This is a genomic window from Brassicibacter mesophilus (assembly GCF_050433385.1).
Classification (GTDB): Bacteria; Bacillota; Clostridia; order Tissierellales; family Proteiniboraceae; genus Brassicibacter; species Brassicibacter mesophilus.
This window is the reverse complement of record NZ_JBNPXI010000007.1, coordinates 1-163,548: the sequence shown is the minus strand read 5'-3', so window position 1 is coordinate 163,548 and position 163,548 is coordinate 1. Positions and strand designations below refer to the sequence as shown.

Below are 163,548 nucleotides of genomic sequence, written 5' to 3'. Positions count from 1 at the left end.
CAGTTTTTCACGTGAGATTATCTGACACCTCGTATTTTAACAGGTGGTATTTCTTTTTTCAAAGTTCATTTTTATTTATTACAGGAATGCTCCTTAAAATAAAAAAAGGAAAGAGGGTAATAAAGTTCCTCTTTCCTTAAATAGTTTTATACTATATTTTTTAAAGCCCATGGAAGCTCCTGTGGAATAGAAGCATAGTGTATGATCAAAATCGAATAAAATAATTAAAAAATGATGTTAACCATACATAAGTAAGCATAGATAAAAAATGGCAACAAAAAAGAGTCTTTAATACTTCACTACGTAATTCATATTAAATTGAAATAGTTAAAAAAGGGCAGACTTATCCCTTGTTCTAAACTAGTTCAATTGTAAGAATTACGTAATTAGACATTATAGACTCACATCTCCTAAAATAGAATTATTTTACACGATATATTATACATCATATTGAAAAAAATGTAAAGTAGTTAAATAAGCTGAACGTACTAAACTAAATAACCAAATATAACAAATTTTTGCCATGAAAATTGCTATAATATGTCTGCATTTTCATGGCAAATTTTATAAAACCCAATAAATAAAAAACTCTCCCCTCAACATTGAATTGATTCATTGAGAATCATTGCTCTAACGAGGAAAGAGTTAATTAAATACTTATTAATATAAGCTGCTATTTTGTATAGTTATCAAAATAACCTTGAATATATATTATAGGGGTACCTTTATCTCCACTTCCTGAGGTTAAATCAGAAAGTGAACCTATAAGGTCAGTAAGTCTTCTAGGTGTAGTTCCCTGTGCTTCCATTGCGCCTACAAGGTCCGACTTCTTGTTTTTAATGTATTCAGAGATAGCTTTCTTTAGCTCTTCTCCTCTTAAATGAGCAAAGTTGTTGTCTGCAAGATACTTTAACTTAATTTCATTAGGAGTTCCTTCAAGTCCTGATGTATAAGCTGGTGATACAACAGGGTCAGCAAGCTCCCAAATCTTACCTACAGGATCTTTAAATGCTCCATCTCCATAAATCATAACCTCAACAGTTTTTCCAGTCTTTTCTTTAAGTATAGTTTGGATGTTATCAACAACAGGTTGGCAGTCACGTGGGAAAAGCTTAACACTTGCTTCCGTTGATTTATTTGAGCCTAAAAGACCATATGTTTCGTTGTATCCACTACCATTAACTGATGTTGATAGAATATCATCAAGAGCATAAACTTTCTCTCCACCATTTGCTTTTAATATTTTCTTTGTTCTAAATCTCGTATGAATATCACAAGTAAGTACATTTTTAGTATAATCTAAAATTGTTTTTGGATTATTAGAAAAAACAACCTCACATTTAACACCATACTCTTCAATAAGAGATTTATAATAATCAATATAATCAACACCAGTGAAAGTATGCTTATTATATCCGAAATAATCGCGGAATTGTTTTTCGGTTAAAACATCTGTCCAAGGATTTACACCTTTTTCATCAAGAATATCCATATCTATTAAGTGATTACCTACTTCATCAGATGGATAGCTAAGCATTAACACAATTTTTTTTGCGCCTTTTGCAATACCACGAAGACAAATAGCAAAACGGTTACGACTTAAAATAGGAAATATAACACCTATAGTATCTTCTCCAAATTTTGAACTTACATCTTTTCCAATAGCATCAATACTTGCATAGTTACCTTGTGCACGAGCTACGATAGATTCGGTCACAGTAACAATATCTTTATCATTAATAGAGAAGCCTTCTGTTTCAGAAGCTTTCAGTACACTATTTACAACAATTTCTGCTATATTATCTCCTTGATTGATAATTGGGGCACGAAGACCTCTAACAACAGTACCTACTACTCTTTCCATCTATAATCTCTCCTTAATTATTTTTATTTTGGATTGAAATCATATTCTATACTTGTAGTATATACCTTCTTTATGATATAAGTAAAATAAATAGATATAATATTAGATATAAGGAGTGCTTATATGCCAACTAAGTTAGATTTATATAGAGTTTTCTGTGAGGTAGCTAAATGTCAAAGCTTTTCTAAGGCTGCGAAAATGCTTTACATGACTCAGCCAGCTGTTAGTCAATCAATTATGCAGCTTGAAACAGAGTTGGAAATACGTCTTTTTACAAGAACACCTAAGGGAGTTGTTCTTACAAATGAAGGACAGCTTTTATATGAATACACTAATTCAGCTATTAACTTAATTAATGTAGGTGAAAAAAAGCTCATGGAATTTAAGAGTCTTATGATAGGTGATTTGAAAATAGGTGTTGGAGATACTATTTCAAGATATTTTCTATTACCTTATCTAGAAAGATTTCATAGCATGTATCCAAATATTAAGTTGAAAATAATCAATCGTACGACTTTAGAGCTTTGTGCTATGTTAAAGTCAGGAGAAATAGATATTGCGATTTGTAATCTACCTATAAAAGATTCATCTTTAGAGGTAAGAAAATGTATAGAAGTAAATGATATTTTTGTTTGTGGTGAGAAATACAAAGATGAATTTTCTATACCTTTAAGTCTTGAAGAATTATTAAAGTTTCCACTCATACTACTTGAGCCTAAATCAAATTCAAGACAGTATGTTGAAAAGTACATGCTGTCAAAAGGTGTTAAAATTAACCCAGAGATAGAACTTGGATCCCATGATTTATTATTAGAGTTTGCAAAGATTAATCTTGGTATAGCATGTGTCATTAAAGAATTTTCTCAGGAATATTTGCAAAAAGGGATACTACACGAGGTACAACTGTCTAAACCAATACCTAAAAGAAATATTGGATATTGCTTTTTAAAAAGTGTAACTCTTTCAATTGCTTCGAAAAAATTTGTTGAAATATTAGAATGTTAACAAAACAAAAAAACAAGTAAAAACAAGGGAATGATTTGCCTGGCGTATATCATGATTATTTTATACAAAATAATCTAAATGTTTCCATCCATTTAATAAATTTATACTTTATAGCTTATAGATGCTGACAGTTTTCACAGAAGTAAATACTACCACCTAGATAAGCTTTTTTCTTAATCATAGCACCACATCTAGGACAAGGCTTATCTACTGTGTTTTTGCACAGAACTGTATTGTAACCGCCTTGACATCCAAATAAATCACGCTCAGTATTTCTACCTCCATGCTCAACCATTTCTCGAAGAACTGATTTAATAGCAGTGTACATATTATGTATTTCCTCATTTGACAAGGTTGACATCTTACGCTGTGGATGGATTTGAGCCGTCCACAGAATATCCTGTAAAACGCCGTTACCAAGTCCAGATATACGTTGTTCTGTTGCTAAAAATGCCTTAGCAGATAGTTTGTGTGTGTTTTCGTCAAATAATGAGTCAAAAAACTTTCTGTCAAAGCTATCAGATAATGGAGAGGGATCGCTGCTTTTTTTATGACAGTCAGGGACGTCATAGGATTCTCCTTTTTTAAAGCAGAATAATGCCCCCCACATCTGTACTGTAGCGCTTACAGCTGTAGAATCTTGAAATTCAAGCAAAAGCTGATGTTTTTTTGGAAGCTTGGCACCTTTTATATGGTATCTTACTGGTGTACTTAAGTGAAGTATCATATCCTCTATAAATATCTCTATATAACATCCAAAGGTAGAAGTAGCTTGAATTGTTTTTCCTGCAAGGAGATCATGGTAGTCATCAGGATTACCTGTATACCAAGCAAACGAGTGTGGTGTATGATTTGCAGTTACCCTCATTATTCTTTTGCCTATAAGTGTATTGTTTATTTGTTCTGTTAATACAATAGCTTCAGGTAATTCAATCATTTATATCATCCTTTCTCTTCAATCTTGTACTTATTGTATAATAAACGCTACTTCTTATAAGTTATAATTTGCGACAACTCTCTTATAAAATTCAACAAATCCGATATTCTTATACATGATCACTGCTTCCTTCTCAGCACGAAGTATTGCTGTCTTAATATCAATGTTAAGCAATTCTTGTAATGTTGTGACTGTAACAGCTGTACCTAGCCCATTCTTCCTGTACTCTTTTAATGTGGAAACCATTTCTATAGTAGCAATATATCCGTCTGTTATTGCCATACATGTTGATGCTGGTTGACCATTAATCAATCCAAGATAAAAGTATGTATTGTCAAGCATAAACAGTTCACAAACTTGTTCGTAAGTGAAAAGCTCAGTTTCAAAAAGTGCAGTATTTACGATACTGACCCAAGTTTTTAATGTTTCTTTATCTTTAACACTTACTATTTCAATATTTTCGGCAGGTTTTATTTGATATATTGAAGAGTCAATATCCATAGCCATACCGCTACCTGTATCATAGTCAATAGTAAAGCTTTTTGAGCACAGTATCTGAATAATATTATCTGGTTTTGAACTAGGAGTGATAAGAATGCCTGAAGGAGCTTTGTTGCTTTTTATCATATATATAAGCTCATTTAATGCATCATCAACATATTCTGATTTTATGCATATATTAAAAATCCGTTTAACTCCATCAGGTAAGACAGACATGACCCATTCAATGTCACCTGTATGTAGAGACATACCAGGTAACTTTCCAAGAGTATACCAATAAAGCTTTGTGCCTGTATCCAAGCAATCGAGATAATACTGCTTGTCCATATTTTCACCTCCATTTATACTAGATGACTATATAAATTACAACTTTTCAAGATTACTCTATTTTGTATATTAAGGAATACTGTTATATGGCCTTTAGCTTCGTTAATATAAGGTGTAATTTTGTTACTTCCTATACTATAATAGCTAAATGTAAATTATTCTTATTCTGTATTAGCATAAATTAATATAAAAAAACTTGGATCCATATTCCAATATTTCTTCTATTTTATTCCATACTATAATTATATCATATAAAAAAGTAAAGATTAAGACTATATTATTCCATATTATAGTAATAAAATAAGTATTATTATTACAATGAAATTGATAAGGAGGAGATTCAAATGTGTCAAAATCTAATAGACGAGATTACTCAAGAGTTATTAGAGTCAGAAATGAAATTGTTGTCAATCATTATAAAATTTATAAAGACAAATCGTAAAGCAAGTACTTCAAACATCGAATTTCTAATAGATATCAAAATACCATCTATAATGAATTGTTGGAAGACGAGTGCAGAAGAGCTTATATCTAAAGGTGTAATTACATACCAGATAGAAAGTGGTGAAAAAGCTTTTGATCTAACAGAAAAAGGTACGATTTATTCAAATTTCATATATCAAAATGACTACTTAACTAGATATTTCTACGATGAGTTTTATAAAAAAGCAGAGGATAGTTTAGCTCATAAAGAATTTTGTGAGAATGTATATAATAAAGATCTTTGTCAGCATGGAATGACAGATATGAAACAGCTTGATTTACTTATTCATCATCTAAATACTAACGATAAAAGCGATGTTTTAGAAATAGGGTGTGGTAATGGATATATAACAGAGTATATTTCTGATGTCACAAGAGCACATGTTACAGGGATAGATATTTCCCCTGTTTCAATTGAGTCTGCAATAAATAGAACTAAAGCAAAGAGCAATAGGTTAAATTTTGAGACAAAAAACATTTATGATCTTGACTATAAAGAGCATACTTTTGATGCTATAATTGCCATAGATTCACTGTTTTTTATAAATCCCTTTGGCGATGTTGTTGAAAAACTAATTTATATGTTAAAGCCAGGGGCTTCAATGTATGCATTTTTTATTTATCCTCCTAATGTGGGTTGCTTAAGATTTGATGAGGAGCTAGATAGATTAAAGCTTAACTACAGTGTTATTGATTTGACAAAAGAAAATTATGAGCATTGGGTACTAAAAGAAGAAGTACTATTAAAATTAAAATCAAAATTTGAAAAAGAGAATAATATGTTTTTATATAATAACAGAATTCAAGAATGCCAAGGTGACATACGAAACTTCAAGAGATTTTTATATATTGTAAATAAGTAAAAGAAACAGACTTTATTTAGTTTGTATTATATAAGGATAATGTAATAATGAAGACAAACAGTCTTAGAATAGAATATGATTAAAAAATTATTAGAAGATATTATGATATATTTACAAGAAAAATAATATAATATATAATAACTATAATTCCAAAAATAAAGCCTTGATGAGAAGAAGTAAAATTAAAAGAGTTTTACAGAGAGTTCCCGGTTGGTGAGAGGGGCAAAACAATTTAATTTGAATACATCTCTGAGCAGCACTCTGAAAGATAACAACTAGTAGGCAGTTGCCGGTTTCTGCATCCGTTATAATGCTAGAGTATAACCAAGAATACTTAACACTGGCGTACTCGAAAAGATTGCTATCGTGAGGTAGCGATAAATTAAGGTGGTAACACGTGATTAAAACTCTCGTCCTTTATAGAGGACGGGAGTTTTTTTATAGCCCATAGGAAAGTTCTAATTTACCTTAATATAAACTTTCCGGTAAATGGGTTCCAAAAAAGGCATCCTTAATATATTATTAATGCATATATAGAAGCCTTTTTACTTTATGAAGGAGGAAAAAAAATGAAAAATGTAAATGAACAATTAAAAATTATAATGAAAGGAGTAGACGAAATAATAGGTTTAGAAGAGCTTAAGGATAAGCTCATGAAGTCACAAAAAGAGAGGAAACCATTAACAGTAAAATTAGGACTAGATCCTAGTGCGCCAGATATACATCTAGGACATACTGTAGTACTCAGAAAAATAAAACAAATGCAGGATTTAGGACACAAAGCAGTGATAGTAATAGGAGATTTTACAGGGATGATTGGAGATCCGACTGGGAAGTCTAAAACAAGAAAAGCACTTACCAGAGAGCAAGTAATAGAGAATGCTAAGACTTATGAAGAACAAATATTTAAAGTATTAGACAAAGATAAAACAGAAGTGAGATTCAATAGTCAATGGTTGTCGAGGCTAGGGCTTGAAAATGTGATTAGTTTAGCATCAACGATGACTGTAGCAAGAATGCTTGAAAGAGAAGATTTTAAAAGGAGATTTGAAAATAACATGCCAATATCCATACACGAATTTTTTTATCCATTAATGCAAGGGTATGATTCAGTAGAATTAAAAGCAGATATTGAGCTAGGCGGAACTGATCAAAGGTTTAATGTTCTTATGGGAAGAATGCTTCAGAAACAGTATGGTCAAGAGCCTCAGGCTACTATATTTATGCCATTGTTAGAAGGTGTTGATGGCAAAGAAAAAATGAGTAAAAGTTTAGGCAACTATATAGGTATTAATGAGTCTGCTGAGATAATGTATGAAAAATCAATGAGTATCCCCGATTCATTAATAATTAAATACCTTGAATTGGTAACAGATATTCATCCAGATGAAGTAATTAAGATAAGTGAAGAATTACAAAAAGATAGTACTAATCCAAGAGATATAAAGATGAGATTATCAAAGGAAATTGTTAAATTATATCATGGAGCTGAAAAAGGTGATTTAGCAGAAAAAAGATTTATAAAGGTTTTTCAGCAAAAGCAGATTCCAACAGATATACAAACGATTGAAGTTTCAGATGTTAATTTTGACTTAGCAGAAATTTTAGTTAATAATAGAATAATAAAAAGTAAGAGTGAGGTGAGAAGGTTAGCAGCTCAAGGTGGAATGAAAGTGAATAATGTTAAATTATTAAATTTAGCAGAAATAAAATTAGATGATAAAATGATAATACAAATCGGTAAAAAAACATTTATTAAAATTATAATAGTAAGGTGATGACATGGAAGATTACTATTATTAAAAGCTCTATAGGTTTTAGAAAACTTATAGAGCTTTTATATTTTTAGTCAAGCTTCAGAATTTAAAGTCGTAATTTGATTTTATAAAATGGAACGAGCAAACTATAGAGTCTCATTACTACTGTTGTGTTGCACCATATAATACAAATATTTATAAATAATTATTTACACTGACAGGTATATGTCAGCGTTATATCTATATAATCAATTATTGAGAAAAGGTTATAAGAATAAGGGGGAATAAAAGTGGAGATAGAAAATCAATTAAAGAACCGGTTGTTAGAAATTAGAAAAAATGAATGGGCTATTCCAAAAGGAATAGATGTTTGGCAATTTGCATTAGAAATGATGGACAATATTGGATCAACAGATCCGGAGCTTAGAGATGAGCTTGTTTTAGAACTTGTATGTAGAATGATTATTAAAAAAGTTTTACCTAAGGAACAAATAAGAGAGATATTAGATATTTCATTAAGTGACAAGCATTTATTTCATCAGCTTGGAGAAGAAGATGATGATTCTGTTTTTAACAGAGCCTTTACAATCCTAGTTGTACGGTGGATAATATACTATCATAATACTTTTGGAGAAGATCTTCTTAGTGAAGAAGAAATGCTTAAGGTATTCGAAGATGTTATAAGATATGTAAGACTAGAGAAAGATACAAGAGGATATGTGCAAGACAAGGGTTGGGCGCATGCTGCGGCGCATTCTGGTGATGCTCTTAGAACATTTGCATTATGCAACTATTTGAAAGAGAAGCAATTGATGCAGATCTTAGAAGTAATAAAGGAAAAGGCAAATATAAGCTACTACGTATACGTAAATGAAGAGACTGAAAGATTGACATCAGCAGTTGTAAATGTAATTGATAGAAATGTTCTTGGTGAGCGTGAAGTTGTTGGTTGGATTAGGAGCTTTGAAGATATTGAGAAGCCGAGTAATTATCCTGAAGCGCATTATTGGAATGAGAACATAAAGGGCTTACTTCGAAGCTTGTATTTTAGGCTTAAATTCAGAAAAGCACCTTCAATATTTACTGATGAAATTGAGCAAGTTTTAAATAGTATAAACAGTTTTTTTAATGGTATAAGCGTATAGAGTAACAGGGAACCGTTAGATGACGATTCCCTGTTTTTTGTAAGTAATCTATTCATAGCATTTTCTATGGACGGAAAGATAAGACTACTAATGAAAATCTACCGCGAGATTTTTGTTAAAGATATATGCATCATTGAACAAGTAACATTTATTTATATATCCTTCATAAATTATTTCTTTATTTTTAATTGAAAACAAATCATTTGCTTGTATAAGTTCAGAAGGCTTATTGGAGTTATATACTTTATTTTTTATTAAAATCTCCGAAACAAACTGGGAGCAAAAATAATGGTTTTTCCTTTTAATAGGCTTGTCTAGTAGTACTCCAAATAGTCCTATAAAATTATATCTGTACTTGTCCTTTTTCTTTAAAAATTCTTCAACATTTTTTCTCAGAGAATAATACTGCTTTTCGGTGACCTTTACTCTATATATCATACATTCACTTCTTTTAAATTTCTTATAAACTCCTTCATGAAGGCTTTCCTTTACAAAACCACCTGAAAAGGGATTGTTAGGATTAGTTCTACCGAAAGAATACATTTCGGTAAAACTATCGTCAAAGCTAATAGATGAGTGTACAAATTTAGTGTCTGAAAAAATATTTATGATATTTGAAAGCCAGGTGCCTGTTTTTGAAAAGACTAAATAAATATACTTATGATCCATGAATAATTGCTCAACTCCTTAATAATGCTAAGATAAATTTTATACATTTAATTATAATGGATAAACATTAAAAAAGGGTAAAAATAAAATGAATTTTTTCTTAAGAATTTAGAATTGAATAAATATGATGTTTGCCCTTTTCTACTTTATATGTTATAAAAGAAATAAAACTAATAATCGTGGAGAAGGAGTAATATGAATCTTTTAAGCATAGAAAACATTTCGAAAAGCTATAGTGAGAAACAATTGCTGGACAATATAAACTTTGGAATAGATGACAGTGATAAAATCGGAATAATCGGAATAAATGGAACAGGTAAAACCACACTTCTAAAAATAATAGCAGGAGTGGAACAATCTGATACAGGAAGAGTTATAAAAGGGAGCATGGTCAAGATAGAGTATCTTTCACAGGATCCTGATTTTGATATTAATGCTACAGTTCTTGAACAAATATTTAAAGATAATTCAGCAGTAATGAAATTAGTAAGGGAATACAGAGAAGCCATTCAGAATCCCAATACTTCAAGTGACAGAATTATAAAGCTTACACATGAGATGGATACAATGAACGCTTGGAATATTGAAAGTGAAGCAAAAAGTATTTTAACTAAGCTAGGTATTGTAGACTTTGATGCAAAGGTTGGAACATTATCAGGAGGTCAAAAAAAGAGAATAGCTTTAGCTTCAGCCTTAATTAATCCATCAGACCTACTAATCCTAGATGAACCTACTAACCATCTTGATAATGAAACCATAGATTGGCTTGAACAATACCTTAATAAAAGAAAAGGTGCTCTTCTAATGATTACGCATGACAGGTATTTTTTAGATAGAGTAGTTAATAAAATCATAGAGCTTGATAGGGGCAATCTATACGAATACAAAGGTAACTATAATACTTTTTTAGAAAAGAAATTAGAAAGAGAAGAAATCGATGCTGCCAATAAGAAAAAAAAGCAAAGTCTTTTAAGAAAAGAGCTAGCTTGGATGAAAAAGGGTGCAAAAGCAAGAACAACAAAGCAAAAAGCTAGAATACAGCGATTTGAAAAATTAAATGAAGAAAAAGTAGAGTTAAATGAAGAAAAGTTAGAGATATCAGTAGCTCATAGTCGACTTGGAAGGAAAGTAATTGAAATAAATAATATAAATAAATCTTTTGGAGATAAAAAGATAATAGATGATTTCAGCTATATTGTATTGAGAAATGATAGAGCAGGTATTGTAGGACCAAACGGGAGCGGAAAATCTACTTTAATAAATATAATAAGTAATAAGATAGAGCCTGACAAAGGAAAGGTTGAAGTAGGAGAGACAGTAAGACTAGGAGTATTTTCTCAAGAAACTCATCATATTGATGGCAATATGAGGGTTATTGAATATATAAGAGAAGGTGCTGAAAACTTTACTACACAAGATGGACAGAAAATAAGTGCATCACAGATGTTGGAGAGGTTTTTATTTCCTCCTGAGCTGCAATGGACACCCATTTCAAAGCTGTCTGGAGGAGAGAAAAGAAGGCTGCATTTACTTAGGGTGCTAGTAGAAGCACCAAATGTACTTCTTTTAGATGAGCCAACTAATGACTTAGATATAGAGACACTTACAGTTTTAGAGGATTATCTTGAAGAATTTCAAGGTGCAGTTATTGCTGTTTCTCATGATAGATATTTCTTAGATAAAATGGCAGAAAAAATATTTGTGTTTGAAGGAAACGGTAAAATAGTAGAGCATACAGGAAACTATACAGATTTAAAAGAAGACATAATTAATGATAACGAAGATAGCATCAATGAAAACAAAAAAGTTAATAAAGCAGAGAATACTTCAAGTAAAAAGAATAATACTAACTACAAAAATTCTATTGAAAAGAGCAATGAAAAACCTTTAAAATTCTCTTATATGGAAAAAAGAGAATATGAGGAAATAGATGGAGTAATTGCAGAGCTAGAAGAGAAAATCAGTCAAATTGAGGACAAAATTAATGAGGCTAGCACAGATTATGTGCTTTTACAAGAGTTGCTAGGTTCAAAAGAAGAACTGGAGAAACAGTTGGAACTAAAAATGGAGAGATGGGTATATCTAAATGAAATAGCAGAAGGAATGCAATAATGTTTTCCATAATTTGAAAAATATAAATCTATATGATAAAATGTAGTTGTGATTAAAAACATGTGTGAAGTAGGCAGGAACAGTAGCAAGTGTGTGAGCCTAGATATGTGTATGCAGATTTAGGTAAGCTTACGTTTTATTGTGAAATTTCTGTTGAAAAACTGTATTTTAGAACTGGGGCTTGTTTAGATTCGAATGGATCTGTCTATACTACTAAGGGTGGTATAAAGTGAGTCGATAAGGCGAAACTTAAGCACTCTAACTCTATTGTGAGTTAGGGTGCTTTTTATATAAAATCAATTAAATTGGAGGGATAGTTTGAACATATCAGGAAGGACACCTCTTATGAGGGCAAAAAAACTTGAGAAATATTTGGGAGTAAAAGAAATATATTTGAAGCTTGAGGGAACAAATCCATATGGACATAAGTACGATAGGATTGCAGAAGTATTAGTAAAGGACGCATTAATGCAAGGCAAAAAAAGTATTTTAGTTGATGGGTCGTATGAATATATTGACTCAATAATGCAGTTTGCATTGAAAAATGATATTTATATCAAAATACCAATATTCAAGAACGAGAAATGGAAGAGAAGTAAGTACTCTGAAGAAGAGGTTATTAATTTTACTAAAAGAGATATTGATAACAGAATAGCATTTCTTGAGCAATATTGTTTTGAAAACAATTATTATAATGGTTCAAATGGCTTTAGCAATAAGCATTTAAGTATATTAGCATTGCAAAAAATTGGAGATGAAATAACAGAAAAGTTAAATGGTCAAATAAGTACTGTTTTTACCCAACTTAGTTATGGTTATACTGTATCTAGTCTTTACAATGGATTTGTAAATAGGTGGGTACAAGGAGATATTGAAAAATATCCTAAAATATTTTCTTGTACAATTCCTAATGGAAATATAATATTTGATGATTACAAGAAAAATCTTCATTTGAATGATCTGGATAAATATGATATTAAAGTAAACAAATATACCCGTCATCTATTTATAGATCAAAGCTTGTTATTAGAGGAAACATTAAAAGCTATTCATGACACAAATGGAAATATATTATCCATAGATGAAAATTTATTGAAAGAGAGCTCCAATGTATTAAGACATTTAGAAAATGTAATATTATCTACAGAAGAAGGCTATTCTTTTGCTGGATTTTATAAGCTTGCAAAAGAGAAAAAAATTCAAGATGGAAACCATGTAATAATATTAAACAATGGAAAGAGTGATATTGACATTGAGAGAATACAGAGCTTTGATAAGTATTCTATAGAACAAATATCATCATGGATAAAGGAATGGCTTCTTCAATATTCTGATTCAATGCAGGAAATAAGTGAGGCAGTAGAGTCAGCAAAACAAGATGGTTTTATTTTAATTGCATTAAGAAATAATACTCCACAAGGTGTGTGTGTCGTAGTAAACATTGGATTCGAAAGCTATATACCGACTTATCACTTGTCATATATTGCAACAAAGAAAGGCAATAAAGGTAGAGGAATAGCTACAAAGCTAATAAATCAAGTAGTGGAGCTAACAGGTGGCAAGGTCTCTCTACACGTTGATTTAGATAACAAGAGAGCAAAAAAGCTTTATGAAAAATTAGGATTTAAACATATGTATAATAGAATGATTTATTATGGTGAATAGAATAAATCAAATCTATTTTACTATGAAAAAAGGAGATATCTCATGTTTTTATAGGATATCTTTTTTTATCGAATTTAATATAGAATGAAACTAGCTAATTCTGATATTATATAATATCAGAATTAGCAGGTTTGTCCATTTATAGTCAAATTAATTATACTTGTATTCTTAGAATTATATTTTACAGGAGTAATACTATAGAAATATTCTATGTTTTGAATTTTGATATTATACTTTTTTAATAAATTGAATGCTTTTTGCTTTAAATTATCCTTAGTTTTATCTACAATTTTTGGATTCATGTCTTGTATACTACCACTTATATTAAATTGAAAATGCGCGTTCAATATGCCAACAGCAGCAACGTAAGAACTATTTTCTAATTTTATTAATTCATATGGATATACCGAGTGAGGTTTTATGGATTCCACAAAACTTATTACTGGAACTTCTCCTTGGTAAACATTATTTTGACTAAGTATACTGGCTAAATTATTTTGGTCATAATTATTCTGAATATCTATTATCCATGGAAAATTTGGTGACAAAACTAAGTTTTCCAGATGACTTAGTGGTTTTAAAAGCAAAGGCATTCCGTCTTGAATTATACTAGCTTCCAAATTTGCTTCATTTTTTGTTAATACATAGCTATTTTTCTCTCCTGCTATAATACTAGAACCAATTAGCATTGAAGAGTATATAGACTTCCAGGTATCAGAGGAGGATTGTAGAATAAAATCTAGACTAGTAAGGGTACCATTTCCTCTCATAAAAAAAACGTTACTATTTATGTTTAGAACATTAAAAATATCTAGAATATTGTCTATCATTTTTTTAACATTTTCATAAAGTATAATATTTAAAAACAGCATATTTTCTCTAACTAAATAATTTGAAATACTGTGAAAATGTGATGGAAATAACACTACATCATTCCCATAAATGTTTTGAATAGTATTAATTATCTCTTTCTCTTTATTCTTATTAAAATTTGAAAATGGATTGTTAATAGCTATTTTGTTTATATTTTTTCTGACAAGAGCTTTAAGAAAGTTTTCTAAGCCGATTTTAGTATCTTTAGTATTCAAATTATTAATAGAAAAACTATCTATAAATAAATTTATGTCATAAATATAGTTCTCAATATTTAATTGGTTATAAGACATTGGATTTCCAAGTTGTATATATCCAAAGGAGCTTTTCTTAATATTTTTTAAAAACATAGTGAAGTCTATAGCTATTAAAATCTCTTTAACATTTTCACTGTTTATTTTGTTGCTTTCCAAAAAGTATTCTATGGACTGCCCTAAATTAGTTATATCTTCATATATGATACTACTGATAGCGGTAGGTATTTTTCCTAGTCCTATTACCAGATCAATAGTTTTTTCGTTGACAATTAATGCTAAACGCTTTTTCATCTATATCACCTATCTAATAGTAGTAATTATAATAAAGTTCTTCTAAGGATTTATATGGGGATTTATATCCAAAACACTGAGGGCCTACAATGTTTAGAGCATTATCTGTCTTCCAAACTAAAGGTGCAGGAGTACCAATGACTGCAACATTCATGCCTTGAGTGATACTATTGTTGCCCACAGGCTTTAATGTGTCTAAGTCTATCATGCTTATTAAATCAGGTACCATTGCTGCAAGTGCTCCATTTTTATATGCAATGAGATTTTCATTTTGTGTCAATATTTGAAATTTATCATGGCTATAATCCTTGATACCTTTTATATAAATAGATTGCCAGTGCTTATGCTCAATATTTTCTATTGTATCAATAGTGCCTGCGAATAATTCTATAGATGCACCATATATAGAGTTTTTAGTTGTTTTTATTAAATTGAATAAGATATCTTCATAAGTTGAATAGTCAATAAATGATTTTCCGATTTCATAAGTTAATGAAATAGTATTTGGAATCAATATTTTTTGCAACTCTTTTCCAATTACAGGACAACCAGCAAAAAAACCTATATTATTTACTTTACTAAGCATATGGCGTATGTTGAGTTCTAACATGAAATTGTCTTCATTGCTGAATTCAAACGTCTCTTTTTGTGTATTAGAAAATATAAGAGGTTTTAATGTATAGTTGTTTAGGTGAAATGTTGTCATTTGCAACTCTGGAAATGCTCTGCCTATACAATCACCATCAATGATAGGAATATGAGATAGTGCAGATACTAAAAGTGGATATAAAACATTTATTCCTGCACATTCTAATGTGAAAATACCTTTAACATCCGTGTTGATGGTATTTGATAACTTATTTAAAAGAGATATACCTTCGTGACCAGTACAATGAAAATCATCCAATACTTCTGGCGAACCTACTAAACCCGTAGTTGCATAGATACTATTAAGCTCTAAGTCTTTTATACTTAGAAGAGGAATACTAATGTCACTTGCAAATAGTTCTTGACATGTTATTAATAAATTATCTGTTTTTCCACCTCCACCTGAACCCATAAAAATACTTCCAAGAAAAAGAGGTTTTAACCAATTTTTATATATAAAATCCATATGTGTCCTCCTTATTTAAGTTTTGAAATCCAGCGATATAGAGTGGCAAGACTAATATTTAGGTGTTCTGCTAGTCTTTTTTTATCATCTGTGCTATTACCAAACTTATTTAGCAGAATTAAAAGCTCTTCCTTTGATGGTTTGTTATGTTTTTTATTGAACATGTTATAATCCTTTGATATTACTCTTTCTTTTTCTATCGCTTGATTCAGTTGTAAGTATGCTGGAAGATCATTAATATCTATTGTACTTTTATTGATCATGGTAACACAGTATTCTACTACATTAATTAACTCTCTTATATTACCTGGCCAGCTATACTCTTTTAGGGCCTTCATGCTTTCGTAAGAAAATGTCATGAAACCTTTCTTCTGCGAAATACAATATTTTTTTACATAGTAAGTGACCAGAAGTTCTATATCATCTTTTCTACTATCTAGTGATGGTATAGTTATTGGAATGACATTAATTCTGTAAAATAGGTCTTCTCTAAACTCACCTAGTCTTTTTTTCTCTTCCAAATTTTGATGAGTCGCACATATGATTCTTACATCAATAGGTATTTTTTTATTTCCACCTACTGGTTCTATATATCTTTCTTGTAACACTCTTAAAAGCTTTACTTGGAGTGAAAGTGGCATATCACCGATTTCATCTAATAGCAATGTCCCTTTATTAGCAAGTAGAAATTTTCCGACCTTACCTTCTTTTTTTGCACCAGTAAATGACCCGCCTTCATAGCCGAATAATTCACTTTCAAGTAGGTTTTCGGGGATTGCAGCACAGTTTAAAGCTACAAAAGGTTCGCTTTTTCTAGTACTTAAGTTGTGTATGAGTTTAGCATACTCTTCCTTGCCTGTTCCACTTTCTCCTCTTAGTAGAACTGTAGTATCTGTTGGTGCAACTTGTTTCATAATATATAAAACTTTATCCATTTGAGCATTTTTACCTATTATTTTATTGAAGTTTTTTATAGTGTTGCTGTATTGGCTAATCAGATCGTTTTGATTAGAAGTATATCTGACTTTACCTATGATTTCATTTCCTAAATAAATTTCCTTAGTAGTTAAATCGAGTATTTCCTCAATATTTCTATTTGTTATTTCCATTTGCTTAGCGGAATTGTTATAGAACAAAATATTATCAAAAGAGTCATACAATATTAGGCTATTTGATAACATATTACTTATATGATAAGTCATTTGCCTGTATAGAGAATTTTCTTTTCTAACGCCTTCTAGATCAGATAATAGTGTGTATACTTCACTCAAGGTTTGTACTAAAGATAGCATGTCTTCTGAAACAATCTGAATTTTGTTATGAGAGCTTTGGGTAATATCTCTTTCTTTTGCAAATACCCACACTAATGTCTTACTTTTTTTGAAATGTCTAACTGGAACAATAATTTTTTCAATATATATTAATCTATTGTTTAATTCAAGTTCTTCCTCATCTATGGAGATATGTGCCCTATTAAACATATCTAGTGTATTATTCTCAAATAGTTTATATGAGAATAGTAGTTTATCAAGCTTATAATCAATTGATTTTGAAATCATTGTATTTTCATTAAACACAAAAATGCAACATCCTAGTCCATTTGCTATACTGTCTAAATAGTTTTTCAAAGACACAAGCTTCATGATGTCAGTCCTTTCTCAAAATTCTCATTATTCATTATTATACCAGAGAGTTGGTGTTATGTGAGAAAAAAATAATAATGATGAGAATTGATGAGAAAACAAGAGAATTATAGTAATAAACTTGCTAAAAAATGAATTATAAATATAGAAATTATATTTAAGGCAATATATTTTCTCCATTTATTTTTGTGAAAACGTTATTATAACCAAATTATTTTGGCATGGAAGTTGCGTTATATAAAACAAAGCTACAATAATAGTTTTATAACGTTATAGAACAAAAGAATGAAATCATAGTGAAGGAAGGGTTGTTTATGGAAAATAATGTAAAAGGAATTCCCATGGAACAAAGACAGTCTTGGGGAAGTTTAGCGTTTATATGGATTGGTTCAATGATTTGTGTTTCATCTCTAATGACGGGAGGACTATTAATATCAGGTCTATCGGTAATGGAGGCATTTTTAGCTAGTATAATTGGATATGGAGTAGTTGTTATATATATGTGTTTTCAGGGTATGCAGGCTTCTGATACTGGACTTTCTACTGTAGAAATGGCATCCGGTGCTTTTGGAGAAAAGGGTGCTAAAATGTTAATGTCATCAGCGCTTGGAATAGCCTGTTTAGGATGGTTTGGATTCCAAGCAAACATATGTGGCTCTGCATTTAGCCAAACCATGGCTACATTTGGTTTGAATATTCCAGTATGGGCTTCATCTCTTATCTGGGGAGTTATTATGCTTACTACTGCTGTATATGGTATTAATGCCTTAAAATATCTAAATTATATAGCTGTTCCTGCTCTAATTGCAGTGTGTTTTTACGGATCTTATACGTCTTTAGCAAAGCAAGGCTTTGGAATAATAACTAGCTATCAGCCTACTAATCCAATGAGCTTTTTATCAGGATTAGCATTAACAGTTGGTTCTTTTGCATTAGGTGGAGTTATTGCAGGTGACTACTCTAGATATGCAAGAAGCAGAAGTGATGTTATAAAGTCTTCAATTTTCGGAGTAATACCAGCTGGCATAGCAATGATAACTATGGGAGGTATTATGAGCTTGGTTTCCGGAACTTATGATATTTCTCAAGTATTAACTGACTTAGGGGTTCCTGTGTTAGGGCTTGTAGTTCTCATTTTAGCTACATGGACAACTAATACAGTTAATGCTTATTCAGGAGGATTAGCGATTACTAACCTCTTTAATCTAAGCGACTCTAAAAGAAGTATGGCAACTGCTATTGCTGGTTTTTTAGGCACAATCCTAGCTGTTGCAGGTATAATAAACTATTTTACTAATTTCTTAATGGTTTTAACAGCTGCATTGCCGCCTGTTGCTGGAGTGATGATTGCAGACTATTGGATAGTAAAAAAGGGTGACCCTAGAAGCTTTAAAGAGACAAAAGGAATGAATATGGTTGGTATTTGTTCTTGGCTTGTAGGTAGTATTGTGGCTATTGTATTTAAGTTTGGGATTCAGCCAATCAACGGAATCATTGTTTCTATGATAGTATATTTAGCTGTTTGTAGTTTGCAAACAAAAACAAGTGAAAACATGACTAATGAGGAGGAGATAATATGAGAAAACTAGATATTCAGGCTATTGAAGATATTGCTTTAGGCGCTTCTTTGCTTGGAACAGGTGGAGGTGGTGACCCTTATATAGGGAAATTAATGGCTATTCAAGCAATAAAAAAATATGGGGAAGTTACATTGATAGATGTTGACGATGTTCCAGATGATGCTCTTATAGTACCTACAGCTATGATGGGAGCACCAACGGTACTTGTAGAGAAAATAGCCAATGGTTCAGAATTTAGAAGAGTTTTTGAAAAACTAGAAAAATACTATGGTAAGAAGATTTACGCCACTATGCCTATTGAAGCTGGTGGAGTTAATTCTATGATACCACTTGCAGTGGCAGCACAAATGGGCGTGCCAATTATTGATATAGATGGTATGGGTAGAGCTTTTCCAGAACTCCAGATGGTCACATTTCACCTACATGGTGTTAGCTCTACTCCTATGGCAATTACCGATGAGAAAGGAAATGTAGCAATTTTAGAGACAATCAATAACAAATGGGCTGAAAATATAGCTAGATCTATGACTGTAGTACAGGGTGGCTCTGTTATGATATCGATCTATCCAATGCTGGGAAAACAACTAAAACAATGTGGAATAAGAAATATCATGTCTTATTCCGAAGAAATAGGAAGAGCTATTAGAGAATCTAGCAAGCATGACATACCTCCTATAAAGCAATTAATAGATAAAATAAATGGTATTGAAATATTTAAAGGAAAGATTATAGATGTTCTCAGAGAGACTAAAGGTGGATTCAACTTTGGTACAGTAAAAATTGACGGAGTAGAGGAGTTCAAAGGCGAAATTTGTGAAGTAAACTTTCAAAATGAAAACTTAGTTGCTAGAAAAGGGGGGCAAGTTTTAGCAACAACACCGGATCTTATATGTATGGCTGATTTGGAAAACATTACACCTGTAACTACTGATGGGTTAAAGTATGGTAGGAGAGTCTTAGTAATTGGTTTGAAATGTGATGATCAATGGCGAACAAAGAAAGGAATTGAAACTGTAGGACCAAGGTATTTTGGTTACGATATTGACTATGTTCCAATAGAAGAACGCATGAAAGGAGTAAGATAACATGATTTATAGACTTGGAGTAGATGTAGGTGGTACAAATACTGATGCTGTCATTATAGATCAAAAATTTAACTTAGTGGGCAGCGTTAAAATACCTACAACAGAGGACGTAAGCACTGGCATATTTCAGGCAATTCATACAGTACTAGAGAAATCACAAGTAGACAAGGAAAAAATAAAATATGCAATGCTAGGAACAACTCAATGTACCAATGCAATTGTAGAGAGAAAAAAGCTGTGTAAAGTTGGAGTGATAAGAATTGGATCACCTGCAACGCACTCCATAGAGCCTATGATAGATTGGCCAGAAGACTTGGTTAAAGCAGTCAGTGAGCATTATCAGATAGTTAAAGGAGGATATGAATTCGACGGTAGAGAGATTGCTCCTATTGATGAAGAAGAGATAAGAGGAGCTGTAAGGAAAATGGAAGGTAAGGTAGAGGCTATTGCTATTTCTTGTGTTTTTTCACATATTCGTTCAGAGCATGAGCGAATTGCAGCCAGAATAGTAAATGAAGAATTAGGAGATATACCTATTTCACTATCTCACGAAGTAGCTAGCATGGGACTTCTAGAGAGAGAAAATGCTACTATTTTAAATTCTTCATTGATGAAAGTTGCCAAGGTTGTAACTGATGGTTTTCGAAATGGCTTATTAAGAGAAGGTATTAACAATGCTGAAGTCTACCTTTGTCAAAATGATGGGACTTTAATGAGTGTTGATTATACTAAGAAATTTCCTATATTGACTGTAGCTTGTGGACCTACCAATAGTATTCGAGGTGCCTCTTTCTTAAGCAAGATAAAAAATGCTATTGTACTAGACATAGGTGGTACGACCACAGATATCGGTGTCATTGTAAACTCATTCCCACGGGAATCTTCTCAAGCCACTGACGTAGGAGGGGCTAGAACTAACTTTAGAATGCCAGATATTTTAGCTATAGGATTAGGAGGAGGTACTATAATAAGAGAGGATAATGGAAAAATTAAAGTAGGTCCTGATAGTGTAGGATATAAGCTAACTGAAAAATCTCTAGTTTTTGGTGGTGACACACTAACGGCTACAGATATCGCAGTAAGGTTAGATATGGCTGAAATAGGGGATTCTAGTAAGGTAGATCATATTGATAAAGTTTTTGCTCAAGAAGTCATGGATAAGATGATGCAGATGATAGAGGAAGGTATAGATAAGATGAAGCTTTCTTCTGAGCCAGCTCCAGTAGTGCTCGTTGGTGGAGGAGGTATTATCGTTAGAGATGGGCTGGAAGCAGTATCAGAGATTATAAGGCCAGATAGTTTTCCCGTTGCTAATGCTATTGGCTCTGCCATATCTCAAGTAAGCGGTACATTTGAGAAACTGTTTAGTCTTGATAGCATAAGTAGAGATGAAGCGTTAACACAAAGCAAGGAGGAAGCTATTAAAATTGCTATAAAAGCAGGTGCAGACCCTAACTGTATAGACATCGTAGATGTTGAAGATATACCTTTAGCATATCATCCAGGAAATGCCATAAGTATAAAGGTCAAAGCTGTAGGAAATTTATCTGTATAGTTTAGAAAAATTGATTGGAAAAGAAGAAGCTTTATATAAAGCTTCTTTTTTATGTTGCTTTGCATAAGTATTAGATGAAAATCTTTTCAAGCTCTAAGTCAGATTTTATTTAAAAGTTATTAGTGAAAAATTCAGGTAATATTTTGAAAGATTGGTTTTATTTTATTACCCATTGCCATAAAGATAAAGTATAATATTGTTTAGTATGAGATGGAACAATATATCATTACATAGAATTAAGCTGCAGAAGAAACTGAATTTTAATGAGACTATAATATGGAATGTGAGGTTGATAAAATGATTAAACTACCTGATTCTATGCAGTTTGCAAACTTACCTACGAAAATAGAAAGACTAGATAGACTTTCAACAGAGCTTGGAGATGTAGAGTTGTATATCAAAAGAGATGATCAGACAGGAACAGAGTTTTCGGGAAACAAGATAAGAAAGTTAGAATTTGTAATAAAAGAAGCAATTGACCAAGACTGTGACTATTTAATTACATGTGGTGGAGTACAGTCAAATCATGCAAGAGCAACAGCGGCAATAGCTGCAAGACTTGGATTAAAATCATATCTTGTTCTAAGAGGAACAGGTGAAGAAGGCATTGACTCAAACTACTTTCTAGATAAGGTTCTAGGAGCGAGCATTAAATTCATTACACCTGAGGACTATAAGGAAAGAAGAATAGAAATAATGACTGAACTAGCTGAAAGATTGTCTACACAAGGGCACAAAGCATATGTTATTCCAGAAGGTGCTTCTAATGGCATAGGGACATTTGGATACTATAAAGCACTTGAAGAAATATTAAAACAAGAGGAACAGCTGGGATTTAAATTTGATGCAATAGTTACAGCTATAGGTTCTGGAGGTACATATGCAGGATTGTTTTATGCTAATAAAGTAAACGAGAATACTGCAAAGATATTTGGTATAAACGTATGTGATGATGCAGAGTATTTTAAAAATCAGATAAGTAATATCTTAAAAGACAGCTTTACGTATACAAGAAAAGAAATATCCTTTTTAAAGGATGATATTAATATCATTGATGGATATGTTGGTGTTGGTTATGCCATGAGTCGTCCTGAAGAAATTGAGTTCATACATAAGGTTGCAAAGCTTGAAGGGATAATATTAGATCCAGTATATACTGGAAAGGCGATGTATGGACTGGTAGAAGAGATAAAAAAGGGTACACTAAAAGGGTATAATAAAATATTGTTTATTCATACAGGTGGATTGTTTGGTCTATTTCCTAAAAAAGATTTGTTTTCATTCTAATATAGAAATTCTCATGTTAAAGCATGAGAATTTTTTTAGATAATAATTCCTTTAAATCAACACCAGACATATATTATTAAGAGGTGAATAATAATGAACGTGGATTTAGTATTTGAAGGTGGAGGAGTTTTAGGGATTAACTATGTAGGAGCATTGAAAGCATTTGAGGAGAAAGGATACAGGATTCAAAGGTGCGCTGGAACATCTGCTGGTTCAGTTATAGCTGCATTAATCATAGCAGGATACAATTCTGATGAACTAACTAAAATAATTTATAATACTGATTTTAATATATTTAGACAACCAACACGTATAGGTAAAGTTTTTGTAGTAGGAAAATACCTTTCGTTATTATTTGATAAAGGCAAATACGACAGCATAGTTATTGAACGCTGGATGCATGGATTATTAAAGAAAAAAGGAATTACGAAATTTAAACATGTAATGTCTAATGGAGAAAGCAGATTAAAGATAGTTGCTGCAGATATAACAAAAAGAAGAATGCTGATTTTGCCAGACGATCTTCCTCGATATGGCATTGACCCATATGAATATAGCATTGCTAATGCAGTACGAATGAGCTGTACAATACCTTTTTATTTTACGCCTGTAGAATTAAAATATAATAATAAGCTAAGCTTCATTGTAGATGGAGGTCTATTAAGCAGTTTTCCAATATGGATATTTGATGTAGAGGGAATACCACAATGGCCTACCTTTGGTCTTAAGATAAAGGATTTGGACAGCTTAACATCTCAAGGAAGAAAAGATATACTTGCATATTTAAAAGACATTATAGATGCACCTATCAATAAGGATGAGGAAAATTTTATTCGAAATAAAGATTGTGTTAGAACTATTGTTATTGATTATGATGGTAAAATCAAATCTACAGATTTTAATAGGGTCAATGAGCACGTAGAAAAGCTATGTGAAAATGGCTATGAGAGCACTATAAGGTTTTTAAACAACTGGAGTTTTAATAAATATGTTCAGATATTTAAAAATTGAGTTAATAGAATAGGCAACTAGCACGTGGTTTTTCAGATTTTTTATTACGTAAAATTAAAATGCATTGGTTTATTTATATAATCAAATCGTAGATATAAGTCGTATAAAAATAGAAGAGGATATTAATAAGGGTTATGTACTAGTTAATGAAAAAATAGTTAAAACTAAGTATTTACTCAATGAAAAAGATATAGTTTTGCTTTCGATTGAAGATATAAAATAAATAATGAACAACCATAATAAATAGTATATTTATATAGGTTAGTCTATTTACATGAATTGCTATATAACTTAATATCACCAAAAAAGAGTCTGGAGATTTTATCAACTAGACTTTTTTTATGACTTTTACCTATTGAAAATATTAACAAGTGATATATAATCTGATTTAAATTTAAAAATATTTACAAATACGATATAATATATGTTATGTGATTAGGAGGGAATGTCATGGAGCAAAAAGTTGAAGCTGCTATTGATAAATTACACAATATCAGCAGAGAATTAAAAAATATATTTGTTGAAAGAGACGAAGTTATAGATAATAGTATAAAAGCATTGATAACAGGACAAACGGTTTTATTAATAGGTCCACCAGGTACAGCAAAAAGTGCATTGACAAATGCATTATGTAGTAGAATAGAAAATGCAAAATATTTCTCTTGGCTTTTAAATAGAACATCTGACCCTGCAGAGATATTAGGACCATTTAGTATTAAAGAAATGGAAAATGACAGATTTTTAAGGGTGACAAAAAGCAAGCTGCCTGAAGCTGAGATTGCATTCCTTGATGAAATATTTAAGTGCAATGAGCCTACTTTAAATATTTTATTACCAATTATAAATGAAAAAATGTTTTATAATGATGGTAATCCTGTAGGTGTTCCTCTGATATCATTATTTGCTGCATCTAATGAATTTCCTGAAGAGGATTCTCTGATGGCATTATACGATAGGATGATTTTTAGAATGAATATAGGATATGTAAGTGATATTCATAATAAAATGAGGATGTTTAAAGGGTTTTTAAACAATAGTTCAAACGAAGGACAAGCCACTACAATAACCTTAGAGGAACTAAAATTATTAAGAAGTGCACTTGACGAAGTAGCTATAGATGACTCTGTTTTGAAGGAATATATTTCTTTAATAAACGCTCTTTTACAAGAAGGAATTATAATATCAGACAGGAGACAGAACGAATGCTTAAAAGTTTTAAGAGCAAATGCTTTTTTATGCAAAAGAAATAAGGTTAGTTCATGTGATTTTGAAGCTCTTAGGGATGTGCTGTGGAATAACCTAGAAGATATTGAAAAGATAGATGAAATAATAAGAGAAAGGCTAGTATCTCCTTATGAAAAGGAATATAACGCCATAAGTAAACACTATAATGAGATAGTTGACGCTTCTAAAAATCTAAAGGATATTCGTACGATTATCGAAATAAGAGGTTCTGTAGAGTATTTATATGAAAAGACGAATAGAGTACTAAAAGAATACGACCTTATGGAAGATAAAACTAAAAACAAATTTATGCCTCTCAAAAAGGAGATTAAGGATTATCTGGACAAACTAACAGCGCAAATAGAAGATGAAGGCTTAATGTATGACGTAGTGTAAGGGAGTGTAAGTGTGGATAATTTGTTTATAAATAGTATTGAGTGCTTTGAGTTAGACCTTGATATTTACAATAATATATTTAAAAGAACACATAGAATAAAGGAAAATGTTGAAAAGTATAGAGAGGTGATAACTACATTTGAAAGTTTATGTGAAGATATGTATTTAGCCTTATTCAAGGCTAATCCAGTGATCAAAAAAGCTGAAGAAGTAAATATAGAATATAGGCTTAATAATATTATAATTAAAAAGCTTTCTGAAACAGACGAATTTCAATCGTTAAGGAAAAGCTGCTCACTAAAGCATTTCAACTCAATACTAGCATCAGATCTACTAGGCACAGAAATAGCAAGTAGATTTAATCAGCTTTCTGAAAATAATGAGGGTTTTAAAAATTACCTTAAAGAACTAGAATATATAATTAGTTTAAACCAGCCATCAGAGTTAGCTGAAGAAAAAATTAATAAGATTATAGATAATATTGATATAATAATATCAAACGATAATTTAATTTATAAAAGCGTTTCAATGTGTTATAAAGAATTTTTAAGTATAACAAATACTATTAAGACCTGGGGACTTGATGATGGCAAGATTAACCCTACATCTTATGAAGAAAAGGTAGAAGTAAGTTTAAAACTAAGAAAACTGAGAAAAATAAAAGAAATATCTGAAATGGCTGGGAGATTTAAAGCATCTGCTAGTAAGCTCCAGAGAAGAAAAACAAAAGAAGAAGGACAAGAGATATGTGGAGTAAAATTAGGAAATGAGATACACAAAATCTTACCTTCAGAAAAGCTATTACTAACAAAAGAGGCTACTAAGAAAAGTTTCTATAAAAAGTACACTCAAAAGGAATTATTGTCGTATAAGTATAAAAATAATAGATCTAAATCAAAAGGGCCTATTATATGCTGTATAGATACTTCATCATCAATGGAAGGAGACCTTGAAGTGTGGTCTAAATCTGTGGCTATTACATTACTAGATATAGCATTTAAGCAGAAAAGGGATTTTGTTGCGATACTATTTTCATATAAGGTTGGTAAAACTATAGAGTTTAATAGAAATAAAGTGGAAGCTGCTAAAATATATGACTTAGCTACTACATTCTATGGAAGCGGAACAAACTTTGTAGAGCCACTAAATGAAGCCTTAAAGCTAATTAATAGTGCAAAATATAAATATTCTGATATAATTTTTATTACTGATGGTGAAGCGCCTTTAGATGAAGAATTTATAGAAAGTTTTAATATTCAAAAGCAGAAAAAAGAATTTAGAATGATTACAGTAAATGTATCGGAAAAAATCGAAGAAGCTCTAAATGAAATAAATGATATTCAGATATTATTAAAGGATTTAACTGAAGAAACAGTAGAAGATGCAAACAATACATTATTTTCAATCTAAAACCAAATCAATGAGTCAAGTGAGCAAAGGGATGGTTCCACGACTCATGAATTTTAACTGTAATGAGGTGATCAAATGAGTAGAATAGCAGGAGAAGGCTGTGAAACCTTAGTTCCATTTAATGAAAGAAAACCGCTAAATGAAATAGAGCGAAGCATCGTAAAAACCTATAGAAAAAACATATGGTCAAAATTCATTAAAGCAATAAAAGACTATAATTTACTAGAAGAAGGCGACAAGGTAGCAGTTGCTATATCGGGAGGCAAAGATAGCTTATTGATGGCTAAACTTTTCCAAGAGCTGCAGCGTCATGGACAATTCAAATTTAATTTAGAATTTATTGCTATGGACCCGGGGTATCATCCAGATATTAAGCAATTGCTAATAGACAACTGTGAATATCTAAATATTCCTGTCCATATTTTCGAATCAGGAATATTTGATATAGCAGATAGAATGGCTAAAGACTATCCTTGTTATTTATGTGCTAGAATGCGTAGAGGAGCACTGTATTCAAAGGCACAAGAGCTAGGATGCAACAAGCTTGCCTTGGGTCATCACTTTAATGATGTTATTGAAACAACTTTATTAAATGTCCTGTATTCAGGGAACTTTAAAACAATGCTTCCAAAGCTAAAATCCACAAATTTTAAGGGATTAGAGCTTATAAGGCCTTTATACTATGTTGAGGAGCTTCATATACAGCGTTTTACTCAGAATAGTGGAATTTGGCCGCTAAATTGCGCATGTATGGTAGCTGCAAAAAAAATAGGTAATAAACGATATGAGATTAAAGACTTGATTGAACAAATGAAGAAAAACTTTGAGAATGTTGATAAGTCTATTTTCAAAGCAGCTCAAAATGTAAATATGGATGCTATTTTAGGATGGGAAAAAGACGGTGAAAAGCATTCGTATTTAGATTTTTATGATGAAGAATAGTTAAAGTCTATATGTAATATTAATGATTAGCTTGTGCTTAACGTACAAGCTAATTTTATTTTTTGTCGAAAAATGCAAAACGAAATAACCGTAATCCTTTGAAAATATAATTGACGAATATTATGCAAGGTTATATACTTAATTATATAAGTAATGAACTGATTAACTAAGGAGGTGTGTAAGTGAAACCTACTCTAAGTATAGATAAGTCAATATATATTCAAATAGCTGAAAAAATTGAAAATGATATCTTAAATAACAATTTAGCAGAGAATGAACAAGTACCTTCAACAAATCAATTCTCGCAAATCTTTCAGATAAATCCTGCTACAGCAGCTAAAGGGATAAATATACTAGTAGATGAAGGAATACTTTATAAAAAACGTGGAATAGGAATGTTTGTTTCAGAAGGTGCTAAGGAGATGATTTTAAAGAAAAGGCAAAAGATTTTCTTTGATCAAACGATACCTGAGATAATATTAGAATCAGAAAGGCTTGAGATAACCAGGGAAGAACTTTTAGAATCAATTAGAAATTATAATGGGGGTAAAGATAGATGAATAAAGCTATAGAATGTGAGAGCTTACGAAAAAGCTTTGGTAGCTTAAATGCTGTAGACGGTGTAACATTTGAGCTTGAAAAAGATAAAATATATGGTCTTATAGGAAGAAATGGTGCTGGAAAAACTACATTACTTCATTTGTTAACAGGCCAGTATGCAAAAGATGAAGGGAAAATAAATATATTTGGACAGCAAGTATTTGAGAATAGCATAGCTATAGATAATATATGCTTTGTTAAAGAAAAAGAGTATCCTTTAGAAGGTGATAGAGTAGAAATGATATTTAGAAAAGCTGAAATTTTCTACAAAAACTGGGACAATAAATTTAAAGACAGATTAGTAAAAGAGTTTGATTTAAATGTAAATAAGAAATATAAAAATCTGTCTAGAGGAATGAAATCTTCAGTTTCAAATATTATTGGGCTTGCTAGTCGTGCACCTATAACAATATTTGATGAACCCTCTTTCGGATTAGATGCAGCTATGAGAGATAAGTTTTATAATATCTTATTAGAGGATTATCAAAAAAATAAAAGAACCATAATTTTATCAACACATTTAATAGATGAAGTTAGTAATCTCTTTGAAGAAGTAATTATAATTGATAAAGGGAAAATACTGATAAAGGAGAACGTAGAAGAGCTTACTGAAAAAGCTTATTATGTTACAGGTAATGACGAAGCCCTACGGAACTTTGTTCAAGACAAAAAAGTTCTTTCTAAAGAGATCTTTGGAAACACTGCAATTATTGCTTTCTTAGGAGTTCTAACTGAAGTTGAAAAAGAGGAGTTAAGAAGAGTCAATGCAGAAATTAGCAGAATACCATTACAGAAGCTATTCATATATTTAACAGATAGCAATAGGGGGTGGGAATAGTTATGGAAAAATTAAAGACTCATATGAGATTTCAATATATAGATACAAAAGGATCATTTATAATATTTTGGGGTATATTGGTTATTTTTGATATATTAGGTCATATAGGTAATATTATATTTCAGAATACGAATTTTGGAATAAATCATGATGGATTACATTCCGTAGTTGGAGGCAACTATGTTGCTTTTGGAATAAATCATGATGGATTATATTCTGTAGTTGGAGGCAACTATGTTGCTATTGGAATATTTATTATAGTTACTGGAATAGTTATGTATACTGAATCTTTCCCAACATTGATAGGGTTTGGATCTACAAGAAAAGATTTTTATAAAGGAAGTATACTATATTATATATTGCTTTCCTTAGCCATGACAGTTGTTCAAGTTATTCTTATAAAGATTGAACAGATAATCGCTCCTTCCCTTGGGGTAGAGGTATATTCAGGCTTTGAATTAGGTGGAGTTAAGGTATTTTTTGCACTTCTAATTTTGTGTGCAGTATTTAATTTACTTGGAGTTATAATATACAGAATTGGATACTGGACCTGGATTTTAATTGCTGTAGTTTTATCATTTACATCTTTAAGTGTTTTAAGAACCAGCGTTGTAAATTTTTATGATACAGTGTTATCAGGTAATATGGCGCTCTATTGTCTAACCATAACCTTATTCTCAGCTATGTTTTTCTTTATAGGATGGCTCCTGATAAGAAAACACGATATAAAAAGTAAAATCTAAAATGATTTAAAAACAGACCTCATAGATTGATTGAATCGCTCTATGAGGTCTGTTTATTAGAATGCCCAGTTTCCGTTTTTGAATACTTGAACCTTTTCGCCGTTTTCTTTTTCTGCAATTATATCCAAATCCTTTGACCCGATCATAAAGTCTATATGGATAAGAGAGTTATTAACTCCTGCTTTTTCTAACTCTTCATTTGACATTTTATCTCCATTTTCTATGCAGGTAGGATATGCCATTCCTAGAGCAAGGTGACAGGAGGCATTTTCATCAAATAATGTATTGAAGAATATAATATTTGAATTTGAAATAGGAGAATCATATGGTACAAGAGCTACTTCTCCTAGATAGCTAGCGCCATCATCTGTTTCAATTAGTTTTTTAAGAGTTTCATAACCTTTTTCAGCTTCAAAATCAACTACTTTACCATCCTTAAATGTAAGTTTGAAGTTATCTATCAGATTACCACTGTAGTTTAGTGGTTTTGTACTTTGAACAGTACCATTAACTCCATTTTTTAATGGCATTGTAAATACTTCTTCAGTAGGCATGTTTGCAACGAAGTATGTATCTTTTGCATTTAGTTCACCACCGCCTGCCCATACATGTCCTTTTGGAAGCTCGATCATTAGATCTGTTTCTTTAGATAATAGATGTAGCTTTTTGAATTTCATTTCATTTAAGAATTTTACCTTTTCACTTAAATTATCAATATGATCATTCCAAGCTTTTACTGGATCTTCTTTGTTTATTCTAACTACGTTAAATATAGCTTCCCATAGTTTTTCTATAGCCTCTTCTTCAGCTAATGATGGGAACACCTTTTTTGCCCAGTCTTTAGTAGGTATCGATACTATAGACCATGAAACTATACTATTCATTGTATAATGCCTGAATTTCTTCATCGCAATTCCTCTTGCTTTGTTGAAATTAGCTATTCTTTGTTGATCTACATTCTTTAAAAGCTCTGGATTTGATGCAGAGATAGAGAGAAATGCAGCATTATTTTCTGCAAACTGCTCAAAAGCATCAGCCTTCCATTTCGGAAATTCATTGAATACATTATCATCAGCATTTAAGTATTTCATCAAAGTAAGTTGTTCATCTGACCATTCTACATGTACATCTTTTGCACCTGCTTCATAAGCATATTTTGCTACTAATCTAACAAAATCAGCACATTCTATAGGGGAATTTATTACAAGCACCTGATTTTGTTGAAGATTTACACCAACCTTTACAGCAAGCTGTGCATACTTGTCTAGTAAAACTTCAAAATTTTTCATAAATATCCACTCCCTTCATTCTTTACATTAATAGTTTAAACTATATTTGGTATAAATTAAATGATTATTATGATTATTTAATATTATATAAAAATTTACTAACTTTAATCATAATCCGGTTTTAATTTTACAAATACAACCTCTCCGTTTGAACCCACTCTTACAGGTGGTCCCCATGTGCCAATCCCAGAAGTGACTATTAAGCTATAATCATCTTTTTTATAAAGTCCATGATCTGTGGCAAACATCAGCCCTGTAACGAGATTATTCGGAAATAGCTGACCCTTATGGGTATGGCCAGATAATTGTAGGTCAATACACGTGCTCTCAACATTTTTAATATCTACAGGTTGATGATCTAAAAGCAAAGTGAGCTGATTTTTGTTTATATCTTTAACTAGATTATTTATATCAAGCCTATGCTTGTTGCTTTCTCTACTTACACTGATATCTTTCCGTCCTATAATATAAAAGCTGTTATTTACTTGAATAGTTTCATCTTCTAGCAATCTGATTCCTATATTCTTTAGACCTTCTTCGTAGTCCTGCTGATAATTCAAATGGGATTCATGATTCCCATTTACTGCATAAATACCATAAGTTGTTTTAAGTCTCTTTAAATCATTTAGAAGTCTCTTTATATCATTTTTATTAGTATTTTCATCAACGATGTCACCACATAAACATATCAAATCAACATTTTCCCTGTTTATTAAGTCTACAACCTCTGAGAAATATCTAATTCTACTGTTGTCATAGTGTAAATCTGCAAGCATAGCTATTTTCAATTCATTTATATCACTTTTTTTTTTATTTATCTTTATATCATAGGATACTGACTTATAATTATATGCATTAAAAGTTCCATATACTATTAAAACTGCTGATAGCAAAACTACAAACCCACCACTATAATGAATATTATTAATATATCCATATAGATTAGAGTTCTGGAGATTTGATATTTTAAATAATAGAAAAATGATATCAGACAAGAAAAATAGAAAGACTAAATAATAAAATATAGCCATCCAGTAGTTACCTAAATTTTTCATCCAAGTTATATCAATTTTAAAAGAATACTTTAATAGACTATATACTATATAAAAGGTTGAAAGTACTAATACAATAATAAAAAAAACATATTGTTTAGAATTACTATAAAATCTACCTACGAAAGTGTTTATTCTTTTCCCTAAGTAATAGCTTAACAATATATATATAAATGAAAACATGCTAATTAATAATAAAGATTTAACATTTATCTTCAAAATCATCACCTCTAAAGTAAAGTCAATATCAAAACTGTAAAATCACTCTATTCTTAATTATTGACAGCGATTTTGTTCTAATACAATAAAAGGAATATGATTTTAATATTATATATTATTTTCCAAACGGGAAACATAAATTATATATTTTCGAAAAATAAAATCATAAGGATGATAACAATGAAAAGACCTTCGTATTTAGATTTGTTGCATAATGGAGAATTGATGAAAAAGGTTAACATTTTAAATAAAATGCTTGAAGAATGTGTACTATGTCCTCACCAGTGTAAGGTAAATAGAAAAAAGGGAGAAAGAGGGTATTGTAGAACCCTTGAAAATCCAATTGTATCAGGAGCACAACCTCATTTTGGAGAAGAACAGGAACTGATAGGCAATTATGGTTCAGGAACAATATTCTTTTCGCATTGTAATTTAGGATGTGTATTTTGTCAGAACTATGAGATTAGCCACTGTGGAGAAGGAGAAGAAGTAAGTGTAAATAGACTTGCAGCCATGATGATTTATCTCAAAAACAAAGGATGTCATAACATAAACCTTGTTTCACCAAGTCATATAGTTCCTCAAATAGTAGAGGCAATTTTTATAGCATCGCAGAATGGACTAGACATACCTATAGTATTTAACTCAAATGGTTATGATCTGACAGATACTATCGGATTATTAGATGGTATAGTTGATATATATATGCCTGATATTAAGTTTTCTGATGATAATGTTGCTTTCAAATATTTAGGTGTTAAAGACTATTATTCAATAGCTAAAAATGCAGTTATAGAGATGTATAAGCAGGTTGGTAATTTGAAAACAGATCAAAACGGTATAGCATATAGAGGACTTTTAATAAGACATCTTGTCATGCCTTATAATATTGCAGGAACTGAAAAAATAATGCAATTTATATCTGACAAGCTATCAAAGGACACTTATGTAAATATTATGGCTCAATATTATCCTTCGTATAAAGCTCATGATATTGAAAGGTTAAAAAGAAGAATTACACTAGATGAATATGAAGCAGCTGTAAATGCAGCTAAAGAAGCAGGGCTTAGAAATTATAAATACAACATGTAGTTAAAGTAGTGTAGACTTAATCCCTGTATGTGTTATAAAAAAGTATGTTAGAGAAATAATAAAGTAAGTGCTGTAACAATGTTTTGAACTTGGTATCCATGTAATATATAAGTACAACACTATATTTGAGAAATGAGGAATAGAATTGGACAGGATTAAGAAAAATAAGTTAAAACTTTATGGATTTAATAATCTTACCAAATCTTTAAGTTTTAATATATATGATATTTGCTATACAAAGACAGAAAAGGATAGAAAGAAATATATAGAATACATCGATGAGCAATATAACTCAGAACGACTAACAAATATCCTCACTGAAGTTACAAACATAATAGGTGCTAGTGTATTAAACATAGCGAAACAGGACTACGATCCTCAAGGAGCTAGTGTAACGCTTTTGATTTCAGAGGAAGAGGTTCCATATTATGTACTTGATCCATCTTGCAATAGAGGGGTTTTAACTCCAAATAGGGAAAACATAGTTGGGCATATGGATAAAAGTCATGTAACTGTACACACGTATCCAGAGAGCCATCCAATAAATGAAATAAGTACATTTAGAGTAGATATAGATGTATCCACATGTGGAACTATTTCACCTCTAAAGGCTCTAAATTATATGATATCAAGCTTTGATTCAGATATTATAGTAATGGATTATAGAGTAAGGGGTTTTACAAGAGATGTGAAAGGAAGAAAACACTTTATAGACCACAAAATAAGCTCTATACAAAACTACATTGATAAAAATATTATAAAAAAATATAATCTGATAGATGCAAATATATATCAGTCAAATATATTTCACACAAAAATGCTTTTAAAAGATTTAGAACTAAGTAGCTATTTATTTGAAATAAAGGAAGAAGATTTAACACAAAAACAAAAATCAGAAATTGTTCAGAAATTGAACGATGAAATGACTGAAATATTTTACGGAATTAATATATGACACATATTTTATTTTTTAAGTTCTCCTTTCCATTCAATCAATAATTGCTGATATGCAGATATAGTTGCTGAATTTACAACATCCTTAAATTCACCCCTTCCGATCCAATCGTTGACTTCAATTTCGTAATATCAATTTTAAGAGACTTTCAAGATTATGTATATTAAAGCTTGGATCGGAATCCTTCTTATTTTTTAAGCCGTAATGGATATTATTAGAGGTTTCATCACATTTCTTTTCTTAGCTTCTGTAAACGATCACCGAATCTATCCACAAAATCACCTCTTTTCTAATTATTTATATTGTCACATAATGAAATATTCAATTGATATAAAATTTCAGCAAGAAAAATAATTGACTTCTAAAAAAATATATAGTACACTAAAATTAATTAGCATACGAAATATTATGATGCGAAACATCAATATACTAAATAAGAAGACAGCTATTTACTAAATGATAACTTTATGGGAGGTCAAATATGAATAACCAGAAGTACGGGATAAAGATTGCTTTTTTAGTTAGAGAAATCTATTCAAAGCTAAAGCACTGTATAAGAAATGAGTTTGAAGGTGAGGAGTTAACTGTTCCACAAATAATGCTTCTTAAAGTAATATCAAAGCGTGGAAAGATGAAGGTTAGTGAAATAAGTGAGGAGATGAACCTTACTAATAGTACAGTTTCAGGGATCATTGATAGATTAGAAAGAAGTGAAATAGTATTAAGAGAAAGAAGTAAAGAAGATAGAAGAATAGTATATATAACCCTTTCTAAAAAAGGAGAGGAAATGGTAAAGGAGTTTAGAGGGACAATAAATGTATATTTTGAAAACATTTTTAGTGATTTAACTGTTGAAGAAATTGATGTAATAATGAAAGGCCTTGAAACTTTAAAGCAGGTAGTAGATAGAAAGCTTGGATAAAGAAATAAAAGGTATAAGTCCATTAATTAATTGTTGGAGGTGTTAGATATGGAAATAAGAGATATTATGGAAATATTATTTAATATAGGATATCTAATAGTAATATGGACGTTGGTTGTAAAGATGTATAATCATATCAAGCGTGGAACTATAGAAAATATAAAACTCGCTAAAGTTTTTGGTTGGGCTTTTGCGCTGTTAGCATTAGGAGATACTGGACATGTAGGCTTTAGAGTTATAGCATATTTAAACGGAGGAATAGAACAGAATATAGGATTAGTTGGGATAGGCAAGTTAGCAACATCAGTTACGGTAACAATCTTCTATGTATTGCTTGTAGTAGCTTGGAAGCTAAGATACAATAAAAATTATGGAGCAATCACGAATATATTATTTATAAGTGCATTAGTTAGACTTATAGTTTTAGCTTTCCCTGCAAATCAGTGGGGAAGTTCAGTACAGCAATTTAACTGGGTTATGTATAGAAACATACCACTTATGATAATTGGATTAGGAATCACACTACTCATTTTAATTGATGCAGTTAAGTCAAAGGATGCAGTTTTCAAATGGATTGGAATTATGATCGTAGTATCCTACGGTTTCTATACTCCAGTTATACTGTTTGCACATAAGGTTCCTTTGATTGGATTATTTATGATTCCTAAAACGATGGCTTACTTAGTAGCAGCATTTGTGGTATACTATGGAGTATTTAGAACTTCAGGTATATTACAATTGAATAATTAATTTAAGATAGTATTTAAGACGGACTAACTTATGTCCGTCTTTTTTCATTTTAGGTAGTGTATTATTAAAGTCATTCTTTCCAATGATATTTTAGATGTTTGATAGTAGTATTTATATAGTAGAACTAACATGACAAAATCGAGTTCAGTATCTTTCACAATTTACGAGGAGTGATAAAATGAAAAAAAAACTTAGTGCACAAACAATATACCTGATTTATTTGGGAGCAAGCTCATTGCTTTTTACTCTAATTTTTACTGTTACAGGTATCTTTTATATAGAAACTGTTGGAGTCAATCCACTACAACTAGTACTTATAGGTACTGTTTTAGAGACTGCATGCTTTATATTTGAAATTCCTACTGGGATTGTGGCAGACATGCACAGCAGGAAGCTCTCAATTATTATAGGAGTAACGATGATTGGTTTTGGATTTATTCTGGAAGGTTTAATACCAATATATTTTATTGTTCTTGCTTCTCAGGTGATTTGGGGAGTTGGAGCGACGTTTTTAAGTGGGGCAGATGATGCTTGGATCGCAGATGAAATAGGTGAAGAGAATCTCCAAGGACTGTATTTGAAAGGAACTCAAATTAGTCAAATATGTTCGTTGTTAGGTATTTTTTTAAGTACTTTACTTGGCAATATACATATTCAGCTTCCTATTTTAATAAGTGGGATATTATTCATTTTTTTAGGTGTATTTCTAGTCTTCTTTATGCCTGAAAATGGATTTACACCCATTGAAACAAAAAATAAAAACACATGGGGGAAAATGGGTCATACGTTTATTGAAGGAATGAAGTTTGTCAAAACACGGCCAATCCTTATAATTACATTGTGTATTTCTTTGTTTTATGGGTTATATAGTGAAGGCTTTGATAGACTTTGGAGTGCACATTTTCTTAAAGAACTACAATTCCCTACTGTCTTGGAATTAAAGCCTGTTACATGGTTTGGAATAATAAATTCATTTGCAATGATTTTGAGCATAATTGGAGTTCGGATTATTGAAAGAAAGTCAGAAAACTCAGGTAAAATCCAGAAGATACGTTTTCTAGTTATACTAAATATTCTTTTAGTTGTAAGTATAATTTCGTTTGGTTTTTCTGGAAGATTTACTTTAGCAGTTATGGTGTATTGGGCAGCATATATTATTAGGACTGCCAATAGCCCCATATATAGAGCTTGGATAAATGAAAATCTAGAGTCTAGGGTTAGAGCAACAGTGCTTTCGACCATAGGACAGTTTGATGCGTTAGGACAGATATTAGGAGGACCTATAATAGGATATATAGCCTTAAAGCTATCGATTTCAAAGGCCATTGTTATCGCAGGAGTTATTTTATCGCCAGTTATACTATTGTTTTTATTAGCTTATTATAGGACTAAAAGTGCTATTATACTAGAAAAAGATAATCAGAATATAAAAAGTCTATAAGTGTACTAATACAGTGTAATTTTCATAGTTTTATATTATACTATAATAAAAAGCTATGAAAGGAGTAATTATAATGGATAATAACGCTGCTTTTGTAATTGGAGAAAGGGTTAAAAGAACCATTGAGAGTCTTGAGAAAAATAATATGAATGGCTATTTTGTTCAAAATGAACAAGAAGCTATAAATAAAATTGAGCAACTTATTAAAGAAGGAGATACAGTTTCAGTTGGCGGATCTATGACATTGTTTGAAACTGGGATTATAGAGATGCTAAGAAATGGCAAATATAATTTTTTAGACAGATATGCTGAAGGACTAACTCCTGAGCAAATAAAGGATATTTACAGAAAAAGCTTCTCAGCGGATGCATATTTTTCTAGTAGCAATGCTTTAACAGAAAGAGGAGAGCTTTATAATGTTGATGGAAATGGAAATAGAGTCGCAGCAATGCTTTATGGACCAGATAAAGTAATAGTAGTTGTAGGAGTAAACAAAATAGTGAAGGACTTAGACCAAGCTGTTATAAGAAACAGAGAGACTTCTGCTCCGGCTAATGCAAAGAGATTGAATAAAAGTACTCCATGTGCAAAAGTAGGATACTGTATGGACTGTAAAAGTGATGACAGAATATGTAGTGAATATACGGTTATAAGAAGACAGATGAAACCAGGCAGAATACATGTAATAATAGTAAATAAGGAACTTGGATATTAATATTAAAATTATATTATAGATGAGTAAGTTCAAAGTTCCTTCTTGGTTATCTATAAATCTAAGCTGAATAAATAACAGTTAATTTGTCTTGACAGTTAACAAATTTAGTGATAATATTCTATACAATAAAATTATCTTTAATCTGGTCCAGAGAGGCTAGAAAGGTATGCGATATCGTTGATTGTCTTTTAAGAGGATAACTATGCCTTTCTGTGCCCAAAACCAGAAGGGCATTTTTTATGCCCCAAAATTATACTGGTAGGGGTGATAGAATGATAGGATTATTATATCTTGAGGATGGTACTGTGTATGTTGGAAAAGGTTTTGGACATTCTGGAGTTTCTGTTGGTGAGCTTGTTTTTAATACGTCAATGACAGGCTATCAGGAAATTCTTACAGATCCTTCATATGCAGGACAAATAGTAACTATGACTTATCCGTTGATAGGAAATTATGGTACTAATGTCTTAGAAAATGAGTCTGGAAGTATTTATGCAAAAGGGTTTGTTGTGAAAGCTGTATCTAACAACCCCTCAAATTACATGAGTGAAAGTGTGCTTGACGATATGTTAAAAAGCAAGGGTGTTGTTGGTATATATGATGTCGATACAAGAAGTATAACTAAGAAAATAAGGAATAGTGGAGCTTTAAAGTGTGTAATAACAAACCAAGAACTTTCAGTTGGTGAGCTTGAAAAATATTTAATGAAAGAAAAAGCAAATGATAATTGGGTAAAGGAAGTTAGTACTAATGAAATAGTCCACTTAGCGGGAGATGGTCCAAGAATAGCAGTATTAGATTTCGGCATAAAAGCTAACATTCTTAATAATCTAAGAAGCAGAGGATTTGATATAACAGTATTTCCATATGATGCAACTTATGAGCAAATAATGGAGAGCAGCCCTTCGGGAATACTATTAAGTAATGGACCTGGAGATCCGAAAACTCTGACAGGAGCTATAGATACAGCAAGAAGACTTGCTCATAGCTTACCTACATTTGGAATATGCCTAGGTCATCAGATACTAGCTCTTGCATTCGGGGGAGATACCTACAAAATGAAGTATGGACATCGCGGTGGGAATCATGGAGTATATGACATTGAGAGGAAGAGGGCGTATATAACCTCCCAGAACCATGGATACAGCGTAGATGCTGACAGTATAAAGAATAAAGGTATGGTTATAACTCATACAAATCTTAATGATGGAACAGTGGAAGGGATGAAGCATATAAATCTCCCTGTTTTTTCCGTGCAATTTCATCCTGAGGGAGCTCCAGGACCTACAGATACAGCACATTTGTTTGACAAATTTATGACGCTAATAAAGGAGGATAACTATGCCGATAAACAAGTCTGTTAAGAAAGTCATAATAATTGGGTCAGGACCAATAGTCATTGGACAAGCAGCAGAATTTGATTACTCTGGAACGCAAGCCTGTAAGGCCGTAAGAGAAGAAGGAATAGAAACAGTACTTGTCAATAGTAATCCTGCTACTATAATGACAGATGCTGATATAGCAGATAAAGTATATATAGAGCCTTTAACCGTTGAATGTCTGGAAAAAATAATCGAAAAAGAACATCCTGATGGAATACTTGCGGGTTTTGGAGGGCAAACTGCATTAAACTTGGCTATGGACCTTGAAAAAGCTGGAATATTAGAAAAGCATGATGTAAAGCTGTTAGGAATAGATGTAGAATCTATAAAAAAAGCAGAGGATAGAGAGTTATTTAAAGAGCAGATGATTAATATAAGAGAACCCATAGCAAACAGCATTATAGCTACGAACCTAGAACAATGTAGAGATTTTGCTAGTGTTAACGGGTTTCCAGTAATAATAAGACCAGCATACACTTTGGGTGGAACTGGAGGGGGCATTGCTAATAATAATGAAGAGCTTGATGAAATATGTACTAGTGGAATCAATAACAGTCCTATAGGACAGATACTGCTAGAGCAGAGTGTTGCAGGATGGAAAGAGATTGAGTATGAGGTTATAAGAGATAATGATGACAACTGTATAATAGTATGCAATATGGAAAATATAGATCCTGTGGGAGTGCATACTGGTGATAGTATAGTAGTAGCTCCATCTCAGACTTTAAGAGATAAGGAATATCAGATGTTGAGACAATCATCAATAAAAATAGTTAGAAGTCTTGAAATCAGAGGAGGATGTAATGTACAGTTTGCTTTAGATCCTAATAGCGATAAATATATAGTAATTGAGGTTAACCCTAGAGTAAGTCGTTCTAGCGCTCTAGCTTCAAAGGCAGCTGGATATCCCATAGCTAAGATAGCTGCTAAAATAGCCATCGGCTATAGCTTAGCTGAATTAAAAAATTATGTTACAAAAAGCTCAAGTGCTTGCTTTGAACCAACATTAGATTATGTTGTTGTAAAAATACCAAAATGGCCTTTTGATAAATTTAGAAAAACAGCGAGAACACTAGGGACTCAGATGAAGGCTACAGGAGAAGTGATGGCTATTGGAAGAAGCTTTGAAAGTGCACTACTAAAGGCTATAGGTTCACTAGAGGTTAAATCTACTGGATTAAAGACAGACAAGTTAACAAGATTAAGTCATAAAGAAATCATTACTAAAATTAGATTATGTGATGATGAAAGAATTTTTGCAATAGCTCAAGCCTTGAGAATGAAAATAACTGTGGACAAGATATTTAATGAGACAAAAATAGATAGATGGTTTCTAAATGGAATGAACAACATTATAGCTATGGAGAATAAGATTGCATATGGACAGTTAAATGCAGAACTCTTATACCAAGCTAAATCTATGGGATTTCTTAATGATTATATAAGTGAGTTATCAGGACTAAGTGTAGAACAGATAGATGACTTGATAATGAAAAATAGTATATATCCAATATACAAGATGGTAGATACGTGCGGTGGAGAGTTTGAGGCGGAAACACCTTATTACTACTCGAGCTATGAACAAGAAGATGAAAATATAATGTCTGATGGAAAGAAAATAATAGTGTTAGGTTCAGGGCCAATAAGAATAGGACAGGGTATAGAATTCGATTATTGCTGTGTACATGGAGTAAAAGCAATAAAAGAATGTGGATATAGTTCAATAATTATTAATAATAATCCTGAAACGGTGAGTACAGACTTTGATACAGCTGATAAATTATACTTTGAGCCATTAAATATAGAAAATGTGATGAACATAATCGAGCAGGAACAACCAGAAGGAGTAATAGTTCAGTTTGGTGGTCAAACATCATTAAATTTAGCTGAAAAGCTGTATAAAAAGAATATAAATATACTTGGGACTTCATTCGAATCCATTGATCTTGCTGAAGATAGAGGCAAGTTTAGTGAGTTTCTTGACGATCTCTGTATATCTAGTCCTGACGGGACTACAGTTATAAACACTAATGAAGCCTTCAAAGCAGCTGAAGAACTAGGATATCCAGTAGTAGTTAGACCTTCTTATGTAATAGGTGGGCGTGCAATGAAGGTAGTTTATGATAAGAGTGCTCTTGAAGAGTATATAACTGAAGCAGTATCACTTTCATCTGAGCATCCAGTTCTAATAGATAAGTATGTAAAAGGAATAGAAATAGAAGTAGACGCAGTATCTGATGGAGAAGATATATTAATCCCGGGTATTATGGAGCATGTAGAGAGAACGGGAATACATTCTGGAGACAGCATAACCATATATCCACCTATAAACCTATCTAGAGAAGTTATAGAGACTCTAGTTGACTATACTTCAAAAATAGCTTTAAAGTTAAAAACAATAGGACTTATTAATATACAGTATGTATACGATGGAAAAGAAATACATGTGATAGAAGTAAATCCTAGAGCATCTAGAACAGTTCCTATATTAAGTAAAGTTACTGGAGTGCCAATGGTTAAGCTTGCGTTTGAGGCAATGATTGGTAGGAAGCTTAAGAATTCGCCATACGGGATTGGGTTAAAACCTAATCAAGATTTGTATGCAGTCAAGGCTCCTGTGTTTTCAACGAGAAAGATAAATGGTGCTGATATTCATTTAGGACCGGAGATGAAATCAACAGGGGAAATACTAGGGATAGATACAGACGTAGATAAAGCTGTATATAAGGCATTCAGAAGCTCAGGAATTAAAATACCTGTAGATGGTGCAGTATATATATCTTTAAATGATATTGATAAACTAGAAGGGGTAAAAATAGCGAAGGATTATCAAAATCTAGGGTTTAAGATATATTCTTCAGAAGGAACTAACAGGGTTTTAGTGGAATATGGGATAAAAACTGAGGAGATAAAGTATTCTGACATAGAAAATATGATAATGCAAGGGAAGCTTAGTATGATTGTTAATACTCCAACGCTCGGAGATGATGAAAGAAAAACTGGTTATAGAATTAGAAAAAAAGCACAAGAGTATAACATACCTGTGTTTACTAGTATAGAAACAGCTCGTATTTTTAAAAAAGCTATAAATGTTTTAGAGAAAGGTGAGAAGTTAGAATATAGAGCATTAAATGAATATTTCAAATAGTATGCAAAATGTTTGACAAAAATATAAATTAACAGTATAATTATATAGTTATTATAAATTTTGTATTGGAGGTCGTGACTCATGAAAGCTAAAATAGTTTTCGTAGCAGATAATAAAAGTTTTATATTTAAAGATTACGACCTTGATATACAGTCATAGATTTAATAGATGTTTGTGTCTATTGATATAGTCAACTGGAAAGATATGTATAGCCACGGTTTGTAATCAATCCGTGGCTTTTTTATGATACATGAGGAACTATATTTATTTGCTTTCAAAGTCATGGGCTATCTGTGTATATAATATGCAGTCCATGACTTTTTTATATATATTTATCTGACATAGGAGGGAAATTAAGATGACTAGAATTAAGGATTTATTAACTCCGTACAAGGGGTTACCAAGGGAAGTATATGTAATATTCATATCCAGAATAGTAAATGCACTTGGATGTTTTGTAATGCCTTTACTTACTTTTATACTTACAAAGAATGTAGGATTATCAAGTGAAGAAGCTGGATTCTATATGAGTATTTCAGGGTTTTTATATCTTCCAGCTTCTATTATAGGGGGAAAACTAGCAGATACTATAGGAAGAAAAAAGGTCATTATATTTTTTGATACAATTGCTGCAATTTTATATATTATCTGTGGATTTATGGAGCCATCTATGAATATGGTATATGTTATAATGCTCGCAGGAGCTTCAATGGTGGCTGCAGGGCCAGCACATGATTCTCTTATTGCAGATTTGACAACACCTGAAAATAGAAAAGGGGCATATTCTTTATCTTATATGGGCTGGAATATTGGATTTGCTATTGGACCTCTTATTGGAGGTATATTATATAAGAATCATTTACCATGGATATTTATAGGGGATGCACTTACTGCACTTTTATCACTTAGTCTAATAACAATTTTCATTAAAGAGACCATACATAAAACTGAGGAACAGATAACAGATAAAGAGAGAGTATTAGAAAAAAGAGAAGAAGGTTCCATAATTTCAGTTCTTCTGAGAAGACCTATTCTTATATATTTTGCATTGATTACATTTGGCTTTAACTTTGTCTATTCTCAGTGGGGATTTTTGATGCCACTGCATTCAGATCAAAACTTTCTATCTAATGGTGCATACTACTATGGAATTATGGCCAGCTTTAATGGTATTGTAGTTATTTTCTTTACACCAATTGTAACTAAACTAGGTGAAAAAGCTCAAAACATAAGACTTATGGCGTATGGAGGACTTTTATATGCTATAGGATTTGGGATGCTAGGATTTTTAAACACTTTACTATTTTTCTTTGTTTCGGTATTCATATTTACAATAGGAGAGATACTGTTATCTATAAGTACGTCTCCTTTCATTGCTAATCATACACCAGCATCGCATAGAGGAAGAATGAGTGCCGCACTTCCTATAATATTTGGTATGGGATATACTCTTGGACCTTGGGGGATGGGTAAAATCTTAACTCATGTTACTATTGAGCATGCATGGATTATGATTGGTATATTCGGAGTGGTTTCAACTATTTTTATGCTTAATTTAGAAAAGTACGAAAAGAAAAACTCCTTACAGCATATAAATGAAGATAAAATACTTGAAGGATAATAAAAGAGAAGCCTGTAAAAATGGCTTCTTTTTATTGTTAATGCTTATTATTCAAAACAAGGTTCATCAATTTTATTTCCAGCTACATATCTTTCTATGATGTTTCTGTCATCACCTATATATATAAATCTTTGAAGACGCTCTTCGATTGTCAGGTCTAAGTCACCTAATGAACTATCATCGATTACAAGAGCATCAAAATCATAATTTTCTTCAAAACTTCCTACTTTGCCAAAGAAGCTTCCGCCTCCTTTAGTACCTAAATAGAATACTTCAGAAGTAGTTAATGGATCTAGTTCTTTATTAGTTTCTAACCATTTTATTTTAGAAGCCTGAGCAGCTACAGCCATTACACTAGCTATAGATACCTTGTGCCCGCCACTTACATCTGTAGCTAATCCAACATTTACTCCTCTTTCAAGGAATTTTCTAACCGGCATAATACCACTTGAAAGATTTAAGTTTGAGTGAGGACTGTGAGCAGCATAAACACCATTTTTACGCATCATTTCAATCTCTTCGTCAGTGTTATGAATACAATGAGCCATTACAGTTGGTTTATGTCCAAATAATCCAAAATAGTCATAAACGCTAGCATAATCACGGTGCTCTGGGTGCAATTCTTTAACCCATTCAACTTCACCTGTATTTTCTGAAATGTGTGATTGTATTGGAACATTATATTTTTGTGCTAATTCTCCTAGCCCCTTCATAAGTTCAGGAGTACAAGTTGGAACAAACCTAGGAGTAATTATTGGTTTAACTAGCTCTGATTTACCTACATAGTCTTTTATAAAATCTTCAGTATCGTTTAGAGAATTCTGTGTATCTTCCACTAAGAAATCAGCGCAGTTTCTATCCATATTTACTTTTCCAACATAAGCACCTAAACCCGACTTATCAAACAAATCAAATAAAAGTCCTGTTGATTCTTTATGAACGCTACTAAATAGAACTATACGAGTTGTACCTTGTTTCCATACTTCTTTAACAACTCTTGAGTAAACTTTTTTTGCATAATCTAAATCTTTGTATTTAGCTTCTTCAGGGAAAGTATATTGTTCTAACCAAGGTAGAAGCTCTTTGTCTAGTCCAAGACCTCTATTTGGAAATTGCGGAGCATGGAAGTGTAAATCAACAAATCCAGGAATAATTAATTTATCACCAAAGTCAATAACATTTATATCTTTATATTGTTGTGGTATAGATGCTACTACCTGCTTAACTTTTTTATCTTCAACTATGATGTAACCATTCTCTAATACTACAAACTCTTCAGGTGTTTTAGTAAAGATTACATTCCCTTTGTAAATCTTTATTGAACCCTTTGTTTGTGTTTGATTCATAAAATCAACTCCTTAACAATAATGTAACAAGAAAACGTTCACCTCTATTATATAATTAACAAAATTCTTATTCAAGTTACCTAATGAACTGTATTTACATCAGTAATTCCAATGCGTACAGGTATTGAGAGCAGTGTTAAATGGATATATTAGGTGAGACTACATTTTTGACTATAAAATTATTGGTTAAATGTTAATAAAAGCCCCTAAATAGCTATGTTACTACTTATCTATAGGTTTAATGTATGACAAAATATCTGCTAATGTAGAGGGAATGATAAATTTTTGTAGAATCTTTACTAATACATGGCATTGCTTTAGTTATTGTATATAAAAACATACTATTTTATACTAAAAAAATTAGAAGAGTGATTATATACGGGGGGATAAAATGGGAGATATATTTGTGTGTAAGGTAGATTCGGCAAAGACAGAAAAACATTTTATTAAGCTACCATGGAAAATATATAATGGAGATACATGCTGGATTCCTCCATTAATTTCAGATTTTAAAAAATCAATTAGAGGAGAGAATAACTCATTAAAAGAAAGTGGGCCGTATTTACTTTTACTTGCTTATAAGAATAATGAACCTTGTGGGAGACTTTGTGTAGGAATAAATGAACATTTGAACAGTGCAAAACAATATAAAGAAGGATATATATCGTTGTTTGAATGTGTTGAAGATTATGAAGTTGCAAAAGCATTATTCAATTATGCAACTGATTGGTTAAAAGATAAAGGTATGGAAAGGATTATTGGGCCAATTTCTTTACCAAATGGTGATGATAATCGTGGATTGCTCATAGATAATTTTACTGATCCTACTATGGTTATGAATACATATAATAAAGAATATTATCGTGGTATTTTTGAACTCTATGGATTTGAAAAATATTGGGATTGTTACGCATACTATTATGAAATAAATAAAGGAATAGATGAAAGGTATAGGAAATACGTTCCATATGCGATGGAGAAATATGGGTTCACAATAGATAAGCTTAATATAAAGAATATAGAAAAAGAAATGATGGATGTTAAAGAAATAATTGATAAAGCTATGCCGGAAGAATGGGATGATTTTATACCGCCAACTGAAGAAGAAATTAAAGTAATAGGTAAAAATTTAGTTCCTGTAGCAGATCCTGATTTGATATATATAGCGAGAGCTAAGGACGGTACACCAATAGGATTTAATATAGCTTTACCAGATTATAATCAAGTGTTGAAGCATATGAATGGAAGATTATTTCCTTTTGGATTTATAAAGTATCTTTATCATAAGAGGAAGATAGACAGAGCTAGGTTATTTGTGTTGTTTGTCATTCCTGAATACCGAAAGAAAGGAGTACCCTCGGCTATTTATTTAAAGGGGCTTGAGGCGTTGATAAAAAAAGGTTATAAATACGGTGAAGGGTCAACCGTATGGGAATATAACAAAATCATGCAAAGAGATATTGAGAAACTAGGCGGTAAAATTTATAAGACATATAGAATATATAAAAAAAATATTTAAGAAGCAGTCAATTGACTGCTTTTTATTATTTGTTAAAGCTGTATTTAATATGATTACATATGATGTTTAGAAAAATTCTATACTAATAGCTCAATCTATAAAAAATTACAATTTGATGAATGAAAATTCCTCTGTTATAATTTGTTTGAATTATTGTGCCTATGTTTAGATAAGTGTGTGAAAGCGCTAGGATTATTAATGGAATAGTAGTGAATTATTATGGTTTTCATATAAAGGGGAGTTGGAATAATGTATAATTTACCTAATAAATTTGATGAGTATTCTGAAGCTAGAAGAGAAGGCTTTTTAAGGGTGAAAGAGCTTAAGGAGAATGGTACTAAAGTAGTTGGAGTATTTTGCACATATACTCCTATGGAATTAATATATGCTGCTGGTGCAGTACCAGTAGGATTATGTGGTGTGAGCGAGGAATCTATACCAGATGCAGAGGTTCACTTACCTAAAAATTTATGTCCTCTTATAAAATCAAGTTATGGCTTTGCTGTCTCTGATAAATGTCCGTACTTCTATTTTTCTGATATGATAGTTGGTGAAACTACATGTGATGGAAAGAAAAAAATGTATGAGCTTTTAAATGAGATAAAGCATACACATGTAATGCATTTACCTCAAGGACAAAAAAAAGACCATGCATTCAAGTATTGGAGAGAAGAGATGCTTGAGCTTAAAGAAGTTCTAGAAGAAAAATTTGGAGTAGAGATTAGTGATAAGAAGCTAAGACAATCAATTATTGATAGAAACTATGAAAGAAAGGTTTTGCTAGATTTCTATGAGCTTGGCAAATTAAATCCATCACCTATTACAGGATACGAAGTGAATACTGTCATGGAGGCTTTAGGATTTCAGTTTGACAGAAGAAGTCAATGCGAGTATATTGTTAAGAAGACTAATGAATTAAGAGAAAAATATGAAAAAGAGCTTAAAGGTAAGAAGTCTAACAGGCCGAGAATTCTTATTACGGGATGTCCAACTGGAGGTGTAAGAGATAAAATTATAAAAACAATTGAAGATTTGGGTGCAGATGTAGTGGCTTTTGAAAACTGCTGTGGTCCTAAAGAGAAAATGGAGCTCGTTGATGAAACTATAGATCCTATAGATGCATTAACTTATAAATATCTAAATATCAATTGTTCTGTTATGACTCCAAATCCTGGTAGATTTAAATCTTTAGATGAGATGATAGATGAGTACCAGATAGACGGTGTTGTTGAAGTAATACTTCAAGCTTGCCATACATTTAATGTAGAATCTTTTAACGTTAAAAATTTTGTTACTAAAGAAAAGGGAAAACATTACATATGTATTGAAACAGATTATTCTAAGTCAGATACTGGTCAGATAGGTACTAGACTTAATGCATTTATAGAAACGCTATAGAAACAAACTGAAAAGCGGCTATCTCAAGCCGCTTTTTCTATTACTAGTTTATCTATCTAGTAGGTTTTTCAATAGTTTTATAAACATTTTGTTCTGTTCCATAGTTCCTATGCTGACTCTAATCCAAGTTCCAACCATAGGCCTTATGATCATACCTTTTTTCTGAAGCTCAATAAATACTTCGTTTGCATCTTTTTCAACATTGACAAATATATGATTTGTCTCAGAAGGAGCATACTCTAAGTTCATTTTGCTAAACTCGTCATAAAGATATTCTTTTCCTTCTTTATTAATTCTAAAGCTTTCTTTAATAAAATCTTGGTCTTCAAGAGCAGCAAGAGCTGCGGCCTGAGCTAAGGAATTCACATTGAAAGGACCTCTTATCTTATTTATATTCTCGATTATTTCTTCACTTGCCATAGTGTACCCGACTCTTAATGCAGCTAATCCATAGATTTTTGAGAATGTTCTAAGGATTAATATGTTTGGATATTTTTCTAATAGTGAAATACTATCTTTTGGGTAATCGTCTTTAGTCACATATTCATTATAAGCTTCATCATAGACTACAACTATGTTTTGAGGAACCTTATCTAAGAAGCTTATGAGTTTTTCTTCACTAAACATAGTTCCAGTTGGGTTATTAGGATTACATAACCAAATAAGCTTTGTTTTTTCAGTTATTTTATCTAACATACCATTTAAGTCATGTGTCCAGTCTTTTAGAGGAACGATAACAGGCTTTCCTCCCATCATTTTAGTAGTTGCTATGTATCTAGGAAATGTTATGTCTGCCATTATAGCTTCATCACCTTTGTTGATAAAGGTTTTAGCTATAAGGTCAATTACTTCATCAGAGCCACTGCTCAAGATGATTTGGTTTTCATTAAGATTAAGCTTGTCTGATAAAGCTTTCTTTAAAAGTGTACAGTTTCCATCTGGATATAATGCTAGGTTCTGAAACGCTTCTTTGATTGCTTCAATTGCTTTTGGTGAGCAGCCTAGAGGATTTTCATTTGATGCAAGCTTTATAACCTCTGTGAGCCCATACTCTCTTTTAACATCATCAATTGGTTTACCTGGCTTATAAGGAGAAAGTTCCTTAAGCTCCTCTCTAAAAGATATTGACAAATAAATCGACCCCCTTTAGATTTTAACCCCTATATTCATATGTATCTACTCATCATTATATCATAAAGAATTATAACTTGATATTATATATAACATATCTGAACATGAATAAAAGAAATAAGGGGATATTTGCATAAACGTTCTATTTTACTCATATTAAGTTTCAAATTACTGTGTCAAATAACTATAAATAGAATTACTGTATCTATAGATATACTGAAAAATTTTAAATTTTTACATATTATTGGAATAATAATGTAGAAGTTGGGCATATTTTGATATGTAGCAAAAAAATATATATTTAAAAGGATTTTTTAAAAATGTGTAGAATATTATTAATAATCTGAAAAAGTCAAAACTATAATACTGAGCAAGGGGGAAGTATAGATGAAGGGATATCAAACTGACAAGATAAGAAATGTAGCTTTTTTAGGACATGGTAGCTGCGGTAAGACTACTTTAACAGAAACGATATTGTACACAACCGGAGTATTAAAAAGAAAAGGTAAAGTAGAAGATGGAAATACAGTATCTGATTTTGATAAAGAAGAAATAGCTAGACAGTTTACTATAGGTAATTCAGTAATCCCTATTGAATGGAAAAACTCGAAAATCAATATTTTAGACACGCCAGGATATTTTGACTTTATAGGTGAAGTAAACAGTGCACTAAGAGTGGCAGGAGGAGCAGTTATAGTAATCGATGCATCGGCAGGTATAGAAGTTGGTACTGAAAAAGCATGGAAGTACACAGAAAAAAGAAAAAAACCAAAAATAATATTTGTCAACAAAATGGATAAAGAAAACGTTAACTTTGATAAGCTAATAAATGAGCTTAGAGACAAATTTGGAAAGAAAATAGCACCTTTTGCAATACCTTTAGGAGAAGCCGAATCGTTTAGAGGCTTTGTAAACATTGTAGACTTGATCGGAAGAGAATACAATGGAAAAGATTGCGTCAATGTTCCTGTGCCAGATGGAATGGAAGATGCTATATCTCCGTTAAGAGATATGCTAATTGAGTCTGTAGCTGAAACTGATGAAGCGCTTTTAGAAAAGTTTTTTGATGGACAGGAATTTACAACTGAAGAGATTCATAATGGGTTAAGAAAAGGTGTACTAAATGGTGATTTAGTTCCTGTTTTAGTAGGTTCATCAGCTAAAGACATAGGAGTTCATACGTTATTAGATATGATTTATGACTATTTACCAACACCACAGGATTCCGGTGTGTATGAAGGGGTTAAACCTAATAGTACAGAAAAAATTCAAAGGAAAGTTAATAGCAGTGAGCCGTTCTCTGCACTAGTTTTCAAAACTATAGTTGACCCATTTGTTGGTAAAATATCGATATTTAAGGTTTGTTCAGGAAAAATAACTAAGGACATGGAAATACTAAATGCAAACAAAGATGAAATAGAGAAAATAGGAAGTCTCTTTTTATTAAGAGGTAAGAGTCAGGTTGAAGTTTCTGAAATTACCGCAGGAGATATAGGGGCTATATCTAAATTGCAGTTTACAGAAACAGGACACACTTTATGTGAAAAGAATAGTCCAATAATATATGATGGGATACAATATCCAGCACCATGTTTATTCTTAGCAGTTGAGCCAAAGGCAAAAGGTGATGAAGAAAAGATAGGATCTTCTCTACACAGATTAACTGAGGAAGACCCAACGTTTATTGTTGAGAGAAATAATGAAACTAAACAGCTTTTAGTTGGTGGTCAAGGGAACATGCAACTGGGAGTTATTATGAATAAGCTTAAAAATATCTTTGGGGTAGAAGTAGAGCTTAAAGATCCTAAAATACCTTACAGAGAAACAATAAAAGGCGCTTCAAGTGTTCAAGGAAAGCATAAAAAACAATCAGGTGGAGCAGGACAATATGGAGATGTTCATATAAGATTTGAACCTACAGCTCAGGACTTCGAATTTGATGAAGAGATTTTTGGAGGAGCAGTACCTAAGCAATATATTCCTGCAGTTGAAAAAGGATTGAGAGATTGTCTTGAAAAGGGAGTATTAGCAGGTTACCCTGTTGTTAATTTGAAAGCTGTTTTATACGATGGTTCATATCACCCAGTTGACTCAAATGAAATGGCATTTAAGATAGCTGCTTCATTAGCTTTTAAAAAGGGAATTGAACAGGCAAAACCTATTTTGCTCGAGCCGATAATGCGTGTAGAAATACTAGTTCCAGAAGACTACATGGGAGACATTATGGGAGATATGAACAAGAGAAGAGGAAGAATACTTGGAATGGAACAACAATCAGATGGAGCTCAGCTTGTTATGGCTGAAGCACCACAAGCTGAGATGTTTAAATATGCTATAGACTTAAGATCTATGACTCAAGCAAGAGCAAGCTTTAAGATGGAATTTGCACGATATGACGAAGTTCCAGCTCATCTGAGTGAAAAAATTGTTGCTGAAGCTAGAGCTGAAAAAGAATAAAAATAAAACAAATATAAACAAACAAAAGGAGCATATTTTAATATGCTTCTTTTGTTTGTTTATAACGCATAAAAAAGTTTAGAATTCCTTATTATATTCTTTTAGCAATATAAATTAGAAAATCTAAAGAAAATATTAGTAGATGGATATAATAAACATAGAATGAGAAAAATTTATATAAAATATATTGAAAAATTTTAAAAATGTATTAAAATATAAATGAAAGGCAAAGAAAGTCAAAGTCAAAATTATGAGGTGGTTTTATGTCTAGGATTAGTAATTTAATAGAAGAATTTATTAAAAATCTTTTAAGCGATACTGAAAATGGGGCAGTTGAAATTCAAAGAAATGAATTAGCGCAACACTTTGATTGTGCGCCTTCACAGATAAATTATGTTCTTACAACTAGATTTACTACTGATAGAGGGTATTATATCGAGAGTAGAAGAGGCGGTGGAGGGTATATAAAAATAATAAAGGTTAATATTACTAATGATAAATATATTCATAATCTGATTTCAAACATAATAGGTGAATCTATTACTAAAGCAAAAGCATATAGTATAATTGATAGTTTTGTTGAGGAAGAATTGATTACTGACAGAGAAAGCAAGTTAATGAAGGTTGCACTTGCTGATAGAACGTTAAGCAGTATATCAGTTGATAGAAATGAATTAAGAGCTAACATGTTAAAAAATATGCTGCTAGTATTTCTAAAATAGCTTATCTGGAGGGGATTAAATGCTTTGTGAAGAATGTGGCAAAAACCAATCGACAGTTCATATGACGAAAATAATCAATAATAAAGTTACAGAGTTACACTTATGCGAAGAATGTGCAAAAAAACATAAGCAATTTGATTTTGATGCGCCATTTTCTATACAGAATTTTTTGACAGGATTATTAGATAATATTCAAGATAGCCCTATGAAAGTTGATTATATAAAATCGGTTACTTGTGATAAATGCGGACTTACTTATGGGAAGTTTAGACAGATGGGTAAATTTGGATGCAGCAGCTGCTATAAATCGTTTAATGAAAAATTAGTTCCACTTTTTAAAAGGATACATGGACATGATACACATGTAGGTAAGGTACCTAAAAGAGCTGGTGGAACAATAAGAATAAGAAAAGAAATAAACAATCTCAAGGAGGAGCTTGAATTAGCTGTTAAGAACGAAAAATTTGAAGAAGCAGCTGAATTAAGAGACAAAATAAAAAGTCTTCAATCCGAATTAGAAAGTAATGAGGAGTGATTATATATGAGTAAGTGGTTAGAAGGTTCAGGTTCAGATAACGACATTGTCATAAGTAGTCGAATAAGGCTGGCAAGAAACATTGAGGATGTTAAGTTACCTCAATTCATGGATATTGATGAGGCAAAAAAACTAACTCATATGGTTGCTAATGCAGTAACTAATAATAGTTCTACACTATCAAAAGATTATGAACTCTATGAAATTGAAAAAATATCTCCTTTGGATAGAAGCGTATTAGTAGAACAACATTTAATAAGTCCAAGCTTACTCGAAAAACCTAAAATAAGCTCATTCTTATTAAAAAAAGATGAAAAGGTTACAATAATGGTTAACGAAGAGGATCATTTAAGAATACAAGTTCTTTTACCTGGATTAAATCTTGAACAAGGATGGAGTATTTGTAATAAAATAGACGACTTACTAGAGGAAAAATTGAAGTATGCTTTTGATGAGAGATTTGGATATTTAACTTGCTGTCCTACTAATGTAGGAACAGGGCTTAGAGCGTCAGTAATGGTTCATCTTCCATGTCTTGTTATAACAGGATATATCAATAAAGTATTACAGGCTGTCAGTCAGGTAGGACTTACAGTTAGAGGACTTTATGGTGAGGGAACAGGAGCATTAGGAAATATTTTTCAGATTTCTAATCAAACAACATTAGGAGAAAGTGAAGAAGAAATAATACAAAAGCTAAAAAGTATTGTATTACAAATAATAATGCAGGAGAGGGAAACAAGAAACAACTTGTTATCAAGTAAAAGATTAGAGGTAGAGGATAAAGTTTACAGGTCATTGGGAGTACTTCAAAATTCAAGAATTATGACTTCAAAAGAATCTATGAAATTATTATCTGATGTTCGTATGGGAATAGAAATGAATATTATAAAAGACATAGATATAAATGTTATAAATCATTTGCTGATTAATACACAACCAGCAGGCATTCAAAAGACTTCAGATAGCGAACTTACAACTATAGAGAGAGATGCTAAGAGAGCAGAAATAATTAGAGGAACGCTTAAGTTATAGGAGGGATGTACATGGCAATGTTCGGTAGATTTACTGAAAGAGCACAGCAAGTTATTTATTTTGCCCAAGAAGAAGCCCAGCTTCTAAAGCATAATTATGTAGGAACAGAACATCTTCTGTTAGGACTAGTTAGAGAAGGTGATGGCATTGCTGCAAAGGTATTATTAAATATGGGTGTAGATTTAGATAATGTTAGAAATAAAGTAATAAACCTTATAGGCTATGGCCAAGAGTCAGGTGAAGTATTAGGGTTTACTCCAAGAACAAAAAGAGTTTTTGAACTCAGTTTTATAGAAGCAAGAGATTTAGGGCATAATTATATTGGAACAGAACATATTCTTTTAGGATTAATAAAAGAAGGTGAAGGAGTGGCGGCAGTAATCCTAAAAGGGTCTGGAATAGATTTAGCAAAAACGAAAGAAGAGGTAGTTAACATGCTAAATAATAATTATAATAGACCTAATCAACCTAACTATAATAAGAGTGGAGATAAAACTCCTACATTAGATAAATTCGGAAGGGATTTAACTAAATTAGCTAATGAGGGAAAAATAGACCCTGTTATTGGAAGAAGTAAAGAAATTGAAAGGGTTGTTCAGGTGCTTAGTAGAAGAACCAAAAATAATCCATGTTTAATTGGTGAGCCAGGAGTAGGTAAAACCGCTGTGGCTGAAGGATTAGCCCAGAAGATCAATGAAGGTGAAATTCCAGAGATTTTGAAGGATAAAAGAGTAGTTACCCTTGATCTTGCTTCAATGGTTGCAGGAGCTAAATATAGAGGAGAATTTGAAGAAAGATTAAAGAAGGTGATGGAAGAGTTAAGGCAGTCAGGTAATGTGATTTTATTTATCGATGAGATGCATACTATTATTGGAGCTGGCGCCGCTGAGGGGGCAATAGATGCTTCGAATATACTAAAGCCTGCATTGGCAAGAGGAGAGATTCAGGCGATAGGAGCAACTACGATTGATGAATTTAGGAAACATATAGAAAAAGACCCTGCTTTAGAAAGAAGATTCCAGCCAATTATGGTAGAAGAACCAACTGTTGAAGATACTATAAAAATACTTGAAGGATTAAGAGATAAATATGAAGCACATCATAGAGTAAAAATAACAGACGAAGCGCTTAATGCAGCAGCTGAACTGTCTAGCAGATATATTACTGATAGATTTTTGCCCGATAAAGCAATAGACCTTATAGATGAAGCTGCATCAAGAGTAAGACTTCAATCAATTACAGCACCTAAAAATCTAAATGAATTAGAATCTAGGCTTGAAGAATTGTCACAGGAAAAAGAAGAAGCAATAAGTACGCAAAATTATGAAAAGGCAGCCAGGGTAAGAGACGAAGAAAAAAATGTAAAGGATGAGCTTGAAAGAAGACAAAAGGAATGGAAAAGGCTTAAGCAGTCTACATCTAATGAAGTTGGGTATGAAGAGATAGCTCATGTAGTGTCATCCTGGACTGGTATACCTGTGAAAAAACTTACAGTAGAAGAATCTGAAAGGTTATTAAACCTTGAAGAGATACTTCACAAGAGGGTAATAGGTCAAGAGCAAGCAGTCGAGTCTCTATCAAGAGCAGTTAGAAGAGCTAGAGTGGGTCTTAAGGATCCAAATAAGCCAATTGGTACTTTTATATTTGTGGGGCCAACAGGTGTAGGGAAGACATATCTTGCAAAGTCATTAGCAGAGTCGTTGTTTGGTGACGAAAATGCGATGATAAGAATTGATATGTCAGAATACATGGAAAAGCACTCTGTATCAAAGCTTGTTGGATCACCTCCGGGATATGTAGGCTATGACGAGGGCGGTCAATTAACTGAAAAGGTAAGAAGACGACCTTACTCGGTAATATTATTTGATGAAGTTGAAAAAGCCCATCCTGATGTATTTAATATATTATTACAATTACTAGATGATGGAAGGCTCACTGATTCAAAAGGTAGAATTGTAGACTTCAAGAATACGGTTGTAATAATGACATCAAATGTGGGAGCAACAACGATAAAAAAACAAAAAACATTGGGATTTGCAGCACCTAAAGATCATGAAAAAGCAGAATATGAAAAAATGAAGGATAATATTTCTGATGAGTTAAAAAGAACATTTAGACCAGAATTCTTAAATAGAATTGATGAAGTGATAGTATTTCATCCTTTAAGAGAAGAGCAAATCAACAAAATAGTTGATATAATGATTAAAGACTTGGAGAAGAAACTAGAAAAATTGAACATAAATATTAGTGTAACGGATAAAGCAAAGGAATATATAGGCAAAGAAGGCTTTGATCCTTCATTTGGCGCTAGACCTCTTGAAAGAGCTATAAGAAAACTTGTTGAGGATCAATTGTCGGAAGAAATGTTAAAGGGCAATATAAATAAAGATGATAAGATAGTAATAGACTTCAATGATGAGAAGCTTGTATTTAATAAAGCAGATAAGTAGTAAGGGTTCTTAATCCTTACTACTTTTTTTGAAAAAATAATTGCTGATGGAAAAGAATAAAAAAGTTTGATAATATTGTATAGAATAATAAGAGTCTACATAAATGAAGAGAGGAGATTACGAATGAAAAAGATTTTTGTTAATGAAATGGAATTAATAGTCGAAAATTATAATAGAGATTTTATTAAAAGCGAAGTAACTAGTAACAGAATAATTAGGATAAAATGTGAAACGAAAGTAAGAAATGATGATAATGAAAAATTAAAGCAAATACTTGAAGATAGTAGTTTTATGTTAAAAATCCCTGATGAAATGCTAGAGTTTAAAGCAAAAAAGGGAGAAATAACTTATAACTATACTGATGGGAACCCATTTAAAGACGAAAATGTTGAATATACTCATGTTTTGGAAATCATTGAATTTGAAGAACCTGAATCTATGCAAAGTGATGAGAAAACAGTGCCTAGTTCAGAAATGGAAATTCTAAAGAAAAAAGTATCTTTTTTAGAAAGAGTTTTGATTGAAAAAGGGATTATATCATTAGATGATATAGATAAAATGTTTACATAGATAATCAAAAAATGTACTACGAATTGATATATTGTTAATAATAAACTATAATAATTGACATGATAACAAATAATTATATTATAACCTATTATTGGGAGGTTATTTTATGGCAAAGCTAAAAAGTAAGTATGTATGCCAAGAATGTGGATATGAATCGCCTAAGTGGTTAGGAAAATGTCCTTCCTGTAACGAGTGGAATACATTTGCAGAAGAAGTATATGAAAAAAAAATAGGAAGAGTCATTTCACAAAGTCTTGTCGAAGCAAAGTTAGAAAAACTAGTTAACGTAAAGGTAATAGATGAAGAAAGAATTATTACTGATTTAGAAGAGCTTGATAGAGTACTTGGTGGAGGATTAGTTAAAGGTTCGTTGACTCTAGTCGGAGGAGATCCAGGTATAGGGAAATCTACTCTGCTAATACAAGTTGCTAATAACATTTCATGTAAAGGCTTAAAGGTTTTATATGCTTCAGGTGAAGAGTCTGCGAAACAAATAAAGCTTAGATCAGATAGATTAAGTGTAAAGGCTCAGGAATTATATATATTAGCTGAAACGAATATGGAAATAATAAATAATGCAATAGAAAACCTAAATCCTGACGTATTAATAATTGACTCTATCCAAACAGTTTATAGTCCTAATATTGAGTCAGCGCCTGGTAGTGTAAGTCAGGTTAGAGAGGTTACCTCTGCTCTGATGAAGTTATCTAAACCAAGGGATATGGCTACTTTTATTGTAGGACATGTCACAAAAGAAGGATCTATAGCTGGACCAAGGGTGCTTGAGCATATGGTAGATACAGTACTGTATTTTGAAGGGGAACGACATCATACTTATAGGATACTTAGAGGTGTAAAGAATAGATTTGGATCAACAAATGAAATAGGTGTTTTTGAAATGAGAGATGTTGGATTAGTGCAAGTAAAGAATCCTTCTGAAATGCTTTTAGCTGGAAGGCCAACGAATACGGCTGGCTCAGTAGTAGTCCCAAGTATGGAAGGTACACGTCCAATGCTAGTAGAAATTCAAGCTTTAGTAAGCTATACGGCATTTGGTATGCCCAGAAGAGTAGCTACTGGAATAGACTATAATAGAGCAGTTTTAATGATGGCTGTTTTAGAAAAAAAAGCAGGACTTCAGATGCAGAACTTTGACTCATATATAAATATAGTAGGTGGTATACAAACTAAAGAGCCTGCAATTGATTTAGGAATTATATGCTCTATTGCATCAAGCTTTAAAGACAAGGAAATAGATTCGAAGACTGTTGTTATGGGTGAAGTTGGACTTACTGGAGAACTTAGAACTATAAGCTTTATTGAGAGAAGACTGAGCGAAGCTGCCAAGTTAGGTTTCAAAACAGCTATAATACCAAAGTCAAACCTTAAAGGTTTAGATAAAATGGATAACATAAGGGTTATTGGTGTAGCTAACATAATAGATGCGTTAGATATTGCTTTAGGAGGGTAGGTTACTAAATGAAAGATGAAAATGTAAAAAAGGATGCTATATTAGAATCATTAAAAATTGTAGCTCCGGGGACATCGTTAAGAGAAGGGTTAGAAAATATTGTCAGGGCTAAGACGGGTGCACTTATTGTTGTTGGAGATAGCGATGATGTAATGAGTATTGTGGATGGAGGATTTAGTATAAACAGTGATTTTTCACCTGCCAATTTATACGAGTTGGCCAAGATGGATGGTGCAATAATATTGACTCATGATAACAAAAAAATTCTTTTTGCTAATGCTCAATTAGTTCCTGATCCATTCATCTCTTCGAAAGAGACTGGTATACGTCATAGAACAGCAGAAAGAGTAGCGAAGCAGACCAATGAGCTTGTAATCTCTATTTCTCAAAGAAGGAATGTTATTACTTTATACAAGGGTAACCATAAATACGTTTTAAAAGACACAAATGAAATATTGAATAAAGCAAATCAAGCTATACAGACCTTAGAAAAATATAAAGCGGTTTTAAATCAAGCTATGACTAATTTAAGTGCACTTGAGTTTGAAAATTTGGTAACAGTATTTGATGTAGTAAAAGTTTTACAAAGAACTGAGATGGTTATGAGAATTGCTACAGAAATAGAAAAATATATTCTAGAGTTAGGTAATGAAGGCAGACTCGTTGACATGCAGCTAGAAGAACTTACTGGAGACGCTGAAGAAGATGGCATAAATGTTATTAGGGATTATTATATTACAGTTGAAAATAGAAATCATGAAGATATAATTAAGCAGATAAAAGCTTTGTCATCTGAAGAATTATTAGATTTAACAATTATTGCAAAATTACTAGGGTATGATGATGGAATCAATTCGTTGGATTTAAACATATTTCCTAAGGGATATAGAATACTAAATAAAATCCCAAGACTCCCATTTAGTGTTTTAGAGAATGTAATAGGAATGTTTGGATCTTTTCAAGAAATACTTAAAGCTTCAATTTCTCAATTAGATGCAGTTGAAGGTATAGGTGAGATTAGAGCCAGGTCAATAAAAGAAGGATTAAGAAGATTTCAAGAGCAGTCATTATTAGATAGGCATATATAAAACGGGTCACAGATGACCCGTTTTATATATCATAAAAGCCTGTATATCCCCAATGTTTTAAGTTCTTTAAGTTCTTTTTCTATAATTTCATTTAGACTCAAGCCTAAAGTGTTGCACAAAGAAGCAATATAAAACATGTGGTTTCCTATTTCTTCCTCGATCTTTTCTTTACAGCTTTCACAGAGCTCACCTTCTACATGTGTTTTTAAATGGTTCTTAACCTCCTGTAGTGTCTCTTTATTGTACTCTTGCTTGCTAGCGTTTATTGAAATACAACCACACGATGTTGCAGATTTAACTACAGCTCTATTAACCCTAGAATTTGATTCCTCGAACTTTGAAATTATGTCTAATATACTTTTATGCCTAACTAACACATCAGATACTTTACTTTGAAAATTGTCACAGATTAAGTTGTTGTTCATTAAATCACCTCTATTCAAGTTCATATCTAATTTAATTATACTTATATTTATAACTTTTTGTCAATTTAAATTTAAGTTGACAAGCTTTTGATATCTGTGATAAAATAATTCGTTTGACAATCAGTGGTGTCTATTGTATACTATATATTAGAAGGTCATGTTTTATTTTAGGAGGTTTGCTTTATGTTTGATATAGGTGACAAAATAGTTTATCCTATGCATGGAGCAGGAATTATAGTAGCCATAGAAGAAAAAGAAATCCTAGGTAAAAAAAGAAAGTACTATATAATGAAAATGCCTATGGGTGACATGAAGGTTATGGTTCCAATTGATAGCATAGAAGACATCGGTATTAGAGAAGTCATTAATAATGAGGAGATTGAACAGGTACTAGCTGTTTTATCTGATAATAAGACAAAAATGCCACAAAACTGGAACAGAAGATACAGAGCTAATATGGATAAGATAAAAAGTGGAGATATATATGAAATAGCTAGTGTTGTTCGAAATCTTATAATAAGAGACAGAGAAAAAGGATTATCAACAGGAGAAAGAAAAATGCTCAATAATGCAAAACAAATGCTTGTTAGTGAAATTGTTCTTGCAAAAAGCATAGAGCAGATGGAAGCTGAAAACTTAATTAATGAAATGATTAAGTAGGCGTCTTTTTGATAGACGCTTGTTTTTTATGGGCATTTTTGGGTAACAGTATATTACAATTTGGTAACAATGCAATAACTTTGATATATTATATTGAAAAATGTGGTAAATTAGTTATAGAATATTGATATAATGGAAATAAATATAATAGGAGGTGATAATTAAATGGTTAATAAGATCAAAGTGATAAACAGAATTTTAAGAGGTTTTTTCACTTTGCTTGGTATGTCTCTAGGTATCGGAATAATGGCACTGCTAGAAGCTTCTGGACTGTTAATCTTTCTCGATAAAATTCATATAACGTCATACACATATATTGGAGTAGGCGTAATTTTTGGAATTATATTTTTTATAATATCTCCAAAAATAATGAAACTTGGCAGGAACTTAATTTATAGCGTAGAAGGAGAAATACAAAAAATTCCTGCTTCCGACATAATACTTGGTGCAGTAGGACTTATATTTGGTCTTCTCATTGCATATTTATTAAGTCAGTTATTACTTGCAATACCTTATGTAGGACTTATAATTTCAATCTTGTTCTATATACTTCTTGGGTATTTGGGAGTAATAATCCCTACTAAGAAAAGGGATGATTTTACAAATGCTTTAAGCATGATTAAGAAAAGTAGTAGCAAGGAAAAACCATCTAAGAGTACGTCAACTGTTAAACCTAAAATTTTAGATACTAGTGTTATAATAGATGGAAGAATAGCTGACTTGTGTAAAACAGGCTTTGTAGAAGGGCCTTTGGTGATACCAGAGTTTGTTCTTGAAGAGCTCCAAAGGATAGCAGACTCATCAGATGCTTTAAAAAGAAATAGAGGTAGAAGAGGACTTGACATACTAAACAAAATTCAGAAAGAACTAGATATTGAAGTTATAATACATGAAAAAGACTTTGAAGACATCGCTGAAGTAGATAGTAAGCTTTTAAAACTGTCTCAGTACCTTAAAGGCAAGGTTGTTACTAATGACTATAACTTGAATAAGGTAGCAGAGTTTCATGGAGTAGATGTCTTAAATATAAATGAATTAGCTAATGCTATAAAGCCAGTAGTATTACCAGGTGAAGAAATGCTTGTTCAGGTTATTAAGGATGGCAAAGAGTCTGGTCAAGGCGTAGCCTACTTAGACGACGGAACTATGATAGTTGTAGATGGAGGTAAAAAGCATATAGGAGAAACTATTGGAGTTTTAGTAACAAGTGTACTACAAACAGCTGCAGGAAGAATGATATTTGCAAAGCCAAAATCGATGGTTGATAAAGCAGTATAGCTGTACAATAGTTTAATATTGTATAATGGTATTATATAATGATATTAGGGCCCAACATTTGTTGGGTCTTTTATTCATACTAATTTCAGTTTAGATAATGTTTGTGAGGTGATAAAGTGGCGTATAATAACAAGTATGTTTCTGTTATAGTAGTTGCGGCTGGAATGGGCAAGAGAATGGGTGCAGAAATCAACAAGCAATATCTAATGTTAGAGAATAGACCAATACTAGCTCATACTATACAGAAATTTGAAGACAATGAATATATTGATGAAATCATAGTAGTAACAAGAGATGAAGAAAGAGAATATTGTAAAAGAGAAGTTGTTTGTAGGTATTCTTTTAATAAAGTTGTACATATAGTAGCTGGTGGCGAAGAAAGACAGGATTCGGTGTATAACGGGCTTATGCATGCAAATAAGTTATGTGATATAGTTTTAATACATGATGGAGTAAGACCATTTATAAAAAATGACGAGATTACAGAATGTATTAAAGCAGTCCTTGAATACGAGGCATGTGTAATAGGCGTACCTGTAAAAGATACTATAAAAGTAATAGATGATACCAATACTATCATAGATACGCCTGCTCGAAACACACTTTGGGCTGTGCACACTCCTCAAGCATTTGCATACAAATTAATAGTAAAAGCTCATGAAAATGCAAAAAAATATAAACAAAAAGCAACAGATGATAGTATGCTTGTTGAGAAGCTTGGACATAGTGTTAAGATGATAAGAGGCTCATACGAGAATATAAAGATAACTACTCCAGAGGATTTAAAGATAGCAGAGACTTTTAGTAAAGGAGAAAGAATATGAGAATTGGTATAGGGTATGATGTACATAAGCTAGTTGAAGGAAGAAAGCTTATATTAGGAGGAGCTGAAATCAGTCATGAAAAGGGTCTGCTAGGACATTCAGATGCTGATGTATTAGTCCATGCTGTAATGGATAGCATAATAGGAGCATTAGCATTAGGAGATATAGGGAAGCACTTCCCAGATACAGACAATAGCTACAAAGACATATCTAGTATGAAGCTACTTGAAAGAACTTGTGAGTTAATGATTGACAAAGGATATAGTATTGGGAACATAGACTGTGTTGTTGCAGCACAGAGACCAAAGCTTGCGCCATATATAGACCAAATGCGAGATAACATAGCGAGTGTTTTAAGGACATCTAAAGACAATATAAGTGTAAAAGCAACTACTACTGAAAAACTTGGATTTGAAGGAAGAGAAGAAGGAATATCATCACAAGCCGTGTGCATTTTGATAAAGAGGAATTAATTATCTAAAATTATCAGTTGTAAAATTATGTTTGACAAAAAAAATTTTTTTTAGTAATATTAATTTAAAATTGATGCAAAATAATATAAATGCTGTGAAGGGAAATAGTAGGTATTTATGGTCTTAAGAGAGGAAATCCATGGCTGAAAGATTTCTGACCCTATGAATATTGAACCTGTCCTAGAGCTTCTGGATTGAACGTCCAGACGGTTTTTCCGTTATAATGTCTAGAGTGGGCTATTTTATAGTCTATTAGGGTGGTACCGCGGATAACCTTCGTCCCTTGTTTGGGATGAAGGTTTTTATATTTTAAAAATAAAGTGTGAGGAGTGACAAAGCATGAAAATGTCAAAGCTATATATGCCAACGTTAAGAGAAGTACCTTCAGAGGCGGAACTTCCAAGCCATCAGCTTTTACTTAGAGCTGGGATGATAAGAAAGCTTGTATCAGGAGTTTACTCATATTTACCACTTGGATATAGAGTCATTAAAAAGATTGAGGATATCGTTAGAGAGGAAATGGATGCAATAGACTCTCAAGAATTATTGATGTCGGCTATTCAACCTGCAGAACTATGGCAAGAAAGTGGACGATGGGCTGATTTTGGTCCAGAAATGTTTAGATTACGTGACAGAAATGAAAGACAGTTTTGTTTAGGGCCAACACATGAAGAGATATTTACTGATCTCATAAGGCATGAGGTAAAATCATACAAACAGCTTCCTTTAAGCTTATACCAGATACAGACAAAATATAGAGATGAGAAGAGACCTAGATTTGGGCTTATGAGATGTAGAGAATTTATTATGAAAGACGCATACACATTTGATATTGATGAAGAGGGCATGAAAAAATCATATGAAGATATGTGGAAAGCATACGAGAAAATATTCACTAGATGTGGGTTGAGATTTAAAGTAGTTGAAGGTGATTCTGGTGCCATGGGAGGAAGCGATTCTCACGAGTTTATGGCTATGTCTGAGTTTGGAGAGAGTCAAATGGCATACTGTGATCACTGTAACTATGCTGCAACAGATGAAAAAGCTAAATGCATATATGAAGTAAAAGAAAATACTGGTGCTGGTGAAGAGCTCCAGAGTGAAAAGGTGCATACACCTAATATCAAGACTATAGAACAACTACATGAATTCTTTAATACATCTGCTGATAGATTTGTAAAGACATTAATTTACATGGCTAAAGATGAAGTTGTAGCTGTCTTAATACCAGGAGATAGAGAATTAAATGAAATAAAACTAGTAAAAGTACTTGGTATTCCAGAACATGAGCTTGTTATGGCAGATGCTGAAATAGTAAAAGAAGTAACGGGTGCAGAAGTTGGATTTGCAGGGCCAATTAGCTTTAAGAAAGATATAAGAGTATTAGTTGACTCGCGAGTGACAAAGATGAAAAACTTCATAATTGGTGCAAATGAAACTGACTATCACATCAAGAATGTAAACTATGGTAGAGACTTTACGGCAGAAGTTGTAGAAGATTTACTATTAGTTCAAGAGGGAGATATATGTCCTAAGTGTGGAAGCGCTCTTAAGATGGATAGAGGAGTAGAAGTAGGGAATATATTCCAGTTAGGAACAAAATATAGTGATGGATTAAATGCAACATTCCTTGACGAAAATGGTAAGGATAAGAAGATATTTATGGGATCACATGGCGTTGGAGTATCTAGAACAATGGCAGCAATAATCGAACAGTGCTACGACGAAAATGGTATTATATGGCCTCTATCAGTAGCTCCTTATCATGCTTTAGTTACAATAGTAAGCACTAAAAATGAAGAGCAATTAGCACTTGGTGAGAAGCTTTATGATGAATTAAAAAAAGCTGGTTTAGAGGTTTTGTTGGATGATAGAAATGAAAGACCAGGAGTAAAATTCAAAGATGCAGATTTGATAGGAGTGCCAATTAGAATTACAGTAGGAAGAAAAGCAAATGAAGAAATTGTTGAATTTTCACTTAGGAGAGAAGGAGAAAAATTAGAGATAAATGTAAGTGAAATCATGGATAGAATAAAGGCTGAGTTTGAAGCTCAAGGATTGGGTTTCTAAATAAAAGATAAATAGAAACCACTCGTACTTTTAAGCACGAGTGGTTTTGCATATACTTGACTTGTTTTGTAAAACATATTGTTATACAAGTGAGTATAGGAGGATTCAAATGGACAAAAACAAAAGAAAATTTTTTGATAATGGTAGGTTTAGATTTTTATCTATTACATGGTGGATTTTACATATAATTTTAGTTTTATTAGTTTTTTATTTAATTAGAGTTTTCTAATAGTTTGTGGTAATCATATATTTCTTGATACAATAAAAGATGTAATATATAATATACAGATAAATAAATGTTAGATAATTGAATCGGAGGGAGAAAAATGTCAGAGGTTAGAGTGAGGTTTGCGCCTAGTCCTACAGGATACTTACATTTAGGCAGTCTAAGAACTGCGCTATATAATTACTTATATGCAAGAAATATGGGTGGAAAATACTTCATAAGAGTTGAAGATACAGATCAAAGTAGATTTGTTGAGGACGCTATTGAAAACCTAGTAGAATCTTTAAAATGGGCTGGAGTGCTTCATGATGAAGGAGTATTTTCTGAAAATGGTAAAATAGTTCAAAAAGGTGAATATGGTCCATATATTCAATCCGAAAGACTTGATATATATAAAAAGTACATTAATGAACTTATAGAGAATGGTCATGCCTATTATTGTTTCTGCTCAAAGGATAGAATCGATAAAGTTAGAGAAGAGCAGAAGGCGCTGGGTGGAACACCAAGATATGATGGTTTTTGTAGAAGTATTGATATAGAAGAGGCTCAAAAAAGAATAGCAGCTGGAGAAGAATACACAATCAGATTAAGACTTCCTCAAAATAGAGATATCAAATTTCATGATATTATAAGAGGCGACATTGTAATCAATACAAATGATCTAGATGACCAAGTTTTAATTAAATCAGACGGATTTCCAACATATCATTTTGCAGTAGTAGTAGATGATCATCTTATGAAAACTACTCATATAATTAGAGGAGAAGAATGGCTTTCTTCAACACCTAAGCATGTTTATTTATTTGAAGCTTTTGGTTGGGAGTCTCCGACATATGTTCATCTACCGACAGTACTAGGAAAAGACAAGAAGAAGCTTAGTAAAAGACAAGGTGATGTATCCGTTGGAGATTTCATTGAAAAAGGATACTTACCTGAAGCTCTTGTAAATTATTTAGCTTTAGTAGGATGGAGTCCAGAAAAAAATCAAGAAATTTTTTCTATGGAAGAATTGATTAAGGAATTTTCCTTAGATAGAGTGTCCAATACAGGTGGAATATTTGACTATGATAAGCTTAATTGGATGAATGGTCAATACATTAGAAACAGCGACGTTGAAAGAATAACTAAACTATCTATACCTTATTTAATGAAGGCTGGTTTTATCACAGACGAAGATGTAAGAAATAGATATGACTGGATTAAAACAATAGTTTCTTCCATACAAGAAAAGATATCTGTTGTTGCAGAAGTTGTTGAAAAAGCTGAGTTTTTATTTGACAATGAAGTAAAACCTGAAAACGAAGAAACTCAAGAAATGCTTAAAGGTGATCAAGTATTATCGCTTCTTGAAGCATTTAAAGAGGAGCTTAACGAAATAGATCAAGTTGATGAAGAATTTTCTAATACAATTATGAAAAAGATACAAAAGAAGACTGGAGTTAAAGGGAAAAACTTATTTATGCCAGTAAGAGCAGCACTTTCTGGTCAACTACATGGACCAGATCTTGATAAAATTATTTTAATTTTAGGGAAACAAAACTTGCTTTCACGCATACAATATGTAGAAGAAAACTTAATATAAATACATTATTAGGTTGAAGTTTTTTTAGATATCTAGTAATATAGTATTAATATTAAAAGGTTATGATGAGGTAAAGTAGGTTTATTAAGCTTGCAGAGAGGGACTTTTACTAGCTGAGAGAAGTCTCAAGCCAATGATAAATTGAAGTGCACCTTTGAACTGTTGCCTGAAACTAAGTAAGGTTAATCGGCTGGCACCGTTAAAGCCTTTGAGTTGGGGTATTTTAGCCCAATCAGAGTGGAACCGCGGGATAGAACCGTCTCTGTATTTTAGAGACGGTTTTTTTATATTTAAAATTAGTTAACTATATTGAACTTGATTTAATAAATGGAGGGGTTTTATGTTTAAATATTTGAAGGAGGATGTTAGCTGTATAAGAGAAAGAGACCCAGCGGTAAAAAGTACCTTAGAGGTTTTACTTTGCTATCCAGGATTACATGCAATAATATTTTATAGAATAGCACACTGGTTTTACAACAGAAGACTTTTTTTAATTGCAAGGCTGATTTCAACATCAGCAAGATTTTTTACATGTATAGATATTCATCCAGGGGCTAAAATTGGGAAAGGTATATTTATAGATCATGGATTAGGGGTTGTAATTGGTGAAACTGCAGAGATAGGAGATAATGTTACAATTTATCAAGGTGTTACTTTAGGGGGAACGGGAAAGGATAAAGGGAAAAGACACCCTACTATAAGAGATAATGTAGTTGTAAGCAGTGGAGCAAAAGTATTGGGTCCTTTTGAGGTTGGAAATAACTCGAAAATAGGAGCAGGTGCTGTAGTATTAAAGGAAGTACCTCCAAACTGTACAGTTGTGGGGGTGCCTGGAAGAGTGGTAATCAAAGACAATAGAAAGGTATCTTCTTTAAGTAAAGACATAGATTTAGATCAGATTAAGCTTCCAGACCCGGTAGCACAAGAGCTAGAGTGCTTAAGAAAGAGGATAGTTGAGCTAGAAAGCTATATTTACGAATTAAAAAGGAGAGATGAAGATGAAACTATACAACACTCTAACTAGAGTAAAGGAAGAATTTAAGCCAATAAATCAAGACAAAGTTACCATGTATGTTTGTGGGCCTACGGTATATAATTATATACATGTAGGAAATGCAAGACCGCTTGTTGTTTTTGATGCATTAAGAAGATATCTTCAGTATAAAGGTTATAAAGTAGATTATTTAGTTAACTTTACAGACATTGATGATAAGCTTATAAACAAGGCTAATGAAGAAGGAAGTACTGTAAAGGAAGTCGCAGAAAGATTTATATCAGAGTACTTTGAAGATACAAGCCGGTTGAATATAAAAGAAGGTGAAACAAATCATCCTAAGGTTACGGAGCATATAAAAGAAATTATTGATTTTATACAAGAACTTGTCCAAAAGGGATACGCTTATGATGTTAACGGTGATGTTTACTTTAATGTAGGAAAGTTAGATGATTATGGAAAGCTTTCGAAAAAAAATATTGAAGATCTTGTGTCGGGCTCAAGAGTTGAAGTAAATGAAATAAAGAGAAATCCAATGGATTTTGCATTATGGAAAGGAGCAAAGTCTGGTGAGCCATCATGGAATAGTCCATGGGGCAAAGGTAGACCTGGATGGCATATTGAATGTTCAGTAATGGCTAGAAAATATTTAGGAGATACTATTGATATTCATGCTGGAGGAGAAGATTTACAATTTCCTCATCATGAAAACGAAATAGCTCAGAGTGAAAGTCTTACTGGAAAGCCATTTGCTAACTATTGGCTTCATAATGGAATGCTAAATGTTGAGAATAAAAAAATGTCAAAATCAATGATGAACTTTTTTACAGTAAGAGAAATCAGCAAAGAATTTGATTTAGAGATATTAAGATTTTTCCTATTATTAGCTCATTATAGAAAACCTGTGAATTTTAGCAGAGAACTTGTTGAGCAAGCTAAAAATGGACTTGAAAGATTATACAATGGGAAAAACAATCTTGAGTTCCTGATGGACAGTTGTGAAGCAAAGGAGTTTAGTAATGAGCATAATGCTATTTTAAGCGATATAGAAGCTTTAAAGCAGAAGTTCATAGATAGTATGGAAGATGATTTAAATACAGCTGATGCAATATCTGTTTTATTTGAAATAGTAAAATACTCAAATACCAACTTAACAAAAGAATCTCCAATAGCTTTAGTGAAAAAAATATATGAAATTTTCATGGAACTTAGTGGAGTATTAGGTATTTTAGACGAAAAAGATGAGATACTAGACGAAGAGATATTAGAACTTATTGAAAAAAGAAATGAAGCAAGAAACAATAAAGATTTTAAACTTGCTGATAAAATAAGAGATGATTTGAAAGATAAAGGTATAGTGCTAGAGGACACTAAAGATGGTGTAAAATGGAAGAGAACTAGGTGATTATATGGAAAATAATTTTTTTGAAGGGTTTAGACATATATGTAATAATTGGGGAGTAGATGCAAAAATGCTATCTTCATTACAGCTTGCATATGTTGGAGATGCAGTATATGAACTTTTCGTTAGAACGTATTTGATAGGAACAAAGAACATTTCTGTGAATGGAATGCATAAAGAAGCAGTACAATATGTTAAGGCTAAAGCTCAGGCTGATATAATACATTCGCTTGAAGAAAGGCTTACGGAAGAAGAGTGGAGTATTGTTAAAAGAGGAAGAAATGCAAAATCAGGTACTGTGCCTAAAAATGCTAGCCTTCAAGACTACAGATATGCTACAGGTTTTGAAGCATTGATAGGATTTCTATATCTTACAGAAAAGCATGAAAGAATATTAGAGATATTCAGCATGATAATTAAAGATTAATAAAATATACTAATAAGGGGGAAAAGAAATGTCTGCAAAGCTTAAAGTAAGTCTTTTGAGATATACTCCAGATGCTGAAAAGCTAGTAGCAGCATCAGCTAAATTATGTTATTCTCAGGTTGGAATAGATACGATAGAAGAAAAGCTAAACGATAATAAGGTTACAGAGTTTTTGGACATGCTTATGGAAATGGGTCATGAGTCACCTATAGAACATGTATCTTTTACATTTGGGGTAGAGGGTGTGAGTAGAGTGCTTACTCATCAGTTAGTTAGACATAGAATAGGAGTATCGTATTCTCAACAATCACAGAGATATGTTAAATTAGAACAATTTGACTATATAGTTCCACCTTCAATAGAAAGTGTTCCTGAAGCTAGGGATGTATTTATAAAGGCAATGGAAGAAGATCAAAAGCATTATGGCGAAATGGTTAAAATTCTTTTTGATAAACATTATGAATCATATATAAAAGATGGATATGCTGAAAAAGCTTCAAGAAGAATGGCTGAAAAGAGTTCAATAGAAGATGCAAGATATGTGTTTCCTAATGCATGCGAAACAAAAATAGTATTTACCATGAATGCCAGAGCATTATTTAACTTCTTTAAACATAGATGCTGTAATAGAGCACAATGGGAAATAAGAGAACTAGCTACTGAAATGCTTAAACTGGTAAGACGGGTTGCACCTACATTGTTTAAATATGCAGGACCAAACTGCTTAAATGGCCCTTGTCCAGAAGGAAATATGACATGCGGTAAGATAAAAGAAGTAAGAGAAAAATTCAGTGCGTCATAGTATATTAAAATGTAAATGTATTATAAAATTAGTATAGCTAATACTATTATTATTCCAAAATCATATATTGATGACCAAGCTCAAAATAATTAATTGAATTTGAATATGAAAGAAGATAAGAGAATAATAATGAGATTTTACTAAGAAAACTAGACGAATGAAGGGAAAAAATCTGTTTTTATATTTGTGAAACTCAGCTTACGCTGACTAAGAAGTTATAGCGCAATCGTAGATTTCTGTAACCTCATTATATCTGGGTGGAGTGTTTTTCGGAGCGAGTTTGCAAATTTTAAGATTTTTTCTCTTATCTAATAGCTTACAATTCTAATAATTCTGCTTTTTAATTGGAAGTAAAGATAAGTAGATTACACAAATCTTCGATTTGCTGTAAGTTACTTAGTTTCTTTATCAATTGAATAGCTTATAGATTGGTTCAGCTATAATTCAACTAGAGAGAAAATTCCATCTGAATTAAGTTTTATTGTATTTACCTAATAGTTTTCTCAAAATCTTCATAGTAGAAACGTTCTTTTTTTATATTCAAATCTACACGCTTGGTTATTTGGTCAGGTAATTTTGAAAAGAGGTGAATAAAATGAGTTATGAAAATTATATAGAAGGTAGGAATCCAGTAATAGAAGCCTTGAAGGCTGGAAGAGAGATTGAAAAGATATTGGTTGCAAAAGGTTCTAACCAAGGGTCTGTAAACAAGATAGTAGGAATGGCAAAAGACAAAAGAGTTGTTATTCAGTATGTGGAAAAAAACAAATTAGATTCGATGTCGGATACTGGCTCACATCAAGGTGTTATTGCAATAGCTTCAGCACATTCATATAAGACTATAGAGGATATTATTAAACTGGCTGAGGATAGAAACGAAGATCCATTTGTAATAGTACTTGATGAAATTGAAGACCCTCATAATTTGGGAGCAATATTGCGTACTGCTGAATGTGCAGGTGCACATGGTGTAATAATCCCTAAAAGAAGAGCTGTTGGACTTACTCCTGTTGTTGCCAAAACTTCTGCTGGAGCAATAGAGTATATGCCAGTGGCTAAGGTTCCTAATATATCTGCTGCAATTGAAGGGCTAAAAGAAAAGGGAATATGGGTGTATGGTGCTGATATGGATGGTGAGAGTAATTATTTTGAGAAAGATTTAAAGGGACCTATAGCTATAGTTATAGGTAGTGAGGGAAAAGGGATAAACAGACTAGTAAAAGAAAAATGTGATTTTTTGGTAAAAATACCTATGGTCGGAAGGGTATCCTCTTTAAATGCTTCTGTTGCAGCTTCAGTACTTATATACGAAGTCTTAAGGCAGAGAGGTTCAAATATATGATATGAAGGGCAATGTTAAAGAATATTTATTTGTCGATGGTTATAACATAATTAACTGTTGGGATGATCTCAGAGCACTTAGCAATATAAGTCTTGAAACTGCTAGAAACGAGCTTATTGATATAATGGCCGAATATCAATCATATACAGGAATAAAGGTTATAATAGTATTTGATGCGCATCTGGTTAGAGGTAGTATAGAGAAGAAGGAAATTATTAAAGGGATAGAAATTATATATACAAAAGAGAAAGAAACTGCAGACCACTATATTGAGCGAAAACTTGATGAAATTGGCAGGATTAAAAAAGTTAGAGTAGCAACATCTGACTGGATAGAACAGCAAATAGTTATAGGCAGAGGAGGAACTAGGATTTCAGCTAGAGAACTTAAATTAGAGATAGGCCAACAAAAAAACATGATAAGAAGAAAAAATGCAAAAAATAATGAGACTAATGACCTACTTATAGGAAGACTAGATAGAAAAACTTTAGAGAAACTTGAAAAATGGAGAAAGAATGAGTAAATTAGGTTGACTGATAAATACCAGTTAATATATAATAGAGTATATGAGTTCCGGGGTATTTCAACATTTTGCTGGAGGGGATGCTGGTGGGTTTGAGTGTACAAAACGAGTTATCTGTTGATACATATGATGTAATGGAGGATGAAAGGATTCTAGAAGATGCTAGAAATGGAGATCCTACGGCGCTAGAGTATCTTATTAAGAAATACAAGAACTTTGTAAGAGCGAAAGCTAGATCATATTTTTTAATAGGTGCAGATAAAGAAGATATAATACAAGAAGGTATGATTGGTCTTTATAAAGCTATACGTGACTACAAAGAGGACAAGCTTACGTCCTTTAGAGCCTTTGCAGAATTATGTATAACTAGGCAGATAATTACTGCAATAAAAACAGCTACAAGGCAAAAACACATACCATTAAATTCATACGTATCATTAAATAAACCTATATATGATGAAGAATCAGATAGAACACTATTAGATGTTTTATCGGGAGCAAAGATCACTGATCCAGAGGAATTAATAATTAGCAGAGAAGAATTAAAGTCTATTGAAAATAAGATAGGAGAAATACTAAGCGACCTAGAGTGGGAAGTTCTAATGTCATATCTTCAAGGAAAATCCTATCAAGAAATAGCTGTTGATTTAGATAGGCATGTGAAATCTATAGATAATGCTCTTCAAAGAGTGAAAAGAAAATTAGAAAGATATTTAGAAGTAAAGGATTTATAATAATATATGAAAATGATATAGAATTTTTTTCTATTGACATCAAAATACATAGATAGTAAAATTATTTAGTGGTGTTTGATGCCCACGTAGCTCAGCAGGTAGAGCACTTGCATGGTAAGCAAGAGGTCACCGGTTCAAGTCCGGTCGTGGGCTCCATACATATTTTAATTGTGGAACGCCCGGTTAAGTTTTCTTATAGCGTATGTAATTTTGACATTCTTATTTATCTATTTAGATATTGACATCAAGAGGCTTAAGCTAAGAGCCGTAAGTTACATTAAAAAATATTAAATGAGGAGGAATAAGAAAATGGGAAAAGCAAAATTTGAAAGAAATAAGCCACACGTAAACATTGGAACAATAGGACACGTTGACCACGGTAAAACAACATTAACAGCAGCAATCACAAGAGTAATAAACACAAAATACGGATTTGGAGAAGCAGTAGCATTTGATAACATAGACAAGGCACCAGAAGAAAGAGAAAGAGGAATCACAATATCAACAGCACACGTAGAGTATGAGACACCAAACAGACACTACGCACACGTTGACTGTCCAGGCCATGCTGACTATGTTAAGAACATGATAACAGGAGCAGCACAAATGGATGGAGCAATCTTAGTTTGTTCAGCAGCAGATGGCCCAATGCCACAAACAAGAGAGCATATACTATTATCAAGACAGGTAGGAGTACCATACATCGTAGTATTCCTAAACAAATGTGATATGGTAGATGACGAAGAGTTAATCGAGTTAGTAGAAATGGAAGTAAGAGAATTACTAAGCGAATACGAATTTGATGGAGATAATACACCAATCATCCAAGGATCAGCATTAAAAGCATTAGAAGGCGACCCAGCATGGGAAGAAAAAATAATAGAAATGTTTGAAATAATAGACGAGTATATTCCAACACCAGAAAGAGATACAGACAAACCATTCTTAATGCCAGTAGAGGACGTATTCTCAATCACAGGAAGAGGAACAGTAGCAACAGGAAGAGTAGAAAGAGGAATCTTAAAAGTACAAGACCAAGTACAAATCGTAGGATTAACAGAAGAACCAAGAACAGTAGTATGTACAGGAGTAGAAATGTTCAGAAAGTTATTAGATGAAGCACAAGCAGGAGATAACATCGGAGCATTACTAAGAGGAGTACAAAGAACAGATATCGAAAGAGGTCAAGTACTAGCAAAGCCAGGAAGTATAACACCACATACAAAATTCAAGTCTGAGGTATACGTATTAACAAAAGAAGAGGGTGGAAGACATACACCATTCTTTGATGGATACAGACCACAGTTCTACTTCAGAACAACAGACGTAACAGGATCAGTAAAATTAGAAGAAGGCGTAGAGATGGTAATGCCTGGAGATAATGCAACATTTAATATAGAATTAATCACACCGATAGCAATGGAAGAAGGATTAAGATTCGCTATTCGTGAAGGTGGAAGAACAGTAGGAGCTGGAGTTGTTACACAAATTATTGAGTAATTAATTAAGACTAGGTCTTTGACCTAGTCTTTTTTGAGAAAATAGTATTTTGTGTATTTTAATGGAAATACTAACTTAAAGATGTAAGCAATTATTCATATACCTATATTTGTAATTTTTTATTGACATACATTTTGTTTTATGATAGTTTATATAAAGTGATGTAGTTATCATTGGGTATTTATGCCCGAATATAAGTTGATTTTCATATATACTTACTGTTTAAATGTGTAGGAGGTGTGTACAGTGAGAGTTAAAGTTACGTTAGCGTGTACAGAGTGCAAACAAAGAAATTATGACACAACAAAAAATAAGAAAACGAACCCAGATAGAATAGAAATGAAGAAATACTGTAAGTTCTGTCATACTCATACAACTCATAAAGAGACCAAGTAGTTTGTATTACAAATCTAGGTAAGGATGTGAAGTGGAATGGCGGCTCAAACCAGCGCTGAAAAAGGAAGTGCAGCAAAAAGGTTAGGTAGTTATTTTAAGGGAGTAAAGGCTGAGCTTAAAAAAGTAAATTGGCCAAATAAAAAAGAATTGGTTAATTATACAGTGGTAGTATTGGTTACTTGTGCTGTTGTTTCTTTAGTAGTTTGGCTTCTTGACTCAGGATTACATCGATTATTGTCATTTATATTGAAATAAGAGATGAATGATGAAAGATGAAGGAGGGAAGGACCTTATTATTGGTCCCCGCAAGTTATGACAGATAGGTCAGATAAAGGTAAGTGGTATGTAGCACATACTTATTCAGGTCATGAGAATAAAGTTAAAGCAAATATCGAAAAGTTAGTAGAAAACAGAGGTATGCAAGATGTCATCTTTGAAGTGGAAGTACCTACTGAAGAATATGTAGAAACTAAAAATGGCAAAAAGAAAACAAAAGAGAGAAAAATGTTTCCAGGATATGTATTGGTTAAAATGATTATGACTGATGAATCTTGGTATCTTGTTAGAAATACAAGAGGTGTAACTGGATTTGTTGGTCCAGGCTCTAAACCTGTTCCACTTACGGATGAAGAAGTAAAAGCTTTAGGGGTACAGGAGGTTTTACCACAGATTGATGTTAATGTTGGAGACATAATAAAAGTAACTTCAGGGCCTTTTGAAAGTTTCATAGGCACTGTTGAGAATATAAACTCTGAAAAGAGAAAATTGAAAGTATTTGTATCAATGTTTGGAAGAGAAACTCTCGTTGAGTTAGACTTCGACCAAGTTGAGAAGCTTTAATATTGTTAACAAAGCTAAATTAGCTTTATTATAGATAGATATCTAGTTTCTAAAGTGGGAGGGTTTAACCCGACTTACCACAACATTATTAAGGAGGTGTACAGGAAATGGCAAAAAAAGTTATAGCTATGGTCAAATTACAAATTCCAGCTGGTAAAGCTACTCCAGCACCACCTGTAGGTACAGCTTTAGGACCACATGGTGTTAATATAATGCAGTTTACAAAAGAGTTCAATGCAAAAACTGCTGATCAAGCTGGTATGATAATCCCAGTTGTACTAACAGTTTACCAAGATAGATCATTTACATTTATAACTAAGACTCCTCCAGTAGCTGTATTGCTTAAAAAAGCAGTAGGAATTGAATCAGGCTCTGGAGCTCCAAATAAGACTAAAGTAGCAAAAATATCACAACAAAAAGTTAGAGAAATTGCAGAATTAAAAATGCCTGACTTAAATGCAGGTAGTGTAGAAGCAGCTATGAGCATGGTTGCAGGTACTGCAAGAAGTATGGGTATTGTTGTAGAAGAGTAGTAATAAAGTGGGAGGTATATCCACCGCTAATACCACAAAGGAGGTTTATTAAATGCCAAAAAGAGGTAAGAATTATCAAGAAAGCGCTAAATTATTTGATAGACAAAATCTACATGATGTAGAAGAAGCAATTGAATTAGTGCAAAAAACTGCAAAAGCTAAGTTTGATGAAACAATTGAACTTTCTGTAAAGCTTGGCGTTGATCCTAGACACGCTGACCAACAAGTTAGAGGTGCTGTAGTTTTACCACATGGTACTGGTAAAACTAGAAAAGTACTTGTATTTGCTAAAGGCGATAAGGCTAAAGAAGCTGAAAACGCTGGAGCAGACTATGTAGGAGCAGAAGAATTTATAACTAAAATTCAAAATGAAAACTGGTTTGATTTTGATGTAATAGTAGCAACACCTGACATGATGGGCGTTGTTGGTAGACTAGGTAGAGTGTTAGGTCCAAAAGGCTTAATGCCAAACCCAAAATCTGGGACAGTAACATTTGATGTTGAAAAGGCTATTAGTGATATAAAAGCAGGTAAGGTTGAATATAGAGTAGATAAGACTAGTATTGTACACGTTCCAGTTGGAAAAGCATCATTTGGTACACAAAAACTAAAGGAAAATTTTGATACAGTTATGGAAGCTATAATTAAAGCTAAACCATCAGCTGCAAAAGGTAAGTACTTAAAGAGTGTTGTTATTTCTAGCACAATGGGACCTGGAATTAAAATTAATTCACAAAAATTAATGGACTAAAAAGTATTGACAATAAATCAAATCATTGATAAAATATCGATGATATAAATTAATAGATTATCCGTAGACAGTAGGTGCCGTATGGTTTAAATTATTAGCCTACCGAGGTTACAAAATTATAATTGCGATTATAAAGCCTCTCATGTCTATGGAGAGGCTTTCTTATATAATGTAAGAAAGCACAACTAAAAGATTACCTTTTTTAAGGAGGTGGAACATATGAGTTCAGTTTTAGACCAAAAAAAGCAGGTTGTTGAAGAAATTAAATCAAAAATTAGTGGTGCAAAATCAATCGTTCTTGTTGATTATAGAGGGTTAACTGTTGAAGAAGTTACTGAATTAAGAAAAAAGTATACAGAAGCTGGAGTTGACTATAAAGTATACAAAAACACAATGATGAGATTTGCATTTAAAGAAGAAGGATTTGAAGCATTTAATGATCATCTAACTGGACCGAATGCGATTGCAATCTGTAAAGATGATGCAGTAGCTGCAGCTAAAGTTACAAGTGAATTTGCTAAAGATCATAAGAACTTAGAGTTGAAGGCTGGTATCGTAGAGGGTGAAATTGTAGGAATAGAGAAGATTAAGGCAATAGGTGAATTACCATCTAAAGAAGTTCTTCTTACTCAATTAGTTGTTGCATTAAACTCACCTATTTCGAAGCTTGCTAGAACTATTCAAGCGATAGTAGATAAAGAGCCACAGGAAGCTTAATAATAATTTGAAAAATGGAGGTATACAATAATGAGTGAAAAAATCACAAAATTAATAGAAGATGTAAAAGCATTATCAGTTTTAGAATTATCTGAATTAGTAAAAGCTTTAGAAGAAGAATTTGGTGTAAGCGCACAAGCTGCTGTTATGGTAGCTGGTGGTGCAGCTCCAGCAGCTGGTGGAGCTGCTGAAGAAAAAACTGAATTTGATGTTATCCTAGCAAGTGCTGGTGGAGAAAAAATCAAAGTTATTAAAGCTGTTAGAGAATTAACTGGTTTAGGATTAAAAGACGCTAAAGAATTAGTTGACAATACTCCAAAACCAATAAAAGAAGGCGCTTCAAAAGAAGAAGCTGACCAAATCAAAGCTAAATTAGAAGAAGTAGGAGCAACAGTAGAAGTAAAATAGTTGCTACTGAATAATGAACAAAGGCTTCATAGTACTATGAAGCCTTTTTCTATAGTATATATTTGATTTATAAAGAAATTTTAAGACACATCTAATTCTGAACGCAAAAGTTCACATTCTTTTTATAACTCATAGGAAAGTATAAATTTTCCTTAAAACTAGCTTTCCGTTAAATGAGTTTCAAGAAAGGCTACCTTGATATAATAATGTTCTAATATGAGCCTTTTTAAGCTTAGTACTATATTAAGTGTACCTAGCAATGTCTATATGAAACATTCCCAAACATACTGAACTACGCTCAAAACTATATATAATGTTTAAAAAATGTTCACTTGACAACTTTATTTTTGTGTGATAGTATTATAAAATGCAAAATAGGCGTTTTTTGGCATAGATTTTGAATAAAAGATATAATTTATGGCAATATTATAATAGATATGTTTATATTCTAGAAATTACCAGCATTATGGGTAATTTAATTTTGATTATTTAAGTTTTAATAAGGGGTGAATTATTATGGTGCATCCTGTTTCAGTTGGAAAACGGGTTCGTATGAGTTATTCTAAGATTGATGAAGTGCTAGAATTGCCAGATTTAATTGAAGTGCAAAAAAGATCCTATGATTGGTTTATTGAAGAGGGTTTAAGAGAAGTATTTGAAGATATTTCTCCAATACAAGATTATACTGGAAACCTTATTCTAGAATTTGTTGATTATTCAATTGGTGATGAGGCAAAGTATGATGAGGAAGAGTCAAAAGAAAGAGATGTTACATTTGCAGCACCATTAAAAGTTAAGGTGAGACTTATCAACAAAGAAACAGGAGAAGTTAAGGAACAAGAAGTGTTTATGGGAGATTTCCCATTAATGACTGATAAAGGTACGTTTATTATAAACGGTGCAGAGAGAGTTATTGTAAGCCAGTTGGTAAGATCACCTGGAGTTTATTTTTCTGAGGAGATAGATAAAACTGGTAAGAGATTATACTCTTCGACAGTTATACCAAACAGAGGCGCTTGGTTAGAATACGAAAGTGATTCTAATGATATAGTTCATGTTAGAGTTGACAGAACTAGGAAGTTACCTCTTACTATTTTACTTAGAGCATTAGGATATAGCACTAACCCATCAATAATAGGACTTCTAGGCGAAAGCGAACAGTTACTTAAAACATTAGAAAAAGATAGCACAAAAACGGAAGAAGAAGGACTTCTTGAGATATATAAAAGACTAAGACCAGGCGAACCACCTACTGTAGATAGCGCAAGATCATTGATAAATACTTTATTTTTTGATCCTAAGAGATATGATTTAGCAAGAGTAGGTAGATACAAGTTCAACAAGAAATTATCTCTTTATAGTAGAATAGCTAATAGAAGATCGGCAGACAGAATAATTGACCCGAATACTGGTGAAATTTTAGCTGAAAAAGAAGAGAAAATTACAAGAAAGAAAGCTATACAGATAGAAAATGCTGGTATCAACGTGGTCGAGGTATTAACAGAAGAAAATAAAATTGTAAAAGTAATGGGCAATCATTTTGTTGACATAAAAGCATTTAAACTACCTTTTGCACTTGACGATTTTGGTATCAAGGAAAAGGTATGTTATCCTGTAATGAAGGAATTAATTGACAAATATGCTGAACCTGAAGAGCTTAAAGAAGCTATTAAAGACAGAATAAGAGAGCTTTCACCAAAGCATATAACAATTCCTGATATCATTGCGTCTATAAATTATGAGTTTAATTTATTTTTTGGAATCGGAAACATTGATGATATTGATCATCTTGGGAATAGAAGACTTCGTTCTGTAGGTGAGCTTTTACAAAATCAATTTAGAATAGGTTTATCAAGAATGGAAAGAGTAGTCAGAGAAAGAATGACGATCCAAGATATTGATGTAGTAACTCCACAGGCATTGATAAATATTAGGCCTGTTGCGGCTGCTATTAAAGAATTCTTCGGAAGTAGCCAGTTGTCTCAATTTATGGATCAAACCAATCCGTTAGCAGAGCTAACACATAAAAGAAGGATGTCGGCTTTAGGTCCAGGTGGTCTAAGTAGAGATAGAGCAGGCTTTGAGGTTAGAGACGTGCACCATTCTCACTATGGAAGAATGTGTCCGATAGAAACTCCTGAAGGCCCAAATATAGGACTTATCACATCCTTGACTACTTATGCAAGGATAAATGATTATGGGTTTATAGAAGCCCCTTTTAGAAGAGTCGATAAAGAAAATGAAATTGTTACAACTGAGATAGATTATTTAACTGCTGATATAGAAGATGAGTTTGTTGTAGCTCAGTCAAATGAGCCATTAGATGCTGAAGGAAGATTTGTAAATAAAAGAGTAATAGCTAGGGGAAAAAGCGGATCAATCGATGTTGTTCCTAATGAAGAAATTGATTATATGGACGTATCTCCTAAGCAAATAGTTTCTGTTGGTACTGCAATGATACCATTCCTTGAGAACGATGATGCCAATAGAGCACTGATGGGGGCGAACATGCAGCGTCAGGCAGTTCCACTATTAAAGACACAGGCTCCTATAGTTGGTACTGGAATGGAATATAGGGCTGCTAAAGACTCTGGAGTTGCAATTGTAGCTAAAAACAGCGGTGTTGTTACAAGGGTTACGGCTGATGAAATTATTGTAAGAAGAGATGAGGATGCGCAGCTTGATAGGTATAAGTTGCTTAAATTTAAGCGTTCAAATCAAGGTACATGTATTAACCAGAGACCTATTGTTAGTAAAAATGAAAGAATAGAAAAAGGTCAAGTATTAGCAGATGGTCCTTCAACTGACCAAGGTGAGATTGCACTTGGTAAAAACCTGTTAATAGCATTCATGACATGGGAAGGCTATAACTATGAGGATGCTATTCTGTTAAATGAAAAGCTAGTAAAAGAAGATGTTTTAACATCTGTTCATATAGAAGAATATGAGTCTGAAGCAAGAGATACTAAGCTTGGACCAGAAGAAATTACTAGAGATATTCCAAATGTCGGGGAAGAATCACTAAAAGATCTTGACGAAAGAGGAATTATTAGAATTGGAGCTGAGGTTGAAGCTAACGATATATTAGTTGGTAAGGTAACTCCAAAAGGAGAGACTGAGCTAACAGCAGAAGAGAGATTATTAAGAGCAATTTTCGGCGAAAAGGCAAGAGAAGTTAGAGATACATCTTTAAGGGTTCCACATGGCGAGACTGGAATAATAGTTGATGTAAAAGTTTTCACAAGAGAGAATGGAGATGAGCTTCCACCAGGTGTGAATCAGCTTGTAAGAGTGTATATTGCTACTAAACGTAAAATAAATGTTGGGGATAAAATGTGTGGTAGACACGGTAACAAGGGTGTTATTTCTAGAATACTTCCTGAAGAGGATATGCCATTCCTTCCAGATGGAACTCCTTTACAAGTAGTTCTAAATCCTCTTGGTGTGCCTTCTCGTATGAATATTGGGCAGGTCTTAGAGGTGCATCTAGGGTTAGCTGCTAAGCAAGCAGGACACATGATTGCTACACCAGTATTTGATGGTGCGAATGAAGATGATATAAAAGAGGCACTAGTTGATGTAGGATTACCTGGTAGTGGAAAAATACAGCTAAGAGATGGCAGAAATGGAGAGCAATTTGATAATCCAGTAACAGTAGGATATATGTATATGCTAAAACTCCATCACCTTGTTGATGATAAGATCCATGCTAGATCAACAGGTCCGTATTCATTAGTTACACAACAGCCTCTTGGAGGTAAGGCGCAGTTCGGAGGACAAAGATTTGGAGAGATGGAAGTTTGGGCACTAGAAGCATATGGGGCATCTCATACACTTCAAGAAATATTAACTGTAAAATCAGATGATGTTGTAGGACGTGTAAAGACTTATGAGGCAATAGTTAAAGGTGAAAGTATACCTGAGCCTGGAATACCAGAATCCTTTAAAGTTCTGATCAAAGAGCTTCAAAGTTTAGCTTTAGATGTAAAAGTATTAACAGAAGAAGACGATGAAATAGAAATTAAAGAGTCAGTAGATGATGAAATAAATGAACTGAATATAGGGTTAGATTCTGAAGATAATGATACAGGATTTGAAAATGAATATTACAACGACTACGAAGAAAATAGCAATGAAAATGACAGCACTGACGATGGCTACGATGATGATTTTGAAAATGATGTCGAAGATATTGACGAAGACAAAGTAATCTTCGATGACGATAATTCATTTAACGAAGATGACTTTTAAGAAAATGATTAAAGACTCTATACTATTTAATAGAAGGGAGAGAAAGCCCCTTGTTCGAGCATGATAATTTTGATTCAATTAAAATTGGTCTAGCATCCCCTGAAAAGATAAGACAATGGTCTAAAGGTGAGGTAAAGAAACCTGAAACGATAAACTATAGAACTTTGAAGCCTGAAAAAGAAGGACTTTTCTGTGAAAAAATATTTGGACCTACAAAAGACTGGGAATGCCATTGTGGTAAATACAAAAGAGTAAGATATAAAGGTGTTGTTTGTGACAGATGTGGCGTTGAAGTCACTAAGTCTAAAGTAAGAAGAGAAAGAATGGGACATATTGAATTAGCAGCGCCAGTATCTCATATTTGGTATTTTAAAGGAATTCCAAGCAGAATGGGACTTATATTAGATATGTCACCTAGAGCTCTAGAAAAAGTATTATACTTTGCTTCTTATATAGTAATTGAAGCTGGAGAAACTCCACTTTCTGAAAAGCAGCTTCTGAGTGAAAGAGAGTATAGAGAAGCAGTAGACAAATATGGAAAGAAATTCAAAGCTGCCATGGGGGCTGAAGCTGTTAAAGATATTTTAGCTAAGATTGATTTAGAAAGGGAAGCTAAAGACCTAAGAATACAGTTAAAGGAAAGCTCAGGGCAGAAGAAGATAAGAATTATTAGAAGACTTGAGGTTGTTGAAGCATTTAGACAATCTGGCAACAAGCCTGAATGGATGATTATGGATGTTGTTCCGGTTATTCCTCCTGATTTAAGACCAATGGTACAGCTTGATGGAGGTAGATTCGCAACATCAGATTTAAATGACTTATACAGAAGAGTAATTAATAGAAACAATAGATTAAAAAGATTACTGGATCTTGGAGCACCAGATATTATCGTTAGAAACGAAAAGAGAATGCTTCAAGAGGCAGTAGATGCATTGATAGATAATGGTAGAAGAGGAAGACCGGTAACTGGTCCTGGAAATAGACCTCTTAAGTCTCTGTCAGATATGCTTAAAGGAAAACAGGGAAGATTCAGACAAAACCTACTTGGTAAAAGGGTTGACTATTCTGGACGTTCAGTTATCGTAGTTGGTCCAGAGCTTAAATTTTACCAATGCGGACTTCCTAAGAAAATGGCATTAGAATTATTTAAGCCATTTGTCATGAAAAGATTGGTAAATGAGGGGTATGCTCATAATATTAAGAGTGCTAAGAGAATGGTTGAGAAAGTTAAACCTGTTGTATGGGATGTGCTCGATTCTGTAATTAAAGAACATCCGGTTTTACTTAACCGTGCTCCAACACTTCATAGACTTGGTATTCAGGCTTTTGAGCCAGTGTTAGTTGAAGGTAAGGCAATTAAGCTTCATCCACTTGTATGTACTGCATACAATGCAGACTTTGACGGAGACCAGATGGCAGTCCACGTGCCACTGTCAACAGAAGCACAAGCGGAAGCTAGATTCCTTATGCTATCTACAAATAATATACTAGCTCCAAAGGATGGAAAGCCAATAACAACTCCGACACAGGATATGGTACTAGGTAGCTATTATTTAACTGTAGATAACTCAGGTGAAGAAGGCGAAGGCATGGTATTCAAAGATTATGATGAAATGCTATTAGCTTATAATAATGGTGCTGTTGGGTTACATGCAAAAGTAAAAGTGAGAAGAAGATTAAATGAAGATGATGCTAAAGGTAAGCTTGTTGAAAGCACTGTTGGTAGATTTATATTTAATGAAAACATACCTCAAGATTTAGGCTTTGTAGATAGGACTGAGGATAAGTACTCCTTAGAGATAGATATGTTAGTTGACAAGAAGATGTTAGGTAAAATAGTTGAAAAATGCTTTAGAAAGCATGGAAATACTATTACATCTGTAGTTTTAGATAACATAAAACAGACTGGATTCCACTTCTCAACTATAGGTGCAATAACAGTTAGTATCGAGGATATTGTGGTTCCAAAAGAAAAAGAGATATATATTTCTGAAGCTGAAGAGTTAGTTGATAAGTATGAAAAATCTTATAGAAGAGGTCTTATTTCTGATGAAGAAAGATATGAAAGAGTAATTGAGGTTTGGAACAAGACGACAGAGAGAGTTACAGATGCATTGATGAATAACCTTGATAGACTTAATAACATATTCATAATGGCTCATTCAGGTGCTAGAGGTAGTAAAAATCAGATAAGACAGCTTGCAGGTATGAGAGGCTTGATGGCAAATGCATCAGGTAGAACAGTTGAACAGCCAATCAGAGCTAACTTTAGAGAGGGACTTACAGTACTTGAGTTCTTTACTTCAACGCACGGTTCTAGAAAGGGTCTTGCTGATACGGCTCTAAGAACTGCGGACTCTGGGTATTTGACAAGAAGACTTGTTGATGTAAGTCAGGATGTTATAGTTAGAGAAGAAGACTGTGGAACAGACCAATATCTAGTTGCAAGAGCATTTGCAGATGGCAGGGAAGTCATAGAAGAATTGTGGGACAGAATAGAAGGAAGATATGCTTACGAAGATGTTATAAATCCTAGTACTAGTGAAATAATAGTAAAAGCTGGGGACTTAATAACTGAAGATAAAGCAGATAAAGTGATTGCAGCAGGAATAGAAGAAGTAAAAATCAGAACTGTTTTAGGCTGTAAGACAAGACACGGTGTATGTGGTAAGTGTTATGGTAGAAACCTAGCAACAGGAAGTGCTGTTGATTCTGGTGAAGCGGTAGGTATAATAGCTGCTCAATCTATAGGTGAGCCTGGTACACAGCTTACAATGCGTACCTTCCATACAGGTGGTGTAGCTGGAGCAGATATTACACAAGGTCTTCCTAGGGTTGAAGAATTGTTTGAAGCAAGAAAGCCTAAAGGACTTGCTATAATCTCAGAAATAGCTGGTAGAGTTTCAATAAACGAATCTAAAAGAAGAAAAGAAGTTATTGTAACTTCTGATGATGGAGAAGCAAAAACTTACAATATACCATATGGTTCAAGAATAAAAGTAAGAGAAGGCGATGTCTTAGAAGCAGGAGATGAGATAACACAAGGTTCGGTTAACCCACATGATATTTTGAAAATCAAGGGAATATCTGGCGTTCAAAAATATATCGTTAAGGAAGTACAAAGGGTTTATAGAATGCAAGGTGTTGATATCAATGATAAGCATATTGAAGTAATTGTAAGACAGATGCTTAACAAAGTTAAGGTTGAAGATTCAGGAGATACTGACTTACTTCCTGGAGGTCTTGTAAATATATTTGACTTTGAAGAAACAAATCAAGCTGTTGAAGAACAGGGCGGAAGACCTGCTGTTGGAAGAAGAGTGCTTCTTGGTATAACTAAGGCATCTCTAGCAACAGAATCATTCCTATCTGCTGCATCATTCCAAGAAACGACTAGAGTTCTTACTGAAGCAGCAATAAAAGGAAAAGAAGATCATTTAATTGGATTAAAAGAAAACGTACTAATAGGAAAGCTTATACCAGCAGGAACGGGAATGAGAAAATACAAAGATATAGCAATAAATACTACAGAAGAAGTTATAGCAGAAGAATAAGATATAAATATTGACACTGTTTAAAACTGGTGATAAAATAATTGAGTGTGTGAATTTGTATAGTTGACTCTTTTGCTATTCAAGAAGATTATGTGGTGACCCCACATAATCTTCTAGATGTTTAAATAAGGAGGAAACTTCTGTGTTACCAAATCTTAAAGAAGTAAAAAAGGTTGTAGGTACAAAGCAGGCCAAGAGAGCAATAATTAATAATGAAGTTGAGAAAATGGTTATTGCAAAAGATGCAGACACAAAGCTTATAAATGAGCTTGTGCAATTATGTAATGAAAGGTCTATAGAAGTTATTTATGTTGATAACATGAAAGACCTAGGCAAGGCCTGTGGCATTGATGTCAGTGCAGCATCAGCTGCAATATTGAAATAATATACATTTTGGAAGGAGGTGCTTCAATGCCAACAATTAGCCAATTAGTAAGAAAAGGTAGAGAAAAGGTTACCTATAAGTCCAAATCTGCACACTTAAACGTTGGATTTAACTCACTAAAGAAAAGAACAACTAAGGTGAGTTCTCCACAAAAAAGAGGTGTTTGTACAGCTGTAAAAACTGTTACGCCTAAGAAACCTAACTCAGCTTTAAGAAAAATTGCCAGAGTTAGACTTACTAATGGTATGGAAGTTAGTGCTTATATCCCAGGTATAGGTCACAACTTACAAGAGCATAGTGTTGTTCTTATAAGAGGTGGAAGAGTTAAAGACTTACCTGGTGTTAGATACCATATCGTTAGAGGTACACTAGATACAGCAGGTGTGGATAAAAGAATGCAGTCAAGATCAAAATATGGTACAAAGAAACCTAAGAAGAAATAGTGTCGAACGAGCGCGAAGAATGCTATGTTTTTAGCTTTGCTATAAGTTAGAGACAATTTATATATATAGGCATTTTAGTGCACTACGACGGCTTCAAATTGTCGAGTACCTATGAATTAATTTCTGTTATTAAGGAGGGAAGAATAGTGCCAAGAAAAGGACATGTGCCAAAAAGAGAAGTAATGGCTGATCCTATATACAAGGATAAAGTTGTTACAAAATTAATAAATCAAGTAATGTTAGATGGAAAAAAAGGTGTAGCACAAAAAATAATATATGATGCATTTGACTATATACAAGAGAAGACAGGTGAAGAACCACTAGAAGTTTTCTATAAGGCTCTAAACAACATCATGCCTGTACTAGAAGTAAAGGCAAGACGTGTTGGTGGTGCAACATACCAAGTACCGATGGAAGTTAGACCAGATAGAAGACAAACTGTTGGATTAAGATGGTTAGTTGATTACTCCCGTAAAAGAGGAGAAAAGACTATGAAGGAAAAAATTGCTAAAGAAATTATGGATGCTGCTAATAATACTGGAGCTAGCGTTAAGAAAAGAGAAGATACTCATAAAATGGCTGAGGCAAACAAAGCTTTTGCACATTACAGATGGTAATAATAAATTCCTTTTCAAATTTATGTTTACATTTGAATTTTTAGGGAAGTATATTAACGATAGTAAAATAAGCAGCGGAAAGGAGGAGTACTGTGCCTAGAGAATTTTCATTAGAAAAAACTCGTAATATTGGTATAATGGCTCACATAGATGCAGGTAAGACAACTACTACAGAAAGAATACTATTCTATACCGGCAGAACGCATAAGATAGGCGAGACGCACGAAGGTGCGGCAACAATGGACTGGATGGAACAGGAGCAGGAAAGAGGAATAACTATAACTTCTGCTGCAACAACAGCCCAATGGAACGGTCATAGAGTTAATATCATAGATACGCCAGGACACGTGGATTTTACTGTTGAAGTAGAAAGATCTCTTCGTGTTCTCGACGGCGCAGTAGCAGTTTTCTGTGCAAAAGGTGGAGTTGAGCCACAATCAGAAACAGTTTGGCGTCAAGCTGATAAATATGGCGTACCACGTATGGCATTTGTTAATAAAATGGATATCTTAGGTGCTGATTATTTCAGAGCTGTAGATATGATGAAAGATAGATTAAAGGCAAATGCAGTACCAATACAGTTACCAATAGGAAAAGAAGATACTTTCATAGGTATTATTGACCTTATAAACATGAATGCAAGAATCTACAAAGATGATTTAGGAAAAGAAATAGAGGTAACTGAAATTCCTGAAGATATGATAGATTTAGCTGAAGAATATAGAGAAGCACTGTTAGAAGCAGTAGCGGATCAAAATGAAGAGCTAATGATGAAGTATCTAGATGGTGAAGAAATCAATGTTGAAGAAATTAACGATGCTATAAGAAAGGCTACAATAGCATGTAGTGTTACTCCTGTTCTTTGTGGTTCTGCCTATAAGAATAAAGGTGTTCAAATGTTATTAGATGCTGTTGTTGATTTCATGCCAGCACCTGTTGATGTACCAGCTATTAAAGGTGTTAAGCCAGATTCAGAAGAAGAAGATGAAAGAATATCTTCAGATAATGAACCATTCTCTGCGTTAGCATTTAAAATAATGGCTGACCCATATGTTGGTAAACTAGCTTTTTTTAGAGTTTACTCTGGAACTTTAGATTCAGGTTCATATGTATTAAACTCTACAAAAAACAAAAAAGAAAGAATAGGACGTATTCTTCAGATGCATGCAAACAAGAGAGAGGAAATCCAAACGGTTTACTCTGGAGACATTGCAGCAGCAGTAGGTTTAAAAGATACTACAACTGGAGATACTCTTTGTGATGAAAGTCACCCTATTATATTAGAATCTATGGAATTCCCTGAGCCTGTTATAGAGGTTGCGATAGAGCCTAAGACTAAAGCTGGTCAAGAAAAGATGGGTATAGGATTAGCAAAATTAGCTGAAGAAGATCCTACATTTAGAACTTATACAAACCAAGAAACCGGTCAGACTATTATTGCTGGTATGGGCGAATTGCATCTTGAGATTATAGTTGACAGACTTATGAGAGAATTCAAAGTTGAAGCAAATGTTGGTAGCCCACAGGTTGCTTACAAAGAAACTATCACTAAAGAAGTGGAAGTTGATTCTAAGTATGCTAGACAGTCTGGTGGACGTGGACAATACGGACATGTTAAGATTAAGCTAGAACCAAGAAAACCTGGTGAAGGTTACGAATTCATTAATAAAATTACTGGAGGAGCTATTCCTAAAGAATACATTCCTGCTGTAGACAATGGTATTCAAGAAGCAATGCAAAGTGGTATACTTGCAGGATATCCAGTTCTTGATTTTAGAGTGACACTATTTGACGGTTCATACCATGAAGTTGACTCTTCTGAAATGGCATTTAAGATAGCTGGTTCTATGGCATTTAAAGATGGCTGTAAAAAAGCCAATCCAGTATTACTTGAGCCATATATGAGAGTTGAAGTTACTGTACCTGAGGAATATATGGGTGACGTAATAGGAGACATTAACTCAAGAAGAGGTAGAATAGAGGGTATGGAATCTAGAAGTGGAGCTCAGATTATTAGAGGTTTTGTACCACTTTCAGAAATGTTTGGTTATGCAACAGACCTTCGTTCTAAAACTCAAGGTCGTGGGGTATATACTATGCAGTTTGATCACTATGAAGCTGTACCAAATAGTATAGCTGAAAAGATTATGAATAAATAGTTAAGCTATTAAAATATTAAAATATAAATAGATTTTAGTTTAGTAAGGAGGAATAAGAAAATGGGAAAAGCAAAATTTGAAAGAAATAAGCCACACGTAAACATTGGAACAATAGGACACGTTGACCACGGTAAAACAACATTAACAGCAGCAATCACAAGAGTAATAAACACAAAATACGGATTTGGAGAAGCAGTAGCATTTGATAACATAGACAAGGCACCAGAAGAAAGAGAAAGAGGAATCACAATATCAACAGCACACGTAGAGTATGAGACACCAAACAGACACTACGCACACGTTGACTGTCCAGGCCATGCTGACTATGTTAAGAACATGATAACAGGAGCAGCACAAATGGATGGAGCAATCTTAGTTTGTTCAGCAGCAGATGGCCCAATGCCACAAACAAGAGAGCATATACTATTATCAAGACAGGTAGGAGTACCATACATCGTAGTATTCCTAAACAAATGTGATATGGTAGATGACGAAGAGTTAATCGAGTTAGTAGAAATGGAAGTAAGAGAATTACTAAGCGAATACGAATTTGATGGAGATAATACACCAATCATCCAAGGATCAGCATTAAAAGCATTAGAAGGCGACCCAGCATGGGAAGAAAAAATAATAGAAATGTTTGAAATAATAGACGAGTATATTCCAACACCAGAAAGAGATACAGACAAACCATTCTTAATGCCAGTAGAGGACGTATTCTCAATCACAGGAAGAGGAACAGTAGCAACAGGAAGAGTAGAAAGAGGAATCTTAAAAGTACAAGACCAAGTACAAATCGTAGGATTAACAGAAGAACCAAGAACAGTAGTATGTACAGGAGTAGAAATGTTCAGAAAGTTATTAGATGAAGCACAAGCAGGAGATAACATCGGAGCATTACTAAGAGGAGTACAAAGAACAGATATCGAAAGAGGTCAAGTACTAGCAAAGCCAGGAAGTATAACACCACATACAAAATTCAAGTCTGAGGTATACGTATTAACAAAAGAAGAGGGTGGAAGACATACACCATTCTTTGATGGATACAGACCACAGTTCTACTTCAGAACAACAGACGTAACAGGATCAGTAAAATTAGAAGAAGGCGTAGAGATGGTAATGCCTGGAGATAATGCAACATTTAATATAGAATTAATCACACCGATAGCAATGGAAGAAGGATTAAGATTCGCTATTCGTGAAGGTGGAAGAACAGTAGGAGCTGGAGTTGTTACACAAATTATTGAGTAATTTTAGCTTTTAAAATTAAGACATAAAACACTAAAAGAAGGGGATTCCCCTTCTTTTAGTGTCCATATATAGAATTAATTAATAGCTTAATTGAACTATATTTTATGTAAAAGTAAAAAAATCAAAAAAAAATAAAAAAAATGCAAATAAGTACTTGAGTTTTAGCTGGATTTAATATAGAATATTACAGTATGCAGTAGACATGCGATGAGGCAAAAGGTTGCTTATTTTTTAAGGGAATTTTTGCTGAGAATGTCCGGCTTAGATTCGGGCGACATGATTACCTGGCTTAATTGAGAAAATTACAAAACACCCGGTTGAGTGTATCGGTAGTCATTGTTGCATGTACTTCAAAACATGCGATAGAAGGAGGGAATTGTTAATGTCAAACAATGGCAAACAAAAAATTAGAATTAGATTAAAGGCTTATGATCATGAAATTCTTGATACTTCAGCACAAAAGATTGTTGAGACTGCTAAAAGAACAGGTGCAACTGTTTCAGGTCCAATACCACTACCAACTGAGAAGCAAATAGTGACTATCTTAAGAGCTGTACACAAGTACAAAGATTCTAGAGAGCAGTTTGAACAAAGAACTCACAAGAGATTAATTGACATTTTAAGCCCTACACCAAAAACAGTTGATTCTTTAATGAAGCTTAACTTGCCAGCAGGTGTAGATATAGAAATAAAATTATAGGAAATAAGTAGAGAATTCATATATAAATGCACTCTGCTTAGTATGATTGCACAAACGTGTAATCCGCTGTAAGATTTCAGGAGGTGTAAAGATGAAAAAAATATTAGGTAGAAAATTAGGTATGACTCAAATTTTCACAGAAGATGGAACGGTTATACCAGTAACAGTTATTGAAGCAGGTCCAATGAAAGTTGTTCAAAAGAAAAGCGCTGATAAAGATGGCTATAATGCAATTCAAGTTGGATTTGGAGAGGTAAAGGAAAAAAGAGTTAACAAGCCTCTTAAAGGACACTTTGGTAAGGCTGATGTTGAACTTAAAAGAGTTTTAAGAGAAATCAGAGTTGAAAATGCTGACCAGTATGAAATAGGTCAAGAGATAAAAGCTGACGTTTTCAGTACTGGAGACAAAGTTGATGTTATTGGCGTTTCTAAAGGTAAGGGATATCAAGGTGTAATCAAGAGACATAATCAACACAGAGGACCAATGACTCATGGTTCGAAATACCACAGAGGTATAGGTTCAATGGGTGCATCAGCATATCCAGCAAGAATCTTTAAGAACAAAAAAATGCCAGGACATATGGGACATGAAAGAGTGACTGTTCAAAACCTAGAAGTGGTTAGAATAGATGCAGAAAAGAACTTCATATTAGTTAAAGGTGCAGTTCCTGGTCCAAAGGGCGGACTAATAACAATAAGAGAAAGCGTTAAAGCTTCTAAGTAAGTTTTTTTGAAAGGAGGATAATTAGATGCCAAAAGTAGCTTTATATAACGTATCGGGCCAACAAATTGGTGATATAGAGTTAAATGATGATGTGTTCGGAGTTGAAGTTAACCAACACGTATTATACGAAGTTATTAAAAATCAACTTGCAAATAAAAGACAAGGGACACAGTCAGTTAAGACAAGAGCAGAAGTAAGAGGTGGCGGAAGAAAGCCATGGAGACAAAAAGGAACTGGTAGAGCTCGTCAAGGAAGTATAAGAGCACCTCAATGGACTGGTGGAGGAGTAGTGTTTGCACCAAAGCCAAGAGACTATAGCTATGCTGTACCTAAAAAAGTAAGAAAGTTAGCTATGAAATCTGCATTAAGTTCAAAAGTTGAAGAAAGCAAAATTATAGTATTAGATGAGTTAAATTTAACTCAACCTAAGACTAAAGATATGATTAGCATTCTTAAAAATGTTAATTCAGGCAAGAAAGCATTAATAGTTATGGATGAGAAAAATGAGAATGTTGTAAAGTCAGCAAATAATATACAAGGAGTTCAAACTACTTTAGTTAATACTCTAAGTGTATATGACATATTAAAATATGACTCATTTATTATAACTAAAGATGCTGTTAAAAAAGTGGAGGAGGTGTATGCATAATGCGTAGCCCACACGACATTATCATCAAACCAGTTGTTACAGAACAGAGTATGAATAATATGGCTGAAAACAAATATACATTTGTTGTTGATAAAAAAGCTAATAAAACAGAAATTAAAAATGCTTTAGAGCAGATATTTGGTGTTAAGGTCGAAAAAGTTAACACTATTAACATGGAAGGTAAAGTTAAAAGACAAGGTGTTCACATTGGAAGAAGACCTAATTGGAAAAAAGCAATAGTGACACTTACTAAAGATAGTAAAGGTATTGAATTCTTTGAAGGAATGTAATTGTTAAATAGCGTGTAAGAGGAGGGAACAGAAATGGGTATCAAAAAATTTAAGCCAACTTCACCGGGTATTAGGCAGATGACTGTTTCTACTTTTGAAGAAATAACTAAAAAAGAACCTGAAAAGTCATTAGTTGTGAGCTTGACTAAAAATTCAGGAAGAAACGCTTATGGTCGAATTACTGTTCGTCATAGAGGCGGTGGAGCAAAAAGAAAGTATAGAATAATAGATTTTAAAAGAAATAAGGATGGCATCCCAGGAAAAGTTGCAGCAATCGAGTATGATCCAAACAGATCTGCAAACATTGCTTTAATAAATTATGCTGATGGAGAGAAAAGATATATAATAGCTCCACATAATTTACATGTTGGAGATGTTATAGAGTCAGGTGAAGGTGCAGATATTAAAGTAGGTAATGCACTACCACTAAAAAACATACCTGTAGGTACAGTTATTCATAACATAGAGCTAAAAGCTGGGAAAGGTGCTCAACTTGTTAGATCTGCTGGTAACTCAGCTCAATTAATGGGTAAAGAAGGAGATTATGCTAACTTAAGGCTTCCTTCGGGAGAAACAAGATTAGTAAGAGTTGAATGCAGAGCAACTATAGGTCAAGTAGGTAACATAGACCACGAAAATATTACAATTGGTAAAGCAGGTAGAAAGAGACACATGGGTATCAGACCAACAGTTAGAGGTAGTGTTATGAACCCTAATGATCACCCACACGGTGGTGGTGAAGGTAGAGCACCAATTGGTAGACCAAGTCCAGTTACGCCATGGGGTAAACCAGCACTTGGATACAAAACTCGTAAGAAAAACAAGAAATCAGATAAGCTTATTGTTAGAAGAAGAAAGAAATAGTCTGATAGATTTTCTGAGAAGTTATATGCGATGCTTTTATAAAAGATATTTATTATCGCGCTGAAAGGAGGAACTTAAATGGGTAGATCGCTAAAAAAAGGACCATTTTGTGATGATCACTTGTTGAAAAAAGTTGAAGAATTAAACAAAAAGAACGAGAAAAAAGTTATTAAGACATGGTCACGTCGTTCAACTATATTCCCACAAATGATTGGCCATACATTAGCAGTTTATGATGGTAGAAAGCATGTGCCAGTGTATGTAACAGAAGATATGGTTGGGCATAAGTTAGGTGAGTTTGCTCCAACTAGAACGTACAAAGGTCATGCAAACACAGAAAAATCAACGTCTTTAAGATAGAATGAAGGAGGGAACTTCACGTGGAAGCTAGAGCTATCGCCAAATACGTGCGTATTGCACCAAGAAAGGTGAACTTAGTAGCGGCTGAAATCAGAGGAAAAAGTGTTGATGAAGCACTTGCAATCTTGAAATTCACGCCGAAAAGAGGCGCCGATGTATTAGAAAAAGTAGTTAAATCTGCACTTGCTAACGCAGAAAATAATTTTGACATGGATAGAGAAAATTTATATATTAGCGAAGCATATGCAAACCAAGGACCTACATTAAAAAGATGGAGACCTAGATCACAAGGAAGAGCGTACAAAATCCTTAAGAGATCAAGCCATGTTGGTGTAGTGGTTAAAGAAAGAGAATAGGAAAAGGAGGGATATCGATGGGTCAAAAGGTTAATCCACATGGACTAAGAGTTGGAGTTATAAAAGACTGGGATTCAAAATGGTATGCTGATAAGAAGCATTTCTCAGAGTATCTAGTTGAAGATAACAAGATTCGTGAGTTTATAAAAAGAAAACTATATATAGCTGGCGTATCAAAAATTGAAATTGAAAGAGCGGCTAATAGAGTTAAAATTAGCATAAACACTGCTAAACCAGGAATGGTTATAGGTAGAGGCGGTTCAGGAGTAGAAGAATTAAGAAAGAATTTAGAAAAGTTAACTAAGAGAAACATCACAATCAATGTTGAAGAAATTAAAGTTCCTGAAATGGATGCACAATTAGTTGCTGAGAATATTGCTGGACAGTTAGAAAGAAGAATTTCTTTCAGAAGAGCAATGAAACAATCTATTCAAAGAACTATGAGAGCTGGAGCTAAAGGAATCAAGACTTCAGTTTCAGGAAGACTTGGTGGAGCAGATATGGCTAGAACTGAAAGTTATAGTGAAGGAACTACACCTCTACACACTTTAAGAGCAGACATAGATTATGGATTTGCTGAAGCTGATACAACTTATGGAAAAATAGGAGTTAAAGTATGGTTATATAAAGGTGAAGTTCTTCCTACTTTAAAAGTAGCAAATAAGGAAGAGAACACTGAGAACTAGAGTCATGTAGGAAGGAGGAAGAAAGTATGTTAATGCCTAAAAGAGTAAAACGTCGTAAGGTTCACAGAGGTAGAATGACCGGTAAGGCTACTCGCGGTAATAAAATTTCTTATGGAGAATTTGGATTACAAGCTTTAGAACCAGCTTGGATAACATCTAATCAAATAGAAGCAGCTAGAAGAGCTATGACAAGATACGTAAAAAGAGGCGGAAAGATCTGGATAAAAGTATTCCCAGATAAGCCAGTAACTCAAAAACCTGCTGAAACTCGTATGGGTTCTGGTAAAGGTTCACCAGAATATTGGGTGGCAGTAGTAAAACCAGGTAGAATTTTATTTGAAATGGCAGGAGTTCCTGAAGAGGTTGCGAGAGAAGCAATGAGGCTTGCAATGCACAAATTACCGATAAAATGTAAATTTGTCACTCGACAAGACGCAATTGAAGAGGGTGGTGAAGCTAATGAAAGCTAATGAAATTCGTCAAATGACGAGCCAAGAATTAGGAAACAAATTAACTGAATTAAAAACTGAATTATTCAACTTAAGGTTTCAATTAGCTACCGGTCAACTTGATAACCCTATGAGAATTAAGACAGTAAGAAAAGATATTGCCCGTGTGAAAACTATCATAAAAGAACGAGAATTAAAACAGCTGAACGCATAGTAGTTTGAGAAAGGAGGGCTAACTAAATGCTTAGAGGAAACAGAAAAGTAAGAGTAGGTCGTGTTGTGAGTGATAAAATGGATAAGACAATTGTTGTAGCCGTAAAAACATTCGTTTCACATCCTTTATATGGTAAAATGGTTAAAAAGACAACAAAATTTAAAGCACATGATGAAAATAATGAGTGTCAAATAGGTGATACTGTTAGAATAATGGAAACTAGACCATTGAGCAGAGAAAAGAGATGGAGATTAGTTGAAATTGTAGAAAAAGTAAAATAATCCTTACGGTTTGTGAAAGGAGGGTATTAAATGGTTCAAAATGAATCACGTTTAAAAGTCGGAGATAACTCTGGTGCTAAAGAATTATTAGTTATCAGAGCGTTAGGTGGCTCAAATAGAAGATATGCGAATATTGGAGATATAGTAGTAGCTTCTGTTAAAAGCGCAACGCCAGGCGGTGTTGTTAAAAAAGGAGACGTAGTTAAAGCTGTTATAGTTAGAACTACAAAAGGTGTAGGAAGAAAAGATGGAAGCTATATAAAATTTGATGAAAATGCAGCTGTAATAATAAAAGATGATAAAACACCAGTTGGTACTCGTATATTTGGACCTGTTACAAGAGAACTAAGAGATGGAAACTTCATGAAAATAATCTCATTAGCACCTGAAGTATTATAAGAGGAGGTGTAGATAATGCATGTTAAAAAAGGTGATACAGTTGTAGTTACAACAGGTAAAGATAAAGGTAAAAAAGGAAAAGTGTTAACAGCTATTCCTAAGGAGAATAAAGTTATTGTTGAAGGTGTAAACATGCTTACTAAGCATAAAAAACCAAGTGCTAAGGTTCAACAAGGTGGAATAATTCACCAAGAAGGCCCAATAGATGTTTCAAACGTTATGCTATATTGCAATAAAGATAAGCAAGGCGTAAGAGTTGGCTATAAAGCTTTAGAGAACGGTGATAAAGTAAGAGTTTGCAAAAAATGTGGTGAAGTTCTAGACTAAGAGCTTACAGTTGAAAGGAGGTTCACATAATGACTACGCGCCTAAAGGACAAATATGTTAATGAAGTCATTCCAGCATTAATGGAAAAGTTTAAATACAGTAATATAATGGAAGTTCCTAAATTAGAGAAAGTTATTATAAATATGGGTTTGGGAGAAGCTAGAGATAACCCAAAATTACTTGAAACAGCAGTAAATGAGTTAGCGATTATTTCTGGGCAAAAACCAATTATAACAAGAGCTAAAAAATCAGTTGCTAATTTCAAGGTTCGTGAAGGTATGCCAGTAGGAGCTAAGGTTACTTTAAGAGGAGAAAAGATGTTTGAATTCCTTGATAAGTTAATGAATATTTCATTACCAAGGGTTAGAGACTTTAGAGGAGTTTCTCCTACATCTTTTGATGGAAGAGGTAACTATGCGTTAGGTATAAAAGAGCAGTTAATTTTCCCTGAAATTGACTACGACAAAGTAGATAGTATAAAAGGTATGGACATTATAGTTGTTACAACAGCTAAAACTGATGAAGAAGCGAAAGAGTTTCTTGGACTTATGGGAATGCCCTTTAGAAAGTAAAAAAGGAGGGGAAAAAAATGGCTAAAAAATCGATGGTATTAAAGCAACAAAGAAAACAAAAATTTAGCACGAGAGAATATAGTAGATGTAAGATATGCGGAAGGCCACATGCTTATCTAAGAAAATATGGCGTATGTCGTATATGTTTCAGAGAATTAGCTTATAAAGGACAGATTCCAGGCGTTAGAAAAGCTAGCTGGTAGTAAGATTGTTAAAATGGAAGGAGGTAAACTCTAATGGTTATGACTGACCCAATTGCAGATATGCTAACAAGAATTAGAAATGCAAATAATGCTAAGCACGAAACTGTTGATATCCCAGCTTCTAACCTTAAGAAATCAATTGCCGATATTCTTCTAGAAGAAGGGTTTATCAAAGGATTTGATGTTATAGATGATGGCAAGCAAGGGATAATTAGAATACAACTTAAGTACGGTAAGGACAAAGAAAAGATAATCACTGGAGTAAAGAGAATATCTAAGCCAGGTTTAAGAGTATATGTTAAGAGTGATGAAATACCAAGAGTTCTAGGTGGACTTGGAATAGCTATTCTTTCAACATCTAAAGGAATTATTACAGATAAAAATGCAAGAAAAGAAAGCGTTGGTGGAGAAGTAATCTGCTACGTATGGTAATAGATAACAGACACATTTAATGGAACGGGAGGTGCAACCATGTCAAGAATAGGGTTAAAGCCAATAACTATACCAAGTGGAGTAGAAATTAAGGTTGATGCTAACAATTACGTAACAGTAAAAGGACCAAAAGGTACGTTAGAGCAACAGATTAATAAGGATATACAGATAAATGTTGAAGACAATGTTATACATGTAGCTCGTCCTACAGATGAGAAAAAACACAAGTCGCTACATGGTTTAACAAGAACACTAATAGCAAATATGCTAGAAGGAGTTTCTAATGGATATGCAAAGAACTTAGAAATAGTAGGAGTAGGTTATCGTGCTCAAAAGCAAGGTAAAAAACTTATACTGAGCTTAGGTTTCTCTCATCCAGTAGAAATGGAAGATCCAGAAGGAATCGAAGTTGAGGTTCCTGCTAATACAAAAATAACTGTAAAAGGCATAGATAAGCAAAAAGTTGGAAACTACGCAGCTGTTATAAGAGATCTTAGAAAACCTGAACCATATAAAGGTAAAGGTATAAGATACGAAGGCGAAGTAGTAAGACGTAAGGAAGGTAAGACAGGTAAGTAGGAAAGGAGTGAGAACAGGTGCTTAAGAAAGTAAATAGCAATAAAAAAAGAGAACAAAGGCATTTAAGAGTAAGAAAAACTGTACATGGAACTCCTGAGAGACCAAGACTAAATGTGTATAGAAGCTTAAATCATGTATATGCACAAATAATCGATGATACAGTAGGCAAAACTTTAGTTTCAGCTTCAACACTTGATAAAGACATAAAAGAGAAGCTTACAGCGACTGGAAACAAAGAAGCTGCTAAAGTAATTGGTAAAATTGTAGCTGAAAGAGCACTAGAAAAAGGTATTGAAACTGTTGTTTTCGATAGAGGCGGATACATTTATCATGGTAGAGTAAAAGAACTTGCTGAAGGTGCAAGAGAAGGCGGATTAAAGTTCTAGATGAAGGAGGGGAAATAATGCAACGTGGTCGTATAGACGCTAATGAATTAGATTTACAAGAAAGAGTTGTTAGTATAAATCGTGTAACTAAAGTTGTTAAAGGCGGTAGAAACTTCAGATTCAGTGCTCTTGTGGTTGTTGGAGACGGAGATGGACACGTAGGAGTAGGAATGGCCAAAGCACTTGAAGTTCCCGAAGCGATTAGAAAAGCAATCCAAGATGCTAAAAAACACTTAATTAAAGTACCAACTGTTGGTACAACAATTCCTCACGAAACAGTAGGAGAATTTGGAGCAGGTAGAGTTTTACTTAAGCCAGCTTCAGAAGGTACTGGAGTTATTGCCGGTGGTCCTGTACGTGCTGTTATTGAGTTAGCAGGAATCAGAGACCTTAGAGGTAAGTCGCTCGGTTCAAACAATCCTAGAAACATGGTTAATGCAACAATGGAGGCTCTAAAACAATTAAAAAGAGCTGAAGAAGTTGCAAGACTTAGAGGAAAAACTGTAGAAGAGTTACTAGGTTAGGGGGGAAATACCTTGGCTAAAATAAAAATTAAACTTATCAAAAGTAAGATTGGTAGACTTGAAAACCAAAAAAGAACAGTAGAAGCTCTTGGATTAAGAAAAATTGGTCAAATAGTTGAAAAGGAAGATACTCCTCAGATAAGAGGTATGATAGAAAAAGTTAAACATATGGTTGAAGTTGTAGAGTAAGAATTTAGTAAGGGGAGGTGCAACCATGAAACTAAATGAAATAAGACCAAATCAAGGTGGCGGAAGCAAAGACACTAAAAGATTAGGTAGAGGAACTGCTACAGGACAAGGAAAAACTGGTGGTAGAGGCCAAAAAGGTCAAAACTCACGTTCTGGCGGTGGAGTAAGACCTGGTTTCGAAGGTGGTCAAATGCCTTTATATAGAAGATTACCTAAAAGAGGTTTCAAAAACATATTTGCAAAGACATTTGCTATCGTTAACTTAGAAGATTTAAATAGATTTGAAGATAATACAGAAGTTACTCCAGCTTTATTGTTAGAAGCAGGTATAATCAGAAAACTTCATGATGGAGTTAAGGTTTTAGGAGAAGGGGAATTAAACAAAAAACTTACTGTAAAAGCCACTAAGTTCAGCAAATCTGCTGCTGAAAAAATTGAGGCTGTTGGGGGAAAGGTAGAGGTGATCTAAATTGTTATCAACTCTGAAAAATGCTTGGAAGATTCCTGATCTAAGAAGGAGAATACTATTTACATTACTTATGCTTCTTGTCTTTAGATTGGGATCTAGCATTCCAGTTCCTGGAATGAAATCTGAGGTTATCAAGCAAATGTTTGATAGCCAAGCAGGTGGAATGTTAGACTTTCTTAACTTAATGGCAGGGGGAGCCTTTAAGAATTTTACTATTTTTGCATTAAACATTTACCCATATATTACTGCTTCGATCATTATACAATTATTAACAATTGCAATTCCTAGCTTAGAAGCTTTAGCTAAAGAAGGCGAGGAAGGTAGGAAGAAGATTGCGCAATACACAAGATATGGAACAGTTGTATTAGCACTTATTCAAGCTGCTGGTATAAGCATAGGGTTCTTTAGGCAAGCTTTAATAAAAACAGATTTTATTTCTGTAGCAATTGTTATTATAACATTAACTGCAGGTACTGCATTTTTAATGTGGTTAGGAGAGCAAATAACTGATAAGGGTATAGGAAATGGTATTTCTTTGATAATATTTGTTGGTATAGTTTCAGCTGCACCTGGTGGAATAGTTAAGATGTTCAAATTAGCTCAGGCTGGCCAAGTGCATGTCTTAGAAATAGTTGCATTTTTAATAGTTGCATTGATTATAATCGCTGGTGTTATCGCTATACAAGAAGGAACTAGGAAAATACCAGTTCAATATGCAAAAAGGGTTGTTGGAAGAAAGATGTATGGAGGGCAAAGTACTCACATACCTATAAAGGTGTTAATGGCAGGGGTTATTCCAGTAATATTCTCTACATCATTACTTCAATTCCCTCAAATCTTAGCATTATTCTTTAAAGGTGGAGCTGCTGACTTTATAACAAAGTACTTCACTCTTAGTGGTACTGTAGGAGCTTGGATATACTCAATATTGAACATATTATTGATAATATTCTTCACATACTTCTATACAGCAGTGCAGTTCAATCCTGTTGAGTATTCAAATAACTTGAAGCAATACGGTGGATTTATACCTGGTATCAGACCAGGAAAACCAACATCAGATTATTTGAGTAGAGTAATTTCAAGAGTAACATTTGCTGGTGCAATATCATTAGCAATTATTGCGACTTTACCAGTTATCATTCAGGCTACAACTAAATTAAATGTTCGTTTCGGTGGAACAGGACTTCTTATAGTTGTGGGTGTTGCGTTAGAGACAATGAAACAAATTGAAGCTCAAATGCTTATGAGACACTACAAAGGCTTCTTAAAGTAGTAAAGTTAGCATTTAGCATAATAATATAACAACTCCTTAGGAGATGATGTAATTGAGACTAATTTTATTAGGACCACCTGGGGCAGGAAAAGGAACTCAGGCATCTAGTATTGTTAAGAAATATCAGATACCACATATATCAACTGGGGATATTTTTAGAAAAAATATTAAAGAAGGCACTGAACTAGGCAAGAAAGCTAAGGAGTACATGGATAAAGGTCTTTTAGTGCCTGATGACTTAGTTGTTGCTATCGTAAAAGATAGATTAACTGAAGAAGACTGTAAAGATGGCTTCTTATTAGATGGTTTTCCAAGAACAGTTGCACAGGCAGACGTTTTAGATATTGAGCTTAGAGAATTAAGCTACAGCTTAGATGATGTAATTAATATCGATGTAAGTAAAGAGGAATTAATTGAAAGAGCTGTAGGAAGAAGAGTATGTAAGGACTGTGGAGCAACATTCCATATTAAATTCAATTCACCTAAGATTGAAGGAATATGTGATGTTTGCAGTGGAGAATTACAGCAAAGAAAAGACGATACAGTTGAAACAGTTACTAAGAGAATTGAAGTATATTTAGAACAAACACAGCCACTTATCAACTACTATGAGAATAAGGGAATACTTATTAATATCGATGGCAAGCAAGAGATTGATAAAGTATTTTCTGACATAGTTAGTGCGATAGGGAGCGATAAATAATGATTATATTAAAGACTGAAAGAGAAATTGAAAAAATGAGAAAGGCAGGAAGGCTTGTTGGTGAAACTCATGCCTTTCTCGAAAAGCTCATAAAGCCTGGTATAACAACTAAAGAGCTTGATGAAGCTGCAGAAGATTTTATAAGAAGTAATAATGCATTACCAGCTTTTAAAGGTTATAACGGATTTACTGGAAGTATATGTGCCTCAATAAACGATGAGGTAGTTCATGGAATTCCAGGATTAAAAAAGTTAAATGATGGCGATATTATTAGTATAGATATTGGTACAATAATAGAAGGATATTATGGTGATGGTGCCAAGACACATATTGTAGGCAATGCATCTGATGAAGATAAAAGACTTATAGAGGTTACAAGACAATCATTCTATGAGGGCATAAAATATGCGAGAGTAGGATATAGATTATCTGACATATCACATGCAGTACAGGCGTATGTAGAAAAAAATGGTTTCGCAGTAGTTAGGGATTATGTTGGTCATGGTATAGGTCAAAGTATGCATGAAGAACCACAGATACCAAACTTCGGGTTACCTGGCAAAGGTCCAAGACTTCAAGCAGGTATGGTGCTAGCAATAGAACCTATGGTTAATGCAGGTACCTACCGTGTAAAGGTGTTAAAAGATAATTGGACTGTTGTTACAGCAGATGGAAAAAACTCTGCTCATTACGAGCACACTATAGCTATAACAGATGATGAGCCATTGATTTTAACAAAGGTATAATCCGACTAAAGAGGTGAACTTAATGGAAACTACGAATGATGTTGACATAGGTCAGGTCGTTAGGTCCAAAGCTGGTAGGGATAAAGGTAAAGTTTTTATAGTAATAGATGTTATTGATGACTTATATGTATTGGTTGTCGACGGCGATTTTAGAAGACTTGATAATCCAAAGAAAAAGAAGATTAGACATCTGATCGTTTACAAATCAATCATAGAAGAAATTCAAAATAGAGTTAAAAATGGTGAAAAGATAAATAATGCTTATATAAGAAAGGCATTAGAGCCATTTAATAAAGAGATATAAATCGGTTGAACGGGAGGTTCGATTACCTAATGTCTAAACAAGATGTTATTGAGGTGGAAGGGACCGTTGTTGAAGCTCTGCCAAATGCCATGTTTATGGTAAAACTAGAAAATGGGCATGAAATATTAGCTCACATATCTGGTAAGCTTAGAATGAATTTTATAAGAATCTTACCAGGTGATAAAGTTACATTAGAATTATCTCCTTATGATTTAACAAGAGGAAGGATAACTTGGCGTAATAAGTAGCAAGGAGGGATTACAATGAAAGTAAGACCATCAGTTAAAAAGATATGTGAAAAATGTCAAATAATTAAAAGAAAAGGCAAAGTAATGGTTATTTGTGAGAACCCAAGACACAAACAGAAACAAGGTTAACTAGAGTAAATTAACTCTAGTGATTTTACCTTTTTTTTAGTATAATATTACTTTGGTTGATACTAGTTGAAAATCGCGGCTGCTTTATATAAATATTTTTTAGTAACAACCACGTTTTGTTGGTTAGAATTCACATTTATTACAATGCACAGTTTTAGGAGGTGTAAACTTAATGGCCAGAATTGCCGGTGTAGACTTACCAAGAGATAAAAGAGTTGAGGTTGGATTAACATATATATATGGAATTGGTAGAGCTAGATCAAATGAGATATTGGAAAAGGCTGGTGTTGATTCAAACACAAGAATAAAGGACTTAACAGAGGCAGAAGTTAATTCACTTAGAAGTACAATTGACACATATATGGTTGAAGGTGATTTAAGAAGAGAGATATCTCTTAACATCAAGAGACTAAGAGAAATAGGTAGTTATAGAGGATTAAGACATAGAAGAGGTCTTCCAGTAAGAGGACAAAATACAAAGAACAATGCAAGAACAAGAAAAGGTCCTAAGAAACTTGCAGCTAAAAAAGGTAAAAAGTAATAGTAAAGGAGGGACTTTGAATGGTAGCTAAAAAAGGTGTAAAAACACGTGTTAAAAGAAGAGAACGTAAGAATATTGAAAGAGGTCAAGCTCATATCCAGTCAACTTTCAATAATACAATAGTAACTTTAACGGATGCTAATGGAAATGTAATATCATGGGCTAGCGCTGGTCAACTTGGCTTCAAAGGTTCAAGAAAATCTACTCCTTTCGCAGCTCAGATGGCTGCTGAAGAAGCTGCAAAAAAAGCTATGGAGCATGGTTTAAAGACTGTAGAAGTATACGTTAAAGGGCCAGGATCAGGAAGAGAAGCTGCTATAAGATCATTACAAGCTTCAGGATTAGAAGTTAGCTTAATCAAGGATACAACTCCAATTCCACATAATGGTTGTAGACCACCTAAACGTAGAAGAGTCTGATAATTTGATATAGGAGGTGCATATAGAATGGCAAGATACACAGGTCCAGTTTGTAGACTTTGTCGTAGAGAAGGACAAAAGCTCTACTTAAAGGGTGATAAGTGTTTTTCAGATAAATGTCCAGTAGCAAGAAGAAACTATGCTCCAGGACAACATGGACAAAGAAGAACAAAATTGTCAAACTATGGAGTACAGTTAAGAGAAAAACAAAAAGTTCGTAGATTTTATGGAATTTCTGAAAGTCAAATGAGAAAATACTTTATTGTGGCTGATAAAATGGCTGGCATCACAGGTGAAAATCTGTTAAGCATTCTAGAAACAAGATTAGATAATGTTGTTTACAGATTAGGCTTAGCCTCTTCAAGAGCAGAAGCTAGACAGTTTGTTACACATGGACACTTTAAAGTGAATGGCAAGAAAGTAGATATACCATCATATATAGTGTCAATAGGTGATACAGTAGAAGTTAAGGAAACAAGTAAATCATCACCAAGATTTAAAGAACTTCAAGAAGCTTATCAAGGTAATTTAGTTCCATGGTTACAAATGGACATTGAGAACCTAGTAGGTAAAGTAGTTGCAGCACCATCGAGAGCTGATATCGATTTACCAATTGAAGAGCATCTAATTGTTGAGTTATATTCTAAGTAATATATATATTAGAATCAGTTGCCCTCAGGATAGCATAATACAGATAAAAGGAGGGTTAAGTATAAATGTTAGAGATTGAAAAGCCAAAAATTGAAATTGTTGAGTTAAATGAAGAAAATACCTATGGGAAATTTATTGTTGAACCTTTAGAAAGAGGATATGGTACTACATTAGGCAATTCTTTAAGAAGAATATTACTTTCTTCTTTGCCAGGAGCGGCTGTTTCTTCTATCAAGATTCAAGGCGTTTTGCATGAGTTTTCTACAATACCTGGGGTGTATGAAGATGTTTCTGAGATAATATTAAATATCAAGGAAATAGCTGCTGTTATGTATTCAGATGAGCCAGTAATGCTAAGAATTGAAGCTGAGGGCCCTGGGGAAGTAACTGCAGGAGATATAATAACAGGTTCAGATGTAGAGATATTGAACAAAGAGCTGCATATTGCAACTCTTGAAGATGATGCAAAGCTGTACATGGAGCTTGAGATGTCAAAAGGAAGAGGGTATGTTACTGCTGAAAGAAATAAGAAAGAAAATCAGCCTATTGGGGTATTACCTATTGATTCTATCTACACTCCTGTGAAAAAAGTTAATTTCAAGGTTGAAAATACTAGAGTCGGTCAAGTAACAGATTATGATAAGTTAACACTTGAAATATGGACTGATGGTACTATTAAGCCTGACGATGCGACTTCTTTAGGTGCTAAAATTCTCAACGAACATTTAAATTTGTTCATTACATTAACTGATCATGTTAGTGATGTTGAGATAATGGTTGAAAAAGAAGAAGATAAAAAAGAGAAAGTTCTTGAGATGACTATTGAAGAGCTTGATCTTTCAGTTAGATCTTACAATTGCCTAAAGAGAGCAGGTATCAATACAGTCGAGGAGTTAAATCAAAAGACTGAAGATGATATGATGAAGGTTAGAAATCTTGGAAAGAAATCCCTTGAGGAAGTTCAGCATAAACTTGCAGAGCTAGGATTAGGATTAAAGAAAAGTGAAGAGTAATACTGCTTAAAGGAGGGATAAGGATGGCTAAGCTTAGAAAACTTGGACGCCCTACTGATCATAGAAAAGCTATGTTAAGAAATCTTGTAACAAGCTTGCTTAGAAACGGCAAGATAGAAACAACAGATACTAGAGCTAAAGAAGTAAGAAGAATGGCAGAAAAGATGATTACCCTAGCTAAAAGAGGAGATTTACACGCTAGACGTCAGGTTTTAGCATATGTGTATGATGAGACCGTAGTTAAAAACCTATTTGACGAAGTGGCTCCTAAATATGCAGAGAGAAACGGCGGATATACTAGAATGTTAAAACTAGGTCCACGTAGAGGCGATGCAGCAGAAATGGTAATATTAGAGTTAGTATAACTATAGTGAAGGGGATTAAGTGTTATGAGCTTAATCCCTTTTTTCTAATTTTAAAAGTTAGAATTTTAAATTTTAAATTGTGAATTTTGAATTGAAGCAATATCTTTAGATAACATTGTTGAATGATATATTTTTGGCATATATTTGTTTTAAAAATATACTAATAATAATGAAGTTTGTTATGTAAGCTTAATATGTTTGAAATGATTAGTTTGTTATGCTAAAATTAAATAGCATAAAAATTTAATTTATTCAAAATTCAACATTTAAAAATTAAAATTATACAGTCTAATTTGCGTGTAAATGAGGGATTCTTATGGATGATATTATGATAAAAATAGACAATGTAACGTATGAATATACAACTAATGAAGATGAAGAGTTTGCAGCTCTTAAAGATGTTAGTATTGATATTAACAAAGGTGAATTTGTAGTTATACTAGGGCATAATGGTTCAGGAAAATCAACACTAGCAAAACTTATGAATGCACTGTTATTACCTACGAGAGGTAAAGTGTATGTTAATGGAATGGATACTACTGATGAACTAAAAATATGGGACATAAGGCAAACAGCAGGAATGGTATTCCAAAATCCTGATAACCAGTTAGTAGCTACTATAGTAGAGGAAGATGTTGCTTTTGGTCCAGAGAATCAAGGTATTGAACCTTCTGAAATAAGAAAAAGAGTAGATGATGCTTTAGGTATAGTTGAAATGAGTGAATATAAAAGTCATGCGCCACACTTATTATCTGGAGGCCAAAAACAAAGAATAGCTATTGCGGGAGTATTAGCTATGAAGCCAGAGTGTATTATTTTAGATGAGCCAACAGCTATGTTGGATCCGTCAGGAAGAAAAGAGGTAATTAAGACAATAAAAAAATTGAATATGGAAGAGAAAAAAACTATTGTTCATATCACTCACTATATGGATGAAGCAGTTGAAGCAGATAGAATAATAGTTATGGAAGCGGGGCAAATTGTATTACAAGGAACTCCGAAAGAGGTATTTAAAAATGTTGAACAGATAAAGAGTTTAGGACTTGATGTTCCACAAGTGACTGAGCTTGTGTATAAACTTAAAAAAGAAGGAATCGAGTTACCTGATGATATATTAACTGTTGAGGAATTGGTGATGCTATTATGACAATTAGAATTGAAGGGTTGACATATATATATAATGAAAATACACCTTTTGAAAAAAAAGCCTTAGATGATATAAACCTTCAGATAGATAATGGAGAATTCATAGGATTAATAGGGCATACAGGCTCTGGTAAATCTACTTTAATACAGCATTTAAACGGTTTATTGAAGCCCAACTTTGGTAAAATTGAAATAGATGGTGTAGACATTACTGCTAAAAATATGAACTTAAAAACTATTAGACAAAAAGTTGGATTAGTTTTTCAATATCCTGAACACCAATTATTTGAAGAAACTATATATAAAGATATAGCTTTTGGTCCACAAAACCTAGGGTTGTCACAAGAGGAAGTAGATTGCAGAGTAAAAGAAGCAATGGACCTTGTTGGACTGGATTTTGATACCAACAAAGATAGATCACCATTTGAGCTTAGTGGCGGACAAAAAAGAAGAGTTGCAATTGCAGGTGTTTTAGCTATGAAGCCTCAAGTACTTATATTGGACGAACCTACAGCAGGATTAGATCCTAGAGGTAGAGATGATATATTAAACCAGTTACAAAGCTTGTATCAAAAGAATAATATGACTATTATCTTAGTATCTCATAGTATGGAGGATATTGCTAGGCTAGTTAATAGAATTATAGTAATGCATAGAGGAAAGGTCGCAATAATAGGCACTCCTAGAGATGTTTTTAAGAAAGCTGATATACTTGAGAGCCTTGGATTAGGAGTACCACAGATAACATACTTTATGAAAGCTTTTAAGGGGAAAGGACATGATATTAAAGAAGATGTTCTAACTGTGGATGAAGCTAAGGAAGAGCTATTAAATTATTTAAGGAGAAATAGAGATGCTTAAGAATATAACAATTGGTCAATATTTTCCAGGTGAAACTACAATACACAAGCTTGATCCAAGAGTGAAAATATCAGCAACCTTTATTTTTATTATTTCACTATTTTTCATAAATAGCTTTATTCCATATATATTTGTTTTAGGGTATATATTATCATCCATCAAGCTTTCAAATGTCCCAGTAAAATATGTACTAAAAGGATTAAAGCCATTGATGTTTATAATTGGAATAACATTTTTAATTAATGTTTTTATGACTAAGGGAGAAATAATACACGAAATTGGACCTTTAACTATAACAAAAGAAGGACTCATACAAGCTACATTTATGGCATTAAGGCTTATATTCTTGATAATAGGAACTTCGCTTCTTACACTTACCACTTCACCTATATCGTTAACGGATGGTATAGAAAGACTACTTAAGCCACTTAAGGTGATAGGAGTTCCAGCCCATGAGCTTGCAATGATGATGACAATAGCTTTGAGATTTATACCCACATTATTAGAGGAAACAGATAAAATAATGAAAGCACAGATGGCAAGAGGAGCAGATTTTGAAAGTGGAAACATAATGAATAGAGCTAAAAGCTTGGTTCCATTACTAGTACCACTGTTTGTAAGTGCATTTAGACGTGCTGACGAGTTAGCTATGGCTATGGAAGCTAGATGTTATCGAGGTGGAGAAAACAGAACTAGGATGAAGCAGCTTAAGTATGAAAGAAGAGATTTATTTGCTATGAGTATAACATTATTGCTATTAGCAATAATAATACTATACAGATTCATATAAGAGGTATTCTATGAGAAATATAAAACTTTTAATAGAGTATGATGGAAGTAAATATTATGGTTGGCAGAAGCAACCTAAAACCTTGACTGTTCAAGAAAATATAGAACTTGCTATAAATAAAACAACTAATGAGAATGTCACTTTGTTTGGATCTGGTAGAACTGATAAAGGAGTTCATGCTAGAGGACAAGTTGCCAATTTTCATACAAACTCTAGAATACCAGCGAACAAGTTTAGAGATGCGTTAAATTGTGTTCTACCGGATGATATTAGCATTAGGTTATCGGAAGAAGTTGACGAATCATTTCATTCCAGATATAGTGCATTAGGTAAAGAATATAGATATCTTATTTATAATAATAAGATTAGAAGCCCAATTTATAGAAATTATAGTTATCATGTACCTTTTAATCTTGATATGAAATTAATGAAAGAAGCCGCTAGAACTTTTGCTGGAACTCATGATTTTAAGGCTTTTATGTCGTCAGGAAGCGCAGTTAAAAATACAGTTAGAACTATTCATAATATATCATTAGAAAAAGATAGAGATATGATAGAGTTAAAAGTGTCAGGTAATGGTTTCCTATATAACATGGTTAGGATTATGACTGGTACTTTGATTGAAATAGGAAATGAAAGAATAGATTGTAATAATGTATGTGACATAATTGAATCGAAAGATAGAACTAAAGCAGGTCATACTGCCCCAGCACAAGGACTTTATCTTGAAAAAGTTCTTTATTAATTATGTTTGACTGATATTTATATAATTTACTTTATTAGTCTCAAAACATCTTGACACACTTGGATCAATGTATTACAATATATAGGTGTGTTAGAGAAAAAAATCCACTAGCCCCGGATTTTTTATATAAACTCATGACTCATCGGTGGATAAGGAGGGAAAAAGATGAAAAGCTATGTAGCTAAACCACATGAAATTGAAAGAAAATGGTATGTTATTGATGCAGAAGGAAAAACATTAGGTAGACTTTCGACTGAAATTGCAAAAATATTAACTGGAAAAAATAAACCAATTTATACTCCTCATGTTGATACAGGTGACCACGTAATCGTTGTAAATGCTGACAAGGTTGTATTAACTGGTAACAAACTTGAACAAAAGATGTATAGATATCATACAGGATATGCTGGAGGACTTAAAGAAATTCCTTATAAAAAGCTAATGGTTAGTAAACCAGCGGAAGCTATTAAACATGCAGTTAAAGGTATGCTTCCAAAGAATAGTTTAGGAAGAGCTATGTATAAGAAATTAAATGTATATAGCGGTGCAGAACATAAACATCAAGCTCAAAAACCTGAAGTTTATGAAATATAGTTTTCAGGAAGGGAGGACTGTAAATGGCTAAGGTTCAATATTATGGAACTGGTAGAAGAAAAAAAGCTATCGCAAGAGTTAGATTATTACCTGGTTCAGGTAACATTACTATAAATAAAAGAAGTTTAGAAGAATATTTTGATTATGAAACATTAAGAGTGGTTGTTAGAGAACCTTTAACAATTACTGATACACTTGATAAATATGATGCTATAGTAACAGTAAATGGTGGTGGTTCTACAGGTCAAGCTGGAGCAGTTAGACATGGTATATCTAGAGCTCTATTAAAGGCTGATGAAGAATTAAGACCAATACTTAAAAAAGCAGGCTTCTTAACAAGAGACCCAAGAATGAAAGAAAGAAAGAAATATGGTCTCAAAAAAGCAAGACGTGCACCACAATTCTCAAAGAGATAAAAAAACGCTGGGTTTCCCAGTGTTTTTTTTTATATTATAAGCATATCATAAATACAAGGAGGTGTTGAATATAAAAAAGCTAAAAACTTTATACATAATTATTGCAATGCTAATACTTATATCAGGATGCTCAAAAACAGATATAGACGATAAAAGAAATAGTAGCGAAGGGATAGATGGAAAAGATTTAGTATTAAAGAAAGAAATAGAAGCTGTGATAAAGAAACAGCTTTCAGCAATAGACGAAAACAACATTAAAGATTATTTAATAACTATCAATACTATAGAAAATGAATACATAGCAGAAAGAAAAAGTTGGTTTAGAGACATACAAATGAACAATATAACTGACTTAAATATAACAGTATTAGATATCAAAAGCACTAAGGAGAATGAAGTAATAGCAGATTTGGAGCAATCATATACCTTTAATAATAAGAAGCATAACATTAGTTTTCCCGTAAGATACATAAAAGTAGATAATAAATGGCTGGATTCAGATATTGCTTTTAATATACTAAAAACAGACCACTATATAATAAGATATCCCGATGGATTTAAAGAAAATGCATTATTAGCAGCAAAGGGTGCAGAGGAAGCATATCAAAATATGATTAATAGGATAGGGATAGAGCCAAGAGATAATACGGTTATAAAGCTATATCAAGATCATGAGCTATTACGACAATCAGTTAAGCTTTCTTTTGCATGGCAGTTTGCTGGTTGGTATGAATATCCCGAATCAATAAAAAGCAAGATATACGATACACAGCAGGATTATAGAGAAGTAATAGAACATGAGCTTACTCATAAGATAACTATAGGAGCTGCAAACAATAACCTGCCATATTGGTTTGCGGAAGGGCTTGCTATGTACTACACTGAATTTTATGATTATGATATAAATAACCTGAATGGGAAAATACTAAAAGAAATGTGGAGTATGAAAGAACTTGAGGGAAAGAATTTAGAAGCAATGACAGATAATACTTTAATAAATAGATATTATAACTCTTCAGGTCTAATAGTTCAGTTTATAGCTCAAGAATTTGGCAAACAAAAACTGAATGAAATAGTCCTAAAGCTAGGCGAATATTCATATATTGAAGGAACGGGATTAGAAACTGATAAGACATCAATAGAAAGGTTTCATAAGGTTGTTAGTAAAGTACTAGGAATAAGTGTAGAGAGATTAGATAAAAGATATATTGAAAATATTAGAAGAAATCAATAAAAAAACTAAACTATTGCATAGACTTTAACGATACGACTTGGCTCAGGTGTAGTTTTATCTAAACTTGGACCAGTCGTATTAATTTTTTTGTTCTGTTCCATAGCATTTTGTAATAAAGACAAATAGATGGAAAATAGTATATTATATGCAGATTATTGATGGAGGTATCTTTATGAGAATAATAGTAATAAGAAAACAAGTACTACTTATGATACCATTAGTTATAATATGTATGCTTTTTTGGTATATTGTAAAAGATGAAGCGGTAACGACAATGTACTTACCAATAACAAATAAAATTATAGCCATTGATGCAGGTCATGGAGGAATAGACCCTGGTGCAATAGGAAAACAAGGGAAGATGGAAGACGACATAAATCTAGATATTGCACTAAAGCTCAGAAGGCTGATAGAGCAAAATGGAGGTATTGTCATATTAACCAGAGATAAAGATGAAGGACTTTATACAGAAAACTCTCCTACAATTAGAGCAAAAAAGAACGAAGACTTGAGAAATAGAAAGATTTTAATAAATGAAAGTGAGCCTGATGTATTTCTATCAATTCATCTTAATAGTTTTCCACAGTCACAGTACTATGGTGCCCAGGCCTTTTACAAAAAAGGATGTGAAGAAAGTAAGAAACTTGCCTTTTTAGTACAGGAGGAGCTAAGAAATGTTTTAGATAAAGATAATAAGAGAGTTCCACAGCCAAGAGACAGTATATATATAATCAGGGAAGTTTCAGTACCATCTGTCTTGATAGAATGCGGTTTTCTTTCTAATCCAAAAGAAGAAAAACTACTAAACGATCCTAAGTATCAGGAAAAGGTAGCCTGGAGCATATACATAGGGATAATAAGATATTTTGATGAACTTGAGAGCAGATAGATGCAAAAAAGTTGTTAATAACTTAATGTGGATAACTTAAAATTATGTGGAAAAATTGAACTTATGTAAAGTAATATAAATCAAAGGATGTTAAATGCATGAATTGACGTTTACATAAATTATCCACTATGAAATGTGGATAATGTGGATAACGTGGATTAAATAGTTGAAAAGCATCATAGTAACGAAAAAGATATGGATATACGATAGAATTAATAATATAATAACTATTATAGCTTTAAAAAAGCATTCGTTTTAGAGGAGGGTGAATTTGAAAAATAAGAACAGAATAAGTTATAAAGCGAACTCTAGATTCTTATTGCTATCTATCTTAGGAGTTATAATATCAGCAGGATTTTTAATAGTATTTCTCAAATTTGCAAATCAAGTAATGATAAGTACAGGTGGTATTTATTTTGATGAAAAAGTTATATCATCAATACATAAAGGTATTAAACCTAATATAAAAAATATCATGGTTATAATAAGCTTTTTAGGTTCAGTAAGCTTTTATTTTCTAATAGCTCCTTTTTTAATATGGCATCTAGTAAAAAATAAGCATCATATTGAGTTATTAGCCTTATTAACATCGATTTTAGGAAGCTATGGTTTAAATGCAACTCTTAAGAATTATTTTGAAAGGATAAGGCCAGAGGCATACTTTCTAGTGGAACAGGGAGGGTTTAGCTTTCCAAGTGGTCATGCAATGATTGCTATGAGCTTTTATGGAATGGCAACTTATCTTCTTGTAAGAAATAAAAAATGGGATATAAAAAAGATTTCTTTATGGATTCTTACAATTGTGTTTATAGGACTAATGGGATTTAGCAGAATATATCTTGGAGTACATTGGCCTACAGACGTCATAGCAGGATTTGGAGGAGGATTCATATGGCTGTATTTCTGTATAATTGGAGTTGAGATTGCACATAGGAAACTATAGAAGATACTCATTATATAAGAATAATATTGAATGAATAATAAAGAAAAAATATTAGAAGCTATATTCTAATATTTTTTCTTTTATCTAATATTTTTTATTATATATCAATATTTTTCCTTTCAAGTCTGGTGTTTACATATTTTTGAAGCATTGTTTTTATTACTGCAGCTATAGGCACTGCTAAAAGCATACCCATTACTCCAAATAGTCCTCCACCGATGATGATTGCAGATATTATCCAAAATGGCTTTACACCCACTTGAGTACCTAAGATTTTTGGACCAAGGTATAAACCATCAAACTGCTGAAGCGCAAGTATGAAAATGAATACCCAAAAAGCTTTGATAGGGCTATAGAACAATGTGATAATAACAGCTGGTATCATCCCGATAAAAGGTCCAAAGTAAGGTATCATATTTGTAACAAACACTATTGTGCTTATTATCAATGGATATGGTGTATTTAATATTAATGTACCTATAAAACACAATACACCTATGATAAGAGAGTCAATAAGCTTACCAATTAAATACTTTGAAAAAACTATATTTGATTCAGCACCTATGTTTATCAAGTTATCAGCTTTTTCAGTATTACAAACTGCATATACAAGTCTTTTGGCCTGCTTGATAAAGATTTCTTTATCTTTTAATAAATAAATTGATATCACTACTCCAAGACCAAAGTCAACAAAGGTAGAAGTAATAGCAGATGTAATATCTATAACTTGAACTATAGTTTTATTTATTATAGGGTTAAGAGTACTACTAAGCTGGTCTAGGATATTATTGAAGTTTTCTTGTAAATAGTCTGTTATACCTAGCCTATCTAGTAGCTTGATATTAACTGTATTAGAGTCTAGCATATTTTCAGTTGCAGTAATAAAACCAGGTATTTCATTTAATAGATTTCTAAAGCTAACGACTATTTTCGGTGCAAAAATAGTGATTATTAACACAATAATACAAAGCATTAAAATGTATACTATAAGAATGCTAAAAATTCTTTTCAGCTTAAACTTTTTTTCAATACTTACAAGTAAAGGATTAAGTAAGTATGCTATAATAAATGCCCAGACAAATGGACTTAGTATCTTTGTAAATGGACTTAAAGAATCAGGGTCATTTATAAATCTAAATAATAGTATTGAAATAATAATAAGAGGAAGTAGGTTGAAATAGTTGAATTTCCTTTTTATGATGAATCACTCCTTTTCATTTGTATTTTAATTATATCATCTAAAGACTGAGAAGTGATAATTAAATATTTTCACGCTTTTTTTCTACTTGCATATTTTAATAGTATACAAATTTTTTAAGGAGGGATCGAAGTGGGAATTGAGTTAAATGCACTGCATCTAATCTATGTAATATTTATGGTTCTCATACTAGCTTTTATGATAATGAAAAGAGATACATCTTTAGTATGAGATAATGTAAATTGTGTCTATACGTTCCATTCGATTTTGATACTATCTTTATAGAGAATAATGTGTTTTGTAATATCTCCTATTATTCTTCTTTTTTGTTCAAAAGTAGCTCTATTCCATATATTAACAAAATTAGATTTATACTCTAATAATTCTTGAGACTTTATGTTAATAGTCTTTGGTGTTTTAGATAATTCTTTATTTAGCTCATTATTCAATATTATTTTTTGATTTTCTAAAAGCTTCAATGTAGAGACAACTTTTTCAGATGTAAAATTTTGATGTATATATAAATGCAAGATTTTATCTATTTGCTTATCTATTTTTGCAATCTGTTTCTTTATGCTACTAACATTTATATCTTGAATATGGCTTTCAGTCTGCTTATCATATATTGATGTTAGCATGCTTTCATCTACTTCATGCTTTTTTAGCTCGTCTAAAAACCATTCTTCAACTAAGTCCATTTTTATGCGTTTAGAAGGACAGTTTAGATCCTTTATCATATGCTTAGGACTCTTTATTATTGAATAGCATCCATAAAAAAAGTACTTGGAATTATTGTTGCCATTATGCGACCAAGCAGCTTTGATTCTTGCACCACAATATCCACAGGTCATCATAGAGCCTAGTAAAAACTTGGATTCGTGAACGTAGCGCTTACTCCTTTTCTTAAGTAGCTTTTGAGTATTTTCAAACAACTCTTCTCTGATTATTGGTTCATGATTTCCTTTATATATATTTCCGCTAAAAGTAACAAAGCCTTTATAGATTGGATTTTGAAGAATACGTTTTATAGCATTAGAACTCCAGCTACGTCCATTATTCTTTATGTATCCTTTTTTATTTAATCTATCAGCTATAGATGTATATCCTAGACCTGTATTATACAGTTTGAAGATTTCTTTTACTTGTAATGCCTCGTAGTCATCGATAACAAGCTCATTTGTTCCAGGTATATACTTGTATCCAGTGGCTGTAATACCACCCCCATGCCATAACCCATTTTTTACTCTTTTTTCTTTTCCTAGTCTGCTTCTTTCTTTTATAGCTTCTCTTTCTAGCTGAGCAAATACAGAAAGCATACCTATCATTGCACGTCCGAAAGAGGACGTGGTGTCAAATGCTTCAGTCAAGCTTACAAAATCAACGCCATTAGTAAGAAAATGATTTTCTATAAGTGTCAGCGTATCAATTTGGCTTCTAGATAGTCTGTCTAATTTATATACCAATACTATATCTATTTTGGATAGGATAGATAGTAATGCATGTAAAGCAGGTCTATCTAGATTAGACCCTGAGTATCCGCCATCTATGTATATATCATATATTGACCAGCTTTTAGCGTCACAGTAGCTTATTAGTTTATCCTTTTGAGCTTCTATAGAATATCCCTCTTTAGCTTGTTCTTGAGTAGAAACTCTAATATATATAGCTACCTTTTTCATTAAACCACCTCGATATTACTATATATGCAGTTATAAAATTAATAAGAATGCATATAAGGTGATTAATTATGATTTGTTAAAGGAATTGAAAAGAATATATAGAAATATATAGATAATCAACATGAGAACTTTAAATTGAGTATAAATATAATACAACATTTAAGTCTCTTATCAGAGTTTTTAGTTTATTTTAAAGGGGGAATATATTGTGAATGAGGTAATAAGAGTAATAAGTCAAAGAACATCCTTAAGGAAATATAATTCTAAAGAAATTTCGAAGGACCATTTAGACACAATAATAGAAGGAGCAATGAGAGCACCTACAGCAGGTAATGCTATGTTTTATTCAATACTAGTAATAAAGGATCAGGAAACAAAAAACATTCTTAGTAAAACATGTGATAACCAACCATTTATAGCAGGTGCACCAGTTGTGCTTGTATTTTTAGCTGATGTGCAGCGATGGTATGATTATTATGAGTGTTGTAATGTAAAAGAATACTGTGAGAAAAATGAAATTGAATATAATGGACCTGGGAAAGCAGATTTTTTACTTGCATGCGATGATGCAATAATAGCTGCTCAAAATGCTGTGATTACAGCTGAATCACTTGGTATAGGCTCCTGTTATATTGGGGATGTAATGGAAAACTATGAAAAACATAGAGAACTATTAGAACTGCCAGAGTATGCATTTCCTATATGTATGTTGACATTAGGCTATTATCCTGAGGGGTATGATGCGAAGCCTAGACCAAGATTTGAAAGAAAATATATTGTTTTTGACGAGAAGTATAGAAAATTAAATGATGATGAACTAAAGGATATGTTTAAAGAAAGAGAAAAAATGGTACCAAAAGATAATAAATTTAATGCAGAAAACTTCGGACAAATTTTCTATGCTAGAAAAACAGGTTCAGACTTTATGTACGAAATGGAAAGGTCTATAAATGCAGCATTAGAGAATTGGAATAATAATAAGCTATAGACATTAGGTTAGGGAGGAAAAATCAAATGACAAATAAGATAAAAAGAGTGTGTGTTTTTTGTGGATCAAGCTTTGGGAAGAATGAAGCCTATAGAAAGAAAGCACAAGGACTAGGTAAATACCTCGTTTCAAAAGGGATAGAGCTTGTATATGGCGGTGGAAACGTAGGACTAATGGGTGAGCTTGCACGTACAGTACTAGAAAATGGTGGTAGAGTTACTGGTGTGATTCCGAAGAAAATTTATGAAAAGGTTGAGCATGTAGAGTTGACTGAGCTACACATAGTTGATGGAATGCATGAAAGAAAGGCTAAAATGTATGAGCTAGCAGACGGGTTTATAGCTTTGCCTGGTGGTATAGGAACTATAGAGGAGTTATCTGAGGTATTTACATGGTATCAGTTAGGATATCATAAAAAACCAATAGGCATACTCAATATTAATAACTTTTATGAAATGTTTAATGCTTTCTTAGAGCACATGGTTGAAGAGGGATTTATTAAGGAAGAGCATAGAAATGTAATGTTAATTGATGAAGCACCTGATAAGCTAATAGAAAAAATGCTGAGTCATAAAATTGTCAGCATGGACAAGTGGATCAAATAGACACAAATTACGTTACTATGTATTATCGGTATATTTATATTAGGACTTATTGCAACTAGCTCATTATACCAATCTGTCATAGGGATATTTAACAGCTTCATATATGCTATTACAGAGCTGCTAGGAACGATACTTATAATATCAATTATTGTAGCTATGAGTAACGTACTATCCAAAACAGGAGTTAATGAAGTAATGATATTACCCTTTACAAAACTCATCAAAACTCCTACACTGGCTTACTGGATAATAGGGATACTAATGATGGTTATATCATGGTTTTTCTGGCCTTCACCTGCAGTGGCTCTTATGGGAGCAGTACTGTTACCTGTCGCTATAAGAGTAGGTCTTCCTGCAATAGGTGTTGCTGTGGCAATGAATTTATTTGGTCATGGCATAGCACTCTCTAGTGATTTTGTTATTCAAGGAGCGCCTAAACTTACAGCTGATGCAGCAGGAATACCAGTTGCAGATGTTGTATCCGCAAGTGTACCTTTAGTATTTACTATGGGCATTGTAACTACCATAATTGCTTTCTGGCTCTTAAGACGTGATATGAAGAAAGGATTGCTTAAAGCTGATAGTTTAGGTGCATATGATCAGAAAAAAGAAACGGATAAGGAAAAAGCTGAATCTAAAAAGACATTATCACCAAAAACTAAAAAAACATTAGCTATAGTAGTACCAATTTTATTTATAGTAGACGTAGTAATAATGTATATTGCAAAGCTTCAAGGTGGAGATGCAACAGCATTAATAGGAGGAACAGCAGTATTCATACTTATACTACTTTCATTACTACAGCATAAGAATAGAGGACTAGAAGAAATAACATCATATCTAATAGAGGGATTCCATTTTGGATTTAAAGTGTTTGGGCCTGTTATACCTATAGCAGCATTCTTTTATCTAGGAGATTCAGGGTTTATAAGCATATTTGGCGAAGTACTTCCATCAGGCTCACATGGAATAGTAAATGACCTAGGAGTAGCTTTAGCAAATACAGTGCCATTAAATGCAGGAATAGGATCCATAACATTAACTGCAGTAGGTGCAATAACTGGTCTTGATGGTTCAGGTTTTTCTGGTATATCACTTGCTGGGTCTGTAGCTCGTTTGTTTTCAGCTTCCATAGGCTATGGGACTGCTACGTTAACTGCATTGGGTCAGATTGCAGGTATATGGGTTGGTGGAGGAACTTTAGTGCCATGGGCATTAATTCCTGCTGCTGCTATATGTGGTGTTGATCCATTTGATCTAGCACGGAGAAATCTAGTACCTGTTGTTATTGGGCTAGTTGTTACGACGGTATTAGCAATATTTTTGATATGATATGAAATAAGTAATACTTCTTTAGCTTCATTTTTAAAAATATAGTATTAAGCCTCTTTGCATTTTATTTTATATAATGAAAAGAGGCTTTTATATATTTTAAGCATTTATTTAGAAAAAGTAGTATAATAATTTTGGAGTAAAATATTGACTAACTGTAAGGGGGACAATACAGATGAGTATTTTTGAGATAATTATGCTTCTATGTTTTGGATTTGCATGGCCATTTTCAATCTACAAGTCATATAAATCTAAATCTGTAGGAGGGAAAAGCTTATTATTTTTAATTGTAATACTTTTTGGTTATGCAGCAGGAATATTGAACAAAATATTCTATAGCTTTGATAATGTAATATATTTATATATGCTTAATATGGGAATGGTTACAATAGACATGTTGTTATATATAAGAAATCAAAAGCTAAGTATGACTTCAAATACTGAAAACTGAAAGCAATAATACATATTATAAGAGCAATTAAGTACAATAATGTGAAGGATATATAAGAATATATTGGAGGTATTATAATGGATGTACAACTTAAGTCATACAAAAAGGACTTTGATTACTCATACTCTCTGGGAGTATTCCCAACACTAGAGCTTCTTAACTTTCAAGCACATAAAGTTATAAAAGTAGTTATTAGCCAAAACGGTATGGAGAACCAAGGCGTCATAAAAATATTAGATATATGTAAAAAGAAAAATATAGAAATTCAGATAAATGATAAAGCAATAAATAGAATAAGCAAGAAGGAAAACTGCTATGCAATAGGAGTATTCAAAAAGTATGATATTAAACTAAGTGAATTTAATAATCATGTAGTTCTAGTAAATCCTAGTGATATGGGTAACTTAGGTACAATAATAAGAACAATAATGGGCTTTGGCATAAGGGAACTAGCTATTGTAAGACCAGCAGTAGATATATATGATCCTAAAGTAATCAGATCATCTATGGGAGCTGTTTTTAAACTTTCATTTCAGTATTTTGATAGTTTTAATGATTATATGAACTTATTTAATCATGATATATACACATTTATGCTTAATGCCAAAGAGTCTTTGCCTACTGTAAAACCAAATGAACTTACACCATTTTCTCTAGTGTTTGGGAATGAAGGAAGCGGATTAAGTGATGATTTTTTAGACATAGGAACAAGTGTCATTATACCTCATAACAATGAAATAGATTCATTGAATCTATCTCTAGCAGTAGGTATAGCATCGTACGAGTTTACTAAAAATACAATAAGATAGAATCAAAAAGAGAGACAAATAGTTGCCTCTCTTTTTTAATATAAATAATATTTTATTCTTCTATCACTCTAATAGCTCCTCTAAATCTTCGTTTCCAGTGACGTTCAAGCTTGCTTACTAATAAACCTCTTTTAGGAGACATATGAACAAATTCTCCTTCGTTTATCATTATACCAGTGTGAGTAATAACATCATGATTTATGACAAAATAAACCAAATCCAGTGGCTGAAGAGATTCTAGACTCACTTCTTTACGATTTAAGCTTTTAATGCCTCTTATGTATCTTTCAGGGTCAGCTTTGTACCAATCTTTCTCAACTAGTTTACCATCATCACTAGGTATATCTACCCCGAATTCCTTATAAAAAAGTATCACAAATCCTAGGCAATCAATACCTTCCTCTAAAGTACGACCATTGTGGACAAATCTAGCATGTCTAAATCTCCTTATAAGCTGTTGTATTTTATTTTGAATATTATCATTCATAAAAAAATATCCCTCCATATAAAGTAAAATAAAAACAAAGATTTATTTATACTATAATATGATTTAAAACAGAAAAGGTGAGGAAAATCATATGATACTATTTGGAAATTCTATAGAATAAAGGAAATGTATAGAAAAAAATTATTGTTAAAAATTCTTCAATTTTAATATAATCATATTGGAATAATTAGAACTGGAGGGAGATAAATGAAGAACAACAAATGGTTAATTGTTGGTTCAGGAGCATTAGTGGGTGTTTTAGCAGCATTATTAGTTAAGTTTGGAAACCCTGTTAACATGGGTGTTTGTGTAGCTTGTTTCTATAGGGATATTGCAGGAGCATTAGGGTTACACAGAGCTGCAGTAGTGCAATACATTCGTCCTGAGATCCCAGGATTTATTTTAGGTGCTTTTATTATTGCAAAATTTAAGGGCGAATTTAAAGCAAGAGGAGGTTCATCTCCTATTTTAAGATTTATATTAGGATTTTTCTTGATGATTGGAGCATTAGTATTTTTAGGATGTCCACTAAGAATGATATTAAGGCTCGCAAATGGCGATTTGAATGCATTAGTAGGAGTAGTTGGATACATAGCAGGTATTTTGATAGCTATACAATTCCTAAAGAGAGGATTTACTTTGGGTAGAAGTGTAAAGCAAACACAAGCAGCTGGATATACGATGCCAACTATAGCTATTGTACTATTAGTGCTACTAATAGTAGGACCTAGCTTTATTCTATTTAGCCAAGAGGGACCTGGCTCAATGGCAGCTCCTATAGCGATATCATTAATAGCTGGTTTATTAGTTGGTGGGGTACTTCAAAGAACTAGACTATGTACAGCTGGTGGATTTAGAGATGCATTTTTAATAAAAGATTTCCATTTTTTATGGGGACTAATAGGTATTTTTGTTTTTGCACTATTGGGTAATTTGATCTTTAACTTTGAAACCTTCAAAATAGGCTTTGAAGGCCAACCTATAGCTCATGCAGATCATGTTTGGAACTTTTTAGGTATGGCATTAGTTGGATTAACTGCAGTATTATTAGGAGGATGTCCTCTTAGACAAACAATACTAGCTGGAGAAGGCGATACAGATGCAGCAGTTACTATATTAGGACTTATAGTTGGAGCTGCGTTTGCACATAACTTTGGATTAGCAGCAAGTCCAAAAGGAGTGCCTGCAAATGGTAAAATTGCTGTAATAATAGGGTTCATTGCTGTTATTGCTATAGCAGTATCTGTTATTTCAAGTGTAAATAAAAACAGAAAAGTACTTATTCAAAAAGAGGGAGGTCAAGCTAATGTCTAATATAGTTGATGCTAGAGGAAGATCTTGTCCCGAACCAGTTATTATGACTAAAAGAGCTATGGAAGAAAATAATTCAGATGTATTAGAAGTGCTAGTTGATGCAATGGTTGCAGTTGAGAATATAAAAAGATATGCAACTGGCCAAGGATTAAAGGTTGATGTAAAAGAAAATGAAGATGATTTTTGTTTAACTATTAGAAAATAGGTGAGATAATTGAATCAGTACTATTGTATAGTGACATTTCATACAACAAATCATGCATTAAACTTTGAAAAAGAATTAAAGCAGCAAAATATAAACGTAAAATTAATGCCTGTTCCAAGACAAGTTAGCTCAAGTTGTGGAACAGCAGCAGAATTTCCATGTGAAATGCAAGATGATATTTTAGATATCTGTAATAAATTTCATATAGAAATCGACGAAGTTCATAAGATAGAAAATAAAAAGAATAACACTTGGTTTTCAAAGTTTCTTAAATCCAAGGAATAATAATAGCTTTGTTGACATACTGAATTAGTGTATAATATAATCAAGTTAAAAATATGCTCCGAGTCTGTAACACCTAATGTATTGTACTATGGAAACAGACCGATAGGGTATTGTTAGAAATGATGATGCCTCCCTAAGTGGAAAGGAGAAATAGCTTGATTATATAAAACTTGCTTATTATTATGCTACTATAAATCATACTGCTCTTTCCGCTGAAGAAAGAGCAGTTTTATTTTTAAAAATGGAGGTAGATGATTTGAAAAAAAGAAACTTATTTTTAATTATTTTTCTATTAGTGATTAGCTTGACAGCCTGTTCTCAAAGCTCAGCAGGAAACGGAAATAAAGGTGAAGGTAGAGAAATTGAGGATTATACTGTGAAAGTAATGTTAAACGAAAAGCTCATGAAGAGTTATACAATAGAAGATATAAATGCGATGGATAAAAAAACTATGGAAGCAGAAGGAAAGACAGAAGAAGGACCATCAGTGTTAGATGTTCTTAAAGATTCAGGGATAAATGACTTTTCAAATATAACATTTGTAGGAGCATGGAGGACAGAGGCAGATTTATCTAGAGAGCAAGTAGATGAAGAAACTTTACTTGATATTACAAATCATGGCACTGTTAAGCTAGCTACACACGCGATTTCTAAAAAAGATTGGGTTAAAGATATAATCAAGATTGTTGTAGAGGAGTGATAATGTGTTGATTTACATAGCAATTGATGATACAGATAACCTTAATACAAGAGGAACAGGATATAGAGCTCGTATGTTAGCAAAAGAGCTTAGTGACAATAATTGGGGGGAGATAACTGGGATTACTAGGCATCAGCTTTTTGTTTCCAAAGACATACCGTATACTTCTCACAATAGTTCCCTTTGCATAGGCTTGTATAATGAATACTGTGACATGGACGAGCTAATAAAGCTTTGCAGTGAATTTTTAATAAGAGAGTGTGCAGAAGGTTCTGATCCAGGACTTTGTATATCAGAAAGTATAGAAATTACTGATGAAATAATAGCATTTGGAAATAGTGCAAAATGTGAAGTACTGAAACAGCAAAAAGCTGCTTATCTAGCAGAAAAATTTGATATCCATCTATCAGGTCATGGAGGTACAAATGACGGTATAATCGGCGCACTTGCAGCTGTAGGGTTAAGAAAATCAGGTAATGATGGAAGATTTGTATGGCTAAAAGGTATTAGAGACATGGAAGGAGTCTATTCAGCTAGAGAAATATTAGAAAAGAGTGGTGTTGAACGTATTGTGACAGAAGATGGGCTTTCACCAGAGATGGATGATATGGTTGATGTAGGAGACTGGTTCAGACCTGTTATGTTAAAGGGCGTACCTACACTGTTAGTATCAAAAGTCTCAGATACTAAAGGGGAGTGGAGAATTCTTGAAAGAAGTAGGATTAAAGAGAGATATTAAGTATTTATGGGGATTATCACTTAAAGAGACAATAGCAGTTACATTTTGTGGAGCTCTTATTGCAATTTCAAAGTTAATAATAAAGATACCATTAAATATCCCAGGGCACTCAGGTGCGATATGGATGGCAATACTCATGTTTTGCTGCTTAAGATATAACAAGGGCATGTCAGGAATATTAGCAGGGACAATAGCAGGAATATTAGCAGTAATGTTTGGATTAGGAAAAGAAGGTCCTTTTGTATTTTTTAAGTATTTTCTTCCTGGTGTAACTGTTGATTTGATATTTTGCTTTGTATCACATAAGTCTAGAAAGCTGTTATTAGTAGGTGTAGTTGCTGCTTTTGCACACTGGACAAAGTTATTAGTAAACTATATATTAGGAATAATATTTGATTTACCTAGAGGTTTTCTATTATTAGGAATTAAGATAGCAACAGTTAATCATCTGGTGTTTGGCTTTATTGGTGGAGTTATAGCTTATTTTATTTATGAAAGAATTAAATTACATGATAGAACTAACAGTCAGTAGCATTTACAGTAGCTAGAATATGTTACTGGCTTCTTCTTTTTTTGTTATTTTTATATGACATAAATAAGCCTGCTAATATTGAACCAATTATATTAAATATAATGTCTAGATCAGTATCTATTAATCCATGTTGATTATTACTGTTAAATAGCTCATCTAAAGTAAACTCTATAACTTCAAAAAATACTCCTCCAGATATACCTAGTGAAGCAACAATGATGAATATCAATCCCCTTGAATTTGCTTTAAAATTAAATAATGAACATAATATTGAATAGTAAAATAAAGAAAAGGAAAAAGAACCTAATAAATGTAGTAAATTATCAAACCAATAAGATGTTATATATAAATTGAAAAGCTGACCACCAGCAAGGTGAAATATTACAGTTATAGAGATAAGTATTTTTACATAAGATTCTAATTTAATAATTAAGTTATTTTCAAAAAATATAAGGATTATATAAAAAATACTTATAACAGCAAGGTTATATAAGAAGTGTGGTCTATTTATTATTATGAATTCAATTGAGATTAATGATAGTATTAGAAAGAATAATATATCAATACGACTAGAGCTTTTATCATTCATAATTTAATACCTTCTTTTCCAGTTTTATTGTATTAGTATGTGTAACAACACATAATATTAAAACTATGAAAATTATATATCAATAAATTCAACATTAAGATTTACAATTAAAAAATAAAATATTACAAAAATGAAATAATATTATTAATAATAAAAGCTAATTTATTAACAAATATTAAAAAAACGATTGATTGTAATAATAATCCAATAGATATATAATAATAGTTATAGAAATAATGGGGGTGTTATACAATGAAAAAATTAGGATTGATATTAGTTATTTTATTAACTATGAGCTTTGTATTCGTTGGTTGTACTAATCAAGAGCCAGTAAATTCAAACACAACAGAGAATGACAATACTGAGCAAACAGTAGCAGATACAAATGATTCAGCTGATAATGAGGAACAACAGCCAGTTAATGATTCTAAAGCTGATGAAAAAGCTTTAAGTGTAGTTAAGAAGTTAGAAATATTTGACCACAGCTTCTCAAACTATGGTATCCTTTATAACAACTATATTGACAAGGTAAATAGTTTGTTCTTTGAAGGAGAAGTTCCTACATTCAATGCAGACAAACACTTTAAACTATCTTATGTAGCAGCAGGAGAAGAAGCAAAAGCATATACAGACGAGCAAAGAAAAGCTGCTAAGGAAGAAAATAAAAACCAAGTTACTATAGAAGTGTCAAAAGTATTCACAGAAGAAGGTAGAAACTGGAAATATGTTTATACAAAAGCTACTGTAGTTGATCCAACTAAAGAAGAAGGTAAACAAACATCATACATATATAGAAGATATGTACTGATAGCACAGGAAGGTGATTGGAAGATCTTAAGCCTAGATCAATTTAATTGCGAAGAAGGAACTGAAGAACAAGATATTATGTTTAATAAATATAATAACGAAGTAGTTCAGTATTCTGATTCTATACCTTTTGTTCAATAACAATTGATTTTGGTTACACTAATATGTAATAAGAAGATGGAGCTTTTATAAAAAGCTCCATTTTTTTATAATAAATTAAGATGAAATGGTATAATAAATAATATGCTTTAAAAATGAATTAAAGGATGAAGTTCTAGGAGGTCCTATAAATGATAAAACTGTACAATGTTTTTAAAAGGGAAAGAAATCGAACATTTAAGAAATTTATTAAGATGAGTAGTTTTTTTAAGATACTATGTACAGTTACAATAATTGCTTTTATTATAAATATAATACCAGCTTTGGCATTTGCACAGGATAATGATAAAGTAGTATTACAGCTTAGATGGCATCATCAGTATCAGTTCGCTGGATACTATGCTGCAAAATGGATGGGATACTATGAACAAGAGGGACTAGATGTTGAAATAAGACCTGCACTTACTGAGAATATTGGTGTTCTTTATGCGACAGAGGAAGTAGCTGAAGGACGTGCTCAATTTGGTATAGGTTCATCGGATATATTGCTTTCTCAAGATCGTGGAGCAGAGCTGTGCGTTGTTGCTTCAGTATTTCAAAGAAGTCCAATAGAGTATTATATGAGAGAAGATGCTTCATATAGATCCATAGTAGATTTAACAAAATTAAAGGTTGCAAGAAGACAAAATGATCTTCTTGATATAGAGTTGCAAGCTATGTTAATAAGTGAAGGAATCAATCCGAATAAGTTACCTCTTATTATTGATACGGAAGAATTTACTGTTAATGATTTTAAAACACATAAATATGATGTTATACCTGGATATATGGGAGCTATAATAGATTTTTATGCGCAAAAAGAGGGTATTAATCTGAAAGTGATTAAGCCTATAGATTATGGGATAGACTTTTATGGAGACTCGCTTTTTACCTCAAAGAAATTGGCCTATGAAGATCCTGAACTTGTTGAAAAGTTTAGAAAAGCAAGTATGAAAGGATGGGAATACGCACATGATCATCCTGAAGAAGTTGCTGAGAGAATTGCAAACGAATATAAAGTTAAAGGTATTCCTCATAAAGATTTTATTGAATACAATAAGTATCAAGCTAGTAAGATATCACAGCTAACACTATATCCGATAGTTGAAATGGGAAATGTAAACCCATATAGATGGCAAAAAATGCATGAAATGCTAACAAAGCTCAATCTAGTAAAGGGACAAATTAATTTAGAAGATTTTGTATTTGATTATCAAAAGATAACTACTGAGAAGTATAAAAAAATAGAGAAAGGAATAATTTTATTTCTCATTATTAGCTTTATTGCGTCTATAATAATTTTTATGTTTCACCTAGCTAATAAAAACTCTATGCTTAAGAATGAAGTATCAGAAAGAAAACGTGCTGAGAATAGGATAATTAAAAGTAAGCAGAGATATGAAGCTATATTTAGTAGTGCTATATTAGGTATAACTATTACAAGTAAAGAGGGGATAATATTACAGGCAAATGAAAAGTGGCTTAGTATGACAGGATACTCAGAGAAAGAAATACTAGGTAAAGATATCAGAGAATTTATAGATGATGATAGTGATAAAAATATAATTAAAAAGATTGGAGATTTTAATAGTGGAAAAATAAATAATTATGAGATAGAAAGAAAATACAAGAGAAGAGATGGAAGTATCTTTTGGGGTAAGCTGTTTATGACCTCTATATATGATCAAGATAGTGAAAGAAAAGTAAACCTTGGTATGGTAGTAGATATTACAAATAGAAAAATAGAAGAAGAAACCGTTAAGAGAAGTGAGAAGAGGTTTAGAAATATAATAAAAGAAGTGGCATCTCAAATATCTGATAATGAAAATGCAGGAAGCTTTCTTATAAAAGATAACGATTTTAATGATGCATACAATAGTGATAATGAAAGAAGCAGGTTATCATTAAAGCTTGAGAAAATAAACCTTGAGTTAGAGCGAATGTTTAAGAAGGAATTAGATGAGAATAAGAGAAAAGAGGCACTTCTTATATATCAAGCTAGACTAGCAGCTATGGGAGAAATGATAGCAAATATAGCTCACCAATGGAGGCAACCGCTTAATAGTTTAGGCTTAATACTATCGAATATAGAAGATGCATATATATATAATGAGCTAGATAACGAATATCTTCACTCATCTGTAGAAAAATCAAGGCGATTAATATTAAAAATGTCTGAAACCATAGACGATTTTAGATACTTTTCAAGTCCAAATAATAAAAAAGAAAAATTCTCTATATATGATAATATTAAAATATTATTAGAGTTAGTAGAAGAAAACCTTAGATTTAATGACATAAAGGTTAAGTTTGAAGATATAAAAAACATAGAGGCATATGGTTATGCTAATCAATATTCACAAGCTATTTTTAATATTATAAATAACTCTATTGACGCTTTATCAGTTTCAAGCACAGAAGATAAAGAAATAAGAATATCTATACATGAAGAAAAAGATATGGCAATTGTTGAAATAAGTGACAATGGCGGTGGGATAAGCAGCGATATAGCAGACAAGATATTTGACGTTTACTTCACAACTAAACAAGGATCGAAAGGAACTGGATTAGGACTTTATATTACAAAGATTATCATAGAAAATAATATGGATGGCAAAATTCAGTGGGAAAACACACTAGATGGAATTTGTATGAAGGTAGCTATTCCTAAAGATAAGGAGTGATATCATTTGAAACTTTCAAATACTTCAGGACTTATAAGCAACTTAAAAGTACTTTTTGTAGAGGATGAAGATTTTGCTCGAAATGAGCTATCAAGATTCCTGAAAAGGAGAGTTGGAAAACTGTATGTTGGTAAAAATGGATTAGAGGGGCTAGAAATAATTAAACAATATAATCCTGATTTAGTTATTACTGATCTTAAAATGCCAAATATGGATGGACTTGAAATGATAAGGTCTGCAAGAGATATTGAATATGAGGGTGCAATAATAATCGTCTCAGCACTTTCAGACAGTGAAACAATTTTGAATGCTGTTGATATAGGTATTGTAAAATACGTAGTAAAGCCAGTAGATACAGAACAGCTCGTATCTACTATGGAGGCAATAGCTCCAAATATATTAAAAGATAAGTTAAAGAATACTATAATAAATAACTCATTACTAATAGATAAAGAAAAAAAGCAAGAATTGGAGCAAAAAATAAGAGGTGAAATAGCATCTTTTATAAAAAATTACACAGGAAAAGGTCCCAGAAATGTACAAGTGTTTATTCAAGGTAATTATATTGATGTAAAGGCCGAAGGAGTATTGACATTATTAGAGATGAACCTTATATCAAATAACAGAAATAATAGTCTAGTTGACTATAACAGAAGGATGTTTTATATGGAAAACCGTGATGTACTTGAGCAAGCAATCATGAGTATTATTGACAGTAGAGTAAACTTAGTAGAAGCAGAATGTGACTCTATAACCAATACAGATAGTCTAAAACTTTCATTTGCATAATGCATATTTGCAACTTGCATTTAATAGATTGGTATGTTATAATATTATCAATAAAAACGTTTTCAAGCTTATTGGATAAGCTGATATGGATACATTGAAGATGTAAGCCTGTTCAGTGAGAAGCTTAAAACGGTTAAATAATTTTATATGGTTGACAAGTGTTAAAGATAGCATTTATGTGAGGCTTTAATAGGTCAGCGCTAAAGAATTAATAGTTCTTTTGTGCTGACCTTTTTTGTTTTCATTAGTTTATTAAAAAATAAAATACAGTAAATCTAATTAGGATTAGGGGGGATAGTAGATATATCAACGATGACAGCGTTTGCAAAAGTATAAATGTGCGAAATTATAAACAGGAGGGGTTATTTTATGAGTAATAAAGCTTCTATATATGAATTGGATGGAAAGCCAGAATTAAGTTTAGCTATACCTTTAGGCTTACAGCATGTTTTAGCAATGTTTACTGGGAACATTGCACCTATAATAATCATAGCAAACGTTCTAGGACTTCCATCAGCGGATAAAGTATTTTTAATACAGTGTGGAATGATTGTAGCTGGTCTTGTAACATTAGTACAATTATATCCTGTAGGAAGAGTTGGTGCAAAGCTTCCTCTAGTGATGGGTACTAGCTTCGCATTTGTTCCAACAGCTATTGCGGTAGGACAAACATATGGATTGCCAGGTATCTTAGGTGGTTCTCTAATAGGAAGTTTTGCAGAAATTATGATGGGATTTTTTATTAAACCACTTCGCAAATTCTTTCCACCGATTGTAACAGGTACAGTTTTAATAGCGATAGGATTATCATTACTACCTGTAGGAGTTAACTATTTTGCAGGTGGAGTAGGAGCAAAAGACTATGGTTCTCCACAGAATCTTTTCTTAGGATTTTTAGTGCTATTTATAATTATTTTATTACAACGTTTTGGTAAAGGAATATTCAACGTAGCTTCAATTCTTATAGCTCTTGTAATAGGATATCTAGTAGCAATACCACTAGGTAAAATAGATTTTTCAGGTGTAGCAGCAGCAAGCTGGTTTAGTATCCCTACACCACTAAAATATGGTATAGAGTTTCATTTAGATGCTATTTTAAAATTTGCTGCAGTTTATTTAGTAGTTGGATTAGAGACATTAGGAAATATCTCAGGGATTACGCTAAGTGGATTAAATAGAGAAGCTAATGAAAATGAAATGGCTGGAGCCGTTATGGCTGATGGAGTAGGAAGTTTATTTGCAGCACTATTTAATGTACTGCCTAATACAGCGTATGGACAGAATGCTGGTATTGTTGCAATGACAAAAGTTATGAATAGATTCTGCGTAGCTACTGGTGCAATATTCTTAATACTAGCTGGGATAATACCTAAGTTTGGTGCTATATGTGCAGCTATGCCATCCAGTGTTTTAGGAGGAGCTGTAACAGTAGTGTTTTCAATGATTACTGTAAGTGGTATTAAGATGGTAAGCAAGGCTGGGCTAGATTCAAGAAATGGATCAATATTAGCAATATCATTAGGATTAGGATTAGGATTTAGTGCAGTACCTGCATCTATGGAATACATGCCTGCAATACTTAAGCATTTCTTTAGTGATTCAGTTGTTGCAGCAGGAATATTAGCATTAATATTTAATATTGTTTTTCCAGAAGAAAAAAATAAATTAGAAAGCAATGCTGCTTAAGCATCAGAATAAACCCCATAAAACACTAATTTCTTCCCTAGTCATATTGGCTAGGGAGGAATCTTTATATAGATATTAAAAGGAGTGAGGATTTTGATTACTATCAAGGAATATGTTGTTCCACAGAATATACAAGAAGCATATGAGTATTTAGTCTCTAAAAAGAATACTACTTTGTTTGGTGGTGGAGCATTTATAAGGATGGGCTCTAAAAACATACAAGTTGCTATTGATTTATCAAAAGCAAATCTTGATTATATAAAAGAAACGGATAATACTATTGAAATTGGCGCTATGGCAACCTTTGGAGATATTGAAAGATCGGAAGTACTAAAAAAATATTTTAGTGATGTTTTAGCTTCATCGGTAAAAGAAATAGTTGGAGTTCAGCTAAGAAACATAGTAACAGTAGGAGGAACCGTTTACTCTAGATATGGATTTTCAGACTTTATTACTGGGCTATTAGCTTTAGACACAAAGGTTAAGCTTTATAAGCAAGGAATCATTAGTCTAGAAGAATTCTTAGCTGCTGGAAGCAAAGAAAGAGACATATTAGAGTGCATAATCATTGAGAAAAACTCACGAAAAGCGACATTTAAAACAATGAGAAATTCTAAAGGTGACTATGCAATGCTTAATCTAGCTTTATCAAATCTCGATGGCCAAATCCGAGTATCAATGGGAGCGAGACCAAATAGAGCTATCTTAGCATATAAGACTATGGAATATTTAAATAACAATGGAGTATCTGATGAACACATAAATAAAGCTAGTGAGATATTGGCAGAAGAAATATTATTTGGCTCAAATACAAGGGGCAGCAGAGAATATAGAAGACAAATATCCAAAGTCTTGTTTAAAAGGGCCTTGAAGGAGGTTATTGAACATGATAATTAATATTAAGATAAATGGAATAAATAAATCACTTAATGTATCACCTGATGAGTATCTTATAGATGTGTTAAGAAAAAATGGCTATATGTCTTTAAGACAAGGCTGTGATACAGGTACATGTGGTATGTGTACTGTTCATATGGATGGAAAGGCAGTGCTGTCGTGTGTAATGTTAGCAGCTAAAGCAGATGGACATGAAATAACTACTATAGAAGGAGTTCAGAAAGAGGCTGAAAGAGTAGGTAGATACCTAGTAGATGAAGGTGTTGATCAATGTGGATATTGCAGTACAGGAACTATCATGAGTATTCTTTATCTTGAAAAATGTATTAAAGATCCTTCTGATGAAGAGATATTACACTATTTAAGTGGAAATCTTTGTAGGTGTACAGGGTATGAAGGACAGCTAAGAGCAATAAAGAAGTATTTGGAGGCGAGAAAAAATGAAGGCAGTAAATAGCTCTATTTCAAAGATCGACGGTATGGGTCTGATAAAGGGCAAGCCCGTTTATACCGACGACTTAGCATCAAGAGACTCACTCATTGTAAAGGTATTAAGAAGTCCTCATGCTTTTGCTCGAATAAAGAAAATAGATACGTCTATAGCTGAAAAAGTTCCGGGGGTAGAGTGCATATTTACACATAAAAACATAACTAGAAAGCCGTTTACAAGAGCAGGGCAATGCTATCCGGAACTATCTGCATATGACAAGTTTTTATTAGATGAACATGTAAGACATGTAGGTGATGATGTAGCTATAGTGGCTGCTGTTGATGAAAAAACAGCGGTAAAGGCAATGAAGCTTATAAAGGTTGAGTATGAGGTGCTAGAACCTGTACTAGACTATGAAAAGGCTGAAGGACATAGCACTATTGTTCATCCTGAAGAAGACATATTTACAAACATAAATGTGGGATTTGATAGAGAAAAAAATATTGCATGTAAGGTAGGTCTAGAGCTTGGAAATGCAGACGAGATTTTAAAGGACTGTGATGTAGTAATAAAAAGGACATACAGATCACAAGCTCAAGCACAGGCTATGGCCGAAACACAAAGAACATATACCTATATGGATATGCATGGTAGGTTAGTTGTAGTATCATCTACACAGATTCCATTCCATATAAGGAGAATACTTGCTACGGCACTAGATATACCTGAAAGTATGATAAGGGTTATAAAGCCAAGAGTAGGTGGGGGATTTGGAGCAAAGCAGACAGTGCAGTCTGAGTTTTATCCAGCTTTAGTAACGTGGAAAACTGGAAAGCCTGCTAAAATCATATATACAAGAAGGGAAGTATTTAGAGGAACTACATCAAGACATGCAATGAAATTTGATGTAACTATTGGAGCTAATAAGGACGGAAAGATTAAAGCAATAGATTTGCAAGGTATATCAGACACAGGGGCATATGGAGAACATTCACACACAACTATTGGAGCAGCAGGTAAAAAAGTTTTAACATTATACAATAAGGTAGATGCGGTAAGATTTAATGGAACTGCTTTATATACAAATCATGTTCCTGGAGGAGCATTAAGAGGATTTGGAGTTACTCAAGGAATATTTGCTGTTGAATCAGCATTAAACGAGCTTGCAGGTGAGCTCAAAATTGATCCAGTAAAAATCAGAGAAATGAATATGATTAAAAAGGGTGAAACTACGAAGCTGCTGAACATGACTACAAAGGATTGGGGAGACGCCCCGATGCATATGGACAGCTGTATGCTTGAATACTGTGTATCTAGAGGAAAAGAACTAATTGAGTGGGATGAAAATTATCCTAACATAAAGATTAGTGACACAAAGGTCAGAGGAGTAGGTATGGCTATTGCACAGCAGGGATCTGGTCTTCCTAAAATAGATATGGCATCAGCTGTATTAAAGCTTAATGCAGATGGCTTCTTCAATCTGTTAATAGGAGCTACAGATATAGGTACAGGAAGTGACACTATACTAGCACAGATAGCTGCTGAAACATTGGGAGTTGATGTCAGTCGAATTATCGTATATTCTTCAGATACAGACATAACTCCATATGACAGTGGAGCATATGCATCAAGTACAACTTATACAACTGGTAATGCAGTAATAGATGCTGCAAAAAATATGAAGAGCTTAATTGTAAAATATGGAGCCGAATATTTTAATACTGATGAAAATAATATAGTGTTTGATGGAAGTAATATTACGAGAAATGATAATAAAGAGAGCATCAGTCTAAACGATTTTTCAAAAAAGATAACCTATAATATGATTCATACTCAACTAGTTGCAAGTGGTTCATTTGTTCCCAAAAAGACAGCTCCTCCATATATGGCAGGCTTTGCTGAGGTAGAGGTAGATTTGGAAACTGGAAAGGTAGATGTAATCAATTATGTAGGAGTAGTAGATTGCGGAACACCTATAAATCCAAAGCTTTCGAAAATACAAGTAGAAGGTGGAATAGTACAGGGGATAGGTATGGCACTATATGAAGAAGCAAAATATACTCCTGAAGGAAGACTTATAAACGATACATTCATGGAATACAAGATACCTACAAGAAGAGATATAGGAAACATAATAGTAGAGCTTGCTGATGGTTATGACGAAACTGGACCTTATGGCGCAAAATCAATAGGAGAGGTTGTAATAAATACTATAGCACCTGCGATAACAGATGCAATATACAATGCATGTGGAGTAAGAATAAGAGATCTTCCAGCAACTCCAGAAAAAGTATTAACTGAACTACTTCAGAAGAGATAGAAAGGACGGGAAACCGTCCTTTTTCTATTCTCTACTAACTCAATACTGTCTAAGTATTGTAATTTTTAGCTGTCCTTTCTAAAATTAATCTACTTATGTAGAAGCTAACTGGAAATAATATTAGTAGTTGAATAACAGGTATTAAAGCTATGTTAGTAGTTGGGAACAAAGGCATTAATTCATTGTATCCCCATCTACTAGAATGAAGTGCACTAATTTCAAAATAAAAGCTTAGGAATAAGGCATAAAGTGCCATAATAACATACTCCTTTAAGTTCCACCTTCTTATTATCCAATTGACATCATGATTTACTAACACTAACAATCCATAAAGTACTATAGTCATCATAATATCTCCCAATGTAGCACTAGTCATTAGTCTGGTATGATTGGTCAAATCAGCCATAGTATAATATATACTGCATTGCCAATATTCCCATGCAGCTTGTAATATCAATGAAACTATAGCTATGACCAAAAGATTCTTGAGAAATTTATGCATATATTTCATCCTTTCATAAAATTGCCTATTTTCTTTATTATACACTAATAGCATATTATCTTCATATTCTCTTCACAAAATGCAGCTATAATTAAATCAACAAATATATGAGGAGGCGATTATATGAAAAAAATTATATCCTTAGTTCTTGTTGGAATTTTGGTTATTTCTGTTGGAAGCTTTGCTCTTGCAGCTGATGGGGGCGAGAAACTTCCAGATTGGTTTAAGGACATGATTAAATGGAGAAAGGATCAAGTACAACAAGCAGTAAAAGATGGTGAAATGACTGAAAAACAAGCAGAATATTGGAGTGAGCATTTCGACGATATGCAAAAATACCATGAAGAAAATGGCATTGGATATCCAGGATCTTGTCATGACAGTGGGTTTGGAAGAGGATATGGAAATGAAAATAACAGTGGGTTTGGTCCAGGAATGATGAATGGAGGATACTGGAACAATCAAGCCCAATAAATAAATGTCTATAAGAAAGCTATAAATGAGGTGCACCCCAAAAGTTAGGCAATAAACTTAACTTTTGGAGGTGCACTTTTATATTAAAAATAGTACTTGAGTATATATAGAGTCACTGCGACATATTAACTTAATATGATATAATAATTTTAGTTTAAAAATACGAATAATGTTAAAAATAATAGACAAGCTATACAATTAGAGGTGAATCATGTTTAATATTTCAGATGAAATAATTAAGGATGTAAGTGCAAATTACACTACTTATGTTAAAGGGCAACAATACTATACAGAAAAGAAAGTAAATGCATTAGTATTTGATAATGAAAAGATGTCATTTTATGCTACTGTATCAGGCACTAAAAACTATAGAGTAAAAACTGAATTTGATTCGGATGGAGATTTTCGTAAGGCGACGTGTACGTGTCCAGCATATGATGAATACTGGGGTTACTGCAAGCATATTATTGCTGTACTATATGAGATTAGAGAAAGAGAGCGAAGAGGCGAATATATACATGCTAAATCACAAGGAATAGCTAAAAATATATTAGATTTTTTTCGATTTAAGCAAACAGATGCGAAGATTCCAGTACAACTTGAATTAACATATGAATTTGATTTTAATGAATATATTGGTATTGAAAATGCATCTTTCTTGAGCATGCGTATTGGGGAGAATAAGCTATATACTGTAAAAAGTATAAAAAAGCTACTTGGGAGCATAGAAAGTAAGGAGCAATTACAGTTTGGAAAGCATTTTACTTTTGATCCCGAAAAGCACAGCTTTAGAGAAACTGACCAGCCTATCATAAATCTTTTACAGGAGATATATGACACAGAAGAAATAATAAATGAACGGAATTATGGCTTTGGGAAAACAAGCTTATTTAAAGGTAAAAGGGTACAACTTACAACTATAGCAACAAAGAGACTTTTTGATATTATTAAAGATAGAAGCTTTAATGCAATAATTATGAATAGGCAATTTGACAATGTTAAGATATTAGAAGAGGATATACCACTAAAGTTTACACTAGATAAAAAAGACAATGATCTAGTACTTAATGTAGACTATGGAAAGCTGTTGATTCCATTAGTAGTAGACGGAGAATACTTTTTAAGACATGATACAATCTATAGGGCTTCAAAACAACAGCGAGAATATTTTGCTCCATTTTACTCAGCACTTTCTAAGCAAAAACATAACTCAATAAAAATACCACAAGAATACAATGATAGATTCGTATCTGAAGTATACCCGTTTATAGAAAAAATAGGAGATATTGAAATAGATGATAAAGTACAATCATCTATTTATAAACCACGTATTAAAATAGAAGTTTATCTAGATAATAATGAGAACACAATCATATGTGATTTGAAGTTTGTCTATGGAGACATAATAATAAATCCATTTGCTCATGAAGAAAAGAAAGCAAAAGAAGAGAGAATATTAATAAGAGATTTGGAAAAAGAAAAAGAAGTTCTTAATCTCTTTGAAGCATCAGAATTTAAGGTTAAAAATAATCAGGTTTATCTTGATGATGAAGAAAAAATATATGATTTCATTTATAGAAAGATACCTATGCTTCAAGAAAAATCCGATATATTTTATTCAGAGGCTTTTAAGAGTGTAAAAATCAGGGAAGCATCATCGTTTTCTGGAGGAATTAGGTTAAATTCTGAAAATGATATGCTAGAGTTTACATTTGATATAGATGGCATTAGTAGATCAGAGCTTATAGATGTTTTTAATTCATTAAAGGAAAAGAAAAAATATTATAAGCTCAAAGATGGCTCTTATCTTCCTCTTGAAATGGGTGAGCTTAATAGCATCTCAGAAGTATTAGATTACCTAGATCTTGATAAAAAGGATTTTGACAAAGATAGCATACAGATACCTAAGTTCAGAGCAATGTATTTAGATGAGAAATTTAAGCAGTCAGAGCTTGGATATATAAAGAGAAATCTATTATTCAAAGAATTAGTACAAAATATAAGAGAACCCGGTGATATAGACTACTCTATACCTCAAAAACTTGAAAGCATATTAAGAGATTACCAGAGATTTGGATTTAAGTGGTTAAAAACATTATCTGCATATGGCATGGGCGGAATATTGGCAGATGATATGGGGTTAGGCAAAACTCTCCAAGTATTGGCTTTTATATTATCAGAGAAAACAGAATATGATAATCTTCCTACTCTTATTATAGCTCCTACTTCACTAGTGTATAACTGGGCAGCCGAAGTTGAAAAATTTACACCTGAGCTAAAAACACTAATAATTGCAGGAAATAAAAGTGAAAGACAGACGAATATAGATGATATTATGAACTATGATATAGTTGTAACTTCATATCCACTTATTAGGAGAGATATAGATCTGTACGAGAATATTAAATTTAAATACTGCATATTAGATGAAGCACAGCACATCAAAAATTCCATGTCACTTAATGCTAAATCAGTAAAAGAAATAAAAGCACAGAACTACTTTGGGCTTACAGGAACACCTATTGAGAATTCTTTGACAGAGCTATGGTCTATATTTGATTTTATAATGCCTGGATACCTACAATCACACAGCAAATTCGTAAAAAGATATGAAAAGCCTATCATAAAGGATCATGACAATAAAGCTTTGGATGAGTTGAGTAAGCATATTAAACCATTTATACTAAGAAGACTTAAAAGAGATGTGTTAAAAGAGCTACCTGAAAAAATAGAGCATAAGCTTGTAGCAGAACTGACTAAGGAGCAGAAAAAAGTATATCTAGCTTATCTTAAGCAAGTAAAAGGTGAGATAGAAGAAGAAATAAAAGATAAAGGCTTTGAGAAAAGTCACATAAAAATATTAGCTGGATTAACAAGGCTTAGACAAATTTGCTGCCATCCATCTCTATTTATTGATGAATTTAGCGGAGAAAGTGGTAAGCTTCAGCTTCTTGAAGAGATAATAGATGACTCTATAGATAGTGGGCATCGTATATTGCTATTTTCTCAATTTACAAGTATGCTGAAGATAATTAAAGATATGCTAGAGAAAAAAGGTATAAAGTTCCTATATTTAGATGGCTCTACAGACACTAAAGAAAGAGGACAGCTAGTTGAGAGCTTTAACAAAGGAAACGGAGATGTTTTTCTTATTTCTCTAAAAGCAGGAGGTACAGGCCTAAATCTCACTGGTGCAGATACAGTTATACACTTTGATCCATGGTGGAATCCTGCTGTAGAAGAACAGGCCACGGACAGAGCTCATAGAATAGGACAGAAAAACTCCGTTCATGTTATGAAACTAATAACGCAAGGAACGATTGAAGATAAAATATACAAGCTTCAAGAAAAGAAAAAGAAAATGATTGATGCAGTAATTCAGCCCGGTGAAACACTTGTTTCAAAAATGAGTGAAAATGAAATAAGAGAATTGTTTGAGATTTGATATAAATAAGCTTAATGGAGGATAAATATGGATAAGATTTGGAACTATAATGGACAAAGAATAGGAGAATTGTCTGTTGTTGAAAATATATTATATTCAAAAGGAATAACAGATCCAGAAGAAATAGAAGAATTTTTAAATGATAAACCAAAAAAAACATATGATCCATTTTTAATAATGAACATGAATGAAGCAGTAGAAAAAATCAGATATCACTTAGATAATAACAGCAAGATTATCATATTTGGAGATTATGATGTTGACGGTGTTACCTCCACAACACTTTTAGTAGAGTTTTTCAGATATACTACTGACAATATAGACTATTATATACCTAATAGATTTTCTGAAGGATATGGTATGAATAAAGATGCAATAAAGTATATCAAGGAAAAAATGAATGGTGATTTGATAATTACAGTTGATAATGGAGTAAGCTCTTTTTTTGAAGTTGAATATGCAAAAGAAATAGGACTAGATATCATAGTTACAGACCATCATAATCCTCCAGAAAAGCTACCAGAATGTGTACTTATAAACGTAAAGCAGCAAGGAGATGAATATCCTTTTAAGGAACTGTGTGGCTGTGGAATAGCATTTAAGCTAGCACAAGCATTACAAAGAACATTAAATTTTCCAAAAGGGATATTATCAAATCTCTTAGATTTGGTAACTTTGGCAACTATAGCAGATATAGTGCCTTTGATAGATGAAAATAGAACATTAGTAAAATACGGACTAAAGACTATTAACTCAAATAAACGTCTAGGACTATCAGTTTTAAGAGATGTAGTTGGATTAAAAGAAAAAGAGATTAATGTAGGGAGAATAGGTTTTGTTATCGGACCATGCTTTAATGCCGCTGGCAGAATAGAGGATGCAAAGCTAGGTGTAAAGCTTTTATTAGAAAAAGATGTTGAAGAAGCAGCAAAGCTAGCTAGTATATTATTTGGACTAAATAAAGAAAGACAGAAGATACAGGAAAAAGGAGAAGAGTATTGTCATTCTCTAGTGGAAAACTATTATATGGACTATGACTTTTTAGTGCTAAGAGCAGATGGCATTTCAGAAGGAATCATAGGAATCGTTGCTGGTAGAATAAAAGATACATTCTATAAGCCGACATTAGTAGTAACAAAATCCGAAGAAGGATATTTAAAAGGAAGTGGAAGAAGCATCAAGGGAATAGACATATATCAGGAATTAGTTGAACTTTCTGATTTGTTTATTGGCTTCGGTGGGCATGAAATGGCATGTGGATTTTCTATCGAAGAAGAGAAGCTAGACGAACTGAGAGAAAGACTTGATAAAAGAGCTAAAAAGATCAAGAAAGATAGTCCTAGTATATTTGTACCTAAAATAGAGATAACATCAGAACTAGATGCACATGAATTAACACTAGAGCTAATAGAAGATATAAGTAAGCTTGAACCTTATGGAATGGGAAATCCTAAGCCGTTATTTATGATAAAGGGTGTAGAGGTTAACACTAGTTGGACAAAGGCATGTGGCAGCAATAATGAGCATTTGAAGTTTAATGGGAAAAAGGGAAACACATTTCTTAATGGAATAGGTTTTTCTTTAGCAGAAAAGTATAACAAACTAAAGTTGCCTTCATCAGTTGATGTAGCTTTTAGTCCAGAAATAAATGAGTATAATGGGAAAATTAGTCCTCAGATGGTGATAGAGGATATAAGAATATGAACAAAATAGAATGTCCATGTGAAGGAAATTTTGAGGAAACTATAGGTTCATAAACCAAGAAGATCTTATAAGCAAATTTTTTTCTATTTTATTCATATACAAGTGTATTTTTAGATTTAAACTTAGGTATGTATAATACAATAAAAAATGAAGGAGGATTATTGGATGAATATAAAAATATTGGGAACAGGTTGTTCAAAATGTGACGATCTAGAAAAAAATGTTAAGCAAGCTGTAGACGAATTAGGTATAGAGGCTACCATTGAAAAAGTTGAGGATATTGTTAGTATAATGAAATATGGAGTTATGACAACACCAGTACTTGTAGTAGATGAAAAGGTTGTTGTAAAGGGAAGAACAGCTGATGTAAATGAAATTAAGAAGCTTATAAGCAAATAGATTTAATGTTTTTCATATAACCATATATTAATAAGATTATTTATATGTTACAAAATCAAAGAGCATCCTGTGAAGGATGCTTTTAATATTAGTTTCTTATAATTATGAAAGCTGTGTAACCAATGTATAGCAAAGATAAAAGTGCACCTTCGATTCTAGAAGCTCTTTTTTTAGTTGCTGCTACTATGAAGGCTATAAATGTAGCTCCTAGTAAAAACATAATATCAAAAAGTATCTTTTCTTCTACTACTATTGGATTAATTAGTGACGATAGTCCAAGGATAAACAAAATATTAAATAAATTTGATCCTATGGCGTTACCTATTCCGATATCACTTTCACCCTTAGAAGCAGCAACAACAGAAGTTACTAATTCAGGTAATGATGTTCCAATAGCGACAATAGTTAAGCCTACAAGAGTATCACTCATTCCTAGACTTAGGGCTATGGCTGAACTTGACTTAACAACAAGATCAGCTCCTATGATAATACCTGCCAATCCAGCTAATCCAGCTAGAACACTTTTTAATATAGACTGCTCTTTAATTTCATTAGGCGAATTGTCAATTTTGCTTTCTTTTGACAGTACAGCCATTTCGACTAAGTAATAAAGAAACACCGCAAATACTGATAGTAAAATAAGTCCATCACCTTGAGATATCTTATTTATTGAATTATCTTGTAAGCGAACATCATTCCCTAGAATATAGAGAATAATAGTTGCTAAAAACATAAATGGAAACTCTTTTAAAATCGTTTTAATTTTAATATTAATAGGTTTTATAACAGATGATAGACCAACCACTAGTAAAATATTAAAAATATTTGATCCTATTACATTACCTAAAGCTATTTCGTTAGAACCCTTTAGCGCTGCATTAATGCTTACCGCTGCTTCTGGTGCGCTAGTTCCAAATGCTACAATAGTCAGACCAATTAGCATAGGTGGAACCTTCAACTTTTTTGCAATAGCAGAAGAACCGTCGACAAAGAAGTCAGCTCCTTTTATAAGCAGGACAAATCCTAGTAATAATAGTAAATATTGCATATTGTATCTCCTTATAACAATTTTTCATTAGATGTTATTATAGCCTATTTAATATGACTTATCTAGTACAGTTTTTACCTTTTAATCAAGAAATATTAATAATTGCATTGTAAAAACCACCTGTTACGGTGGTTTTTACTGGTTACTTTATCTAGCAATCTATAGGATCTATTCTTGATGGTGGAATTGCTACTTGACGTTTTTGAAGGATTTTTAGAGTTAAGAATATTACCATTTTTTCTTCTATTTTTTTGAACTGTTTTTCTTCAAAAGGTACTGTCATTCCTTTAGGATGTGTAGGATTTAAAAATTCATCAAATTCAACTATTTTACTGCTTATTAATTCACAGAATGGAAGTTCGTTAAAATATTCTGTACTTACTTGATTAAATTCAGAAAGGTCTCCAGATAAAAGTCTATCCTTTTCTGCAAATTCTGGTCCAAATATTTTTTGTTCTCTAAAATATTCAAACTCAGATGAAGTTCTGTTGATAACAGGCTCTGGACAAATTCCGTTAAAATTAATCGGTGTTGTACATCTAAATGGAACATCTACAGTACAATGCTTTATATCTCCACAGAACCCTTTTGAATTTGAACAGGAACGAGTTGCATATTGAATGTTTTTTCTTACAAATCCTTTTATAAATAGCATATTAGTGTTTTGTAATAACAAGCATTGTGTTATTTTTAAATGTTTTTTAATATCCTTTATTTCAAATGCGAATTCAGGTAGTTCAATTATTGAATCAACATTAATTTGCATCTTAAGTTCAGCCAGTACAACAGGAATCTTTGCCACTACTCCAGATGTTAGTCCTGTTATATCAACTTTCTTATTTACACAAGTATCTAAAACTTCTCCTCTTACATTAACACATGTGGATTTTGCTGAACAACTATCAACTGCTTGAGGTGTACCATAAGCTATCTTTATACCATATTGACTATTATTTGACATTAAAATACCTCCTGTATCTACTAATTTGGATATAAGTAAAGTCTAGTCCCATATCCTAGTACATAATATTCAAGTGTCCTATTTCGGTTCCTTTTTAAAGTAATATTTGGTTATACTCTGAAAAAAATATTGATCGTAGCAGAATACTTATTGTGAGACCTTTTGAAAAACGAGCGGAGTTTCATTGTCGATTTAAAGTGCTGACTTTTTCTTTAATCATTTTCACGAAGTTGAAGTAGAAACAGGTACTCCTATACTTGTAAGAGATCAAAAAGGAAATGCAATAGGGCATATTCATGGGTTTACAGGAGTAACATCATGTGTATTTTTCCATGACCATGAATTCAAGGGAAATACTTTAATAGAAAATCCAATTGGAATGCAAGAAAAGAAAGAGGAGAGTGATTTTAGCAATATAAATTTTTAGGTTAAGATTCCTGTATTGAATGTCTATAGTATAATCATAATTATAGTACCATGAAAACAAGTTATGACATTGTTATCATGGTCTATTTTTTATGACAATCATTGAAACTATAGTTTTCATAAACGTATGACATTTATACAATTTTTATTATATGAATAATCATATTTGTAAAAGTGAGTTTAATAAACAGAAGCAAAGGTATTGCATAAAATACCTTTGCTTCTTGGTGCATATATGGGACTAACTTAGTAATATTAATATCCAAAGCCATAGCAGTTACAGAATATTACAACTAATAACAAGAAGAAGAACAATAACTCACTACCTACTCCATATCCCCCACAACCACTTGTGTTAATATTACTCATCAGAATACCTCCTTATATGAGAATTAATACAACTTATATTTTATTATTATCTTTTGTATTAATATTTGCCAAATCCTCTACCAAAGCTACAGCAGCAGAATATAATAACTAGTATTAAGAAGAAAAAGAATAATCCACCGCATCCACAAGATCCTCCAAACAATCCTTTGTTCTCAGACATTTTAGAACCTCCTTCTAAACTATCTTTTTTCACTATATAATTATGAAAAATAGCAAATAGTGTGATGATTTTTAATATATTTTGATTAAATATTTTTTATTATATGTTTTTCAACATAAGTATTTTTAATATCTGTTTCTATCCCAAAATCTCTCCTATATATCAAATGTATATTCATATTAAATAGCATCTGATTTTTCAAAGAAAGTAATGTGTGTTTAATTTTTTAAGATTATTTTATGCTCATAAATCATTGACAAAATTCTGAAAATATATTAACATTTAAATAGGACTGGTACATACCACAGTATAGGTGTTATGACTAAAATTATTAATTTGTTTAGGTGACCAATATGAAGACTATTGACAAGCATAACCGAATCCCTCTATATTATCAGCTAATGGATATAATTATTGAGGAAATAGAGACAGGCAATCTAAAAGAAAACGATAAACTACAATCTGAGAGAGAACTTTGTAATAAATATGATATATCTAGAGCTACTGTTAGACAAGCTATACAAGAGCTGGAAAAAGAAAGATATATCTATAAAGAACATGGCAAGGGTACATTTGTTGCACCCAAAACTTTTAATCAGGATTTATTAAAGTTTTATAGCTTTACTGAAGAGATGAAGAAACTTGGCAAGAAACCAAGCTCACAAGTAACTAATTTTCAGATTGTTCAATGTGATGAAAAACTGTCAAGGGAGTTAAATATTGATCTTGACCAACTAGTATATAAATTTACTAGGTTAAGACTAGCTGATAATGTACCTATGATGATAGAAACAACACTAGTTCCTTATGATAGATTTCCTGGTATAAAGAAAGAAGATTTAGAAGAAACACCAATGTATGATATATTTACTAAAAAGTTCAATGCTGTTATTACTAAAGCTGAAGAAAACTTTAGAGCTGTCCAAACGAGAGAAGAGGAAGCAAGGTTATTGAATGTTAACTGTGATATTCCTAGTCTATTAATTGAGAGAATAACCTATGAAAAAGACCAGATTATTGAGTATACAAAAAGTATAGCTAGAGGAGACAAATTTGTTTATAGAGCAGTACTAGAAAAATAAAAAAGTTTACTCAAACTGGTACAGACCACATGACGACATAACCATATCACAAAAAATAATAAATGAAAAGGGGGATACCTATGACAAAGAATTTAAAAGATGAAGAAAGAGATTTTGATGTATTTAATCAATACGTCACTTTTAATGAAATTAAACAACAGCCTCAAATCTGGAATGAAACACTAGAAATTTTTGAAAAGAATAAGTTAGAAATTGCTAGGTTTTTGAAAAACGTTTTAGCAAAAGAGGGAATAAGGATTGTCTTAACAGGAGCAGGAAGTTCAGCCTTTGTTGGTCAATGCGTTGCGCCATATTTAAATCAAAGATTACAAAACAACGTTGAGTTTATTGCGACAACTGATATAGTGTCTAATCCAACAGAATATTTAAAACCTCAAGTACCTACATTACTTGTATCATTTGCAAGATCAGGTAATAGCCCTGAAAGTGTAGCAACAGTTGAACTAGCTAAAAGCTTAGTTAAAGATTTATATCAAGTAATATTAACATGTAATCCATCAGGAAAGCTTGCAGCAGAGGCAAAACAGGATGAGAAATCTTATCTGATATTAATGCCTGAAGCAACAAACGATAAAGGCTTTGCTATGACTAGTAGTTTCACAAGCATGGTTTTAGCAACATTATTGTTTTTTAGTATTGATGATCTTGACAAGCTGTCAAAAGACATTAAAAGTATATCAAAGGATGGAGAAAAGATATTACATGAAAAGATGGAGCTATTATTTAAAGTCAGTTCATTAGACTTTGAAAGAATGATTTTCTTAGGTTCTTCATGTCTAAAAGGATTGGCAAGAGAATCTGCGTTAAAGGTTCTTGAGTTAACAAGTGGCAAAGTTATGGCTAGTTATGATTCTTATTTAGGTTTTAGACATGGTCCAAAATCAATGTTGAACGACAAAAGCATAGTAGTCGCTTATTTATCAAACAACTCATATACAAGAAGATATGAAGTGGATTTACTTAGAGAGATAGTTAATGAAAATGGAAATAAAAAAATACTATCAATATCACAATATCATGACGAAGAAGTTGAACAAATATCAGACTACTTTATAAGCATTTGCGACACATATAAAGAGTTCCATGACGTATTTTTATTGTTTGACTATATATTAAATGCGCAATTTATTGCATTATTTAAATCTATAAAATTAGAAATAAATCCAGATAATCCTTCTCCTGAAGGGATAGTAAATAGAGTAGTAAAAGGCGTTAGAATCTATCCATATAACCAGTAGACTTAAGCTTCAATTGCTCTAATCAGAGTTAATATTAGAATAAAATTAAGGGGGAAAAGTGAATGAAAAAAAGAGTAATTGCTATTTTGTTAAGTACATTATTAGTCGTAGCAATGCTAAGTGGGTGTGGTAGTAAAGGAACAACAACTGATAATGGCAATAGTGGAAGTGATAAGGTAACTATAAGCTATGGTATTTGGGATAAAAACCAAGAGCCTGTTGTACAAGAATTAATCAAGGAATTTAACAAAACACATGCAAACATAGAAGTAAAAGTAGAACTTACACCGTGGGGGCAATACTGGACTAAATTAGAAACAGCTGCAACTGGAGGAGTAGTTCCAGATGTATTTTGGATGAATGGGCCTAATGCAGCTAAGTACGTAAGTGGAGGAATTTTAGCGCCATTAAACGAGTACATTGAAGCTGATAAACTTGATTTAGGCAAATATCCTCAAGGACTTGTTGATTTGTACACAATAGAAGACAAATTATACGGAGTACCAAAGGACTTTGATGTTACTGCTCTTTGGTACAATAAGGAGATATTTGATAAAGCAGGTGTTGAATATCCTACAGATGCATGGACTTGGAATGACATGGTGGAAGCTGCTAGAAAACTTACTAACAAATCAGAAGGAATATATGGGGTTGCATTCACAACAGATAATCAAGTAGGGATATATAATACTATTAACCAGACTGGTGGATATGTGATTTCAGACGATAGAAAAAAATCTGGCTATGACTTACCAGAAACAAAGAAAGGTATTCAAGTTTGGGTAGACTTAATCGAAGAAGGAATTTCACCATCACTTCAGGATTCAATAGACACTCCTGTGGATGATTTATTTCAATCTGGAAAGTTAGCTATGAACTTTGCTGCATCATGGATGGTTTCACCGTATATGCAAAATGAATCTGTAAAAGATAAGATAGACCTAGTGGTTATGCCTAAAATAGACCAACGTGCGGCTGTAATCCATGGACTTGGAAATGCTATATATTCAAGAACAAAGCATCCTCAAGAAGCTTGGGAATTTGTTAAATTTCTTTCAAGTAAAGAAGCAAATGATATTTGGGCAGAATCTGGAACTGTAATTCCGGCTTATAAGGAGTCACTTGAATTATGGAAAGAGTCATACAGTCAAATTAATCTACAAGCATATGTTGAGGCATTAGAATACTCATACATGTATCCATCATCAAAAGAAACAGCTAAATGGAATGCTATAGAAGGTGAATATCTAAAAAGAATTTGGGCTGGTGAAATGTCAGTTGAAGAAGGTTGTAAAATAATAGCTGAAGAGATGAATAAAATACTTCAAGAAGAGTAAAGACAGAACCTCAAATTTTAATCAGCTTTGCTTGCAGCAAAGCTGATTAAACCTTTATTGGTATAAACCTATAGGATAGGAGGCATTAGATGAACTTATCAATGAAAAAGAATAATCAAGAAAACGTTATTCTTCAAAAGCAAAAATCAAACAGAATTTCATCAAAACGCAGAACAGATTATTTTTGGGCTTACTTAATGATATTTCCAACAGTAGCTGGACTAGGGATATTTTATATATCGGCATTTTTTAAGAATGTTTTTTATAGCTTCACTGATTTAGGTTTATTTGGACAATACAAATGGATAGGACTAGAAAACTACCAAAAAATGTTTTCTGATCCAAAAGTATTACAGGCTTTAGGAAATACTTTAAAATATACAATAGCAACTGTGCCTATAGGTATTAGTATATCTATACTTGTTGCTGTATTATTAAATTCGAAAATCAAAGGTCTTACAATATATAGAACGCTCTATTTTTTGCCTGCTGTTACAATGCCTACTGCAATTGCTATGGTGTGGAAATGGCTTTATAATAATAAGTTCGGCTTATTAAACCAAGTATTAGCAAAGATCGGAATTGAGGGTCATGCGTGGATAACTGATCCTGATACAGCACTTTGGGCAGTAATTGTTGTTGGAATATGGAGCGGTGTTGGATTTAATATGATAATATTACTGGCAGGATTACAGGGAATTCCTCAAAGCTATTATGAGGCAGCTTCTATAGATGGAGCAGGACCAATCAGACAATTCTTTACCATAACGCTTCCTTTGCTAACACCTACTATTTTCTTTGTTTCAATAATGACGCTAATTAGTGCTTTCCAAGTGTTTGATGTTATTTTTATGATGATAAGCGAGAGTAGCTTAGCAATTGATTCCACAATGTCTATGGTATATCTATTCTATAAAAATGCTTTCATTTTACACAATAAAGGATATGCTTCTGCAATAGCAGTATTAATCTTCTGTATAATCATGCTTGTTACTATAATTCAATTAAGACTACAGAAGAAATGGGTTAACTATTGATAAGGGAGGGATATCATATGGCTAATAAGATAGGTTCTAAGAGAAAACTATTGAATAGAAAAACGATAGTACATGCAGTTTTAATAATTGGTGTACTTCTGACATTAACACCATTTTTATGGATGATACTAACCTCATTAAAGACACTAGGAGAATCAACTCAGATTCCACCAAAAATTTTTCCAACAACTCCTCAGTGGAGCAATTATTCTGAAGTATTAAGTGTATTGCCATTTAAGAACTTTTATTTTAATACAATAGCATATACCGTAATAAGAACTATTGGGCAAATAATATTATGTACTTTAGCAGGATATGCATTTGCAAGAATCAAGTTTCCTGGAAGTAATATAATATTTATCATATTGCTGTCTGTTTTAATGATACCTGGTCAAGTATTTTTATTACCTCAATTTATGATTATACAAAAACTTGGCTTACTTAATTCTATTACTGCTTTAGTTTTACCAGGATTATTTAGTGCGTTTGGAACTTTCCTAATGAGGCAGTTCTTTATGTCACTACCAAAGGAGCTAGAAGAGGCGGCTATACTTGATGGATGTAATCATTTTCAGATATACAAAAATATTATGTTACCGTTAGCTAAGCCTGGAATAATAGCTCTTGCAATTACTACAAGCATGTCTAGCTGGAATTCATTGATGTGGCCTTTGATCGTAAATACATCTGTAGACAAGATGACGCTGTCTGCGGGATTAGCTTCTTTACAAGGTCAGCACGGCACGAATTATCCACTAATGATGGCTGGTTCAGTTCTTGCCATATGGCCAATGATAGTAGCTTTTATTATATTCCAAAAACAATTTATAAGCGGTATCGCATTTACTGGGTCTAAGAGTTAATAGGAGGGATTATTGATGTCAAAGATTAGAGTAGCGTTAATTGGAGCAGGACAACGTGGAAAGGATGTATATGGAGAATATGCAATACAACATTCAGAAAACATAGAGTTTGTTGCTGTTGCTGAACCAAATGATATAAAAAGAGATATGTTTGCTAAAAGACATGGAATAGATGAAGATTTTGTTTTTGAAAGTTGGGAACCTCTTTTAGAAAAAGATAAATTTTGTGATGCAGTAGTTATTGCAACTCCAGATGATACTCATTTTGAACCAGCAAGTATAGCTCTTAAAAAAGGCTATCATATTTTATTAGAGAAACCTATGTCTAACAATCCTAATGAATGTATGGAGTTAGGAAGACTTGCAAAAGAAAATAATAACGTATTTATGATATGTCACGTATTAAGATATACACCTTTTTTCAGTAAAATCAAGTCAATTATAGAAGACGGAGAAATTGGAGAATTAGTATCTATACAGCATAACGAGAATATCGGTTACTTCCATTTTGCTCACAGCTTTGTCAGAGGAAACTGGAGGAACTCTGATTTATCTAGTCCACTTATTTTACAAAAAAGCTGCCATGATATGGATATATTACTATGGTTAGTAGGCAGTAATTGCACAAATATATCATCCTTTGGACATCTAAGCTATTTCAAATCAGATAAGAAGCCAGAGGGAGCAGGGGAAAGATGTGTAGATTGCAAAATAGAAGAAGAATGTCCTTATTCAGCTAAAAAAATATACTACAATGCTGTAGGCAGATGGCCTGCAACTGTTATTAGTGAAATCCAAACGGAAGAAGCAGTTAAAAAAGCTGTAAAAGAAGGACCTTATGGCAGATGTGTATTCAGCTGTGACAACAATGTGGTAGATCATCAATCAACTATTTTAGAATTTGAAAATGGAGTTACAGCAACATTCAACCTAAGTGCATTTACTAATAAAGTACACAGAACTATTAAAGTAATGGGAACAAAGGGAGAAATTAGAGCAGATGATAGCAGAAATGAGATAGAGCTACAATTGTTTGATTCTAATGAAAGAAAGGTTTTCAATCCTAAAGTTGTAACTGGTGGTCACGGTGGAGGAGACACAGGTATAATGAATGATTTTGTATCATTAATATTGTCAAAACAAGGGCAGGCTTTAACTTCAGCTAGTGTTTCAGTTCAAAGCCACATGATGGCATTTGCAGCTGAAGAATCTAGACTATCTAACAAATCAATCAGTATTAATGAATTCTGTAGTAAATTCTAAATACTTTTAGTATTTTTATATACTGATGATTGGGGGAATATGATTGAAGTTTTTAGGGATAGATGGTGGTGGAACTAAAACAGAATTTATTGTGATTAATGAAGAGGGCAGGATACTTGGATATTCTAAGGGACCTACTTGTCATTATAAGCAAACATCCTTTAATACATTTAAGGAAGTTATAGCAGAAGGGATTAATGAAGTATGCAGACAAATAAATGTATCAGTATCAGAACTAGATTATTCTGTACTTGGAATCCCAGGATATGGAGAAATATTAGACGATATTAAAGATATAGAATCTGTTATTGAAAACATAATACAATCTTCAAAATATAAATGCGCAAATGATGTTGAAGTAGCCTGGGCAGGCTCTTTAGCATGCAAATCAGGTATAAACATTGTCGCAGGAACTGGCACTATTGGATTTGGAGTTGACAGCAAAGGTAACTCTGCTCGCTCAAGTGGCTGGGGACCTTTTTGCGGAGATGAAGGCTCAGCATATTGGTTAGGAAAAAAGACAGTAGAATTATTTTCTAAGGAAGCTGATGGCAGATTATATAAGACTCCATTATATGATATTTTACGATCAGAGTTGAATATAGATAGAGATTTTGATCTTATAGATTTATTAGTAAGCAAGCTTGAAATGAAAAGAGATGAAGTAGGGAAATTAGCAAAAATACTTTATGAAGCGGCTAAGCAAAATGATAAGTATGCTTTAGATATATTTTCTCAAGCTGCATATGAGCATTTTATAACAATAAAGGCTATAATAGATAAGCTAAATTTTGATCGTGATGACAAAATAGTTGTATCATATTCTGGTGGAGTTTTTAATGCTGGAGAATATGTTTTAAAACCTCTTAACACATACTTGATAGAGTTAAATAGAAATATTGAGCTAGTAACTCCTATTCTAAAACCAGTAACAGGTGCAGCTTTATATGCATATAAGCTATATTTTGGAGAAGTCGATAATAAAGTTATTGAGAATTTGATGCTAGAAGAAAAAACTGTATAGAGTGAGTATTTAAAGAGAAAGTGTAGTGTTATAAGAAATGTAAATGAAAATCATGAGGGGGACTAGTGATGCCAATAATATCAACAAAAGATATGCTTCTAAATGCTAAAAAGTTTAAGTATGCAGTACCAGCTTTCAATATACACAACCTAGAAACAATTAAAGTGGTTATTGAGGAAGCATCCAAGCTAAAGTCACCTGTAATATTGGCTGTAACTCCAAGTACAGCTAAGTTTTCAGATATAGAATATTTAATAGCTATAGGAAATGCTGCATCACAAAAGTATTATATCCCTATAGCTGTACATTTAGATCATTTTACAGATGTCAATTTAATTAAAAGGTATATAGATTTGGGCTGCAAGTCAGCTATGATAGATGCCTCTATGGATTCTTTTGAAGACAATATTAAAAAAACTATTGATATAGTCGAATATGCCCATGCGAGAAATGTAACTGTAGAAGCAGAGCTAGGTGTTTTGAGTGGTCATGAAGACGATTTAGTTATAAATGAAAATGACTCTAAGTATACAGACCCTGATTTAGCAAGGGAATTTGTCGAGAGAACAAAAATAGATTCTCTCGCAGTAGCTATCGGAACTGCTCATGGTTTGTATAAATCAAAGCCTGATTTGGATTTTAAAAGATTAGAACAGATAAAAGACAAGGTAGATGTGCCACTAGTGTTACATGGGGCTTCTGGGTTGTCTAATGAAGACATTGAACAAGCTATAAAGTTAGGAATATGTAAAGTAAACATAGCAACAGAGCTCAAGATTCCTTTTGCAAATGCTGTTAAAGAGTATTTTGTAAAACATCCAGAAGAAACTGACCCACGCAAATATTTGACACCTGGTAAAGAAGCGATGAGTAAGGTTGTAGCTGACAAGATAATGGTCTGCAAAAGCAATGGAAGGTTTGTGTAGGAGGGAATGTCTTGATTTCAACTATTACATTGAATCCTTCTGTAGATAAAAGATATATTTTAGATGACTTTGAAAAAGGTAAAGTTTCTAGAGCGTTGGAAGTTCATAACACTGCAGGAGGAAAAGGCATAAATGTTGCGAGAGTTGTAAAACAGCTTGGAGAAAAAGTAGATGCTACAGGATTTTTAGGTGGAGCCAATGGAGACTTTATATCGAAAGAATTAGAAGAACTAAATATAAAAAGCGATTTCATAAAAATTTCAGAAGATACAAGGTGTTGTATTGCAATACTATCAAATAGTTGTGGACAGACTGAGATTTTAGAACCAGGACCTCAAGTAACAGAGGATGAACTAGATAGTCTATATAATAAATATAGTAAAATGTTGCAGGATTCAAGTATTGTATGTGCGTCTGGAAGTATACCGAAAGAAGTGCCAGCTAGTATATATAAAGAACTTATTACTAAAGCAAAAAATTATGATGTCAAGTTTATTCTAGATACTAGTGGTGAAGCTTTAGTCAAGGGTATAGAGGCAAGACCACATATTATTAAACCTAATAAAGATGAATTAGAATATATTTTTAATAAGAATTTAGAAAGTGAAGCTGAGATAATAAGATGTGCCAAAAAGCTAGGACAAACTGGAATTGAAATAGTATTTGTCTCGCTAGGAGAAAGAGGTTCAATAGTGGTGAAAGATGACAGGGCATATAAGGTTGAAATACCTAATATAGAGGCAGTCAACCCTGTGGGCTCGGGAGATTCTACAGTTGCAGGTCTTGCAGTCGCATTACAAAGAGGATATGATTTTAGAGATATGCTTGCTTTTGCTGCAAGCTGCGGAACTGCAAATGCGATGGAAAAAGAGACAGGCATGATTAGAATTGAGAATGTTGAGAAAATAAGAAAAAAGGTAAAAATAATAGAGTTAGGCTAATAACAAGGTTATATTTGAATATATAATCTGAAAAAATAATCATCCCCCATTTTAAAAAGGATACTTTGCGGTATCTTTTTTATTATTTCTCTATTAATAAATAGTATTTTAAATGTAAAAGAGGGTTATCCAAATTAGGGTAGCTCTCTTTAGTTTATTAAAAATATATATAGTTTTAAAGGAAAAATTGAAATTATAAAGAATACAAATAACAATATCTTTACCACAAATATGAAAATAATGCAAAAAGGAGGGGATGCTTTGAACAACTCAGGAAGTAAGATTAATACTAAAGAAGACTACGGAGTAAGCATAAATAAGAAAGCTTTTTTTTCATCAATACTTATACTTTTAATTCTAATGGTTGCTGCAGGAGTACTTACACATATAATACCAACAGGAAGCTATGAAAGAGTATTGTTAAATGATAGAATGACAATTAATCCAGAATCTTTCCAGTTTACTAATGGACAAGGATATCCTGTCTGGAGATGGTTTACAGCGCCAATTGAGGTTTTATGGAGTGGGGATGCACCTATTGTAATAGCTATAATTATATTTCTACTTGTGATAGGTGGATCATTCGCTGTATTGAACAAATCAGATATGCTTAAATACGTAATTGGTAAGATAGTGAAATACTTTAATAAGCATAAGTACTATCTTTTAGCAAGCGTAGTTTTTGTTTTTATGACTATTGGTTCTGTTGTTGGAATATTTGAAGAAATAATCCCTCTTGTACCAATAGTAATAGCTTTATCATATTCACTGGGATGGGATTCATTAACAGGACTAGGCATGAGCATTCTTGCAGCAGGATTTGGTTTTGCTTCAGGAATTGCAAATCCATTTACGGTAGGTGTGGCACAAAGAATTGCAGGGCTACCTATGTTTTCTGGAATTCTGATGAGAATAGGAGTGTTTTTCGTTATCTATGCTATTCTTGTATGTTTTTTAATAAGATATGCAAAGAAGATAGAAAAGAACCCACATAAATCTTCAGTTTATAGTGAAGATATTATACAAAAAGAAAATATGAACAGTAATATATATATGGCGTTTACAGACACTACAAAGCTTAACAGAGCTGCAAAGTGGTTTGGGTTTATCATCGTATGCATTTTCATATTGATTTTAAGCACTTCAGTAGTAGAAGTCTTATCGAACTATTCTTTACCGATTATAGGTCTACTGTTTTTAATCGGAGGAAGTGTATCTGGGTTACTAGCGGGTTTAAAAGGAAAAGAAGTTTTAAAAACACTTTTAAATGGAGCACTAAGTATTGCTCCAGGAATTTTATTAATACTAATGGCCACAAGTGTAAAGCATATAATAACTCAGTCAGGCATTATGGATACAATACTTCATTATGCAGCTGAATCTATTATGAATACTTCACCAATGATATCTGTTCTTCTTATATATCTATTAGTTCTTGTTATGAATTTCTTTATCAGCTCAGGTTCAGCAAAAGCCTTCTTGATTATGCCTCTAGTGGCTCCTATTGCAGATTTAGTACACATAAATAGACAGATAACTATACTTGCATTTGCTTTTGGAGATGGTTTCAGTAATGTATTCTATCCAACAAATGCAGTGCTTCTCATAGCTTTAGGCCTTACAGTAGTTAGCTATCCCAAATGGTTTAAATGGATTATTAAGTTACAGTTTACTATTTTAGTAATTACATGCTTGCTTCTTGGAATAGCCGTTATGATTAATTATGGTCCATTTTAGGAGGGATTCTCATGGATGATAGGTTAGATATATTTAGTAGCACATATGAGGAGTCAAAATATAGGTTTATTAATAATCTTAATAACATAAAAGAAATTTGGAAGAATACAGAGCTGCTAAGCCATAAAGTTAATGAAAAAGATGAAAGCTTATCAATAGATATTATTAAAGCAGATGCAAATGAGATTAAGGATAAGCTTTTGATTATTACAACAGGTCTTCATGGAATAGAAGGATATGTTGGCGCTGCAATGCTACAGATTTTTGTTAGAGAATATTTAACTACACTAGATTCAGATTCTACTGGTATAGTTCTAGTTCACTCAATAAACCCATGGGGAATGAAGCATAAAAGGAGAACTAATGAAAATAATGTTGATCTTAATAGAAACTTTATATGGGAATGGAGAAACTTTGATAAAAAGCTAAACATGGATTATAAAGAGATAAAAAAGCTTATGATTCCAGAAAAAGCCTATAGAAAAGGATGTATAAATGATCTCAATTTTGGATTTGGCTTTTTAAAAGCCTTATATAAGATAGGAATAAATAACTTTAAAAATGCTCCAATACTTGGACAATATGAGTTTGAAAAAGGTATATATTATGGAGGACAGGAATACGAAGAGTCAACTAAATATATGATTGAAACATATAGAAGATATATGAAGGACTATAATCACATTTTGCACCTTGACTTGCATACAGGCTATGGTCCGAGCAATCAAATGAGTATAGTCAATTCCTGCTTTGAAGAAAGAAGCTCAGAAGAATTGAAAAAACTATTTTCATATCCATTAGTCCAAAAAGCAGATGCTGACGAATTTTATAAAATAGAAGGTGATATGATAGATTTTCTATATCTTTTTAAAGAAAAAGAATTTAAAGAAAAGAGATTCTATTCAACAACATTTGAGTTTGGAACACTTGGAGATACAACTAAAGCAGGATTAAAATCACTAAAGACAATAATAGAAGAGAATAGATTGTACTGGAATGGTTCTAACAGTGAAAAAGATGGAAAATACATAAAAGACTCTTATGTTGAATTATTTTATCCAAAATCTGAAAAATGGAGACTTAAAGCAGTCAACGACTTTAGACAAGGATTTGAAGGAGTATTAAAATCAGAAGGGGTTTTGAATGCACACAATAATAACTAAAAAGAAATGAATAAGAAGCTAGACAGAAGTTTAACCAATAGAATTAAATTAGAATAATTATTTGGAAATAGAATTCTAAATTGAAAAAAGTGATATGATATATAAAGCGTAAAGAGATCAAAGCTGAAAGATTAAATCAGTACAATATAAATAGAGTTTACCATTATAGTCGGATCTGCGGCTAATTAAGAAAAGGATGCATTAAATCGCATCCTTTTTTCATTATAAAATAGCTTTTTTAGCATCTATTTTGTAGCTTAAAATATGTTTTAGTCTCATAGATAATTACACCACTTAAACCAATAATAGCTATAAGGTTAGGAATAGCCATAAGTCCATTAACAATGTCAGCTATTACCCATATCAAGTCTAATTTTAAGTTAAATGCTCCTAAAGCAATTATACCAATAAATATGAAACGATATAGCTTTATACCTTTAACACCGAAAAGATATTGTGTACATCTTTCACCATAATAGTTCCATCCTAGAATTGTTGTAAATGCAAAGAATATTAATCCTATAGTAACTATGATTTGGGATAGATAAGGGATAGGTAGTCCTAATTTGAAAGCTTCATTTGTCATAGCTGCACCTTCAAGATTAGAATTCCATATACCGGTTAATATCAATACTAAACCAGTCATAGTACATACAATAATAGTGTCAAAGAAGGTACCTGTCATTGAAACTAAACCTTGTCTTACACAAGACTTTGTCTTTGCAGCTGCAGCTGCAATTGGAGCACTACCTAGACCAGATTCATTTGAAAATACACCTCTTGAAACTCCACTTCTAATTGCCAGCATTACAGATGCTCCAAGAAAACCTCCAGAAGCAGCAGCAGGAGTAAAAGCACTTTTTATTACTAGTCCAATAGTAGCTGGCACTAAATTTATGTTGTATATTAAAATCATTACTGCACCTAAAATATATAGCCCTGCCATGAAAGGAACAACAAGCTCAGAAACTTTTGAAATACTTTTGATTCCTCCTAATGTAACAAGTGCAACTAATACAGTTATGATTACAGCACTAACTGGAATCGGGATATTCAATGCTATCTTAGTTGCATTAGTGATCGCATTTACTTGTGGGAATGTACCTATACCAAAATAGGCTACACCTATACCGAATATGGCAAATGCTTTTGCTAGCCATTTATTGCCTAATCCTCTTTCAATATAATACATTGGACCTCCGGCCATCTCACCATTATCGTCAACTACTCTATATTTGACAGCCAAAAGACCTTCTGCGTATTTTGTTGCCATACCAAAGAAAGCGGCCATCCACATCCAAAATAATGCTCCAGGTCCTCCTAGCTTGATAGCAGTAGCAACACCAACTATATTTCCAGTACCAATAGTAGCTGCTAATGCTGTACACAGAGCAGCAAAACTAGTTACATCACCTTCACCTGTAGTATCATCGTCCTTTGCGAACAAATACTTAAGTGCTAAAGGCAATTTAATAACTTGTAATAATCCTAATCTGATTGTTAAAAAAATACCAGTTCCAACAAGTAATATCAATAAAGGCGGTCCCCATACTAAAGAATCGATACTTTTAAAAATCGTGTAAACGTTTTCCATGGTAATAATCCTCCTTCTCTATTTGTATACCTGACTACACAATGCAAAAAAATGGAGAAACATGGAGAAAAATGTCGAAAAAGATTATAAAGTGATGATAACAGATAGTCAAATCATTGTCAATGTTACATTTATACATTATATACATTTATATAATATAACTAATAACTAGAGCTATAATAAAATTATGATTAAGCTAGCTAAATAAACATACAGTGATTTAAAGGAAATATTGAAGTTATACAGAATAACAAATAATAATATTTTTACTAGTATGGTTTTATCAGTAAAAAAGAATTATGGAGGGATAAATTTGAAACTAAAATTAGTAAAACCTAATGAGGAAATGGAAGAGCAATATTATGATTTTGCTAATGAATGGGAAAAATGTGGTGAAGCAATTGTTCCATACTCTGCAAGATTATTAGATATGAGCTATAAAGAATGGTTAGATTATACATATAAAATTAAAAACCAAGACACATGTCCTTCTAATTTAGTTCCTGCACATACATATTTTTTGGTCGAAGAAAATAAAAGAATTATAGGAGCCATAAATATTAGACACAGATTAAATGACTATCTATTCAATTATGGTGGGCATATTGGTTATGGTATTCGTCCTTCAGAACGAAAAAAAGGGTATGCTTCGTTGATGTTATCCTTGGCCTTGCCGATAGCTAAAGAACTTGGAATTAATAAAATATTAATTACTTGCGATAAAAATAATTTAGGATCAGCTAAAACAATTATAAACAACGGTGGGATTTTAGAAAACGAAGTAAAAGAAGGTGAAGAAGTAACCCAAAGGTATTGGATATTTGATAAAGAGTGCAATATGAACTCAGACTCTTCTAATGATAGGATTAAAATCTTAAAAGGAGATATAACTAAGATTTCTGTAGATGCAATTGTCAATGCTGCCAATAATAGCTTATTAGGTGGTGGCGGTGTAGATGGAGCTATTCATAGAGCGGGAGGGAAAACTATACTTGAAGAATGTATGAAAATAAGAGATAAGCAAGGGGGTTGTGAGACCGGAGAAGCTGTGATTACAAATGCTGGAGAACTAAATGCTAAGTACGTTATTCATACTGTTGGCCCTATTTGGTACGATGGAAAAAGCAATGAAGAACAGCTTTTAGCTAATTGTTATAAAAATAGTCTTAAATTAGCTGATGAGCATAGTATCAAAACTATTGCATTTCCTAATATAAGCACCGGAGTATATAGATTCCCTAAAGAATTAGCTGCTGCAATTGCGGTAAACACAGTAAAAGATTTTCTTAAAGATAACAGTTCAGTCGAAGAAGTGGTATTTGTATGCTTTAATGATGACAATTATGATTTATACTGCAATTTATTAGAATAGAAAGGAGAGTACTTGCACGTCATAAGATACTATGTCTAGGAGATGGTTAAATGAAATCAAAACTAATTATTGTCGAAGGATTACCAGGTTCAGGTAAATCAACAGCAGCAAAAACTATTAAAGAACTACTTGATGAATATAAGATTTCTAACGAGCTTATACTTGAAGGTAACTTAGATCATCCTGCTGATTATGATGGAGTTGCGTATTTTACAAAAAATGAATATGACAATCTATTAAAGAAATATAAACAGCATTATGATTTTATTGAAGAAATTTCTGAGCATCAAATAGATGGCATTTTTATTCCTTTTGTTAAGCTAAGATTTGTTGATGAGATTGAATTCCCTGATGGTTTATTTGATGAAATTGCACAACATGATATTTATGAATTGACATTTGAGGTGCACAGAAAGCTATTAGTAGAAAGATGGGAACGATTTGCAGAGCTGGTGAAAGTGAGAGATGAAGTTTATATTTTTGAGTGCTGTTTTATTCAAAATCCAGTAACTGTAAGCATGATAAGAGATAATGCAGAATTTGATATAACGAAAGCTTACATAAAAGATTTAGAAAAAGCTGTTGCTGAATTAAACCCAATTTTGATTTATTTAAATCAGGATAACATAGAAGAATCTTTTAAAAGAATAATAGAAGAAAGACCTATTGAATGGTATGAAGGCTTCCTTGATTATTATACGAATCAAGGATATGGAAAAGAACATAATCTATATGGCTTAGAAGGTACTCTAGAGATTCTTAAAGAAAGAAAATCAGTGGAACAAGAGATAATAGATTTACTAGAAATAAAAAAGGCAGTTATAGATAATACTGATATGGATTTAAATAACCTAAAAAATCAAATTAAAAACATCTTAGAGGTTTAATTTAATGAAGTTAAATGGAAGTAAAATATTTCTTATTAAAGACTAATCTTCTTGTTTTTTTGCAAGAAGATTTTCTGTTATGGGCTTTAGCCTGTTGAGCTCGCGAAGCGTGCGAAACAATAAACCACCCGCTATGCGGGTGCGCGACAGAAGTTATACAAAAAAATCACCT

At 32.6% G+C, this 163,548-nt stretch carries 162 protein-coding genes, 1 tRNA gene, 1 pseudogene, 1 riboswitch and 4 other annotated features; of the genes and pseudogenes, 143 read left to right on the top strand and 21 right to left on the bottom strand.

The window, feature by feature from the left end:
- Positions 1-673: 673 nt before the first annotated feature.
- Entirely contained in the window at positions 674-1,864 is a 1,191-nt protein-coding gene (locus HNR33_RS10165; RefSeq protein ID WP_429082985.1) for a coenzyme F420-0:L-glutamate ligase, read from the bottom strand.
- 123 nt (positions 1,865-1,987) lie between these two features.
- On the opposite strand from HNR33_RS10165, the gene HNR33_RS10160 reads away from it, so the two are divergent.
- Positions 1,988-2,869: a LysR family transcriptional regulator gene (locus tag HNR33_RS10160; RefSeq protein ID WP_429082983.1), complete on the top strand. Its 882-nt coding sequence runs from the start codon at positions 1,988-1,990 to the stop codon at positions 2,867-2,869.
- Between the two features lie 115 nt (positions 2,870-2,984).
- On the opposite strand, the gene HNR33_RS10155 is transcribed toward HNR33_RS10160, so the two are convergent.
- Together HNR33_RS10155 and HNR33_RS10150 are read right to left on the bottom strand one after the other, a co-directional pair.
- Positions 2,985-3,806, bottom strand: a complete 822-nt coding sequence (locus HNR33_RS10155; protein ID WP_429082981.1) for a DNA-formamidopyrimidine glycosylase family protein — start codon at positions 3,804-3,806, stop codon at positions 2,985-2,987.
- A 54-nt stretch (positions 3,807-3,860) separates the two neighbouring features.
- The gene (locus tag HNR33_RS10150) at positions 3,861-4,634 is read right to left on the bottom strand and encodes a GNAT family N-acetyltransferase (protein ID WP_429082980.1); all 774 of its coding nucleotides are present in this window, start codon (positions 4,632-4,634) and stop codon (positions 3,861-3,863) included.
- A 344-nt stretch (positions 4,635-4,978) separates the two neighbouring features.
- Here HNR33_RS10150 and HNR33_RS10145 point away from each other — a divergent pair, with 344 nt between their 5' ends.
- The 3 genes from HNR33_RS10145 (at position 4,979) to HNR33_RS10135 (ending at position 8,882) form a co-directional block, all read left to right on the top strand.
- Positions 4,979-5,980, top strand: a complete 1,002-nt coding sequence (locus HNR33_RS10145; RefSeq protein ID WP_429082978.1) for a class I SAM-dependent methyltransferase — start codon at positions 4,979-4,981, stop codon at positions 5,978-5,980.
- Between the two features lie 154 nt (positions 5,981-6,134).
- Positions 6,135-6,401 (top strand) — a binding site (T-box leader).
- Between the two features lie 148 nt (positions 6,402-6,549).
- Positions 6,550-7,758, top strand: coding sequence for a tyrosine--tRNA ligase (tyrS, locus tag HNR33_RS10140; protein ID WP_429082976.1), 1,209 nt, complete (start codon positions 6,550-6,552; stop codon positions 7,756-7,758).
- A 269-nt stretch (positions 7,759-8,027) separates the two neighbouring features.
- Entirely contained in the window at positions 8,028-8,882 is an 855-nt protein-coding gene (locus tag HNR33_RS10135) for a DUF2785 domain-containing protein (RefSeq protein WP_429082974.1), read from the top strand.
- 87 nt (positions 8,883-8,969) lie between these two features.
- Here the strand turns inward: HNR33_RS10135 and HNR33_RS10130 are convergent, their stop codons facing one another.
- On the bottom strand, positions 8,970-9,551 hold the full coding sequence (locus HNR33_RS10130) for a hypothetical protein (protein WP_429082972.1): 582 nt from the start codon (positions 9,549-9,551) through the stop codon (positions 8,970-8,972).
- Between the two features lie 195 nt (positions 9,552-9,746).
- Between HNR33_RS10130 and HNR33_RS10125 the strand changes: the two genes are divergently transcribed.
- Positions 9,747-11,663 (top strand): ABC-F family ATP-binding cassette domain-containing protein, encoded by a 1,917-nt coding sequence (locus tag HNR33_RS10125; protein WP_429082970.1) that lies wholly within the window; start codon positions 9,747-9,749, stop codon positions 11,661-11,663.
- 318 nt (positions 11,664-11,981) lie between these two features.
- Positions 11,982-13,328, top strand: coding sequence for a GNAT family N-acetyltransferase (locus HNR33_RS10120; protein ID WP_429082968.1), 1,347 nt, complete (start codon positions 11,982-11,984; stop codon positions 13,326-13,328).
- Between the two features lie 122 nt (positions 13,329-13,450).
- Here the strand turns inward: HNR33_RS10120 and HNR33_RS10115 are convergent, their stop codons facing one another.
- From HNR33_RS10115 to HNR33_RS10105, 3 genes are read right to left on the bottom strand one after another with little or no spacing between them, the layout of a single operon-like run.
- Complete coding sequence (locus HNR33_RS10115) at positions 13,451-14,749, bottom strand: hypothetical protein (protein WP_429082966.1); 1,299 nt, start codon at positions 14,747-14,749, stop codon at positions 13,451-13,453.
- Positions 14,750-14,762: 13 nt separating this feature from the next.
- Positions 14,763-15,863, bottom strand: coding sequence for a DUF917 domain-containing protein (locus HNR33_RS10110; protein WP_429082965.1), 1,101 nt, complete (start codon positions 15,861-15,863; stop codon positions 14,763-14,765).
- A gap of 11 nt (positions 15,864-15,874) precedes the next feature.
- Positions 15,875-17,491 (bottom strand): sigma-54 interaction domain-containing protein, encoded by a 1,617-nt coding sequence (locus tag HNR33_RS10105; RefSeq protein WP_429082964.1) that lies wholly within the window; start codon positions 17,489-17,491, stop codon positions 15,875-15,877.
- 329 nt (positions 17,492-17,820) lie between these two features.
- Between HNR33_RS10105 and HNR33_RS10100 the strand changes: the two genes are divergently transcribed.
- The 12 genes from HNR33_RS10100 (at position 17,821) to HNR33_RS10045 (ending at position 30,177) form a co-directional block, all read left to right on the top strand.
- Positions 17,821-19,086 (top strand): cytosine permease, encoded by a 1,266-nt coding sequence (locus HNR33_RS10100; RefSeq protein WP_429082963.1) that lies wholly within the window; start codon positions 17,821-17,823, stop codon positions 19,084-19,086.
- Positions 19,083-20,171 carry an S-methyl thiohydantoin desulfurase family protein gene (locus tag HNR33_RS10095; protein WP_429082961.1) on the top strand — a complete coding sequence of 363 codons (1,089 nt, stop codon included), beginning with the start codon at positions 19,083-19,085 and terminating at the stop codon, positions 20,169-20,171. Before HNR33_RS10100 ends, HNR33_RS10095 begins: the two co-directional genes overlap by 4 nt.
- Position 20,172: 1 nt before the next feature.
- Entirely contained in the window at positions 20,173-21,726 is a 1,554-nt protein-coding gene (locus HNR33_RS10090; RefSeq protein ID WP_429082959.1) for a hydantoinase/oxoprolinase N-terminal domain-containing protein, read from the top strand.
- A gap of 297 nt (positions 21,727-22,023) precedes the next feature.
- Positions 22,024-23,013 (top strand): D-cysteine desulfhydrase family protein, encoded by a 990-nt coding sequence (locus HNR33_RS10085; protein WP_429082957.1) that lies wholly within the window; start codon positions 22,024-22,026, stop codon positions 23,011-23,013.
- Between the two features lie 93 nt (positions 23,014-23,106).
- Entirely contained in the window at positions 23,107-24,024 is a 918-nt protein-coding gene (locus HNR33_RS10080) for a patatin-like phospholipase family protein (RefSeq protein WP_429082955.1), read from the top strand.
- Positions 24,025-24,088: 64 nt separating this feature from the next.
- Positions 24,089-24,247 carry a S4 domain-containing protein gene (locus HNR33_RS10075; protein WP_429082953.1) on the top strand — a complete coding sequence of 53 codons (159 nt, stop codon included), beginning with the start codon at positions 24,089-24,091 and terminating at the stop codon, positions 24,245-24,247.
- A 227-nt stretch (positions 24,248-24,474) separates the two neighbouring features.
- Positions 24,475-25,644 (top strand): AAA family ATPase, encoded by a 1,170-nt coding sequence (locus tag HNR33_RS10070; protein WP_429082951.1) that lies wholly within the window; start codon positions 24,475-24,477, stop codon positions 25,642-25,644.
- 12 nt (positions 25,645-25,656) lie between these two features.
- Positions 25,657-27,054, top strand: coding sequence for a vWA domain-containing protein (locus HNR33_RS10065; protein ID WP_429082949.1), 1,398 nt, complete (start codon positions 25,657-25,659; stop codon positions 27,052-27,054).
- Between the two features lie 75 nt (positions 27,055-27,129).
- A complete protein-coding gene (locus HNR33_RS10060) occupies positions 27,130-27,996 on the top strand; it encodes a tRNA 2-thiocytidine biosynthesis TtcA family protein (RefSeq protein WP_429082947.1) in 867 nt (288 codons plus the stop codon).
- A gap of 182 nt (positions 27,997-28,178) precedes the next feature.
- Entirely contained in the window at positions 28,179-28,556 is a 378-nt protein-coding gene (locus HNR33_RS10055; RefSeq protein WP_429082946.1) for a GntR family transcriptional regulator, read from the top strand.
- Positions 28,553-29,434: an ATP-binding cassette domain-containing protein gene (locus tag HNR33_RS10050; RefSeq protein WP_429082944.1), complete on the top strand. Its 882-nt coding sequence runs from the start codon at positions 28,553-28,555 to the stop codon at positions 29,432-29,434. Before HNR33_RS10055 ends, HNR33_RS10050 begins: the two co-directional genes overlap by 4 nt.
- Positions 29,435-29,436: 2 nt before the next feature.
- Positions 29,437-30,177 carry a hypothetical protein gene (locus tag HNR33_RS10045; RefSeq protein WP_429082942.1) on the top strand — a complete coding sequence of 247 codons (741 nt, stop codon included), beginning with the start codon at positions 29,437-29,439 and terminating at the stop codon, positions 30,175-30,177.
- A gap of 56 nt (positions 30,178-30,233) precedes the next feature.
- On the opposite strand, the gene HNR33_RS10040 is transcribed toward HNR33_RS10045, so the two are convergent.
- Entirely contained in the window at positions 30,234-31,466 is a 1,233-nt protein-coding gene (locus HNR33_RS10040; RefSeq protein ID WP_429082940.1) for an aminopeptidase, read from the bottom strand.
- A gap of 104 nt (positions 31,467-31,570) precedes the next feature.
- Entirely contained in the window at positions 31,571-32,737 is a 1,167-nt protein-coding gene (locus HNR33_RS10035; protein WP_429082938.1) for a metallophosphoesterase, read from the bottom strand.
- Between the two features lie 180 nt (positions 32,738-32,917).
- Between HNR33_RS10035 and HNR33_RS10030 the strand changes: the two genes are divergently transcribed.
- The 9 genes from HNR33_RS10030 (at position 32,918) to HNR33_RS09990 (ending at position 44,763) form a co-directional block, all read left to right on the top strand.
- Positions 32,918-33,829: a radical SAM protein gene (locus HNR33_RS10030; RefSeq protein ID WP_429082936.1), complete on the top strand. Its 912-nt coding sequence runs from the start codon at positions 32,918-32,920 to the stop codon at positions 33,827-33,829.
- A gap of 145 nt (positions 33,830-33,974) precedes the next feature.
- On the top strand, positions 33,975-34,784 hold the full coding sequence (gene speD, locus HNR33_RS10025) for an adenosylmethionine decarboxylase (protein WP_429082934.1): 810 nt from the start codon (positions 33,975-33,977) through the stop codon (positions 34,782-34,784).
- Positions 34,785-35,265: 481 nt separating this feature from the next.
- Positions 35,266-35,706, top strand: coding sequence for a MarR family winged helix-turn-helix transcriptional regulator (locus HNR33_RS10020; protein ID WP_429082932.1), 441 nt, complete (start codon positions 35,266-35,268; stop codon positions 35,704-35,706).
- 48 nt (positions 35,707-35,754) lie between these two features.
- The gene (locus HNR33_RS10015; RefSeq protein WP_429082930.1) at positions 35,755-36,456 is read left to right on the top strand and encodes a hypothetical protein; all 702 of its coding nucleotides are present in this window, start codon (positions 35,755-35,757) and stop codon (positions 36,454-36,456) included.
- Positions 36,457-36,634: 178 nt separating this feature from the next.
- Positions 36,635-37,897: an MFS transporter gene (locus HNR33_RS10010; RefSeq protein ID WP_429082928.1), complete on the top strand. Its 1,263-nt coding sequence runs from the start codon at positions 36,635-36,637 to the stop codon at positions 37,895-37,897.
- A gap of 73 nt (positions 37,898-37,970) precedes the next feature.
- Positions 37,971-38,612 carry a lactate utilization protein gene (locus tag HNR33_RS10005; protein WP_429082926.1) on the top strand — a complete coding sequence of 214 codons (642 nt, stop codon included), beginning with the start codon at positions 37,971-37,973 and terminating at the stop codon, positions 38,610-38,612.
- Between the two features lie 272 nt (positions 38,613-38,884).
- Positions 38,885-39,976, top strand: a complete 1,092-nt coding sequence (gene carA / locus HNR33_RS10000) for a glutamine-hydrolyzing carbamoyl-phosphate synthase small subunit (protein WP_429082924.1) — start codon at positions 38,885-38,887, stop codon at positions 39,974-39,976.
- Positions 39,954-43,142, top strand: coding sequence for a carbamoyl-phosphate synthase (glutamine-hydrolyzing) large subunit (gene carB, locus HNR33_RS09995; protein ID WP_429082922.1), 3,189 nt, complete (start codon positions 39,954-39,956; stop codon positions 43,140-43,142). The genes carA and carB overlap by 23 nt, the downstream gene beginning before the upstream one ends.
- Positions 43,143-43,500: 358 nt before the next feature.
- Complete coding sequence (locus tag HNR33_RS09990) at positions 43,501-44,763, top strand: MDR family MFS transporter (RefSeq protein ID WP_429082920.1); 1,263 nt, start codon at positions 43,501-43,503, stop codon at positions 44,761-44,763.
- A 47-nt stretch (positions 44,764-44,810) separates the two neighbouring features.
- Here the strand turns inward: HNR33_RS09990 and guaD are convergent, their stop codons facing one another.
- On the bottom strand, positions 44,811-46,109 hold the full coding sequence (gene guaD / locus HNR33_RS09985) for a guanine deaminase (protein WP_429082918.1): 1,299 nt from the start codon (positions 46,107-46,109) through the stop codon (positions 44,811-44,813).
- A 391-nt stretch (positions 46,110-46,500) separates the two neighbouring features.
- On the opposite strand from guaD, the gene HNR33_RS09980 reads away from it, so the two are divergent.
- Together HNR33_RS09980 and HNR33_RS09975 are read left to right on the top strand one after the other, a co-directional pair.
- A complete protein-coding gene (locus tag HNR33_RS09980) occupies positions 46,501-47,628 on the top strand; it encodes an N-acetyltransferase (RefSeq protein WP_429082916.1) in 1,128 nt (375 codons plus the stop codon).
- Between the two features lie 249 nt (positions 47,629-47,877).
- Positions 47,878-49,026, top strand: a complete 1,149-nt coding sequence (locus HNR33_RS09975; RefSeq protein WP_429082914.1) for a double-cubane-cluster-containing anaerobic reductase — start codon at positions 47,878-47,880, stop codon at positions 49,024-49,026.
- Between the two features lie 48 nt (positions 49,027-49,074).
- Here HNR33_RS09975 and hisC read toward each other — a convergent pair whose 3' ends face one another.
- Positions 49,075-50,157, bottom strand: a complete 1,083-nt coding sequence (gene hisC / locus HNR33_RS09970) for a histidinol-phosphate transaminase (RefSeq protein WP_429082913.1) — start codon at positions 50,155-50,157, stop codon at positions 49,075-49,077.
- A 387-nt stretch (positions 50,158-50,544) separates the two neighbouring features.
- On the opposite strand from hisC, the gene fusA (HNR33_RS09965) reads away from it, so the two are divergent.
- The 8 genes from fusA (HNR33_RS09965) to disA all read left to right on the top strand — a co-directional run bounded on the left by fusA (HNR33_RS09965) (position 50,545) and on the right by disA (position 60,485).
- Positions 50,545-52,614, top strand: a complete 2,070-nt coding sequence (gene fusA / locus HNR33_RS09965) for an elongation factor G (RefSeq protein ID WP_429082911.1) — start codon at positions 50,545-50,547, stop codon at positions 52,612-52,614.
- A 263-nt stretch (positions 52,615-52,877) separates the two neighbouring features.
- Positions 52,878-53,336 (top strand): CtsR family transcriptional regulator, encoded by a 459-nt coding sequence (locus HNR33_RS09960; protein WP_429082910.1) that lies wholly within the window; start codon positions 52,878-52,880, stop codon positions 53,334-53,336.
- Between the two features lie 19 nt (positions 53,337-53,355).
- Positions 53,356-53,871, top strand: a complete 516-nt coding sequence (locus tag HNR33_RS09955) for a UvrB/UvrC motif-containing protein (RefSeq protein ID WP_429082909.1) — start codon at positions 53,356-53,358, stop codon at positions 53,869-53,871.
- A 6-nt stretch (positions 53,872-53,877) separates the two neighbouring features.
- Complete coding sequence (locus tag HNR33_RS09950; RefSeq protein ID WP_429082907.1) at positions 53,878-54,906, top strand: protein arginine kinase; 1,029 nt, start codon at positions 53,878-53,880, stop codon at positions 54,904-54,906.
- Positions 54,907-54,917: 11 nt separating this feature from the next.
- Positions 54,918-57,356 (top strand): ATP-dependent Clp protease ATP-binding subunit, encoded by a 2,439-nt coding sequence (locus HNR33_RS09945; RefSeq protein WP_429082905.1) that lies wholly within the window; start codon positions 54,918-54,920, stop codon positions 57,354-57,356.
- A 123-nt stretch (positions 57,357-57,479) separates the two neighbouring features.
- On the top strand, positions 57,480-57,926 hold the full coding sequence (locus HNR33_RS09940; protein WP_429082903.1) for a hypothetical protein: 447 nt from the start codon (positions 57,480-57,482) through the stop codon (positions 57,924-57,926).
- 106 nt (positions 57,927-58,032) lie between these two features.
- A complete protein-coding gene (gene radA / locus HNR33_RS09935) occupies positions 58,033-59,397 on the top strand; it encodes a DNA repair protein RadA (protein ID WP_429082902.1) in 1,365 nt (454 codons plus the stop codon).
- Between the two features lie 8 nt (positions 59,398-59,405).
- Positions 59,406-60,485 (top strand): DNA integrity scanning diadenylate cyclase DisA, encoded by a 1,080-nt coding sequence (gene disA / locus HNR33_RS09930; RefSeq protein WP_429082900.1) that lies wholly within the window; start codon positions 59,406-59,408, stop codon positions 60,483-60,485.
- Positions 60,486-60,514: 29 nt separating this feature from the next.
- Here the strand turns inward: disA and HNR33_RS09925 are convergent, their stop codons facing one another.
- On the bottom strand, positions 60,515-60,910 hold the full coding sequence (locus tag HNR33_RS09925; RefSeq protein ID WP_429082898.1) for a nucleoside triphosphate pyrophosphohydrolase family protein: 396 nt from the start codon (positions 60,908-60,910) through the stop codon (positions 60,515-60,517).
- Positions 60,911-61,093: 183 nt separating this feature from the next.
- Between HNR33_RS09925 and HNR33_RS09920 the strand changes: the two genes are divergently transcribed.
- The 70 genes from HNR33_RS09920 (at position 61,094) to HNR33_RS09575 (ending at position 115,718) form a co-directional block, all read left to right on the top strand.
- Positions 61,094-61,570, top strand: a complete 477-nt coding sequence (locus HNR33_RS09920) for a CarD family transcriptional regulator (protein WP_429082896.1) — start codon at positions 61,094-61,096, stop codon at positions 61,568-61,570.
- A gap of 165 nt (positions 61,571-61,735) precedes the next feature.
- Entirely contained in the window at positions 61,736-62,848 is a 1,113-nt protein-coding gene (locus HNR33_RS09915) for a PIN/TRAM domain-containing protein (protein WP_429082894.1), read from the top strand.
- Positions 62,849-62,964: 116 nt separating this feature from the next.
- Entirely contained in the window at positions 62,965-63,672 is a 708-nt protein-coding gene (gene ispD / locus HNR33_RS09910; protein ID WP_429082893.1) for a 2-C-methyl-D-erythritol 4-phosphate cytidylyltransferase, read from the top strand.
- The gene (gene ispF, locus HNR33_RS09905; protein WP_429082891.1) at positions 63,669-64,145 is read left to right on the top strand and encodes a 2-C-methyl-D-erythritol 2,4-cyclodiphosphate synthase; all 477 of its coding nucleotides are present in this window, start codon (positions 63,669-63,671) and stop codon (positions 64,143-64,145) included. The genes ispD and ispF overlap by 4 nt, the downstream gene beginning before the upstream one ends.
- Positions 64,146-64,230: 85 nt before the next feature.
- Positions 64,231-64,432: a binding site (T-box leader), on the top strand.
- Between the two features lie 52 nt (positions 64,433-64,484).
- Positions 64,485-66,215, top strand: a complete 1,731-nt coding sequence (locus HNR33_RS09900; RefSeq protein ID WP_429082889.1) for a proline--tRNA ligase — start codon at positions 64,485-64,487, stop codon at positions 66,213-66,215.
- A gap of 326 nt (positions 66,216-66,541) precedes the next feature.
- The gene (gene gltX / locus HNR33_RS09895; RefSeq protein WP_429082887.1) at positions 66,542-68,023 is read left to right on the top strand and encodes a glutamate--tRNA ligase; all 1,482 of its coding nucleotides are present in this window, start codon (positions 66,542-66,544) and stop codon (positions 68,021-68,023) included.
- 53 nt (positions 68,024-68,076) lie between these two features.
- Positions 68,077-68,290: a binding site (T-box leader), on the top strand.
- Between the two features lie 73 nt (positions 68,291-68,363).
- Positions 68,364-69,047 carry a serine O-acetyltransferase gene (cysE, locus tag HNR33_RS09890; RefSeq protein WP_429082885.1) on the top strand — a complete coding sequence of 228 codons (684 nt, stop codon included), beginning with the start codon at positions 68,364-68,366 and terminating at the stop codon, positions 69,045-69,047.
- A complete protein-coding gene (gene cysS / locus HNR33_RS09885; RefSeq protein WP_429082883.1) occupies positions 69,022-70,422 on the top strand; it encodes a cysteine--tRNA ligase in 1,401 nt (466 codons plus the stop codon). Before cysE ends, cysS begins: the two co-directional genes overlap by 26 nt.
- A gap of 4 nt (positions 70,423-70,426) precedes the next feature.
- Positions 70,427-70,846 (top strand): Mini-ribonuclease 3, encoded by a 420-nt coding sequence (locus HNR33_RS09880; protein ID WP_429082882.1) that lies wholly within the window; start codon positions 70,427-70,429, stop codon positions 70,844-70,846.
- A 28-nt stretch (positions 70,847-70,874) separates the two neighbouring features.
- Positions 70,875-71,648, top strand: coding sequence for an FAD-dependent thymidylate synthase (thyX, locus tag HNR33_RS09875; RefSeq protein WP_429082880.1), 774 nt, complete (start codon positions 70,875-70,877; stop codon positions 71,646-71,648).
- 595 nt (positions 71,649-72,243) lie between these two features.
- Positions 72,244-72,990, top strand: coding sequence for a 23S rRNA (guanosine(2251)-2'-O)-methyltransferase RlmB (rlmB, locus tag HNR33_RS09870; RefSeq protein WP_429082879.1), 747 nt, complete (start codon positions 72,244-72,246; stop codon positions 72,988-72,990).
- 1 nt (position 72,991) lies between these two features.
- A complete protein-coding gene (locus tag HNR33_RS09865) occupies positions 72,992-73,513 on the top strand; it encodes an NYN domain-containing protein (protein ID WP_429082878.1) in 522 nt (173 codons plus the stop codon).
- Between the two features lie 86 nt (positions 73,514-73,599).
- Positions 73,600-74,247, top strand: a complete 648-nt coding sequence (sigH, locus tag HNR33_RS09860; protein WP_429082876.1) for an RNA polymerase sporulation sigma factor SigH — start codon at positions 73,600-73,602, stop codon at positions 74,245-74,247.
- Between the two features lie 80 nt (positions 74,248-74,327).
- A tRNA-Thr gene (locus HNR33_RS09855) sits at positions 74,328-74,403 on the top strand.
- A gap of 153 nt (positions 74,404-74,556) precedes the next feature.
- Positions 74,557-75,747 carry an elongation factor Tu gene (tuf, locus tag HNR33_RS09850; protein WP_429082857.1) on the top strand — a complete coding sequence of 397 codons (1,191 nt, stop codon included), beginning with the start codon at positions 74,557-74,559 and terminating at the stop codon, positions 75,745-75,747.
- A gap of 246 nt (positions 75,748-75,993) precedes the next feature.
- The gene (gene rpmG / locus HNR33_RS09845) at positions 75,994-76,143 is read left to right on the top strand and encodes a 50S ribosomal protein L33 (protein ID WP_429082874.1); all 150 of its coding nucleotides are present in this window, start codon (positions 75,994-75,996) and stop codon (positions 76,141-76,143) included.
- 36 nt (positions 76,144-76,179) lie between these two features.
- On the top strand, positions 76,180-76,398 hold the full coding sequence (gene secE / locus HNR33_RS09840; RefSeq protein ID WP_429082873.1) for a preprotein translocase subunit SecE: 219 nt from the start codon (positions 76,180-76,182) through the stop codon (positions 76,396-76,398).
- Positions 76,399-76,455: 57 nt separating this feature from the next.
- Positions 76,456-76,983: a transcription termination/antitermination protein NusG gene (gene nusG / locus HNR33_RS09835; RefSeq protein ID WP_429082871.1), complete on the top strand. Its 528-nt coding sequence runs from the start codon at positions 76,456-76,458 to the stop codon at positions 76,981-76,983.
- Positions 76,984-77,090: 107 nt separating this feature from the next.
- On the top strand, positions 77,091-77,516 hold the full coding sequence (gene rplK / locus HNR33_RS09830; protein WP_429082870.1) for a 50S ribosomal protein L11: 426 nt from the start codon (positions 77,091-77,093) through the stop codon (positions 77,514-77,516).
- Positions 77,517-77,568: 52 nt separating this feature from the next.
- Positions 77,569-78,267 (top strand): 50S ribosomal protein L1, encoded by a 699-nt coding sequence (gene rplA / locus HNR33_RS09825; RefSeq protein WP_429082869.1) that lies wholly within the window; start codon positions 77,569-77,571, stop codon positions 78,265-78,267.
- 43 nt (positions 78,268-78,310) lie between these two features.
- Positions 78,311-78,440 (top strand) — a sequence feature (ribosomal protein L10 leader region).
- A gap of 46 nt (positions 78,441-78,486) precedes the next feature.
- Positions 78,487-78,984 (top strand): 50S ribosomal protein L10, encoded by a 498-nt coding sequence (rplJ, locus tag HNR33_RS09820; RefSeq protein WP_429082868.1) that lies wholly within the window; start codon positions 78,487-78,489, stop codon positions 78,982-78,984.
- 30 nt (positions 78,985-79,014) lie between these two features.
- On the top strand, positions 79,015-79,392 hold the full coding sequence (gene rplL / locus HNR33_RS09815; RefSeq protein ID WP_429082866.1) for a 50S ribosomal protein L7/L12: 378 nt from the start codon (positions 79,015-79,017) through the stop codon (positions 79,390-79,392).
- 516 nt (positions 79,393-79,908) lie between these two features.
- Positions 79,909-83,643 carry a DNA-directed RNA polymerase subunit beta gene (gene rpoB / locus HNR33_RS09810; RefSeq protein WP_429082865.1) on the top strand — a complete coding sequence of 1,245 codons (3,735 nt, stop codon included), beginning with the start codon at positions 79,909-79,911 and terminating at the stop codon, positions 83,641-83,643.
- 50 nt (positions 83,644-83,693) lie between these two features.
- The gene (gene rpoC, locus HNR33_RS09805) at positions 83,694-87,197 is read left to right on the top strand and encodes a DNA-directed RNA polymerase subunit beta' (protein WP_429082864.1); all 3,504 of its coding nucleotides are present in this window, start codon (positions 83,694-83,696) and stop codon (positions 87,195-87,197) included.
- Positions 87,198-87,339: 142 nt separating this feature from the next.
- A complete protein-coding gene (locus tag HNR33_RS09800; protein ID WP_429082863.1) occupies positions 87,340-87,582 on the top strand; it encodes a ribosomal L7Ae/L30e/S12e/Gadd45 family protein in 243 nt (80 codons plus the stop codon).
- Positions 87,583-87,608: 26 nt separating this feature from the next.
- Positions 87,609-88,025 carry a 30S ribosomal protein S12 gene (gene rpsL / locus HNR33_RS09795; protein WP_429082861.1) on the top strand — a complete coding sequence of 139 codons (417 nt, stop codon included), beginning with the start codon at positions 87,609-87,611 and terminating at the stop codon, positions 88,023-88,025.
- A 146-nt stretch (positions 88,026-88,171) separates the two neighbouring features.
- On the top strand, positions 88,172-88,642 hold the full coding sequence (gene rpsG, locus HNR33_RS09790) for a 30S ribosomal protein S7 (RefSeq protein WP_429082860.1): 471 nt from the start codon (positions 88,172-88,174) through the stop codon (positions 88,640-88,642).
- A gap of 92 nt (positions 88,643-88,734) precedes the next feature.
- A complete protein-coding gene (gene fusA, locus HNR33_RS09785; protein ID WP_429082859.1) occupies positions 88,735-90,801 on the top strand; it encodes an elongation factor G in 2,067 nt (688 codons plus the stop codon).
- A gap of 60 nt (positions 90,802-90,861) precedes the next feature.
- Positions 90,862-92,052 (top strand): elongation factor Tu, encoded by a 1,191-nt coding sequence (tuf, locus tag HNR33_RS09780; RefSeq protein ID WP_429082857.1) that lies wholly within the window; start codon positions 90,862-90,864, stop codon positions 92,050-92,052.
- A 382-nt stretch (positions 92,053-92,434) separates the two neighbouring features.
- A complete protein-coding gene (rpsJ, locus tag HNR33_RS09775; RefSeq protein ID WP_429082855.1) occupies positions 92,435-92,752 on the top strand; it encodes a 30S ribosomal protein S10 in 318 nt (105 codons plus the stop codon).
- A 91-nt stretch (positions 92,753-92,843) separates the two neighbouring features.
- Positions 92,844-93,476 carry a 50S ribosomal protein L3 gene (gene rplC / locus HNR33_RS09770; protein WP_429082853.1) on the top strand — a complete coding sequence of 211 codons (633 nt, stop codon included), beginning with the start codon at positions 92,844-92,846 and terminating at the stop codon, positions 93,474-93,476.
- Between the two features lie 25 nt (positions 93,477-93,501).
- Positions 93,502-94,125: a 50S ribosomal protein L4 gene (gene rplD, locus HNR33_RS09765; protein ID WP_429082851.1), complete on the top strand. Its 624-nt coding sequence runs from the start codon at positions 93,502-93,504 to the stop codon at positions 94,123-94,125.
- Entirely contained in the window at positions 94,125-94,415 is a 291-nt protein-coding gene (rplW, locus tag HNR33_RS09760; RefSeq protein ID WP_429082849.1) for a 50S ribosomal protein L23, read from the top strand. Before rplD ends, rplW begins: the two co-directional genes overlap by 1 nt.
- 33 nt (positions 94,416-94,448) lie before the next feature.
- On the top strand, positions 94,449-95,279 hold the full coding sequence (gene rplB, locus HNR33_RS09755) for a 50S ribosomal protein L2 (RefSeq protein WP_429082847.1): 831 nt from the start codon (positions 94,449-94,451) through the stop codon (positions 95,277-95,279).
- A 78-nt stretch (positions 95,280-95,357) separates the two neighbouring features.
- Positions 95,358-95,639: a 30S ribosomal protein S19 gene (rpsS, locus tag HNR33_RS09750; RefSeq protein WP_429082845.1), complete on the top strand. Its 282-nt coding sequence runs from the start codon at positions 95,358-95,360 to the stop codon at positions 95,637-95,639.
- A 20-nt stretch (positions 95,640-95,659) separates the two neighbouring features.
- Positions 95,660-95,995, top strand: coding sequence for a 50S ribosomal protein L22 (rplV, locus tag HNR33_RS09745; protein ID WP_429082844.1), 336 nt, complete (start codon positions 95,660-95,662; stop codon positions 95,993-95,995).
- A 17-nt stretch (positions 95,996-96,012) separates the two neighbouring features.
- Positions 96,013-96,681, top strand: a complete 669-nt coding sequence (gene rpsC, locus HNR33_RS09740) for a 30S ribosomal protein S3 (RefSeq protein WP_429082843.1) — start codon at positions 96,013-96,015, stop codon at positions 96,679-96,681.
- A gap of 26 nt (positions 96,682-96,707) precedes the next feature.
- Positions 96,708-97,151, top strand: coding sequence for a 50S ribosomal protein L16 (rplP, locus tag HNR33_RS09735; protein ID WP_429082841.1), 444 nt, complete (start codon positions 96,708-96,710; stop codon positions 97,149-97,151).
- Positions 97,141-97,344, top strand: coding sequence for a 50S ribosomal protein L29 (gene rpmC / locus HNR33_RS09730; RefSeq protein ID WP_429082839.1), 204 nt, complete (start codon positions 97,141-97,143; stop codon positions 97,342-97,344). Before rplP ends, rpmC begins: the two co-directional genes overlap by 11 nt.
- 26 nt (positions 97,345-97,370) lie before the next feature.
- Positions 97,371-97,625: a 30S ribosomal protein S17 gene (rpsQ, locus tag HNR33_RS09725; RefSeq protein ID WP_429082837.1), complete on the top strand. Its 255-nt coding sequence runs from the start codon at positions 97,371-97,373 to the stop codon at positions 97,623-97,625.
- A gap of 30 nt (positions 97,626-97,655) precedes the next feature.
- Positions 97,656-98,024 (top strand): 50S ribosomal protein L14, encoded by a 369-nt coding sequence (rplN, locus tag HNR33_RS09720; protein ID WP_429082835.1) that lies wholly within the window; start codon positions 97,656-97,658, stop codon positions 98,022-98,024.
- A gap of 15 nt (positions 98,025-98,039) precedes the next feature.
- Positions 98,040-98,351, top strand: coding sequence for a 50S ribosomal protein L24 (gene rplX / locus HNR33_RS09715; RefSeq protein ID WP_429082833.1), 312 nt, complete (start codon positions 98,040-98,042; stop codon positions 98,349-98,351).
- 29 nt (positions 98,352-98,380) lie between these two features.
- Positions 98,381-98,923, top strand: a complete 543-nt coding sequence (rplE, locus tag HNR33_RS09710; RefSeq protein WP_429082831.1) for a 50S ribosomal protein L5 — start codon at positions 98,381-98,383, stop codon at positions 98,921-98,923.
- A gap of 17 nt (positions 98,924-98,940) precedes the next feature.
- A complete protein-coding gene (locus HNR33_RS09705; protein ID WP_429082829.1) occupies positions 98,941-99,126 on the top strand; it encodes a type Z 30S ribosomal protein S14 in 186 nt (61 codons plus the stop codon).
- Positions 99,127-99,159: 33 nt separating this feature from the next.
- On the top strand, positions 99,160-99,558 hold the full coding sequence (gene rpsH / locus HNR33_RS09700) for a 30S ribosomal protein S8 (protein ID WP_429082827.1): 399 nt from the start codon (positions 99,160-99,162) through the stop codon (positions 99,556-99,558).
- 39 nt (positions 99,559-99,597) lie between these two features.
- Entirely contained in the window at positions 99,598-100,137 is a 540-nt protein-coding gene (gene rplF, locus HNR33_RS09695) for a 50S ribosomal protein L6 (RefSeq protein ID WP_429082826.1), read from the top strand.
- Between the two features lie 17 nt (positions 100,138-100,154).
- Complete coding sequence (gene rplR, locus HNR33_RS09690; protein ID WP_429082825.1) at positions 100,155-100,523, top strand: 50S ribosomal protein L18; 369 nt, start codon at positions 100,155-100,157, stop codon at positions 100,521-100,523.
- A gap of 17 nt (positions 100,524-100,540) precedes the next feature.
- The gene (gene rpsE / locus HNR33_RS09685) at positions 100,541-101,047 is read left to right on the top strand and encodes a 30S ribosomal protein S5 (RefSeq protein ID WP_429082824.1); all 507 of its coding nucleotides are present in this window, start codon (positions 100,541-100,543) and stop codon (positions 101,045-101,047) included.
- Positions 101,048-101,059: 12 nt separating this feature from the next.
- Positions 101,060-101,236, top strand: a complete 177-nt coding sequence (rpmD, locus tag HNR33_RS09680) for a 50S ribosomal protein L30 (RefSeq protein WP_429082822.1) — start codon at positions 101,060-101,062, stop codon at positions 101,234-101,236.
- Positions 101,237-101,261: 25 nt separating this feature from the next.
- Positions 101,262-101,705 carry a 50S ribosomal protein L15 gene (rplO, locus tag HNR33_RS09675; protein WP_429082821.1) on the top strand — a complete coding sequence of 148 codons (444 nt, stop codon included), beginning with the start codon at positions 101,262-101,264 and terminating at the stop codon, positions 101,703-101,705.
- Position 101,706: 1 nt separating this feature from the next.
- Entirely contained in the window at positions 101,707-102,981 is a 1,275-nt protein-coding gene (gene secY / locus HNR33_RS09670; RefSeq protein WP_429082820.1) for a preprotein translocase subunit SecY, read from the top strand.
- A 52-nt stretch (positions 102,982-103,033) separates the two neighbouring features.
- Positions 103,034-103,684 (top strand): adenylate kinase, encoded by a 651-nt coding sequence (locus tag HNR33_RS09665; protein ID WP_429082818.1) that lies wholly within the window; start codon positions 103,034-103,036, stop codon positions 103,682-103,684.
- The gene (gene map / locus HNR33_RS09660) at positions 103,684-104,430 is read left to right on the top strand and encodes a type I methionyl aminopeptidase (RefSeq protein ID WP_429082817.1); all 747 of its coding nucleotides are present in this window, start codon (positions 103,684-103,686) and stop codon (positions 104,428-104,430) included. Before HNR33_RS09665 ends, map begins: the two co-directional genes overlap by 1 nt.
- A gap of 22 nt (positions 104,431-104,452) precedes the next feature.
- Positions 104,453-104,734: a KOW domain-containing RNA-binding protein gene (locus HNR33_RS09655; RefSeq protein WP_429082815.1), complete on the top strand. Its 282-nt coding sequence runs from the start codon at positions 104,453-104,455 to the stop codon at positions 104,732-104,734.
- A 29-nt stretch (positions 104,735-104,763) separates the two neighbouring features.
- A complete protein-coding gene (infA, locus tag HNR33_RS09650; protein WP_429082813.1) occupies positions 104,764-104,982 on the top strand; it encodes a translation initiation factor IF-1 in 219 nt (72 codons plus the stop codon).
- A 15-nt stretch (positions 104,983-104,997) separates the two neighbouring features.
- Positions 104,998-105,111, top strand: a complete 114-nt coding sequence (rpmJ, locus tag HNR33_RS09645) for a 50S ribosomal protein L36 (RefSeq protein ID WP_352419144.1) — start codon at positions 104,998-105,000, stop codon at positions 105,109-105,111.
- A 172-nt stretch (positions 105,112-105,283) separates the two neighbouring features.
- Positions 105,284-105,652, top strand: coding sequence for a 30S ribosomal protein S13 (rpsM, locus tag HNR33_RS09640; protein ID WP_429082812.1), 369 nt, complete (start codon positions 105,284-105,286; stop codon positions 105,650-105,652).
- Between the two features lie 20 nt (positions 105,653-105,672).
- On the top strand, positions 105,673-106,071 hold the full coding sequence (rpsK, locus tag HNR33_RS09635) for a 30S ribosomal protein S11 (protein WP_429082811.1): 399 nt from the start codon (positions 105,673-105,675) through the stop codon (positions 106,069-106,071).
- A gap of 27 nt (positions 106,072-106,098) precedes the next feature.
- Entirely contained in the window at positions 106,099-106,722 is a 624-nt protein-coding gene (gene rpsD / locus HNR33_RS09630) for a 30S ribosomal protein S4 (RefSeq protein ID WP_429082809.1), read from the top strand.
- Between the two features lie 65 nt (positions 106,723-106,787).
- Positions 106,788-107,735 (top strand): DNA-directed RNA polymerase subunit alpha, encoded by a 948-nt coding sequence (locus tag HNR33_RS09625; protein ID WP_429082807.1) that lies wholly within the window; start codon positions 106,788-106,790, stop codon positions 107,733-107,735.
- A 23-nt stretch (positions 107,736-107,758) separates the two neighbouring features.
- Positions 107,759-108,100: a 50S ribosomal protein L17 gene (gene rplQ / locus HNR33_RS09620; RefSeq protein WP_429082805.1), complete on the top strand. Its 342-nt coding sequence runs from the start codon at positions 107,759-107,761 to the stop codon at positions 108,098-108,100.
- A gap of 328 nt (positions 108,101-108,428) precedes the next feature.
- Positions 108,429-109,247: an energy-coupling factor transporter ATPase gene (locus HNR33_RS09615; RefSeq protein WP_429082988.1), complete on the top strand. Its 819-nt coding sequence runs from the start codon at positions 108,429-108,431 to the stop codon at positions 109,245-109,247.
- Positions 109,244-110,107 (top strand): energy-coupling factor transporter ATPase, encoded by an 864-nt coding sequence (locus tag HNR33_RS09610; RefSeq protein WP_429082804.1) that lies wholly within the window; start codon positions 109,244-109,246, stop codon positions 110,105-110,107. Before HNR33_RS09615 ends, HNR33_RS09610 begins: the two co-directional genes overlap by 4 nt.
- Complete coding sequence (locus HNR33_RS09605) at positions 110,100-110,897, top strand: energy-coupling factor transporter transmembrane component T family protein (RefSeq protein ID WP_429082802.1); 798 nt, start codon at positions 110,100-110,102, stop codon at positions 110,895-110,897. Before HNR33_RS09610 ends, HNR33_RS09605 begins: the two co-directional genes overlap by 8 nt.
- A 10-nt stretch (positions 110,898-110,907) precedes the next feature.
- The gene (gene truA, locus HNR33_RS09600; protein ID WP_429082800.1) at positions 110,908-111,642 is read left to right on the top strand and encodes a tRNA pseudouridine(38-40) synthase TruA; all 735 of its coding nucleotides are present in this window, start codon (positions 110,908-110,910) and stop codon (positions 111,640-111,642) included.
- A gap of 165 nt (positions 111,643-111,807) precedes the next feature.
- Complete coding sequence (gene rplM / locus HNR33_RS09595) at positions 111,808-112,236, top strand: 50S ribosomal protein L13 (RefSeq protein ID WP_429082798.1); 429 nt, start codon at positions 111,808-111,810, stop codon at positions 112,234-112,236.
- A gap of 23 nt (positions 112,237-112,259) precedes the next feature.
- Positions 112,260-112,652, top strand: coding sequence for a 30S ribosomal protein S9 (gene rpsI / locus HNR33_RS09590; protein WP_429082797.1), 393 nt, complete (start codon positions 112,260-112,262; stop codon positions 112,650-112,652).
- A gap of 64 nt (positions 112,653-112,716) precedes the next feature.
- Complete coding sequence (locus HNR33_RS09585; protein WP_429082795.1) at positions 112,717-113,886, top strand: gluzincin family metallopeptidase; 1,170 nt, start codon at positions 112,717-112,719, stop codon at positions 113,884-113,886.
- A 172-nt stretch (positions 113,887-114,058) separates the two neighbouring features.
- Positions 114,059-114,775, top strand: coding sequence for an N-acetylmuramoyl-L-alanine amidase CwlD (gene cwlD / locus HNR33_RS09580; protein ID WP_429082794.1), 717 nt, complete (start codon positions 114,059-114,061; stop codon positions 114,773-114,775).
- Positions 114,776-115,046: 271 nt separating this feature from the next.
- On the top strand, positions 115,047-115,718 hold the full coding sequence (locus HNR33_RS09575; RefSeq protein WP_429082792.1) for a phosphatase PAP2 family protein: 672 nt from the start codon (positions 115,047-115,049) through the stop codon (positions 115,716-115,718).
- Positions 115,719-115,815: 97 nt separating this feature from the next.
- Here the strand turns inward: HNR33_RS09575 and HNR33_RS09570 are convergent, their stop codons facing one another.
- Positions 115,816-116,847, bottom strand: coding sequence for an AI-2E family transporter (locus HNR33_RS09570; protein ID WP_488167840.1), 1,032 nt, complete (start codon positions 116,845-116,847; stop codon positions 115,816-115,818).
- A 317-nt stretch (positions 116,848-117,164) separates the two neighbouring features.
- Positions 117,165-118,595 carry a recombinase family protein gene (locus HNR33_RS09560; RefSeq protein ID WP_429082789.1) on the bottom strand — a complete coding sequence of 477 codons (1,431 nt, stop codon included), beginning with the start codon at positions 118,593-118,595 and terminating at the stop codon, positions 117,165-117,167.
- A gap of 208 nt (positions 118,596-118,803) precedes the next feature.
- Between HNR33_RS09560 and HNR33_RS09555 the strand changes: the two genes are divergently transcribed.
- The 5 genes from HNR33_RS09555 (at position 118,804) to HNR33_RS09535 (ending at position 122,780) form a co-directional block, all read left to right on the top strand.
- Positions 118,804-119,583, top strand: coding sequence for a nitroreductase family protein (locus tag HNR33_RS09555; RefSeq protein ID WP_429082787.1), 780 nt, complete (start codon positions 118,804-118,806; stop codon positions 119,581-119,583).
- Between the two features lie 26 nt (positions 119,584-119,609).
- Entirely contained in the window at positions 119,610-120,188 is a 579-nt protein-coding gene (locus HNR33_RS09550) for an LOG family protein (RefSeq protein WP_429082785.1), read from the top strand.
- Between the two features lie 156 nt (positions 120,189-120,344).
- Positions 120,345-121,520, top strand: coding sequence for a hypothetical protein (locus HNR33_RS09545; RefSeq protein WP_429082783.1), 1,176 nt, complete (start codon positions 120,345-120,347; stop codon positions 121,518-121,520).
- Between the two features lie 175 nt (positions 121,521-121,695).
- On the top strand, positions 121,696-121,971 hold the full coding sequence (locus HNR33_RS09540) for a hypothetical protein (RefSeq protein ID WP_429082781.1): 276 nt from the start codon (positions 121,696-121,698) through the stop codon (positions 121,969-121,971).
- Between the two features lie 77 nt (positions 121,972-122,048).
- Positions 122,049-122,780, top strand: coding sequence for a TrmH family RNA methyltransferase (locus HNR33_RS09535; protein ID WP_429082780.1), 732 nt, complete (start codon positions 122,049-122,051; stop codon positions 122,778-122,780).
- A 52-nt stretch (positions 122,781-122,832) separates the two neighbouring features.
- Here HNR33_RS09535 and HNR33_RS09530 read toward each other — a convergent pair whose 3' ends face one another.
- Positions 122,833-123,267 carry a C40 family peptidase gene (locus tag HNR33_RS09530; protein ID WP_429082778.1) on the bottom strand — a complete coding sequence of 145 codons (435 nt, stop codon included), beginning with the start codon at positions 123,265-123,267 and terminating at the stop codon, positions 122,833-122,835.
- A 207-nt stretch (positions 123,268-123,474) separates the two neighbouring features.
- On the opposite strand from HNR33_RS09530, the gene yedE reads away from it, so the two are divergent.
- The 6 genes from yedE (at position 123,475) to HNR33_RS09500 (ending at position 127,042) form a co-directional block, all read left to right on the top strand.
- Positions 123,475-124,581, top strand: coding sequence for a YedE family putative selenium transporter (gene yedE, locus HNR33_RS09525; RefSeq protein ID WP_429082776.1), 1,107 nt, complete (start codon positions 123,475-123,477; stop codon positions 124,579-124,581).
- Complete coding sequence (locus HNR33_RS09520; RefSeq protein ID WP_429082774.1) at positions 124,574-124,786, top strand: sulfurtransferase TusA family protein; 213 nt, start codon at positions 124,574-124,576, stop codon at positions 124,784-124,786. The genes yedE and HNR33_RS09520 overlap by 8 nt, the downstream gene beginning before the upstream one ends.
- A gap of 9 nt (positions 124,787-124,795) precedes the next feature.
- Positions 124,796-125,071, top strand: a complete 276-nt coding sequence (locus HNR33_RS09515) for a putative Se/S carrier protein (RefSeq protein ID WP_429082772.1) — start codon at positions 124,796-124,798, stop codon at positions 125,069-125,071.
- 44 nt (positions 125,072-125,115) lie between these two features.
- Positions 125,116-125,235, top strand: a riboswitch (molybdenum cofactor riboswitch).
- Between the two features lie 92 nt (positions 125,236-125,327).
- Complete coding sequence (locus HNR33_RS09510; protein ID WP_429082771.1) at positions 125,328-125,771, top strand: hypothetical protein; 444 nt, start codon at positions 125,328-125,330, stop codon at positions 125,769-125,771.
- A 4-nt stretch (positions 125,772-125,775) separates the two neighbouring features.
- Positions 125,776-126,510, top strand: coding sequence for a hypothetical protein (locus HNR33_RS09505; RefSeq protein WP_429082769.1), 735 nt, complete (start codon positions 125,776-125,778; stop codon positions 126,508-126,510).
- Positions 126,479-127,042: a hypothetical protein gene (locus tag HNR33_RS09500; protein ID WP_429082767.1), complete on the top strand. Its 564-nt coding sequence runs from the start codon at positions 126,479-126,481 to the stop codon at positions 127,040-127,042. Before HNR33_RS09505 ends, HNR33_RS09500 begins: the two co-directional genes overlap by 32 nt.
- 22 nt (positions 127,043-127,064) lie before the next feature.
- Here HNR33_RS09500 and HNR33_RS09495 read toward each other — a convergent pair whose 3' ends face one another.
- A complete protein-coding gene (locus tag HNR33_RS09495) occupies positions 127,065-127,631 on the bottom strand; it encodes a DUF2238 domain-containing protein (RefSeq protein ID WP_429082766.1) in 567 nt (188 codons plus the stop codon).
- A gap of 252 nt (positions 127,632-127,883) precedes the next feature.
- Between HNR33_RS09495 and HNR33_RS09490 the strand changes: the two genes are divergently transcribed.
- From HNR33_RS09490 to HNR33_RS09460, 7 genes are all read left to right on the top strand, one after another.
- Positions 127,884-128,579 carry a hypothetical protein gene (locus tag HNR33_RS09490; protein WP_429082764.1) on the top strand — a complete coding sequence of 232 codons (696 nt, stop codon included), beginning with the start codon at positions 127,884-127,886 and terminating at the stop codon, positions 128,577-128,579.
- Positions 128,580-128,728: 149 nt separating this feature from the next.
- Positions 128,729-131,260, top strand: coding sequence for an ABC transporter substrate-binding protein (locus tag HNR33_RS09485; RefSeq protein WP_429082763.1), 2,532 nt, complete (start codon positions 128,729-128,731; stop codon positions 131,258-131,260).
- Between the two features lie 6 nt (positions 131,261-131,266).
- The gene (locus HNR33_RS09480) at positions 131,267-132,049 is read left to right on the top strand and encodes a Na-translocating system protein MpsC family protein (RefSeq protein ID WP_429082761.1); all 783 of its coding nucleotides are present in this window, start codon (positions 131,267-131,269) and stop codon (positions 132,047-132,049) included.
- A gap of 369 nt (positions 132,050-132,418) precedes the next feature.
- Positions 132,419-133,735 carry a uracil-xanthine permease family protein gene (locus tag HNR33_RS09475; RefSeq protein ID WP_429082759.1) on the top strand — a complete coding sequence of 439 codons (1,317 nt, stop codon included), beginning with the start codon at positions 132,419-132,421 and terminating at the stop codon, positions 133,733-133,735.
- Between the two features lie 93 nt (positions 133,736-133,828).
- Positions 133,829-134,632: an FAD binding domain-containing protein gene (locus HNR33_RS09470; protein ID WP_429082757.1), complete on the top strand. Its 804-nt coding sequence runs from the start codon at positions 133,829-133,831 to the stop codon at positions 134,630-134,632.
- On the top strand, positions 134,622-135,089 hold the full coding sequence (locus HNR33_RS09465) for a (2Fe-2S)-binding protein (RefSeq protein ID WP_429082755.1): 468 nt from the start codon (positions 134,622-134,624) through the stop codon (positions 135,087-135,089). The genes HNR33_RS09470 and HNR33_RS09465 overlap by 11 nt, the downstream gene beginning before the upstream one ends.
- Positions 135,073-137,382, top strand: a complete 2,310-nt coding sequence (locus HNR33_RS09460; protein ID WP_429082754.1) for a xanthine dehydrogenase family protein molybdopterin-binding subunit — start codon at positions 135,073-135,075, stop codon at positions 137,380-137,382. The genes HNR33_RS09465 and HNR33_RS09460 overlap by 17 nt, the downstream gene beginning before the upstream one ends.
- A 49-nt stretch (positions 137,383-137,431) precedes the next feature.
- On the opposite strand, the gene HNR33_RS09455 is transcribed toward HNR33_RS09460, so the two are convergent.
- Positions 137,432-137,884, bottom strand: coding sequence for a hypothetical protein (locus tag HNR33_RS09455; protein WP_429082753.1), 453 nt, complete (start codon positions 137,882-137,884; stop codon positions 137,432-137,434).
- A gap of 123 nt (positions 137,885-138,007) precedes the next feature.
- Between HNR33_RS09455 and HNR33_RS09450 the strand changes: the two genes are divergently transcribed.
- From HNR33_RS09450 to HNR33_RS09435, 4 genes are all read left to right on the top strand, one after another.
- Positions 138,008-138,358, top strand: coding sequence for a DUF2680 domain-containing protein (locus HNR33_RS09450; protein WP_429082751.1), 351 nt, complete (start codon positions 138,008-138,010; stop codon positions 138,356-138,358).
- Positions 138,359-138,569: 211 nt separating this feature from the next.
- The gene (locus HNR33_RS09445) at positions 138,570-141,803 is read left to right on the top strand and encodes a DEAD/DEAH box helicase (protein ID WP_429082750.1); all 3,234 of its coding nucleotides are present in this window, start codon (positions 138,570-138,572) and stop codon (positions 141,801-141,803) included.
- Positions 141,804-141,830: 27 nt separating this feature from the next.
- Positions 141,831-143,507 (top strand): single-stranded-DNA-specific exonuclease RecJ, encoded by a 1,677-nt coding sequence (gene recJ, locus HNR33_RS09440; RefSeq protein WP_429082748.1) that lies wholly within the window; start codon positions 141,831-141,833, stop codon positions 143,505-143,507.
- Positions 143,508-143,672: 165 nt separating this feature from the next.
- A complete protein-coding gene (locus HNR33_RS09435; RefSeq protein WP_429082746.1) occupies positions 143,673-143,906 on the top strand; it encodes a thioredoxin family protein in 234 nt (77 codons plus the stop codon).
- An 88-nt stretch (positions 143,907-143,994) separates the two neighbouring features.
- On the opposite strand, the gene HNR33_RS09430 is transcribed toward HNR33_RS09435, so the two are convergent.
- On the bottom strand, positions 143,995-144,954 hold the full coding sequence (locus HNR33_RS09430) for a calcium/sodium antiporter (RefSeq protein ID WP_429082743.1): 960 nt from the start codon (positions 144,952-144,954) through the stop codon (positions 143,995-143,997).
- A 151-nt stretch (positions 144,955-145,105) separates the two neighbouring features.
- A complete protein-coding gene (locus tag HNR33_RS09425; RefSeq protein WP_429082740.1) occupies positions 145,106-145,915 on the bottom strand; it encodes a CsxC family protein in 810 nt (269 codons plus the stop codon).
- Between the two features lie 211 nt (positions 145,916-146,126).
- Between HNR33_RS09425 and HNR33_RS09420 the strand changes: the two are divergent.
- Positions 146,127-146,342: pseudogene (locus HNR33_RS09420) on the top strand (YmaF family protein); the annotation flags it as partial.
- 426 nt (positions 146,343-146,768) lie between these two features.
- Here HNR33_RS09420 and HNR33_RS09415 read toward each other — a convergent pair.
- Positions 146,769-146,891, bottom strand: a complete 123-nt coding sequence (locus tag HNR33_RS09415) for a hypothetical protein (protein ID WP_429082737.1) — start codon at positions 146,889-146,891, stop codon at positions 146,769-146,771.
- 353 nt (positions 146,892-147,244) lie between these two features.
- Between HNR33_RS09415 and HNR33_RS09410 the strand changes: the two genes are divergently transcribed.
- The 11 genes from HNR33_RS09410 to HNR33_RS09360 all read left to right on the top strand — a co-directional run bounded on the left by HNR33_RS09410 (position 147,245) and on the right by HNR33_RS09360 (position 159,523).
- A complete protein-coding gene (locus HNR33_RS09410; RefSeq protein WP_429082734.1) occupies positions 147,245-147,973 on the top strand; it encodes a GntR family transcriptional regulator in 729 nt (242 codons plus the stop codon).
- 80 nt (positions 147,974-148,053) lie between these two features.
- Positions 148,054-149,232, top strand: a complete 1,179-nt coding sequence (locus HNR33_RS09405) for an SIS domain-containing protein (RefSeq protein WP_429082731.1) — start codon at positions 148,054-148,056, stop codon at positions 149,230-149,232.
- Between the two features lie 62 nt (positions 149,233-149,294).
- Positions 149,295-150,569, top strand: a complete 1,275-nt coding sequence (locus tag HNR33_RS09400; RefSeq protein ID WP_429082728.1) for an ABC transporter substrate-binding protein — start codon at positions 149,295-149,297, stop codon at positions 150,567-150,569.
- Between the two features lie 89 nt (positions 150,570-150,658).
- On the top strand, positions 150,659-151,606 hold the full coding sequence (locus HNR33_RS09395) for a carbohydrate ABC transporter permease (RefSeq protein ID WP_429082725.1): 948 nt from the start codon (positions 150,659-150,661) through the stop codon (positions 151,604-151,606).
- Positions 151,607-151,623: 17 nt separating this feature from the next.
- Positions 151,624-152,469, top strand: coding sequence for a carbohydrate ABC transporter permease (locus tag HNR33_RS09390; protein ID WP_429082722.1), 846 nt, complete (start codon positions 151,624-151,626; stop codon positions 152,467-152,469).
- 15 nt (positions 152,470-152,484) lie between these two features.
- Positions 152,485-153,732, top strand: coding sequence for a Gfo/Idh/MocA family protein (locus HNR33_RS09385; RefSeq protein ID WP_429082719.1), 1,248 nt, complete (start codon positions 152,485-152,487; stop codon positions 153,730-153,732).
- A gap of 43 nt (positions 153,733-153,775) precedes the next feature.
- Positions 153,776-154,756, top strand: a complete 981-nt coding sequence (locus HNR33_RS09380; protein ID WP_429082716.1) for an N-acetylglucosamine kinase — start codon at positions 153,776-153,778, stop codon at positions 154,754-154,756.
- Between the two features lie 68 nt (positions 154,757-154,824).
- Positions 154,825-155,682, top strand: coding sequence for a tagatose-bisphosphate aldolase subunit GatY (gene gatY, locus HNR33_RS09375; protein WP_429082713.1), 858 nt, complete (start codon positions 154,825-154,827; stop codon positions 155,680-155,682).
- A gap of 11 nt (positions 155,683-155,693) precedes the next feature.
- On the top strand, positions 155,694-156,623 hold the full coding sequence (gene pfkB / locus HNR33_RS09370; RefSeq protein ID WP_429082710.1) for a 1-phosphofructokinase: 930 nt from the start codon (positions 155,694-155,696) through the stop codon (positions 156,621-156,623).
- 261 nt (positions 156,624-156,884) lie between these two features.
- On the top strand, positions 156,885-158,360 hold the full coding sequence (locus tag HNR33_RS09365) for a YfcC family protein (RefSeq protein WP_429082707.1): 1,476 nt from the start codon (positions 156,885-156,887) through the stop codon (positions 158,358-158,360).
- Positions 158,361-158,371: 11 nt separating this feature from the next.
- Complete coding sequence (locus HNR33_RS09360; protein ID WP_429082706.1) at positions 158,372-159,523, top strand: M14 family metallopeptidase; 1,152 nt, start codon at positions 158,372-158,374, stop codon at positions 159,521-159,523.
- 238 nt (positions 159,524-159,761) lie between these two features.
- Here the strand turns inward: HNR33_RS09360 and HNR33_RS09355 are convergent, their stop codons facing one another.
- Positions 159,762-161,117: an alanine/glycine:cation symporter family protein gene (locus tag HNR33_RS09355; RefSeq protein ID WP_429082705.1), complete on the bottom strand. Its 1,356-nt coding sequence runs from the start codon at positions 161,115-161,117 to the stop codon at positions 159,762-159,764.
- 313 nt (positions 161,118-161,430) lie between these two features.
- Here HNR33_RS09355 and HNR33_RS09350 point away from each other — a divergent pair, with 313 nt between their 5' ends.
- Together HNR33_RS09350 and HNR33_RS09345 are read left to right on the top strand one after the other, a co-directional pair.
- A complete protein-coding gene (locus HNR33_RS09350; RefSeq protein WP_429082702.1) occupies positions 161,431-162,489 on the top strand; it encodes an O-acetyl-ADP-ribose deacetylase in 1,059 nt (352 codons plus the stop codon).
- A 50-nt stretch (positions 162,490-162,539) separates the two neighbouring features.
- Complete coding sequence (locus tag HNR33_RS09345; protein ID WP_429082700.1) at positions 162,540-163,376, top strand: P-loop NTPase family protein; 837 nt, start codon at positions 162,540-162,542, stop codon at positions 163,374-163,376.
- The last annotated feature ends 172 nt before the right edge of the window (positions 163,377-163,548 follow it).

Excerpts from the sequence above, each read along its gene's own strand:
- HNR33_RS10125 (WP_429082970.1), top strand. The coding sequence starts at position 9,747 with ATGAATCTTTTAAGCATAGAAAACATTTCGAAAAGCTATAGTGAGAAA.
- HNR33_RS09475 (WP_429082759.1), top strand. The coding sequence starts at position 132,419 with ATGAGTAATAAAGCTTCTATATATGAATTGGATGGAAAGCCAGAATTA.
- HNR33_RS09355 (WP_429082705.1), bottom strand. The coding sequence starts at position 161,117 with ATGGAAAACGTTTACACGATTTTTAAAAGTATCGATTCTTTAGTATGG.
- HNR33_RS09915 (WP_429082894.1), top strand. The coding sequence starts at position 61,736 with ATGGTTAATAAGATCAAAGTGATAAACAGAATTTTAAGAGGTTTTTTC.
- HNR33_RS09880 (WP_429082882.1), top strand. The coding sequence starts at position 70,427 with ATGGAAAATAATTTTTTTGAAGGGTTTAGACATATATGTAATAATTGG.
- HNR33_RS09705 (WP_429082829.1), top strand. The coding sequence starts at position 98,941 with ATGGCTAAAAAATCGATGGTATTAAAGCAACAAAGAAAACAAAAATTT.
- rpsD (WP_429082809.1), top strand. The coding sequence starts at position 106,099 with ATGGCAAGATACACAGGTCCAGTTTGTAGACTTTGTCGTAGAGAAGGA.
- rplE (WP_429082831.1), top strand. The coding sequence starts at position 98,381 with ATGACTACGCGCCTAAAGGACAAATATGTTAATGAAGTCATTCCAGCA.
- yedE (WP_429082776.1), top strand. The coding sequence starts at position 123,475 with ATGAAGAACAACAAATGGTTAATTGTTGGTTCAGGAGCATTAGTGGGT.
- ispF (WP_429082891.1), top strand. The coding sequence starts at position 63,669 with ATGAGAATTGGTATAGGGTATGATGTACATAAGCTAGTTGAAGGAAGA.
- rplA (WP_429082869.1), top strand. The coding sequence starts at position 77,569 with ATGCCAAAAAGAGGTAAGAATTATCAAGAAAGCGCTAAATTATTTGAT.
- gatY (WP_429082713.1), top strand. The coding sequence starts at position 154,825 with ATGCCAATAATATCAACAAAAGATATGCTTCTAAATGCTAAAAAGTTT.
- HNR33_RS09425 (WP_429082740.1), bottom strand. The coding sequence starts at position 145,915 with ATGTCAAATAATAGTCAATATGGTATAAAGATAGCTTATGGTACACCT.
- HNR33_RS10020 (WP_429082932.1), top strand. The coding sequence starts at position 35,266 with ATGAATAACCAGAAGTACGGGATAAAGATTGCTTTTTTAGTTAGAGAA.
- rpsJ (WP_429082855.1), top strand. The coding sequence starts at position 92,435 with ATGTCAAACAATGGCAAACAAAAAATTAGAATTAGATTAAAGGCTTAT.
- rpsC (WP_429082843.1), top strand. The coding sequence starts at position 96,013 with ATGGGTCAAAAGGTTAATCCACATGGACTAAGAGTTGGAGTTATAAAA.
- tuf (WP_429082857.1), top strand. The coding sequence starts at position 74,557 with ATGGGAAAAGCAAAATTTGAAAGAAATAAGCCACACGTAAACATTGGA.
- HNR33_RS09400 (WP_429082728.1), top strand. The coding sequence starts at position 149,295 with ATGAAAAAAAGAGTAATTGCTATTTTGTTAAGTACATTATTAGTCGTA.
- HNR33_RS09950 (WP_429082907.1), top strand. The coding sequence starts at position 53,878 with ATGAGTAAGTGGTTAGAAGGTTCAGGTTCAGATAACGACATTGTCATA.
- cysE (WP_429082885.1), top strand. The coding sequence starts at position 68,364 with ATGTTTAAATATTTGAAGGAGGATGTTAGCTGTATAAGAGAAAGAGAC.
- carA (WP_429082924.1), top strand. The coding sequence starts at position 38,885 with ATGATAGGATTATTATATCTTGAGGATGGTACTGTGTATGTTGGAAAA.
- rplW (WP_429082849.1), top strand. The coding sequence starts at position 94,125 with ATGCGTAGCCCACACGACATTATCATCAAACCAGTTGTTACAGAACAG.
- rplD (WP_429082851.1), top strand. The coding sequence starts at position 93,502 with ATGCCAAAAGTAGCTTTATATAACGTATCGGGCCAACAAATTGGTGAT.
- rlmB (WP_429082879.1), top strand. The coding sequence starts at position 72,244 with ATGAGTTATGAAAATTATATAGAAGGTAGGAATCCAGTAATAGAAGCC.
- rplX (WP_429082833.1), top strand. The coding sequence starts at position 98,040 with ATGCATGTTAAAAAAGGTGATACAGTTGTAGTTACAACAGGTAAAGAT.
- HNR33_RS10110 (WP_429082965.1), bottom strand. The coding sequence starts at position 15,863 with ATGGATTTTATATATAAAAATTGGTTAAAACCTCTTTTTCTTGGAAGT.
- HNR33_RS09920 (WP_429082896.1), top strand. The coding sequence starts at position 61,094 with ATGTTTGATATAGGTGACAAAATAGTTTATCCTATGCATGGAGCAGGA.
- rpsK (WP_429082811.1), top strand. The coding sequence starts at position 105,673 with ATGGTAGCTAAAAAAGGTGTAAAAACACGTGTTAAAAGAAGAGAACGT.
- rplJ (WP_429082868.1), top strand. The coding sequence starts at position 78,487 with ATGAGTTCAGTTTTAGACCAAAAAAAGCAGGTTGTTGAAGAAATTAAA.
- rplB (WP_429082847.1), top strand. The coding sequence starts at position 94,449 with ATGGGTATCAAAAAATTTAAGCCAACTTCACCGGGTATTAGGCAGATG.
- cysS (WP_429082883.1), top strand. The coding sequence starts at position 69,022 with ATGAAACTATACAACACTCTAACTAGAGTAAAGGAAGAATTTAAGCCA.
- rplC (WP_429082853.1), top strand. The coding sequence starts at position 92,844 with ATGAAAAAAATATTAGGTAGAAAATTAGGTATGACTCAAATTTTCACA.
- HNR33_RS09385 (WP_429082719.1), top strand. The coding sequence starts at position 152,485 with ATGTCAAAGATTAGAGTAGCGTTAATTGGAGCAGGACAACGTGGAAAG.
- tuf (WP_429082857.1), top strand. The coding sequence starts at position 90,862 with ATGGGAAAAGCAAAATTTGAAAGAAATAAGCCACACGTAAACATTGGA.
- HNR33_RS10145 (WP_429082978.1), top strand. The coding sequence starts at position 4,979 with ATGTGTCAAAATCTAATAGACGAGATTACTCAAGAGTTATTAGAGTCA.
- infA (WP_429082813.1), top strand. The coding sequence starts at position 104,764 with ATGTCTAAACAAGATGTTATTGAGGTGGAAGGGACCGTTGTTGAAGCT.
- HNR33_RS09460 (WP_429082754.1), top strand. The coding sequence starts at position 135,073 with ATGAAGGCAGTAAATAGCTCTATTTCAAAGATCGACGGTATGGGTCTG.
- HNR33_RS10045 (WP_429082942.1), top strand. The coding sequence starts at position 29,437 with ATGGAAAAATTAAAGACTCATATGAGATTTCAATATATAGATACAAAA.
- HNR33_RS10060 (WP_429082947.1), top strand. The coding sequence starts at position 27,130 with ATGAGTAGAATAGCAGGAGAAGGCTGTGAAACCTTAGTTCCATTTAAT.
- rpsI (WP_429082797.1), top strand. The coding sequence starts at position 112,260 with ATGGCTAAGGTTCAATATTATGGAACTGGTAGAAGAAAAAAAGCTATC.
- HNR33_RS09655 (WP_429082815.1), top strand. The coding sequence starts at position 104,453 with ATGGAAACTACGAATGATGTTGACATAGGTCAGGTCGTTAGGTCCAAA.
- HNR33_RS09450 (WP_429082751.1), top strand. The coding sequence starts at position 138,008 with ATGAAAAAAATTATATCCTTAGTTCTTGTTGGAATTTTGGTTATTTCT.
- gltX (WP_429082887.1), top strand. The coding sequence starts at position 66,542 with ATGTCAGAGGTTAGAGTGAGGTTTGCGCCTAGTCCTACAGGATACTTA.
- map (WP_429082817.1), top strand. The coding sequence starts at position 103,684 with ATGATTATATTAAAGACTGAAAGAGAAATTGAAAAAATGAGAAAGGCA.
- HNR33_RS09610 (WP_429082804.1), top strand. The coding sequence starts at position 109,244 with ATGACAATTAGAATTGAAGGGTTGACATATATATATAATGAAAATACA.
- HNR33_RS10030 (WP_429082936.1), top strand. The coding sequence starts at position 32,918 with ATGAAAAGACCTTCGTATTTAGATTTGTTGCATAATGGAGAATTGATG.
- HNR33_RS10005 (WP_429082926.1), top strand. The coding sequence starts at position 37,971 with ATGGATAATAACGCTGCTTTTGTAATTGGAGAAAGGGTTAAAAGAACC.
- HNR33_RS10070 (WP_429082951.1), top strand. The coding sequence starts at position 24,475 with ATGGAGCAAAAAGTTGAAGCTGCTATTGATAAATTACACAATATCAGC.
- HNR33_RS10115 (WP_429082966.1), bottom strand. The coding sequence starts at position 14,749 with ATGAAAAAGCGTTTAGCATTAATTGTCAACGAAAAAACTATTGATCTG.
- HNR33_RS09490 (WP_429082764.1), top strand. The coding sequence starts at position 127,884 with ATGAAAAAATTAGGATTGATATTAGTTATTTTATTAACTATGAGCTTT.
- disA (WP_429082900.1), top strand. The coding sequence starts at position 59,406 with ATGAAAGATGAAAATGTAAAAAAGGATGCTATATTAGAATCATTAAAA.
- HNR33_RS09455 (WP_429082753.1), bottom strand. The coding sequence starts at position 137,884 with ATGCATAAATTTCTCAAGAATCTTTTGGTCATAGCTATAGTTTCATTG.
- HNR33_RS10090 (WP_429082959.1), top strand. The coding sequence starts at position 20,173 with ATGATTTATAGACTTGGAGTAGATGTAGGTGGTACAAATACTGATGCT.
- HNR33_RS09550 (WP_429082785.1), top strand. The coding sequence starts at position 119,610 with ATGACAAATAAGATAAAAAGAGTGTGTGTTTTTTGTGGATCAAGCTTT.
- rplO (WP_429082821.1), top strand. The coding sequence starts at position 101,262 with ATGAAACTAAATGAAATAAGACCAAATCAAGGTGGCGGAAGCAAAGAC.
- secE (WP_429082873.1), top strand. The coding sequence starts at position 76,180 with ATGGCGGCTCAAACCAGCGCTGAAAAAGGAAGTGCAGCAAAAAGGTTA.
- nusG (WP_429082871.1), top strand. The coding sequence starts at position 76,456 with ATGACAGATAGGTCAGATAAAGGTAAGTGGTATGTAGCACATACTTAT.
- HNR33_RS10050 (WP_429082944.1), top strand. The coding sequence starts at position 28,553 with ATGAATAAAGCTATAGAATGTGAGAGCTTACGAAAAAGCTTTGGTAGC.
- rplP (WP_429082841.1), top strand. The coding sequence starts at position 96,708 with ATGTTAATGCCTAAAAGAGTAAAACGTCGTAAGGTTCACAGAGGTAGA.
- rpsL (WP_429082861.1), top strand. The coding sequence starts at position 87,609 with ATGCCAACAATTAGCCAATTAGTAAGAAAAGGTAGAGAAAAGGTTACC.
- HNR33_RS09430 (WP_429082743.1), bottom strand. The coding sequence starts at position 144,954 with ATGCAATATTTACTATTATTACTAGGATTTGTCCTGCTTATAAAAGGA.
- HNR33_RS10015 (WP_429082930.1), top strand. The coding sequence starts at position 35,755 with ATGGAAATAAGAGATATTATGGAAATATTATTTAATATAGGATATCTA.
- tyrS (WP_429082976.1), top strand. The coding sequence starts at position 6,550 with ATGAAAAATGTAAATGAACAATTAAAAATTATAATGAAAGGAGTAGAC.
- truA (WP_429082800.1), top strand. The coding sequence starts at position 110,908 with ATGAGAAATATAAAACTTTTAATAGAGTATGATGGAAGTAAATATTAT.
- rpsE (WP_429082824.1), top strand. The coding sequence starts at position 100,541 with ATGCAACGTGGTCGTATAGACGCTAATGAATTAGATTTACAAGAAAGA.
- HNR33_RS09465 (WP_429082755.1), top strand. The coding sequence starts at position 134,622 with ATGATAATTAATATTAAGATAAATGGAATAAATAAATCACTTAATGTA.
- HNR33_RS09990 (WP_429082920.1), top strand. The coding sequence starts at position 43,501 with ATGACTAGAATTAAGGATTTATTAACTCCGTACAAGGGGTTACCAAGG.
- HNR33_RS10085 (WP_429082957.1), top strand. The coding sequence starts at position 22,024 with ATGATTAAACTACCTGATTCTATGCAGTTTGCAAACTTACCTACGAAA.
- rplL (WP_429082866.1), top strand. The coding sequence starts at position 79,015 with ATGAGTGAAAAAATCACAAAATTAATAGAAGATGTAAAAGCATTATCA.
- HNR33_RS09535 (WP_429082780.1), top strand. The coding sequence starts at position 122,049 with ATGGATGTACAACTTAAGTCATACAAAAAGGACTTTGATTACTCATAC.
- HNR33_RS09900 (WP_429082889.1), top strand. The coding sequence starts at position 64,485 with ATGAAAATGTCAAAGCTATATATGCCAACGTTAAGAGAAGTACCTTCA.
- HNR33_RS09940 (WP_429082903.1), top strand. The coding sequence starts at position 57,480 with ATGAAAAAGATTTTTGTTAATGAAATGGAATTAATAGTCGAAAATTAT.
- rpsM (WP_429082812.1), top strand. The coding sequence starts at position 105,284 with ATGGCCAGAATTGCCGGTGTAGACTTACCAAGAGATAAAAGAGTTGAG.
- HNR33_RS09955 (WP_429082909.1), top strand. The coding sequence starts at position 53,356 with ATGCTTTGTGAAGAATGTGGCAAAAACCAATCGACAGTTCATATGACG.
- HNR33_RS10150 (WP_429082980.1), bottom strand. The coding sequence starts at position 4,634 with ATGGACAAGCAGTATTATCTCGATTGCTTGGATACAGGCACAAAGCTT.
- cwlD (WP_429082794.1), top strand. The coding sequence starts at position 114,059 with ATGAGAATAATAGTAATAAGAAAACAAGTACTACTTATGATACCATTA.
- HNR33_RS09615 (WP_429082988.1), top strand. The coding sequence starts at position 108,429 with ATGATAAAAATAGACAATGTAACGTATGAATATACAACTAATGAAGAT.
- rplK (WP_429082870.1), top strand. The coding sequence starts at position 77,091 with ATGGCAAAAAAAGTTATAGCTATGGTCAAATTACAAATTCCAGCTGGT.
- rplF (WP_429082826.1), top strand. The coding sequence starts at position 99,598 with ATGTCAAGAATAGGGTTAAAGCCAATAACTATACCAAGTGGAGTAGAA.
- rpmJ (WP_352419144.1), top strand. The coding sequence starts at position 104,998 with ATGAAAGTAAGACCATCAGTTAAAAAGATATGTGAAAAATGTCAAATA.
- HNR33_RS09605 (WP_429082802.1), top strand. The coding sequence starts at position 110,100 with ATGCTTAAGAATATAACAATTGGTCAATATTTTCCAGGTGAAACTACA.
- HNR33_RS10160 (WP_429082983.1), top strand. The coding sequence starts at position 1,988 with ATGCCAACTAAGTTAGATTTATATAGAGTTTTCTGTGAGGTAGCTAAA.
- HNR33_RS09405 (WP_429082731.1), top strand. The coding sequence starts at position 148,054 with ATGACAAAGAATTTAAAAGATGAAGAAAGAGATTTTGATGTATTTAAT.
- rpsS (WP_429082845.1), top strand. The coding sequence starts at position 95,358 with ATGGGTAGATCGCTAAAAAAAGGACCATTTTGTGATGATCACTTGTTG.
- HNR33_RS09545 (WP_429082783.1), top strand. The coding sequence starts at position 120,345 with ATGAGTAACGTACTATCCAAAACAGGAGTTAATGAAGTAATGATATTA.
- rpoB (WP_429082865.1), top strand. The coding sequence starts at position 79,909 with ATGGTGCATCCTGTTTCAGTTGGAAAACGGGTTCGTATGAGTTATTCT.
- HNR33_RS09945 (WP_429082905.1), top strand. The coding sequence starts at position 54,918 with ATGGCAATGTTCGGTAGATTTACTGAAAGAGCACAGCAAGTTATTTAT.
- HNR33_RS09485 (WP_429082763.1), top strand. The coding sequence starts at position 128,729 with ATGATAAAACTGTACAATGTTTTTAAAAGGGAAAGAAATCGAACATTT.
- HNR33_RS10155 (WP_429082981.1), bottom strand. The coding sequence starts at position 3,806 with ATGATTGAATTACCTGAAGCTATTGTATTAACAGAACAAATAAACAAT.
- HNR33_RS09435 (WP_429082746.1), top strand. The coding sequence starts at position 143,673 with ATGAATATAAAAATATTGGGAACAGGTTGTTCAAAATGTGACGATCTA.
- rplQ (WP_429082805.1), top strand. The coding sequence starts at position 107,759 with ATGGCTAAGCTTAGAAAACTTGGACGCCCTACTGATCATAGAAAAGCT.
- recJ (WP_429082748.1), top strand. The coding sequence starts at position 141,831 with ATGGATAAGATTTGGAACTATAATGGACAAAGAATAGGAGAATTGTCT.
- HNR33_RS09560 (WP_429082789.1), bottom strand. The coding sequence starts at position 118,595 with ATGAAAAAGGTAGCTATATATATTAGAGTTTCTACTCAAGAACAAGCT.
- fusA (WP_429082911.1), top strand. The coding sequence starts at position 50,545 with ATGAAGGGATATCAAACTGACAAGATAAGAAATGTAGCTTTTTTAGGA.
- HNR33_RS09530 (WP_429082778.1), bottom strand. The coding sequence starts at position 123,267 with ATGAATGATAATATTCAAAATAAAATACAACAGCTTATAAGGAGATTT.
- rpsH (WP_429082827.1), top strand. The coding sequence starts at position 99,160 with ATGGTTATGACTGACCCAATTGCAGATATGCTAACAAGAATTAGAAAT.
- HNR33_RS10080 (WP_429082955.1), top strand. The coding sequence starts at position 23,107 with ATGAACGTGGATTTAGTATTTGAAGGTGGAGGAGTTTTAGGGATTAAC.
- carB (WP_429082922.1), top strand. The coding sequence starts at position 39,954 with ATGCCGATAAACAAGTCTGTTAAGAAAGTCATAATAATTGGGTCAGGA.
- rplN (WP_429082835.1), top strand. The coding sequence starts at position 97,656 with ATGGTTCAAAATGAATCACGTTTAAAAGTCGGAGATAACTCTGGTGCT.
- HNR33_RS09625 (WP_429082807.1), top strand. The coding sequence starts at position 106,788 with ATGTTAGAGATTGAAAAGCCAAAAATTGAAATTGTTGAGTTAAATGAA.
- rplM (WP_429082798.1), top strand. The coding sequence starts at position 111,808 with ATGAAAAGCTATGTAGCTAAACCACATGAAATTGAAAGAAAATGGTAT.
- HNR33_RS09415 (WP_429082737.1), bottom strand. The coding sequence starts at position 146,891 with ATGTCTGAGAACAAAGGATTGTTTGGAGGATCTTGTGGATGCGGTGGA.
- HNR33_RS09520 (WP_429082774.1), top strand. The coding sequence starts at position 124,574 with ATGTCTAATATAGTTGATGCTAGAGGAAGATCTTGTCCCGAACCAGTT.
- HNR33_RS09980 (WP_429082916.1), top strand. The coding sequence starts at position 46,501 with ATGGGAGATATATTTGTGTGTAAGGTAGATTCGGCAAAGACAGAAAAA.
- guaD (WP_429082918.1), bottom strand. The coding sequence starts at position 46,109 with ATGAATCAAACACAAACAAAGGGTTCAATAAAGATTTACAAAGGGAAT.
- rpsQ (WP_429082837.1), top strand. The coding sequence starts at position 97,371 with ATGCTTAGAGGAAACAGAAAAGTAAGAGTAGGTCGTGTTGTGAGTGAT.
- HNR33_RS09390 (WP_429082722.1), top strand. The coding sequence starts at position 151,624 with ATGGCTAATAAGATAGGTTCTAAGAGAAAACTATTGAATAGAAAAACG.
- thyX (WP_429082880.1), top strand. The coding sequence starts at position 70,875 with ATGTCTGCAAAGCTTAAAGTAAGTCTTTTGAGATATACTCCAGATGCT.
- HNR33_RS09975 (WP_429082914.1), top strand. The coding sequence starts at position 47,878 with ATGTATAATTTACCTAATAAATTTGATGAGTATTCTGAAGCTAGAAGA.
- HNR33_RS09410 (WP_429082734.1), top strand. The coding sequence starts at position 147,245 with ATGAAGACTATTGACAAGCATAACCGAATCCCTCTATATTATCAGCTA.
- HNR33_RS09540 (WP_429082781.1), top strand. The coding sequence starts at position 121,696 with ATGAGTATTTTTGAGATAATTATGCTTCTATGTTTTGGATTTGCATGG.
- HNR33_RS10040 (WP_429082940.1), bottom strand. The coding sequence starts at position 31,466 with ATGAAAAATTTTGAAGTTTTACTAGACAAGTATGCACAGCTTGCTGTA.
- HNR33_RS09865 (WP_429082878.1), top strand. The coding sequence starts at position 72,992 with ATGAAGGGCAATGTTAAAGAATATTTATTTGTCGATGGTTATAACATA.
- HNR33_RS09925 (WP_429082898.1), bottom strand. The coding sequence starts at position 60,910 with ATGAACAACAACTTAATCTGTGACAATTTTCAAAGTAAAGTATCTGAT.
- radA (WP_429082902.1), top strand. The coding sequence starts at position 58,033 with ATGGCAAAGCTAAAAAGTAAGTATGTATGCCAAGAATGTGGATATGAA.
- HNR33_RS09345 (WP_429082700.1), top strand. The coding sequence starts at position 162,540 with ATGAAATCAAAACTAATTATTGTCGAAGGATTACCAGGTTCAGGTAAA.
- rpmC (WP_429082839.1), top strand. The coding sequence starts at position 97,141 with ATGAAAGCTAATGAAATTCGTCAAATGACGAGCCAAGAATTAGGAAAC.
- HNR33_RS10095 (WP_429082961.1), top strand. The coding sequence starts at position 19,083 with ATGAGAAAACTAGATATTCAGGCTATTGAAGATATTGCTTTAGGCGCT.
- HNR33_RS09495 (WP_429082766.1), bottom strand. The coding sequence starts at position 127,631 with ATGAATGATAAAAGCTCTAGTCGTATTGATATATTATTCTTTCTAATA.
- HNR33_RS09395 (WP_429082725.1), top strand. The coding sequence starts at position 150,659 with ATGAACTTATCAATGAAAAAGAATAATCAAGAAAACGTTATTCTTCAA.
- HNR33_RS10010 (WP_429082928.1), top strand. The coding sequence starts at position 36,635 with ATGAAAAAAAAACTTAGTGCACAAACAATATACCTGATTTATTTGGGA.
- HNR33_RS10100 (WP_429082963.1), top strand. The coding sequence starts at position 17,821 with ATGGAAAATAATGTAAAAGGAATTCCCATGGAACAAAGACAGTCTTGG.
- HNR33_RS09445 (WP_429082750.1), top strand. The coding sequence starts at position 138,570 with ATGTTTAATATTTCAGATGAAATAATTAAGGATGTAAGTGCAAATTAC.
- HNR33_RS09960 (WP_429082910.1), top strand. The coding sequence starts at position 52,878 with ATGTCTAGGATTAGTAATTTAATAGAAGAATTTATTAAAAATCTTTTA.
- HNR33_RS10165 (WP_429082985.1), bottom strand. The coding sequence starts at position 1,864 with ATGGAAAGAGTAGTAGGTACTGTTGTTAGAGGTCTTCGTGCCCCAATT.
- HNR33_RS09360 (WP_429082706.1), top strand. The coding sequence starts at position 158,372 with ATGGATGATAGGTTAGATATATTTAGTAGCACATATGAGGAGTCAAAA.
- HNR33_RS10130 (WP_429082972.1), bottom strand. The coding sequence starts at position 9,551 with ATGGATCATAAGTATATTTATTTAGTCTTTTCAAAAACAGGCACCTGG.